The sequence below is a fragment of the Sphingopyxis sp. 113P3 genome, from assembly GCF_001278035.1.
Classification (GTDB): Bacteria; Pseudomonadota; Alphaproteobacteria; order Sphingomonadales; family Sphingomonadaceae; genus Sphingopyxis.
On the sequence record NZ_CP009452.1, the window covers coordinates 157,501 to 388,186 of the forward strand.

At 62.7% G+C, this 230,686-nt stretch carries 189 protein-coding genes, 2 tRNA genes, 2 rRNA genes and 5 pseudogenes (2 of these 198 running past the window's edge); 88 read left to right on the forward strand and 110 right to left on the reverse strand.

Translation table 11 applies throughout. The annotated features are described in order from the left end of the window. From LH20_RS00680 to LH20_RS00690, 3 genes are all read left to right on the forward strand, one after another. A 23S ribosomal RNA gene (locus LH20_RS00680) occupies nt 1–1,076 on the forward strand; it begins 1,716 nt to the left of the window's first position. Nucleotides 1,077–1,190: 114 nt separating this feature from the next. Continuing rightward, nucleotides 1,191–1,305 (forward strand): 5S ribosomal RNA (rrf, locus tag LH20_RS00685). Between the two features lie 101 nt (nt 1,306–1,406). Next, a tRNA-Met gene (locus LH20_RS00690) sits at nt 1,407–1,483 on the forward strand. Here LH20_RS00690 and LH20_RS24320 read toward each other — a convergent pair. Both LH20_RS24320 and LH20_RS00705 read right to left on the reverse strand, forming a co-directional pair. After that, nucleotides 1,440–3,155: a recombinase family protein gene (locus LH20_RS24320; protein ID WP_442800456.1), complete on the reverse strand. Its 1,716-nt coding sequence runs from the start codon at nt 3,153–3,155 to the stop codon at nt 1,440–1,442. The two genes, LH20_RS00690 and LH20_RS24320, sit on opposite strands and share 44 nt — an antisense overlap. A gap of 95 nt (nt 3,156–3,250) precedes the next feature. After that, a complete protein-coding gene (locus LH20_RS00705) occupies nt 3,251–3,574 on the reverse strand; it encodes a recombinase family protein (protein ID WP_053552557.1) in 324 nt (107 codons plus the stop codon). A 765-nt stretch (nt 3,575–4,339) separates the two neighbouring features. Between LH20_RS00705 and LH20_RS00715 the strand changes: the two genes are divergently transcribed. From LH20_RS00715 to LH20_RS00725, 3 genes are all read left to right on the forward strand, one after another. Then, on the forward strand, nt 4,340–9,181 hold the full coding sequence (locus LH20_RS00715; RefSeq protein ID WP_144423474.1) for a hypothetical protein: 4,842 nt from the start codon (nt 4,340–4,342) through the stop codon (nt 9,179–9,181). Nucleotides 9,182–9,266: 85 nt separating this feature from the next. Beyond that, nucleotides 9,267–9,794 (forward strand): hypothetical protein, encoded by a 528-nt coding sequence (locus tag LH20_RS00720; protein WP_053552560.1) that lies wholly within the window; start codon nt 9,267–9,269, stop codon nt 9,792–9,794. Nucleotides 9,795–9,868: 74 nt separating this feature from the next. Continuing rightward, nucleotides 9,869–13,882, forward strand: a complete 4,014-nt coding sequence (locus LH20_RS00725) for a hypothetical protein (protein WP_144423475.1) — start codon at nt 9,869–9,871, stop codon at nt 13,880–13,882. 48 nt (nt 13,883–13,930) lie between these two features. Here the strand turns inward: LH20_RS00725 and LH20_RS00730 are convergent, their stop codons facing one another. Then, nucleotides 13,931–14,890 carry a DUF4238 domain-containing protein gene (locus LH20_RS00730; protein WP_053552562.1) on the reverse strand — a complete coding sequence of 320 codons (960 nt, stop codon included), beginning with the start codon at nt 14,888–14,890 and terminating at the stop codon, nt 13,931–13,933. Nucleotides 14,891–15,711: 821 nt separating this feature from the next. Between LH20_RS00730 and LH20_RS00735 the strand changes: the two genes are divergently transcribed. Continuing rightward, nucleotides 15,712–16,617 (forward strand): TonB-dependent receptor plug domain-containing protein, encoded by a 906-nt coding sequence (locus LH20_RS00735; RefSeq protein ID WP_053552563.1) that lies wholly within the window; start codon nt 15,712–15,714, stop codon nt 16,615–16,617. A gap of 82 nt (nt 16,618–16,699) precedes the next feature. Here LH20_RS00735 and istB read toward each other — a convergent pair whose 3' ends face one another. After that, nucleotides 16,700–17,440, reverse strand: a complete 741-nt coding sequence (gene istB / locus LH20_RS00740; protein ID WP_053552564.1) for an IS21-like element helper ATPase IstB — start codon at nt 17,438–17,440, stop codon at nt 16,700–16,702. A 10-nt stretch (nt 17,441–17,450) separates the two neighbouring features. After that, nucleotides 17,451–18,974 (reverse strand): IS21 family transposase, encoded by a 1,524-nt coding sequence (gene istA, locus LH20_RS00745; RefSeq protein ID WP_083455225.1) that lies wholly within the window; start codon nt 18,972–18,974, stop codon nt 17,451–17,453. A 181-nt stretch (nt 18,975–19,155) separates the two neighbouring features. Here istA and LH20_RS00750 point away from each other — a divergent pair, with 181 nt between their 5' ends. Next, nucleotides 19,156–21,237 (forward strand): TonB-dependent receptor domain-containing protein, encoded by a 2,082-nt coding sequence (locus LH20_RS00750; RefSeq protein ID WP_053552566.1) that lies wholly within the window; start codon nt 19,156–19,158, stop codon nt 21,235–21,237. 103 nt (nt 21,238–21,340) lie between these two features. Here the strand turns inward: LH20_RS00750 and LH20_RS00755 are convergent, their stop codons facing one another. Genes LH20_RS00755 through LH20_RS00780 form a run of 6 tightly spaced genes read right to left on the reverse strand, consistent with a single transcriptional unit; the run spans nt 21,341 to nt 31,394 of the window. Continuing rightward, entirely contained in the window at nt 21,341–22,318 is a 978-nt protein-coding gene (locus LH20_RS00755; protein WP_053552567.1) for a phytanoyl-CoA dioxygenase family protein, read from the reverse strand. 51 nt (nt 22,319–22,369) lie between these two features. After that, nucleotides 22,370–23,878 carry an MFS transporter gene (locus LH20_RS00760; RefSeq protein WP_053552568.1) on the reverse strand — a complete coding sequence of 503 codons (1,509 nt, stop codon included), beginning with the start codon at nt 23,876–23,878 and terminating at the stop codon, nt 22,370–22,372. A gap of 45 nt (nt 23,879–23,923) precedes the next feature. Next, nucleotides 23,924–27,199 (reverse strand): acetyl-CoA carboxylase family protein, encoded by a 3,276-nt coding sequence (locus LH20_RS00765; RefSeq protein WP_053552569.1) that lies wholly within the window; start codon nt 27,197–27,199, stop codon nt 23,924–23,926. Next, entirely contained in the window at nt 27,196–29,358 is a 2,163-nt protein-coding gene (locus tag LH20_RS00770; RefSeq protein WP_053552570.1) for a CaiB/BaiF CoA-transferase family protein, read from the reverse strand. The genes LH20_RS00765 and LH20_RS00770 overlap by 4 nt, the downstream gene beginning before the upstream one ends. Continuing rightward, on the reverse strand, nt 29,355–30,182 hold the full coding sequence (locus LH20_RS00775) for an acyl-CoA thioesterase (RefSeq protein ID WP_144423477.1): 828 nt from the start codon (nt 30,180–30,182) through the stop codon (nt 29,355–29,357). The genes LH20_RS00770 and LH20_RS00775 overlap by 4 nt, the downstream gene beginning before the upstream one ends. Before the next feature lie 9 nt (nt 30,183–30,191). Continuing rightward, nucleotides 30,192–31,394: an acetyl-CoA C-acyltransferase gene (locus LH20_RS00780; protein WP_053552572.1), complete on the reverse strand. Its 1,203-nt coding sequence runs from the start codon at nt 31,392–31,394 to the stop codon at nt 30,192–30,194. A gap of 115 nt (nt 31,395–31,509) precedes the next feature. Between LH20_RS00780 and LH20_RS00785 the strand changes: the two genes are divergently transcribed. Both LH20_RS00785 and LH20_RS00790 read left to right on the forward strand, forming a co-directional pair. Next, nucleotides 31,510–32,382, forward strand: coding sequence for an alpha/beta hydrolase (locus tag LH20_RS00785; protein WP_158501078.1), 873 nt, complete (start codon nt 31,510–31,512; stop codon nt 32,380–32,382). 16 nt (nt 32,383–32,398) lie between these two features. After that, entirely contained in the window at nt 32,399–33,664 is a 1,266-nt protein-coding gene (locus LH20_RS00790) for a 3-hydroxyacyl-CoA dehydrogenase (protein ID WP_053552574.1), read from the forward strand. A gap of 381 nt (nt 33,665–34,045) precedes the next feature. Here LH20_RS00790 and LH20_RS00795 read toward each other — a convergent pair whose 3' ends face one another. Next, nucleotides 34,046–36,556 carry a TonB-dependent receptor gene (locus tag LH20_RS00795; RefSeq protein ID WP_053552575.1) on the reverse strand — a complete coding sequence of 837 codons (2,511 nt, stop codon included), beginning with the start codon at nt 36,554–36,556 and terminating at the stop codon, nt 34,046–34,048. A gap of 384 nt (nt 36,557–36,940) precedes the next feature. On the opposite strand from LH20_RS00795, the gene LH20_RS00805 reads away from it, so the two are divergent. The 6 genes from LH20_RS00805 to LH20_RS00840 all read left to right on the forward strand — a co-directional run bounded on the left by LH20_RS00805 (nt 36,941) and on the right by LH20_RS00840 (nt 45,078). Continuing rightward, nucleotides 36,941–37,846: an SDR family NAD(P)-dependent oxidoreductase gene (locus LH20_RS00805; RefSeq protein WP_053552577.1), complete on the forward strand. Its 906-nt coding sequence runs from the start codon at nt 36,941–36,943 to the stop codon at nt 37,844–37,846. Then, nucleotides 37,846–38,658 (forward strand): phytanoyl-CoA dioxygenase family protein, encoded by an 813-nt coding sequence (locus LH20_RS00810; RefSeq protein ID WP_053552578.1) that lies wholly within the window; start codon nt 37,846–37,848, stop codon nt 38,656–38,658. Before LH20_RS00805 ends, LH20_RS00810 begins: the two co-directional genes overlap by 1 nt. Before the next feature lie 1,107 nt (nt 38,659–39,765). After that, nucleotides 39,766–42,207, forward strand: a complete 2,442-nt coding sequence (gene pvaA / locus LH20_RS00825) for a polyvinyl alcohol dehydrogenase PvaA (protein ID WP_083455228.1) — start codon at nt 39,766–39,768, stop codon at nt 42,205–42,207. A gap of 42 nt (nt 42,208–42,249) precedes the next feature. Continuing rightward, nucleotides 42,250–42,639, forward strand: coding sequence for a c-type cytochrome (locus LH20_RS24135; protein ID WP_053552582.1), 390 nt, complete (start codon nt 42,250–42,252; stop codon nt 42,637–42,639). Then, nucleotides 42,636–44,201 (forward strand): class I adenylate-forming enzyme family protein, encoded by a 1,566-nt coding sequence (locus LH20_RS00835; protein WP_053552583.1) that lies wholly within the window; start codon nt 42,636–42,638, stop codon nt 44,199–44,201. Before LH20_RS24135 ends, LH20_RS00835 begins: the two co-directional genes overlap by 4 nt. A gap of 49 nt (nt 44,202–44,250) precedes the next feature. After that, nucleotides 44,251–45,078: an SDR family NAD(P)-dependent oxidoreductase gene (locus LH20_RS00840; RefSeq protein WP_053552584.1), complete on the forward strand. Its 828-nt coding sequence runs from the start codon at nt 44,251–44,253 to the stop codon at nt 45,076–45,078. Nucleotides 45,079–45,134: 56 nt separating this feature from the next. Here LH20_RS00840 and LH20_RS00845 read toward each other — a convergent pair whose 3' ends face one another. Together LH20_RS00845 and LH20_RS00850 are read right to left on the reverse strand one after the other, a co-directional pair. After that, nucleotides 45,135–46,388: an MFS transporter gene (locus tag LH20_RS00845; protein ID WP_053552585.1), complete on the reverse strand. Its 1,254-nt coding sequence runs from the start codon at nt 46,386–46,388 to the stop codon at nt 45,135–45,137. Between the two features lie 10 nt (nt 46,389–46,398). Beyond that, on the reverse strand, nt 46,399–46,752 hold the full coding sequence (locus LH20_RS00850; protein WP_053552586.1) for a hypothetical protein: 354 nt from the start codon (nt 46,750–46,752) through the stop codon (nt 46,399–46,401). A 268-nt stretch (nt 46,753–47,020) separates the two neighbouring features. Here LH20_RS00850 and LH20_RS00855 point away from each other — a divergent pair, with 268 nt between their 5' ends. Continuing rightward, complete coding sequence (locus tag LH20_RS00855; RefSeq protein WP_053552587.1) at nt 47,021–48,478, forward strand: spinster family MFS transporter; 1,458 nt, start codon at nt 47,021–47,023, stop codon at nt 48,476–48,478. Nucleotides 48,479–48,522: 44 nt separating this feature from the next. Beyond that, nucleotides 48,523–49,311, forward strand: a complete 789-nt coding sequence (locus tag LH20_RS00860; RefSeq protein ID WP_053552588.1) for an enoyl-CoA hydratase-related protein — start codon at nt 48,523–48,525, stop codon at nt 49,309–49,311. 9 nt (nt 49,312–49,320) lie between these two features. Here LH20_RS00860 and LH20_RS00865 read toward each other — a convergent pair whose 3' ends face one another. Next, nucleotides 49,321–50,829, reverse strand: a complete 1,509-nt coding sequence (locus LH20_RS00865) for an MFS transporter (protein ID WP_158501079.1) — start codon at nt 50,827–50,829, stop codon at nt 49,321–49,323. Nucleotides 50,830–51,018: 189 nt separating this feature from the next. Continuing rightward, nucleotides 51,019–51,675 (reverse strand): TetR/AcrR family transcriptional regulator, encoded by a 657-nt coding sequence (locus LH20_RS00870; protein ID WP_053552590.1) that lies wholly within the window; start codon nt 51,673–51,675, stop codon nt 51,019–51,021. Between the two features lie 62 nt (nt 51,676–51,737). On the opposite strand from LH20_RS00870, the gene LH20_RS23870 reads away from it, so the two are divergent. Continuing rightward, nucleotides 51,738–52,031, forward strand: coding sequence for a hypothetical protein (locus LH20_RS23870; protein WP_053552591.1), 294 nt, complete (start codon nt 51,738–51,740; stop codon nt 52,029–52,031). Between the two features lie 27 nt (nt 52,032–52,058). Here LH20_RS23870 and LH20_RS24325 read toward each other — a convergent pair. After that, nucleotides 52,059–52,265: pseudogene (locus LH20_RS24325) on the reverse strand (TetR/AcrR family transcriptional regulator); the annotation flags it as partial. Nucleotides 52,266–52,415: 150 nt separating this feature from the next. On the opposite strand from LH20_RS24325, the gene LH20_RS00880 reads away from it, so the two are divergent. Further along, nucleotides 52,416–52,628: a hypothetical protein gene (locus LH20_RS00880; protein ID WP_053552592.1), complete on the forward strand. Its 213-nt coding sequence runs from the start codon at nt 52,416–52,418 to the stop codon at nt 52,626–52,628. A gap of 357 nt (nt 52,629–52,985) precedes the next feature. On the opposite strand, the gene LH20_RS00885 is transcribed toward LH20_RS00880, so the two are convergent. The 6 genes from LH20_RS00885 to LH20_RS00910 all read right to left on the reverse strand — a co-directional run bounded on the left by LH20_RS00885 (nt 52,986) and on the right by LH20_RS00910 (nt 58,658). Beyond that, nucleotides 52,986–53,441 (reverse strand): MbcA/ParS/Xre antitoxin family protein, encoded by a 456-nt coding sequence (locus LH20_RS00885; protein ID WP_053552593.1) that lies wholly within the window; start codon nt 53,439–53,441, stop codon nt 52,986–52,988. Beyond that, a complete protein-coding gene (locus LH20_RS00890) occupies nt 53,431–53,718 on the reverse strand; it encodes a hypothetical protein (RefSeq protein ID WP_053552594.1) in 288 nt (95 codons plus the stop codon). Before LH20_RS00890 ends, LH20_RS00885 begins: the two co-directional genes overlap by 11 nt. A gap of 147 nt (nt 53,719–53,865) precedes the next feature. Then, a complete protein-coding gene (locus tag LH20_RS00895; protein ID WP_235527067.1) occupies nt 53,866–54,321 on the reverse strand; it encodes a hypothetical protein in 456 nt (151 codons plus the stop codon). 141 nt (nt 54,322–54,462) lie between these two features. Further along, on the reverse strand, nt 54,463–55,065 hold the full coding sequence (locus tag LH20_RS00900; protein WP_053552596.1) for a hypothetical protein: 603 nt from the start codon (nt 55,063–55,065) through the stop codon (nt 54,463–54,465). Further along, on the reverse strand, nt 55,065–55,514 hold the full coding sequence (locus LH20_RS00905) for a hypothetical protein (protein WP_158501081.1): 450 nt from the start codon (nt 55,512–55,514) through the stop codon (nt 55,065–55,067). Before LH20_RS00905 ends, LH20_RS00900 begins: the two co-directional genes overlap by 1 nt. A gap of 318 nt (nt 55,515–55,832) precedes the next feature. Next, nucleotides 55,833–58,658 (reverse strand): MobA/MobL family protein, encoded by a 2,826-nt coding sequence (locus tag LH20_RS00910; RefSeq protein ID WP_053552598.1) that lies wholly within the window; start codon nt 58,656–58,658, stop codon nt 55,833–55,835. Nucleotides 58,659–58,868: 210 nt separating this feature from the next. Here LH20_RS00910 and LH20_RS00915 point away from each other — a divergent pair, with 210 nt between their 5' ends. Both LH20_RS00915 and LH20_RS00920 read left to right on the forward strand, forming a co-directional pair. Beyond that, complete coding sequence (locus LH20_RS00915; RefSeq protein WP_144423479.1) at nt 58,869–59,534, forward strand: hypothetical protein; 666 nt, start codon at nt 58,869–58,871, stop codon at nt 59,532–59,534. After that, complete coding sequence (locus LH20_RS00920) at nt 59,531–59,764, forward strand: hypothetical protein (RefSeq protein ID WP_144423480.1); 234 nt, start codon at nt 59,531–59,533, stop codon at nt 59,762–59,764. The genes LH20_RS00915 and LH20_RS00920 overlap by 4 nt, the downstream gene beginning before the upstream one ends. Before the next feature lie 873 nt (nt 59,765–60,637). Here LH20_RS00920 and LH20_RS00925 read toward each other — a convergent pair. After that, entirely contained in the window at nt 60,638–61,579 is a 942-nt protein-coding gene (locus LH20_RS00925; RefSeq protein ID WP_053552601.1) for an IS110 family transposase, read from the reverse strand. Between the two features lie 145 nt (nt 61,580–61,724). Here LH20_RS00925 and LH20_RS23185 point away from each other — a divergent pair, with 145 nt between their 5' ends. Then, nucleotides 61,725–62,363, forward strand: a complete 639-nt coding sequence (locus tag LH20_RS23185) for a hypothetical protein (RefSeq protein ID WP_144423481.1) — start codon at nt 61,725–61,727, stop codon at nt 62,361–62,363. Nucleotides 62,364–62,691: 328 nt separating this feature from the next. Next, nucleotides 62,692–62,880 (forward strand): hypothetical protein, encoded by a 189-nt coding sequence (locus LH20_RS00930; protein ID WP_053552602.1) that lies wholly within the window; start codon nt 62,692–62,694, stop codon nt 62,878–62,880. Here the strand turns inward: LH20_RS00930 and LH20_RS00935 are convergent. The 14 genes from LH20_RS00935 to LH20_RS01000 all read right to left on the reverse strand — a co-directional run bounded on the left by LH20_RS00935 (nt 62,869) and on the right by LH20_RS01000 (nt 81,264). After that, entirely contained in the window at nt 62,869–63,777 is a 909-nt protein-coding gene (locus LH20_RS00935) for a hypothetical protein (RefSeq protein WP_053552603.1), read from the reverse strand. The two genes, LH20_RS00930 and LH20_RS00935, sit on opposite strands and share 12 nt — an antisense overlap. Continuing rightward, on the reverse strand, nt 63,761–64,702 hold the full coding sequence (locus LH20_RS00940; RefSeq protein WP_053552601.1) for an IS110 family transposase: 942 nt from the start codon (nt 64,700–64,702) through the stop codon (nt 63,761–63,763). The genes LH20_RS00935 and LH20_RS00940 overlap by 17 nt, the downstream gene beginning before the upstream one ends. A gap of 170 nt (nt 64,703–64,872) precedes the next feature. Further along, on the reverse strand, nt 64,873–66,012 hold the full coding sequence (locus LH20_RS00945) for a CapA family protein (RefSeq protein ID WP_053552604.1): 1,140 nt from the start codon (nt 66,010–66,012) through the stop codon (nt 64,873–64,875). Between the two features lie 11 nt (nt 66,013–66,023). Next, nucleotides 66,024–66,446: a VOC family protein gene (locus LH20_RS00950; protein WP_053552605.1), complete on the reverse strand. Its 423-nt coding sequence runs from the start codon at nt 66,444–66,446 to the stop codon at nt 66,024–66,026. 9 nt (nt 66,447–66,455) lie between these two features. Then, complete coding sequence (locus LH20_RS00955) at nt 66,456–67,316, reverse strand: dienelactone hydrolase family protein (protein WP_053552606.1); 861 nt, start codon at nt 67,314–67,316, stop codon at nt 66,456–66,458. After that, a complete protein-coding gene (gene ggt, locus LH20_RS00960; protein WP_053552607.1) occupies nt 67,316–69,022 on the reverse strand; it encodes a gamma-glutamyltransferase in 1,707 nt (568 codons plus the stop codon). Before ggt (LH20_RS00960) ends, LH20_RS00955 begins: the two co-directional genes overlap by 1 nt. After that, the gene (ggt, locus tag LH20_RS00965; protein ID WP_235527068.1) at nt 69,019–70,755 is read right to left on the reverse strand and encodes a gamma-glutamyltransferase; all 1,737 of its coding nucleotides are present in this window, start codon (nt 70,753–70,755) and stop codon (nt 69,019–69,021) included. The genes ggt (LH20_RS00960) and ggt (LH20_RS00965) overlap by 4 nt, the downstream gene beginning before the upstream one ends. Continuing rightward, a complete protein-coding gene (locus tag LH20_RS00970) occupies nt 70,752–72,071 on the reverse strand; it encodes a dicarboxylate/amino acid:cation symporter (RefSeq protein ID WP_083455230.1) in 1,320 nt (439 codons plus the stop codon). Before LH20_RS00970 ends, ggt (LH20_RS00965) begins: the two co-directional genes overlap by 4 nt. A 136-nt stretch (nt 72,072–72,207) precedes the next feature. Further along, nucleotides 72,208–75,288 (reverse strand): TonB-dependent receptor domain-containing protein, encoded by a 3,081-nt coding sequence (locus tag LH20_RS00975; RefSeq protein WP_158501082.1) that lies wholly within the window; start codon nt 75,286–75,288, stop codon nt 72,208–72,210. A gap of 37 nt (nt 75,289–75,325) precedes the next feature. After that, nucleotides 75,326–76,582, reverse strand: a complete 1,257-nt coding sequence (locus LH20_RS00980; RefSeq protein WP_235527069.1) for an FAD-dependent oxidoreductase — start codon at nt 76,580–76,582, stop codon at nt 75,326–75,328. A 130-nt stretch (nt 76,583–76,712) separates the two neighbouring features. Next, nucleotides 76,713–77,606, reverse strand: coding sequence for a LysR family transcriptional regulator (locus tag LH20_RS00985; protein ID WP_053552611.1), 894 nt, complete (start codon nt 77,604–77,606; stop codon nt 76,713–76,715). Nucleotides 77,607–77,653: 47 nt separating this feature from the next. Next, on the reverse strand, nt 77,654–77,998 hold the full coding sequence (locus tag LH20_RS00990) for a RidA family protein (RefSeq protein ID WP_053552612.1): 345 nt from the start codon (nt 77,996–77,998) through the stop codon (nt 77,654–77,656). 93 nt (nt 77,999–78,091) lie between these two features. Beyond that, a complete protein-coding gene (locus LH20_RS00995) occupies nt 78,092–79,459 on the reverse strand; it encodes a sigma-54-dependent transcriptional regulator (protein ID WP_053552613.1) in 1,368 nt (455 codons plus the stop codon). Beyond that, on the reverse strand, nt 79,456–81,264 hold the full coding sequence (locus LH20_RS01000; RefSeq protein WP_053555997.1) for an ATP-binding protein: 1,809 nt from the start codon (nt 81,262–81,264) through the stop codon (nt 79,456–79,458). Before LH20_RS01000 ends, LH20_RS00995 begins: the two co-directional genes overlap by 4 nt. Before the next feature lie 218 nt (nt 81,265–81,482). Here LH20_RS01000 and LH20_RS01005 point away from each other — a divergent pair, with 218 nt between their 5' ends. The 6 genes from LH20_RS01005 (at nt 81,483) to LH20_RS01030 (ending at nt 90,949) form a co-directional block, all read left to right on the forward strand. Beyond that, the gene (locus tag LH20_RS01005; RefSeq protein WP_053552614.1) at nt 81,483–82,820 is read left to right on the forward strand and encodes a dicarboxylate/amino acid:cation symporter; all 1,338 of its coding nucleotides are present in this window, start codon (nt 81,483–81,485) and stop codon (nt 82,818–82,820) included. Nucleotides 82,821–82,863: 43 nt separating this feature from the next. Then, a complete protein-coding gene (locus tag LH20_RS01010; RefSeq protein ID WP_053552615.1) occupies nt 82,864–85,980 on the forward strand; it encodes a TonB-dependent receptor plug domain-containing protein in 3,117 nt (1,038 codons plus the stop codon). Between the two features lie 232 nt (nt 85,981–86,212). After that, on the forward strand, nt 86,213–87,157 hold the full coding sequence (locus tag LH20_RS01015; RefSeq protein WP_235527070.1) for a DUF4886 domain-containing protein: 945 nt from the start codon (nt 86,213–86,215) through the stop codon (nt 87,155–87,157). Between the two features lie 43 nt (nt 87,158–87,200). After that, nucleotides 87,201–89,081: an ABC-F family ATP-binding cassette domain-containing protein gene (locus tag LH20_RS01020; protein WP_053552616.1), complete on the forward strand. Its 1,881-nt coding sequence runs from the start codon at nt 87,201–87,203 to the stop codon at nt 89,079–89,081. 142 nt (nt 89,082–89,223) lie between these two features. Then, nucleotides 89,224–90,309, forward strand: a complete 1,086-nt coding sequence (gene hppD, locus LH20_RS01025) for a 4-hydroxyphenylpyruvate dioxygenase (RefSeq protein ID WP_053552617.1) — start codon at nt 89,224–89,226, stop codon at nt 90,307–90,309. An 82-nt stretch (nt 90,310–90,391) separates the two neighbouring features. Beyond that, entirely contained in the window at nt 90,392–90,949 is a 558-nt protein-coding gene (locus LH20_RS01030) for a VOC family protein (RefSeq protein ID WP_053552618.1), read from the forward strand. An 11-nt stretch (nt 90,950–90,960) separates the two neighbouring features. Here LH20_RS01030 and LH20_RS01035 read toward each other — a convergent pair whose 3' ends face one another. The 9 genes from LH20_RS01035 to LH20_RS01080 form a co-directional block, all read right to left on the reverse strand. Continuing rightward, complete coding sequence (locus LH20_RS01035; protein ID WP_053555999.1) at nt 90,961–91,611, reverse strand: YqaA family protein; 651 nt, start codon at nt 91,609–91,611, stop codon at nt 90,961–90,963. Between the two features lie 202 nt (nt 91,612–91,813). Further along, a complete protein-coding gene (gene purH / locus LH20_RS01040) occupies nt 91,814–93,406 on the reverse strand; it encodes a bifunctional phosphoribosylaminoimidazolecarboxamide formyltransferase/IMP cyclohydrolase (RefSeq protein WP_053552619.1) in 1,593 nt (530 codons plus the stop codon). 107 nt (nt 93,407–93,513) lie between these two features. Then, a complete protein-coding gene (locus LH20_RS01045) occupies nt 93,514–95,265 on the reverse strand; it encodes a heparinase II/III family protein (protein ID WP_053552620.1) in 1,752 nt (583 codons plus the stop codon). 15 nt (nt 95,266–95,280) lie between these two features. After that, nucleotides 95,281–95,955: a ribulose-phosphate 3-epimerase gene (gene rpe / locus LH20_RS01050; protein ID WP_053552621.1), complete on the reverse strand. Its 675-nt coding sequence runs from the start codon at nt 95,953–95,955 to the stop codon at nt 95,281–95,283. A 97-nt stretch (nt 95,956–96,052) separates the two neighbouring features. Continuing rightward, entirely contained in the window at nt 96,053–96,343 is a 291-nt protein-coding gene (locus tag LH20_RS01055) for a hypothetical protein (RefSeq protein ID WP_053552622.1), read from the reverse strand. Then, on the reverse strand, nt 96,343–96,543 hold the full coding sequence (locus tag LH20_RS01060) for a toxin-antitoxin system HicB family antitoxin (protein ID WP_235527071.1): 201 nt from the start codon (nt 96,541–96,543) through the stop codon (nt 96,343–96,345). The genes LH20_RS01055 and LH20_RS01060 overlap by 1 nt, the downstream gene beginning before the upstream one ends. 19 nt (nt 96,544–96,562) lie before the next feature. Next, nucleotides 96,563–97,468, reverse strand: a complete 906-nt coding sequence (locus tag LH20_RS01065) for an SPFH domain-containing protein (RefSeq protein WP_053552624.1) — start codon at nt 97,466–97,468, stop codon at nt 96,563–96,565. A 310-nt stretch (nt 97,469–97,778) separates the two neighbouring features. Then, entirely contained in the window at nt 97,779–99,977 is a 2,199-nt protein-coding gene (locus LH20_RS01075) for a M3 family metallopeptidase (protein ID WP_053552626.1), read from the reverse strand. 225 nt (nt 99,978–100,202) lie between these two features. Continuing rightward, nucleotides 100,203–101,072, reverse strand: a complete 870-nt coding sequence (locus LH20_RS01080; RefSeq protein WP_053552627.1) for an SMP-30/gluconolactonase/LRE family protein — start codon at nt 101,070–101,072, stop codon at nt 100,203–100,205. 208 nt (nt 101,073–101,280) lie between these two features. Between LH20_RS01080 and LH20_RS01085 the strand changes: the two genes are divergently transcribed. The 4 genes from LH20_RS01085 to LH20_RS01100 all read left to right on the forward strand — a co-directional run bounded on the left by LH20_RS01085 (nt 101,281) and on the right by LH20_RS01100 (nt 105,013). Next, on the forward strand, nt 101,281–102,435 hold the full coding sequence (locus tag LH20_RS01085; RefSeq protein WP_053552628.1) for an acyl-CoA dehydrogenase family protein: 1,155 nt from the start codon (nt 101,281–101,283) through the stop codon (nt 102,433–102,435). A 94-nt stretch (nt 102,436–102,529) separates the two neighbouring features. Then, a complete protein-coding gene (locus tag LH20_RS01090; RefSeq protein ID WP_053552629.1) occupies nt 102,530–103,699 on the forward strand; it encodes an acetyl-CoA C-acetyltransferase in 1,170 nt (389 codons plus the stop codon). 92 nt (nt 103,700–103,791) lie between these two features. Further along, nucleotides 103,792–104,574 (forward strand): SDR family NAD(P)-dependent oxidoreductase, encoded by a 783-nt coding sequence (locus tag LH20_RS01095; protein WP_053552630.1) that lies wholly within the window; start codon nt 103,792–103,794, stop codon nt 104,572–104,574. A 1-nt stretch (nt 104,575) separates the two neighbouring features. Then, nucleotides 104,576–105,013 carry an acyl-CoA thioesterase gene (locus LH20_RS01100; RefSeq protein ID WP_053552631.1) on the forward strand — a complete coding sequence of 146 codons (438 nt, stop codon included), beginning with the start codon at nt 104,576–104,578 and terminating at the stop codon, nt 105,011–105,013. Between the two features lie 141 nt (nt 105,014–105,154). Here LH20_RS01100 and gmk read toward each other — a convergent pair whose 3' ends face one another. Beyond that, nucleotides 105,155–105,817 (reverse strand): guanylate kinase, encoded by a 663-nt coding sequence (gene gmk / locus LH20_RS01105; RefSeq protein ID WP_053552632.1) that lies wholly within the window; start codon nt 105,815–105,817, stop codon nt 105,155–105,157. A 58-nt stretch (nt 105,818–105,875) separates the two neighbouring features. On the opposite strand from gmk, the gene LH20_RS01110 reads away from it, so the two are divergent. Further along, nucleotides 105,876–106,430 carry a DUF2585 domain-containing protein gene (locus tag LH20_RS01110; RefSeq protein WP_053556000.1) on the forward strand — a complete coding sequence of 185 codons (555 nt, stop codon included), beginning with the start codon at nt 105,876–105,878 and terminating at the stop codon, nt 106,428–106,430. On the opposite strand, the gene uxaC is transcribed toward LH20_RS01110, so the two are convergent. Then, nucleotides 106,369–107,919 carry a glucuronate isomerase gene (gene uxaC, locus LH20_RS01115; RefSeq protein WP_083455236.1) on the reverse strand — a complete coding sequence of 517 codons (1,551 nt, stop codon included), beginning with the start codon at nt 107,917–107,919 and terminating at the stop codon, nt 106,369–106,371. The genes LH20_RS01110 and uxaC overlap by 62 nt on opposite strands. Nucleotides 107,920–108,104: 185 nt before the next feature. Between uxaC and LH20_RS01120 the strand changes: the two genes are divergently transcribed. Then, the gene (locus LH20_RS01120) at nt 108,105–109,586 is read left to right on the forward strand and encodes a UxaA family hydrolase (RefSeq protein ID WP_053552633.1); all 1,482 of its coding nucleotides are present in this window, start codon (nt 108,105–108,107) and stop codon (nt 109,584–109,586) included. Continuing rightward, on the forward strand, nt 109,583–111,022 hold the full coding sequence (locus LH20_RS01125) for a mannitol dehydrogenase family protein (protein WP_053552634.1): 1,440 nt from the start codon (nt 109,583–109,585) through the stop codon (nt 111,020–111,022). Before LH20_RS01120 ends, LH20_RS01125 begins: the two co-directional genes overlap by 4 nt. Before the next feature lie 24 nt (nt 111,023–111,046). Here LH20_RS01125 and LH20_RS01130 read toward each other — a convergent pair whose 3' ends face one another. The 4 genes from LH20_RS01130 to LH20_RS01145 are packed head-to-tail and all read right to left on the reverse strand — an operon-like array spanning nt 111,047 to nt 113,637. Next, nucleotides 111,047–111,409 carry a hypothetical protein gene (locus tag LH20_RS01130; protein WP_235527072.1) on the reverse strand — a complete coding sequence of 121 codons (363 nt, stop codon included), beginning with the start codon at nt 111,407–111,409 and terminating at the stop codon, nt 111,047–111,049. 20 nt (nt 111,410–111,429) lie between these two features. Continuing rightward, a complete protein-coding gene (gene fumC / locus LH20_RS01135; protein ID WP_053552636.1) occupies nt 111,430–112,848 on the reverse strand; it encodes a class II fumarate hydratase in 1,419 nt (472 codons plus the stop codon). Next, complete coding sequence (locus tag LH20_RS01140) at nt 112,845–113,156, reverse strand: hypothetical protein (protein WP_053552637.1); 312 nt, start codon at nt 113,154–113,156, stop codon at nt 112,845–112,847. Before LH20_RS01140 ends, fumC begins: the two co-directional genes overlap by 4 nt. Nucleotide 113,157: 1 nt before the next feature. Continuing rightward, complete coding sequence (locus LH20_RS01145) at nt 113,158–113,637, reverse strand: SspB family protein (protein ID WP_053552638.1); 480 nt, start codon at nt 113,635–113,637, stop codon at nt 113,158–113,160. Nucleotides 113,638–113,724: 87 nt separating this feature from the next. On the opposite strand from LH20_RS01145, the gene hisB reads away from it, so the two are divergent. The 5 genes from hisB (at nt 113,725) to LH20_RS01170 (ending at nt 117,645) form a co-directional block, all read left to right on the forward strand. Next, nucleotides 113,725–114,312, forward strand: coding sequence for an imidazoleglycerol-phosphate dehydratase HisB (gene hisB / locus LH20_RS01150; protein ID WP_053556001.1), 588 nt, complete (start codon nt 113,725–113,727; stop codon nt 114,310–114,312). Between the two features lie 9 nt (nt 114,313–114,321). Next, entirely contained in the window at nt 114,322–114,930 is a 609-nt protein-coding gene (gene hisH / locus LH20_RS01155) for an imidazole glycerol phosphate synthase subunit HisH (RefSeq protein WP_053552639.1), read from the forward strand. Continuing rightward, entirely contained in the window at nt 114,918–115,673 is a 756-nt protein-coding gene (hisA, locus tag LH20_RS01160; protein WP_053552640.1) for a 1-(5-phosphoribosyl)-5-[(5-phosphoribosylamino)methylideneamino]imidazole-4-carboxamide isomerase, read from the forward strand. Before hisH ends, hisA begins: the two co-directional genes overlap by 13 nt. A 70-nt stretch (nt 115,674–115,743) precedes the next feature. Further along, nucleotides 115,744–116,508, forward strand: coding sequence for an imidazole glycerol phosphate synthase subunit HisF (gene hisF, locus LH20_RS01165; protein WP_053552641.1), 765 nt, complete (start codon nt 115,744–115,746; stop codon nt 116,506–116,508). 48 nt (nt 116,509–116,556) lie between these two features. After that, nucleotides 116,557–117,645: a calcium:proton antiporter gene (locus LH20_RS01170; RefSeq protein WP_053552642.1), complete on the forward strand. Its 1,089-nt coding sequence runs from the start codon at nt 116,557–116,559 to the stop codon at nt 117,643–117,645. Nucleotides 117,646–117,648: 3 nt separating this feature from the next. On the opposite strand, the gene LH20_RS01175 is transcribed toward LH20_RS01170, so the two are convergent. Beyond that, a complete protein-coding gene (locus tag LH20_RS01175) occupies nt 117,649–118,785 on the reverse strand; it encodes a beta-ketoacyl-ACP synthase III (RefSeq protein ID WP_053552643.1) in 1,137 nt (378 codons plus the stop codon). Nucleotides 118,786–118,969: 184 nt separating this feature from the next. On the opposite strand from LH20_RS01175, the gene LH20_RS01180 reads away from it, so the two are divergent. Next, the gene (locus LH20_RS01180) at nt 118,970–119,521 is read left to right on the forward strand and encodes a hypothetical protein (protein ID WP_053552644.1); all 552 of its coding nucleotides are present in this window, start codon (nt 118,970–118,972) and stop codon (nt 119,519–119,521) included. Between the two features lie 18 nt (nt 119,522–119,539). Here the strand turns inward: LH20_RS01180 and LH20_RS01185 are convergent, their stop codons facing one another. Together LH20_RS01185 and LH20_RS01190 are read right to left on the reverse strand one after the other, a co-directional pair. Beyond that, nucleotides 119,540–120,307, reverse strand: coding sequence for a sulfite exporter TauE/SafE family protein (locus tag LH20_RS01185; protein WP_053552645.1), 768 nt, complete (start codon nt 120,305–120,307; stop codon nt 119,540–119,542). Nucleotides 120,308–120,422: 115 nt separating this feature from the next. Next, complete coding sequence (locus tag LH20_RS01190) at nt 120,423–121,349, reverse strand: LysR family transcriptional regulator (RefSeq protein ID WP_053552646.1); 927 nt, start codon at nt 121,347–121,349, stop codon at nt 120,423–120,425. Between the two features lie 83 nt (nt 121,350–121,432). Here LH20_RS01190 and LH20_RS01195 point away from each other — a divergent pair, with 83 nt between their 5' ends. Together LH20_RS01195 and LH20_RS01200 are read left to right on the forward strand one after the other, a co-directional pair. Next, nucleotides 121,433–121,771: a hypothetical protein gene (locus tag LH20_RS01195; protein ID WP_053552647.1), complete on the forward strand. Its 339-nt coding sequence runs from the start codon at nt 121,433–121,435 to the stop codon at nt 121,769–121,771. 236 nt (nt 121,772–122,007) lie between these two features. Continuing rightward, complete coding sequence (locus tag LH20_RS01200; RefSeq protein ID WP_053552648.1) at nt 122,008–122,625, forward strand: response regulator; 618 nt, start codon at nt 122,008–122,010, stop codon at nt 122,623–122,625. Here LH20_RS01200 and LH20_RS01205 read toward each other — a convergent pair. Together LH20_RS01205 and LH20_RS01210 are read right to left on the reverse strand one after the other, a co-directional pair. Further along, nucleotides 122,611–124,962, reverse strand: coding sequence for a sensor histidine kinase (locus LH20_RS01205; RefSeq protein ID WP_053552649.1), 2,352 nt, complete (start codon nt 124,960–124,962; stop codon nt 122,611–122,613). The two genes, LH20_RS01200 and LH20_RS01205, sit on opposite strands and share 15 nt — an antisense overlap. Before the next feature lie 530 nt (nt 124,963–125,492). Further along, entirely contained in the window at nt 125,493–126,029 is a 537-nt protein-coding gene (locus LH20_RS01210; RefSeq protein ID WP_053552650.1) for a hypothetical protein, read from the reverse strand. Nucleotides 126,030–126,185: 156 nt separating this feature from the next. Between LH20_RS01210 and LH20_RS01215 the strand changes: the two genes are divergently transcribed. Continuing rightward, nucleotides 126,186–127,067: a Rossmann-like and DUF2520 domain-containing protein gene (locus LH20_RS01215; protein ID WP_053552651.1), complete on the forward strand. Its 882-nt coding sequence runs from the start codon at nt 126,186–126,188 to the stop codon at nt 127,065–127,067. A 75-nt stretch (nt 127,068–127,142) separates the two neighbouring features. On the opposite strand, the gene LH20_RS01220 is transcribed toward LH20_RS01215, so the two are convergent. Next, a complete protein-coding gene (locus LH20_RS01220; protein WP_053552652.1) occupies nt 127,143–127,571 on the reverse strand; it encodes a nuclear transport factor 2 family protein in 429 nt (142 codons plus the stop codon). Nucleotides 127,572–127,657: 86 nt separating this feature from the next. Here LH20_RS01220 and LH20_RS01225 point away from each other — a divergent pair, with 86 nt between their 5' ends. Further along, nucleotides 127,658–128,095 (forward strand): MarR family winged helix-turn-helix transcriptional regulator, encoded by a 438-nt coding sequence (locus LH20_RS01225; protein ID WP_053552653.1) that lies wholly within the window; start codon nt 127,658–127,660, stop codon nt 128,093–128,095. 343 nt (nt 128,096–128,438) lie between these two features. On the opposite strand, the gene LH20_RS01230 is transcribed toward LH20_RS01225, so the two are convergent. Further along, on the reverse strand, nt 128,439–130,022 hold the full coding sequence (locus tag LH20_RS01230) for an ISL3 family transposase (RefSeq protein ID WP_053552654.1): 1,584 nt from the start codon (nt 130,020–130,022) through the stop codon (nt 128,439–128,441). A gap of 185 nt (nt 130,023–130,207) precedes the next feature. On the opposite strand from LH20_RS01230, the gene LH20_RS01235 reads away from it, so the two are divergent. From LH20_RS01235 to LH20_RS01280, 10 genes are all read left to right on the forward strand, one after another. After that, a complete protein-coding gene (locus LH20_RS01235) occupies nt 130,208–131,233 on the forward strand; it encodes an IS110 family transposase (RefSeq protein ID WP_053552655.1) in 1,026 nt (341 codons plus the stop codon). A 797-nt stretch (nt 131,234–132,030) separates the two neighbouring features. After that, complete coding sequence (locus tag LH20_RS01240) at nt 132,031–132,546, forward strand: RNA polymerase sigma factor (RefSeq protein ID WP_053552656.1); 516 nt, start codon at nt 132,031–132,033, stop codon at nt 132,544–132,546. 40 nt (nt 132,547–132,586) lie between these two features. Next, nucleotides 132,587–133,459: a FecR family protein gene (locus LH20_RS01245; RefSeq protein ID WP_053552657.1), complete on the forward strand. Its 873-nt coding sequence runs from the start codon at nt 132,587–132,589 to the stop codon at nt 133,457–133,459. Nucleotides 133,460–133,579: 120 nt separating this feature from the next. After that, complete coding sequence (locus LH20_RS01250) at nt 133,580–136,693, forward strand: TonB-dependent receptor (RefSeq protein WP_053552658.1); 3,114 nt, start codon at nt 133,580–133,582, stop codon at nt 136,691–136,693. A 64-nt stretch (nt 136,694–136,757) separates the two neighbouring features. After that, entirely contained in the window at nt 136,758–138,125 is a 1,368-nt protein-coding gene (locus tag LH20_RS01255) for an alkaline phosphatase family protein (protein WP_053552659.1), read from the forward strand. 67 nt (nt 138,126–138,192) lie between these two features. Then, the gene (phoA, locus tag LH20_RS01260; RefSeq protein ID WP_053552660.1) at nt 138,193–139,623 is read left to right on the forward strand and encodes an alkaline phosphatase; all 1,431 of its coding nucleotides are present in this window, start codon (nt 138,193–138,195) and stop codon (nt 139,621–139,623) included. Between the two features lie 680 nt (nt 139,624–140,303). After that, nucleotides 140,304–141,932: a metallophosphoesterase gene (locus tag LH20_RS01265; protein ID WP_158501083.1), complete on the forward strand. Its 1,629-nt coding sequence runs from the start codon at nt 140,304–140,306 to the stop codon at nt 141,930–141,932. 137 nt (nt 141,933–142,069) lie between these two features. Continuing rightward, on the forward strand, nt 142,070–142,639 hold the full coding sequence (locus LH20_RS01270; protein WP_053552662.1) for an HD domain-containing protein: 570 nt from the start codon (nt 142,070–142,072) through the stop codon (nt 142,637–142,639). A 316-nt stretch (nt 142,640–142,955) separates the two neighbouring features. Further along, the gene (locus tag LH20_RS01275; RefSeq protein WP_053552663.1) at nt 142,956–145,769 is read left to right on the forward strand and encodes a TonB-dependent receptor; all 2,814 of its coding nucleotides are present in this window, start codon (nt 142,956–142,958) and stop codon (nt 145,767–145,769) included. Nucleotides 145,770–145,856: 87 nt separating this feature from the next. After that, on the forward strand, nt 145,857–146,630 hold the full coding sequence (locus LH20_RS01280; RefSeq protein WP_144423482.1) for a UTRA domain-containing protein: 774 nt from the start codon (nt 145,857–145,859) through the stop codon (nt 146,628–146,630). Here the strand turns inward: LH20_RS01280 and phnX are convergent, their stop codons facing one another. The 5 genes and pseudogenes from phnX to LH20_RS01305 form a co-directional block, all read right to left on the reverse strand. Continuing rightward, on the reverse strand, nt 146,631–147,458 hold the full coding sequence (gene phnX, locus LH20_RS01285) for a phosphonoacetaldehyde hydrolase (protein WP_053556003.1): 828 nt from the start codon (nt 147,456–147,458) through the stop codon (nt 146,631–146,633). Nucleotides 147,459–147,466: 8 nt separating this feature from the next. Further along, nucleotides 147,467–148,591 (reverse strand): TIGR03364 family FAD-dependent oxidoreductase, encoded by a 1,125-nt coding sequence (locus LH20_RS01290; protein WP_053552664.1) that lies wholly within the window; start codon nt 148,589–148,591, stop codon nt 147,467–147,469. Then, entirely contained in the window at nt 148,569–149,858 is a 1,290-nt protein-coding gene (locus LH20_RS01295) for a DUF5690 family protein (RefSeq protein WP_235527073.1), read from the reverse strand. The genes LH20_RS01290 and LH20_RS01295 overlap by 23 nt, the downstream gene beginning before the upstream one ends. 482 nt (nt 149,859–150,340) lie before the next feature. Beyond that, the gene (locus LH20_RS01300; RefSeq protein ID WP_053552665.1) at nt 150,341–150,799 is read right to left on the reverse strand and encodes a YbaK/EbsC family protein; all 459 of its coding nucleotides are present in this window, start codon (nt 150,797–150,799) and stop codon (nt 150,341–150,343) included. Nucleotides 150,800–150,885: 86 nt separating this feature from the next. Then, nucleotides 150,886–153,947 (reverse strand): annotated as a pseudogene (locus LH20_RS01305) (error-prone DNA polymerase); the annotation flags it as partial. A gap of 2 nt (nt 153,948–153,949) precedes the next feature. Between LH20_RS01305 and LH20_RS01310 the strand changes: the two are divergent. Continuing rightward, nucleotides 153,950–154,369: pseudogene (locus LH20_RS01310) on the forward strand (IS5 family transposase); the annotation flags it as partial. Between the two features lie 53 nt (nt 154,370–154,422). Here LH20_RS01310 and trmB read toward each other — a convergent pair. The 4 genes from trmB to LH20_RS01330 are packed head-to-tail and all read right to left on the reverse strand — an operon-like array spanning nt 154,423 to nt 158,641. After that, nucleotides 154,423–155,136 (reverse strand): tRNA (guanine(46)-N(7))-methyltransferase TrmB, encoded by a 714-nt coding sequence (gene trmB, locus LH20_RS01315; protein ID WP_053552667.1) that lies wholly within the window; start codon nt 155,134–155,136, stop codon nt 154,423–154,425. A 52-nt stretch (nt 155,137–155,188) separates the two neighbouring features. Beyond that, nucleotides 155,189–156,412 (reverse strand): methionine adenosyltransferase, encoded by a 1,224-nt coding sequence (metK, locus tag LH20_RS01320; RefSeq protein WP_053552668.1) that lies wholly within the window; start codon nt 156,410–156,412, stop codon nt 155,189–155,191. Nucleotides 156,413–156,464: 52 nt separating this feature from the next. Beyond that, nucleotides 156,465–158,138 (reverse strand): apolipoprotein N-acyltransferase, encoded by a 1,674-nt coding sequence (gene lnt / locus LH20_RS01325; RefSeq protein ID WP_235527074.1) that lies wholly within the window; start codon nt 158,136–158,138, stop codon nt 156,465–156,467. Nucleotides 158,139–158,194: 56 nt separating this feature from the next. Further along, complete coding sequence (locus tag LH20_RS01330; RefSeq protein ID WP_053556006.1) at nt 158,195–158,641, reverse strand: Lrp/AsnC family transcriptional regulator; 447 nt, start codon at nt 158,639–158,641, stop codon at nt 158,195–158,197. Nucleotides 158,642–158,761: 120 nt separating this feature from the next. Between LH20_RS01330 and alr the strand changes: the two genes are divergently transcribed. From alr to LH20_RS01345, 3 genes are read left to right on the forward strand one after another with little or no spacing between them, the layout of a single operon-like run. Next, nucleotides 158,762–159,907, forward strand: a complete 1,146-nt coding sequence (alr, locus tag LH20_RS01335) for an alanine racemase (protein ID WP_053552669.1) — start codon at nt 158,762–158,764, stop codon at nt 159,905–159,907. Next, nucleotides 159,904–161,163 (forward strand): D-amino acid dehydrogenase, encoded by a 1,260-nt coding sequence (locus LH20_RS01340; RefSeq protein ID WP_053552670.1) that lies wholly within the window; start codon nt 159,904–159,906, stop codon nt 161,161–161,163. The genes alr and LH20_RS01340 overlap by 4 nt, the downstream gene beginning before the upstream one ends. 16 nt (nt 161,164–161,179) lie before the next feature. Further along, a complete protein-coding gene (locus tag LH20_RS01345) occupies nt 161,180–161,527 on the forward strand; it encodes a RidA family protein (RefSeq protein WP_053552671.1) in 348 nt (115 codons plus the stop codon). A 24-nt stretch (nt 161,528–161,551) separates the two neighbouring features. Here the strand turns inward: LH20_RS01345 and LH20_RS01350 are convergent, their stop codons facing one another. From LH20_RS01350 to LH20_RS01360, 3 genes are read right to left on the reverse strand one after another with little or no spacing between them, the layout of a single operon-like run. After that, nucleotides 161,552–161,959: a DUF2141 domain-containing protein gene (locus LH20_RS01350; protein ID WP_321164228.1), complete on the reverse strand. Its 408-nt coding sequence runs from the start codon at nt 161,957–161,959 to the stop codon at nt 161,552–161,554. After that, nucleotides 161,907–162,665, reverse strand: coding sequence for a sterol desaturase family protein (locus tag LH20_RS01355; RefSeq protein WP_053552673.1), 759 nt, complete (start codon nt 162,663–162,665; stop codon nt 161,907–161,909). The genes LH20_RS01350 and LH20_RS01355 overlap by 53 nt, the downstream gene beginning before the upstream one ends. Then, nucleotides 162,662–163,189 (reverse strand): GNAT family N-acetyltransferase, encoded by a 528-nt coding sequence (locus LH20_RS01360; RefSeq protein WP_053552674.1) that lies wholly within the window; start codon nt 163,187–163,189, stop codon nt 162,662–162,664. Before LH20_RS01360 ends, LH20_RS01355 begins: the two co-directional genes overlap by 4 nt. 102 nt (nt 163,190–163,291) lie before the next feature. On the opposite strand from LH20_RS01360, the gene crtY reads away from it, so the two are divergent. Genes crtY through LH20_RS01390 form a run of 6 tightly spaced genes read left to right on the forward strand, consistent with a single transcriptional unit; the run spans nt 163,292 to nt 168,581 of the window. Beyond that, nucleotides 163,292–164,452, forward strand: a complete 1,161-nt coding sequence (gene crtY, locus LH20_RS01365; RefSeq protein ID WP_053552675.1) for a lycopene beta-cyclase CrtY — start codon at nt 163,292–163,294, stop codon at nt 164,450–164,452. Continuing rightward, nucleotides 164,449–165,924 carry a phytoene desaturase gene (locus tag LH20_RS01370; RefSeq protein WP_053552676.1) on the forward strand — a complete coding sequence of 492 codons (1,476 nt, stop codon included), beginning with the start codon at nt 164,449–164,451 and terminating at the stop codon, nt 165,922–165,924. Before crtY ends, LH20_RS01370 begins: the two co-directional genes overlap by 4 nt. A 35-nt stretch (nt 165,925–165,959) precedes the next feature. After that, nucleotides 165,960–166,541: a TIGR00730 family Rossman fold protein gene (locus LH20_RS01375; protein WP_053552677.1), complete on the forward strand. Its 582-nt coding sequence runs from the start codon at nt 165,960–165,962 to the stop codon at nt 166,539–166,541. Then, nucleotides 166,541–167,500 (forward strand): phytoene/squalene synthase family protein, encoded by a 960-nt coding sequence (locus tag LH20_RS01380; protein WP_053552678.1) that lies wholly within the window; start codon nt 166,541–166,543, stop codon nt 167,498–167,500. The genes LH20_RS01375 and LH20_RS01380 overlap by 1 nt, the downstream gene beginning before the upstream one ends. After that, the gene (gene pnuC, locus LH20_RS01385) at nt 167,497–168,066 is read left to right on the forward strand and encodes a nicotinamide riboside transporter PnuC (RefSeq protein ID WP_053552679.1); all 570 of its coding nucleotides are present in this window, start codon (nt 167,497–167,499) and stop codon (nt 168,064–168,066) included. Before LH20_RS01380 ends, pnuC begins: the two co-directional genes overlap by 4 nt. Further along, on the forward strand, nt 168,063–168,581 hold the full coding sequence (locus tag LH20_RS01390) for an AAA family ATPase (RefSeq protein ID WP_053552680.1): 519 nt from the start codon (nt 168,063–168,065) through the stop codon (nt 168,579–168,581). The genes pnuC and LH20_RS01390 overlap by 4 nt, the downstream gene beginning before the upstream one ends. A 73-nt stretch (nt 168,582–168,654) precedes the next feature. On the opposite strand, the gene LH20_RS01395 is transcribed toward LH20_RS01390, so the two are convergent. Then, complete coding sequence (locus LH20_RS01395; protein ID WP_053552681.1) at nt 168,655–170,187, reverse strand: class I adenylate-forming enzyme family protein; 1,533 nt, start codon at nt 170,185–170,187, stop codon at nt 168,655–168,657. A gap of 136 nt (nt 170,188–170,323) precedes the next feature. Here LH20_RS01395 and LH20_RS01400 point away from each other — a divergent pair, with 136 nt between their 5' ends. From LH20_RS01400 to LH20_RS01410, 3 genes are read left to right on the forward strand one after another with little or no spacing between them, the layout of a single operon-like run. Next, complete coding sequence (locus LH20_RS01400) at nt 170,324–171,856, forward strand: acyl-CoA synthetase (protein ID WP_053552682.1); 1,533 nt, start codon at nt 170,324–170,326, stop codon at nt 171,854–171,856. A gap of 4 nt (nt 171,857–171,860) precedes the next feature. Continuing rightward, entirely contained in the window at nt 171,861–172,469 is a 609-nt protein-coding gene (locus tag LH20_RS01405) for a 2-hydroxychromene-2-carboxylate isomerase (protein WP_053552683.1), read from the forward strand. A 16-nt stretch (nt 172,470–172,485) separates the two neighbouring features. Then, nucleotides 172,486–173,289, forward strand: a complete 804-nt coding sequence (locus LH20_RS01410) for a crotonase/enoyl-CoA hydratase family protein (RefSeq protein ID WP_053552684.1) — start codon at nt 172,486–172,488, stop codon at nt 173,287–173,289. Nucleotides 173,290–173,322: 33 nt separating this feature from the next. On the opposite strand, the gene LH20_RS01415 is transcribed toward LH20_RS01410, so the two are convergent. Genes LH20_RS01415 through crcB form a run of 5 tightly spaced genes read right to left on the reverse strand, consistent with a single transcriptional unit; the run spans nt 173,323 to nt 176,393 of the window. Next, nucleotides 173,323–174,012, reverse strand: coding sequence for an ATP12 family chaperone protein (locus LH20_RS01415; RefSeq protein ID WP_053552685.1), 690 nt, complete (start codon nt 174,010–174,012; stop codon nt 173,323–173,325). Further along, nucleotides 174,009–174,248: a hypothetical protein gene (locus LH20_RS01420; RefSeq protein ID WP_053552686.1), complete on the reverse strand. Its 240-nt coding sequence runs from the start codon at nt 174,246–174,248 to the stop codon at nt 174,009–174,011. Before LH20_RS01420 ends, LH20_RS01415 begins: the two co-directional genes overlap by 4 nt. Next, nucleotides 174,245–174,868: an FMN-binding negative transcriptional regulator gene (locus tag LH20_RS01425; protein WP_053552687.1), complete on the reverse strand. Its 624-nt coding sequence runs from the start codon at nt 174,866–174,868 to the stop codon at nt 174,245–174,247. Before LH20_RS01425 ends, LH20_RS01420 begins: the two co-directional genes overlap by 4 nt. After that, on the reverse strand, nt 174,868–176,019 hold the full coding sequence (locus LH20_RS01430; RefSeq protein WP_053552688.1) for an RluA family pseudouridine synthase: 1,152 nt from the start codon (nt 176,017–176,019) through the stop codon (nt 174,868–174,870). The genes LH20_RS01425 and LH20_RS01430 overlap by 1 nt, the downstream gene beginning before the upstream one ends. Then, nucleotides 176,016–176,393 (reverse strand): fluoride efflux transporter CrcB, encoded by a 378-nt coding sequence (gene crcB / locus LH20_RS01435; protein WP_053552689.1) that lies wholly within the window; start codon nt 176,391–176,393, stop codon nt 176,016–176,018. The genes LH20_RS01430 and crcB overlap by 4 nt, the downstream gene beginning before the upstream one ends. 336 nt (nt 176,394–176,729) lie before the next feature. Here crcB and LH20_RS01440 point away from each other — a divergent pair. Together LH20_RS01440 and LH20_RS01445 are read left to right on the forward strand one after the other, a co-directional pair. Next, nucleotides 176,730–176,805, forward strand: a tRNA-Val gene (locus LH20_RS01440). Nucleotides 176,806–176,869: 64 nt separating this feature from the next. Next, complete coding sequence (locus tag LH20_RS01445; RefSeq protein ID WP_053552690.1) at nt 176,870–177,373, forward strand: GFA family protein; 504 nt, start codon at nt 176,870–176,872, stop codon at nt 177,371–177,373. Nucleotides 177,374–177,433: 60 nt separating this feature from the next. Here the strand turns inward: LH20_RS01445 and acnA are convergent, their stop codons facing one another. The 4 genes from acnA to LH20_RS01460 form a co-directional block, all read right to left on the reverse strand. Beyond that, the gene (gene acnA, locus LH20_RS01450) at nt 177,434–180,109 is read right to left on the reverse strand and encodes an aconitate hydratase AcnA (RefSeq protein ID WP_053552691.1); all 2,676 of its coding nucleotides are present in this window, start codon (nt 180,107–180,109) and stop codon (nt 177,434–177,436) included. Nucleotides 180,110–180,401: 292 nt separating this feature from the next. Further along, on the reverse strand, nt 180,402–180,563 hold the full coding sequence (locus LH20_RS22655) for a Flp family type IVb pilin (RefSeq protein ID WP_083455240.1): 162 nt from the start codon (nt 180,561–180,563) through the stop codon (nt 180,402–180,404). 187 nt (nt 180,564–180,750) lie between these two features. Then, the gene (locus LH20_RS01455; RefSeq protein WP_053552692.1) at nt 180,751–181,755 is read right to left on the reverse strand and encodes a LacI family DNA-binding transcriptional regulator; all 1,005 of its coding nucleotides are present in this window, start codon (nt 181,753–181,755) and stop codon (nt 180,751–180,753) included. 75 nt (nt 181,756–181,830) lie between these two features. Then, complete coding sequence (locus tag LH20_RS01460) at nt 181,831–183,480, reverse strand: CHASE domain-containing protein (protein WP_053552693.1); 1,650 nt, start codon at nt 183,478–183,480, stop codon at nt 181,831–181,833. Between the two features lie 176 nt (nt 183,481–183,656). Here LH20_RS01460 and LH20_RS01465 point away from each other — a divergent pair, with 176 nt between their 5' ends. Beyond that, nucleotides 183,657–184,133: a hypothetical protein gene (locus LH20_RS01465; protein WP_053552694.1), complete on the forward strand. Its 477-nt coding sequence runs from the start codon at nt 183,657–183,659 to the stop codon at nt 184,131–184,133. A gap of 97 nt (nt 184,134–184,230) precedes the next feature. Continuing rightward, nucleotides 184,231–185,184, forward strand: a complete 954-nt coding sequence (locus tag LH20_RS01470; RefSeq protein ID WP_053552695.1) for a DMT family transporter — start codon at nt 184,231–184,233, stop codon at nt 185,182–185,184. On the opposite strand, the gene LH20_RS01475 is transcribed toward LH20_RS01470, so the two are convergent. Together LH20_RS01475 and LH20_RS01480 are read right to left on the reverse strand one after the other, a co-directional pair. Beyond that, the gene (locus LH20_RS01475) at nt 185,160–185,765 is read right to left on the reverse strand and encodes a 2-hydroxychromene-2-carboxylate isomerase (RefSeq protein ID WP_235527076.1); all 606 of its coding nucleotides are present in this window, start codon (nt 185,763–185,765) and stop codon (nt 185,160–185,162) included. The genes LH20_RS01470 and LH20_RS01475 overlap by 25 nt on opposite strands. Beyond that, nucleotides 185,762–186,493, reverse strand: a complete 732-nt coding sequence (locus LH20_RS01480; RefSeq protein ID WP_053552697.1) for an SDR family oxidoreductase — start codon at nt 186,491–186,493, stop codon at nt 185,762–185,764. The genes LH20_RS01475 and LH20_RS01480 overlap by 4 nt, the downstream gene beginning before the upstream one ends. Nucleotides 186,494–186,602: 109 nt before the next feature. On the opposite strand from LH20_RS01480, the gene LH20_RS01485 reads away from it, so the two are divergent. Continuing rightward, a complete protein-coding gene (locus LH20_RS01485) occupies nt 186,603–187,094 on the forward strand; it encodes a winged helix-turn-helix transcriptional regulator (RefSeq protein ID WP_053556007.1) in 492 nt (163 codons plus the stop codon). On the opposite strand, the gene clpS is transcribed toward LH20_RS01485, so the two are convergent. The 3 genes from clpS to LH20_RS01500 form a co-directional block, all read right to left on the reverse strand. After that, on the reverse strand, nt 187,095–187,460 hold the full coding sequence (gene clpS, locus LH20_RS01490) for an ATP-dependent Clp protease adapter ClpS (protein WP_442800445.1): 366 nt from the start codon (nt 187,458–187,460) through the stop codon (nt 187,095–187,097). A 202-nt stretch (nt 187,461–187,662) separates the two neighbouring features. Beyond that, nucleotides 187,663–188,397, reverse strand: a complete 735-nt coding sequence (locus tag LH20_RS01495; protein WP_053552698.1) for a phasin family protein — start codon at nt 188,395–188,397, stop codon at nt 187,663–187,665. Nucleotides 188,398–188,520: 123 nt separating this feature from the next. Then, nucleotides 188,521–190,308, reverse strand: a complete 1,788-nt coding sequence (locus tag LH20_RS01500; protein WP_053552699.1) for a PHA/PHB synthase family protein — start codon at nt 190,306–190,308, stop codon at nt 188,521–188,523. A gap of 116 nt (nt 190,309–190,424) precedes the next feature. Here LH20_RS01500 and LH20_RS01505 point away from each other — a divergent pair, with 116 nt between their 5' ends. Together LH20_RS01505 and LH20_RS01510 are read left to right on the forward strand one after the other, a co-directional pair. Continuing rightward, complete coding sequence (locus tag LH20_RS01505) at nt 190,425–191,642, forward strand: LL-diaminopimelate aminotransferase (RefSeq protein ID WP_053552700.1); 1,218 nt, start codon at nt 190,425–190,427, stop codon at nt 191,640–191,642. A gap of 7 nt (nt 191,643–191,649) precedes the next feature. Beyond that, nucleotides 191,650–192,132: a DUF2721 domain-containing protein gene (locus LH20_RS01510; protein WP_053552701.1), complete on the forward strand. Its 483-nt coding sequence runs from the start codon at nt 191,650–191,652 to the stop codon at nt 192,130–192,132. 97 nt (nt 192,133–192,229) lie between these two features. Here the strand turns inward: LH20_RS01510 and LH20_RS01515 are convergent, their stop codons facing one another. Next, nucleotides 192,230–193,816, reverse strand: a complete 1,587-nt coding sequence (locus LH20_RS01515; RefSeq protein WP_053552702.1) for an amidase — start codon at nt 193,814–193,816, stop codon at nt 192,230–192,232. A 111-nt stretch (nt 193,817–193,927) separates the two neighbouring features. On the opposite strand from LH20_RS01515, the gene LH20_RS01520 reads away from it, so the two are divergent. Beyond that, nucleotides 193,928–195,238 carry a spinster family MFS transporter gene (locus LH20_RS01520; protein ID WP_083455242.1) on the forward strand — a complete coding sequence of 437 codons (1,311 nt, stop codon included), beginning with the start codon at nt 193,928–193,930 and terminating at the stop codon, nt 195,236–195,238. On the opposite strand, the gene LH20_RS01525 is transcribed toward LH20_RS01520, so the two are convergent. Beyond that, complete coding sequence (locus LH20_RS01525; protein ID WP_053552703.1) at nt 195,235–195,825, reverse strand: NADPH-dependent FMN reductase; 591 nt, start codon at nt 195,823–195,825, stop codon at nt 195,235–195,237. The two genes, LH20_RS01520 and LH20_RS01525, sit on opposite strands and share 4 nt — an antisense overlap. Before the next feature lie 95 nt (nt 195,826–195,920). On the opposite strand from LH20_RS01525, the gene LH20_RS01530 reads away from it, so the two are divergent. Beyond that, the gene (locus LH20_RS01530; protein WP_053552704.1) at nt 195,921–196,805 is read left to right on the forward strand and encodes a haloalkane dehalogenase; all 885 of its coding nucleotides are present in this window, start codon (nt 195,921–195,923) and stop codon (nt 196,803–196,805) included. Here the strand turns inward: LH20_RS01530 and LH20_RS01535 are convergent. The 5 genes from LH20_RS01535 to LH20_RS01555 all read right to left on the reverse strand — a co-directional run bounded on the left by LH20_RS01535 (nt 196,802) and on the right by LH20_RS01555 (nt 202,930). Continuing rightward, nucleotides 196,802–197,404 (reverse strand): ferric reductase-like transmembrane domain-containing protein, encoded by a 603-nt coding sequence (locus LH20_RS01535; RefSeq protein WP_053552705.1) that lies wholly within the window; start codon nt 197,402–197,404, stop codon nt 196,802–196,804. The genes LH20_RS01530 and LH20_RS01535 overlap by 4 nt on opposite strands. A gap of 45 nt (nt 197,405–197,449) precedes the next feature. Further along, nucleotides 197,450–198,739 (reverse strand): adenylosuccinate synthase, encoded by a 1,290-nt coding sequence (locus LH20_RS01540; protein WP_053552706.1) that lies wholly within the window; start codon nt 198,737–198,739, stop codon nt 197,450–197,452. A 99-nt stretch (nt 198,740–198,838) separates the two neighbouring features. Beyond that, nucleotides 198,839–199,954, reverse strand: a complete 1,116-nt coding sequence (locus tag LH20_RS01545; RefSeq protein WP_053552707.1) for an ATP phosphoribosyltransferase regulatory subunit — start codon at nt 199,952–199,954, stop codon at nt 198,839–198,841. A 146-nt stretch (nt 199,955–200,100) separates the two neighbouring features. After that, nucleotides 200,101–201,687, reverse strand: coding sequence for a phosphoglycerate dehydrogenase (gene serA / locus LH20_RS01550; protein WP_053552708.1), 1,587 nt, complete (start codon nt 201,685–201,687; stop codon nt 200,101–200,103). A gap of 115 nt (nt 201,688–201,802) precedes the next feature. Next, a complete protein-coding gene (locus LH20_RS01555; protein WP_053552709.1) occupies nt 201,803–202,930 on the reverse strand; it encodes a phosphoserine transaminase in 1,128 nt (375 codons plus the stop codon). Between the two features lie 182 nt (nt 202,931–203,112). On the opposite strand from LH20_RS01555, the gene LH20_RS01560 reads away from it, so the two are divergent. Further along, nucleotides 203,113–203,805, forward strand: a complete 693-nt coding sequence (locus LH20_RS01560) for an extensin family protein (protein ID WP_235527077.1) — start codon at nt 203,113–203,115, stop codon at nt 203,803–203,805. A gap of 37 nt (nt 203,806–203,842) precedes the next feature. Further along, the gene (locus LH20_RS01565; RefSeq protein ID WP_053552711.1) at nt 203,843–204,712 is read left to right on the forward strand and encodes an LOG family protein; all 870 of its coding nucleotides are present in this window, start codon (nt 203,843–203,845) and stop codon (nt 204,710–204,712) included. Nucleotides 204,713–204,786: 74 nt separating this feature from the next. Here the strand turns inward: LH20_RS01565 and LH20_RS01570 are convergent, their stop codons facing one another. After that, nucleotides 204,787–205,215, reverse strand: coding sequence for a c-type cytochrome (locus tag LH20_RS01570; protein ID WP_053552712.1), 429 nt, complete (start codon nt 205,213–205,215; stop codon nt 204,787–204,789). Continuing rightward, nucleotides 205,215–205,862: a c-type cytochrome gene (locus tag LH20_RS01575; RefSeq protein WP_053552713.1), complete on the reverse strand. Its 648-nt coding sequence runs from the start codon at nt 205,860–205,862 to the stop codon at nt 205,215–205,217. Before LH20_RS01575 ends, LH20_RS01570 begins: the two co-directional genes overlap by 1 nt. Nucleotides 205,863–206,029: 167 nt before the next feature. On the opposite strand from LH20_RS01575, the gene LH20_RS01580 reads away from it, so the two are divergent. Continuing rightward, nucleotides 206,030–206,920 (forward strand): prephenate dehydratase, encoded by an 891-nt coding sequence (locus LH20_RS01580; protein ID WP_053552714.1) that lies wholly within the window; start codon nt 206,030–206,032, stop codon nt 206,918–206,920. A 24-nt stretch (nt 206,921–206,944) separates the two neighbouring features. On the opposite strand, the gene LH20_RS01585 is transcribed toward LH20_RS01580, so the two are convergent. The 6 genes from LH20_RS01585 to LH20_RS01610 all read right to left on the reverse strand — a co-directional run bounded on the left by LH20_RS01585 (nt 206,945) and on the right by LH20_RS01610 (nt 214,123). Further along, nucleotides 206,945–207,634, reverse strand: a complete 690-nt coding sequence (locus LH20_RS01585) for a CDP-alcohol phosphatidyltransferase family protein (RefSeq protein ID WP_053552715.1) — start codon at nt 207,632–207,634, stop codon at nt 206,945–206,947. Nucleotides 207,635–207,777: 143 nt separating this feature from the next. Continuing rightward, the gene (locus tag LH20_RS01590; protein ID WP_053552716.1) at nt 207,778–208,272 is read right to left on the reverse strand and encodes a hypothetical protein; all 495 of its coding nucleotides are present in this window, start codon (nt 208,270–208,272) and stop codon (nt 207,778–207,780) included. Further along, nucleotides 208,269–211,079, reverse strand: coding sequence for a DNA polymerase I (gene polA / locus LH20_RS01595; RefSeq protein WP_053552717.1), 2,811 nt, complete (start codon nt 211,077–211,079; stop codon nt 208,269–208,271). The genes LH20_RS01590 and polA overlap by 4 nt, the downstream gene beginning before the upstream one ends. 33 nt (nt 211,080–211,112) lie before the next feature. Then, entirely contained in the window at nt 211,113–211,601 is a 489-nt protein-coding gene (locus LH20_RS01600) for an AAC(3)-I family aminoglycoside N-acetyltransferase (protein ID WP_083455243.1), read from the reverse strand. Continuing rightward, nucleotides 211,598–212,083, reverse strand: coding sequence for a GFA family protein (locus LH20_RS01605; protein WP_053552718.1), 486 nt, complete (start codon nt 212,081–212,083; stop codon nt 211,598–211,600). The genes LH20_RS01600 and LH20_RS01605 overlap by 4 nt, the downstream gene beginning before the upstream one ends. 735 nt (nt 212,084–212,818) lie before the next feature. Further along, nucleotides 212,819–214,123 (reverse strand): IS701 family transposase, encoded by a 1,305-nt coding sequence (locus LH20_RS01610; RefSeq protein WP_053552719.1) that lies wholly within the window; start codon nt 214,121–214,123, stop codon nt 212,819–212,821. 159 nt (nt 214,124–214,282) lie between these two features. On the opposite strand from LH20_RS01610, the gene LH20_RS01615 reads away from it, so the two are divergent. Both LH20_RS01615 and LH20_RS01620 read left to right on the forward strand, forming a co-directional pair. Then, nucleotides 214,283–215,131 (forward strand): type IV toxin-antitoxin system AbiEi family antitoxin domain-containing protein, encoded by an 849-nt coding sequence (locus tag LH20_RS01615; RefSeq protein WP_053552720.1) that lies wholly within the window; start codon nt 214,283–214,285, stop codon nt 215,129–215,131. Next, on the forward strand, nt 215,131–215,412 hold the full coding sequence (locus LH20_RS01620) for a nucleotidyl transferase AbiEii/AbiGii toxin family protein (RefSeq protein WP_053552721.1): 282 nt from the start codon (nt 215,131–215,133) through the stop codon (nt 215,410–215,412). Before LH20_RS01615 ends, LH20_RS01620 begins: the two co-directional genes overlap by 1 nt. 6 nt (nt 215,413–215,418) lie before the next feature. Here the strand turns inward: LH20_RS01620 and LH20_RS01625 are convergent, their stop codons facing one another. Further along, nucleotides 215,419–216,276, reverse strand: coding sequence for a WYL domain-containing protein (locus tag LH20_RS01625; RefSeq protein ID WP_053556011.1), 858 nt, complete (start codon nt 216,274–216,276; stop codon nt 215,419–215,421). A gap of 313 nt (nt 216,277–216,589) precedes the next feature. Here LH20_RS01625 and LH20_RS01630 point away from each other — a divergent pair, with 313 nt between their 5' ends. The 3 genes and pseudogenes from LH20_RS01630 to LH20_RS01640 form a co-directional block, all read left to right on the forward strand. Next, nucleotides 216,590–217,147, forward strand: a complete 558-nt coding sequence (locus LH20_RS01630; RefSeq protein WP_053552722.1) for a nucleotidyltransferase domain-containing protein — start codon at nt 216,590–216,592, stop codon at nt 217,145–217,147. Nucleotides 217,148–217,241: 94 nt separating this feature from the next. Continuing rightward, nucleotides 217,242–218,591 (forward strand): IS1380 family transposase, encoded by a 1,350-nt coding sequence (locus LH20_RS01635; RefSeq protein ID WP_053552723.1) that lies wholly within the window; start codon nt 217,242–217,244, stop codon nt 218,589–218,591. 220 nt (nt 218,592–218,811) lie between these two features. Next, a pseudogene (locus LH20_RS01640) lies at nt 218,812–219,159 on the forward strand (HEPN domain-containing protein); the annotation flags it as partial. A 376-nt stretch (nt 219,160–219,535) separates the two neighbouring features. Here LH20_RS01640 and LH20_RS01645 read toward each other — a convergent pair. Beyond that, nucleotides 219,536–220,755, reverse strand: a protein-coding gene (locus tag LH20_RS01645; RefSeq protein WP_144423483.1) for an IS3 family transposase whose coding sequence is annotated in 2 segments (ribosomal slippage) — nt 219,536–220,419 and nt 220,419–220,755 — 1,221 coding nt in all. Because the reading frame shifts where the segments join, the coding sequence is not laid out codon by codon here. A gap of 248 nt (nt 220,756–221,003) precedes the next feature. Between LH20_RS01645 and LH20_RS01655 the strand changes: the two genes are divergently transcribed. Continuing rightward, nucleotides 221,004–222,290 carry a hypothetical protein gene (locus LH20_RS01655; protein WP_144423484.1) on the forward strand — a complete coding sequence of 429 codons (1,287 nt, stop codon included), beginning with the start codon at nt 221,004–221,006 and terminating at the stop codon, nt 222,288–222,290. Between the two features lie 637 nt (nt 222,291–222,927). On the opposite strand, the pseudogene LH20_RS22660 reads toward LH20_RS01655, so the two are convergent. The 6 genes and pseudogenes from LH20_RS22660 to LH20_RS01685 form a co-directional block, all read right to left on the reverse strand. Further along, nucleotides 222,928–223,685: pseudogene (locus tag LH20_RS22660) on the reverse strand (IS5 family transposase). Nucleotides 223,686–224,145: 460 nt separating this feature from the next. Continuing rightward, nucleotides 224,146–224,397 (reverse strand): hypothetical protein, encoded by a 252-nt coding sequence (locus tag LH20_RS23195; RefSeq protein WP_144423486.1) that lies wholly within the window; start codon nt 224,395–224,397, stop codon nt 224,146–224,148. Nucleotides 224,398–224,542: 145 nt separating this feature from the next. After that, the gene (locus LH20_RS01670) at nt 224,543–225,736 is read right to left on the reverse strand and encodes a GIY-YIG nuclease family protein (RefSeq protein WP_053552729.1); all 1,194 of its coding nucleotides are present in this window, start codon (nt 225,734–225,736) and stop codon (nt 224,543–224,545) included. Beyond that, nucleotides 225,729–227,792, reverse strand: coding sequence for a DEAD/DEAH box helicase (locus tag LH20_RS01675; protein WP_053552730.1), 2,064 nt, complete (start codon nt 227,790–227,792; stop codon nt 225,729–225,731). Before LH20_RS01675 ends, LH20_RS01670 begins: the two co-directional genes overlap by 8 nt. Continuing rightward, nucleotides 227,789–230,566, reverse strand: coding sequence for a class I SAM-dependent DNA methyltransferase (locus tag LH20_RS01680; protein ID WP_053552731.1), 2,778 nt, complete (start codon nt 230,564–230,566; stop codon nt 227,789–227,791). The genes LH20_RS01675 and LH20_RS01680 overlap by 4 nt, the downstream gene beginning before the upstream one ends. Next, nucleotides 230,547–230,686: the 3' portion of a HigA family addiction module antitoxin gene (locus LH20_RS01685; RefSeq protein ID WP_053552732.1), read on the reverse strand. Its footprint extends 169 nt past the window's final position; 140 of the gene's 309 nt are visible here — the last part of the coding sequence; the start codon falls outside the window, past its right edge — the gene reads right to left on this strand; the stop codon is at nt 230,547–230,549. Before LH20_RS01685 ends, LH20_RS01680 begins: the two co-directional genes overlap by 20 nt.

Below are 230,686 nucleotides of genomic sequence, written 5' to 3' on the forward strand. Positions count from 1 at the left end.
AGTCGGCTTCAAGACGACGTATAGGGCCTGACGCCTGCCCGGTGCCTGAAGGTTAAGTGGAGGGGTGCAAGCTCCGAAATGAAGCCCAGGTAAACGGCGGCCGTAACTATAACGGTCCTAAGGTAGCGAAATTCCTTGTCGGGTAAGTTCCGACCTGCACGAATGGCGTAACGACTTCCCCACTGTCTCCAGGAGATGCTCAGCGAAATTGAATTCTCCGTGAAGATGCGGAGTACCCGCGGTTAGACGGAAAGACCCCGTGCACCTTTACTGCAGCTTCAGAGTGGCATTAGGAAAGAACTGTGTAGCATAGGTGGGAGGCTTTGAAGCACTGGCGCCAGCCGGTGTGGAGCCATAGGTGAAATACCACCCTGTTGTTTTCTGATGTCTAACCTCGATCCATGAAACTGGATCAGGGACCCTCTGTGGCGGGTAGTTTGACTGGGGCGGTCGCCTCCTAAAGAGTAACGGAGGCGCGCGATGGTAGGCTCAGGACGGTTGGAAACCGTCTGTTAGAGTGCAATGGCATAAGCCTGCCTGACTGCGAGACTGACGAGTCGAGCAGAGACGAAAGTCGGTCATAGTGATCCGGTGGTCCCGAGTGGAAGGGCCATCGCTCAACGGATAAAAGGTACGCCGGGGATAACAGGCTGATGATTCCCAAGAGCTCATATCGACGGAATCGTTTGGCACCTCGATGTCGGCTCATCACATCCTGGGGCTGGAGCAGGTCCCAAGGGTTTGGCTGTTCGCCAATTAAAGTGGTACGTGAGCTGGGTTCAGAACGTCGTGAGACAGTTTGGTCCCTATCTGCCGTGGGCGTCGAAATTTGAGAGGAGTTGACCCTAGTACGAGAGGACCGGGTTGAACATACCTCTGGTGTACCTGTCGTGGCGCCAGCCGCGCAGCAGGGTAGCTATGTATGGACGGGATAACCGCTGAAAGCATCTAAGCGGGAAGCCTCCCTCAAGATAAGATTTCACAGAGCCGTGGAAGACCACCACGTTGATAGATCGGATGTAGAAGCGCGGTAACGCGTGGAGCTAACCGATACTAATTGCTCTATTCGCACTTAGAGTCCCGCCATCAACGACAAGCCTGACCGGTTTGTCCGAGAATGTCGGATGATTGATCAGACAGTATTGCACGGATATCGATTGAAACCCTTTTGACCTACGCCGGCTTCATTGCTTGGTGACCATGGCGTCAGTGACCCACCCGATCCCATCTCGAACTCGGCCGTGAAACCTGACAGCGCCGATGGTACTATGGCTCAAGCCCTGGAAGAGTAGGACGTCGCCAGGCATTGCAGCCGACGTAAGGTCAGAACGGAAAGCCCATTCACATAGTCAGGGCGGCGTTGGCCGCCCTTTGCTGTTTTTGCGCCGACAAGCGCAGCTGGTTGACGCGGGATGGAGCAGCCCGGTAGCTCGTCAGGCTCATAACCTGAAGGTCGCAGGTTCAAATCCTGCTCCCGCAACCAACTTAATTTGCAAGGCCTCCTCGGTTAACCCCACAGGAGGCTTTTTCGTGTCTGAACAAGCGCATAGTTCTAGGATTGACACCAGTTCGCCCCGAAGGTGGATCGCAAGTTCGTCACCTTCCGGTACGAACACCACGCCAGCAATGAGCTCGCGGATTTTTTCAAACGCTTCGGCCCGCAGCGCCTCGTCCTCGAATGCGTCCGTCAGCGCGCTAATCTTGGAATGATACAAAGCAGCGAGATCAGGCTGCAATACGATGTCGCCCACATGGGTATCGACATCATTAATTGCGAGTTGGCTTTCCAAGGTTTGCTGGCGAGCCAACAGCTGGTTCATCTCCTCCACGAACATCGTCGGATCGACACCTTTCATAATGGCGCTCTTGAGCATGCTAAGCTTTTCGGCGACTTCGGCATGCTCTCGCTCGTGCACAGGGCGGAGGCTGTCGCTCAGCTTGCTCAGCCGGGCTGTTTCTACTGCATATTCTTCCTGGAAGGCGTCGAGAACTTCTGCTTGCATGAGTTCGTTCTGAAGGCCGGCGAGTATCCGCCGATCGAGATCGTCCTGTCGTACCGAAAGGCGGTTGGTGCAAAAGGCCTCTCCCTTCTTGGCCGACCCTTGGCACCTGAATCGGTGCTTGCCGCCTTTCGCGAAGGCCGATCCGCATTCGCCGCACGTCATCTTTCCGCTGAGCAGATAGCGAGGGCGCTGCTGTTCCCAGAACGGGCGACGCGCTGTTTTCTGGATAGTCGACCTCGGTCCGGTGCTTAGCTTTTCTTGGCGGGCTTTGACGGCTTGCCAAAGCTCGTCGCTGACGATCCGCAGTTCCGGCACCTTGATCGGCTGCTGCTGTTTGTCCGCAGGATTGACGAACGAATGGCGGCGGCCCGTTTCCGGATTTTTCCGGAACTGCTGCTTTTCGAACGGGCGGAGGCCAATGTACCGGATATTGTTCAGCAAGCCGGTTCCTCGCTGAGCATTGCCTGTTATCGTATTTGCCGCCCACATTGCCGGCACAACGCCAGGTTTCTTGTCGCGTTTGCCGCTCCGCGGTGCGGGTATGGCCTCCCGGTTCAACTGCTTGGCGATTGCGTCTGGCGATCGTCCGGCGACATATTCTTCGAAGATGCGAATCACGATCTGCGCCTGTGCCGGATCGATTTCGACGAGGCCGCGAATGCGCTCTCCACGCGCGTCATGTTCGATTTTGGTCCGATATCCATAGGCAATCCCACCGGGATTCTGTCCCAGTTGAAATCGATGTCGGAGCGCGTCACGCGTCTTAGTGGAGATTACGGCCAGTGCGTCGGCGTTCATCGTACCTTTCAGACCCACGAGAAGCGCGTTGAGTGGCCCTTCTGCCCGGGTGACAAGTTGGACGTTCCGAAAACGCAACTGCTCGAATAGGGTGGCGATATCACCTTGGCTTCGGGAAAGCCGATCCATCGCGTCCGCGTAGACGACATCCACTTGACCAGATTTCGCGACAGAAATGAGCGATTGCATGCCGGGTCGGTGCAAGGTGGCGGCAGACTGAGCCTGGTCGGTGAAACAATGGGTTTCAGTCCATCCAAGTTTTTTGATTTCTGCCCGGCAATGAGCCAACTGAACCTCAAGGGATAGTTCGTCTTGTTTGTCGGTGCTGTAACGGGCGTATAGGGCTACGCGCATGGGTAGTTCCCCTGGAATGTAGAACGGCCCGGGCCATTAATGGGCCAGGCCGTACAGCTGTCAGATGCGCCTTAGCGGCGCAGTTCTACGATCATTCAGACTGCGTCCTCAAGAAAGAGGACCTGTACATCATGTTTCTGCGTTATCGACATGAAGGATAGAAAGTCGTCGAGATTCCGAGAAATCCGATCGCGCGACGACACATAGATTGTGTCGATTTGTCCAGCCACGCAATCTGCAAGAAGCCTGCAAAGCTCTGGTTTTCCTGCGCTCGCCGCCACGCCGCTATCCGCATATGTTGCGCTGATTTCATCTCCGCAACGTGTTGCCAAAACAGCGCAGCGTTCGATTTGAAGATTTTGAGCGAATTCGGCCTTGGCTGCGCTCGAGCGCGCGTAAATCGCGCATATTTTGGTCATTGTTCACTATCCTTTTTCTGGAGCCCGGATGCGCGCTGGTGCCGGACATTTGCCCGCGCGATGTCGCGGGCGAGTAGGCGCGCCAGTTCGATCGCGAGGTACCGAGCGGCATTTGGTGAAGAGTTTTTGTTCGGCACATCTTCGAGTTAGAAGATGTGGAAGTTTCTCGGCTCCTGCTCACCCCCTTAGTTCGAATCGGAGCCCCATTGCAGCGGCCTGGCGCTGTCGGAGGGTAGTTAGGCTTCGCGAGCGTTGATCTACCTGCCGATCTGCTATTGGCGTAAATTGCATTAGAACTGCTCTTGGTCGTGAACCCGGTGCCGGGGTGCGGGCGGCAGCCCTCCTTCAGACGTCTTTCATCCTTCTAGCAGGGCCAGCCTGCTTCATCGTTCCTTTTCACTGGCGGCGCAGTCGGCGCCTACAGGCAGCTTGCAACTCGTTCGCCGTCGAGCGTAGTAGAAGAGCGGTCTACGAACAGATCGGCAACTTCGCGCCCGATCTTGGCCATTCCGACCCTGAGTAGCCTTCACCCGAAAGCGGTCACTCGATCTCACACGCATGACAACGGCTTCGCGCCTGAAAGTCGGCATTAGCGGCTGACATCCTTGTTTAAGGAAAGCAGCCATTCCGCGGAAGCCAGCATTCGCTACTGACAGAATTGGCGTACGGACAGTAATCGAACTGTGCCGGGTCAGCTTTCGATAGCGACGCGCCCCAAATGTGCTCATAACGTTGCCCCTCTTTCCTTGTGTCGGGGCAGGCGTTGTGGACATTCTTGACTCGCAGATCAGTGCTCCGCTCAAATGGCAAACTTTTGAGGACCTGACGTGCGCCTTATTCGCGGAAGTATGGAAGGATCCGACCGCGCAAAAGAATGGCCGGGTTGGGCAGCCCCAAAATGGAGTCGACGTATACGGAACGCCGGGAGGAATGCCGGGCAGGTATTTCGGAGTGCAATGCAAAGGCAAAGATCGCGGTTACGGATCTAGAGCAACCAAGACCGAGTTTGATCGAGAACTTGCCAAGGCGGAGAAGTTCCAGCCGTCCCTCGCCAAATGGTATTTTGCTACGACAGCTCCGGTTGACGAGAAACTTCAGGCGCATGCTCGCACCGTGTCCGCAGCGCGGGTAGCAGCGGGCAAGTTCGAGGTCGATATTCTCGGTTGGGGCGCGCTTACGGCCCTGATAGCAAAACATCCAGCAGTCATACGCCAATTCTACCCTGAGCTGGCTGCAGGGGCAGAAGATCTCGAGCGAGTTGCTGAAACCGCCCGGGCCGCACTCGGGTCGATCGAAGACAGCTTGCGTCACGGGGAGGAAAGTCTCTCACTCCCTCGATCTCTTCTCGTATCGCGCGGCGCGGCGAACCTAGCCGAGAATAGCATACTTCGCCTGACGGGTGAGGGCGGCAGCGGTAAATCGGCGATACTGAAGCGTCTGTCGCGCGATCACGTCGGACCGCTCTTCGTGCTCAAAGACAATCGGGTCCGTGCTGGATCGCTTGCCGAATATTTGGTGCAACTCGGGATTTCCGAGACCCCCCTCAAGCTCTTTGAGCGCCTTGGGCGTGGCGGCAATCTGTTGATACTGGTGGATGGTGCAGATCGCCTGTTGCTCTCCGGGCGGCGCGGCGTGGTAACCGACCTGCTGGCTCTCGTGGCTGAGCATCTGCCTACCAGTTCGTGGAAGATGATCACTTCGGCTCGTCGTTACCAAGATCGGGACCTTGTGCTTACCGCACTGGACGGGGCGAAGCTTGGTGGATCGGCCAGCCTGTCGATCGATGCAATCGATGCGGAGGATTGCGAGGCAATCGCCAAGGCATTCCCTGTCTTTGCCCCCCTCTTAAGGCGCCACGATCTTGCCCAGCAGAACCGGCGCCTCTTTCTTCTTCGTGAATTGCTGAAACTTGAAGTGTTGCCCGAAGGGCGGGTGACGGAGATGGATCTTGCCGGGAAATGGGCGACCGCAGAGCAAAGCGACGCTGACCTCACCTCGCGCCGAACCAAGGCCCTGTCCCAAATGGGCAGCTGGTTGCTCGATCATCCGGCGCGTGCGCCGGGCAGCGCTGCGTTTGACCCGGAGGGTGCGCGCTGCCTTCTAAGTGAAGGCACGCTGATTGCAGATCCCAAAGCGGATGCCCTTTCTCTTGCGTTCGACGTCCATGAGGATTGGCTAATAGCCCGCGCGCTCCTCCCCGATTGCGACGCACTTGGTACGCGGTTGCGAGAAAGCGGTGAACCGCTTTGGTGGCTGCGGGCTGTACGTCTCCTTGCCCAAACTCTCCTTGAGCAAGGGCAATATGAGCGTTGGCGTAACATTCATGGGGCGCTGGAATCCGATGCGACGATCGATCCCGCTTGGAGTCGGACGTGGCTCGTCGCGCCTCTATACAGCGAGACATGCGATGCGATCCTTGCTGACCTCGTTGCGGCCCTCGAGGCGGATGACTTCCGCTTGCTCCGTCGCCTTATCGACACACTCATTGTCTCAGAGACGCGACTTGACGAAAAATTGCTTCAGGCGCCGCACCTCGCGCATCTCAGTGAGAGCCAGCGCTACGCTATCGCGAGCTATGGCAAGCGGCCCGTATGGTCGAGCTGGGTTCCGTTCCTACGCTGGTCGCTGCCGAAGTGGCGGACCTGGCCTAATGATCTTGTGCCCCAGCTCTCCGAATTGGCTCGCATCTTTTCGCGGGCGACGCTCAACGTGCCGAACAGTCACAGCCAGACCATCGCGGAGATCGTTCGGTCTTGGCTCGACGAAATTGAGGAGTGCCGACACCTGCTTGGCTGGGAAGATCGGCGCGACCCCTTCGGTGTCGATCTCCCAGATCGCGATGGCTGGAAGCTTGTCGAGGAGAAGCTTCGCGAGGCGCTGATCTTTTCCGTCCAATCCACCCCAGACAGTGTCGAGGCTTATCTTCAGCGCCTGGCCGGCGATCGTCGCTTGGATAGTCCGCGCCGCAAGTTACTAAAACTTCCTCGCTACCTTCCCGGCAGATTTCCGGCGACATGGGCGAGGCTGTGCGCGTGCCACTACCTGCCTCCCCGGCGCCGCTCTCGCGACAATCAGTCGATCCTTGGGCGCGAACTTTTCAGCATGTATGACGCGCACAACGCAGGGCTCCCCGATAGCCAGAGCTGCTATCCGGCGAGCCCTTCGCGCGCAGGCTTTCTTGAGCTCTTCGAAGCCGACGAGGCGCATGCTCTCGAACTTTTTCATCGGATCGAACGGCGGGCTTCAGTCTTCTGGCGCTGGTATGCCCGCTGCCATGACGGCCAACGGCCGCTTGCTGTGCGGATCAACGTCGGCGGCCGTCCAATAGCGCTTTGGGGGGACGAAGCGGTCTACCGTTGGTCCCGCGCCGTGCTCGGATCGAATGTGTTGGGATCGATGCATCTCGCGCTCGACGAGTGGATGCATAGGCAGGCGGCGAACGGACGCGATGTCGGCGAACTCATCGAACTTGCGCTCCAGCCCAACGGCCTAGTGGCGACAGCTGCGTTATGCATTTCGCTCCTTAAGGACCATGTCAACACGCCCGGCGCAATCGACCATGCTGCTCCGTTTCTAGGTAGCCCGCGCTTCTGGGATTATGAGATCCGCAAGCATCTCGACGACCAGCAGCCGATCCACCGCATAGGCTTCGGTTTCTCGGATCGTGACGATCACTTCGACCAAGTCGAGGCGATCTTCGATCGGCACAAGGCACAATTGCCCATGTCACACGCGCTCATGCTGGCATTTCGCCTCAAGGCGGAGGACGATGCGCAAGAGGCGTTCGATACCATGCGCAGCGACTGGACACTGGAAAGTCTTGCCGACGACGAGCGACAAGCCGCCGATCCGTCTTGGGTTTCTGTAAACGAACAACGGTTTGCGCGGATATTCTCTGACAGCGATCGAAACCAGGTCGAACTCAGCTGCAATGAGGCCGAGCGACGCATCGAGGCTCATATCAATCCTCCGGCAGAACAGGTCGAGGTCATCGAAGCCGCAGAAGAAAGCCGGCGACAGATGGGGCAGATCAACCGCTTGGCGATGTGGGCTGTTCGCTCGCGCGAGCAAGGGAGCATCGACGAGGATCTCACCTTAGCGGAGGCGATCGAACTCGCCGACCATCTCATCGCGGAGCCATTGACCGACGACGAGGACAGCTTCGGTCTCGCACAGCAGATGACGCGCTTTGCCGTTGTCGGCGCCGCGGCGATTGTCGCGGCGCGCGCGGATGAGGTGTTCCTCGATAGCAAACTTGATTGGGTCAGAGAAAGACTCATAGCGGGAGGAGAAAATTGGCGTTCGCCGCAAGAAGAAGCTTTGACCGTCGACCAGGCGTTGCTCAGCTTTGACTCGCAAGAAATCGGTGCATGGGGGATCGCCGCCTATGCGTGCCGGCGGCGCGAAGCCGTGATAGAGAGACGGGTTGTCGAGCTCGCCGTTGACCGCCTGCACGGCATCCAGAAGGCGGTGATCGATGGCCTTCTCTGGGATGAAAACGCCGACCTCGCTCGCCGGGTGACCTTCGCTGCGCTCGATGTCTGTGTAATCGATATTGGCCATTTCTGGTTTGATGGTAGCCAAGAAAAAGCCGCCAAGCGCATGGCACGGAAGCGCAAGGCGATCGTCGAACGTGCTTTGAAATCTTGTCCGGAGGACCGGATACCAGAGCTTCCACCGACCCCTTATCAGCTTCAATGGGTCCGCGGCCGCAAATGGTATCTTCCCCCGCGACGCATTCGCCTCATCTCGCCGATCGTGCTCGACTGGAGTCGAGTACCCGAGATTCTTTGTCGCCTAGACTGGCGCCACATTTCGGGCACGGAAATCCGCCGCAAGGCCTTTGCGGGATATTTGAAGGGCCTTGTCGAATGGACTCGGGAATATTCCGAAGACGAGGATGCCAAACGCCAGGATCGGCGGTATCCTTTCGAATGGGCCCATAAAATGGCCAAGGAAGTTGGTCGGTTTGCTGCGGTTCACGGTGATGCGAGACTCTGGAAATCGCTGACTACGTTCGAGGAGCGTGATCACGGTCGCGATCTTGTTGGAAATTATCTGGAAGCGGTGACGTACGAACTGATGATGAGTGAACGTCGCCCCGATGAGCGTTTCTGGTCGGCATGGAGGCCGGCCGCGGAATGGGTGATGGAAAATGCCGTGCCGAAGCGGCAGACCAACTATGATTCCATCGACAATTGTGTGGAGGCGGCTGGCTTTGTCGGCCCTTGGTCGACCTCCATTCCGCCCGACTGGCCTCATCTTGAGGACTTTATAGAATGGATTGACGGTTGGCAGCGGGCCACTCTCCATCTTCGGCAGGCGGCATGGTTATTGCTCCGCGTGGTTGAACGGATGTCGCTCGATCAGCGTGCTTCCACTTATGTGCTGTGGTTAGGCCGGTTAGTCGAGACGCACGGCCGCGACCCCAAATTTTGGCAGTATCATGATCTCGGTGACCGGGCGGCGGGGCTCGTAAAGCCCCTAGCTAATCATGCCGGCTGCGACCGGGCCGAAATGAGGCGCATATTGGCCATTATGGCTGACGCGGGATCCAACGCTGCTCTCGCGATCGTACCCCTGTTTGCGCAACGAAAGTCAGTCTAGAGCATCGGCCATGTAGTATAAGCCGAACTGCAAATTGACTTTGGCCACCCAATCGATCCCACAAGAGGCGAATGGAGAGACACGAATGACACCGGCGCAGGAATGGCTTTCTGGCAATGTCGGCGGTTATGCCGCGCTGGATCCAAAAGATCGCCAAGCGATCTACGATTTTGCGCTTCTATGGAGCCTCTTTGAGGCGTGCGTGCTCGAATGCGAAGCGAGTGTTCCCATGATCGAAAGCAAGATTGGATTGGCGGGAGATATCGAAGATATCGATCTTACCCCGTTTGAAGAGGCTCTGGTCTATTTTCGCGATCGATATTTTGAGGCTTCCAATCCGGGGCCTCGATTTGAGAGCCTATGGCCTGGGACCAAAAAAGCTGGCCGTGAAAGGGTTGCGGCGGTGTTTGGCAATGTCAATTCAGGGCCATCCGACAAGCTGATCGCCCTTCTCATCATCGTATATCGATTGCGAAACAATCTGTTCCATGGCGAGAAATGGGCCAACTTCTTTGTGGATCAGCACGGGAACTTTACCCATGCTGGAACGGTGCTCATGCGCACGTTGGAAATGTGCCGGGCGAGAGGGCTAACGGTTGGGGCGTATGGCTAGATGCGACATGGTACTAACGCACGCTTTTGTGAACCTGTGATCGACGTGGATTGCCGGTGAGCGGAGCGATGCCGATGCCACTTGTCAACGATCCGGCGCGCGAGGCAGTCGACTCGATGCGTGGTTATTCATATCAGATTCTGTGCAGTATCGATGCTTGGCTCGATCTCTCCGACGGACAGATTCTCTTCCTTGAAGGCGCGGAAGATCTCGACCGTATCGATCAGAACGGCGCGGCGGTCGAACAGGTCAAGGAAACGAAGCGTTCCGGAAATGTTACCCTGAAAAGCGGTAACGCAATCGCGGCTATCTCAAATTTTTGGACGCATCTAGAACGTAATCCGGGTACCGCTATCCAGTTCAGATATTTGACGACGTCCGGTGTGGGGCGGGAGCGTGGCGACGGAATCAAGTTGTCGTCGCCCGGCATCGAAGCCTGGGAAGCTATTCGCCAATTTCCGGCTTCAAATGCCGCGCTCGCTGACGCGGAAGCGTTGCGTGAATTCTATTCTGGCCGGACTGACCTACCCAAAGCAATGTCGGTGTGGCTGAAATCAGCTACAGCCGCACAGTTCGTCTCGCGTATCATCCTGCCATTTTCATGGATTACAGGCCGACCCGATGGTCGCGGCCTGCGCCGACAGATCGAAGCAAAGCTGGTAGAATTGGGTGAAACAAGGGGCATCGGTGCTTCCGATTCCGTTCGTGCGCTTGGTGGATTGCATCTCGAAGCATGGACAAACGTAACAGATTCCGAACGACTGCCGCTGAGACGAGGAGACTTGTTGCGGATATTCGACGATGCGGGCGTAACGGCTGTTCCGACCACGCAGCTTCTCGATCTAATGCGGCAGCTTAGCGGGGGAGGCGATAACGGCACAAGGATCGTATCGGCTCCGCGTGCGGTGGCTGCGGTTCCGCGATCTCTTTCTCGGCGTTTTCCGCGTCTTGATTTGGAAGCCGCCATCGCTCAGGCGCTCGTTCGTGGTCCTGTGCAACTCCACGGTTCAACGGGCATGGGTAAGACCAGCTTGGCTGTCGCGGCCATAGGGTCTCGAAGCGACGTCGGTTGGATCAATCTTCGAGATTGTCCGGGCGGAATTGGCGGAGCAAAGCTAGAGGCCGCTGCCGATTTTGTCGTCAATCGAGCTACGCCCTGTATTGTCGTTTTGGACGATCTGGATCCCGGCGACGATCCCCGCTCCATCTTGTCGTCGCTAGGTCATTTGGTGACGGCCCTTGAAACCGTGCGCGGGCAGCTTCTGATCACAGGGGCGCAGCGCCTTTCCCGAAGGATTGCGCAGGTCGTCGGGCTAGGCGAAGATGGCATATTCGCAGCTCCCGCATTCACGGATAGCGATATCGCCACCTATTTTATTTCGGCCGGCTGTGATCCCGCCAATGCGGAAATATGGGGGAAGCTCGTCTACGGCTCGACAAGCGGGCATCCACAGCTAGTCGATGCGCGCCTCGGCGCCCTGCAAGAGGCCGGCTGGCCGCAGCCTGATATCACCGAGTTGCTCGCCACGCCGCCGGAGATTGTCGATGTGCGCGCGGAGGCGCGGCGCATGGTTGCTACGCTACCGGAAAGCGAACGAGAGATGCTCTGTCGAGCAAGCCTCCTAGTGGGGCGTGCGTCTCGGCAGCGACTAATTGCGATTGCACGAATAGGTCCGCCGGTCGTCGAGCCTGGTCATGTGATCGATAGGCTCATTGGCCCTTGGTTAGAGCTGACCGATACCGCCGATCTGCGGACTTCGCCGCTTCTGCGGAACTTGGCTGATGAAACACGCGGTCAGGACTGGGTGCGACAGATGCACGGTTCGATCGCTTGGGCATGGCTCTCTGAGCGGACGATTGATGCTTCGGACGTTTCGACCCTTCTTTTGCACAGTATGATTGGTCGAACCGCCGGGCCGATCGTTCGCATATTGCCGAGCTTACTGAGCGCTCCCGACGAAGTCTGGAAGCAGATAGGCGAAACTGCAGAAATCTATGCCCAGGTCGGAATCGGAGATGGGCAAGAATCGCCATTCAGCAAGTCGGTAGAAACCGCTGCTTTTCGTATCCTGCAGTTGCGGATTGCCGAACGTTCGGGCGAAAAACTGGTTCGGCCGGTGGTCGCCCAAGCTCTGAAGGAGGCTGATGCGCGCGAACCTGGGGACATTGCGGCCGAGTTTTTCGACTTCCTGTTTCTCTGGCAATTGTTGCGGGACGGCGATGCGAGCCGCTCGATCTCTGAAATTGTCGATCTGGGCAGTCGTTTCGTTTCGCTCGGCGATCGCGTGCGGGATCGGTTCCAAGACATTGACGAGCAAAATGGGGAGCCGATTGACTGGCCCGACTTTACCCGGCTGCTTTCTCTTTCGTTTATTCCTGCTGTCAACGACGCTGACCGGTTGGAAGAACTCGCTGACCTCCTTGCAGGCCGCGACTTGGAAACCCGTAGTCTGATCCTTCAGGGCTATGGAGGCGAGTTCGACGGCGCTACGCTTGCGCTCGACCGCGTATGGCTCGGCGAGGCCGGGCGGCCTGACCCAGATTGGCGGCGTCTAACCCACTTGCTTGATCGAATTGTCCATATGGCCATAGAGGGCGGTGTGAGCGCGCTTGCAATTGCGGCGGCGACGTTGGGGATACGTGTAACCGACGAGAATCTCTCCGATCCACCAGCCGCGCTTGCGTTGTCGAATCAAATGCTAGGCGATCTTGGGCGAGCTCCCCGCATCCTCACGGCGAAAGCCAAGGTACTCTGGCGATCGGGGCAGGCACAAGATGCGCTGGCATTATACGATGAAGCCATCCCTTCTTTCGACCTCTCGCGACCTTGGTTGACGGACACTCTACGCGAAGCGGGGATGGCTGCGGGTCGTGCAGGAAATTGGCGGTTGGCTGCTGCCAGATTCGCCAGCGCCGTACCGCCCAAGACCGGCGAGGAACCTCTAGAACGTCGCGTCGGGCTCATGTTTGAGCAGGGACTTTCCTTGCATTTGGCTGGTGAAACTCGCCGTGCGGTTGAGGTTTTCGGCCAAGCAATCGCGGAACTTATCGAGGATGGCGACCCGAACCCGCCGGAACCCCTACTCTCTATCCGTCAATTGGGATCGCACGCTATCAAGCTCGTCAAATTGGATATCGAAGGCGAGCCGTCGAATGATGGGCCGAGCATGGCGGACTTCATTGGACGATGCAGCTCTCTTGACCCTCTTGAATGGGGGGATCTGAAGGCAGCGAGCCTAGATATCATCGTTCATATCATGATCGATCTAGATCTCGCGGCGCCCGGCGGGCCCACGGTTTCGGTCGAACTCGCAAACTGGCTACGTCGATCGTTGGATATGCTTGCCATGTCTGTCGCGGGCCAAGCTTTCCTTCGCCTTTCTCTGGCGACGGGTGACATCGGCGAAGTCATGGCCGATGCAGTCACCCAATTCGCCTTTCTTACCTATGCGAAGACCGAAAGGGACGCTGGGCGCTCCACTTCCGAGCGATTAGACGCCGCACCGCCAATGCCCCCATTTGACGCTTCGGCGCGTGCGTTGATCGTAGGTCATATTTTACCCGCGGTGACAGCTTTCGTGGCAAGCGAACGGGCGAATGAGATTCCGTTCGATCGCTGGTTGAACGACATTCCTGCCGACCCGAGTTTCGACGAACTCCGTGTCTTGATCGCGGAAGCAAAGAGCTTCTTTGAGGGTGATGATGATCCTTGGCCGCGAGCGCTTGGCGGGAATCCTGATTGGGAAACTCATGTCCTTGCGGCGCTTGCTGCTAGCGTTCGTCTCAGGACGGCCGACGAGCTTATCGCCACGCACTCGATTTCAGCCCACTATCTATCACAGCCGCATCTTCGCGAGCTTGTAGCCGCGCCTCTGTCGGAGATGATCACGGACATTTGGCTCGACCTTTGCGATACGCCGGCGCTTCTGGTCATGCCTCAGCTGAGTGTACCCGCTATACGCACAAGCGTTGTATCGACGCCTCCCGGCTGGTCACGAATCAAGGCGGTGCTTTGGTCTGCCCTCGACGCGGTGTCGCTCGCTACTTCCAGTCAAATGCGACCCTATGTGGCCGATCTTCCGAGTTAGACCTTCCCTTTTCGTTAGTTGGTGAGTGCGAGCCATAGGGCTCACGTCTTATCTCATTGGCTTTCGAGCAAACGGCACAATCGCTTGGTTTGTCACCATCATGATCCCGCGATCATTGAGGTGGGCAGTCTGGTTGATCTCGATACGATAATTTCGGTTCTTCGCGATGAAGTTGGGCACCCACTCCCGCTCGTGATTTGAGAACACCAAGCGCTCAGCACCTTGGACGAGCTTCCGATTTATATCGACAACTTCGTGTCGGCCTAGGTCGCGTCGCGATTGTGTAAACTGCCTAAACCGGAGATCGAAGCCGATCCTCTTGATGTTGCGATCGGGGTTGATCCGAATGGCGAGACTGGGCGTGAGGGGAAAAGTGCGATCGAGGGCATCCGTTGCGGGATTCCGATCGATGGCAACCGGGTAATCGCTGGTGAAGAATGGTGCGTCGGTATGATTATTGATGAGAATATCCCAGTGGAAATTGCCGAACGCGGCCACGCGATCCTGTATGTCCACAATGCCGATTGCTTGGGGGTATTTCCCATCAATCTCTAGCTTGATTGCTTCCTTTTCTAGCAGCTCCGTGACGCTATTGCCGGGCAAAATTCCGGGCGGATCGGGGAATATGCCCTTCGCATCGGCAAGCTTCGTTGTGTTGGTGACGATGCCCGCCATTATAGCGGTCTGCATCCTGATCGCAGCGGGCGAACATGTAGTGATGTAGGCGGCGAAACCGGCAATCGCATATACCACGTCGCCAGTGATCTTGCCGTTCTCCAACGCGGCGACTGCGTCGTTGTAGCCGTTTTCCACAGGCTTCAGAAACTCTTCGATGGCACGTGGCTCGGTCAAATATTCGTTCGTATTGCCCTCTCCGATCCGGCAAACCTGCTTAGCTGTACGTATGGCAGATTTGTAGTTTTGCTTATCGAAGACGATCAGCCCTGCCTTCTCGGAGTTGTAGAACTTTCTCAGATGAACTTGCGGAACGTAGTGGTCGAGAGCCATGGTGGTGAAGGCTATCACGCCGCATGGGTCCGTTCAAATGGAGCAGCTTAGGCAGCGGATATACGCTCGCACCGTCTGACGACTGCGGATATCGTCTCAGGGCAATGCGAATAGGAGAGCGATGATGAATTTGGTCGTGGGCCATGCAGGAGCGTAGAATCGGGCCTTGGCTGCGAGGTTGGGTATCTGCGATTGCCGGCACGAAGTCGCCCCCGGACACGCGCTGAGGCTGACCCACTGTCCTCCGACCGATAAAATCAGCCCGAGGCGAGCGCCACTTCTCTCGCCACTGTCTTGGAATAGGCGAAGCGAGGATCATCGCGGTTTACGAGGTCCTTGCGAAACATCAGTCTGAAGCGGCCCGGCTGATCCAAGGCAAATTCCACATGGCGCGGGCGAGACCGCGCGCCGGTGGTGGCATGGCGGCGACGCTGGGGGCAGTGAGGCCCCGCTAGCCGAGGAGGGTGAGCGCCCCCGACAATTTCATACTGGCTGACGCGCGCGATCGTGCCGAGCTCTTCCATGATCCGCGGCCTCGAAACGGATACTGCAACATCTCTTCTCGGTGGTGATCATCACCACTCTAAGAGCATGTTGACATTCTTAGGAGTAATATAATTCGCCCATAATAAGAGATTTTTCAAATCATATAAGACATTCGCCATTTCTCAAATAGGCTTGACTTTCAAATTCCCCGAAAGCTATTCGCCGTTTCGGCGACACTCCCTCCCCATGGAAATATGTCGCACGGGAAAGCCTGACGAATGTGGAGAAAACACATCGGAAGGGCCGGCCAACGGGCCGTTTTGGAGGAGGAAGCGATGTTCAGGCACATATGGAAGTTTACCGTGTCCGCACCGGCTATTGCGCTGTCGCTGTCAGCGCCAGCCTTTGCTCAGACCCAGGACAGCACAAACGCTGATAGTGAGACGGAAATTGTCGTTACCGGCACGTATATCCAGGGTACGGCCAAGGATACGGCAATCCCGGTTTCGGTCGTCACGCAGGAAGATATCGAGAAGCGCGGTTCGCCCTCGGTGCTCGATCTCATCAAGACACTCCCGATTGCTGGTCCCGCCCTTGGCGATTCCAATCAGTTCAACGCCGCAGCCAATGTCAGAAATGGCGGTGGCACAATCAATATACGCTCGCTGGGGGCGCAGCGTACGCTGGTGCTTCTTAATGGCCGTCGTTTCGCGGCTGGGACAGCCGACACCAACCTCCTTCCGATCGCCGCGATCGGCCGCGTCGAAGTCCTCAAGGACGGCGCGGCGGCGACCTACGGCTCGGATGCGATCGCGGGCGTGGCAAACTTCATCACGCGCAAGAATGTCGACGGTCTCGAGGCATCGGTGGACTATCGGCATGTGCCGGGTTCCGATGGCGGCGATTACACCGGCAGCCTGCTGTTCGGATATGACGGTGAAGGCGTGAATGTCCTCCTGAGTGCGGCCTATCAGCACCGCGCTGAACTCAGCGTGCTCAAGCGGGATTGGGTTCTCCAGCCCTACCTCACCAGCCCGGCCGGCTGGTCCGGTACAGGCAACCCGGGCGCGTACACGGCCTACAGCGGCCCGAACGGTACTGGCACCAGTTTTGGCTATAACATCGACGCCAATTGCACCGACGTCGGGGGCTATTCAGGTTTCGCGGGGCTTTCGCCTGTCTGTTATTACCAATATATGCCGTGCGGATTCCGACGATCGCGCGCATGTATTCCGATCTGATGCCGCGCAGCGTTCCGATTTGATCGCGCGCAGTTGGAGCACCTGATCGTCGGGTAAAGATGTCATGTTGCTAGTGGCCGGGTCAAGCTGCTGCGACGGCGAGTTGCCTGCGCATGGATTCTCCGGTGAGTTCGAGGCGGTGAGCGTTGTGAACGAGGCGGTCCAGGATGGCGTCGGCGTAGGTTGGATCGCCGATCAGGTCGAACCAGCTGGCCACCGGGAGCTGACTGGTCACGAGCGTTGACCGGCGGCCGTATCGGTCTTCGAGGATCTCGAGCAGATGGTGGCGGGCATTGCCGTCGAGCGGTTGCAGGCCCCAGTCGTCGAGGATGAGCAGGTCGACGCGGGCGAGGCTCTTCATGCGGCTGGCGATCCGGCCATCGCCTTTGGCGAGCGACAGGTCGTCGATCAGGCGGGGCAGCCGGGTGTAGAGCACGGAGCGATTGTCGCGGCACGCCTTGTGGCCCATGGCGCAGGCGAGCCAGCTTTTGCCGACGCCTGCAGGCCCGATGATGGCGCAGTTCTCGTGGGCGGTGATCCAGTCGCCCCTGAGCAGCCTCTCGAACAGCCGGCGATCGAGCCCGCGCTGCGCACGGTAATCGACGTCTTCGGGAACAGCATGATGGCGCAGCTTCGCGTGGCGCAGGCGAAGGGCGAGACGCCGATCGTTGCGGTATGTTGCTTCATGATCGAGTAGCAGCCCGAGCCATTCGGCATGGCTGAGGCTCGTCGCATCGCCATTATGTTCGAGCTCGCAAAACGCGTGCGCCATGCCGGAAAGGCCGAGTTGGTTCAGCTGATCAAGTGTCGGATGTTTGAGCATTGTCGTCCTCTCAGTGGTAATAGCCAGAGCCCCGGATGTTGGTGTGCAGGATCGGCGCGCGCTCCGGGGACTGGCGCACGGGAACCTGGTCGAGCCCCTTTTCGAGGATCGATTTGACCGAAGGATAATTGCGCGCCTGGATCTCCAGCGCGCGCAGCGCGGCCGCCTCGAGGCGCTCAGGCCCGAAGCGCCGGGCAAGGCCAATAATCCCGACGCACGAGCGATAGCCCTGCTCGGGGTGCGGGCGATCCTCGATGATCTTCTCGATCAGAAGCGACAGCATCGGCCCGATCCGCGCCGCCTCCTCGCGGATTTTCGCCGGCGTCAACTCGCCGTATCGCCGGTGGCTCGAGGGCATGTGGTCGGCAACCGTCGTATGCCGCCCGTTGCCCGAAGCGCGCATATGGACGGCGATGCGCTCGCCACCGAGGAAGATCTCGACCGTGCGCGCGGTGACGCGGACGTCGACCTCGCGCCGCGCGAAGCGATACGGCACCGAGTAATGATGGCGCTCGATGGCAATGTGATAATCGAGCCCGACCCGGCAGCGCTTCCATTGCGCACAGACCCATGGCTCGGCCGGGAGCGGCTTCAGGTTCGGCGCATCGATTTCCTCGAACAGCTCCCGGCGTGTCTTGCCGAACTGGCGCAGTACCCGCTTGTCGTTGAGCTCAGCCAGGCATTCGGCGATCGCCGCATTCACCTCGGCCAGACTGTAGAAAATCCGGTTGCGCAGCCGGCCCAGAAGCCAGCGTTCGACGATCCTGACGCAGGCCTCCACTTTCGCCTTATCCCGCGGTTTTCTCGGCCGCGCCGGGAGCACCGCCGTGCCGTAATGGCGTGCCATATCGGTATAGCCACGGTTGACCATCGGATCGAAGTGACAGGCCTTGATCACCGCGACTTTCGCATTGTCGGGGACCAGCAGTTGCGGCACGCCGCCGAAGAAAGCGAAGGCGGCATTGTGCGCCTCGATCCAGTCGGCAAACTGCTCGCTCCATGAGGCGCAGGCAAAGGACAGGCTCGAACCGCCGAGCACCGCGACGAACAAATGAGCCGCACGCTCCTCGCCGGTTCGGCGGTTCACCACCACCAGCACCTTGTCTCCTGCATAATCGACGAACATCTTTTCGCCGCCCGCATGGGCTTGCCGCATCACAAGCGGCAACCGGCCCTCCCAGCGCCGGAACAGATCGCACCACCGGCTGTACCGGTAACCGTCCGGGTTCGCCGCGATATACTCCTCCCACAGAATCTGCAGCGTCACGTGCTTGCGCTTCAGCTCGCGCGCCACCACAGACCAGTCCGGCTCCGGCTGCTTGCGCCGACCAGGCTTCACACCGCAGACGCCATAGAGCCGCGCCTCAAGATCCGCGTCGGTCATCGCTTCCGGAACCGGCCATGCCAGCCCCGAGCGCGCGAACCGCTTCAACGTATCGCGAACCGTCGTCGGACTAACCCCGACCCGCTCACTGACTAACCGCGTCGACAGCCCTGCCAGGCTCAGACGCAAAATCTCGCGCACATGGCGCATCGCAATCCTCCTCGTCGGCATCCATTCCTCCAGTCGCTAAACAACCGGAAAAATGGTCCTACGATCAGGATTCTCCATCTCGAAAACTGCGCGCGATCACATCGGAACGCTGCGCGGATAATTCTCGGAACGCCGCGCGCCATCATCTCGGAACGCTGCGCGCGATCAAATCGGAATCCGCATGCCGTTCGATAATCTGATCGAAGAGACGAACCAGTATCAGTTCTACGGCGAGTTGAACTTCGATATCTCGGACAATATCGAATTCCATATCGAGGGTCTGTACGCGAACACCAAGCTGCCCGACTATCGCGTGACCTCGGGTTATCTTGCCAGCAACGGACCCACCGGACCGGGTACGTCTTTCAGCATTCCCTCTTCCAATCCGGGCTTCAACACGTTCCTTTCCCAAACGGGACAGAGTGCGTTGATCGGTGTCGCGCAAAGCATTCTCACGAACCGGCTTCGCCCGATCGCCGTCGGCGGCAATCCGACGACCGACGGTCTGGGCGGACAGATCCTCAAGCGCGAATATGAGCAAATGCGCTGGTCCGCAGGGGTGAAGGGCGAGATTGCCAAGGACCTCAATTTCGACGTGGCTGCGACCTATATCATCGAGGATCAGGTACAGCAGACGCCAGACGTATTGATCGACCGGCTGCAACGGGCGCTCAATGGCCTCGGCGGACCGAATTGCTCGGGCAACGTGCCCGGCGCCAATGGCTGCCAATATTTCAACCCGTTCTCGAACGGCTATGCGGGCAACCGGCCGCTCGAATTGACCAATCCCGGTTATGTGCCTGCCAATGCCAACTCGACCGACCTTGTCGCCTGGCTGTTTGATACGCAGCGCTACACCGCCAAGACCCAGACATGGGTGGCCGATGCCGTGGTCAGCGGCAAACTGCCGATAACATTGCCGGGCGGGGAAGTCGGATTTGCCGTCGGCGCCCAGTATCGGCATGTCGATTTCAATCAGGATGTGTCCGACATTCTCAACGCCAACCTCAATCCCTGCCCGGTCCTGGGCCAGACCGATTGCGCGCTGAAGACCGGACCCTATATTTTTCTGGGTCAGAACATTCCGCTCGACCTCGACCTTCAGGTGAAAGCAGTTTTTGGCGAACTCAGCGTTCCGCTGTTCGACGGGTTCAATGCGCAATTGACCGTTCGGCATGAGGATTATGGCGGTCTGACAGGTTCCACCACCAATCCGCAGTTCCGTGCCAAATGGGATCTGACCGACTGGCTTTCGGTTCGTGGATCGGTGGGAACATCCTTCCGCGGCCCCACGGTGCTGGATTCGGCGCCGACCGGCGTCACGCTGCTTCAGGGCATCGCGGCTTCCGGCAACGTCTTCAAATCGATCGACACGTTCGGCAACCCCGCCGTGGGACCGGAAAAGGCGCTTAGCTACAGCGTCGGCGCGATCCTGCAGACCGGCGGACTGACGGCCACGATCGACTATTGGAGTTACAAGGTCAAAGACCAGATCCTCGCTGTCCCGGCCAATGTCGTCGCGACGGCGGTTGCCGGCACCGGCAATGGAAGCCAGTTCGTCAACTGCTCCAGCGCGCTTCGCTCGTTCGTCACGTTCAACAACGCCAATGCCTGTACGCAGGGCGTGACCACCGGAAACGATATCGAGCGCGTGCGGTCCGACGTAACCAACGGCCCGACGATCCGTCTCAACGGCATCGACTTCGACGTCAATTATCGTTTCGATCAGGTCCTCGGCGGAACGCTCGATATCGGTACGACGGGAAGCTACCTGTTCCACTACAAGCAGGACGAGTTCGTTTATAACGGCATCTTCGTATCGCCTGCATTCGATGCCGCCGGCTTTGCCAATTATGACAGGGCGCCCGGCACCGTCTCGAAGCTGCGGGCGTCGGCCTATCTCGATTTCGCGACCGGACCGCACAGCTTCAACTGGACGACCACTTATATCGGCGGGGTCGACGACAATCGCGGGCCAACGGTCGCCCAGACCGGCCCCTCGACAAATTGCAGCGTCGACAATGTCAATGCCGGCATCGCGACCAATTGCCAGTTGGTCGACTTCGGGCTGCGGGTGAAATCCTTCATGATGCATGATTTCACTTACCGCGTGGAATTGCCGCTGGATGTCACCTTGTCGGCGTCAATCCTCAACGTGTTCGATCGCGATCCGCCGAAGGCGCGCCTCGAATACAGCTATGACCCGTTCATCGGCAATCCGATCGGACGGACGTTCAAGATCGGACTGCGCAAGAAGTTCTGATCTTATTTTCGGGGTCAGGCATCGTGGCGGCGCATCAACCATGCGTCGCCACGACCTGTTCGGGCGCCGATTTGCGATTGTCCCGGAGTTGCCCTGCTGGCGCTCAAAATCCGATGCCGAAAAACTGCCGCCATTGCGCGTGACAATCGAACAGGCTGTGGCGCTCGCCTCCCTTTGCCGTCCGCTCGCGATCGATATCTTCCTCGCGAAAGGGAAAGGCGCCATATTGGTGCATGAGCTGTGCGAAGCGGGGCGGATTGCGATCGAGCGCAGCCTGCGTCACGTCGGCGCGGAAAGGCGACTGCGTCTGCAGATGGCCGCGGCAGAAATCGAGAAGCAGGGTCGCGCGAATGCCCGGATCGGTGCGCGGGCGCGCGACATGCCATGTATTGGCAGGCCAGATCACCGCCGATCCGGCCGGAGCGATGACCGGAACCATCTCGGGTTCGAGCTCGCGTATTTCGGCCAATGTGGGCTGCCTGCGGAAGGCATGGCTTCCCGGCAGGAATGCGATCGGCCCGCTGCCTTCCTCATAATCGCTTAGGAGCAGGTTGATATTGGCCGATTGCGGCTGGTCGGCGTAGACCGGCGTGGCGAGATCGCCATTGTCGTTGTGAAGCGGGAGCGGCTTGCCGCCGGAGCCTTTCAGCATGGCGTCGTAAAGGCTGAGTATCGCGTCGAACCCGACGAGATAGGTGATGAGGCCGAGCAGGACCGGGTGCGTCAGGACAGGTTCGAATATCGCGTCTTCCCACAGGACATAACGCATGAACTGGCCGAGCGGGTGAGCCTGCCCCTGATGGGTGAGGCCCGCCTCCCAGTCGGGGAGGATCCCGGTCCGTTTTTCCGAGACACGCAATACCGCCGCGCGCAACGCCACGATATATTCGGGCGGTGCCACCTTTTCCGGTGAAACGATCGTATAACCCTGCATGGCAAGTTCGGCGATATGCTGTTCGAGCCCAAGCCGGCGCAGTTCGGGGAAGAGAAGGGTATTGCGTTGCTGCACGTCGAGGAAAGGCGCGGACACATAACCGGGGCGGCCCTGGCGTGTTTCGTCGCCGCTTTTCTCGCTATTCATGGCTCTTCGTCCCCGCGCCGATGACGCGTTCATCGTGCGTGATCACATCGCTCATGGTCCGGTCGCAATTTCGGGTTCGTCAGCAGGCCGCTGGGCGATCTTGCGAAGATTGGCCTCATGAACCGCCCGGTTGATCGGGAAGAAAATGATCGCGAGAAGGCCGCAAAGCTGGAGCGCCATGATGGTAGCGGGTTCGGCCAGCGCGAGCGCGATCAATACATCCTCGGATACGCCACCCTGCGCGGCGTTGTCCGGAAATGCGACGAAGGTCAGGATCAGCCCCGCGCCGAACACCCCGACGCCAGACATCGCCTTCAAAAGAAAGGCGTTGGCTGAAAAGACGAGCCCCGCAGAATCGCGTCCGGTGCGCACGGCCGCATATTCGACGACGTCGGCGAACATCGAGGAGCCCATCGTGCCGGCGCTTACCCCCAGTGTCGTGTTGATGAATCCCATCACGAACAGCATCACGTAAAGAAGCTGCGTGCCATTTTCGGGCGCGATCCCGAGCACTCTGCTGAAATACATGATCGGACTGCAGATGATGAGCGCGACCGCAAGGAAGATCGCTGCATTTTTCTTGCCGAGCTTGGCGCCGAGCCAGGGCGCGAAAAACAGGGCGGTTACCAGCGCTGCAAAATAGCCGATCATTAGGCCCGAGATCTGGTCGCCCGACAGTTCCCAAAGATAGACACGAAAATAGGTAAGCGTCGCGGCCGTGATGCCCGCGGCGGCAGAGGCGAAGAAGGTTCCTGCCGCCAGAAGCAGAAACGGTGCGTTGATCAATGTGTCCCGGATTTCGCGCGCACTTTCCGTGAAAACGAACGGTCGGCGCGGCGGCGGCGGAGCGAAACTCGGAATATGTTTGGCCGTGCCGAGCGAGGATATGACGATTGCGGCCAGCATGATGAACGAGGCTGTGAGACCGTAGTTGGCATAGCCTTCGACATTGAGTTGCCCGGCGGGGTCGTTGGGGCCGGGTCGCAGGAAATAGCTGAACGCAAGGATGTTGCTGCCGAGGCCGCCGACATAGCCGAAAAACCAGCGCCAGCTCATGAACGCGGTGCGCTTGTCATAATCGCGCACAAGGTCAACGACCAATGCGCTCGAAGGAATCTCATAAACCGAAATGAATATCCGGATCACGATCGCGAGAGTCATGAGATACCAGAACAGCCCATTTTCATTCATGCCCTCGGGCGGGTTCCAGAGGAAATAATAGCTGATCGCGATCGGAAGCGCGGCGCCCAGCATGAACGGGTGTCGCCGTCCCCATCGCGACCTCAAGCCATCGCTCAGCCGGCCGATGACGGGATCGGCGATGGCATCGACAATCAAGGCGATCATGATCGCAAATCCGACCGTGGCCGCCGGGAGCCCAAGCGCCTGATTGTAGAAGATCATCAGGAGCACGGTGAAACCGGTGTCCTTGACGCCGAAAGCGACCGAACCGAGCCCGTACAGGATCCGGTCGACGACCGTCTTCTCGAGCGGCGGCGCCTGTTCGAGGATCGTGCTCGGCGCCGGGGCGACGCCCGCCGCAGCCGTCTTCTCGGTCATAATTCCTCTCCTTTTCGTCCGCTCCCGGACTTATTTTTCAGGGCCTCACCATGGATCGATCCAGCGCAGCCGTTTTCCTTCCTCGGGAATTTTTGCCGGCGGCACCGTGCGCAGCGCGGCGCTGATCCACCGACGCGTGTCGGCGGGGTCGATCACGTCATCGATGCCGTAATAGCCCGCGGTCGTGAGCGCCTTGCCGTGCCGGTAGAGCTGGGCGACCATCTCGTCGAACTTGGCCTGGCGTGCGGCGGGGTCGGCGATCGCTTCCAGTTCTTTCCGGTATCCGAGCCGGACCGCGCCCTCGAGGCCCATGCCGCCGAACTCGCCGGTGGGCCATGCGACCGAAAAGAAGGACGCCTGATAGCTGCCCCCCGTCATCGCGATGGCGCCGAGCCCGTAGCTCTTGCGCAGGACGACCGACAGGAGGGGAACGGTCAGATTGGCGCCGATCACGAACAGCCGCGCTGCATGGCGAACGAGGCCCGTCTTCTCGACATCCGGCCCGACCATGATGCCCGGCGTGTCGCTCAACGAGACCACCGGCAGCCCATGCGCTTCGCATAGCTGCAGGAAACGCGCGCCCTTGTCCGCCGCATCGCTGTCGATCGCACCACCGAGATGACCAGGGTCGTTTGCAATGATGCCGACGGGGCGGCCCTCGATGCGCGCAAGGCCGATCACCATCGCGAGCCCGAACCCGCGTCTGAGTTCCAGCCAGCTTCCTTCATCGACAAGGATCGAGATCAGGGCGCGGATGTCGTAGACGCGTAGCCGGTTCTCGGGGATCGCATGACGCAGTCCGCGCTGGTCGGCGCAGCTCCACTCGGCCAGCGACCCCTGAAAATAGCCGATATACTGCCTCGCCGCCGCGACCGCAGCCGCTTCGTCGTCAACGAGCAGGTCGATCACGCCGTTGGCCACGTGCACCGCAGCGGGGCCGACCTCCTCGGGCTTGAAGACGCCGAGACCGCCGCCTTCGATCATCGCCGGCCCGCCCATGCCCAGCGTCGTGTCGCGTGTCGCGATGACGACGTCGCTACAGCCGAGGAAGGACGCATTGCCGGCAAAGCAGCGCCCCGACACGATCCCGACCATCGGCACGCGGCCGCTCAGCTTGGGCAGCCACTCGAATGCCCGGATGAAGCCGCCGCCGTCGGTGTCACCGGGCCGCCCGCCGCCGCCTTCGGCGAACTGGATGAACGGGATACGCCAGCGGTCGGCGAGTTCGACGAGCCTGTCGGTCTTGACGTGATTGCGCGCACCCTGCGTGCCGGCAAAGACTGTATAGTCATAGGCCATGGTGGCGACGCGCGCCTGCTCTGCTCCGAACAGGTCGGCGTTGACGGTCCCCAGACCCATGACAAGCCCGTCCGCCGGACTTTGTTCGACGAGTTCCTCGGTGGACGCCCGCCGGCTCCTCCCGGCAATGGCCAGCCCGCCATATTCGACGAAACTGCCTTCATCGAGAAGATGGTCGAGGTTCTCGCGCGCGGTCCTGTGGCCGGTCTTGCGGCGCCGGGCCACGGCATCGGGCCGCGCGGCGTCGAGCGTTCCCCGGTGGCGATCGAGCACCTCGGCAAGGTCGGGGCGAATATGATCGGGGTCGATATCGGCAACTGCCTGCGTCACGTCGGCGTGTGCGTCGCCCGAAGCGCGCATGAAAAGGATCGGCTGCCCGTCGAGCAGCATGTCGCCGACGGTCGCGGCCAGCGCAGCGACAATGCCGCCATGGCTCGCCGTGACGCCATGCTGCATCTTCATGGCTTCGACGACCGCGACTTCTTGCCCCGCAACGACCGTATCGCCCGTCGCGACCGTCATCGATACGAGCATCCCCAGCATCGGTGCCGACAGCGGGACCGTGCCTTCCGGCGCCGCGGCGATCGTTGCAGCGCCGGCAGCATTGTCTTCGACGCCAGACGCCTTGGTTGTCGGCAGGGCGGCCTCGGCGTCGAGCAGCGCGTCGATATCCTCATCGACGAACCGCACATGCGCCCCGCCGGCGCGGACGACGGGATGGGCGAGCAAGGCGCGCAGGAAGCGGATGTTCGTATCGACGCCGCCGATCTGGAAGGACTCGAGCGCGCGCAACGCCTTGGCGCTGACAGCGGGAAAGCCGCCCTCGGGCACACTGACGATGAGCTTCGCCAGCAGCGGGTCGTAGCGCAGGCTTGTCCGATAGCCCGTGTGGGCGAAGCCATCGACGCGGATGCCGCGTCCCGTGGGCGGCGAGTAATGCGCGATGATGCCGGCCGTCGGGCGCGCGCCGTCGGGCGTCATCGTCTCCAGATTGACGCGCACCTGCATCGCATGCCCGCGCGGCGGGGCTATCCTGTCCTGTTCCAGCCCGAGGTCAGCCAACGTCGCGCCGTTTGCAAGCGCGAGCTGTACGCGGACGAGGTCAAGGCCCATCACCTCCTCGGTCACCGTGTGCTCGACCTGGAGCCGGGGGTTCACCTCCAGAAAAGCCCAATTGTCGCCATCGGGCGTCACCAGAAACTCGACGGTCGCAAGGCTGAGCAGCTTTGCCTGCCGGGCGAGGCGGACCGCGGCATCCAGAAGCGCCTGCCGCGTGCTGCCGGGCACCGCATCGGCCGGAGCCCATTCTACGATCTTCTGGCGCGCGCGTTGCAGAGTGCATTCGCGGTCCCACAAATGGCTGACGGCTCCGCTGCCGTCGCCCACGATCTGGACCTCGACATGGCGCGCGCACGGGAACAGGCGTTCGGCATAGAGCGCGCCGTCGCCGAAGCTGTTGTGCGCTTCGGTGGTGCAGCGGGCAAAAGTGGCGTCGAGGTCCGCAATATGCTCGACAGGACGCATCCCGCGGCCGCCGCCGCCAGCGATCGCTTTCAGCATGATCGCACCGCGGGGACCAAGCGAGGTCAGAAAGCTTCGCGCTTCTTCCAGACTCGTCAGGCCCTGCGTTCCCTCGGGCATCGGAACGCCGCAGGATTGCGCATGGGCGCGGGCGCGGGCCTTGTCGCCGAACAGTTCGAGCGTTTCCGGTCGGGGGCCGACAAAGCGGATTTCCGAAGCCACGCAGGCGCGCGCGAACGCGGCATTTTCCGACAGGAAGCCATAGCCGGGATGAATGGCATCGGCGCCGACGGCGAGGGCAGCCTCGATCACGGCATCGATCGCGAGATAGGCCGACGTCCCCGCGCCGGGCAGCATCACCGCTTCATCGGCTTCCTCGACGTGGCTGGAGCCAGCGTCGTCCTCAGGATAGATCGCGACAGTCGCGAACCCGGCCTCTGCAGCCGACCGCATGATCCGGATGGCGATTTCACCGCGATTGGCGACTAGCAGTTTCTTCATGCGAGTGTCCGGCTTTGTGACACGCCGCCCAGTATTGCGTCCTGATGCTCGCCCAGCAGCGGAGCGGGACGGTCCGCGTAGGGGCGCGTGCCATCGAAACGAAAGGGAGCCGCGCCCGCGACATGGCGGCCAAGGTGCGAGCGCTCGAGCGCCACCCAGTAGCCGGCCTGCTGCAATTGCGGGTCCTCGACCAGCGCCTCGATGGAATGGACAGGCGCGGCCGGAATGCCTGCGGCCTGCAACGCCGCAGAGATGGCCTCCGGATCATGGCCCGCGATGACGCGCGCGAGCATCGCTTCGATTTCGTCCGACCGCCTGCTGCGGCCTTCGGGCGACGCAAGGTCATGGTCCAATATCCAGTCAGCGCGGCCGGTGAACAAACAGAGCGCATGCCATGTGTCCTCGTCATGGCATGCCACGGCAACCCATTGGTCGTCTCCTGCCGCGGCAAAGCAGCCGCATGGTGCCAGAGTCGACCGTTTGCTTGCGGTTCGCGGGAGCGCAGCCCCGGTAACCCGGCGCGCGATAATCGCGTCGGCCGCCACCTGGAACAAGGTCTCGACCTGCGCCAGGTCGGCCGTGCAGCCGCCTTTCTCTTCCCTTGCGGCAAGGCCGACAAGCGCAGCCACCGCGGCATAGAGTCCCGCTACGGGGTCGCCATATGCGATATGCTGGAGCGCGGGCGGCATGTCCTCGGCGCCGTTGATGGTCGGTATGCCCGATGCCTGCTCGACCGTCGAGCCATAGGCACGAAAGCCGGACCATGGGCCGGTGGCACCGAAGGCGCCCATCGATACGATGACGACGCCGGGACGCAGTTGGCGCAGCCTGTGCTGATCGAGGCCGAGCTTGGCCAAGATGCCGGGCGCGAAATTGTCGATCACGATATCGGCACGGCGGACCAGGGCTTCAGCCTGGACAAGCCCTTCGGGGGTCTTGAGGTCAAGAACCACTCCGCGTTTGCCGCGGTTGACGACGGAAAATACGGGCGCCGCTTCGACCGCGGCGCCGGGTTCGGGACGTTCCCAGCCCCGCCACCAGTCGGGCCGCGCGTCGGATTCGATCTTGATGACGTCGGCGCCCAGATCGGCAAGCGTGCGCGTGCTCAGGGGACCCGCCCAGCCCATCGTGAAATCGACGACGCGAATGCCGGCGAGCGGCGGATCGTTGCTGCCGATTGCCGGCAGATGCGATGTCGCCGCGTCCCAGTCGAGCAGGAAGGGCAGGGTGGGGGCACCGTTCGCATCGAAGGATCGACGATCGCGCCAGTGAGGAATGGCGGGCAGGTCTGCCAGGTCGGGCACGGCAGCCATCGGGATGCGGCGCGCCTGGCCTTCTTCGGCAGCTTCGATCGCGTCGCGATCGGCGAACGCCGGGCGCAGGATCGCATCGATGGCATCGGCATGGTCGAGGCGATCCAATGTCGTTGCGAAACGCCCGTCGTGGGCGAGTTCGGGCTTGCCGATCATGTCGGCCAGCGCGCCCCATTGGGCGGGCGTCAGGCAGGTGACGCCCAGCCAGCCGTTGGCGGCGGGATAGATCGAGCAGGGATAGGTGGGAATGAAACGGTTGATCCCCAGCCGGCTGCCCATATGTCCGAAATGCGCGTAGGAAACTGCGTTGGGCTCGCTGAAACAGCAGGCCGCCTCGAATATCGACACGGCGGCGCTGTCGATCGACGCGCCGCGCATCCGCCCGATCAGTCCGGCAAGCGCCGCGATGAATGCCGTGGTGCCCGCGACGATCTGTGGCGCATGTCCGCGCGCGAGTATGGGTGGACCTTCGGCAGGGCCGAACCCGTGGGCCAGGCCCGCGAGCGCCTGGACGATCGGATCATTGCCAAGCCAGTGCGAATAGGGGCCGTCGGGAAAAAACCATCCGATCTCGAGGCGCAGAATATCGTCCGGTGTCGGCTCGCCATCGTCAACGATCGCTACGGTTGCCGAAGATGGGGCGCTTCCTGCCGACCGCACCTTTCCCGCGTCGAGCCACTTCCCGAACGCGATACCGGCTTCGCCGCCATAGCCGAGCAAGCGATCGTCGGTCGCCGCGGTCCGGCATACATGCGCACCGAGCTGAGCGAACAGCCTGGCGCAATATCGGCCCGCCACGCTCGTCGACCGATCGAGAACGTCGAAACGGGCCAGCGGGCGTTTCATGGCCGCGGCTCTCTGATCAGCACTTCCTGCGCGACGCTGGCGACCAGCGTTCCGCCCTGCGTATAGATGCAGCCCAGCGTCAGCCCGCGCCCGCTATGGGCGACGGGTGCATGCTGGACATGAAGCAGCCAGTCATCGGCTCGCGCCGGACGATGAAACCAGATCGCGTGATCGAGGCTCGCGGAATCGAGGGGGCCACCCCCCGCCGCATTGTTCGCAAGGAGCTGGAGATGGACCAGACCCATGTCGGATGCGAACGCAATGAGCGCCTGGTGCGATATCGGATCGTCGCCGAGCGGTTTCCGGCTGCGGAACCACAGATGGCGTCGCACCTCCTGGCCGCCTTGTACGGGCAATGATTCCGCAGGCCGTGCGTCGACCAGTTCTTCTGCTACGCTACGTCTCGCCGGCCTGCCGCGCGCTTCTGCGTTGCGCCGCCGCGTTTCGCGCTGATCTTCCAGAGTCTCGGGATCGGACACATCGCCCATCGCGGGTTGGTGACGCGGTCCCTCATCGCCGTCATGAAAGGAGAGGGTGGCGCTCGCGAGAAGCTTGGCATCCTGCTCCGCGCGGACGCCGCGCGCGGCAAAAGCTCGGCCGTCACGCAGGCGCTCGACGGCGAGCGTGACGGGCCGGGCTCCATCTCCCGCCCCCGTAAATAACAGGTGAAGCGAGTGACAGGGCCGGCCTTCGACCGTGGCGGCTGCCGCGACCAGCGTCTGCGCTATGAGGAGGCCGCCGAATGTGCGCCTTTCGTCCCCGCCGCCGGCGGGACTTTCAAAGCGGTCGCCACCAAGCGGCTCGGATTGGAGCTGCGGATGCATGAAACGCACTCAGAAGATTTCAAAGAGTCCGGCTCCCCCCATGCCCCCGCCCATGCACATGGTGACGACGCCGTATTTCGCGCCGCGGCGCTTGCCTTCGTGCATGATGTGCCCCGTCATGCGCGCGCCGGACATGCCGTAGGGATGGCCGATCGAGATCGCCCCGCCCGATACATTGTAGCGGTCGTTGGGAATGCCGATCTTGTCGCGGCAGTAAAGGACCTGGCTCGCGAAGGCCTCGTTCAGCTCCCACATGTCGATATCGTCGACGCCGAGGCCGTGCGCCGCGAGCAGCTTGGGAATGGCAAAGACAGGGCCGATCCCCATTTCCTCGGGTCCGCAGCCGGCGACCGCGAGGCCGCGATAGGCGCCGAGCGGCTGCAGCCCGCGCCGTTCGGCCTCCCTGGCTTCCATGAGCACGACCGCCGCCGCACCATCGGACAGTTGCGAGGCATTGCCGGCGGTGATGAAGCGGCCTTCCTGCACCTGCTGCCCACCCTTGAACACCGGCTGGAGCTTCTGGAGGTCGGCAAGCGACGTTTGGGGACGATTGCCTTCATCCTGTTCCAGCGTCACTTCGCGCCGCGACGTGTCGCCGGTTGCCTTGTCGGTGACCAGCATCGTCGTGGTCATCGGCGCGATTTCGGCCGTGAAACGGCCAGCCGCCTGCGCTTCGGCGACACGCTGCTGCGACTGGAGCGCATATTCGTCCTGCGCGTCGCGGCTGATGCCATAGCGATCCGCGACGATTTCCGCAGTTTCGAGCATGCCCATATAGAGCTGCGGAATCTCGGCGAGCAGCTTGGGATCGGCATTGCGATAGCCGTTCATGTGGTTGTTTTGAACGAGGCTGATCGATTCGACCCCGCCCGCCACCGCAATCTTCTGCTCGCCCGCCTGAATCCGGTTGGCCGCAGCAGCGATTGCCATCAGGCCCGATCCGCACTGACGGTCTAGCGTGGTCCCGGGAACCGTTTCGGGAAGTCCCGCCCACAGCGCGCCCTGGCGCGCTACGTTGAAACCGGTCGACCCTTGCTGGAGCGCGCAGCCGAAGACCGAATCCTCGATTTCGCCGCCTTCCAGGCCGGCGCGAGCGACGGCGTGTTTGATCGCATGGCCGGCGAGCGCCTGCCCCTGCGTATCGTTGAACGCACCTCGATAGGCTTTTCCGATGGGCGTACGGGCGGTCGAGACAATTACGGCTTCATGCATTGTGGCATCCATCCCTAAAAATCGTTTTGAGAATTAAGGTATGGTTGTAATAACACGATCAATCTGTCAAGGGCGGCTATATCAGATTATTGGAATGACCGATGCGGAGAGGTATATGGCAATGGGAAATGCGTCGCCCAAGGAGGTCACGCTCTACAGCGAAGGCAGCCGCATCGCGGCCGAGATCTTCACGCCGACCGGCAAGGCGCCGCCCGAAGGCTGGCCCGCGATCCTGCTCTGCCATGGCTGGGGCGGATTGAAGGATCATCTGGCGCGCTACGCCCGAAAATTCTCCGAAGCAGGCTATGTCTGCATGACCTTCGACTATCGTGGGTGGGGGGAATCGGACGGGCGCGTCATCGCAACCCGCGACGCGCCCCGGCTGCTCGAGGCGGGCGAGATCGAACTCAAGGTGCGCGTGCTGCGCGAGATCGTCGACCCGGTCGATCAGACGACCGACATCCGCAATTGCCTCGCCTATCTCTGGTCCGAACCGGGCGTCGACCGTTCGCGGATCGGCATCTGGGGGACAAGCTATGGCGGCGGCCATGCCGTATTCACCGGCGGCAATGACGACCGAGTCAAAGCGATCGTGGCGCAGATCGGCGGCTTCGGTTTTCCGCCTGAGCATCGCGACTGGGCGCGCGAGCGTGCGGCCGACAAGGCGCGCGGCAAACTAGACACGATCGTACCGCAAGACGGCGTCGATGGCGTGGAGGGTCTCAAGGGCACGCCCGACGTAGGCCGGATGGCCGAGCATTCGCAGCTCGGCGCCGCGGCGCGCGTCAAGGTCCCGACGCTCATTCTCGACGCCGAGTTCGAGGAACTCAACAACCGGCTCGAACACGGCTGGGCCGCCTATATGGCGATCCGCCAAAACGCTCCGGCCGAGTACGCGACCTATCCGTGCAAACACTACGCCGTTTACGACGAGCATTGTGGCGATTCCACCAATCGCGCGATCGCGTGGTTCCACAAATATCTATGAGGAAGAAGCAGCGAATATGACCGAATATGAAGACAGCAGCGCCTATGTCAGCCAAGCCCTGGAAGCCGCGCGCGTGGTGGACGACGTTCCCGCCGACACGCCGTTGATCGCAATCGAGAAAGTCGGGATCATCGGCGCCGGGACGATGGGCGGCGGGATCGCGATGAATTTCGCGAATATCGGCGTTCCCGTCCGCATCGTCGAGACGAAGCAGGAAGCGCTCGATCGCGGCCTCGGCGTCATCCGCGGCAATTACGAGCGCAGCGCAAACCGCGGTCGCTTTCCGATTGAAGAGGTCGATGTGCGCATGGCGCGTATTTCCAGTTCGCTCGATATGACCGATCTTGCCGACTGCGACATCGTGATCGAAGCCGTGTTCGAAGACCTGGAACTGAAGAAGAGCATATTCGCGAAGCTCGACGGCATCGTCAAACAGGGCGCGATCCTGGCGAGCAACACATCGGGTCTCGACGTGAACCAGATCGCGGAGGTCACGAGCCGGCCGGAAGCAGTAATCGGATTGCATTTCTTTTCGCCGGCCAATGTCATGAAGCTGCTTGAAATCGTGCGCGGCGACAAGACGTCGAACGAAGTCATCGCGACGTCGCTCGACATGGCACGGCGGATTGGCAAGGTCGCCGTCGTCGTGGGCGTCTGCCCGGGATTCGTCGGCAACCGGATGCTGTATCCGCGCCAGCTTCAGGCGGCCGAACTTCTGAAGCGCGGCGCCATGCCCTGGGATGTCGACCGCGTGCTCCGCGCCTTCGGCTTCAAGATGGGGCCTTTCGAGATGAGCGATCTGGCCGGCCTCGATATCGGCTGGGTGCCGGGCGAGGGGGATCCGCTGCGCGACCAACTGTGCAAGCGCGAGCGGCGCGGTCAGAAGACCGGAAAGGGTTATTATGACTATGATGCCAATCGGGCTGCCACGCCGTCGGACGAAGTGGCGGCACTGATCCGCGAAACGCTCGGCGCCGATCCCGATGCAACGCCGCCGTCCGATGACGAGATCCTCGAGACCTGCCTGTTCCCGATGGTGAACGAAGGCGCGAAAATCCTCGAAGAGAAGATGGCGCAGCGCCCTTCGGATGTCGACGTCGTCTGGATGTTCGGCTACAACTGGCCGCAGGACACCGGAGGCCCGATGCGCTGGGCCGACAAAGTGGGCCTCGAGAAGGTGGCAGCCAAGGCCGAGGAACTCGGCAAGGATAATGGCTGGTACGCGCCGGCAGCGCTTCTCAAGACGCTGGTGAGCGAGAACAGGAAATTCGCCGACCTGTAAAAGGTCCGGTCACTGCCGAAGATCTGTATCGCCCAAGCGGGGCAGTCAGCCGGGATCGTCTGACTGCCCCGGCCTTTATAGGAGCGTGCCGTCCTGCATGACGAAGGACGGCACGCCGAAGGCCCGGCCCAGACGCGCGCGTCTGCTCGTGCACGGTCGCGCGCTGGCTGCGCCGCCGCATTGGCTCTCGGTAAAATGGGGTAGCAGTTTAGCGGGCGAGTGCTGGCTATTTCGAGCTTCCAAACATGCGTGCCGGCAAGGCGGGCAACGGCTGCCCGTCCTGCCAGGAAAGATCGTTGCGCACGGCGTAGGCCCATAAAAAGCTGGCCCTGTCTTGCGACAGGGCCAGTTGAGAGGATAATCGGAGAGGCATTTCCTCCACTAGAAGCGGTAGCGGGCCGTAAGGGACCAGTGTCGATCCGCACCGTAATAGACATTCTGCTGCACCGAACCCGAGCCGAAGGTCGCGAGAACTGAGCTATCGGCATAACGTTTCCTGAACAGGTTGCTCACAACCGCAGTGATATCGAGCCGCTCGTCGGCGGTTCGATAGGTCAGCGTCGCGTTCACGAGCGCGCGTCCGGGAACGCGAAAGTTCGGAAGCGTGAACGGCGACGTATAGAAACTCGACTGATAATAGATGCTGCCGCCGGGATAGAGGCGGCCGGCGGCGCCCATATCGATGCCGTAATAGCCGTAAAGGGACGCCTTATGTCGGGGCGCGCGCGGAAGTTCATTACCGGTTAGGTCGAGGGGACCATAATCCGGGTTGGGAACGAGATTGGTCGGCGAATCCAGAAACTCCGGTACTGCGATATTGACGCCGCCGCACGTCGATGATCCCGGAGCTTGCGGACAGAAATCGGTGAATGTTGGGTGCAGATAAGTGTAGGATGCAACGACGTTGGAGAAGTCGTTGGGCCGCCAGGACAACTGCGCTTCCGCGCCGTAGATCTCGGTCTTCTTGGCGTTTGCGAAGGTGGTGAACACCGGTCCCAGCACCGGTCCATCTGGCCCGACAAACGTTCCGCGCGTCCGGATGGGAATCTGCTGGTCGTGGAAGATCTGATAGAAGATCGAGCCATCGAAACGCAGACGACCGCTTGTCCAGTTACCCCCGATCTCGAAGACGTCGAGATATTCCTTGTCGGCGATATTGTCCGGCGGCAGGCCCTGTCCAAGCGTGAATGCCGACGACTGATAGCCGCGCGCATAGGATGCGTAAATCTGGTCGCCGGGACCGGGGCGCCATGCGATCGCGGCCCGTCCAGACAGCCCCTTGTCACGCCGCTCTGGATTTGCGCTGTGGACGAGTGGCGAGAAATCGCCTGCATAGAGTGGCGGATAATAATAGATGAAGCGGAAGTCGGTCTGCGCTTCCTTCTCGTCCATCGTATATCGGAGGCCCCCGTCGAAACGGATTTCGGGCGTAATGTCCCAGGTAACATTCCCGAACACCGCATTCGACCGGATTTCATAAAGATTGCGTTGTTCATACGTGGAGCGCCGCGGGTTGGGCGCAAGCGTCAGTCCGGGGGTTCCCACGATGGGATTGAGGATTGCGTCGGTCGCGTTGGCAATATTCTCCCAATATTGCTCGTCGAATTTCTGGTTGAAATAGTAAAAGCCGAGCACCCAGTCGAGCGGGCCGTTCCCGTTGCCCTCGAGGCGGACTTCCTGCGACCAGAAATAATTGTCGTTGAGATAATTGGTCCGATAGTCGGTTGGAACCTGGGTGCCCGGCTCAAAGGTACCCGGCGCGATCGTATCGCCATCATAGCTCACACGCGACGTGAGGTCCCGATCCGCTTCGCCGGACGCTACATATTCCTGATAGCCACCCGTATAGAAAAATGTGGCAAAGCCGAGATCAAGATCAGCGTTTAGCACATTCTGGAAATTGCCGCGCAGACGATCGTAGCCGACGACATTGACGTTGGTCTGATATGGCTGGTTGGGAAGCGGTCCGTCGTATCCGAACGCGGGATTGGGCGACAAGTCGCCGAACGCCGCGCTCGTATTGCCGTTAAGGCCATTGTTGTAGCGGCTGACAGTCGGGTAACCTGGCTGGTTGTCGTAGCTGAAGGTCGTCGCGCGATTGCGGACATGCAGATTGCCGATGTTCCAGTCGAGCTGGAATTCAAAATAGGTGTTGTCGATAGCAAAGCCCGCGCCCTTTGCGCCGCCGACCGCCTTGAAGATGCTGGGTTGGACAAAGCGCTGCATCCCGACACGGAAACCCAGATTGTCGGTGATCGGGCCGGACAGGTTGGCGCCGAAGTTATAAGCGCCCGCCCGCGCGGTACCGGCTACGACTTGGGCCGTGAAATCCTTGGTCGGCGCGCGCGAGATGACGTTGATCGCGCCCGCGATCGCGTTGCGCCCATAGGTGGTGCCGGCCGGCCCGCGGACAAATGTGATATTGCCCCCGAACAGCGTCGACTCGGCGATGTTCTCGGGCACGAGGATGATGAAATTATCGATATATTGGATCACGGTGTTTTCTTGCCCAAGCAGCGTCTGCTCGGTTTGGCGGCCAACCCCGCGTGCGTTGATCCCGAAATCGCCGGTGATGTTAAAACCCGGTTGCGAGCGGATCAACTCGCTCGCCGAATTCACGCCTGCCAAGTTGCGATCTTCCGCCGAGATGACGGCCTTCGGCTGCGGCTGATCGAGAAGCTTGCTGAAACGGCTGCCCGTAACCGTGATCTCGCGTTCCTCGACCCCCGATCGAGGGGCTTCATCCGGTGTCTCGGAGTCCTCCTGGGTCGTTTGCGTGCTGGCCTCGGCCGGACGCTCCGCCCGTTCGTCACTGACTTGCGCCGCCGCCGTGCTCGCGATCAGCAACCCCGAAACAGCGCAGGACATGCGCAAAAGACATTTCACCGACATCACTTCCCTCTCCCTGCCCGAATCATTCGGGAATTCACGGCTCGTTAATCCAAACCGTATTTCTTAAAACGATGTTTTGACTCTTTCGGTGTGATAGTCAAGCAGCTATATTGCGCTATATGAAGGAGGGGATGGAGGATATGCGGGCGAATCTCGTTCATACCTATGTTCTTAATATGAATCCTCTATGTGCAGGTTCGCGTTCCGCCTCCGCGCTCTCGGCCGCTCCCCGTCGGAGGGGTTCGTCGGTCCCCTGTCCATCGACGCAATCATGCTTTTAAAAGATATAAGGTATATTATAATTTATTGTATAATCTTGATAATTATATATTTTAAGAAAACAGGTTTGATCATGACTCGGTCGCGGCAAGGAGAGGGTGTGCGATGAAGGACTTCAAGGACAAGGTGGCCGTGATTACGGGCGGCGCCAGCGGGATCGGCTTGGCCCTCGCCAATCGTTTCGGGCGCGAAGGGTGCCGAATCATGCTGGCCGACATCGAGGAGGAGGCGCTGCAGGTCGCGGTCGATCAGCTGCGCGGCAGCGGGATCGAGGCGGAGGGTCACCGGACCGACGTTTCGGATCTTCATTCGGTGGAGGGCCTGCGGGATCGGGTGAATTCGACATTTGGCCATACGGCTCTGTTGTTCAACAACGCGGGTGTTTCGATCACGGGACCGACCTGGAAGATGTCGCCCGACGACTGGCGCTGGGTGTGGGACGTGAATGTCTGGGGAGCGGTGAATGGCATACGCGCCTTTCTTCCGGACATGATCGATCGGGGCGAGGGCGGGCATGTCATCAACACCGGTTCGCTGGCTTCGTTCAACGGCAATGGCGATCACGCGCCCTATTGCTCGTCCAAGGCGGCCCTGCTGGGGATGAGCCAATCGCTCTACAGCGAAATGGCGGCGATGATGACCGGCATCGGCGTATCCATCCTGTGTCCGGGCATGGTTGCAACGCAAATCCACCGGAGTTGGCGGAACAGGCCAGAGGCCGACAATGCCTGGAGCGACCGCGAATATGCCGACGAAGCGTTCAGGCAAGGCAGTGAAGAGTTTCAAGGTCGCGGGCTGAGCCCGGAACAAATTGCCGATGCGACCTTCGACGGGGTCCGGAACGGCAGCTTCTATATCTTTGCCGGCGACACCTGGTCGGCATTCTTGGCGGAGACCATGGGGCGCGCCATGCGTGCCGAAAATCCGCTGGTCATGACGTGGGGCGAGGATCGGCGCCCTCTCGATGAACGTGAGCTCCCGCCCTGGCACGCTATCTCGGGGACTGTGTGATGAGATTTCGGACGCTGACCGACGAAGAGATCGCCCACCACGAAGCGCAACTGGAGCGCGACGGTTATACGATCGTCACGAGTCTCATAGACGACGCCGGTTGCGATCGCCTTCGGGCATGCCTCGACACGCTGCATGATGCGCAGGCCTTCGGCGACAATGATTTTGCGGGAACGAGAACGAAGCGCGTTTTCAATCTCTTCGCCAAGACCAGGGAGCTGGATGCCTTGCTGACCGAGCCCTCCGTGGTTCGGCTGGTCCGCCATCTCCTGGGCCCCGAAGCGCAACTCTCGATCGCATCCACGATGGAAATCCATGGCGGAGAAACTGCGCAGGCGATCCATCAGGACGATGCCTATTTCCCGGTACGCCCGCATCCTCCGCTGGTCGTTAACACGATCTGGGCGTTGACGCCCTTCACGGACGCCAATGGCGGGACGCGCGTCGTTCCGGGTTCGCACCTGAGTTCGGATCCGGTCGATACGCGAGCGCCCTCGATCGCTATCGAGATGCCGCGGGGTTCGGTATTGCTGTGGGACGGCCAGCTCTGGCATGGCGGCGGCGCGAATGTAACGCAGGAAGCGCGCTTCGGCCTCAGCCTCAACTATTGTCGCGGGTGGCTTCGCCAGCAGGAAAACCAGTATCTCGGGCTTGATCCCCAAGTCGTTAGCCTGTTGCCCGACGACGTTCAGAAGCTGCTGGGCTACGATATTTGCCAGTTTGTCGGCTGGGTCGACGGGCGTCATCCGATGCGTGCGATCCTGCCCGATGTTCGCACCCGGATATATGCAGGCCGGCGGGGAGCGGATTGAAGTTCCGATGCTCTGTCCGGAAAATTCCCGTGGCGTCTGATGCCCAGCTTTCCGCGGCATACTATATTTCTCTCATATCAAGACTTGGTTATCTTTCAATGGGGGAGGGCAGGCCCGCGAGGCGTCCCTCCTGCTGAGAGAAGCCGGCCATTCGGGGATTTTTTGTTTATTTATTACGGGGATAAACGAGGGTGCGCGGCTCGTTGGTGCCCGGGAGCTTTTGATGCCGTCGCCTTCTGGTTTTTTGCTGGGCAGGCTGGAAGATGGCTGATGCAGCAATCAGGATCGGCCGCTGTCAGGCGATTCCCCGTATTCACGATGATCGACAGAAAAACGTCATTACCGTGCGCGTAATCGGCTTGGGCTGCCATTTTGGGATCGCGGAGGTGGGGTGCGCCATGGTGCCTCTGGACATTAATGAGAAAACTGGTATGTCGGCGGAGAGATATGGGAGAGAGGCATGTTCAAACCTGTTGTAAAGTCGCGGCCAAGCCGTTCGTTTTGTTATCTTGCCGGCTGTCTGGCGATGGTAGCCGCGACCCTCTCTTCAACAGCGCAGGCCAAGAGCGAATGGGCCTGCCCCGAGGGATTTACGCCTAAGGCGGGCCTAAACACCGATTTCCCATCCGACGGCAAGAAGCGGGCCTTCGTCGTCGTTCCACCGAAGGATTCGGCCGGGGGTGCCCCCGTGTGGGTTCCGATGGTCGGCACGGTCGAGGCAACCAACTGGAATCTCAACGTACCTAGAAGCGGCAATAACGCGAAGCTGGCCGAGCATGGCTATATGGTAATTTCTCCTGTTCGCCAGTGTGCGGAGCAGGATCCGAATCTCGGGGCGGGCGCGTGCAACGGCGTGGGCAAGGATGGATGGACGTGGAACCCTTGGAACGACGGGCGTGCACCCGATGCTTCAGGCGACAAGTACAAGACCGATGCGGGTGACGATGTCCGCTTCCTCGAGGCGATGGTCCGCTGCGTCGGGACAAAGTGGAAGCTCGACCGCAAACGCCTCTTCCTGGGCGGTATCTCGGCGGGTGGCACGATGACGAACCGCGCCTTGCTGTTCGATTCCGAATTCTGGGCCGGTGGAATGCCGATCTCGGGCGAATGGTATTCGACGAAGGACGATGGAAGCACCGTCCCCTTCCAGGAAACGCGCAAGATGGTGGCGGCCGCGCCGGCCAAGATCTGGCAGGGCCGCGTCGGCCCCTATCCCTTGCCGTCGAAGCTAGACCCGATGGTCGTGATCACTGTGTGGGGAGGCGAAAAGGACTTGTGGGACTGCGGGCCTCCGCTCGGTCTTTGCTCGGACTATCGCCCCACCACGCAGGCCAGTTCCAACTATTTCAGCTCGATCTCCAACGTCGTCCATGTCGCGTGCAGCGCTACGCACGGACATATGTGGCCGCAGGTCAATACCGACGCCTTCAATCTCTGGGCTTTGAACACGATGGCGTCGCATCCCAAGGGCAGCTCGCCCAAGGATTTCAAACTCACCGCCCCGCCGGAAGGTTATTCGTGCAAAATCGGACGATTTACGGATCATTACAAATGAGCAAGCTCACAGAAGCGATGAGCCGGATCATGGGCTCCCATGCTTGGGGCGGGGCTGTTTTTTCGGCAGCGACACTGATCGCTTTCGGGTCGGTCGTACATGCATCCGGCACCGTGGCCGAAACGGCGCCCCAATCCGGGCATGCTGTCCCGGCAGACCAGCTCGATGGCGAGACCCTGTACAAGGCGCGCTGTGCCGCCTGCCACGACAATGCGGAAGGGCGTACACCGAGCCGGGAGGTGCTTTCGAAGAACCCGGCCAGTTTCATCCTCGCAAGCATGCGAACGGGCGCGATGGTACCGATGGCCGAAGGCCTGACGCTCGAGGAAATGACCGCGATCGCGCGTGCGGTCGGGAAGGCAGACGCAAAAACCGACGACGGCATCGACTTGCGCCGGATCTGGGGCAACAGCGTCGAAGGGACGCCGCTTGATGCACCACAATGTTCTTCGGCGCCAACGCCCGTCGATCTCGGCGCGGCCAACCAGTGGAACGGCTGGAGCACCGAAAAGGATAACGGCCGTTTCCAGCGCAAGCCCGCACTGGACGTCGCCGACATACCGAAGCTTAAACTGAAATGGGCATTCCAGTATCCCGGCTCGAAGAACGGGCAGGCGACGGTCATCGGCGACAGGCTGTTCACGACCAGCACGTCGGGCGCGGTTTATGCTCTCAACGCCAAAACCGGCTGCGTTTATTGGCGGCACGCCGCCGAAGGCGCGACGCGCACCAGCCCCGTCATCGCGGCCCTGCCCGAAGGCGCGCCAGCGAAGACCGCGCTCTTCTTCTCGGACTTTACCAAGGCGGCTGTCGCACTTGATGCCGAAACCGGCAAGCAGCTCTGGAAGACGGTGGTCGACGACCAGCCGGCGTTGCAGATGACCGGTTCGATTACATATTGGGACGGTAAGATCTATGTGCCGATCTCGTCGGGCACCGAGGCATTTGCGCAAATCCCGACATGGGAATGCTGCAAGTTCCGGGGCGCGCTTGTGGCGCTCGATGCTGCGACGGGCAAAATCCTCTGGAAGCGCTACACAACCGAACAGGAACCGAGGCCGTTCAAGCTCAACAAGGCCGGCCGGCAAATGTGGGGACCTTCGGGCGGCGCGATCTGGGTAACGCCGACGGTCGATGAGGCGCGCCGCCTCATCTATGTGGGAACGTCGAACAGCTATACCGATGTTCCCTACGACAATTCTGACTCGGTGATGGCCATCGATGCCGACACCGGCGCCGTTCGCTGGACCGTGCAACTGCTCGCCGACGACAATTATATCGACGGCTGCTGGCAGAAGGGGAAGGAGCATGCGAACTGCCCCAACCCGCTTGGCCCCGACTTCTCGATCGGCGCTGCGCCGATTTACAGGAAGATGGCGGACGGAAAGGAGTTTCTCCTTGTCGGGCAGAAATCGGGCATGATCTACGCGCTCGATCCGGCCAACAAGGGCGCGAAGATCTGGGAGCGGCAGCTGAGCCTTGGTAGCGCGCTTGGCGGCATCGAATTCGGTACGGCGGCCGATGACGGCAAGGTCTATGCGGGTGTTTCCGATATCGCGAGTCAGGCCAAGGACCGCGGTAAACCTGGTCTCTGGGCGCTCGATATTCGGACCGGCGAGGTCGCCTGGAACTTCCTGAACGCGCCGGATACGAAGTGCCGCTGGAACAACTGGTGGTGCCATGGCGCCTTCAGCCAGGCGATCAGCGTTATTCCCGGTGCGATCTTCGCTGGCAGCTATGATGGACATTTCCGCGCCTTCGATACCGCGACGGGCAAGATCATCTGGGACGTCGATACCGGCACAAAGGCGGTCACGACGCTGAGCGGCGCGAAAGCCTTTGGCGGCGTGATGGACGGGGCAGGGCCGACGATCGCCGGCGGAATGGTCTATGTCCATTCAGGTTATGCCGGCCGATCGAGCGAAAGCGGCGGGCGGGACCTGCGCGGCACGGACGGCAACATCCTGATGGCCTTCTCGGTCGATGGAAAATGATCGCTAATGCCTGTCGGGCGAGGATCAAGTGGAGAGCGTTGGATGAATGATGCGTGCAAGTTGACTGTTTTCGGATCGGTCGGTGCCTTCCTTGTAGCGACCCTCACGGTCGAGACCGATGCATCGGCTAAGGCCCCTGCAGCGCCGGCCGCATTCGCCCGATGTGCAGCTTGCCATTCGGTGGTTCGCGGCGCGCCCAATAAAATGGGTCCGAACCTTGCCGGGATCGTCGGGAGTAAGGCCGCCACGCGTCCGGGTGGCCGATATTCGCCGGCGCTCAAGAAGAGCGGCATTGTCTGGAACAAGGCCAATCTCGCCGCCTATCTCAAGAACACCCAGACGACTGTCCCCGGCACGACTATGCCCAATCCGAATATTTCGAAGACGGCCGACAGCGACGCGATCATTGCCTATCTGACGGCATCCAAATGACCGACATCCCGGCTGAGATCGCCTCCTGTCAGGCGCAGGAATTCGGTACATTCGAACGGCTTTTTGCGCTCCACGCCAAAGCCTTCCCCGATGCGTGCGCCCTGAACTGCGAGGGTGAGGAAATCAGTTACAGCGCGCTCGATGCGCTTGCCGATCGTGTCGCTGCCAGCTTGCAGCGCGATGGTGTCGAGGGCCGCGACGTTGTCGCCATATGCGCGTCGAGCAGCATCGCCTATGTCGCGGTCTTCATCGGGACCTTGCGGGCAGGGGCGGCCATCTCGCCCTTGTCTCCGGCGTCAACACCGGACCAGCTTGCGGCCATGGTATCCGACAGCGGAGCGACCCACCTCTTTGCCGATGGTTCGGTCTCGCGAGACCTTGCCGGCGTCGAGGACGGCATTACCGCAAAACGCGTCGCGCTGGACGACGGCGCGCGGGGTGCGGGGTTCGCAGACTGGCTGCTGGCCGACGGGGCGGCGCCGACGCCTGTTCCGATCGAGCCCCGCTGGGCCTTCAACATCATCTACTCGTCGGGCACCACCGGGACTCCGAAGGGCATCGTCCAATCCCATGAGATGCGATGGAATCATGTCGGGCGCCTCGGCGGCTATGGGCCGGGGTCGATCACGATGATCTCGACCGGGCTTTATTCCAATACCACGTTGGTCGTGTTCCTGCCGGCGTTGGCAACCGGCGGCACAGTTGTCCTGATGCCGAAATTCGACGCGCGCCGCTTCCTCGAACTGAGCGAACAGCATCGCGCGAACTATGCCATGCTGGTGCCCGTGCAATATCGCCGCATCCTCGATGTGCCCGACTTCGACCGATATGATCTTTCGAGTTATATCATGAAATTCTGCACATCGGCGCCCTTTTCGGCAGCGCTAAAGGCCGAAGTGCTCGCCCGCTGGCCGGGCGGCCTCATCGAATGGTACGGGATGACCGAAGGCGGCGGCTCGTGCCAGCTCATCGCCCATGAACATCCCGACAAGCTGCACACCGTGGGCCAGCCGCTCCCGGGGCATGAGATCCGGGTCATCGATGCCGACGGCAAATTTGCCGCGCCCGGCGAAGTGGGCGAAGTGGTGGGCCGGTCGGGCGCGATGATGAATGGTTATCACAACAAGCCCGACAAGACGGCGGAAGCCGAATGGTACAGCCCGGAGGGCGATCGTTATATTCGCACCGGCGATCTCGCCTCGGTCGACGAGGACGGCTTCTTCACGCTGATCGGCCGCAAGAAGGACATGATCATCTCGGGCGGCTTCAACATCTATCCCGTCGACCTCGAGGCCGCGCTCGTCGCGCATGATGCCGTGCGCGAAGCGGCCGTCATCGGTGTGCCGTCGCGCGACTGGGGGGAGACACCGGTCGGGTTCGTGACCCTCGTGCCCGGAGGACAAGCCCATGGCGACATGCTGCGCGATTTCGCCAATGCCCGGCTCGGCAAGACGCAGCGGCTCAGCGAAGTGCGCGTTGTCGATGCGCTGCCGCGAAGCGCCATCGGCAAGATATTGAAGCGCGAGCTCCAGGACCTGATGGCCTCAGAAGGCGCGGCCTGAGCTCCGGCAAGCAAACTACGATTTTCAACATCGATCAAGGAACAGGGATATGGGCGAAAGGCTTGTGGGTAAGGTCGCGCTGATTACGGGCGGGACGAGCGGGATCGGCGAAGCGACGGTCGAACTTTTTATCGAACAGGGCTGCAAGGTCGTCTTTACGGGACGCAATGCCGACAAGGGTGCGACCATCGCGGCGCGCCTCGGCGATGCGGCCTTCTTCGTCGAAGGTGACATCCGCAGCGAAGCGGCCGTCAAGGCGGCGATCGACGCGACGACGGACCGGTTCGGGCGGCTCGACTGCCTTTTCAACAATGCCGGGGGCCCGACGCGCGGAACGCTAGAGACCGTCACCTGGGACGATTATCGCGATGCGATGGATTTGCTGGTCGCCCCAGTGGTGTTCGGTATCAAATATGCGGCGCCGATCATGAAGGCGCAGGGTTCGGGCGCGATCATCAATAATGCCAGCGTCGCCGCACTGCGTACCAACTATGGCGGTCATCTCTACAGTGGCGCGAAAGCGGCCGTCCGCCAGATCACCAAGGTCGCGGGATCGGAACTGGCACCATGGGGCATCACCGTCAACTCGATCGCGCCCGGCGGGATTGCGACGCCGATCTTCTTCGGCGGTTCGGAACGTGCGGCCGGCATGGAGGAAGGGCATGTCGCCGCCAGTATGGCGAAGCTCGAAAAGAATCTGGCGTCGGCAACGCCGATGCAACGCTCGGGCTTTCCGAAAGATATCGCCTATGGCGCGCTCTACCTGGCGAGCGACGAGGGTCGGTTCGTGACCTGCCACGATCTGGTGATCGACGCGGGCATGACCGCTGCCGGCAAGACCAGCTTCGAAGGCAAGCCGCCAGCACCGACCTGGTAGGGCACCCAGGTCAAGCGTTGCGGCAAGGCCGACCGGAACTGCTCTGGTCGGCCTTTTTATTCGGGCGGTGCTTTCGATATATTGTGCCGTCGCTCATGCCGTACGGCTCTCAGCGCCAGGAGTATTGCGGGGGCCACGAGGCCGGCGGCCGCGAAATAGGGGAGGTTCGGACTGATATGGCCAAATCCGAGACTTGCGGTGAAGGGGCCCGTCGTTCGCCCAAATGCTCCGGTCGCGTTGTTGAATCCGAGCACCTGACCTTGGCGTGAGGGATCGCACGTTCGGGAGATCAGCGTGACAACATTGGGAAATGCAATCGACTGCCCGGCCGCCGTCAGCGAAATCAGGGCGGTGGTCATCATCAGGCCGTTCGAAAAAGGCTGAAGAAAACATCCGACGACGGTCATGGCCATCCCGCCGGCAAGGACATGGGCTTCGCCATATCGTTCCGACAAGCGGCCGGTGACAAAAATCTGGGTAAAGGCGGAAATTGCGCCCGCAATCGCGAAACATTGCCCGATCTCACGCGCCCCCCAGCCGAAACGCGCATGCGCCCACAACCCGAACATCACCTCGACCCCGGTGAAGGCAAAGCTCACGAGCAGGGTCAGCAGCATCAGGCGGCCGATGACGGGATGCTTGACGACCTGCGCGAGTGCGGAGCCGATCTTCAATTTCGGACGGGCGACGACGATCCGTGTGCGCGGTTCCTTGACGAACAATAGGAGCGCGACCAACGAGCATGCCGATGCAGCCGATGCCAAGAGCAGCGGGATGCGAAAGCCCGGAACGCCGCGGCTCTCATCGACAAAGCTACCCCCTATCGCGGGACCGACGATCAGGCCGATGGCGAATGCCGCGCCGAGCCAACTCATTCTGCGCGCCCGTTTCTCGGGTGGCGTTACGTCGGCAATATAAGCTTGTACGACTGAACCGTTCCCGCTGGCGAACCCGCCGAGCAGCCGGATAGCGAAAGCAAGCCATGCGGTGTCGGCAAAGGCGAGTGCCAAATAACAGAGGCAATTGCCGGAGACCGTCGAAATAAGCAGAATGCGTCGGCCATAAAGGTCGCTGAGCCGCCCCCATAATGGCTCGCCGAACAGGCTGCCGACCGAAAAGGCCGAAAAAATGAGTGCGACCTGCCAGGGCTCGGCGCTGAAGGCGAGGCCATAGAAGGGGAGCAACGGTATGACGATACCGAAGCCGACCATGTTGATGAACAGGATGCCGACGAGGGTCAGCGCGGCATAAGCCGGCGGCCCGTCCTGATCCCCTCGCAACGAGCCGCGAGCCGCTATCCCCTCCGACATTCGCGCGATTCTACTTTCCCTCGCGCCCCGCGACGATCGAAATGGAATAATATCGGTCGTCGGTGACGAAAATCTTCCACTTCGAACCGACCTTCTTCTTCGGTCCGAGCGTACAAAGCGGCGGTGCTGCCGGCGCCTGATAGCAAATCTGTCCCTTCACGACCTGCCAGGTCCCGGCAGATTCCACGCCCCCGGTGACCGACCGGTACGTGCCGTCGGGGTCGACATAGGTCCGCGTCTCGACGCCGTCCGGCGAAATAGACAGGATCGTGTTGCCGAACGCGCCTGCCATCGGACTTTGTGCGTCGCTGGCCATGGCCGGGGCGGCTGCGGCCAACAGGATCAGGGTCAAAATCGATTTCATTCCTCTCCTCCTCATTCTGGCACTCACCCCGCTGATGGGCGATGTGCTTTGACCGCATGGACGCCTTGACGACGCGGTGTCACTGCAATGACTAGATCTCTTATATTAAGAATATTGGTATGTCTCAACCTCCTTTCCGTCTGTCAGGTGACGAGTCATTGGAAGTGAGGTTTTATGAAGTTAGATCGACGGAATATGGCGCTTGCTCCTACGCGATTTGACGCTAAGCAGAACGATATAAGAAAATAGGTCTGGCAAGGGAGCGAGGATGAGCGGCAATAAAACGACGCAGGTTGGTGCGGTCGATCATCACCAGCGCAAAGTCATGCTCGCGATGATGACGGCCGCCTACACGCTCAATTTCGTCGACCGGACGATCATCGCCTCGATCGGGCAGGCCATAAAGGTCGACCTCAAGCTCACCGACACCCAGCTCGGCCTCTTGGGCGGCCTGTATTTCGCGCTGCTTTACACGATCCTGGGGCTTCCGCTCGCAAGGCTCGCCGAGCGCGTGTCGCGCGTCAACATCATTGCCGTTGCCATATTCATCTGGTCGGGCTTTACTGCCCTGTGCGGTCTGGCGACGAGCTATTTCTGGCTGGCGCTTTTCCGGTTCGGCGTCGGTGTCGGCGAGGCCGGATTGTCGCCGCCCGCGCATTCGGTGATCAGCGATAGCTATGAACCCAGCAAGCGGGCATCGGCGCTTTCCATCTATTCGCTGGGCGTCCCCATCGGTGTGATGATCGGCGCGGTGGCGGGAGGCTGGCTTGCGCAGAACTATTCCTGGAGGGTCGCCTTTATCGCGCTGGGGTTCCCGGGCGTCATCTTGGCGCTGACTATGAAATGGCTGGTGAAGGAACCTGTTCGCGGCGCGATGGAGGAGGTTCCTCCGCCGCCGCGGCCCGCCTACAGCTTGCGCGGCGACCTCGGCGAGATTGCCTGCGTCGGCAGGAAGCTGTTCGGCAACTGGATTCTGTTCAACATGATGATCGGGATCACGCTTGTCTCCTTTGCCGGCTATGGCGGCGGTGCGTTCATCCAGCCCTATTGGAGCCGCGCATTTGGTCTGGATTATGCTGAAATCGGTCTGATCACCGGGCTTATCGGCGGCTTTAGTCAGGGCGTGGGCGTTCTGTTCGGCGGTTTGCTCAGCGACCGGCTGGCGCGCTCGGGCAAGGCTGTATGGTATGGCCTGGTGCCTGCCCTCGGTATTGCTGCCGCCTATCCATTCATCCTTGCCATATACACGGTGGAAAGCTGGCAAATGGCGGCCATCTGGCTTCTGTTTCCCGGTGCGCTTTCCTATACCTATATGGGCCCCACCTATGGCGTGGTCCAAAACAGCTTCTCGCCGGCGCAGAGGGCAACGGCGACCGCCGTTCTTTTCTTCGTGCTGAACCTGATCGCACTGGGCTTCGGGCCGCCTCTGACGGGCATGCTGATCGATCATCTGGGCGCGGCCCATTTCTATGCCGCCGATCCGCTCTCGACATGGTCGGCCTTCACCCAGGCCTTTGGCGCCGACACGTCGGGCTTTCAGGCCGCATGTCCCGGCGGCGTCGGGGCGGTGGCGGGAAGCGGCGCCGACCGGGCCTGCAAGGCGGCCGTCGAAGTCGCGACCCGCGAAGGCGTGCTGATCGCATTCGGCATCAGCCTGTGGGCCGCGTTTCATTATTTTCTGGCGGCTATGGCCCTTCGGCGTAGCAGGGAGTCGCGGGCCGTCTAGGCGCTGAAATGAATACCTCATTTCTTAAAGACGCTGGAGTGAGCATGGATCGAGAGCCGTGGGAAGCGTATCTGCTGGCAGTTCCCGATGCGCAGGGCGTGCTGATCTTGCGCCTCGACAGGCCCGAGCGGCGCAATGCGGTTGCCACGGACGTGCTGCAGGCGATTGCCGCCGCGCTGCAAGCCGCGGCTGCCGATCCCGCATGCCGCGTCGCGGTCGTGACGGGCACGCGGGATATTTTCGCCGCGGGGGCAGATATCGGCGAGATCGAAATGCTCGGCCCCGACGATCCGGTCGACGGCACCCGATATCGCGCCTGGCAGTCGATCCGCGCCTTTCCCAAACCCCTTGTCGCGGCCGTCGAAGGCTGGTGCCTCGGGGCGGGACTCGAACTCGCGATGGTCGCGGATATCGTCGTCGCCGGCGATGAAGCGCAATTCGGTCAGCCGGAGACCAATCTCGGTTTCATCCCGGGAGGCGGCGGAACCGGCCTCCTGACACGCCGGGTCGGGCGGGCGCTTGCCAGCATGATGATCCTGACCGGAAAGCCGATCGGCGCCGATCGCGCGCTCGCGGCGGGCCTGATCGCCGAGGTCGTGCCGGCCGGCAGCGCGCTCGAACGCGCCGCAGAGATCGCAGCTATTCTGGCCGGACGAGCCCCGCTGGCGCTTCGCGAAGCAAAAGCCTGTATTCGCGCAGCCGATGAGCTGCCGCTGAGCGCGCATCATGCCGAGGAACGGCGACGGTTCATCGCCCTGATGGGAACAGCCGACAAGGCCGAGGGCATTGCGGCGTTTCGTGAACGTCGTCCGCCGCGATGGGCGGGGGCCTGACCCGGGCTTCTAGCCTCCCAGCGCTGCGCTATTCTCGCTTGCCTTGCTTCGCTCCGCGAGCGTCCGCAGATTGGCCTCGTGCATGGCCTTGGTGATCGGATAGGCGATAATCAGCCCGAGCGCACAAAGCTGGAGCGCCATGATCACGGCAGGTTCGGTCCAGGCGAAATTGACCAGCACCTGCTGGCTGACGTCGCCGACCTTCGCATTTTCGGGGAATTCGACGAACGCAAGGATGATGCCCGCTCCGAACGCGCCGATTCCCGATGTTGCCTTGAGCATGAAGGCATTGGTTGCAAAGATCAGCCCGGCCGAATGCCGGCCGGTCCGCGCGGCGCTATGCTCGACGACGTCGGCCAGCAGCGACGATCCGATCGTACCGAGGCATACCGCAAGCAGCGTGTTGATGAAGCTCGACGTGAAAAGGAGCCAGTAGAGCAGTTCGGTCCCGTTGGCCGGAAGCCATCCCATCAGGCGGCTCCAGTACATGGCCGGACTCGCGATGATGAAGGCGATCCACAGCATGATCTGGGCGCGCTTCTTTCCCATCCGCGTCGCGAAACGCGGCGCGACGAACAGGGCCATGAACACCGCGGCGAAATTTCCGACCAGCAGCAGCGAAATCTGGTCGCCAGTCAATTCCCAGAAATAAACCCGGAAATAGGTCAGAACGGCGGCGGCTATACCGGTTGCCGCATAGCTGAACAGCGTTGCCCCGGCGATCGTCAGGAACGGCCGGTTGACGATCGTCTCCATCGTTTCCCGCGCCGAGCGGGCGAAAATGAAGGGACGCCTTTCGGGCACTGGCCGGAATGTCCTGACCAGATGCTGCGTGCCGTAGCTCGAGATGAGGATGGCTGCGAACATCATCAGCGACGCGGTCAGCCCGTAAAGCGAATATCCTTCGATATTCAATGTTCCGGTCGGATGTTCAGGGGTCGAGCGCAGGAAAACGCTGAAGCCCAATATGCTGATCGTCAAGCCGCCTATCCATCCGAAAAACCAGCGATAGCTCAGGAACTCGGTGCGATCGTCATAGCTTTCGGCCAGGTCGACGACGAGCGCCGAACTCGGAATCTCGTACATCGAGATGCACAGCCGGATGAGGATCGACAGGATGAGGAGATACCAGAACAGCTCCTGCGCGTCGTAATCGGACGGCGGGTTCCAGAGGAAGAAATAGCTGACCGCGATGGGCAGGGCCGCAGCATACATGAAAGGATGCCTGCGCCCGAGCCTCGATCGGACATTGTCGGACCAGGTCCCGATCAGCGGGTCGGCGATCGCATCGACGAGCAGGGCGACCATGATGGCCAGGCCCACCGCGGCGGCGGGCACGCCCAGCGCCTGATTATAGAAGATCATGAGCAGATAGGTGAAGCCATTGTCCTTAACGCCAAAGGCGATGGATCCAAGGCCGTAGAAGAATTTGACGCGCCACGGGCGTTTGGCCGGCTGGCCGCTCCCCGCATCGGCTCGGGCCTGCGCGCCTTCACGATCAGCCGCTGCTGACGCCATGTCCATCCCCTCCGACGGCATTGCTCAGATGCGGCATACCGTTTTTCTCAAATGCAAGCTATCGGTTGGTTCGCTTATGTCAATAGGATGAATTGCGCCCCCACGAGGATGCAGTTCGCCGGACGCGGATCATTGCTTCCCGAAGGGGGAAGGATCGATCAGCAGTGAGGCGGGAATTGCCCGGCCGCGCTATTCGGCCAGGAAGCCATAGAAGAGGGGCCACACATAATATTGCGCGGCATTCTCGACTGAGGCGCTCGGAACCCACCGCTGCAGTTCTTGCGCCGAGTTCACCATGCCCGTCACCATTTCCGAGGCGACGCGCATGTCGCATAGCCTCACGGACCCGTCGACAAGACCGTCATTGAGCATGTCGGCAAACCGATAGGTCGAAAGCGTCAGCTTGCGCTGCATTTCCATGCGGAGCTCGGGACCCACCGCAGTGAGGGCCGATGTGCGCAGAAGGGCTCCTTCGGGAAGCATTTGCCTCGAAACGAGGGATACCGATGCCGCCGCGACATGCGAGAGTCCGTCCATTTCTTCGGCCATGGCCAGGTTCTGAGCCTCGCGGACGATGTCGAACGTCCGTTCGAAACATGCCACGACCAGTTGGTCGCGCGTCTCGTTGTGATGGTAGAAGGCGCCCTTGGTGACCTTCAGCGTTGCCGAAATGCGATCGACCGAAGCGCCGCGGTAGCCATGATCGTTGATGAGATCGGTCGCCGCGCGAAGGAAGCTGTCTTGCGACAATTTATCCGTCGACACGAACGGCGTCGGAATAGCCGCCGCGGCATTGGTGAGATCGACGCGCTGAGCGGCGAGACCATGAAGCAGCACATCGGCCATGCGGTCGGCAACGCGTGTGTGAAGTCTTCCGGCACATAGTTCCAGATCCAGACCACCGACCAATGCATCTGCGACAGCAGCATATGGGCATAGGCGCTGCGCTGCTCCTGGGAGATTGCGCGCGGCATGTCGTCGAACAGCTTCCGCGTGGCGCGAAACAGCCCGACGTACGCCGCTCCAACCGTGCTCAGATGGGGTTCGCCGAGCGCGCGCACGTCACCGAAATGGACAAACTCGGGAATCTCTTTACGCGCTACTCTGGCGAGCAGCGCGAAGTAACTGTTCAGAAACGAGCGGATCCGTTTCTCGAAGGGCGTTATCGTCAGGGCATCGCTCACCAACTCGTCGTGCAATGAGATCGAGTGGAGAAACGCTGCCGAAACCAAATCCTCCTTCTTTTCGTAATAGTAACGAAGGCTTTTTAAATTGAGGCCGATTTCGGAAGCGACAACGGACAGGGTCGCGTCCCGCAACCCGTGCTCGTTAAAAAGCGCTCCCGCCGCGTCCAGAATCTCCTGCTTGCGGACTTCGAAACGAGGCCGCCTCTTTTTTTCAGGAGATTGCGAACTCAATGTAACCGTCTCAGGCAATAGGTGGGTTCCTCATATACATGTCATTCTGCCTACCAACGAGCGCCCTCGCTAGCAAGCGATGCCCTTTTGCCTCGGTGGGAGCGCACGGCGTCAAGGCTGTTGATTTGGGTCGCTGGCGAGTGGAACTGTTCGCTGATAGCTTGTCGCATGATCGCAGAACCCGCGACCGCGCTCGCGCCTCCAGAGGAACAGTGCCTGCCGAACGGCGTATCGACCGTCGGGCACAATGGCCGCTATTACCGATCTGCGCCCAAGGACTGGCCGCTATCGGCCAACTTCTCGAGCAGCAGCGGATCTGTGAGCGCGCTAAAAAGAACGCCCGCCCAATCGAAACCGGGCGGGCGTCAGATGAAGAGCTGAGTTTCCTGAAAGGAAGAGCTCTCCTGGGTCGCACGGCGCGGATAGCGTCGCAGACGGAACGATTATTGTACGGCAACGCCAAAACGGATCGCCGGAAAACGGCCATTATTCGCTGGTCTGATCGGAGGGATCGCGCTCGCCGAGAGACGTGTGAACCGGGCGGCCGACCTGAAATCGGATGCCGAGCTTTTTCGCGATGCGACGCAGGGATGCGCGGGCTGTCTTACGCCGGTTGGGCGGTATCTTCACGGGTTGGGGGCTCCGTAATTCGTGGACGCGCAGGCCATCGCGCGAGCAAGAGAAGCGCGGGTTCAGAAATCTGCCGAGATCAATGCAACAAGCGTGGGGCATCGACGATCACTCGAAAATGATCTCGCTATCCTCGTAAGGGGTGACATTTGCCTCTTCAGAGGTGGGCGGCATGTACAGACCGCCTCTCGCCGCGTCGACGAAACGCCGGACGGTCATCGGTCCCTCCAAGGTTCCATCGGCAATGAGGTCGATCGGCGGATTACCACCGAACGAGGTAACGCTATGGGGTTTGTGCAACCAGGCGACGCTTTCGAGTTCGTTGGCGAATAGTTCTCCAAGGCCCTTGTGAATTCCGAGCACCGCCGAGATCCGCATCAAGGCGTTCTCTTTCAAGGTGATTTCGCGATGCTCCCGAACCCTCTTGCGCCAGCGACTATAGGCCGAGCGGGATGGAGAGCCGAGGATCAGGCGCTGCTGCTCCCCGGTCAGTCTCCACAGGCCTGCGATGGCTAGAAAGGTACGGAGCGCGGGGGCGCTCAGGCGGCGGCGATCATCGGTCATCGTCAGACCCACTCCCGGTGTCGCCGGACTTGGGGATGGCCAGTATCAGAGCATCGCGGATCAGCGCGAGAGGGCCGGCGCGGCGGTCATGGTCGCGCAGTATTAGTTCTTCGGATATCTCGGCGACGCCAGCTTCCCGATATTCATCCTGATGTACGCGTATTTCATATGTCCCGATGGGTCCTGAGCCCGCGATGTTCCCCGCGGTGATCTCGCCAACCTTGCGTTTCAGCTCGGCTCGGCCCCACGGCCAGACCTCGACAGTTACGACCAGCATGTAATTATCCTGACATCCATATCATGAGGTTTGCGTCGGCGGGTTACCCTTCGCCCCCGCCTTTCGAGGGCGTCACCCAACGGCCATTCTTCGGCCAATCGGAAAAAGTCGCGCGGCGCAGGCGCGAGAAGGGCCTTGTTCGCTGCTTCATTGCTCACCGAAGCAGACCCCGTCGAAATCGGAGGACACTGTCAGGCCCTTTTTCGTCAGATTGAAGAGCGGTCCCGCCGGATCGAAGGCGGGTGCGAAGTAGAGCGCGCCATCGATTACGCGGGCGCAATATTCGGAGTGCCAGACCGGCACGAGGCCATCGATGCCGATTTCCAGGGTGACTTTCTTGGGTCCGATGGACGGTCTGGAAACGCTGACAACGATGGCGTCGCACTTGGACATGCACATGGCATTCTCGACCCGTCTGCGATCGCCGTCATCCAAAGTGACGGCTGGTACGATCAGAAGATATGCGTCGGGTGCGATCAGGAATTGCGCGAACTGGCGCGGCAGCATCGAAATGTCGCTGTCCAGATCGAGGCCGGCGATCTCGATGATCGTGAGGGCGATCTTGAGGATCTCGGCCTCTTCGGCCCGGTCTTTGGCGGTCATGTATTTTTTCATCGTCAATCCATTCTTGCAGCGGCTCCGGCTGGACCGCCGCTGCTTTCATTTCTTCGCTCCAGCCAAAAGCTGGCACTTCTTCATTGGGAGATCGGCCGATGCCTCGAGCGTCGACGTGGCCATCACCGGTCATTCGCCGCCAATGAGCCGCCTCTGCCATTCGGCCCATTCGGCTGCGATCATCGCCTTGCCTGCATCGGCGGAAAAGGGCCGGACGAACGGACCGAAGCCGAAGCATTGCAGTTCGCGGGCCGGTGCCATCAAATGGATATGCGGTGGATTGGTCGAGCCCACGGTGACGGGCAAATGCATCGCGGCGATCACGGCGACATTGCGCTCGCTGCACAGCCTCTCGAGCGCGAATGCACGGACATCCTCCCAGGCCCGATGCAGTCGATCGGGGTTGGGAAAGCGCAGCGTGATCATGACGAAGAGGTCCTTGAGATTGCTGCACGCCTGCTCCTCATATTTTTCGCAAAGGCGTTTCGGGTCGAGGAACTCGTCATTCGCATGGGGCGGCAAAAGAACGTCCCAGCGATAACAACTGGGTACCCACGGCGCGGTGACGTCGACCTTTTGCCCCGGGCAAAGACGCTTGAGGACCGAGCTTGGAACAGTCCGGACGGGGCCGCCCTTGATCTGCCGGCGCACGACGCCGAATATGAAGTTCGGATCGTCACCGCCGGGAATGGGCACGAAGTCGAGGTCGCCGGGGGCAGGGATTTTCTTCATTACCACGACCAGCCTCCGATCCGGTGCGAGGCAAGATGAGCGCTCGCCCGCTCGATGCCGGCTTCGTGGTCCCACTCATCGGCAAAGGGATGATGCTCGGACAGGAACAGACCGCGCCGCATCAGATGGATTGATGGGCCGCTGCCCGGCGGAACGAGCCAGCTATCGCCAGCGAGGCTGCGGAACAGGCGATAGCCCAGAAACCATTCGAGATTGGCAGAGCCGGGCAGGGCGATGTCGACCGTCACATCGGTCGATGATCCGTCGGCCGCTCGCCGGAGCAACAGGACGGGGTGGCCTGTCGCGATCGCGACGACTTCGGTCTCGCCCAGGAACAACGGAGCCGCAGCCGCGGTGGCATGCACAACAACGCCCGGCGTCTTCAGAAAGAGGCTCCCGGGGAGCAACGTCGCCGCCATTCCACGGTCGGGGCGGGCGGAACTATGCATAAGCGCAGCAACATGGTGCATGAGTTTGCTGTCGGGGCGCGTCGCTGCGGGGAGTAGAACACTGCCCCTGAGGGCTGTGTGAATCATGGAGCCGGAACCATCGGCCAGGTCCAGTGAATCGGATATCGTCGAAAATTGCACGGGCATTGCTCTTAATTGGGAACCCGGTTGCCGGGGTTCGGGCGGCAGCTCTCCTTCAGATGTCTTTCATCCTTTCAGCAGGGCCACCTGGCTCATCTTCCCCATTCAAGCGGCGGGGACCGCCGCGATCCTGCCTACTTGGCGCGGGTTGCGTGCACGCAACCCGCGTCCGGCGGTTCACCGCTCGTGGCCGCCGCGCCCGCGCGACGGACCGGGGCGTGACGGTTCGGGCGGGCTCTCCGTGCTGCGCGCGGCCCGCGGCAGGGGCAATGTCCAGGCAAGCGGGAGCGCCTTGCGGTCGATCGGCCGGTCGGCGGTCAGCTTGCCGAGCGCGACCAGGGCGTTCCGCCCGGTTGGCGAAGCCTCGAGTTTTCCGGCAATGCTCCGCAGGGCCTCGGACTCGCAGTAGATATGTACGTCGCTGCCGACCATGCGCATCGCGAACTGCCCCTTGATGATGGCCTTTGCGATCACCCCCACGGCGGCAAGGGTCATATCATTGGCCCCGGGCCATTTGCCCTGTTCGACCAATGTCTCGGCGCGCGCGATAATCCGATCGACGCGCTCGCGGAGTTTGGCGTCGGCTGCGGCCTTCGCTTGCTCCACCTTCTTCTGCTCGCGGCGCTTCGCGGCTTCGCGGACTTGCCAGTCCCGCCGCAGCCCTTCGAGAAGCGTCTGCATGTCGCGCGACGGATAGGCTGCCCAATAGGCGTCTCTAAGTCGCATATCGAGACCATAGGGATCGAGTTTGGGCCGACCTTCGCCGGCGACAAATGGCGATCGGGCGCTTTTCTCAACATGTCGTTTCAACGCCGTGAGCATTGCTGCCCATTTGCGGGCATGGATGCGCTGGATGATAGCTTCGGCTTCAAAGCGATCGACATCGATATGTTGCGACGTGAAGCCCTGCGCAATCGCAAATCCCGTTGCCGTCCGAACTTGCGGTGGGAAGGGGGTTCGGCGGAATTGCCAAGCGGCTGCCGCTATTGCCTTGCGCCGATCGCTGTCCCCGCGAGTTTCGTTGGTTGGGACGGGCACCGTGCGCGGCAACGGTACCGGAATGACCGGGTCAATGCCGTGATCCAGCATCGCCGCTCGCTGATGTAGAGCATTCAGCCGTCGATCCGCCGATGCGATCACCTGTTTGACCGTGATAGCTAATTCCGAAAGCTGCTGATCACGATGGTGTTGCTGGGCGACCTCGCCGAGACGGGCGAGCATCCGTGCGCGTGTCGCTGCGGTCGATGCATCAGGCCTGATGCGATTCAGCTGATTACTGACCCGTTGCCCGGCGCCGAGCATGCGGGAGGTGGCGCCCGACGTTGCATCCTCCAGATTGGCCGTCAGCTTCTTCAGTCGATCGGCTTTCGCCATGCGCTCACTTGCGCGACGGATATTGGCGAGGCGAGAAAAGCCAGCTTTCGTCCGACGCTCGATGGACTCTTTCTTCGTCAGCATCGAGGTCTCTACTGCATTACGCGTATCGTCAATGGCGCCGCCGAATATGGCCGATATTTTGTGGATCGCCGAGGCCTGCTCCAACAAATGCGCTGTCTTCTCGAGTTTTTCCGCGGTAGCGCTGAGGTTCGCGAGTTGCATGTACCTTTCAGACGATTCCGAGAAGGTGCGACGAACGCGATTTGCAATGCCCTGCAGATGTTCATCTTTGGCAATCTGGCTAATCTGCAGTGATCGGGCCGCGGCGAGAATCACCTGGCGCAGCCTCAGCAATTTCTCGCGCCGCGCCGCTTGGGCTGTCTGATTGCCGATCGCCTCGACACGCTTCTCGTAGGTCGCAATCGCTTTCTGCGCTGTTGATGCCTGGAGCGCGAGGCGTGCGTGAACGGCGCTTTTAAGGTCTATCATCCGGAGGTTCGCGGGTACAACCGCGGAAGTGTGACGAATGTCGTGCAGTCGCTCGGCCGCGACCGATCGCTCGCGCTGGAGCGCCAGGCCGGTTATGCCGAGTATATGTCGCACTCGGCGCGCCATCGCCGACAATTGCTGCAACTGTTCCAGCCGTTTCTCAAGCGCTTCCAGCCGGCGCGCCATCCAGGTGGCTTCCTGACCGATCTTCGCCTGGCCCGCAGCCATCCCGCGGGCTTTGTTGCTGAGATGGGTATAGCGTTTGTCGATGCGGGCTGCGGACAGCGTCTTGTTGATTGCCTTGACCACGGCGATACGCCGGGCCTTGATGCCTGCCGGCGTATTGATGTCGGCCTCTTTGCCGACCGCGAAATTCCATTCATATGCTCCGTGACGTTCGCATGGTCGCAGCGAGTAGATGATATGGACATGATAGTTACGCTGATCGCCGGCCCGGTCTGGGAGGTGGAGGGCGACGGTATAGGGAAGCCCGCGCTTGGCAAAGAAACGGCAGATACGGCGCACGGCCTTGCGGCGCTGTCGGGCGGTGAGTTCGTGCGGTAGGGCGAGGATTTCTGTGATGTATACGTTCGCATTGCTACGATCGTGCCGCTCGATCGCTTCCGACGTGCGATAATAAGCGGCGAGTTCGTTGCGGTTTGCGGCGATGTTCGACCACCAGCCGCATTCTCCGCCTTCGAGGGCGTCTTCGCGCACGATATAAAGAGCTGCCCGTTCGGCTTCGCCGTTCCGCCAGCGGCGCCCCTTGGTCGACGCAAATCCGCGCGCGGTGAAGGCGAAATGGATCGAGTATAGCCCATCGGGCCCGCGCGCGTCTGTGGTTCCGGCCGTGCCGAGGAGCATGTCAGCGGTGCGGTGAAAGAGCTTCCTGGCCGTGCTCGTACCGATCCTTGGCCGCTCCTCCTGCGGCATGCGAACGCGTAACCTTTGGTGCAGCGCCTTCAGTTCTTCGGCCTCTTTCCGCTTGCGCCGACGGCGATAATGATTGGCCTCGCGCTCGTCGCGTACATCCTCGGCACGCCGTCGCGAAGCCAGGTTACGGGCGCTGCGTTCGGCGGCCATCGCCGCGGCGACCGCCGCCGAACGATCTTTCAGCTGCCCGTAGCTCAACTGCATTTTCTCTTCCTGCTTCGGTCTGAGGGGGTGGCAGTTGGGTCGGATGGTCGAAGCGCCAAACAACACTTTACCGCGCACCACCCCCTCTCTCTCCACTCTAGGTAGTGAAACATATGGGGTGGCGGGTCCTGTTCACCCCCACGTTGGAGGTGTCAGGCCTCACCGGCATCTATGGGGGTGAGCAGGAGTCCTGATTGGACCGCCTTCGCTATGTCGCTGCGTATGACATGCGAACTACCACTAAATGACGACGTCCTGCTCGGCTTGTTGGCAAGGCTGCGATCCCTGGAACGAGACGCTCGGTCGGAAACCATTTTGGCCGAACAGGGCTTGTCTGAACTCCGAAGGCAGGCCCGGGCGCGGCCCAAGCGACGCGGTGGGGAAGGAAGTGCGGATGCAGAGAAATACAAGCTGGGATCCGTTCTAGTCCAGCTCGGCTTTGCCGCCGCGGATGATCTCGCCCTTCTGGGCCTGCTGGCTAGCGGGGATCGGGCGCTTCAGTGGTTGTGCGAAGCCCGGCTGAAACGGGGGCCTCTCCCTTTCGCCGAGCTGGTTTCTGCTGCGATCAGCAATTCCGGGCGGCTCGACTGGTGCCGCGAATGGGGCAACTATCATTGGCGCCTTCATAATAAGAAAGCATACGACGCCACGGTGACGTCGTTCATCGAAGCTGGGCGGACCGGCGCGAACGAAGGTTGGCGCAAGCACGATGCCAGCGCCGACCAGATCGCGCTCATCGCCAAGCTTTGCGATCTCCTCGACGAACCGTTGCCCAAGCGCTTGACAAAAGGCGAAGCCTTCGACTGGATTTATGAACGCGGCGGCAATCCCGCCCATTGGCATGAACCCACCGAGCCAGCGGAGTGGGAGGCATGACCATGGATATCGATGCTCTCTATGAGCAGTTCCAAATCAAGGAAAACGCCTTGGCGGATGCGCTCTCTCTTTGCGAGGCTGAGCAGGCCGCGGGCAGGAGCGGCGTCGGCGCGCTTCGCGAGGCGAACCGGCTCCATGAAGAACTCAAGTTCGTGGCTGGTCTCTTGGCCGAACTCATAGATGACGCCCTGGCAGAAATCGGAGCGAAGCCGCCGCCTAGCTCAACTTAACGAGAACGTAAGGAAGGTTGCCGCGTAGAGTTCGGCAAATCAGGGGTGAGACGCGATGACAAAAAATCCAACGACGAACAAAAATTTGGCGCGCACGCTGTCATGGCGTTTCAGATGGCTGACCTCCCAAGTGGTTGCAGCAAAATCCCAGAGCGTTGAGGAAGCTTTGGCTCTCCTCGGCAAGCTTTTCAACGATATCCGGGGTCTGAACAAAACCACTGAGCAACTGCAGGCCGAGCTTTATTCTTTCGGCCCTTGGGACGATTGTCTCCCCGCGGTTCTTGACGCTTGCTGGTTGCCGTTGCCGACCGGGTTGGTTCCCAATTCCAAAGAGGCATTGGTCGAGCTCTGCGAAAAGTTGCTGGATCGGACAAATGATTCGACGCTGCGGGATATTTTCCTGGAGGGATGGCGCAGCAAAAATGACAACAGGCCTGGAGGCAGGATTTTTGACGAATTCTGCCAGGATCTGTGGAAAACCAGCCGGACTGACCCTGTTTTTTTTAATGCTGTCGTACGAGGCATGCATGGGACGGCCCTAGATTATCAGGCGCGGAAGGAGGCTTCGACACATCTCACCCGTGTTCGGGCAGTACGCCTGATCAGCAGGATGGCGCTGGTATGGGCTGCCCATGATGTTCAAGCGACTGTCGCAGCGGCACGCCTGTCTAAAACTCGCCCGCTAGCTGGGCTGATTGCGGGGTGGGCGCAAAATATGAAGGCGGACACCGTGTTTGCCGTGGTGAGGCCGATCTTTACGATCGCAAAGCTTAATTTTCCTAAATACCGGACCAATCAGGAAATTCGCCAAGGCAAGCCGGAAGGCAAATTGTCGAAGCACGACGATGTAGCGACGATTAGTTTCCGTTGTGATCAAGCCCGTTTTTCAACCCATAGGCGGTCGGCTTTAATCAGCGCGTTGACCATGACGATGAGCTTGCGCATAAGTGTGACCACAGCGACCTTTGCCGGTTTTCCGGACGCGATGAGGCTTTGATATTTTGCTTTGAGATCTGGATTGTAGCGGGCGGCAACGAGGGCCGGCATGTAAAGCGCACGTCTTACATTGGCCCGTCCCCCTTGAATAAAACTGCGCCCTTTCCATTGCCCCGATTGACGGGCGACGGGAGCCAGGCCTGCAAGGGAAGCGACTTGTTTAGGATCCAGTGCTCCTAGCTCTGGCATGGTTGCGACCAACTGGTCGGCGGTACGTGTGCCTACCCCGGCAATACTGGAGATGATTTCGTGCCGCCGCGCCAACTCTGCGTCAGCAGCAATGATCGTCGCAAGCTCGACATCGACCTGTTTGATATGCTGCTCAATCTGATCCAGGCGCTTTTTGTGCTGACGCTTGAGGAGAGGTAGCGTCAGGTTCTTCGCTTGATTTTGAAGCGCGATCTTATCACGGACCAAGCCATCGCGAGCGCTGATCAATTCGGCGAGCTTGGCTTGCTTGGGCGTATTTGCCGGGCGTACGGGAGGCTGGAGCGTCGTCGCCATACGGGCCAGAATCACCGCATCAATCTTATCCGTCTTGGCGAGAGTGCCTATCGCTTGGGCGAACCGCCGTGCGCGAGCCGGGTTGAGCTTGACGCATGGCAGGTCCGATAAAGCCTGCTCGAGCTGTCGGTGGTATGCGCCAGTAGCCTCATAGGCGATCCGATCGATCTGCCATTGCCCGAGCCAATCTATCAGCTCCCTGTGGCCTTTGGCGGTATTGGTGAATTGCCGCTCGCAGCCTGCAGGATGGGCATATACATCAAGGGTCGCTTTTGAGATGTCGATGCCGATGGTTTGGGGTATGGGATTGTCCATCTTTTCCGCTGTCCTACTCTTGTCATCCGGGCCCGAAGCCCTGGTTTCCGTCCAGGTCTGGTGGAAAAGAAAGGGGTGATCACACTAATCGACGGTCCTCCACGACCGAGACAACTTCGATCCATCCCCTTCCGCCCGATCCGGGGTGGCCACCCCGGATCGGGCAGCCCTTAATGCCCACAACCGCCAGAAAAGTCATAAGACAAGAGAAAGTCTTCCAGAAAACAATCGAGCTGTCTTTGCTGATTTTGTCGGATTCGGTGGGAAGCGCGGGCTTTTTTCTCGACGCCGTCGGGATCGTTTCATGCAGGATTTGCCTCAGGCTCTCGAACAGCAGAATCCCGAATTCTGGGCTGAACTGAAAGAACCTACCGGTCGATTTGCAGGCATGACCATGAGTCAGGTCTGGTATCGTGGACTGCTTCCAGCCGAGATGTCGGCCCTAGCTGCACTTCGGCTCGTTTATTGGGAAGAACGTTTGCAGACGCATCTTTTCGGGGTGAAGAACAAGTATTGGCAGCCTGGAACTTACTTGCCTCAAGATGTTGGTTCAAAAACACGTGTTGCTGATCTGGTTCACAATCTTCATCGTGTTATCTTGCGTAACGCGGGGCCGTTGAATGGCGAGGCCGTGTCAGGACATGATCATAGGCATATCTCTAATGCAGAGAATTTCATCGCGGATGCGTTGAGCACGCCTCTTCCGATCGATGGGGAACCTGTGGGCCGGATGAGGACACTTCATGACCTAGATGTCTGCGTCGCGATCCGTTTGGGTCGATAGTGTTCGTGTGCTGCGCTTGTGAAATTGCTGCCCTCGGCAGCCTCCTTTAGAGGCCGCGCTCGTGAGGAGGGAAATGACTGCCGCTACGGATCCAAGGACCCTAGCACCGTGCCGAGATCAGCAAATCAAGATGGCTGCACACTCCCGCAACCAACTAAGAGCCCGCCTCCCTCGAGGGATGGCGGGTTTTTTGTGTCTGCGCTCCGCATCGATCTTTCGCTTGGGAACCAGCCGCCCTTTCACGCATTTCCGCCTTTAGCGGTCTTGTATCCGCGCGAAGGTGACGATCGGGTCCGCGAACGGAGCGCGAACCGGTGTTGGGGGGCATATGGCCGAAGCCGCCGAAAAAGGAGTGGAGGATGCCCTTCGCGGCATTCGCGATCGGCTGTCGACCGAACTCACGCTGCTCGACGCGCTCGGTGAGTTCGCGGCCGCCGTGGAACTGGATGCTGCCATTCGCATCCTCGATCATCGGCTCGAAAAGGGCACCCAGTTCGAGATGCCGTTACCGGATTGACGCATCATAGGCGCGCCCGGGCGCATCACCATCCCATGCCAGGAACAGCAGATCGTCGAGAATAGCGCGGCGTGCCTTCCCGATCCGGAGCAACGGGCGTAACGGGAGAACAGCCGCATCGAGCCCGCGGTCGATATCGAAGTGGATATAGTGCCAGCCTTGGCTACTGATCTGCTGTGTCCCAACTGACGTGACAGGCGCGCTCTCGAGGGCTCTCATGCGACCCATGCCCTTCGGCTGTTCCTGAAGCAGGAGCTGAAGCGTGGCCGGGCCCTCGACCCGGATCCATCCGCCAAATGACAGCCGCCGCTCTGCGACCGGCCGGAAGAAGGTCTTGGGCGCGATCGTCAGCGGCGTGTCCCCGGTTGCGGCAACCGCCATCGCCCCTGAGCCCCGATGGGCGTCGCTCACGAATTCAATCATTCCACCCTCTATGCCCCAACTCCGGTCGCGCGCTTCGCCCGAGCGGGCCGCCTCGAAATCGCCGCGCATCAAAAGGTCGCGCGCCGCGGGCGCGCCGGACTCGCATCGCGTGGCAGGTCGTTGGAGATCGTAGGCAAAGGCTCTAAGCCCTTCCTCGATCATCGCAGCGCAAAATTTCGGCGCAGGCATGTCGGCCGACGGCTGAATGACGCCGTGACCTCCGATGATGCCGATGCGGGTGCCGCGCTCTGCCGACAGGTCAATGATACGCCGCAGCACCGCCTGGCGCATGCCCGCGACCGCGGGGACCGGACGATAGTCGAGAAGTTGGATTGGGATCATCTCGGCGCGGAAGAGCCGGTCGCCGTCCATCCAGACCTTCAGCGCATAGGTCGCTTGCGTTTCCGGGAAATACTGGTCGAACAGAAAATTGCCGAGCGAATAGTTTCCGTTGTGATCAAGCCCGTTTTTCAACCCATAGGCGGTCGGCTTTAATCAGCGCGTTGACCATGACGATGAGCTTGCGCATAAGTGTGACCACAGCGACCTTTGCCGGTTTTCCGGACGCGATGAGGCTTTGATATTTTGCTTTGAGATCTGGATTGTAGCGGGCGGCAACGAGGGCCGGCATGTAAAGCGCACGTCTTACATTGGCCCGTCCCCCTTGAATAAAACTGCGCCCTTTCCATTGCCCCGATTGACGGGCGACGGGAGCCAGGCCTGCAAGGGAAGCGACTTGTTTAGGATCCAGTGCTCCTAGCTCTGGCATGGTTGCGACCAACTGGTCGGCGGTACGTGTGCCTACCCCGGCAATACTGGAGATGATTTCGTGCCGCCGCGCCAACTCTGCGTCAGCAGCAATGATCGTCGCAAGCTCGACATCGACCTGTTTGATATGCTGCTCAATCTGATCCAGGCGCTTTTTGTGCTGACGCTTGAGGAGAGGTAGCGTCAGGTTCTTCGCTTGATTTTGAAGCGCGATCTTATCACGGACCAAGCCATCGCGAGCGCTGATCAATTCGGCGAGCTTGGCTTGCTTGGGCGTATTTGCCGGGCGTACGGGAGGCTGGAGCGTCGTCGCCATACGGGCCAGAATCACCGCATCAATCTTATCCGTCTTGGCGAGAGTGCCTATCGCTTGGGCGAACCGCCGTGCGCGAGCCGGGTTGAGCTTGACGCATGGCAGGTCCGATAAAGCCTGCTCGAGCTGTCGGTGGTATGCGCCAGTAGCCTCATAGGCGATCCGATCGATCTGCCATTGCCCGAGCCAATCTATCAGCTCCCTGTGGCCTTTGGCGGTATTGGTGAATTGCCGCTCGCAGCCTGCAGGATGGGCATATACATCAAGGGTCGCTTTTGAGATGTCGATGCCGATGGTTTGGGGTATGGGATTGTCCATCTTTTCCGCTGTCCTACTCTTGTCATCCGGGCCCGAAGCCCTGGTTTCCGTCCAGGTCTGGTGGAAAAGAAAGGGGTGATCACACTAATCGACGGTCCTCCACGACCGAGACAACTTCGATCCATCCCCTTCCGCCCGATCCGGGGTGGCCACCCCGGATCGGGCAGCCCTTAATGCCCACAACCGCCAGAAAAGTCATAAGACAAGGCAATCAGGCGTCCCTTGTAGAGTTCAAGCCCGTGCGAAACATGGGGGTGGTGGGATACAATGAGCGCCGCGCCCGCGTCGATCGCGAGCTTCATGCGCCGCTCGCTGATCTCGCTCGGACGATCGCTATATTCGCTGCTGCCATGATATTGGAGGATGGGCGAGCGTCCCGCCTTCACCTCGCGCCGGACTGCGGCCTCGATCGCGTCATCGCTGCCGAATGCAGCCCCGCCCTTGCTTCCTTCGGCGATCTGGTTGGGATCAGCCTTGCCCTTCCAGCCGACAAAGCCCAGCATCGACCAGGCATGACCGCCCACGTCGAGCCGCGCTGCTTTGGCGGCTTCGATCTCATTGTGTCCCGCACCCGACCACCGCAGATTGGCGGCGTCCAGCGCCGCCAGGGTCGAGGCGAGACCCGGCTCGACATAGTCGTAGACATGATTGTTGCCGAGCGTGACATAATCGATCCCCACATCGGCGAGCGCCCTTGCGGCGTCGCGGTGAGTATAAAAGACGACCGACTTGTCGGGCGCGTCACCAAGGTCGCGGGCTGCGAGCACGGTTTCAAGATTGACCGAGGCGAGGTCGGCGCCCGCAAAATATGGTTGCATCGGCTCAAGGAGACGCGCCATGTCGGTGAGGCGGCTATCGTTGCGGATGAGCACGCGTTCGTTCCAGATGGGCCGCTCGAAGCGCCGTCCCATCATCACATCGCCGCCGAAGAAGAACTCCACACGCCCCGATGCACGGGCGACCGCTTCGACCGGGGGCAGGGTCCAGCGACCGTCGGGACCTGCAATCTCGCTAGGCGCAAAGGTGAATGTTGCGTCGAAGATGTCGGGCCCGCGGACGGTGAGCTGCACAGGTTCAGCGCCGCGTGCGATTCCCCTGATGCGCCCGTCCGGGGTAATTTGTGCCGGCGCGCCGTCGATCCGCACGTCGAGTGCTGTGAGATCCGCGGTGCCGCCAACGATGCTGAGCTGTCCACTGACATCGTGCGACATCGGGGGCGTTGCCGCAGCATGGGGCGAATGAAAGGGAGTAGCTTCGCCCAAGCCGAATGCCAGAGCGAGCGCCAGCGCCGTCGATGCCACAAGCCGCATGGGGTGACGTCCTATTTTGCGAAGAGCTGGCCGAGATCGGCGAAAGCCTTGAATTCAAGCGCATTGCCCGAGGGATCGTGGAAAAACATGGTCGACTGTTCACCCGGTTCGCCTGGAAAGCGCGTGTGCGGTTCGATCACGAAGCCGACCCCCGCGGCACGCAGCCGGTCGGCAAGCGCCTGCCATTCGGCGGGCCGAAGGACGACGCCGAAATGCGGGACGGGGACGTCGTGGCCGTCGACGGGATTGTGCCCCGCCACCGCGTCTCGCCCGCCAACCCGGTGGGCGACGATCTGGTGACCGTAGAGGTTGAAGTCGATCCAGTCGGTGTCGCTCCTTCCTTCAGGGCAGCCGAGGACCGTGCCGTAGAAATGGCGTGCAGCGTCAAGATCGTGCACCGGGAAGGCGAAGTGGAACGGGGCAAGCACATCCATGGCGGGCTCCTATCGCGCGGGTTTCAATGTTGCGGCGAGAAAGACGAGAATATCGGTCTCGGTTGCGGCCTTGGCTTCGGCATTGGCCTTGACCGACTGCCGGCGCTTCGTCGGCGTGTCATAGCTGTGCGTCGCGCCTTTGAAGGTCGTCAGCTCAATGTCGCCGCCCATTTTGCGGCTGCGGGCGACGAGCTTTTCGCAAAGCGCTGGCGAGATTTCTTCGTCGGCCGTGCCGATAAAGACGCGCACCGGATTATAGGGGCGATAGCCGCCTTTGGCGAAACGCTGCTTGAGGCCGCAGCCCGGATATAGCGCGACGCCCGCGCGGAAGCCGATCTTGCGCATGTCGCCCGGCTTGTCGTCCGCCATCGCCGCAAGCGTCGCGCTGCCGCCATTGGACCAGCCGAGAAGCGCGACATGGGTCCCATCGACATCGCCACGCTGCTGGAGGTAGCGCAGAGCGCCATAAGCGTGCAGCGGGCGGTGAGCGACCTCGTCGACTACGGCGGGACGGTCCTTGTAGGTCCCGGCCTTGAATCCCCCCGGATAGCCAACAGGCCCGAAATCGTCGACCATCAGCGCGACATAGCCGCGCTGCGCGAGCAACCGTCCCCACGCCTTGTGCCGCGCAGACAAGGTTGCCGCTCCATATTCGCCTTGGGCACGGCTCGAATAGGCACCGGAACGGCCGTGCATCATCACCACCGCGGGCGCCTTCGCGGCCGCATCGGCGGCCTTGAACACATAGCCTTTTACCTCGGTCTTGCCGTCGCGGCTCGGAAAGCTAACCGTCTCGACATGCACCTCTTGGGCGGTCGCGGGGGCGGTCGTGACCGTGAGAACCACCGCTAACATCAAGGCCCTTCGCATCAGCGATTCTCCCGCAGGCGGACCGTTTTCGCGACACCGTCACGGCGCGCATCGGCGGCGCCATCGAAGCGGCCGCCCTCGCGGATCAGAACACCATGCAGTCCCGAATCCTCACCCGAGCCCGCGCGCACCGTCACGCCGCGTCTCGCCATTTCGGCGCGAAGCGTCGGCGCGAAGCGGCTTTCTTCGCCCGCGAAGCTGTCGCCGCGGGCGATGAGATTGGGCAGCGCGAACGCGTCTTTCATGGGCAGATTCCAGTCGATCGCCCCGATCAACGCCTTCGACACATAGCCGAGAATGGCATTTCCGCCCGGCGAGCCGATCGCCCCTGCGAGGCTGCGGTCGCGGTTGAGAATGATGGTGGGGGTCATCGAAGAGCGGGGCCGCTTGCCCGGCGCGATGGCATTTGGACCTTTCGGCACGAAGGAGAAATCGGTCATCTGATTATTGAGGAAAAAGCCGTCGACCATGCGGCCCGAACCGAAAAAGCTTTCGACGGTGGTCGTCATCGACACCGCATTGCCCTCGCCGTCGATGATCACGAAATGCGAAGTCCCGGCAACCTCTTCGGTCGCGTCGATGCGCGCCGTGACGGCGCCGGGGGGCGTGCCCGCCTGCGGCGCGGGGCCGGCGTGGTCGCCGATCAGCGACGCGCGCGAGGCGATATAGGCAGGGTCCAGCAGCCCGCGCACCGGCACGTTCGCCACGTCGCCAACATAGGCGTCGCGGTCGGCGTACATCAGCCGGCTCGCCTCGGCATATTGGACCCAGGCCACCGGATCGTCTGGGCCGCGCGCTGCGATGTCGGTGCGTTCGACCATCGCCATCAGCTGGAGCAGTCCAACGCCGCTGGAGGGCGGCGGCGGCACGCAGAGGATATAGACGCGGTAGCTGCCGCAAAGCGCCTGCCGCACGACCGGCTTGTAACTCGCAAGGTCCGCCTCGGACATGCTGCTTGCAAGATCGCCGTCGCGCAGCCGCTCAACGATGCGCTTCGCGGTTTCACCACGATAGAGAGCGTCGGGGCCTTCGCTCGCGAGGCGGCGAACAAAGGCGGCGTAGGCGGGGTTCTTGAGCGTGTCGCCCGCGCGAACCTTCCCGCCGCGGCCGTCGCTGAAATAGCGCACCACATCGGGCGCGTTTGATTGCGGATAGGGCCCCTGGACGAAATGCTCCATCCGCTTGGTCACGGTGAAGCCCTCGCGCGCAACGCGCTCGGCCTCGCCGAACAGATCCCTCCACGGTAGCTTGCCATGCTGCTTTTGCGCCAGCGCGAGCATCGCCACCGCGCCGGGCACCCCCGTCGCGCGACCACTGAGCACCGCCGTGCGGAACGGCAGCGGTTGGCCGCCGTCATCGAGGAACATGTCGGGCGTCGCCCCCCTGGGTGCCACCTCGCGGCCATCATAGACCGTTACCGCCGTCGTCGTCGCATCATAATGGACCATGAAAGCGCCGCCGCCGAGCCCCGAGCTTTGCGGTTCGACCAGCCCCAACATGGTCTGGACCGCGACGGCTGCGTCAACGGCGTTGCCGCCGCGACGCAGCACGTCGAGGCCCGCCTCGACCGCCAGTGGATGGGCAGCGGCGAGGAAAGCCTGGCGTTCCTGATATTGGGTTCCCGCCGGCGCGGCCGATTGGGGCGGCGCGGAGGGAGTGCAGGCAGCGAGCAGGGTCGCCGCGGCGAGGATGAGCGGGCGCATCATGGCTCGACCGCCAGGGCGCCCGGACGGCGCGGATCGGCCGCACCCAGAAATAGTCCCTTGTCGATCATGATCGATTGCTCGCTTCCCATTGTTTCATCGCTTGTGATCGGGTGGCCCATAGCCTTCAGCTCCCTGACCGTGTCGGGGTTGAAATGGGGTTCGACCCGCAGGGCATCGACCGCGCCCTGATAGATGCGCGGCTGGTGCGTCGCCTCTGCGATATTCATTCCATGGTCGATGATGTTGACGATCACCTGGACGACCGAGGAGATGATCGTGCTCCCCCCGGGGGTGCCGGTGACGAGCCACGGCTTGCCATCCTTCATGATGATCGTCGGCATTTGCGTCGACAGCATGCGCTTGCCGGGGGCCATTGCGTTGAGCGGCGGCGGGGCTCCGGTTCGCTGGGCTTCCCACGCCTGTTCGTGGCTGAAATTGTTCATTTCGTTGTTGAGGAGGATGCCGGTCCCCTCGATCATGACGCCCGAGCCGAAATCCGAGCCGAGCGTGTAGGTCGTCGACACGACATTGCCGTCCTTGTCGGCGACCGAGAAATGGGTTGTCGAAGGGCTTTCATATTGAAGCGGGTCACCCGGCTGCATTTCCGCCATCGGCCTGGCTTTTGCAGGATCGATCAGCTTGGCGCGCTCTGCCGCATAGGCCTTGGAAACGAAGCCATTGACGGGAGCAGTGACAAACGAGGGGTCGCCGAGGGCGCGGTAACGGTCAGCGTATCCGAGCTTCATCGCCTCCGCCATCACATGCAGCGCCCGCGCTGACCCCGCACCCATCGCTTCCAGGTCGAAATGCTCAAGTTGATTGAGTATGTTGAGCAGCGTTGCACCGCCCGCGCTCGATGGCGGCGCGGTATAGATCGTGTAGCCGCGATAACTGCCGACGAGCGGCGCTCGCTCTTCGGGCCGGTAAGCGGCAAGATCCTCCATCGTGATCAGCCCGCCATGCGCCTTCATGTCGGCGACAATGCGACCTGCGACTTCCCCCTTGTAGAAGCCGTCAGCGCCATATTTCGCGATTTCCCCAAGCGTCCAGGCAAGGGCGGGGCGCTTCATCACCTCGTCCTTGGCATAGAGCGAGCCATCCGCCTTGTAGAAGGCGGCCTTTCCGGCTTTGCTTTTCGAGAGCCGTTCCTTGCCCCAGCTGAAGACGAACGCCTCGTCCGCGGTGAGCTTTACCCCGTCCCTTGCGAGCGCGATCGCGGGAGCCACGAGCTTTGCCCAGGGAAGCTTGCCCCATTTCCGGTGCGCATGATCGAACCCTGCAACGGTGCCGGGCACCGCGGGCGCCATATAGCCATAGCTCGCGATGCGGCGTTCCTTGCCCTCATTGTCGACGAACATCGCAGGGGTGGCGGCGCGGGGCGCTACTGAGCGGAAGTCGATGATGCGCACCTCGCCCGAAGCGGCGTCGTAAACGTTCATATAGCCGTCGCCGCCGATATTGCCCGCGCGCGGGAGCGTGACCGACAAGGCGAAGCCGATCGCGATCGCGGCATCGACCGCATTCCCGCCCTCGCGCAAGATCTGCGCGCCAACCTCGCTCGCAATCGCATTCTGGCTGACCACCATGCCGCGCGTGCCCACGACCGGCGAATGGATCGATGGATATTCGAGCAGGTGCCGGCTTTGCGCCGCGAGCGGCGCCGGCAGCGGGAGGGCCAGTGATAGGGCGAGTGCGGCGCTGATCGAGCGGCGGAAGATCATGGCGGACTTCATTCGTCGTTCGCGGAGAGATATTCGGCGACGTCCATCTCCTTTTCCCATCGCGCGACGGCGGTTGCGATCGAAAGGTCGGAGGTGACGTTGGGGACGGTGCGGATCATGTCCAGGATACGGTCGAAAGGAAGGACGAAGCCGACGACAACCGCAGTCTGGGCGGGAGTGATCCCAATGGCGTGGAGTACCGCGGCAAGCACGAAGAGCGAGCCCGAAGGGACAGGTGCGACACCCATCGCGACGATCGTGGTGGTGCCGGCGATAACGAAATAGTCGGCAAGGCCGAGATCCACGCCGAAGGCCTGAGCCGCAAACAATGTGAGCATCGCAACATACATGGCGGCGCCGTCCATGCCGATTGTCGCGCCCAGGGGCAGCACCGTCGATGCGACCGGCGGCGAAACACCGAGGTTGCGTTCGGCGACGCGGATCGCGACGGGTAGCGTCGCGCTCGAGGAGGATGTCGAGAAGCCGACCATGATGGCGTCGGCGATGCCGCGGAAGAAGGGGAGCGGCGGCAACCATGCGAGAAGCCGTACGACGATGCCACCGTGAATGACGAGGGTGACGATTGCCGAGCCGATGAGGACGCAGAGCGCTAGCTTCAACACAGCGATGAAGCTGGCGGGCCCGGTCGTCCCCATGACCACCGCGATGAGCGCAAAAACGCCGAAAGGTGCGGTCTCCATAACGAAGCCGACGATGCGTAGCATGACTTCGGCGCCGCTCGCGAGCAGGCGGCGCACGGGCTCGGCTTCCTTGCCCGCGGCGATAACCCCGGCGCCGACGAGGATAGCGAAGAAGATCACCGACAGCGTCGCGCCATTTGCCATCGCGCCGATCGGGTTGTCGGGGACGATTTCCATGAACATGCGCGCTGTGTCCTGCGGCTCGGCGACGGCACGCGGGACCGCCCCTGCGAAGCTCGCTCCCGCCCCTGGCGCGATCAGCGTCGCGACGAGGAGGCCAGTGGCCACCGCGAGCGCCGTGGTGAAGACATACATACCGAGCGTCTTCACTCCGATGCTGCCGAGGCGCTTGGGATCGGCGAGGGCGGCGACCCCCGAAGCGATGGTGAGGAAGACGAGCGGGATGACGAGCATGCGGATCAGCCGGACGAACAATTCGCCGATCCACCCAATCCTTGTCGCGTCCTCGCCCCAGGCGATCCCGACCACTGCGCCGAGCAGCAGCGCGGCCAATATGCGCTTCCACAGCGCGATGGCGAACCAGCTCGCCAGCAGGCGGCGCGCAAGGTGGGTGCGGCGGGACCTGTTCGCGTCGCTGTCGGGCAGGTCAATTGTCGTGTCGGTCATTCAGGCGCGTCCCCATATCGTCCGCTCTCCGGCGGATTCTTCTTCAAACATCTGGCCGGTTCGACGCCCGCCCTTCGCTTCCTTGCAGAAGATCGAACGACGGGCGCGCACCGCGACCCAGTAGTGCGTAGCGCGATCAGAAGCGTTTGCTGATCGACGCGTAGATCTGACGGCCCCGGTTGCTGTAGAGGTCGCCGATATAACCATAGGTTCCGTCGGCCAGCGGCGCGAGCTTGTTGAAGATATTGCGCGCGCCGATGCGGAAGCGGGTGTCCTTCAGCAGACCCTTTTCGGGCTCGTACTGAATATAGAAGCTGTGCGTCATATGATCGCCGACGCGGAACCGTCTGCCGTCCGCAAGCGAGGCGGACGTGTCGTTGACTGGTCCGACATAGGACGCGTAGTAGCCGGCGCCCCATCCTTCATAACGCCAGGTCAGGCTGCCCGACCCGCGCCACTTGGGGCGGCCATTTTGCTCGACCAGACTCTCGGCACCCGTGATGTTGATCGTCGGGTCGATCCCTCCCGATGCCTGCGCATCGAGCAGCGCCTGCTGCAGTGGCCCGGGAGCCTGATAGAATTCGATCAGCCGCGCAGCGTTGACGCGGAGGCTGAAATTGCCGACGCCCGTGTCGCGGATCTGATAGTAGAGGCCAAGATCGATCCCGCGCACTGTCCGCGGGTTGAGGTTGGTATAATTATCGATCACCTGGATGACATCGCCAACGGGCGCGATACCGGTACCATCGAAATCGGCAATGTCCTGCGGGGTCGGATCGATCCGCTCGACATTGGGGTTGGACGAACCCTGGAGCCGCAGCAGATAGTCGAGGACCAGCGCGTTAGCGTCGCCGAAGAGGCCAATGACGTTCTTCTGGCGGATTTCCCAATAGTCGGCCGTAAAGGTCAAGCGCCCGTGCTGACCCATGTCGAACTGATAGGTGGCTCCAAGAGACAGGTTTTCGGCCGTTTCGGGGTCGAGCTCCTTGCTGCCCGACCGGTTGCTGACGATTCCCTGACCCTGCGTACAGTCATCGAAATTGGTGATGCGCCCCGCACGGCGATCGGCCTCGCAGCGGATCCAGTCGGTGCGCGTATTCGAGCGCTGGATTCCATTTTCAAACAGCTGCGGCAGGTTGGGTGCGCGAAAGCTCTGCGACCAGCTGCCACGGAGCTGGAAATTTGGGAAGGGGTACCAGGACAGCGCAACTTTCGGTTTCGCCACCGATCCGAAGCCCTGGTAGGATTCGGCGCGTCCGGCGAGCTGCAGGTCAAGCGAATGGATCAGCGGAACGTTCATTTCGGGCGACACGAGCGGCACCGCGAACTCGAGGAAGGCCGAAAACACATCGCGTGAGCCCTTGCTGTCAGGCGTCGGGCTGGCTCCCATTGCGTCGCTTCCGTTCGACGATCCGTCAAGCGCGGTGAAGACGATCGTGCCGTCGAGCCGGTCGTCGCGATTATCGGCGAAGGTTTCGTGGCGAAACTCGACGCCCGCCGCCATGCCGACGCGGCCGCCGGGCAGGACGAAGAGGTCATTCTTGCTGATCTTGAAATCGGCGAGCGCGAGTTCGGTGGTGCTGACACGTCCGATATCGACCATGAAGCTGTCGATCACGCTCTGGGGGTTCGGAGTCGAATCCAGACGGCCGGGGTCAGCCGGATCGCCCCCGTTGAACGGGTTATAGGCGTCGGCTCCCGGGCGCGACAGCGCCTCCTGGAACAGCGTCATCGAAATGGTGTGCATGCTGTCCCTGGTCCGCGCCTTCGAATAGAGGGCGGCGGTGTCGAAGTCGAAGCCAAGGATTTCACCGCGAAATCCGGCGAGGAAACGCGTGGTGTCGTTCGTGACGTTGACGATCGTTGGCCCGGCGTCGACCGGGCGATAGTCGATCAGCTCAATAGGGACCCCCGAATCCTGGACGCCGGTTAGCCCGGGAATACGGTTGGGGCTGCCGACCGGGCCGAAGGGGTTCCAATATCCGTCGGCCGGAATGATCAGGCGCTGGCTAGCGAGCGCGGTCTCGGTCTCGCGATAGGCGCGATAGTCCGAGTGATACCAGCCGGCCTCCGCGAAGAATTCCAACCCTGACTCAAACTCGTGATTGAAGAAGCCAAAGAGGTTCAGCCGGTTGTTTCGGCCCAGTACGGTGCGCTGGTCATTGATATTATACTTCAGGTTGTTGTCGGTCGAGGCGGTCGACAGCGAGCTGTTGTCCCAGCAGGTGCCCGCATAGGGCGTCGCGGCAATGCAGCCATCGTTCGTATCGGGCTGGATGTGGAAGATACCATTGGTGGTCAGCGCGGTACCGTCGATGCGCGCCGTCGTGGTCGACCGGGCATAGCTGCCGGTCAGGCGCTGAAACTCGCCCCAGATGCTGTCGGTCGAGGTGTTGTCGAAATCGCTGTCGTCTTCGAAGGGTGTGCCCACGACGAGCGGGCGCAAATCGGACGAAGCCGAATTGCGGCGTTCGCGGGCGTAGAGGGGGTCGCGATGGTTGAACGATCCGAAGAGCGAGATGTTGGTCCGCCCGTCGTTGAAGCTGTGCCCAGCCTCGAACGCGACCTCATACTCCTGCTGATCCGAATCCTCGGTCAGGCCGACCTCGCCGGTAACGCGAAGGCCCTTGAAATTATCCTTGAGGACGGTGTTGATCACGCCCGCGACTGCGTCCGAACCATAAACGGCGGCAGCGCCGTCGAGCAGGACCTCAACCCGGCGGACGCCAAGCACGGGTATCGTGTTGGTGTTAACGCTCTGCACGGGCACCAGATTCTCAGATTGGGTCCCGGGGTGAAGGACCATGCGGCGCCCGTTGAGCAAGACCAGCGTATTGCCGGTGCCGAGCGCGCGGAGGTTGATCGACGCCACATCTCCGCGCGCGTCGTTAATCCCGCCCGCATCGCGGCTTTCGTTGAAGGCAACGTCGCCTGCCTGAGGGATGGCTCGGAACAGCTCGTCGCCGCTGGTTGCGGCGATTGCGTCGATATCATCCTCGTTGAGCAGCGTGACGGGTAGCGATCCTGCTACATCGGCGCCCTTGATCTGCGAGCCGATGACGACGATTTCGTCACCATTGTTTCCCGCCGCGTCCTGCACATCACTCGCGATCTGCGGCTGTCCCTGGTCGCTATTGTCCTGCGCCAGCGCGGCGCTCGCGCTGGCGATGAGCGAAATACCGCCCATCAGACTGAAGATACGAAGACCCCTGTTCATCATTCTGCCCCTTCCCTGGGTTTGCCCAATATTCCGATCAATCCTCTCCATCGACGATGGCGGCGACGCGTTCCGCCGATCCCGCGGCGTAGGTCCACCCCAATGCGCCGTGACCCGTGTTTGCGATCACTCCGCGCGCGATGGGCCGGGTGATCGGCAGAGAATCCGGTGTCATCGGCCGCAGGCCGGCCCAGTTCGCCTCGATGGCGTCATAGTCGGCAGCCTCGGGCAGCGCGGCGCGCGCGCTGCTGGTCAGGGCGGCGAGCCGGCGCGGATCGATCCGCGTGTCGCGGCACCCGAGTTCGGCGAGGCCCGCAATGCGCATCCGGCCGCCGAGCCGCGCAAAGACGACGCGGTTGGCGGCGTCGGTTACGCTGACGGTCGGGGCCGCCGGGCCGAGAGGAGCGGTAATCGAATAGCCCTTCATCGGGATGATAGGCAGGCGGGCCCCGAGCTGCCACGCGAGCGCGGTTGACCGAAGCCCTGCGCAAAGGATGATGCGATCGGCCTCGATCCGGCGGCCGGCCTTGGTGATCGCGGCAGGCCGCGGCCCTGACGTATCGATCCGTGCGACGCCGGTACGCAGAAGCATCCTCCCTCGGCCGGTCTTTGTGAGCGCGGCCGCCGCACTGGCGCAGAAGCGATAGGGGTCGCCGACCTCTTCGCTATCGGTATAGACCGCGCCCGCGATGGCCGGACGGATCGAAGCGAGCATCGGCTCGATCTCGACGGCCTTGTTGGCGTCGAAAAGGCGCTGGCGTGCGCCGTGGGCGGCTTTCAGTGCGGTAATGCGTTCGGCAGCGGCAAAGCTCTTCGCGGACCGGTAGACAATCATCTTGCCAGGCGCAGCATGGCCAAAATCGAGCGAGTGCCGCCGGGCGAGGCCGTGTAAGGCCCGCCTTGATTCAAAGGCGAGCGCCATGCCGTCCAGCGTGTTGCGGCGAAAGCGCGCCGCGCTTGTGTTGCGAAGAAAGGCGAGCCCCCAGCGAAGAAAATCGGGGTCGAGGCGTGGATGCAAGCGAAAGGCGGGGTCGAGCGCAAGAAGAAGTCGCGGCATTTGTATCAGCGTCGCAGGGCTCGCGAGTGCATCGGTGTAGGCATAGCTGAGCTGTGCGCCGTTGGCGAAGGATGTCCCGCGCCCCGGTTCCTCGCCAGCATCGACGACCGTCACTCGGTGCCCGCGTTCGGCGAGCGCAAGCGCGCAGGCCATCCCGACGACTCCCGCGCCGATGACAAGCAGGTCCATCTGCCGCCGTGCCGTAGGCGGTTCGTCCAGACGGTCTTCTGCCTGCATGCCTCAATCGGGTCCCCTTTCGGCCGGGCTATCCGAAATTATCTTTGCCGGCCTTCGGGGGTCAGAATATCGAGCCTTCGCGTTCCGCCAACGCGCAATATTTACGACGTCCATAGCCGCGGGTTATAGTTTACGCGGCGCGGCTGCTTTCGAGCACCTCTTCAAGGGTGCGCAGGAATTGCCGCGCGACCTTCGAGGGCGGACGGTCCTCGAGCGTCACATAGGAGATTGTGAATCCTAGCGGCGGATCGGTCGGAAGCCAGCAGAACCCCGGCGACTGCCAGGCGCGCGCAGTGAATTCGTCGATCACCGTCACCCCACCTTCAAGCTGCGCGAGGCGCGCGGCGATGAAGAAGGTCTGCACCGACACCGATTCGCGATACGCGATCCCGCGCGCGCGCGCGGCGCGGGTCAGAACGTCGCCGATCGGTCCGGTCGCCGCCACGCCGATGACGTCGCGGTCGGCGAGTTCGCTCAGCGGCAGGCGCCCGCGAACCTCTCTGAAGGCGCCAGTGGGAAAGAAGACGACAAGCTCACCCTCCGCGAGCAGCGAGCGCGTCAGCCGCGGGTGCGGGGGCGGGGTGTAAGCTACCGCGATGTCGGTCTCGCGCTCGATCAGCGACTGGACGAGGTCGTCGTGATGGTGCGTATGCACCTCGAACGTGACGCGCGGCCATTGGCGGCGAAACTGCGCCATCGCCTGGGGAACGATGTCGAGCGCAAGGCTGGGCACGATACCGAGCCGGATATGCCCGCCCCCCGCCTGTGACAGGTTGCGCGCCGTGTGTTGGAGCGATGTGAGCCGTTCGAATATGTCGCCGGCTTCGCGCATCAGCGCATGGGCCTCATCGGTGGGTACGAGGCGACCGCGCGCAAGCTGAAACAGCGGAAAGCCCAAGCTGTCCTCGGCATGATGCAGCGTTTTCGATACCGATGGCTGCGACACGCCGAGCGCACGCGCCGCGGCGCTGATCGAGCCGTGGGTGTAAACGGCGTGGAAGACTTCGATCTGGCGGAACCGCATGCCTCCACCGTAAGCCCGCAATAGCTGGGGGCCAACCGTCTTTGCGGTCATGGGCGCAGCGCAACCGCCTCGACCTCGATCAGCGCACCAGGAGCGAGCAACGCCGACACCACTGTCGAGCGGGCGGGCCAGGGTTCGCCAAAGAGTCGGCGATAGGCGGCATTGAATGCGGTGCCATGGGCGGGATCCGTCAGCCACGCGGTGACTTTGACGACATCGGCGGGGGTGCAACCCTCGCTTTCGAGCACGGCGGCGAGATTGGCGAGGGCGCGTTCGGCCTGCAGCTCGATCCCGCCTGCGACGATCGCGCCGTCGCCGCCGCGAGCAAGCTGGCCGGACGTGAAGACGAGGGCACCCGCGCAACGGGCGGGCGAGGGCGGCGGCATGGTCATGATGTTCCCCTTTGTCGTGCGATGACGCGGCGACGCTATGCGAGGGGCCGCCAAGGGAACATGGAAAATGGGGCGGGTCCCCATAGGCAGAGGTTATGGGCGGCGTTGTCCGCGCCCCGACGCCCCCTCGCGATAATCCTTCGGATTGATGCTGTGACGGCCAAGCTTGTCATAGAGGGTCTTGCGCGGCAAACCCAGGATGGTCATCGCCCGCGCGATGTCGCCGCCGCATGCGGTCATCGCGTCGCGGATCACCGCAGCTTCGAAGCGCGCGACGCGCTCGGCGAGCGTCATCTCGCCCTGGAGCGGCGCGCGGCTCGCGTCCGAAGGCAGGTTCAGAACGACGCTATAGGCGAAATTCTTGAGCTCGCGGACATTCCCCGGCCAGTCGTGCTCGACCAGATAGCGGCGGGTCCGGTCGTCGATGTGAAACCCCGGCAGGCCCATTTTTCTCGCTGCCTCGTCGAGGAAATAGGCGAAGGTCTGCGGAATGTCCGAGCGCCGCTCGCGCAGCGGTGGGATGCGAAGCTTGACGACATGCAGTCGGTAATAAAGATCCTCGCGAAAGGTCCCTGCGCGCAAGGCGTCCATCAGGTCGATCTTGGTTGCGGCGATGACGCGCAAGTCGACAGGCTCAGGCGCCGCGGCGCCGATCGGCTGTACCTCGCGCTCCTCGATCACGCGCAGCAGCTTGGCCTGTACGGCAGGATGCATCGTATCGATCTCGTCAAGGAACAGCGTTCCGCGGTGCGCGGTGCGGATGCGGCCGGCGTGGCCCAGCTTGCCGGTGGTGCGGTCGAGGATATCGCTGCCGAACAGCTCCGCCTCTGCGAGTTCCTGCGGCAGCGCGGCACAATTGACTGCAACCAGCGCGCCGCCGCTTCGGCGGCTCTGGCGGTGGATCATATGTGCAACAAGTTCCTTGCCGGTCCCGGTCTCCCCTTCGACGAGCACGTCGATGTCCGCCTGCGCGAGCTGCGCAATGGTTTCGCGCAACCGGGTCATGCTTGCGCTTTCACCGATCAGCGGACTGTCGACTTCGGCAACTGCGGCAACGAGACGACGGTTGTCGAGGATCAGCGCCCGATGCGCGAGCGCGCGTCGCGCCGAACTCGTCAGATGGTCGGCGGCGAAAGGCTTGGCCAGAAAATCGAAAGCGCCCTCCTGAAGCGCGCGCACCGCCATCGGCACGTCGGCGTGGCCGGTGATCAGGATGACAGGGATATCGGGATCGACCTCGTGGATCGCCGCGCGAAGATCTAGTCCGTCCATGGCTGGCATGCGGATGTCGGAGATAACAATGCCGGCAAAATCGCGCGTGATGCGCGGCAGCACGCTCCCGGCATCCGCAAATGCCTCGACGGCGAGGCCCGCGAGATCAAGCGACTGAAGGTTCGCTTCGCGAAGCTGCGGATCGTCGTCGACGAAAAGGATTGTCTGCTCGTCGGTGAAGAAGGTCATGCGCGCCTGAGCTCCATCCGGAAACCGGCACCGCCGAGGGGCGAGTCAATCAGCGTCAATTTGCCGCCGAAGTCGGCCACGATCTGGCTCGCGATCGCGAGCCCCAGACCCAGCCCGTCGGTGCGGCCGGTCACAAAGGGGGTGAAGAGCTGCGGCACGAGGGCAGCCGGTACGCCGGGGCCGTTGTCGCACACATCGATGCACACGGGATCTGCTCCATGTACGCGGACCGAAAGACGGGGGGCGGGCGCTTCGTGCAGCGCCTCGGCCGCATTCTGGAGCAGGTTGACGAGAACCTGCTCGAGGCGCACACGGTCGGCGTGGACCTGGGCGTCGGGGTCGTCGAGCGCGATGTCGATTATGATCCCCTGGCTGCGCAGCCGGTCGCCAATGAGTAACATTGTGCCCTCGATCGCGGCCTGCACCGCGACAGCGCTCAGCGGCATCGGCCTCTTGCGTGCGAAATTGCGCAGCTCGCCAGTGATGGCGCCGACGCGCGCGGTAAGCTCGACGATGGTTCCCAGATTGCCCCGCACCTTGTCCGCCTCGCCGCGGTCGAGATAGCGTAGGCTATTCTCGGCAAAGGTGCGGATCGCTGCGACTGGCTGATTGATTTCGTGCGCGACTCCTGCCGTGATCTGCCCGATTGAGCCGAGCCGACTGGCCTGCGCCAGCTCCTCGCGCGCGGCGCGATAGCGACGGTCCGTCTCGCGCTGCAACTTGGAAGCCTGTTGCAGTTCGGCGTTGGCCGTGCGCAGATCCTGCGTTCGCGCTGCGACCTCGCGTTCGAGCGCCTGATGTGCAGCTTGGCGCATCGCCTGCCGCTCGACAAGGCGGAGCAGCGTGATGATTGCCGCCCCGACGAGGATCAACAAAACCAGAAAGATCACGCGGGCGGTGGCGTTCGCGGCATCGCGTCCCGGCGCAAGCGGCTGGAACTGGTGCAGAGTGGTGCCGGGTAGCGAGACGCGCTCGGACGCGTGGCGATAAAGCGCTGCTTCGTCGCCGTTCGCGATGCGAATGTCACTGCCGCGGCGCTGGAGTCCGAGCGGCTCGAGTGCGCGTTCGCCATAGCGCAGCGAGGCCCGCAGCCTTTCACGCGCCGCCGCCGGCAGCGGATCGAGAGAGCGGAACTGCCAGGCGGGGTTGCTTGCCATGATGATGATGCCGCTGCTGTCGGTGACCAGCGTGGCACCGCTTGAGTCGGCCCATTTGCGCTCGAGCCGGTCGAACTCGACCTTCACCACGATCACGCCCAGCGCCCTGCCTTCGAGGGCGACCTTGCGCGCCAGGTAGAGACCGGGGCGGCCGCTGACGGTGCCGAGCGCGAACAGCTCGGCCTCGCCCCTGGCCATTGCGCCCCGATAATAAGGGCGAAACCTGTAATTCTCGCCGACGAAGCTGGTCGGCGTGCGCCAATTGCTCGCGGCGATCGTGGTGCCCCCTTCGTCGAGGACGTAAATCACCGCCGCATCGGTGCGCGCCGCGAGCTGTTCAAGTTCGGCGTCGAGACGCCGTGAGGCCTCGGCGCTCTTGTCTGCCAGGGCCCGGCGGACGTCCGGAAATTCGGTCAGGACGCGTGGCAGCAGACGGAACTTCTGCAACTCGCTTTCGAGAAGGCTCGCATGCGCACGGGCGTTCTGACGGGCCTCCGCATCGGTTTCTGACCGGGCCCGGCCCATCGCCCATTGGTTGAGGCCGACGGCGGCGATCAGGAGCAGAAGCGCGGCCGCCAGCGTTGCCAGCACCAGCCGGCGCCGATCGAACGAGGGATGAGCCCGAGAGGACGAATCATCGGCAGACATTTGTGTGAAATATAGCACAAACATCAAACATGCGATGCGGAAAATCGCACAAAATTCCCCGGTTCGATTGAGGGATGCCAAATATTATCTATAGAATTCAAATATATGGTTCACTTCTTTTCCGGCTTTGACCGGTCCTGTGGCCCTTCTTAGGCTTTCGCAAAATCCGGAGGAGCGGCCGGACGCGCGCTAGAGGCGCGAGGGACAAGGGAGAGGCTGTGGCTGCCACAATCAATTTGACGCCGCGCGACGTGATCCGGCGCCGCCCCTGGTGGGCACACCTCTATGTGCAGGTCCTGACTGCGATTTTAGCGGGTGTGCTGCTCGGCCATTTCTTCCCCGAGACCGGTGTCGCCCTGAAGCCGCTCGGCGACGGCTTTATCAAGCTGGTCAAGACGATCATCGCGCCCGTGATCTTTCTGACGGTGGCGACCGGCATCGCCTCGGTGGGCGAGGCCAGGACGCTAGGCCGGCTGACAATCAAGACATTCGCCTATTTCCTCTTCTTCTCGACGCTTGCGCTGGTCGTCGGGATGGTGGTCGCAAATGTGGTGCAGCCCGGGGCCGGGATGAACATAGACCCGGCGACCCTCGATGCCGGAGCAATCGCCGAATATCAGCAAAAGGCGCATGAGGCGACGCTGACAGGATTCCTCCTCGCGATCATTCCGGAAACATTTGTATCGTCGCTGACCTCGGGTTCGATCCTTCAGGCGCTGTTCGTCGCGATCCTCTTCGGCCTCGCGCTCTCACGCACCGGCGCGGCGGGAAAGCAGGTGCTGGGGATTCTCGACAAGGTCTCGGTCGTCTTTTTCCACATCGTCGCGATGCTGATGCGGTTCGCGCCGATCGGCGCGTTCGGCGCCATGGCCTTCACGATCGGCAAATATGGCGTCGGCTCGCTTGCGAACCTTGGCGCACTGATCGCGACCTTTTATCTGACTTCCATTTTCTTCGTCGTCGTCGTGCTCGGCGCGATGGCACGGCTCTGCGGCTTCTCGATCATTCGCCTGATCGCCTACCTCAAAGCCGAACTGCTACTCGTGCTGGGAACCTCCTCGTCAGAAGCGGCGCTGCCGAGCCTGATCGAAAAGCTCGAGCGCGCGGGCTGTGCCAAGCCGGTCGTCGGCATGGTCGTGCCAACCGGCTACAGCTTCAACCTCGACGGCACCAACATCTATATGACGCTCGCCGCGCTCTTCGTTGCGCAGGCGACGGGCATCCATCTCAGCCTTGGTGAACAGGTTGCGCTGCTGCTCGTTGCGATGGTGAGTTCAAAGGGCGCTGCCGGTGTCACCGGCGCGGGCTTCATCACGCTCGCGGCGACGCTGTCGGTGGTTCCCTCGGTCCCCGTGGCGGGGCTGGCGCTGATCCTCGGCATCGACCGGTTCATGAGCGAATGCCGCGCGCTCACCAATTTCATCGGCAACGCCCTCGCGGCGATCGTCGTCGCGATGTGGGAAAACGCGCTCGACCGCGACGCACTCGACCGCGCGCTCCGCGGCGAACCCGCGCCCGGGCTCGCGGCACGTCCAATCGAAACAGACATGGATTGAGACCCGCGAAGTCATCCAACAACAGAATATGGGGAGAGAGACAATGATTTCGACCAAGGGTCGCTGGGCCCGCCACAGCAGCTATTCGGCGCTGATTCTTTGCGCCGCGTTCCAGCAGCCGCTCGCGGCCCAGGAAGCACCGGCGGACGCCCAGAGTGCGGATGCGATCGCTGATGCCGGCGAGATCATCGTCACCGGCAGCCGCATCGCGCGCGAGACATATGATACCGCCGCACCTACCGTCGCGGTGACGAGTGACGATCTGCTCGAATCAGGGGACAGCGAACTCAGCGAGACGCTGGCCGACCTGCCACAGCTTAGCTCGACCACCAATGATGCGACCGTCACCGGCAACACGCAGAATTCGGGACTTTCGTCGATACAGCTGCGCGGTCTGGGAGACAACCGGACGCTCGTGCTCGTCGACGGCCGGCGCACCGTGTCGAACTCGGGCATCACCAATCTGGTCAGCCTTTCGACGATCCCCAGCGATTTCATCGACCGGGTCGAGATCATCACTGGCGGCACCTCGTCCATCTACGGGTCGGACGCCGTCGCGGGCGTCGTCAATATTATCACCAAGAAGAACGAGCGGGGGCTGATGTTGCGCGCCCGTACAGGACTGACCAGCCGGGGCGACGGGCAGGAATTGACGCTGGGCGCGACCTGGGGCGCGCGCTTCGCCGACCGCCGGGGCTATTTCCTGATCAGCGGCACTTACGATCGTGACTGGGGCATTCGCGCGACTGACCGCGAATGGGCGGTGCGGCCGATCGGCTACAGCTATGATTTTGAAACCGGCCAGAACATGTTCGATACCTATTATGTGAACAATAGCGGCGGACTCACCAGCGGCCAGCAGCCCGCGTCGACCTTCCCCCCAAATATATACAGCGACCTCAGCAGCTTCATTCCGGGCGGCGTCTTTTCGGGCGCGAACTCGTCCCGCGATCGCTTCTACCGGAACGGCCAGATGGTACCCTTGGGGCCGGACGTGCAGACGGGTGAACCGATTGAAATCGGCACGACCGACAATGGCAATACCGGCTATTTCCTGCCCAACCGCGATGGCTACAACCAGCGCACGGGCCGGTCGCTGATCCTGGCGCGCAAGCGTTATCTTGCGGCGGCGAAGCTCGATTACGAGTTTTCCGACGCGCTCGAGGGCTTTGCGCAGGTGCAATATTCACGTATCGATTCGGGCGAGACGCGCGAGGCGGTGGGAATCGGCTGGGATTCGACCTTTCCGCTGACTGATCCCGTCACCGGGATCACCCAGGAATATGAATATGGGAAGATCCCGTGCCTTCGGAACGGGCCGTGTAATCCGTTTGTCCCGCCGGAACTGGGCGGGCGCGAGACACCGTCGACCGGCGTGGGCATCGCGTGGGACCGCCGGTTCGACGAAGTCGGGGGCCAGATCACCGAGAACAAGCGCCAGACGCTACGCAGCTGGATCGGATTGCGCGGCAAACTGTCTGAAAGCTGGCGGTGGGAGGCGAGTTTCGGCTACGGGCAGTACCAGCAGGACCAGTGGCGCCGAAACGAAATCAACGCCCGGCACCTGATCGAAGGTCTCAACGCCGAAGAGGGACCTGACGGCAATCCGCGCTGCGTCAACGCCGATGCGCGTGCCGAGGGCTGCGTTCCGATCAATCTCTTCGGCGAAGGCGCGATCACACCCGAAGCCGCGGCGTGGATCCGTGCCGACCTCCACCAGAATCTGACAATCCGCCAGTATACAGGACAGGCCTTTGTCACCGGCGACCTCTTCACCCTGCCGGCGGGGCCGGTCGGAGCCGCTTTCGGCATCGACTGGCGCCGGGACAGCCAATCGCTGCGCGGCGACGTCCTGTCGCAGGCGGGCGGGACAACGGGCAATGCTGTGCCCAATTTTGCAGGGTCGATCAGCGCGATCGAGGGCTATGGCGAGATCAGCGTTCCGCTCCTGAGAGAGGTGCCGGGCGCACATCTGCTGAGCCTCGATGCCTCCGCGCGCGTCGCACATTACGACATCGACCGCGTTGGAACGGTGTTCAGCTGGCGCGCCGGCGCGCAATATGCCCCGATCGAGGCCATCCGTTTCCGCGCCCAGTTCGCGCGGGCGCAGAGGGCGCCCGATATCGCCGAACTATTTTCCCCGCCGCGCGGCAATTTTGAAGCCGCCACCGACATCTGCGACGGTGTGCGACCGACGACCGCGGGCCGTATCGCAGCGAATTGCCGACTCGATCCGGGGATACAGGCACTCTACATGCAGCAGGCGCTCGAAGGCGTGACGCAGCGCTACGAGCAGGTCGGCGGCAATCTGTTCAGCCCCAATGCGGGCAACTCTGATCTCAAGGAGGAAACGGCCGACACGCTCACGCTCGGGGCCGTTTTCGCGCCGCGCTTCCTGCCCGGACTGAGCCTCGCCGTCGACTATTACAATATCAAGATACGCGATGCGATCGACGCCTATTCCAACCTCGACATCCAGCTCCAATGCTATGACACCGACGTTGCGCAGGCGGACAATCCCTTTTGCGCCGACATCACGCGTAACGCGAACAATGGCCAGATTGTCGAGCTGATTCAGCGGCAGGTCAATCTAGCGCGCTTCGATACCTCGGGAATCGATGTCGCGCTCAACTACCGATTCCGCCTCGATGACGCGCTCGGAATCCCGGGACGCTTCGACCTGCGCTACGACGGCACGCATATATTGAATCAAAAGGTGAGCTTCGCCGGGATCGACGGCACCGTCACCAACGACCTTGCGGGCGACCTTGCCAACGGGAGTTTCAAATATCGCGCACGAGGCTCGCTAAGCTGGAGGCTCGACAATTTCCGCATCCGCTGGACGACGACCTATTATGGCAAGATCAACGACAGCAATCAGTTGCTCGACCGCTATCGCGCTCTGCTTGAAGCCAACCCCGGCGCAGAGGTTCCGACCTATTTGTTCATCGGCGATGTTTGGGAGCATGACCTGTTCCTCTCGTTCGACGTAGACAGTGGCGGCCAGAAGTTCCGCCTTTATGGCGGGGTGAACAATCTTTTCGATTCGACCAGTCCTTTCCTTCCCACCGGTACCGAAAGCGGACGGTTGACCAACCAGAACGGCGTATATGATATCGCCGGTCGCCGCTTCTACGTCGGGGCAACGGTGAAATTCTGATGCAGGGCATCTTCGCTTTTCAGCTTCGCGGGCTGCATCCACTGGACCCGCGAAGGCCATCGCGGCGGCGGCGCTGCTGGCACTGGCAGGGTGCGCGCCCGGTCGGCGCCCGGCAGCGCCGCCCCGCATGGCGAGCATGGAATGGACGCGTTGTGGACGGCGTCTGCATCGCCAGGGGTGGGTGGGGGAGGAAGTTTCCACAAACCGCGCCCAACCATAGCGCGGTTCGGCCATGACGGAGCAGGGTATGAAGTATCGATGGAATATTGGCCTCCTGATCGTCTCGGCCATGCTCGCCATGACGCCGGCGGCGAGGGCCCAGCAGGCGACACCGGCCCCCGTTGCGCAAAAGGCCGTGGCTGCGCGCACGATCCTGTTTATCGGCAACAGCTTCACCCAGGGCGCGCACTCGGCGACTCGCAACTGGCGCGCCGGCACGGTCACCGACCTCAATGACGCCGGCTATGGCGGGGTGCCTGCGCTCTTCAAGCTGTTCTGCGACCAGGTGGGGCTCGACTATGCCGTCAGCCTCGAGACGCAGGGCGGCAAGACGCTGGGCTTTCATTATGACGAGCGGCGGGTCCTGTTCGACCGCTCCTGGGACGTGGTCGTCCTGCAGGAACTCAGCGTCCTCAACCGCGACAAGCCCGGCGACACCGCCCATTATCTGCGCGATGTGGCGCGGCTGACCTCGCTCTTCCGCGCGCGCAATCCGGCGGTCGATATCCGGCTGGTGGCGGCCTGGACGCGCGCCGACCAAATCTACCGTCCCCAAGGGCATTGGTATGGCCGGCCGGTCGCAGCGATGGCCGAAGACCTGCGCGCCGCTGCTGACGGCGCCCGCTCCGCGACGCCTGGCGTGAGGGGGGTGCTTCCCGTGGGACAGGCCTGGAACCGGGCGATGGCGCAAGGCGTCGCTGATCCCAACCCCTATGACGGCATCGCCTATGGCCAGCTCGATCTATGGGCCTATGACCATTATCACGCGAGCGTCGCGGGCTATTATCTCTCCGCCCTGGTGACCTTCGGCGCGGTGACGGGCATCGATCCGACGAGGCTCGGTGCGAAAGAAAAGGCCGCCGACGAGCTTGGCCTTTCCAAGGCGCAGGCCGCGGCCCTTCAACGCGTGGCGCGGGACACGCTGGCGGCCGAAGGGGCGCGGCTCACCGAGGAGTGATCGCACTTGGGCTTCGCGGCGCGCCGTGCTAGGCGGCGCGCCCATGCTGACGATCAATGGCCTGACCGTGCGCCTTGGTGGGCGCACCATCCTCGACCGCGCGAGCGCGAGCCTGCCGGCGAAGAGCCGGACGGGACTGATCGGCCGTAACGGCGCGGGCAAGTCGACGCTGATGAAGGCGATGATCGGCAGCCTCGAACCGGACGAGGGCGGCATCGAGATGCCGCGCAAGACGCGTATCGGCTATATTGCGCAGGAAGCGCCAAGCGGAACCGCGACGCCGTTCGAGACGGTCCTTGCAGCCGATACCGAACGCGCCGAGCTGCTTGCGCAGTCCGAAACGGTCAGAGATCCCGACCGGCTGGGCGACATTCACGAGCGGTTGATCGCGATCGATGCCTATGCCGCGCCGGCGCGGGCGGCGCGCATCCTGATCGGCCTTGGGTTCGACGAAGAGATGCAGAGCCGGCCGCTCGACAGCTTTTCCGGTGGGTGGAAGATGCGCGTTGCTCTCGCGGCTCTCCTCTTCTCGAGCCCCGATCTGCTCCTGCTCGACGAGCCATCGAACCATCTCGACCTTGAAGCCACGATGTGGCTCGAAAGCTTCCTGCGCAGTTATCCGGGGCAGCTCGTCGTGATCAGCCACGAGCGCGACCTGCTCAACAATGTCGTCGATCATATCCTGCATCTGGAGGGCGGCAAGGTGACGCTCTATCCGGGCGGATACGATGCGTTCGAGCGCCAGCGCGCCGAACGCGCGGCACAGCTCGCCGCTGCCAAGGCGGCGCAGGACGCGCAGCGCGCGAAGCTGCAGGACTATATCGCGCGCAACAGTGCTCGTGCCTCGACCGCGAAGCAGGCGCAATCGCGCGCCAAACAGCTCGCGCGCATGCAGCCGGTTGCCGCGATCGCCGAAGACCCCAGCCTGGTTTTCGATTTTCCAAGCCCCGCCGACGAGCTGAGGCCGCCTCTGATCACGCTCGATCTTGCCAGCGTCGGCTATAGGCCCGGGGAACCCGTGCTCAGCCGCCTCAACCTGCGCATCGACCCCGACGACCGCATCGCGCTCTTGGGACGCAACGGCAATGGCAAGACGACGCTCGCGCGGCTGCTCGCGGCGCAGCTGCAACCAGAGGACGGTGCCATGGCCGCGTCCGCCAAGATGCGCGTCGGCTATTTCACGCAGTATCAGGTCGAGGAGCTCGACGGCCGCGATACGCCGCTTGGTCACATGACCCGGGTGATGGCCGGGAAAACGCCGGGCGCCGTGCGCGCGCAGCTGGGACGCTTCGGATTTTCGGGGGCCAAGGCGACGACCGAGGTCGGCAAGCTCTCAGGCGGGGAGCGCGCGCGGCTTGCGCTCGCGCTGATCACGCGCGATGCACCGCACCTCCTCATCCTCGACGAGCCGACCAACCACCTCGATGTCGACGCGCGCGAGGCGCTGGTCCAGGCACTCAACGGCTTCGATGGCGCGGTTCTCATTGTCAGCCACGACCGTCACATGCTCGAACTCGCCGCCGACCGACTGGTGCTCGTCGACGGCGGGACCGCGCGCGACTTTGATGGCAACATGGACGATTATGTTGACTTCATCCTCGGCAGGACCGCGAACGAGGAGGCGAAGACCGCGCCCGCGAAGCCCAGGGACGCCAAGCTCGCGCGGCAGGAGGCGGCGAAGGCGCGCGAGGCCCAGGCGGCCCTGCGCAAGTCGGCGAAAGAACTTGAGGCGCAGGCTCAGAAACTTTCGGCGCGGATTTCGGCTATCGACCGCGCGATGTTCGATCCCGCGAGCGCTGAGCCTGCGCTCGCAAAGCTCACGATGGGCGACCTCGCGCAGCGGCGCGGCAAGCTCGCAGCGGAGCTGGAGAGCGTCGAGGCGGCATGGATGGATGCTTTGGAAGCGCTGGAAGCAGCCGCCTGACCCTGCTTTTCGACCCTTCCAGTCCCCCCAAGTGACGCAGGATGCAGTTATTCTAATCACGTCGCCCCGCCTGTCCCGGCATTGACTCGCTGGCCCTCAACCCTCATAATAGTTTCAATTGAAACCATATGAGGGATTGACCATGGCCGACCTGTTCGAAAATCCGTTGGGGCTCGACGGCTTCGAGTTCGTCGAATTCTCGGCGCCCGAAAAGGGGATTCTCGAGCCGGTATTCGAGCGCATGGGCTTCACCTGCATCGCGCGCCATCGCTCGAAGGATGTGCAGCTTTGGCGCCAGGGCGACATCAACCTGATCGCCAACTACGAGCCGAAGTCGCCCGCGGCCTATTTTGCAGCCGAGCATGGCCCGTCGGCATGCGGCATGGGCTGGCGCTGCCGCGACGCCGCAAAGGCCTATGCCGAGGCGATCGACCGCGGCGCTGAGCCGGTCGAGGTGCGCACCGGTCCGATGGAACTGCGTCTGCCCGCGATCCGTGGCATCGGCGGCTCGATCATCTATCTGATCGATCGCTATGGCGACGACCTTAGCATTTACGATATCGACTTCGTCTATGAAGACGGCGTCGATCGCCATCCCGTCGGCGCGGGGCTGAAGGTGATCGATCATCTGACGCATAATGTGTACGGCGGACGCATGGCGCATTGGGCCGCCTTTTACGAGCGCATCGCGGGTTTCCGTGAGATTCGCTATTTTGACATCAAGGGCGAATATACCGGCCTGACGTCGAAGGCGATGACGGCGCCCGACGGCAAGATTCGTATTCCATTGAACGAGGAAGGCGCGGGCGGAGGCGGCCAGATCGAAGAATATCTGCGCGCCTATAATGGCGAGGGTATCCAGCATATCGCCTTTGCGTGCGACGACCTCTACGCCTCGTGGGACAAGCTGAAGGTGCTCGGCAATCCCTTCGCGCCGTCACCGCCTGAAACCTATTACGAGATGCTCGACGAGCGGCTGCCGGGACATGGGGAGCCGGTCGAGGAGCTGAAGGCGCGCGGCATTCTGCTTGACGGCTCGACGACTGAAGGTGACCCCCGGCTGCTGCTCCAGATTTTCGGCCAGACGGTGATCGGTCCCGTTTTCTTCGAGTTTATCCAGCGCAAGAAGGATGAAGGCTTTGGCGAGGGTAATTTCACCGCGCTGTTCAAGTCGATGGAACTGGACCAGATCCGCCGCGGTGCGCTTGAGGTCAAAGAGGACGCCTGATCCATCTGCTTACCCTCAGCCAGTGGCGGGGGTGGGCGAATGGCGATGCTTCAACAAGCTTTTCATGAGCGGAAGGTGTAGAATGACGAGCCCCAAGAAAAGTCCCGTCAGACTGGGCGGCGTTCACCACGCCGCCTACCGCTGCAAGGACGCCAAGGAAACCGTGGAATGGTATGAGCGCATGCTCGGCATGACCTATACGACCGCCTTTGCGGAGGATCATGTGCCGTCGACCGGCGAATATGACCCCTATATGCATGTCTTTCTCGACGCGGGCGGCGGCAACATCCTGGCCTTTTTCGAACTGCCGAACCAGCCTGGCATGGGCCGCGACGAAAATACTCCAGCCTGGGTCCAGCACCTCGCCTTCAAGGTCCGCAGCTATGACGAGCTGGTCGCGGCAAAAGCGCATCTTGAGGCAAACGGGATCGAAGTACTCGGGCCTACGCATCACGGCATTTTCAAGTCGATCTATTTCTTCGACCCCAACGGGCACCGGATCGAGCTCGCGTGCGACATCGGCACCGAGGAACAATATGCCGAGCTGCGCCGCGTCGCGCCGCTGATGCTTGAGGAATGGAGCCGGACGAAGAAGGCGCCGCGGCACGCCGACTGGCTGCACCAAGAGGCGAACGAGTAGGTTCGACGGGTTTAGCTGCGATCGAGCCCAATGCTTTCGAGCGTTGCACCGCTGCACTTGTCGGCGGTCTTGTCTCCGCCGCCGGACAGCGCGCCGACTATCAGAAATCCGGCGACCACCGCGACCAGAAATCCGCCCGCGACCCAGGCGAGATATTTGTCGATGAACGCCTTGATCGGCGCCCCGAACAACCGGAACAAGATGCCCACGAGCATGAAAGAGAAGGCGCGGCTGGCGAGGCTTGCCCACAGAAAGGTCCAGAAATTCATGTGGATGAAGCCGGCGGTGATCGTCAGCAGTTTGAAGGGGATGGGCGTCGCGCCCTTCACAAGGATGATTTCGGCGCCATAGTCGCGAAGGTAGCAGGCCGCGGGAGGAAAGGCCTCGGTGAGGCCCAGCACACCGAGCAGCCAGAGCCCGACGCTCTCGTAGAGGAAGAAGCCAATTGCGTAACCAAGCACGCCGCCGGCGACCGAGGCGAGCGTGCAGATGAGCGCGTAGCGCACGGCCTTTTGCGGATTGGCGAGGCACATCAGCCCCAGCATCGGGTGCGGGGGGATGGGAAAGAAGCTCGCTTCGACGAAGGAGACAAGGGCAAGCCAGAACTCGGCGTGGGGGTGAGCCGACTTCTCCATGGTCCAGTTGTAGAGGTTCTGGATCATGGACTTGTTGCGCGGGGTGGCGGTCATGCTGCTCCTTGTCGCCGGGTCAGGATGACCCCCGTCCCCTATGCCGCTCGCGTCTGGCGAAATAAAGCCCCGGCATGTCCCCCCGCGATGGGGCGAGGCAGCGCGCGCTTTGCGCATCGCGCTTGGAGAGCCTGCACGTTGCCCCGCTCCCCGTGGCAAGGATCATTTAGCAGGATCAATGGCGAAAATGCCGCATCCCGGTGAACACCATCGCCAATCCCGCCTCGTTCGCTGCTGCGATCACTTCGTCGTCGCGGATCGAGCCCCCCGGCTGGATGACGCAGGTCGCGCCCGCCTCGACGGCTGCGAGCAGGCCGTCGGCGAAGGGAAAGAAGGCATCGCTCGCCACCGCGCTGCCGACGGTCCGCGGCCGTGCCCAGCCGTGACTTTCAGCAGCTTCGCGAGCCTTTGCCGCCGCGATCCGCGCGCTGTCCCGGCGGTTCATCTGCCCCGCGCCGATGCCCGCGGTCGAACCGCCCTTTGCATAGACGATCGCGTTCGATTTAACATGCTTGGCGACGGTCCATGCGAACAGCGCATCCCTCAGTTCCTCGTCGGACGGGGCGCGGTCGGTAACGACCTTCAGAGCGTCGGGATCGATGCGGCCATTGTCGCGGCTCTGTACCAGCCAGCCGCCAGTGATTCCCTTGAGGACCAGCCCGTCGCGCGCGGGATCGGGCAGTTCGCCGGTTAGCAGAAGGCGAAGATTCTTCTTCTTGGCGAACACCGCGCGCGCGTCGGCGTCGGCGTCGGGGGCGCACACGACTTCGGTGAAAATCCCGCTGATCAGTTCCGCGGTCTCTCCGTCGAGCGGGCGGTTCACGGCAATGATCCCGCCGAAAGCCGACACATCATCGCACTTCAGTGCCGCGTCATAGGCCTCGGCGATCGTCGCTGCACTCGCGACGCCGCAGGGGTTGGCGTGCTTGACGATGACGCAGGTGGGATCGGCGTCGCGGAATTCGGAAACAAGCTCGAGTGCGGCATCGGCATCGTTGATATTGTTATAGCTCAGCTCCTTGCCTTGCACCTGTTCGGCGCCGGCAATGCCGCGCGGCCCGGGAACGGAGGGAATATAGAGCGCCGCCTTCTGATGCGGATTCTCGCCGTAGCGCAACGCGTTGGCGAGCTTTGCGGTGAGCGGAAGCGTGTCGGGGAAGGTCTTCTCCTGATCGGCGATCGCGAACCAGCGGGCAATCGTGCCGTCATAATTTGCCGTGTGGGCGAAGGCCGTCGCCGCGAGCCGCCTGCGCAGCGCAAGACTGGTCGCGCCTCCGTTGGCATCCATTTCCGCAATAACCGCTGCATAATCCTCAGGCTCGGTCACAATGCCGACGAAAGCGTGATTTTTCGCCGCCGAACGGACCATCGCCGGACCTCCGATATCGATATTCTCGATAATCATATCCCGGTCAGCACCGCTCAGCATTGTTTTCAGGAAGGGGTAGAGGTTGACCACGACAAGGTCGATCGCGCCGATACCGTGCTGCTCCATCGCCGCGACATGCGCCGCGTCGTCTCGCACGGCAAGGATGCCGCCGTGGACCGTCGGGTGCAGCGTCTTGACGCGGCCGTCCATCATCTCGGGAAAACCAGTAAGGTCAGCGACGTCGAGCACGCTGTGCCCCGCTTCGCGCAAGGCCTTCGCAGTCCCGCCGGTGGACACAAGTTCGACCCCATGGCGAACAAGCGCGGCGGCAAGCTCGGCGAGCCCGGCTTTGTCGCTGACGGAGAGGAGCGCACGGCGGACGGGAACGAGATCGGTCATGGGAGAAGGCCTCGGTTGGCGGTGGAAGGGGTCGCCGCCGCCCTAGGCTGCCGATCGCCCTTCGGCAAGGTTTTGGAGCGGTCCGGGCAGCGGTTCGCGCGGAACCGTCAGCCAATATGCTTGAAGATCCAGCCGATGCTCGCGCCGCCCGCCGGGGCAATACTGGTGACGACAAGCTGCTCGGTCGGGTGTGGGCGGCCTTCGCCGTCCACCCACAGACTCTCTTCGACTGCGAGGCTGCCCTCAGAGGTGCGAAACTGCCACAGCGGTCCCGCGGCAATGCGCAGCAGCGCCCCCAAGCCGTCGGCCGTCAGGCTTGCGGAGATATTGGGGCCGAGGTGGAAGCGCAGCGCAAAACTCTTCTCGCCCTTGCGCCGCGTGCGCGGGGCGGGAAGCAGCATGTCCTCGCCTCGCAGTTCGCGGCCGTTCGGCGAAAGGATGAGGAGGCGCCGGTGGATCAGCCCGTGGCGGCGCGCATAGCCGTCGTGGCTCATCTCGAGCCGGCTCCCCTGCGTGGTCTCGCGCCGGTCGAGCTCGACCTCGGTCACGCCCTTGCCGAGCGACCCGTTGGCGAGGATTGCAGTCGAATTGCTGTCGGCGACGACCAGTGTCGAATGCGCAGCGGTGGTGCGCAGTCCGCGCGCGAGGTCGGCGGGGATCGTCGCGCCGGTCAGCGCGGCGCCGCCGCAATTGACGACGATGCGTTCATCGCCGTCGGACATCTCGAAGGCGAGGGTGGAGGCGCAGCCTGCTTCGGTCACGCGGGCGATGGGCGGTGGGGCGGCGTCGGCGAGGACAACGACCTTGTTTCCGACGAGTCGCTGATAGCCCCAGTCGCGCGCCTGTTTGAGGGGGCGTGTGCGTACCCCGCTTGCGGCGACGATCGCCTGGATACGCTCGGGCGGCGTCGCGCCGCTGCCCTGCCAGCTTCCCATGCTGCCATCGCTGTGGGTGAGGCCGAGCAGCGCCGGAACCGCGCGCGCGAGGACCTCCTGCACAAAGGGTGGTACCTCCATCCGGCGCATCTCGTAGGTTCGCGCGAGCATCGACAGCACCATGATCGCGTCCTGCTGCGCCTGCGGCGAACGCGAGATGGTGCCTCCATCGGCGTAGAAGCTGGTTTCAAGCACCTTGCGCAGACCTGCCTCGCCGAACACCTGCCGCGGCTCGCCGCCAGGCATGAGAAGCGAGGCGGCGACGATGCCGACCCAGGCTACGAGCTGGCCAACCCCGGGGCGCGTCTTGTCTGCGATCCGGTCGAGGTGACGCGCGGAGCGTGCGAGATGGTTGAGCACGGCGGAACGGTAGATGAGGTCGCTCGAGGAGAGGATCAGCGGCGCGTGGCTCGCCCAGAAGAGGATGCGCCAGCCGCTGTTCTCAGCGCTCCACGCGGGCTCGCTGACCGTCTCGCCGTGCGCTGCGAGCCACTGACGAACGAGCTGCTCGGCGATCGGCGCGGTTTCGGCGCGGGTGCCCGCGGCAGCGAGGTCGCGCAGCCACGCAAAGCTGTGCAGATAATCGGCAAAGGCCGGCGCGACCGTGAGTGCTGTGAAGTCGAGTTCTCCGATCGGCTGCTTGAGGCCGCGGTGAAGGAAATGGCCGGCACGGATCGCGGTCCCGGCGCGTGCGTCGCCTGGAACGGGGTCCTCAGGCACGCCGAGCAGCTTCAGCGGAAAGCGGCCCTTGAGGCGGAGGGCGTGGAGCGGCGTGCGCCAGGTCAGCCGGGTGATGTGGTTGGCGATCCGGTCCCCCAAGGACAGACCCTTATCCGCCGGCAGGCGGATGAGGCGCTTGCCCGGCTCGATCGTGTCGTCGAGCGTCTCGGGGCTGTCGTCGGGTGCGTCGGTCGCGCCGTTCACCGCTGTCCTCTCCCGTCAGGCACCACGCAGCCGCCGGATATTGTCGGCATAGACAGCGGGACCGCCCTTGAAGGTCGCCGTGCCCGCGACGAGGACGTCAGCGCCGGCCGCGATGGCCTGCGGCGCGGTGGCGGCGTCAATGCCGCCGTCGACTTCGAGCCTTATGTCGCGCCCGGACTTGTCGATCATCTTGCGAACGGCCTCGATCTTGCGCAGCTGGCTTGCGATGAAGCTCTGGCCTCCGAAGCCGGGGTTGACGCTCATCACCAGGACGAGGTCGATATCGTCGATCAGATAATCGAGCATCTTCGCGGGCGTCCCGGGGTTGAGCGACACGCCAGCCTGCTTGCCGAGCGACTTGATGTGCTGGACAGTGCGATGGATATGCGGCCCGGCTTCGGGGTGGACGGTGATGATATCGGCACCCGCGGCGGCAAAGGCGTCGAGGAAATGATCGACCGGCGAGATCATCAGATGGACGTCGAATGGCAAGGCAGAGTGGGGGCGCAGTGCCTTTACGACCATCGGGCCGATCGTCAGATTGGGGACGTAATGGCCGTCCATGACGTCGATATGGACCCAGTCGGCGCCGGCTTCCTCGATCGCGCGTACCTCATCGCCAAGCCGCGCAAAATCAGCGCTGAGGATCGAGGGGGCGATGCGGATGGGGGCGGGATCGGGGGCGGTCATGGAGACCGGCCTTAACCATCAAGCGAAGGGTGGGCAAGGTGTCGTCCGCGAGGGTGCGCCGGCTATCCCGAATATTCGGTCGGCTGACGGCGCGCGGCTATTTGCCGCGACCCTTTCGCGGCCGCTTGTCCGCCGCACGATCGCCCCAGCGCCACCGCCAACCGCCCTTGGTCCGGGCATGGTAGAGCGGCAACGGCGCGAACGCCGCGATGAAGAGAAGGATCGTCATTATGACGGTTTCCTTCTTGAGCAGCATCGCAAGGCATGCGATCAGCGCGACATGCATGGCAAGCATCACCCAGCCCTGCCACGCGATCGGCAGGCCGGCGCCATAGCCGTGGGTCTTGGGGCGGAACCAGGGGCGATCGTCGAGGAAGAGGTGGAGCATCAGTCAATCTCCTTGGGTGGGCGTCCGCGTCTGGGTGGCTGGGGTGGCTTCACCGTGACACCGCGCCGTGCCAGTGCCTCGCGCAGCAGCACTTCGATCTCGGCGTTGGCGCTGCGCAGATCGGCGGCCGCCGTGCGCTCGATCGCCGCGTAGAGCGCGGGATCGAGGCGGAGGGCAAAAGCTTTCTTGGACGCGGGCATGATTCAGCCTTGCGGGCGCTCAATAGAGCGAGCCTGTGTTGACCACCGGCTGGGTGTCGCGCTCGCCGCACAGCACGACCATCAGGTTCGACACCATCGCCGCCTTGCGCTCGTCGTCGAGATGCACGACATCCTTTTCGGAGAGGTGCTGAAGGGCCATTTCGACCATCGTCACCGCGCCCTCGACAAGCTTCTTGCGCGCCGCGATCACGGCTTCGGCCTGCTGGCGGCGGAGCATCGCGCCGGCAATCTCCTGGGCGTAGGCGAGGTGGGTGAGGCCGCATTCGTCGACCGTAATCCCTGCGACCGCGAGCCGCTCGATCAGCGCCTTGCGCAGTTCCTCGCCGACCTCGTCATGGTTGCCGCGCAGCGTGATTTCCTGATGCTCGATATCGTCATAGGGATAGCGTGAGCCGATCGACCGCACCGCCGCCTCGATCTGCGCGAGCACGAACTCCTTGTAATCGTCGACGTCGAACAGCGCCTGGGCAGTGTCGGTGACGCGCCACACGACCTGTGCAGCCATCTCGATGGGGTTGCCGCGCAGATCATTGACCTTGATCTTGTCCGAGATGATGTTGTTCGCGCGCACGGCGATCTTCTTGCGGCTGAGCCAAGGCAGCACCCAGCGCAGCCCGGTTTCCCGGTCGGTACCCTTGTAGCTCCCGAAAAGCTGGATCGCTGCTGCCTCATTCGGGTTGATAAGGTAGAAGCCGCAAAGGATGAGCGAGCCAATGACGGCGGAGAGAACGACAACCGCCCATTTCCACCCGACCTGAACTTCGGCCGTCCCGTTGCTGATCCCGGCCCACAGCGCGAGCGCCAGCAGCAGGAGCCAGATGAAGAGCATGAGATAGCCGCTCGCGGTTGCCGCGCGCACTTCGCGCGTCGGGTTCAGCGCGGCTGTTGCAATCGAATCATTCATGACGCCCTCCGATATAAATATGATATCATCTTTATATCGAAATTGCCGGCGGTCAAGCGGAATTGCGCGGGGAAATTGCGAAGCTCAGTCCCAACGCGATCGATCAGCGGGGACCATTCTCCCTCGATCGGCTGAAATTCGCGGCGGCGAGCCGCGGTGCCGGACGAGATCGGTCCATCGCGCCCGGTCGCGAGGGAAAAGCGGATGTTTCTCGTGCGCGCCGCCTTTGCCGAGGCCATAGCCGCCGGCGCCGCGTCGCAGCCGCCGTGGTCGCGGCGCGAGGATCAGGATGATGGGCCCGGCACGTTCTTCAGTCCCCGGTGGGAAAGCCGCGGCGGATCAGGAGTGCCTTTACGTCAGGGTCGCGGCCACGGAAGGCGCGATAAGCTTCGGCGCGGTCGGTTTCATTGCCTGTCATCAAGAGGATGGTACGGAAGCGGTCTGCGACCTTGCGGTCCCAGGGCCCGCCCGCTTCGGTGAACGCGGCCCAGGTGTCGGCGTCCATCGTTTCCGACCAGAGGTAGCTGTAATAGCCCGCCGAATAGGCGTCGCTCGAAAAGAGATGGCCGAACTGCGGCAAGCGGTGCCGCATGACGATTTCTTTCGGCATGCCGATTTCGGCGAGTGTATCGCGTTCGAAGGCATCGATGTCGGTAACCGGCGTCGTGCGGTCGTGCAGCTTCATGTCGACGATCGCGCTTGCGAGATATTCGACGGTGTCGAATCCCTGATTGAATTTCTCGCTCGCGAGGATCTTGTCGACCAGCGCCTGCGGCATCGGTTCGCCAGTCTGATAGTGGGTCGCGAATTTCGACAGTACTTCGGGTGTCAGCAGCCAGTTTTCGTTAACCTGGCTTGGATATTCGACAAAATCGCGCGGTACACCGGCGAGCCACGGATAGGTCACCTGCTGGAGCAGATAATGAATGCCGTGGCCGAACTCGTGAAACAGGGTTGCGGCATCGTCGAGGCTGACAAGTGTCGGCACGCCCTTTGCGCCCTCGGTGAAATTATTGTTGTTCGAGGCAAGAACATTGCGTTCGCCGCCGAGCGTCTGCTGGCTGCGATAGGTGGTCATCCACGCGCCCGAGCGTTTTCCATCGCGCGCGAAATTGTCGAGATAGAGAAGGCCCACATTCTCGCCCGTCTTGAGGTTGAGAACCTCGAACGTCCGCACCTTGGGGTCGAAGACGGGAACAGTGCCGGTATTTTCCTTGAAGCCGAGGTCGTAGAGCTGGCCCGCCGACCAAAACATGGCGTCGACGAGCTTGTCGAGCTGGAGGTAGGGCTTCACTTCGCTTTCATCGAGGTCGTATTTTGCCTTGCGGACCTTTTCGGCATAAAAGCGATAATCCCACGGTTCGATGGTGATCTGAGGTCCCTTGCCCGCCTTCGCCTCGGCATCGGCGATAGCCTGCATGTCGGCGACCTCCTCGTGCACGCGCGCGACCGCCGCTGGCCAGACCTTCATCATGAGGTCCATCGCGTTTGCCGGCGTCTTTGCCATCGTGTCGGCCATGCGATAGTCGGCGTGAGACTTGAAACCGAGCAATTCGGCGCGTTCCTGACGGAGCTTCAGGATCTCGGCGATCGTCGCATTCGTGTCATTCGCGTCGCCATTGTCGCCGCGGTTCACAAACGCGCGCCAGACCTTTTCGCGAAGCGCGCGGTTGGTGGCATTCTGAAGCACCGGCTGCGCCGACGAGCGCGTATTCTTGATCGCCCACTGACCGGGCTTGCCCTGCGCCGCGGCGGCATCGGCGAGCGAGGCGACGAAAGCGGGCTCGAGCCCGGCAAGTTCGGCCTCGTCGGTGACGAAGGTGTAGAGTTTTTCATCGGCGAGGAGTTTCGACGAAAAGGCCGAGAACAGCCCTTCGAGCTTTGAATTCATCGCAACCAGCTTCGCCTTGTCGGCGGCCGAGAGGTTGGCGCCGTCGCGCACCAACTCGTCATAGCTGCGCTCAACGATGCGGATCTGCTGCGCGTTGAGGCCGCTGTCGTGGCGTTTGTCGTAGACCGCCTTGTAGCGGGCAAAGAGCCCCGGATCGAGGAAGAGCTCGGTGAAGAAGCTCGACAGCCTGGGGCTCCATTCGGCGTCGAGTTCCTCGACTCGCGGCGTCGAGACGTTCGAGGTCTGCACTCCCCAAAGTGCGTAGAGCCGATCGATCGTGTCGCCCGCGAGCATCATCGGGACGAACGTATTGTCGAAGGTCGCCTCTTCGGGATTGTCGATGACCGACTGCACTTCGGCCTTGATTTCGGCCATCGCCTTTTCGAAGGCGTCGGGGAACAGCTCGGGGTCCATCTTGTCCCATGGGGGCACGCCCTCGAACGGGCCGGTCCATTTGGCGAGCAGCGGATTTTCACCCGCGGGCTTGGTGGCGGCCGCCGCGGCGGCAGGCTCGTTGGCGGAGGCGGTCTGGATATCCATGGCGTTGTAACCCGCAAAAAGGGCGGTGGATGCAAGCAGCATCGACAGCTTGCGGCGAAAAGGCGCGGTGCGCGGCATGAAGGACTCTCCCCAGGGAAACAGGTTGCGGCCGAAACCGGATTCGCCTGTCCTAGCCGGATAAGACGGCGGCGCGCAAGCGGACGAAAATCCTCCCTGCCGCGTAGCGGTGGAGAGGGGGATATCCCAAGATGCCGACGTGCTGCGAGCGCAAGCCCGCACGAGTTGCTTGGCCCTATTGTCAGCCCCGCAGGCAGCTATCTTCCCAACGCTGCGCGAGGGAGGTCAGCCGCCAAAGGCGCATTGCGCGAGACCGGGTACCTCGACGCGGAAGGTGAAGAGACCGCCGGCGTGCGGCTGGGCTGCGCGCTCCACGTCGGTCAAATTCTTGCCCGCGGTGGTGACAAAGGCGGTCTGGAGGTCTTCGCCGCCGAAAGCAATCATCGTCGGGCGCTCTACGGGGAGATCGACCGTCTGCAGCAGTTCGCCCGCTGGCGACAGGCGCACAATGCGCCAGCCCTCCCACAGCGCTGACCAATAGCAGCCCTCGGCGTCCACGGCGGCGCCGTCGGGCCGGCCATGCCCCATTTCGAACTGATGGAAGATGCGGCCATTGCCGAGCGTGCCGGTGGCCAAGTCGACGTCATAGGCGCGCACCGCGTGCGTCGGTGTGTCGGCGTGATAGAAGATGCGCCCGTCGGGGCTGAACGCCGCACCGTTGCTCGTCGTCAGGCCGCCGAAGACTTCGGTAAGCGATCCCGCGGGGTCGAGGCGATAGAGCGCGGCCTGCGGGTTTGCCTTGTCCCGCGTCAGGCTGCCAACCCAGAGCCGTCCCATAGCGTCGACGCAGCCGTCGTTGAAACGCTGCTCGGGCATGGCAGCGAGCGCGGCGGGTCCGAAGGGGCGCGGCGCGGCGCCCCAGCTGTCAAGAAGGGCGCAGCCATCTTCAAGCGCGGCGACAAGGCCTCCGCCGACGCGCAGCGCGATGCAGCCGACCTGTTCGGCCAGCTCCATAACCTCGTCAGCGCCCGTTGCCGGGTCAGTGCGATGGATTTTCCGACCTTCGATATCGACCCAATAGAGGCGCTGCTCCTGTGCGCTCCAACGCGGCGATTCGCCGAGCAGGGCTCCGGCGTCGAGAAGAAGGTCGACCATGGGGAGGACTGTAGCGTGCGTGGTCGCTGCTGCCCAGCGCGCTGCAGTGGCTGCAATCCTATTCGGTGAGCCGGGCAGGTCCCGGCGAGTTTCCTGCCGTAACGTCATTTCTACTTGACGTGCACGTAAACGTAAGGTCTCTTGGCCGACGAGATAATAGCGGCCGACTCCCCCGCGTGCGTGCGGTCGCCTCAAGGAAAGGAAGACAATGTCGCTCGATAAGCTCTCGCGCACCGCCTATAATGAGGATCATGAGGCGTTCCGCGCGACGGTCCGCCAGTTCCTCGAAAAGGAAGTCGCGCCGAACGCCGCACAATGGGCCGAGGACGGCATCGTTCCCAAGTCCCTCTGGCCGAAGGCTGGCGAGATCGGAATGCTCTGTCCCACGGTTCCGGAGGAATATGGCGGGCTGGGCCTCGACTTTGGCTATAATGCGATCGTCGACGAAGAGAGCGCCTATTATGGCCGCGCGACAACGGGCTTTTCGCTCCAGTCGGATATCGTCACCAGCTACATCGTCAAATATGGCAGCGAGGAACAGAAGAAGCACTGGCTGCCCAAGATGGTGTCGGGCGAGGTGATCACCGCGATTGCGATGACCGAGCCTGGCACCGGCAGCGACCTTCAGGGGATGCGCACGACCGCGAAGAAGGACGGCAATCATTATGTGATCAACGGGTCGAAGACCTTCATCACCAATGGCCAGAATGCGGATCTGATCCTCGTCTGCGTGAAGACCGACACCGAAATTCAGCCGGCGTGGAAGGGTGTGTCCATCGTGCTGGTTGAAGCCGACCGCGAGGGTTTCCAGCGCGGCCGCAACCTCGACAAGATCGGGCAGGACGAGGCGGATACGTCGGAGCTGTTTTTCAATGACGTTCGCGTGCCGATCACCAACTGCCTTGGTGAAGAGGGCCAGGGCTTCATCTATCTGATGAGCGAGCTGCCGCAGGAACGTCTGTCGATCGCGGTTTCGGCCCAGGCCTCGGCCCAGCGCGCATTCGACGACACGGTCGAGTATACGCGCGAGCGCAAGGCGTTCGGCAAGCCGATCCTCGATTTCCAGAACAGCCGCTTCGTCCTCGCGGATCTCAAGGCAAAGCTGCAGGTCGGCTGGGCGCATCTCGACTGGGCGCTCGCGCGCCACATGAAGAAGGAACTTACCCCCGAAGAGGGCGCCGCGGCGAAGCTGTGGCACACCGACCTTCAGTGGGAAGTGATGGACAAGTGTCTCCAGCTCTTCGGCGGGTCGGGATACATGAATGAATATCCGATCGCCCGGGCCTGGCGCGCGGCGCGCGTGACGCGCATCTTTGGCGGCACCAACGAGATCATGAAGGAACTGATCGGGCGCAAGCTCTGAAGCCTCGTCCCAGCGAAAGCGGGGCCACCTTCGAACCCATCAAGCGATCCCGGCTTTCGCCGGGATCATGAACAGAAAGCGAAAGGAATTCCCAATGGCTACAGCCTATATCGTCGATGCCGTCCGCACCGCCGGCGGCCGCCGCGGCGGCCGGCTTGCCGGCGTCCACCCCGTCGATCTCGGCGCTGCGGTCTTCGATGCAATCGCCGAGCGCAATGATTTCGATACATCCAAGATCGACGACGTCATCACCGGCTGCGTCAGTCAGGGCGGCCAGCAGACGATGGACCTTGGCCGCAACGCCGTGCTCGCCTCGAAGCTGCCCGACTCGATTCCCGCGGTCACCATCGACCGCCAGTGCGGCTCTTCGCAGCAGGCGGTTCAGTTCGCCGCGCAGGGCGTGATGTCGGGTACGCAGGACATCGTCCTTGCGAGCGGTATCGAGAGCATGACGCGGGTCCCGATGGGCAGCGTCGCGACGCTGTTCATGAAGGAAGGTCTCGGAAATTATAAGTCGCCGCGGCTCGAAGAGAAATATCCCGGCATCATGTTCAGCCAGTTCATGGGCGCCGAGATGATCGTCAAGAAACATGGCTTCTCCAAGGATGACCTCGACGCCTTCGCGCTCGAAAGCCATCGCCGCGCGAAAGCGGCGACCGAGGCAGGCCTGTTCGAACGCGAGATCGTGCCGGTCGAGATCGAAACGGCCGACGGCAAGGAATGGCACAAGGTGGATGAGGGCATCCGCTTTGACGCGACGCTGGAAAGCATCGCGGGCGTAAAGCTGCTCCAGGAAGGCGGCACGATCACCGCCGCGACGTCGAGTCAGATCTGCGATGGGGCCTCAGCGGTACTCGTCTGCTCCGAACAGGCATTGAAGGATCACGGATTGACCCCGCGGGCACGCATCCACCACGTCTCGGTCACCGCTGGCGACCCCGTGATCATGCTCGAGGAGCCGCTGTTCGCGACCGAGCGGGCGCTGAAGAAGGCCGGGCTCAAGATCGAAGATATCGATGCCTATGAGGTCAACGAAGCCTTCGCTCCGGTGCCGCTCGCCTGGCTCAAATATCTGGGCGCCGACCCGGCGCGCCTCAATGTCCACGGCGGCGCGATCGCGCTCGGCCACCCGCTCGGCGCCTCGGGTGCAAAGCTGATGGCAACGCTGCTCAACGTGCTCGAAGCGCGCGGCGGCAAATATGGGCTGCAGACGATGTGCGAAGGCGGCGGCCAGGCCAACGTCACGATCATCGAGCGGCTGTAAAAGAGCAATTTTTTCGTTCACCGGGGCCTGTCGAAGTCCACAAGGGCCTTCGACAGGCCCCGGGCGATCGGACTGAGGAAAGGACTGAACAGATGAAACTCGACTCCACCGTATCGGCCGTCGTAACTGGAGGCGCCTCGGGGCTGGGCGCTGCCACCGCCCGCGCGCTCGCGGCGAAGGGCGTGAAGGTCGCGATCTTCGACCTGCAGGAAGAAAAGGGCAAGGCGATCGCCGAGGAGCTCGGCGGCGTGTTCTGCGAATGCAACGTCACCGACGATGCCTCGGTGGACGCCGCCTTTGAAAAGGCGCGCGCCGCGATCGGGCAGGAGCGCATCCTCGTCAACTGTGCGGGTACCGGCAATGCGATCAAGACCGCGAGTCGCAGCAAGGAAGATGGAAGCATCAAGCATTTCCCGCTCGATGCCTTCAACTGGATCATCCAGATCAACCTCGTGGGAACTTTCCGCTGCATCGCGAAGTCGGCGGCCGGGATGCTGACGCTCGACCCGATGGAAGATGGCGAGCGTGGCGCGATCGTCAACACTGCGAGCGTCGCGGCTGAGGATGGACAGATCGGGCAGGCTGCCTATTCGGCATCGAAGGGCGGCGTCGTGGGCATGACGCTGCCGATCGCGCGCGACCTTGCCTCGGAGAATATTCGCGTCAACACGATCCTGCCGGGCATCTTCGACACGCCGCTGCTCGCGGGCGCGCCGCAGAATGTTCGCGACGCGCTCGGCGCATCGGTTCTCAACCCGAAGCGCCTCGGCAATCCGACCGAATATGCCAATCTTGCGCTCTGCATGATTGAGAACGGCTATTTCAACGGCGAGGACGTCCGCCTCGACGGCGGCATCCGCATGGGTCCGCGCTGATATGGCCAAACCGGAACGCTGGCGGCTCGACGCCGCCAGCTATCCCGTCCACCTCGAACTGCAGACCCGCTTTCAGGATATGGACGTCAATGGTCACCTCAACAATGTGGCCTTTGCAGCGCTGTTCGAAAGCGGCCGCGTCATGATGAACCGGCAAGTCCGCCCGATTGCCGAGCGGGCGACAAACGAGCGGACGATGGTGGCAGCGGTCGAGATCAATTATCTCGCCGAAGGCAATTTCCCCGACCCTGTCGAGATTTCCACGGGAATTGGGCGGATTGGCACTTCAAGTTGGACGATCGTCCAGGCGATGTTCCAGAACGGCCGCGCAATCGCGACCTGCGACACGGTCGTTGTCTGCCGCACGGATGGGCAGGCCAAACCGCTGCGCGCCGAAGTGGTGTCGGAGCTGGAGGCCAATCTGGCGCAGCCAGCCTGACGGATCCTCGACGTTCCGGCCTACCCGGAAATTACGGCGTTATGGAGCTAGATCCGATTTGGGTATCGCGTGCCGGCAGGTTGAGGTCCGTGGTGAGAGATCGGTTAATTGTTCATCCGCTCGGAAGGGCAAAGCGATCGTCTAGATCGTCGTGTCCGCCTCGGGCACCGAGCGGATAAGGTCCCGCGCGAAGCCGATCAGCCCGATCTGGCGCCGACGTTTCAGCCGTTCGGCGCGCAAAATCGCCTTCACTTCGCCATAGCAGTCGTCGACATTGTCGTTGATCAGCACATAGTCATAGCCGTCCCAGTGGCTGATCTCGTTTGCAGCGCGCGCCATGCGCGACGCGATCACCTCGTCGCTGTCGGTATTGCGCGCCCGCAGCCGGCGCTCAAGTTCGTCCATCGTGGGGGGCAGCACGAAGACGCGCACGACGTCTGGCCCCGCCTCCTGGTAGAGTTGTTGCGCTCCCTGCCAGTCGATGTCGAACAACACGTCCTTGCCGGCGTCGAGCAATTCCTCCACCCGCGCGCGCGGCGTGCCATAGCGGTGGCCGAAGACATGTGCCCATTCGAGGAATTCGCCGTCGGCTGCCATCTGCTTGAAGGTGTCGACATCGACGAAATGATAGTCGACCCCATCCTTTTCTCCAGGCCGCGGCGGCCGCGTCGTGGCCGAGATCGACAGGGCGATGTCAGGGTCCTGTTGAAGCATCATCTTCGAGATGGTGGTCTTGCCCGCGCCCGAGGGCGAGGAAAGGACGAACAACACGCCTCGGCGGTTGAGGTGGACGCTATCAGCCATGCGGGCTAATTGCGCGAGCGAGGGCGGCGGTCAAGCGGGAAGGGGCGCGATGCCAGACATGACCCAGAGAGGATGGCTGATAGCGGCGAGCCTTCTCGCCCTGCTCGGTGCGATCCTGATGCTGATGGGGCGACCCTTGATCTGTCCCTGCGGAACCGTCAGCCTTTGGCATGGCGTCGTGCAGTCGAATCAGAACAGCCAGCAGATTTCTGACTGGTACAGCTTCAGCCACATCATCCACGGTTTCATCTTCTTTGGACTCTCGCGATGGCTGTTGCCGCGCGCGCCGCTGTGGGCCGCGCTCGCGATTGCGATCGGCATCGAGGGCGCATGGGAAATCCTCGAAAACTCCCCCGTCATCATCGAACGCTATCGCGAGGTGACGATGGCCTACGGCTATTCGGGCGATTCGGTTCTCAACTCGGTGACCGACGCCGCCTTCATGGTGTTCGGCTTCCTCGCCGCCAGCCGGATGCGCTGGTGGGCAACCGCGGGGATCGCCATTGCCTTCGAGCTGTTCACGCTCTTCGCGATTCGCGACAATCTGACGCTCAACGTGCTGATGCTGGTGTCGCCGATCGAGGCGGTAAAGGAGTGGCAGGCCGCGGGTTGATCCGTCCCGCCGCGTCGCGGCTTTCGGCGACTGCATCGACCAGGGGCTGTGGGGCGGCCGCGGCGACAGCCGGCTGATCCAGTTTATAGGCTTTGCGGACGAGCCCATAGGCGAGTTCCTGTGCAAGTTCGCCGGCCTCCCAGTCACTGAGCCGGTGCTCGGCGACGAGGCGTGCGAGGAAGGCGCAATCGATTCGGCGGGCGACATCGTGGCGGGCGGGGATCGAGAGGAAAGCGCGCGTGTCGTCGTTGAAGCCGACCGTATTATAGAAGCCGGCGGTTTCGGTCGTCATCTCGCGGAAGCGCCGCATCCCTTCAGGACTGTCGTGGAACCACCAGGCAGGGCCGAGCTTCAGGCAGGGATAATGGCCGGCAAGCGGCGCGAGCTCGCGCGCATAGGTCGATTCGTCGAGCGTGAAGAGGATGATCGACAGCTGCCTCTCGGTGCCGAAGCGATCGAGCAGGGGCTTCAGCGCATCGACATAATCGGTGCGCGTTGGAATGTCGCACCCCTTGTCGCGTCCGTGGGTTTCGAACAATCGCTGATTGTGATTGCGGCGCGCGCCCGGGTGGACCTGCATTACCATGCCGTCCTCGACGCTCATCGCGGCGAATTCGGTCAGCATCTGGGCACGGAACAGCTCGGCATCTTCAGGGGCCCAGTGGCCGCCAATGATCTTCGCGAACAGCGCTGCGGCGTCGGCAGCGGCGAGGTTTGCCGTCGCGGCGCTCGGATGGCCGTGGTCTGTGGCGGTTGCCCCCGCGGCGCGAAAATCGGCGCGGCGCTTGCGGTGCGCGGCCAGATAGCCGGGCCAGCTTTCGACATCCTCGCCGGTCAGTTCGCCAAGGCGCTGCATCGCCGCGGCAAAGTCCTGATGCTCGGGGTCGACGACTGCGTCGGGTCGATAGGTGGTGATCACGCGGCCGGGCCAGCCCGAGGCGCGGATCGCTCGATGATGGTCGAGGTCCTCATGCGCGCCTTCGGTCGTTGCCAGCAACTCGATGTTGAAGCGATCGAACAGCGCGCGCGGGCGGAAGGCGGGGCTCGCGAGGCTTTCATTGATGCGGTCGTAATAACGGTCGGCGGTTGAGGCATCGAGCGCGATGTCCAAAGCGAAAACGTCCGCGAAGACATGGTCGAGCCATATCCGGGAGGGGGTACCGCGAAACAAATGGTAATTGGCGGCGAAGAGGCGCCACGCCGCGCGTGGGTCGGAGGCAGGCGCTCCGCTCCGGTCAGGTACGCCAAGGGCGCCGAGCGCGATCCCTTGGCTATAGAGCATGCGATAGAGATAATGATCGGGCGCGAGCAGCAAATCGGTCGCGTTCGACCAATTGGCGTTAGTTGCGAACCATGCCGGGTCTGTATGACCATGCGGGCTAACGATTGGCAGTCCCTTCACCTCGGCGTAGAGCGCGCGTGCGATGTCACGCGTCTTGCTCTCGGCCGGAAACAGGCGGTCGGGATGGATGCTCAGCGTCTTTGCCATCGTTGTTCTTTTCCCAGGAAAAGCGTTTGCGAGAAGTGTTTCGAAGGAGCACCTGCGCCGTGACTTGATCTGGTCGCGGGCCGGAGGTGGTGGCGATTAGTGATAACAAGTCGAAGCTTTTGCTTATATGACACCGCTTTCCATCGATGACAAATCAGTGAAAGATGCAAGGATGGTCAGGGCCAATGACTTCGAATGCCATTCTCGTCGACCCCCGCGATTCGGTCGCGACCGCGCTGCGCGACCTCGATGAAGGCGACCGGCTCGATGTCGCGGGAGGCGTGACGCTGCGCGAGCCGGTTGCGCGCGGGCACAAGGTTGCGGTTGCCGATATCGGCGCCGGGGCGCCGGTGATCAAATTCGGCTTTCCCATCGGCACCGCAACCCAGGCGATCGCGCGCGGTGCGCATGTCCACAGTCATAATATGGCGACGGCGCTGACCGCTGCGGTCGGCCATGCACGCCGCCTCGCCGCCGACCCAGCCGCCCCGCTTCCGGACCCGCCGACCTTTCTCGGCTATTTGCGCCCTGATGGACGAGCGGCGACGCGTAACGAAATCTGGGTGCTTCCAACCGTCGGCTGTGTCGCCCGCACCGCGTCAAAGATCGCCGAGGCCGGCAATCGGCGCCATCGCGGACGGGTCGATGGCGTGCACGCCTTCACCCACCCCTTTGGTTGCTCGCAGCTTGGCGATGATCTTGATGGTACGCGTGCGATTCTCGCGGCGCTTGCCGCGCACCCCAACGCGGGCGGCGTGCTGCTCGTCGGCCTCGGCTGCGAATCGAACCAGATCGGCCAGCTGATCGAGGCGATCCCGCGCGAGGTGCGGGGGCGCGTCCGCAGCCTGCGCGCGCAGAGCGCGGGTGACGAGATCGAAGAAGGCCTGATGCTGGTCGATGAACTGGTCGAGATCGCGACGTCCGCGAGGCGCAGCCCCCTTCCGCTCGGAAAGTTGGTGATCGGGGTCAAGTGCGGCGGGTCCGACGGTCTCAGCGGGCTCACCGCCAACCCGCTCGTCGGGCGGATGAGCGACGCGGTAACCGGAGCGGGGGGCCAGGCAATTCTGACCGAAATCCCGGAAGTTTTCGGCGCCGAGTCTCTTCTGATGGCCCGCGCCGCGGACGCTGACGTCGGCGATGCGATTGGCCGTCTGGTTGAGGGCTTCAAGGGCTATTTCACCGCCCATGGCGAGCCGGTGTCCGAAAATCCGTCACCGGGTAACATCGCTGGCGGCCTGACGACGCTTGAGGAAAAATCGCTAGGTGCCGTGCAGAAGGCGGGTCGGGCGGTCGTCACGGACGTTCTCGGCTATGGCGCGCGCGCTTCCAGGTCGGGGCTTGCGCTCCTGGAGGCCCCGGGGAATGACGCGGTTTCTTCGACGGCGCTCGCGGCGGCGGGAGCAACGGTGATCCTGTTTACGACAGGACGCGGCACGCCGCTTGGCTTTCCAGTGCCGACGATCAAACTCGCCTCAAATCACGAGCTTGCCCTGCGCAAGCCCGGCTGGATCGACTTCGACGGCGAGCAGGTACTCAGCGAGGGAATGGATGCGAGCGCGGAGGCGCTGCTCGGCCTTCTCGTCGAGGTCGCGTCGGGACGCGAAACCGCTGCCGAGCGCAACGGCGAACGCGAGATCGCAATCTGGAAGCGGGGGGTGACGCTGTGACCCGCCTGACGCGTGCGGCGCTCGCTGCGCTTCCCGAGGGAGTCGTGCGGCCGGGACACGACCCGGCCACGATTCGCACGGGAATCATCCATTTCGGTCCAGGCGCCTTCCACCGTGCGCATCAAGCGAGTTATGTCGATTCGCTGCTGGACAGCGATCCGCGCTGGGGGATTGCCGCGGTGTCGCTGCGGTCGGCGGGAATCGCCGATACATTGGCGGCGCAGGACGGGCTCTACAGCCTGACAACGCTCGATCGCGCAACGCGCATCCGCGTGATCGCCGCACACAGCGCTTTCGTGCGGCCTGGCGAGGATGCGCAGGTCCGCCGCCTGCTCTTCGATCCAAAGGTCAGACTGCTGACGAGCACGGTGACCGAAAAGGGCTATTGTCTTGCCCCTGATGGCACGCTCGACTTGTCGCATCCCGATATTGTCCACGATCTTGAAGATCCCGCCGCGCCGGTCAGCCTCGTCGGTTGGATCGTGGCGGGGCTTGCCGCGCGGCGCGCGGCGGGGACGTCTCCTTTCGCGGTGCTGTGCTGCGACAATATGAATTCCAACGGCGATACGCTCGCCGCCGCCGCCGCGCGTTTCGCGCGCCAGTTCGATCAAGGGCTCGCCGACTGGATCACGGGCGAGGTCGCCTTTCCCAATACGATGGTGGATTCGATCACCCCCGCGACGGACCCGGCACATCTTGCGCGCGTGCGCGGCCTGCTCGGTCTCGAGGATGCGGCGGCGGTCCAGCGCGAAGGTTTCACTCAATGGGTTGTCGAGCATTTCAACCTTGCCGACGGTCCCGATCTCGCCAGCGTCGGCGTGCAGATGACCGGGGACGTGGCGGCTTATGAAAAGGCAAAGCTTCGCATCCTCAACGGCGCGCACAGCAGCATCGCCTATATCGGCCTTGCGCTGGGGCATGCGAGCGTCGCCGATGCGATGGGCGATCAGCGCTTCGCCGCTTTTATCGAGCGGCTGGTGCACGGCGATATCATTCCTTCGCTCGCTCCGGCGGCCGGCTTGGACCTGTCCTTCTACGCGGATACCGTCCTCGACCGCTTCCGCAACCCGGCGCTCCGCCATTTGCTTGGTCAAATCGCATGGGATGGCAGTCAGAAGCTGCGCTACCGGCTGCTGGGCACGACGTTGGACGCCAAGGCATCCGGAAGACCCGTGACGCGGCTCGCGGTTCCGGTGGCGGCGTGGATGGCCTTCATTCGCCGGATGGCTCGAAGCGGCGAGCCGATCGTCGATCCCCTTGCGCCGCGTCTGACCGATATAGGGCGAGCGGCGGGGGATGCGGCCTCGCTAGCCGACACGCTGCTCACGCTCGACCTGTTTCCGCCCTTGCTTGTCGCCGATGAGACTTGGCGGGGTGCCGTGCGGGCTGCCCTTGAGAGGATCGAGGGAGCAGACCCATATAGCGCACTTGCATGATTCGCGAGCGGCGCCCGCTTTCGATTAGTGCACCGAAGGGCGTTTGCCGTCCGCCTGAACCGGAATCGCAGGCGGCAGGGCCTCCCCCATGCTTTCTCCATCGGTCGGCGCGTCGGTCCCGGCATAGCTGTCGACCACGCCTTCGCGGGCGAGTGCCGCGTCGGCAGCATGCGCTGTTTCTGCATTCTTGCGCGCTTCGGCGCGTTCGGCCCATTTCTTGGTGAGATAGGCAGCCGCCGCCGTCGCCGCGAGCACGGCGTAGCGCTGCGGGAAAAGGCGCCGCGCCGCGAACAGCGTGCCTGCGCCAATCACTGCCCCGGCAACCGGGTGATTATTCCTTGTCCGTCCGATCGCACTGCCAAGCACACCGCCGATGATCCGTGCCATCATCCTCATTCTCCTTCCCCCTATATATTCCCGGCAGAGCCTTCGGGTTCCGGCCCCAGCATTGCTCGCGGGTCAACAATCCGGTCGAAGGTCGCGGCGTCGACATAGCCGAGGTCGAGCGCGGCCTCGCGCAGCGTCGTCCCGCGCTCGTGCGCCTGCTTCGCGATTTTTGCCGCCTTGTCATAGCCGATTTCGGGGGCGAGCGCCGTCACCAGCATCAGCGAGCGGTCGACGAGTTCGGCAATGCGCGCGCGATTGGGTTCGATGCCCTCGACGCAGCGCTCCGCAAAACCCTCCATGGCGGTCGCGAGCAGATCGATCGAGCGGAGCACGTTGGCGCCGATCAACGGCTTGAACACGTTGAGCTCGAGGTGGCCCTGCATCCCGCCGACGGTTACTGCCTGATGATTGCCGATGACCTGCGCCGCGACCATCGTGAGCATCTCGCACTGGGTCGGGTTCACCTTGCCCGGCATGATCGAGCTGCCCGGCTCGTTGGCGGGCAGGTCGAGCTCACCGAGCCCCGCTCGGGGTCCCGATCCGAGCAGGCGGATGTCGTTCGCGATCTTGGTAAGCGCGGCTGCGAGCGTATTCAACGTTCCCGACAGGTGAACGAGCGGATCATTGGATGCGAGCGCTTCGAACATATTCTCGGCGGGCAGGAAGCGATGGCCGGTGATTTCACTCAAGGCCGCGCAGAACTCACCGGCGAAGCCTGCCGGGGAATTGAGCCCGGTGCCGACCGCGGTCCCGCCCTGAGCGAGCCGGTTGGTGCCGTGCGTGATCGCGGGCTCGATGCGCCGTCCGGCGCGGTAGAGCTGGTTTGCATAAGCCGAAAATTCCTGCCCCAGCGTCAAGGGCGTGGCGTCCTGCAAATGGGTGCGGCCGATCTTGACGATGCCGGCCCATTGCGATGCCTTGGCTTCGAGCGCCCCTCGCAGGCGGGCGAGGGCAGGCAACAGGCGCTGCGTTGCTGCAAGCGATGCCGCGATGTGCAGGGCGGTCGGGAAGCTGTCGTTCGATGACTGGCCGCGGTTGACATCGTCATTGGGATGGATCGGCGTCTTTCCGCCGCGCCTGCCGGTCAATATCTCGTTTGCGCGGCCTGCGATCACCTCATTGACGTTCATATTGCTCTGGGTGCCGCTCCCTGTCTGCCAGATGACGAGCGGGAATTGATCGTCGAGTTTGCCAGCGACGATGTCTTTCACTGCCGCTTCGATCGCATCGGCCTTTTCGGCAGGAAGCCCGTGGCGCCGGTTGATCCGCGCCGCAGCCTGCTTGACGAGCGCGAGCGCGTGGATGATCTCGATTGGCATGCGCTCGCGCGTGCTGAAGGGGAAGTTCTCGATCGACCGCTGCGTCTGCGCGCCCCAATAGGCGCCGCCCGGGACTGCGATTTCTCCGAGGCTGTCGCTTTCGATCCGTGTCTCGCTCATCCGGCCAGCATCCTCGTCACCAGAACCGCGCCCGCCCAGATCATCGCGACCAGGCCGAGCAATTGCCAATAGCCGCCGTCGCCCACCCGCCGCCGTAGCCAGCCCGCGACGAGCCAGACGAGCACGAGCGTCGGGGTCAGGACAAGCAATGTGAAACCCATCAGTCCTTCGGCGATTTGGCCATGCCGGCGAGCTTCAAAGATCGCATAGCCCTCGACCCCCCACCAGAAGGCGGCCGTCAGCACAACCATCCCGGCGAGCGCCCAATATTGCCAGAAGCGGCTGGGGGGCCAGTCGGGGCCCGCCACGCTATTTCCGCTTGCCGAAATCCACCGTCACGACGTTGGAGCCGTCCTCGGTCGAAACTTCGGGTCGGTCGTTGTCAGCCTCGTCGTGCGGTTCGGGGTCCTCGCTGTCGTCGCTGACCTGGAACTGCAGCCCGAAATCCACCGAGGGATCCACGAAAGCGGTGATTGCCGCATAAGGGATCGTGAGCATCGAGGGCGTCTGGTTGAACGACAGGCCGACGCTGAAATGATCGTCCTCGACCGTCAGGTCCCAGAAGCGATTCTGAAGGACGATCGTCATCTCGTCGGGGAATTTGGCGATCAGATGCCCGGGAATCGCGACGCCGGGTGCCTGGGTTTTGAAGGTGATGTAGAAATGGTGCTCGCCGGGCAGGCTGTCGGTCCCCTCGATCTGCCGCAGCACGCGGCCGACCACGGCGCGCAGCGCGTCCTGCACGATTTCGTCATAGGGAATCAGGCTGTCGCGGACTTCATCACTCATGGCCGTGGGGGATGAACGCGGCGCGCGCGGCGGTCAAGTGGGGAGAGTCGCCTTGCAACGCGAAAAGTCGCTGCTATGGGGCGTCTCATGCGAACCGCAACCGTCCAGCGCACGACCAAGGAAACGGATATCGCGATCACCGTCAATCTCGACGGCTGCGGCGATTATTCGGTCTCCACAGGCATCGGCTTTCTCGATCACATGGTCGAGCAGCTTTCGCGCCACTCCCTGATCGACATTGCGATGACAGTGAAGGGCGACCTCCGCATCGACCAGCACCACACGGTCGAGGATTCGGCGCTCGCGCTCGGCGAGGCGGTGGCAAAAGCGCTCGGCGACAAGCGCGGGATCGCGCGCTATGGCGAGGCGCATTCGCCGATGGACGAAACACTGACCCGGTGCGTCCTCGACATCTCGGGGCGCCCGCACTGTGTCTGGAAGTCGGGATTTTCGCAGCCCCGCCTCGGCGAAATGGACACCGAGCTCTTCCCCCACTGGTTTGCAAGCTTTGCCCAGACAGCCGGGATCACGCTGCACATCGAAACCCTCTATGGCGAGAACAATCATCATATCGCCGAGAGCATGTACAAGGCGCTCGCGCGCGCCTTGCGCCAGGCGGTCGAGATCGACCCGCGCAAGGGCGACACGATTCCCTCGACCAAGGGGGTCCTCTAGGACTTTTCGATGAGCGCCATCGCCCTGATCGACTATGGCGCGGGCAATCTACGCTCGGTGCACAATGCGCTCATCGCGGCGGGCGCGGAGGCCGTGGCCGTCACCGCCGACCCCGATGTCGTGGCGAAGGCGGAGCGGATCGTGCTGCCCGGCGTCGGTGCCTTTGCGGCGTGCATGACCGGTCTTTCAGCCATTCCAGGCCTTGTCGAGGCGATCGAGCGACGGGTGCGCGGGGAAGGCGCTCCTTTCCTCGGCATCTGCGTCGGCATGCAATTGCTTGCCGATGCGGGCGAGGAGCATGGGCGGCACGCGGGCCTCGGCTGGATCGGCGGTACCGTGCGCCCCTTTGCGCCCGCCCCCGGCCTTCGTATCCCGCACATGGGCTGGAACGACGTCCTTCCGACATTCGCGCATCCGGTGATCGCACGCGGCGAGGCCTATTATCTCCACGGTTATCATTTTGACGACGCCGCGCATGTCGCGGCGACGAGCGAGCATGGCGGGCCCTTCACGGCGGCAGTCGCTCGCGACAATATCGTTGGGGTTCAGTTCCACCCTGAAAAAAGCCAGGCCTATGGCCTTGCGACGCTCGAAAGGTTCCTGAAGTGGCGACCCTGACCATCTTCCCGGCGATCGACCTCAAGGGCGGGCAGGTGGTGCGACTCGCCGAGGGCGATATGGCGCGCGCGACCGTTTATGGCGACGATCCTGCCGCCCAGGCACGCCTTTTCGCCAAAGCGGGCGCATCGCACCTCCACGTCGTCGATCTCGACGGTGCCTTTGCAGGGACAAGCGTGAACGGCGGCGCGGTCGAAAGCATCCTTGCCGCCTTCCCCGGCAAGGTGCAGGTCGGCGGCGGCATCCGCGACCGCGCCGGGGTCGACCGCTGGCTCGCGCTGGGGGTGGAGCGGGTCGTCATCGGCACGGCGGCATTGAAGAACCCCGAGTTCGTCCGATCGGCAGCCCGCGACCTGCCCGGCCGGATCATCGTGGGGGTCGACGCAAGAGACGGAATGGTCGCCACCGAGGGATGGGCGGAGGTTTCCGACGTTCGCGTCGAGGACCTCGCGCGGCGCTTCGAGGATGCGGGAGTCGCGGCGTTGCTCTTCACCGATGTCGGGCGCGACGGGCTGCTCAAGGGCTGCAATGTCGAGGCGACGGTGGCTCTGGCGCGGGCGGTCGATATTCCGGTGATCGCGAGCGGCGGGGTTGCGGGGATTGCCGATGTCCACGCACTGCGCGGCCATGTGGCCGACGGTATCGAGGGCGTCATCACCGGGCGGGCACTTTATGATGGCAGGCTTGATCTGGCCGAAGCGATTGCAATCGCCGGCTCCCCGTCCGCTGGTGAGACGGGTTAGGAGAGCATGAGACGATGAGGGGCTCCCCCAACAGCCGTTACGCGGCCTATTCCCGCAGGCGGAATCGCCGATGACTGTCCGCGTTCGCGTCATTCCCTGCCTCGACGTGGCGGACGGACGCGTCGTCAAGGGCGTCAATTTTGTCGATCTGCGTGATGCCGGCGACCCGGTCGAGGCGGCGCGCGCCTATGATGCCGCCGGTGCCGACGAGCTCTGCTTCCTTGATATTTCGGCCAGCCATGAGGGGCGCGGGACCTTGCTCGAGATGGTCGCACGGACCGCTGAAGTCTGCTTCATGCCGCTGACCGTGGGGGGCGGCGTGCGCAGCGCCGACGATGCGCGTGCGCTCTTGCTCGCGGGTGCCGACAAGGTCGCGGTGAACAGCGCCGCGGTCGCGCGGCCGGAACTGGTCGCGGAAATTGCCGATCGCTTCGGCAGCCAGTGCGCGGTCGGAAGCATTGACGCGCGGCGCGTGGGGAAGGGCCGCTGGGAAATCTTCACCCACGGCGGCCGCAAGCCAACGGGGATCGATGCGCTTGATCATGCCGTGCGACTGGCCGCGCTGGGCGCAGGCGAACTGCTCGTGACGAGCATGGACCGCGACGGCACGAAGGATGGGTATGACCTTGCGCTCACGCGCACCGTCGCCGATGCGGTGAGCGTCCCGGTCATCGCATCGGGCGGCGTCGGCAATCTCGATCATCTCGTCGCAGGGGTGATCGAAGGCGGCGCGAGCGCAGTGCTTGCGGCCAGCATTTTCCATTTCGGCGAGGCGACGGTCGCCGAGGCGCATGCGCGGCTTGCGGCGGCCGGATTGCCGGTCCGTGCGCATTAATGTCGGCTTCGGGGTAGGCAGCGAGGAAGGCGGCTGTAAGAGAAGCCCATGACGACGAAACTTCGCCTCGCCGACCGGACCAACGATATTTTTCCGGTTCTGGGATTTATGGCCGCAATGGCTGGCTTTGCCACGCCGCTCAACCCCTGGCTGGTTGCGATCATTCTGGCAGGCTCGGTCGTCGCAGCGGTTCACCATGCAGAGGTGATCGCGCACCGGGTCGGCGAGCCGTTCGGGACGTTGATCCTCGCGCTTGCCGTCACTGTGATCGAGGTCGGGCTGATCCTGACGCTGATGCAGGCCGAGCCGGAAAAGGCGCAGACGCTCGCGCGCGACACGGTGTTTGCGGCGGTGATGGTGATCCTCAACCTTCTGATGGGGCTTTGCCTGCTCAGCGGTGCGATCCGACATCATGAACAGCGTTTCCAGCGCACCGGCATCGGGGCTGCGCTCGCGACGCTCACTGTCCTCACCGTGGTGACGTTGGTGCTCCCCAATTTCACGTCGAGCGTGCCGGGGCCCTTCTATTCGGCGAAGCAGCTCGGCTTTGTCGCTGCGGTATCGTTGATCCTCTATGCCACCTTCGCGCTCGTGCAGACGGTGCGCCACCGCGACTATTTCCTGCCCGACGGTGATGCCGACGGCGACGGCGAGCCCGACGCCCACGCCGCACCGCCGAGTGTCCAGCGAACGGCCGTTTCGGGCGTGCTGCTGCTTGCGAGTTTGTTTGCGGTCGTACTTCTCGCGAAGAGCCTCTCCCCGGTCATCGGTGCGCTGCTTGCTGACTGGGGCGCGCCGCCTGCAGTCCTCGGTGTGCTCATCGCGGCGCTGATCCTGGCCCCCGAAGGGCTCGCCGCGGTACGCGCGGCCAAGGCTGATCGCTTGCAGACCAGTCTCAACCTGGCGCTCGGGTCAGCGCTCGCGACGATCGGGCTCACTATCCCGGCGGTCGCGATTCTGTCGATCGCCATTGAGCTGCCGATCAGCCTCGGCCTCGACGCCAAGTCGACTGTGCTGCTGTTCCTGTCGCTGATCGTCGCGTCGCAGACGCTCGCGAATGGCCGCACCACCGTGCTCCAGGGCACGATTCACCTCATGCTGTTCGCGGTCTATCTGTTCACGACCTTCGTGCCTTGATGCTCAGGTCTTGCGCACGAATACCGTCCCGGCGGAATAGCCGGCACCGAACGAGCAGATCAGCCCGGTATCACCTGCGGTCATATCCGCGTGATGGAGATGGAAGGCGATGATCGACCCCGCGCTCGACGTATTGCCATAGGTATCGAGCACCGTGGGGCTTTCGTCGGAACTGGCCTCGTGCCCGAGCACACGCTGCGCGATGAGACGGTTCATGTTGGTGTTCGCCTGATGCAGCCACAAGCGGCGCATGTCGGCACCCTCGAGCCCTAGTTTATCCATTTCCTCAACGATCATTGCCGCAACCATCGGCACGACTTCCTTGAACACCTTGCGGCCTTCCTGGACAAAGAGCTTGTCTGTCTTGGGACCCGACTGGTCGATGCCGCCATGGGTGCGGTTCAGAAAACCGAAGTTATTGCGGATATTGTTCGAAAAAACGGTCTTGAGCCGCGTGCCGAGGATATCCCAATGTCCGTCTGGAGCCATGCTCTTGTCCTCGATCAGGATCGCAGTCGCGACATCGCCGAAGATGAAATGACTGTCACGGTCGCGCCAGTTCAGGTGACCCGAACAGATTTCGGGGTTTACGACGAGCACGCTTTTCGCATGGCCCGCGCGGATGTAATCTGCGGCGGTCTGGATGCCGAAGGTCGCCGAGGAGCAGGCGACGTTCATATCGAAGGCGAAGCCTTCGATGCCGAGCGCGTCCTGTATCTCGACCGCCATGGCGGGATAGGGGCGCTGCATGTTCGACGCTGCGCACAGCACCGCGTCCACATCGCTGGCATCGCGGCCCGCCCGGGCAAGCGCATCCTTCGCCGCGGCCACGCCGATCTCGGCGAGGATCGACAGTTCCTCGTTGCTGCGCTCGGGCAGCCGCGGGGCCATATGGTCCGGATCGAGGATGCCCGCCTTGTCGACGACGTGGCGCGAGCCGATGCCGCTCGCCTTCTCGATGAATTCGACGCTCGATTCAGCGAGAGCAGCGGTCTCGCCGGCGGCGATCGCTGCCGCATTCCTGCTGTTATAGAGCGCGACATAAGCGTTGAAGCTGGCGACGAGTTCTTCGTTCGAAATGGAATCTTGAGGGGTGAAGAGTCCGGTGGAGGACAGGACCGGCTGCGGTGTGTTCGACATGAAAGCCCCTGCGTGTCGTGGTTGATGCTGATTAGGACCGGTCGCAAGCCCGCGCAATGTCCCACGATGGCTGAACAACGCCCGCCATCATGGTTAACTTGCCACTAACCTTTGATGTGGCACATTGCACAAGTGCAAGCCTCCCGGGGGACGGCTCCCGGGGTGCGATGCGGGGAGCATGACGATGGCGACGCGTTCAGGACCGGCCGCGGGCGACCTTTCTATTTCGGAAATCAAGGAATTTGCGGGATTTCCCGCCGCGACGCAGCGTTATATCCGCCGTTCGCTGGACATCGGGCTTGAGCGCGAGGATGCAATAGCGCGCTGGTCGCGCGACATGGTCGAGGAGACTGCGATCCGCGTGCAGGCCCGGGTCTATCAGCGGCTTGGCGAAATTCGCGAACATATCCCCGAGGACAGCGGTCTCGATGCCCTCGAGGGTTTCATGGCGCCGCTCGTCGCCGTGTCGGCTTTCGACCTGGGTCAGGACCGGCTCCCGGGCTTTGCCTCCTATCGCTTTCTCTACGAGCGGTTGCTTGGCGCGCACGCGCGGCCGTGGCTTCCCGGCGCTTTTTGCGCCGCAGCATCGCTTCCGCACCTCCATCCTGACAAGCGGCGCTCGCTGCTTCAGTCGATCAGCGAGGCCGCGGCGACCGCGCCGGGCTGGTCGGCGCGCGAGCCCAGTTTCTACCCCGAATGGGTCGACAAGATCGACGAAACGCGACCGGCGAACTGAGCCGCCGCTGGCCGGACGCTAGGCGAGCACCTTGTATAGACCAAAGGCGCTCGTCGCAGTGAGCACAAAGCCGACGAGAATCAGCATGAGCTTTGGCGAGAAGCGCTTTGCCATCACTGCGCCGAGGGGCGCGGCGAGGACACCGCCAATGAGCAGGCCGAGGGTCGCCCCCGCTATGTCTTCGAGACCAAGGTGCCAGATGAAGGTCGCCGAGACCGCGAGGGTCAGGAAGAATTCGACACTGTTCACCGTGCCCACGACCTTGCGCGGTTCGGCGCCCTGGACGAGCAGGTTCGAGGTCACCACGGGCCCCCACCCGCCGCCGCCCGCGGCGTCCAGGAAGCCTCCGATCAGTCCGAGTGGTGCGATCACCTTCGGCTTGCGAAATTTGGGCGGATAGAGAAGACCGCGGACAAGAAGCCAGACGCCGACCGCAACCAGGTAGGTGAGGACGAAAGGCTTGACGAAATCGCCATGGAGCGAACTCAAGAGGTAGGCGCCCGACACGCCGCCGATCAGGCCGGGGATCAGCAGCTTCAAGAAGAGGCCCCACTCGATGTTGCGGTGAATCAGGTGGCTGATACCCGACACGCCGGTGGTGAAAACCTCAACCACATGAATGCGCGCCGACGCCGCCGCGGGCGGCACGCCCATCACCGCCACAAGCAGAGTGTTGCAGATGACGCCGAACGCCATCCCCAGTGCCCCGTCGACCAGCTGCGCTGCAAAGCCGATGAGAATGAAGGGCAGGAGCGCCGTGGGATCCAGGGCGGCCAGATCAAGCATAAGTTCATTCCAACTGTTTTAGTTGACATCTGGCTGCCGTCTTTTGACGGGAATCGCCAGCCCAATTTTTCTGCGCGCGGCAAAGGGATTTATTTGTGCGGGGCATGGGGATGGTTCAGCCGGTCACATCGTCGGGCAGATGGTCGCGGACATAATCGATGAAGGCGCGCAGTTTCGGCATCACCTGTTTGCGGCTTGGGTAATAGAGGAAAAGACCGGAGGTCGAGGCCGCATGTTCGGTGAGCAGCACTTCGATTTCGCCCGCCTCGACCAGTGGCTGCGCGGTCGGCTCGGCGATCATGCCCATCGCCACACCGGTGCTGACGGCCACCATCATGGCATGGAAATCGTTGACGATCACGGGACCGGTCACCGCAACCTCGATCTCGCGATTGCCGCGCGCGAAAGTCCACGGCATCATCGCGCCGGTGCCAAGGCGCAGGCGCACGCAGCGATGGTTGCGCAGGTCCTCCGGCGTTTCAGGGCGTCCGTAGCGGGCGATGTAGGCGGGCGTTGCGGCGACGACGAAGCGAAACGGCCCGGTTAGCCGCACTGCGATCACATCGGCATCGAGCGATTCGCCCATGCGGATTCCGGCATCAAAGCCTCCGGCGCTAAGGTCGGCAAAGGCGTCGTCAGCGAAAATCTCTATCTCGATCTCGGGATAGGCTTCGCAGAAACCCGCGAGGATCGGCGCGAACAGCGGCTGGACCGCACCACGCATCAGATTGATTCGCAGCCGCCCCGCGGGCCGGTTACCGAGGTTGCGTGCCGCCTCATAGGCATCGGCGAGCCCGGCATAGGCCGGCGCGGCGCGTTCCAGAAACATCTCACCCGCCTGGGTCAGCCCAACGCTGCGGGTGGTGCGCATGAACAAGGGCGCGCCGACGCGGGCCTCAAGAGCCTTGACCGTCTGGCTGATCGCCGAAGGCGAGACGCCGAGATCCGCGGCCGCGGCGGAAAAGCTCCGGCGCTCCGCGACGCGCAGGAAAGCCTCGATCCCGTCGAGCGCCCCATGGGGAATTGTTAAATCCTGCTTCAAGGCACTTGCAGATTATAGAGGATTATCTATGTGCGCAACCGCGGCTAAAAAGGTTGCACAACGAAACGAAAGGAACCTCTCCCATGACCTATCAGCTCTCCTCTTTCCGACGTTTTCCCTCTGCCTTCGCGATCGTTGCGGCTTCCGCGCTCGCTTTCACCGGCCTGATCGCCTCGACCTCGCCGGCCCACGCCCAGGCAAAGGGCAGCGATTATCGCTGCACGGGCCTTGCTGATCAGGCCCGCGCTGCTGCCGATGACATGCAGGGCGGCAAGCAGTCGAGCGCGAAGCGCTTTGTTTCGACCGGCAACAAGCTGTGCGAAGCGGGCAATGAACGTGCCGCTGCCAAGCAGTATCGCGCTGCGCTGAAGATCGCCGGCGTCGCCGAAGCCGAATCCGACAGCCAGATGGCCGCTCGCTGAGTCATTAGGCACCAATCTCCGGTCCGCCGCACTCTCCCTCTCCCCGGCGGACTCCACAACTGGGGCGGCTCTTCATCGAGCCGCCCCATTTGTATCAAGGAGCCTCGAGTTCGCGGCACCTGATCGATCCCGCGGCGGGCAGGCCAGGAATCGCGGGCGCCCCAAGATTATTCAGGTTGCGATATTTCTCTCACTTAAGGCAGATAGGCTGCGGCTTGCGGGGGCGAGGAACGGCGATGAGCACCCATCACAGGATCCTGATCGTCGACGATCACCCGATCACCCAGAGCGGTTTGCGGCTGCTGTTCGCGGGCCAGGAGCGCTTTTTGGTTGTCGGCACGCTTGACCGCGGCGCCACGGTGAATGCCTTCGTCCAGTCGCAGCCTGTTGACCTCGTGATCCTCGACCTCAACATGCCCGACGTGCGCGGCATCAACGTCCTTGCAGAAATTATCGGTTCACGCGACATGACCGTGATCATCCTGACGGGCGAGACCCACTATGGCGAGGTCGATTATGCGTTGAAGCTCGGCGCGCGCGCGGTGGTGAGCAAGGCTGACCCTCCCCGGGAAATTCTTGCCGCGTGCGATGCAGCGCTCGCAGGTGACATCTATATCTCTCCCCATATGCGCGAGGCGCTGGGGAAATATCGACAGCCACCGGTGACTTTATCGTCGCGGCAGATGGCAATCCTCCACTATCTTGCGCAGGGCGAAAGCAACAAGGAAATCGCATACCGACTTTCGATCGCGCAGCCGACAGTCTCGTTTCACATCGCCGAACTTCGGCGCAAGCTCGACGTGACTCACAACCGCAAGATCGTCGATCGCGCGCACGAATTAAATCTCCTTTGAGCATCCTCTCAGCCGGGGATGCGCCGCCATTTCGCGGCACAGCGGCTTGATGAGCACCATTCCCACCATGTCGGCAAGGCGACCGCGCGTGACGCTCGTGTCGTCATAGGTGCAGGCAATGATCTGCTCCTTTGGCGCGGGGATGGTGGAGAGCGCCGCCTCGAATGTGTCGCGCTGATCAAAGTCGAGCAGATGAAGGTCAGGGAGCAAATCGGCGATATCGGCCACCGCACAGGGCGAGACGCCGAGGAACGCATGGGGCAGGACAATCCGGATCTCGGTGCCCGCCGGTGTCGAGGTCAGGATGCGTATCGACCCCGACAGCGCTTCGATCAATCGCTTCGCTGACTGGAAACCGGATCCGCTGCCGTCATTGGTCTCGTCGGCGCGCAGCCGGGTGACTGACTCGTCATTGAGCCGGGTCATGACGTCAGCAGGCATGCCCTTGCCGCTGTCGGTAATGGTGACGACAACCTGCGCCTCCTGCGCCGCGACATGGAGCCGCGCGCCGCCTTTATCGGTATAATGATAGCTGTTGCCGAGGAGGTTCGCGAGCGCGCGCATCAGGAGCGGCCTGTCCGACAGGATCATGATTTCGCCCGCGATTTCTACGTCGAGCGTCAGTTTTTTCTGCGCAAAGCTGGTTTTGAACATCATCACCAGCGGTTCGGTGAGGGCCTCTGCCCGAAAGCTGCTGAGGGTGATGAAGTCCGTATCGCTACCGACAATGCTGGCACCCGATATGGTGGTGGAGACGATCCCGCTCAAATAGGCGGCCGAGCTTTGCAGCAGTTCTGTGAGTTCGCGGTGCTTGCCGGAGTCGTCGCCGCGCTTCAGCGCCTCGACCGCGCTGTTGAGCGCCAGGATCACCTGTTTGCTGTCGTGACCCGAGGCGTGGAGCATCGCGTTCTGGCTGTTGACCGTTGCAAGTGCGAACGCCTTTTCCTCGGCGAGCCGGGCTGCACGCTCGCTGATCCGGACGCGTTCGGCAAGGGAACGCGCATAGTTGGTATCGGCAGCGAGCTTGTCGGCCTGAATTTTCTTGAGATTGAGCCCCAGCGCGAGGGTCACCATGATCGCCTCGAAAAGGCCGACGGGCCCTGCCAAGTGCCAGTTGATCGGCAGCCAGGTAAATAGACCCATCGATGCAACCGCAGCATAGAGGATGAACAGCGCGAGGCTGGCCCAGCCCGCGAACAAGGGCCAGAGCTGGCGCCCGAACTCCCGCATTGCGGCAAATCCGACCACGGGCAGAAACAAAGCGACCGCGACCGTGACGATCCAGGTCGCGCCATGCAGCGTGGCCCGGAGCCCATTGGGATAAATGGAGAGCCCCGCCTGCAGCAGCATGATCGCGAGGGCCGCGACGATCAGGCCCTTCAGCGCTATGTCGCGCTTGGGAAAATGCATGGCCGTGTTCACGAAGCTGCGACAAAATTGCGCCATCGAAGCGGCGAAGCCGCATTTGATTACATCCTCGATTGCCACGCCGGTCAGCGGTTTGTCGGCGAGGAAGAATATGGTGACGTAGCCTTCTGAATGGATGGTGTTGAGCGCAAAGAAAGCCTCGGCAACCGCCAGCCAGATGAATTCGCGGTGGCCGGTGATCGCGAAGAAGAGAAAGTTCAGCAGGATCAGAACAGCGGTGCCGACGACCAGGCCCGATACCATGGCAATATTGGCGCGCCGCTCCTTAAAGAAGGTGCCGTAGGTCGCGATTCTCAGCGGCATGTACGTCGAGTTTGCAGAGAGAAAGTCGATCAGGATCAGTTTTTCCTGGCCTGGTTCGAGCACCACTTCGGTGCTGAAGGCCTGATAGGTCTGCAAATTGTCGCTCGCCGTGCGCGCATCCGTCCCGTCGACAAGCAGGGTCAGCTCTCCTTCCGACATTTCAAAGAGGCGAAAATAAGCAAGGGACCCGCGTCCGGTGGTCAGGATCCAGCTTCCTTGGCCGCCGCCCGTATTGCGAACCTTCAATAGCACCGCCGTGTGGCGTCCGGGCGGCCCGAAATGGATGGTTGGTCCAGTGACGCGCGCGAGCGGGGCCGCGAGCATTGCGTTCGCAACCGCCCGGTCGATCGGCGCGCTATGCTTTGCGTAGCGGACGAAAGGCGCGAGCGATGGCGCGTCGTGGCCAGGCCGAAGTTCGAGCACCGGAAGCTGCAAAGCCCCGCCCCCCGGGCGGGAACAACCGGGTCGATCGTGGCAGTCTTTGTTGCCCGATGGGGAAGCCTGGTTTGCGCCTGGCCGGTCCGCGAGCGCAGGCGCACCCTGCGCGAACGGCAGCGCCGCCAGCATGGCGAGCACGAACAGCAGAATTCGGCTTGATCCCCCCATCGCCGGTGATGTTGCTGCGTGCCCGGCGGAAGTCAAATTTCTTTTGGACTGAGGCGCTTGGCACGTTCTCCCGCTAGCCGCTGGAGAAGGAAAACGGAGCCGACCCCAAAAAACATTGGGTAGACGCCGGCATCATTGGGCAACTAGTCGGTCTCCTGATGTCGACAGCCGGAGGGCTCGTTCGGCGCGGGGGTGCAGCAGACAGGTCGAACCCATGGACGCGGCTTCCCGGCGCTGTTCGGGCTACCCCGCTTCGGCGAGGGGATTGTTCGATGTCTGGCATTTGATGTCCGGCCAGCGGCCCGCGCGCAGCTTCGCTGCGATCGAATTGGGTTTCGGTTGTCGTGGAGCCGTCTTCGGTTTCGCTGCCGCCCGGCTCGGGCACATCGATCTCGGATCGCAACACCGACGGTGCTTGCGTGGCTGCATGGATTTCCGCCTGACCCCGCGACCCGGTCGGGAGGGAACCATGCAGTCGGCCGGGGCAGCACCCACCGCCCCGGCCACTTTTGCAAGGGGGCAGACCGAACTTAGAGCGCGACCGCCAGCACGCCGGCGGTTCCGGCCGCGAGCGCCACGAGCAGCGCGGCGCGGGGCGCATAGGTGCGGATCGCCGCAAACGGGGGAGTGTCCTCGACCGGAAATTCGTCGATATCGGGTTCCGCGACAGTAGGAGGCGGCTCGCTGGGGCCCCGGCGCAGGAAGGCGGGCGCTGACGCGAGGTCAGGCCCGCTGACCCCGCTCGCCAGCGCGAGCTTTTCGAAGGCGAGCGCCATCTTCTCTTCCAGTATCTGGCGGGTGATCGCCTTCAGCTTCGGATCTTCAGCGCAAGGCAGACTTTCGACGAGACGTTCGACCTGGGCATCAAGGGCGTGGAGCCGATCGATCGCCTCGATCGCCGCGGTCCGGTCGCCGCGCTCGAAGGCGAGTTGCAAGCGCAGCAGCGTTAGCGCACAGGCGCGGGAGAGCTGAAGGCCGAGCGCGGCGTCGACTGGCGGTTCGCCATGCGGTCCGCGGTACACGTCGTTGGCGGCATCGCCACCATCTCGCGTCGAAAGGGCGTTCATGTTCTTGCTCCCGTCCTCAAGTCGCCCCCCAGGCCTCCGCCTAGAGCCAATCGCGCGTCGCAAGGAGTCCTCATCGGGCCTGCCGTGCCCCGGACGCGCCGGGCTGCATCGGCCGGCACCATGGCGGGAGCGGTTTGGGGGCGCTACAAGAGGGCGATGACGATGAATGGCTATCGGCAAATCGGGATCGTCGGCGCGGGCCGGGTGGCGCAGGCGCTTGCACTCGGCCTTGGCGCTCACTCGGCGGCGCCCGTTATGCTATGGGGCCGCTCGCCGGACCGGCTGGAGACTGTTGTCAAACAGGCCGGCTGGGCGGCGACGGCAGAGCGGCTCGAAACGCTGGTCGGCGCCTGCGACCTGATCGGCATTGCGGTGTCCGACGATGCGCTCGCTTCAGTCGCGGCGGCCATGACAGCCGCGATGCCGAGAGGGCGCGCGCCCTTCGTCTTCCATGTCAGCGGACGCAGCGGGGCAGCGCTGCTCGATCCTCTGCGCGCCGTCGGCGCGCTGACCGCGGCGATCCATCCCGTAATGACCTTCACCGGCGACCCAGACACCGAGGTGCAGCGCATGTCGGGCGCTCGGTTCGCGATTACAGGGGCGGACGCCGAGGCGACGGCGGCCGCCCGCGATGTCGTGTCCTGTCTTGGCGGCGTCGGCGTCGATATCGCCGAAGCGCATCGTCCGCTCTATCACGCCGCGCTTTGCCACGCCGCAAACCATCTTGTCACTTTACTCGAGGGCTCGTTCGACGCGCTCCGCGGCGCGGGTGTGGACGACCCTGCGGGCCTGCTCGCGCCGCTCGTTCGAGCGGCGCTCGAAAACAGCCTCGAGCACGGCTTCTCGGCGCTTTCCGGTCCGCTGCTGCGCGGTGACGAGGAGACGATTGCGGGACATCTCGGGGCACTCGCCCGGCATAGGCCGGAGATATTGCCTCCCTATCGCGCCATGGCACTCGCCACGCTCGACGCATTGGAACGCTCCGGAGCCCGCGTTCCGCCCGCGCTCCGCGCCCGTCTGGATCAGCCCCGCCGCTGATGGCGTAACTCGGTCCACGAAATCCCTACGCCGAGGATCAGGCTGGCACCATTGCTGCAAGGCACCGGCATTTCGTCACGCGGCCTCGCGCCAGTGCTCATGCACGATCTCGCGCGAGATCAGGCCGTCTTTCATATGGAAGACATGCACGAGGCGCAGCTCTACGCGCGATCCAACGGGAAGAGGGGCATTGACCATCCCATCGCCGATTAGGCGAAAACGCGCGATCATGTCGTCGACCACGCGATCCTCGGTCGCAAAGCGCTCGAGCGGCTCTATTTCGATGTCCGTCATCGAGCCGAACATGCGGCGGTAATTTTCCTCGATGGCTGCCCGGCCCGCGAAACGAAGGGCGCGGCCCGGTACTTCAAGGACGATATCGTCCGTGTAGAGCGCCATGACCGAAGCGGGGTCGCGCGCCTCATTCTCGATATGCTCGCCGGCCACGTGCAGATTATGCGCCACGATGTCACTCCGCTCCATCACATCTGCCACTTCGTTCATGGTCCTGTTCTCCTCCTGTCAATATAGTCAGTTCATCTGTCGAAATACACATAGACAGACTATCTGTCTTATGCAAGAGGTGCGACATGGATGAGAAATCGCCTGCTGACGAACGTCTCGCTCAGCTTTTCCGCCGCGCCTATGATCGGATGCGAACCCGGATCTACGCCGAGGCGCGCGAACTGGGCTTTGCCGATCTCCGTCCTGCCCATTCGAGCTTGTTCCGCAACATCGATCCAGATGGATCGCGCGTGATTGACCTTGCCGAACGGGCAGGAATGACGAAGCAGAGCATGGCCTATCTGACCGAGAGCCTGAAGAAGCTAGGCTATGTGGCCGTCGGCCCCGACCCGTTGGATGGCCGCGCAAAACGGGTCACTCTCACCAGCCGGGGCAAGAAGGCCGTCGCGACGCTCGCGCGTCTCAGCCGGCAGGCCGAGGCGGATCTCGCCGATGTCCTGGGAGCGGCGGAGGTTTCCCGCCTCTTTGATATCATGCGCCGGCTGCTCGCGGTCATCGACTGATACCAGGCGTCTCCTTTGTCCGCCTGCATCGACCACCGGTCGCGCCAATTCGAGCGCGCCGGGCGCAAACTCGGGCTCCAAGAGCCGAGGACCCCTGCGACGGCATCAGCTCTCTGGCCTATTTTGCGTCCGTTCGCCGATACCTCATATACCAGATTTCGTGTCCGAAGACAATCATCATATTGAAAATGCTTATTTAATCGTAGATTAATATATCCAAGATTTGATTCAGCAATCACCGACCCTCGGGCCCTTGAACGCCGCCGCGGGTCGCGCGCAGCGCAAGGCGACCCTCAACTAGCCGGCATCATATCCGAAAAGGGGGTCCCTCTTCGGCTCTGACTCACTTTTGGTGCAGGTGAGCGGGCTGATCGCAGGGTGGCATTAGTCGCGCTCGAAGAAGATCGAGCTTTGCGCGTCCGTACATTTGCCGTTTGACGAGCTTTAGCTTGGTGATCTGTCCTTCCGTTTGTCCGTTGGACCAAGGGTGGGTGATGGCGGCTCTTACAGCATCCCAGTCGTCGCTGAGCCCATTGGCGAACGAACGGAACGGCGTTTCGCGGGCTTCTTCGATCCACGTGGCGAGGTCGCAGTCGGTTTGTTGCCTGATCATCCGATGGAAACGCTCGGCAAGATTGCGAACGGAGACGAGCGCCGGGACGGCGTCTTCGATCATGGTCACAAGCCTGGCTTCCGATATCGAGAGCTGATCGCGCGCCGCCGTCATGAGCCGGGCAACCACCCGCGCCGATGGAACGGCGCGTGGCCCGCGACCGGGCGCAGCCTCGTCGCGCCTCCGCCGCGTCGCCCATTCGGTCACGACGCGCAAACCACCTTGAAAGCCGCGGCCTTTGAGCCGACGCCAAAGCTCGGCCCCGTTGTGACAACCGCCATGCCATTCACCGTCCAGCGTTGCCAGCCAGGGATCGAGAGAGCCGATACGCGTACGGAAAATATCAGATCGTCCGCCGCGCGCAACTTGCCGCACAGTCTTGCGCGCATAGCCGGTTGCGCGAACGATTGCCTTGATCGACGTGCCCTTCAGGAGCAGCGCGCGGATCAAGTCGTCGGCATTCTGGCGCCGCTTGAAGCCTTCATATTGGAGCCGCTCAGCGCGGGTAAGAAGGTTCGGATCGGGGTCAGCCCGCTGCAGTGCGTGGCGAATGGCGCGCATGGATTTACGGACGGCATCGAGAAAGGCCTGGCTGGCGTTCTCCATCAAGTGCCAGCGATCCGCGACCTGTCTGGCGTGTGGCAAGGCGCGGGCAGCGGCATGGCGGTAACCGCCACCGCGATCGCGTGCGATAATAGTGATCTCCGGTCTTTTCTTGAGCCAGGCTTCGACTGTGGAAACACTGCGATCAGGAAGAAGATCGATAACCCGCCGACGTTCCAGATCGCAGACGATCGTTCCATATCGTTGCCCGCGCTTCCATGCCCAGTCGTCGATGCCGACGATCGTCGGCTTCACCTGCGTCTTGTCGAAACGGCGGCGGACGGTGCGCAGCAATGTATCCTTGCTGACAGGCATCAGAAGCCGGCGAGCCAGGCTGGCCGCCGGACGCCCGCCCAGCGCCAGCCCGAGGTGATGCACGATGGAATCGAGGCGGGCCGTACGCCGGGAAAATGTCGCTGCGACATCTGCTCGAAAGCGTTCGACGAAAATGCGCGTACGACAGCGCGATGTGGCGCAACGAAAGCGCCGGGCGACAAGACTGATCCGAACCGGACGGCCATGAGCCGGCAAATCGGCAAGGGTGCGGTGATATCGACTATGCACACGGGCCGATGGGCGATCACATCCTGGGCAGATAGAGGTCCGAGATAGCGACCGCGCGGTGATCTGGAGCTGACTTCTGACGTTCTCGACCTTCTCGATCACCAGTCCTGTCGGCGCGATGCCATCGCGAAGCGCGCTGTCTCCCATGACGATATCCTCCTGCGGAAAATCTCGCCATTATCATCCCGCCTGCACCAAAAGTGAGTCAGAGCCCCTCTTCGACGCTGATCGGGGGTCCCTTTTGAACACGATGACGTAATTGCTGCCGTTGTTCTCATTTGGGCGCGACAGCTGCAGGATGCGAGAAATCATCGTAACGGAGGAGCATCGCCATGAAGCACTATGTCGGACTGGACGTATCGCAAAAGGAAACGTCGATTTGCATCGTCGATGAGGCAGGACGGCCCATACACCAGGGCCGGGTGAAATCCGATCCGGGCGTGCTGGCGGCGGTCATCGCCAAGAAAGCTCCCAATGCCGAACGCGTCGGCCTCGAGACGGGCGCCATGTCGAGTTGGCTCTGGCATGAACTCAAGCGCACCGGTTTGCCCGTGGTCTGCATCGATGCGCGTCACGCCCATGCGGCCCTGTCCGTTCGCATGAACAAGAGCGACGAGAATGATGCTCGCGGTTTGGCGGAACTCGTCCGGGTCGGCTGGTATCGGGAGGTTGCCGTCAAGAGTGAAGAAAGCCAGACCGCGCGATCCATCCTCGTGTGTCGATCCCGATTGGTACGGGTCCGGCGCGACCTCGAAAACCAGATGCGGTCTATGCTGAAGGAATGCGGTCTGCTCTTTCCACGCGCTGCCGGCGGGCAATTCCAACGGCGGGTCAACGACCTCATCGCCGATGGCCATGCTCTCTGCCCCATTCTTCGGCCGCTGCTATCCGTGCACCAACAGACTTGTAGCGAACTGGAAAAGATCGACCGAACAATCCGCGACCTTGCGCGAGAGGATGAAACGACGCGGCGGCTCATGACCGTGCCGGGCATTGGCGTCGTCACGGCCCTGACATATCGTCACACGATCGACGATCCAACCCGTTTCCAGAATGCGGCAAAGGTTGGCGCTTATCTCGGACTTACGCCCCGCCGAAAGCAATCGGGTGAAATGGACGTCACGGAAAAAATCTCGCGCTGGGGCGACCGGTTGTTACGCGCCTATCTGTTCGAGGCGGCCAGCGTGCTGCTCCATCGAACCAAGCGGTGGTGCTCGCTCAAGGCGTGGGGGCTGCGGCTTGCGAAGCGAAGTGGCATGAAGAAGGCGCAGGTCGCGGTCGCCCGAAAGCTCGCCATCATCCTTCATTGTATCTGGGTGGATGGAACCGAGTTCGAGTGGGGGAAGCAGCCTGCCTGACCGTCATACCCACCCTGAGATTGCAGGCCTGACGCCAGACCTGTGATGATCCACCGGGACGGTGGTTGCGGTGACCTCGTTCAAACGGCTGCGGACTTCCAGGACCGCGTTGCGCACGTTGAGGCATCCGACCCGGACATCATCATGAGGCATGACCTCGAAAAGGACCATGACCCCGGTTCGGATCAATATGCAGGCTTGACAGATACCCGCAATTAAAAGGCCGTTTGACAACTGAAAAACGCAAAATCCGGTTCTATACCTATTCACCTCTGCTGAACCGCTATGCCGGGCGTAGTGGCGAGGAGACGTTTGGAATGTCGGCCCATTATTCCGAGTTCGTACTGGATTTCCCGCCGCAACTGCTGAACCAGATGCCCTGAGGCGGTGTAGTTTTTGGCGACAGATCTGGGCATGACGGCGCCTTTTTTCTGGCATCAGCCTGCACGCTATCCTCCGAACCCCCGCGCGAAACGTCCTATGATTTAAACTGGCGGAGCAGCCCACCTTGTCGTCGCAGAGGACGATACCTTCTCCGATTTCAAAGGGATGCCTGCACGGCGGTTTGCCGCGTTCGATGGCCTCGACCGTGTCATCCAGATCGGCAGCTTCCGTTTGGTCTCCGACATGGGCGTGGCAGGGAGCGCGACCACGCAACGGCGCTGTAGAAGCGGTGCGTACGACGGGCGTTCGAGAGGGATTCGCTGGTCCGGCGTTGCAGAAGGTCCCGTTCTGTTGGCTGAACCAGAAATATGCGTAGCAAAGCTGTCACGGACCGCCGATAGGGCGTCTGCCCGATGGGCCTGACTAGTTCCGAGTTGACCGCGCAACGCACCGATCTGCTGCGATATATAGGGCGCCAGGTCAGCGATTCGGCTGTCCGCGAGGATATCGTTCAAGAAGCCTATCTCCGGCTGCTGACCTATGAAGCCAGGCCGGAGAACACTGTGATGAACGCGCAGGCCCTGCTGCGCCGGATATCGCTGAACCTGGTTCGCAATCACTTTCGACATGCCAGCCGTCATGCGACCATCGAACTCTCCGACCAAATCCCGTGCAACAAGCCATGCATCCACAAGCAGTTGGAAGAGCGGGAACTGGTCAGGATTGTGCTGGGCGTACTGAAAGGAATGCCCCCACTTCGAAGAGAGGTTTTCGTCCGCCGTCGCGGGCATGGAGAGTCCGCCCGGGATGTCGCTGAGGCCCTGGGACTTTCACCCGGTGCGGTCGACGCTCATGTTGCGCGCGCCATGGTGGATCTGAACATGGCGATCGAGAAGATCGAGCGGCGAGGCGGACCTGTCAGAGGATAACCCGATCGAGTTGGAAGCAGCCCAATGGATCGTTCGTCGCATGGATGGCGAGCCGGTCGATGAAGCTGCCTTTGATGCATGGCTGAGTGGTGACCCGCGCCGCAAGGCCGTGTTTGATGCGATGTGGCGCCGGATGATGGGGTCGAACATGGACTTGGCCCTGGATGCCTACAGTCGCAAACGCCCTTCGCCTCGCGCACTCGTGACGGGTGCTCTCGCTGTCGCGCTTGTCATGTTCGGTGGCTACAAGGCGGTCCCATCGGTCGAACTGTTCTTCACGCAACCGCAGGAATTCGCAGCAGCGGACAAGACGATCAGCAACGTCACGCTTGACGATGGAAGCCGTCTGACTCTCGCCGGCGGGGCGGATGTTCGGGTTCGATATACACGTCATGAACGCGTGGTGGAACTGACCCGCGGAACCCTTTTCGCCGATGTTGCGCACGATTCCTCCCGGCCCTTCCGCATCGAGGCGGGCGGAGCCCGGATCACCGACCTTGGAACCCGTTTCGAGGTATCGAAAAAGCTTTCGGACGTTCGCGTTTCAGTCGAGGAAGGCGTTGTGCGCTTCGGCCCCAATGGCTGGTTTGGCAAATCGATAGACCTTGCCGCCAACCAGGCGGCGGCGCTGACCGACTCCGGCTTATCCCGCCTCGACGATCCCGACGCAGGCAACATTGCCCGCTGGCGCAGCGAATGGGTCGAGTATCAGGACGCGCCGATGCGGCAAGTGGTGGCGGACCTGGCAGGCGCTGCTTCGCTGCCCATCGAGATTGCCAGCGAGAGCCTTGCGGAGCGGCGTGTGACCGGCCGCATTCAACTGACCGATCCGGACAATCAGCTTGGATACCTGTCGGTCATTCACGGCTTCAAGATCGGCCGCTCCGACGGGCGCATTCTCTTGTCTGAATAGTTGCCAAGATAATGGCGCATCATAATGCAATAAAAGTGCAACAAAATTCTTTGTAAGATTTCGTGTGGTGCGGTGTCCTTCTCTCTGAACACATGACTATCAAGAAAGAGGGATTTCAGCATGCGCACGTTTTACCGCTCGCTTCAAGCGAGCGCGGCTGTCGTTGCATTTGTAATGGGCACTGTGTCAATCGCCGCACCGGCCCATGCGCAAAGCAATCTCACGCTTCCGCCCGCGAGCCTTGCGGATTCGGTTTCCGCCCTGTCTCGGCAGACCGGAGCCCAGATTCTTTTCGATCCGGCCCTGCTCAGCGGGAAGAAAGCACCAGCGGTGCAGGGTGCGTCGAACGTCGAAGCCGCGCTGACCCGGCTTCTTGGGGGATCGGGTCTGACATGGCAAAGGCGAGGAAATGCTCTTCTGGTCGTGCGCGGGCGCGCCGTCTCCCAGAATGGCAGCACTGAACGGCCCGGCCTCCGTCCGAGAGCCGCTGCTGTCGCCAAACCACGGGTGGCGATTGCCGATAGAACAAGCGATCACGCAGAAGGCGAGCAAATCGTCGTAACCGGCTCCCGGATTGTGCGTGACGGCTTCGATGCGCCAACGCCTGTAACGGTGCTGGGCGAAGAGGAGATCAAGCGGGATGCATCGGTTAACATCGCCACATATCTTCTAAAGATGCCGGCTTTCGCAGGAAGCCTTTACAATAACGGTAGCACCACCAGTGCCGGATTACCCGGTATCAGTTCCCTGTCGCTGCGTAACCTCTCGCCGCAGCGTACACTCGTCCTGCTGGACAATCAGCGCCTGCCTGTCGCCAACACGGGCGACTATGTCGATATCAACGCCATCCCTAATGGCATCATCAAGCGCGTGGATATCGTTACCGGCGGCGCGTCCGCGGCATGGGGTTCGGATGCTGTGGCCGGCGTAGTGAACTTCGTGATCGACAAGGACTACACCGGAATAAAGGGTGAGGTTTCCGGCGGCATCACCGAAGAAGGCGACGACGAAAACTACAAGGTGTCGCTGACCGCGGGCACGAAGTTCGCGGGCGGACGCGGCCACCTGATCGTCAGCGCGGAAACCTCGTACAATGCTGGCGTAAAACACGTGTCACGCGACTGGTACAAGGGATACCGCCGGGTCGTTAACCCCGCCTATGCCGTTGGCAACGGTCAGCCATACATACTCGTGGCCGAGCATGTCGGCCCTCGGCAGGTGGCTCCCGGCGCGATTGTCACTGACGGTCCGCTCACCGGCCTCGTATTCGGGCCGGGCGGACAACCGTTTCAGTTGAATGAAGGCCAGTATGCTCCCGGTGCGGCCTATATGATCGGTGGCGACTGGCAGGCAACAGACTGGCACCCTATCACCCAGGACATGCAGGTGCCCCTGTCGCACCAGAATGTTTTCGCGCGGGCGAGTTATGACGTTACCGACAACATCAATCTCTACGCCCAGTTCATGTACGGGCGTTCCTACGTCGATGCGATGACGACGCCCTTCTATCAGTACGGTGGCCTTACGATCCAGCGGGACAATGCTTTCCTGCCCGCATCCGTTGGCGCGGACATGGACGCCAAAAGCCTGACGAGCCTGACTGTCGGTTCATGGCACGAGGCCATCGGCGCGCTGCCCTACGAGACCGAAAAGCAGCTCTATCGCTATACGCTCGGCGGTAGCGGCGATTTCGACCTCTTCGGCTCAAACTGGAAGTGGAATGCCTATGCAACGCGGAACAAGAGCGACTTCTCCCAGGACTACACCGCACCGATCATGGCCAACTATAGGCGGGCGATTGATGCGGTGATGGGGCCGAATGGCGCGCCTGTTTGTCGCTCGACTCTTGCCGATCCCACCGATGGTTGCTCGCCCTTCAACATCCTCGGGACGGGCGTCGCCACGCCCGCCGCACTGAACTATGTCATGGGCGTGGCTCAGATGAAGGGCTGGGTCACTCAGGACATTTTCGCTGCTTCATTCAACGGCGAGCCGTTCAGCATTTGGGCGGGTCCGGTTTCTGTTGCGCTGGGCGTCGAACATCGCCGCGAAAAGGAAGATGGCTGGTCCGATCCGATCTCGCAGGCACGTGGCTACTGGGCGGGCAACTACCAGCCCCTGGTCGGCTCCTACAATGTGACCGAAGCCTTTCTCGAAACCGTGGTTCCGCTGCTCAAGGATTCTTCCTTCGGCAAGTCCCTCGAACTCAACGCAGCGATCCGTCATGCCGACTACAGCACTGCCGGCGGAGTGACGCCCTGGAAGGTCGGTCTCACCTACACGCCGGTGGACGATATCACGCTACGCGCCACGCGGTCCCGCGATATCCGTGCTGGCAGCCTGTCGATCTTGTTCCAGCCGGGGCAGGTGTTGACCCAGGCGCTGTTCAATCCGTGGACCGGAAACACCGACACCACGCAATACACCGCTATAGGCAATCCGAACATCGCGCCGGAAAAGGCGGATACCAAGGTTTTTGGCGCGGTGTTGCGCCCACGCTGGATTCCCGGTCTCACCTTTTCGGTCGATTATTGGGACGTGAATGTGAAAGGCGCGATCACGACGCCTTCACCGACCGTTTTGATCGATGGATGTTATACGGGCCGCTTCCCGTCATATTGCGAGTTTGTTGGTCGTGACGCTGCCAACAATCTCACCGCGATCACACGGGTTCCGGTCAACCTCGCCAAGTTCCATGTCCGCGGACTGGATTTCGAGCTGGGATACAATCTGCCGGTGGGTGGAGGCGAATTGTCGCTGCGTGCCCTTGCTACCCGTGGCCTGAAGAACACCACGAACACCGGCCTTCCAGGAGCAACCGACTCCAACGCCCTCGGCGTGAACTCAGCAATGCCTCGTTGGCGCTACAATGTCTCAGCGGCCTACAAACAGGGGCAATTCACGGGCGCGCTGACCGCGCGTGGAATCTCTGCCGGGGTTTACTCGAACGATTATATTGAATGCACCAGCAACTGCCCCGCCAGAACCGCCACCAGGGACACCATCAGCGACAATAGCTACGGCGGCGCGCTCTATTTCGATCTCTCTTTGAATTATGCGTTCATGCCCGGACTGGAAGGCTTCTTCTCGGTAACAAACCTCGCCGACAAAGACCCGGAACCTGTCGCGCAGGGTATCGGGGTTAGCAATCCACAATGGGGCATCATGTCCCCGGGCAACGGCTATGACTATCTTGGCCGATCCTTCCGCGCGGGCATCCGCTTCAACTACTAACACCCCGGCTGGGGAGCGTGGGGATTATCCATGCTCCTCTTCAAATCTCAGGATTAACTGTCAAATGGCAATCGACTTCCGGCGCAAGGCCATCCAGCTCGCCTGCGCGTTCATCCTCTTCTCAGCGGGTTCGGCGCAAGCCAGATCGCTGCTTCTGGTCAGCATTGATGCGATGGGACCGGACTATGTCCTCAAGGCCGATGAGATGGGCCTACAGATTCCCAACCTGCGCAGCTTCATGAAGGAAGGCAGCTATGCGCAGGGCGTTCGCGGCGTTGTTCCTACGGTCACATGCCCGAGCCATGCGACGATCGTTACCGGCGTGTCGCCTTCCAGCCATGGCATCACCCGCAATGATCCGCTGGAAACAGACGGCTTTTCTTCCATCCTGTGTACATTCGCCAGCGATATCAAAGTGGATGCGCTATACGACGCCGCGGCGCGCGCCGGTATCGAAACGGGCAGCGTCGGCTGGTTGAACACGGCGGGCAGCCCCAGCATCAAATATAATCTACCCTATACAGACCCCTACAAGTCCGAAATCGCCATCAAATTTCAGGAGGCCATGGCCCGTCCGGATGGCCTTCTGGCCGATCTGCAATCGAAACTCGGCAGCTACTATCAGGACGCAGATGAAACCGGCAGCACAACCCGCCTGCGTTTCGCAACCGAGATCATGAACCGCTACAAACCCGGCTTCATGATGTTTCATACTGTCTCGGTCGATTCCGCTGCACATGCCCATGGTCCCTGGAGCGCCGAAGCCAGGCGTGCCATGGAACATGAGGATGCGGTGCTTGGCGAAATCATCAAGACCGCCCTCGCGAACGATCCCGACACGATAATCGCCGTTGTCTCCGACCATGGGCAGGCTCCATACACGCGCGTTCTCAACATCAACATTCCGTTGATCGAAGCCGGCCTGATCGAGATCGCGCCGTTAGTGTCTGGCCGCGCAGTGGAAGTGAAGGACTGGCAGGCGAAGCGCTGGGGCGACGCCATCCTGCTCAAAGACCCGTCCGACACCGTGACACGCGCCGGAGTGTCCGAACTGCTGCATCGCCTGGCCGCCGACCCCGCCAATGGAATCGACCGCATCATCGAAGGTGACGAAATCGAAAAACTGGGTGGCTATCCTGGCGCGAGTTTCGTGCTGGCAATGAAGCCGGGTACGGTGCTTGGCGGCGGCTATCTGGGCGACCGGCTGGTCACGCTCCCGACCACCCGGGGGACGCACGGCTATTTGCCCGAAGTTTCGGCGATGAACGCTTCCTTTTTCATCAAGGGCAAGGGCATCAAGGCCGGACAAAATCTCGGCATAATTAACATGCTGGAGATAGCGCCCACACTCGCCCAGGCCATGGGTGTCAGGCTGAAAGATGCGCAGGAAGGCCCGTTGCCGGTATTCGAAGTCTCCTCCGGGAGCCGCTGAGTTGGCGGTCGACAAGGGTCGTTTCCCCATAGCGACTTATCTAACCTCTCCCTGACGGAGGATATTTGTGATCGCACGTCTTGCAGTTGCAGCTTTACTCGCCCTTTCAAGCCAGGCCGTTGTCGCACAGGGCGATGTGCCTGATTTGTCACGGGCTGCACGTGGCGATGCGCGCGAGCCCGGCGGTGCCCGTCGCCTCCCGAGTGACATGCGCGAGGTCTACACAAAGCTGAGTAATGGCGAGGGCGAGGTCCGCAACGTCATCCTGCTGATCGGTGACGGCATGGGCGATTCGGAGATCACGATCGCACGCAACTACGCCGAAGGGGCAGGCGGTTACTTCAAGGGCATCGACGCGATGCCGCTTACCGGCAACTACACCCACTATTCGCTCGATCGGGAGACCGGGAAGCCGGACTATGTGACCGACTCTGCTGCATCCGCGACCGCCTGGGCGTCCGGTGTGAAGAGTTACAACGGGGCGATTGGCGTGGACATAGCGGGAAAGCCGCACCAGACTCTTCTTGAGCTTGCAAAGGCCGCGGGTCTCGCAACCGGCAACGTGTCCACTGCCGAAATTCAGGATGCGACACCGGCTGCACAGATGGCCCACGTCACCAGTCGCAAATGCTATGCGCCTGTGCGAACAAGCAGGGATTGCCCTCAGAACGCGCTCGAGAACGGCGGGGCTGGTTCTATCACCGAGCAAATACTCGACACCCGTGCCGATCTGGTGCTGGGTGGCGGCGCGGCAAGTTTTGCGGAAAAAGCGACGGCGGGCAAATGGAAGGGCCTCACGCTGTTCGAACAGGCGAGAACTCGTGGGTACCGGATAGTGCGGACGGCCCCGGAACTGGATGCAGTGAGCCACGCGGACGGCCGCCAACCACTGATCGGCTTGTTCTCGGACGGCAATATGCCGGAGCGCTGGATCGGCCCTCGGGCAAGCCGTCATGGCAACATCGACCAGCCTCCGGCCACCTGTCGGCCGAACCCGGAACGCACGGCTACAACCCCGACCCTTGCGGCCATGACGCAAAAGGCGATCGCGTTGCTCAAGGACAAGCCAACGGGTTTCTTCCTTCAGGTGGAAGGGGCATCGATCGACAAGCAGAACCACGCCGCCAATCCCTGCGGGCAGATTGGTGAGACGGTTGACCTTGATGAAGCTGTCCAGATCGCACTTGAGTTTGCCAAAGCCGACGGACGCACGCTCGTGATCGTCACGGCCGACCATGCGCATTCCAGTCAGATCGTGAGCAACGGTACGCGCGCCCCCGGGCTCACCGCCGCCCTGAGCACACGGGACGGAGCCGTCATGACGATCAGTTACGGAACAGCCGAGGAAGGATCGCAGGAACATACCGGTGCCCAACTGCGCATCGCCGCGTTCGGCCCCCGTGCCGTCAACGTCAGTGGCCTGCTCGATCAGACCGATCTTCATTATATCATCCGTGATGCGCTTAAGCTCGATGGAATCGCGCCGATGAAACCATGAAGCAGCCTTGGGGGGTGCGGATGGCGCCACCGGCCCGGTTCATGCCTCTCACTGAAACTCACAGCCGGCTACGCAAGCAGGACCAGCGCGCGCTCCAGACGCAGAAATGATCGCCAAGCGGCTCTTTCCACGCTCCAGGGTTCTGTCGCCGCGCAGGTGAGAGCGCGGTCAGAGCGCCATAGATCAGTCCACGCTCAGGCCTGTTACAGGCAAACATCGACCCATTGCGCGCCGGTGATCTCCACCATCCGACCGGGCTCTGTACGCAAGGCTGCATTTTTTGCGCCGGCTACCAGGATAAGCACAGGAAAAGGTTGCAGGCTTTCGTCGCAATAGATGGGCAGTGCCCGATGTCATGAAATTGTCCCCGATCCCGGATACTGGTCTAGTCCAGAATTGATTGGAGATTGATTATGGCGGATGCTGCCACATTCGGAGCGGATCGGGAAAGCGGAAGCAAGGCCCGGTTTTCCAGAACGATCGCCGCAACTGTGGCGCTCCTCGGCTCAGTGCTGCCCGTCAGCCATGCCGAAGCCAGTGACCAGCCCGCGCCAGTTGCTGCCGCGCTTCGACCTTTGGCCGAATGGACCTTCGAACCTGACAATGCCTTGCCGAGGCGAGCTGACCCGGCGCCGAAGCGAGAAACACCGCCTTTACCCTTGATCTCGACGGAACGCACAATGCCAGTTCTTTCCGGCATGCGGGCGACGGAACGCCGAGTACTGGACGCTGAACCGCGCGGAGAAGCCTTCACGGTGGAACTCTGGCTGCTCGACCACGTCAATCAGCGCATCGGCGCGCTGATCGACAGCGGCCAGCCGCGTCCCGACTGGGCGCTTGGCTATATCTCGGGCGAGGCGTTGTTTGGCCCGGTACGTGCGGATGGTATGCCGCTGCTGAAGGCAGAGACCGGCGAGGGATACAAGCGCCGCTGGCATCACGTCGTGGGCGTGCGAGACGGAGCGCGCTGGACGCTCTATGTGGACGGAGTCGTCAAGGGGCAGGCGGAGCTTCCCGCCAACGCAGTTTCCGACGCCTCGTTGCAACTGAGCGGCTTCTTCGAGGCGGAGCGCTTCATGCGCTTGGACGATCTGGTCAAGGCTGCGGCCATTTACGGTCGTGCACTTGGCGCGGCGGAGGTCAAGGCCGCATTCGATCGCCGCACACGGCTCGTCGAGGAAGGCTGGCTGACCGATAAGGCGCTCCATTTCACTCAGCCCCCTTATCTCAATACGCCGACGACCAGGTCGATCGAGCTTTCGTGGGAAACCAATCGTCCGGTCGCAACCACCGTTGAGTGGGGGGAGACGGCCGATGCACTGCAATCGCGCCAGATACCGCACGATGGCAAACGGATCGGCGGACTACGCCTAGACGGGTTGAAGGTCGATACGCCGTATTTCTACCGCGTGACAGGCGTGGACACGCAAGGCAACGAAGTGCGATCCGGTCTTTTGTCATTCCGGACCGCGCCCCCGCCGGGAGCCGCCTTCACCATGGCGATCAGCGCCGACACCGAAGCGCGCACCCATATCAACCGACGGATGAGCGCGCTCATCTGGGAAGAGCGCCCCAATGTCCTGCTACTTGCCGGCGATCTCACCGATGGCGGTTCGCTCGAGCGCCGCTTTGAATGGACGCATGAGTATTTCGCCGGCATGGGGCCGCTGTTCGGCCGGGTGCCGGTGATAGCGGCACCCGGAAACGGTGAGAGCGAACTTCATTGGTTCCGCCACTATCACCGCCAGCCCGGCGACGAGGCGTTCTTCAACATCCGCTATGGTGACGCCGAAATTTTCGTCATCGACAGCAATCTCGAAGATCGCGAAAAGCGCGAGCCTGGCTTCCGCGCGCGGCAGAGAGCCTGGCTGGACCAGGCGCTCGCTTCGTCGACCGCGAAATGGAAGATCGCCATGCATCATCATGCGCTGAGGTCCACCGACGAGGACGATTATGGCGATAGCTGGACTGGCGTGTCGCACGGCGGCGATCCGGTGGTAACGGCGGAACTCGAGCCGATATACGAGAAGCACTCAGTCGACCTCGTCATTGTCGGTCACCTCCATACCTACGAGCGCAGCTGGCCGATCAGGGGCGGCAAGATCGATATGGCGAATGGCATCACTTATGTGCAGGTGGGAGGCATGGGCGGAAACCTGGAGGATTTCCAGCCGACCAAGCCGGGCTTCAACCGCAAGACCTTTCGTGACCATCATTATCTGATGCTGCGCGGCGCGGGGGACCGGCTTGAGGCCGAAGCGATAGATGCCGATGGCCATCTGCGCGACACCTTCACCATTACCAAGTAGTGCATCTGTTCCGAACTTCGCGCAGGGCTTCCGGTTGAAATTATTGGTATAGTCCAATAAGTCATCCGTCTGCGCCAGAGCTTTTGCCCCTTGCGTCGGCCAGCGCTTCCACATCTTCCAGATTGGGCTCGGATCAGATGATCGATAAAATATTCAATATAATCAACCAATTCGGACGTCTCACCTATGGCGAGGATATCACCCAGCTCGAGCACGCGCTGCAATGCGCCCAACTCGCGCGCGAAGACCGGGCGCCCGATACGCTGATCGCTGCCGCATTGCTGCATGATATCGGGCAGTTCATCGACGATGCCGGAAATGCAGCGGAGCAGCGCGGTATCGATGCCCGACACGAGGTCATCGGCGCGGCCTTTCTCGCCACCGCTTTCCCGGACGGCGTGACCGAACCTGTCAGGATGCATGTCGAGGCGAAGCGCTATCTCTGTGCGTCGGAGCCCGGCTACCGTTCAGCGCTGAGCCGCGCATCGGAACTCAGTCTCCAGCTTCAGGGCGGCCCGATGACTGCGGCGGAGGCGAGCGCTTTTGCACAGGCACGTTTCTTCGAGGAAGCGATCAGGTTGCGGCGCTATGATGACACCGGAAAGCGCAAGAACTGGGTGGTTTCCGAACTCGAATCCTACCGCCCCCTCCTTGAGCGGCTGATTGGCGATCGCGCCGCGCGCGAAACACTGGGCGGGCGCAACTAGCGCGTTCGGACGCGCCGCATGCTCCTCCATCCCGCATAGTGAACGGAGCGCTCCAGCCAGGGAACGCCAGACTGCCGATTCACGAGGCACCCACCGAGACCAGCAACCTGTCAGATGCTGTTCGCGCAGCTGTGCGAACTAAGGCCGGCATCCTGTCTGACATGCTTCAGCATTTCTCTCGCAAGCGCAGCATATGTAATCACCGTGTCATGACATTCTGGCCTATACCAGATGACCGCTTGAAGGTGATTCGGATTTTAGCCGGCGATCCTGAACCGATCGGTCAGTTCGAGGGATTTATTCAAGGGAACCGATCATGCAATCGACCAGGCCGTCGGCCGTGCGCTCAGCCTTTCACCTATCCGCGTCCTGCGCCGCGCTTGCGGCAGCCTGCGTCCCTGCAATCGGCCATGCCGAAGATGCAGCGCCGGGCGAGACTATCGTCGTTACCGGTCAGCGGCTCAGCACAGAAACCGCGATCGGCGCCAAACGAACCGCGGATAATGTCGTGGACGTCATATCGGCGGACGATCTGGGCAAGTTGCCCGATGCCAATGTGGCAGACTCGCTCGCACGCATCCCAGGGCTCTCGGTGATCGTCAACCAGGACACCGGTGAGGGGGAATATGTCACGGTACGCGGGCTCGCGGGCACCTATAATGCGGTGTCGATCAATGGCGTACGCGTCGCGCAAACCAACCCCGACAGCCGCGACGTATCCCTGACCGTTCTCCCCCCCAACGGCCTTGCCGAGGTCCGCGTGACCAAGACGCTCACACCCGACCTGGATGGCGATGCCATTGGCGGCACCATCAATTTCCGGACGCCGACCGCCTTCGATTTCAAGGATTCCACGATCATCCGCCTTTACGGTGCCGCAGGCATCAACCAGCAGGCGGACAAGGCCGGTGAGAAGGCCGGTAGCTACCAGATCCAGGGCGACTTTGGTACCCGTTTTGCCGACGACCGCTTCGGCATTTTTGTTTCCGCCAATTATGGCGTGTCGCATGGCAATGGCCAGGAGACCGAGAACGATGGTGAGTGGGAGCCTTATAACTGGCGCAAGGACGCCGAAGAGATCATCGATGAAAGCAACATGCACCTTCCCGGCATCGACCTTGACTACCGGCGCCTCAAGCAGACCCGTTATGGCGGGAACATCTCCCTCGACTATCGCGGCGACGCGACCCTGCTTTACCTGCGGGGCCAGTATTCACGGCAGGAGCAACGCGGGACGAACGACCTCACCGATTATCGCAACCGCCCGACAGCGCGGCTGACCCAGGTCGACATCGAGGACCGCAACCTTGCGCAGCCCGATGCGATGATCGTCGGCGAAGATCCGGTCAAGGGCAAGATCTACGGCTATACCACCGCGCAGATCGTCGATCGCGACGGCGATGGGAGGATCACCGATGCCGACACGGGGACCAATGGATACTGGTCGCTGAACGGCCGCTCTGGCGTATGGAATCCGAAACAGTTCCAGTTCGCCCGCAATTTCGAAACGATCAATCTCGACCAGACCCTGTATACGGTCAACGCCGGTGGCAGCAGCCAGTTGGGCAAGCTGTCACTGGAGTATGATCTCAGCTATTCGGGCGGAGAACGAAGCAATCCCGACAGCTATTCGATCAGCTATGGCTGCGATCAATGCGCCTGGCCACTTAATGCGACAGGCATTGACTGGGTGTCGAGCAATCCCCGCTTTCCCAAGGCCGGGCTGCCCGCCTTCGCCCGCTTCGTCGAAACGGATTCCTCGCTTCTCCTCTTCGACGGCGCCTCGCACGAGCGCAGCAAGCAGACCGATAACCGCATCGCCTTCCGGCTGGACGGACGATATGATGTCGGCGGTGTGCTCGACCATGTGAAGGTGGGCGCCAAGTTCATGCGGTCGAAACGGAAATATGACAGCACCCGGCTATACGATGGCGACTTCGCCGGAACCCCGCTCGACGGGCTCAACCTCGATCAGTCGGGGCTGGTCGAGAAGGAAGTCACCAGTATGCTGGGCGGGCAATATTATTATGGCGACGTCTTTAGCCGGGAGGCCGTGATCGCGGCGATCAGGGCGGCCGAACAGGTCAATCCTTTCGCTCCCGACGACACGGATCAACTGGCGGACGACAAGCGGTCGACCGAGAAGGTCTACGCTGCCTATGCGCTGGCCAATTTCGATTTCGATACGCTAAGAGTGATCGTCGGCACCCGCATGGAACGCCGCGAGACGCATAATGTGTTCTGGTCGGACGATGGCGCCAACAGCGGTTTCGACACGACCGATCGCGGGTATACTGTCCTGCTTCCCAGCGTGAACGCCATCTGGCGCCCCTCGCCGAAAGCCACGGTGCGTGCCGCGATCTGGACGGGCTATTCCCCGCCCGAATATGGATATATCTCTGCCGGACAAAGCGTCACCCGCGAACCCGGGACTGGCGAGATCATCGCGATCAGCCGCGGCAATCCTGACCTCAAGGCGGCAAGGGCACTGAACCTCGATTTGTCGGCGGAATATTATCCCGATTCCTCGAGCATCATCTCAGCAACCGCCTACTACAAGCGCATCCGCAATTTCATCTTCACCAACGGCAGCGAGGTTCCGGCAACAACGCCGAACGGCTCGATCGAGATCACCCAGCCACAGAATGGTGAGACGGCCAAGGTCTATGGCATGGAGTTCAATTTCATAAAGTCGCTGCAAGGACTACCCGAGCCGTTCGACGGTTTCGGGATCGAGGCCAACCTGACCGTGCAGCACAGCGAGGCAGAAACGGGTCTGCCCTATCGAAAGGGGCGCCCGATCCGCCTCATCAACACACCGCACCTGATGTACAATGCGGCGCTGACGTTCCAGAAATATGGAATCGAGGCGAAGCTGTCCTACAATTATCGCGGCAAGTTCATCGAGGATATGCGCGACAATGCGGTCGACAAATGGGTCCGCCCCAACAAGAGCCTCGATTTCCACTCGCGCTTCCATCTGACCGACCAGTTTGCGGTCGATTTCGATGTCGCCAATATCCTTGGCGGCTGGAAATACTGGACCACCAAGGGTGACAACCCTTCCTATATGAAAGACTATATGGAGCCGGGCCGCACCTTCCTGATGCGCGCCAGCTACGTGTTCTGACATGAGCCGGCCGCCATCCGCTATCTGGCGGGTGGCGGCCCGGCATTGCGCCTTGACCGCCCCGGACCCGGGCGGCAAAGCTTCGCCATGCGACAAAGCGCTGACATGATCCCCATGGAGGGCACGCCGGGCGAAGCGGCCGGGCCGCAATATCTGGCGCTGCGGGATCAGATCGCGTTCAATATCGAGATCGGCAAGCTGCCGGCGGGTTCCCGGCTTCCGTCGGAGCGGCAGTTCCAAACCAGTGCCGGCTTCGCGCGGGGCACCATCCGGCAGGCGCTGGCGCAGCTCGAAGCCGAAGGGCTGATCTACCGTCGCGACAGATCAGGCTGGTATGTCTCCCCGCCCGCCATCACCTATGATCCCACGCGCTGGGCGGGCTTCATGGCCTATGTCACCGAACAGGGCCGCATGCCCGCCACGATAACGCTGGCCAAATCAAGCATCAACGCGAACGCCGCGCTGGCCGACATATTCCGCGTCGCCCCGGGTTCGCCGCTCCACGTGATCGAGCGGATGCGGACGATCGACGGAAGACCTGTGCTCGTTGAACGGATCACCGTCGATCCCGCGCTCGCGCCCGGCCTGCTCGATCACGATCTCGATGGCTCGCTGACGCAGATCCTCAAGCACAAATATGGCGTCGTCGTCGCGCGCAATCGTGTCGACATGCGGCCCTGCGCGCTGGCAAAGGAGGCCGCTGAAACGCTGGGCACCAAGCCGGGCGCGCCCAGCCTGATGGTGGTGCGGACGAGTTTCGACGAAAAGGGGCGCGTGGTCGAGTATGATCAGGAATATTGGCGCCACGACGCCATCCGTATCCACGTCGACCTGTCGGTACGCGGCGAACTGGACGCCTGATCACGGAACCCGCACATCCAGCGGAGAACCTATCGGCAAATGGCCCAGCGCCTCGGGCAGGTCGGCCACGGTGGCGATGACCAGATGGGCTCCCGCCGTCATCAGCCGATCGGTCGCGCGTGCGATTAGCCTTTGCCGTTCGTCTGGCGGCAGCATGGTGAGCGCCTGAGCGGTCAGGCCGATCTCGTTGCCGCTGGCCGCCACCCCGACCGTCCACATGCCCGCCGCCCGGCCTTCGGCGATGCCGACCTCGGTGTCATCGACCTTGACACAGGCGTAGGCGGGCCAGGCACCCAGTTCGACAAGGTTCTTCCAGGCCATGAGCGGAGAAGGACGCCCCTCAGGCGTTTCCCCGGCGCATACGACATGGTCGGGCCGGTAGCCCTGCTCCGCCGCGTAAGGCAGGATCGCCTCCATCATTGCGCGTGTATAACCGGTGCAGGAGCCGACCTTCACGCCGGCACGTTGCAGGCCGCACGCCACTTCCGCCGCGCCGGGGACCAGGATGGCGCATTCGCGTGCGGCCTCGATCATAGCGGGACCGATCGCTTCGAACAGTATTCGGGCGTCCTGGGGCGTCGCCTCGCTCCCCTTAGTCTCCGACCAGGCCTGGGCGATGCGCGGCTTGGCGAGCAGGCGGGCGATATGATCCCACTTCGCCCGGCCCATGTCCTCGTGCGCTTCCGCCTCGGTGATCGGCACGCCATGTTCGGCGAAGGTCTGGCATAGTGCGATCACCGGCGCCCGGCTGCCGAAATCGATCATCGTGCCGGCCCAGTCAAAGATCACCGCCCGGAGGGCGTCGGGAAAGGGAAAACGGGATTCCATCATATCGGTCAGTCCTCGAAGATTGAAGAAACCACATCCTCCGCCAGCGCGAAGCCGGTCGAAGCGCCCGTGCCACTCGTCACCACCACCAGCCGTACGCCGGGCAACGGCTCGTGTATGATGCTGTGGTCGGGACCGCTGGCATAAGTGCCCGTCCACCGCTCGACGACGGGTAGCGCACCGCCGAACAGCGCGGCGAACTGGCGCAGGATCGCTGCGTCGACGGCTGCGGACGAGAAGGGTTCCGGGGTCGGCGCATAGATGTGGCTGTCCCCGACGACGAGCGATCCATCCGCGCCTTGCACCACGATCAGATGGATGCCGTGATCCAGTTCATCGCGCGCTTCGCTCCGGAGGCGTTCTCTAAGCGGAGCGGATTCCGGCAGATCGGCGTAACCCAGATAGCGCACCATCGAGAGGTCGCTCATCACCGGGTTGGGCAACTGCCATCCAGGCGGGGCCAGGCGGAGCATCTGCAACTGGCAGCGTGTAATGCCCGCCTCCGCAAAGGAAGCAGGGAAGAGGCTAGACCAGTCGTCGCCGGGGCAGGCGATGATGCGAGGCGCCACGATGCGCTCGCCGTTGCTCAAAATGATCGCGCCCGGCTCGATCCGGCTGGCGGCGACGCCCCGGATGAAGCGCACATCCCAGGCGTCGTGCAGCCATTTTGCCAGCAGGGGGATGGCGCTGCGCGACTCTACCCGCAGGTCCGCGCTGGACAGCAGCGCCGCGGTGATTTCGCCGCTCAGTTCAGGACAGTGGCGGCGTGCCTGTGCGGCTGTCAGGCGTTCGCAGCCCTCGCCCATCTCGGTAGCGGCAAAGGCGTCGATCACGATGGCGGCTTCGGCGCGCTGTGCAACCATCAGCAATCCCTGCTGCTCGATCGAGATTCCGGCGCGCGGGGCGATGTCGCGCCAGATCGCGGCGCTGCGGCGCGCGAGAGCCCACACCCGCCCGCGCTGCTGTCCGGTCACGGTGACAAAGCCGAAATTGCGTATCGAGGCTCCGTTTGCCTGCGCGTCGCGATCGACGACAAGGACCCGCTTTCCCTTCTTTGCCGCCGCAAGCGCATGGGCCAGGCCGACGATCCCGGCCCCGACAATGGCAAGGTCAGGCGGCGGATGGGCGAACATGGTGTTTCCCGACATGGAAATGGAACCAGGCAGCCGAACAGACGGTCAGCACCGCCACCGCGATGGCCGTGAGATAGGCGCAAGAAATATAGAAGGAGAGCCAGTCCATCGATGGGGCTGCCAGGCTTCGATACAGAAGCAAAGCAACGCTGCCGACATAGCCCGAACTGTCCGCGATATAGATCAGAAAACCAGCATTGCCCACATGGCCGAGTGCGGCGATCATGCGGTCAAACAGCATCGCGTTGAACGGCGTATAAGCGAGGTAGAGTCCGGCGCCGGTCAGGATCATATAGGAGAATGGCGCAAGCCATCCGTGCTGGAACGCCAGCGTTGAGAGGCCCAGCAGTAGCGCGCCGATCAGGATGATTCCGTGCATGGCCAACAGAGCCCGCATATTGTCGCGGATGAGCGTCAGCGCGCCCAGCGCGGTCAGAGCGACGATCATAACTGGCAGTTCGGAGGTGGAGAATACTGAAGCGATGCCACCCTGGCCCATGGCAATCCAGAGCTCGGCCGCGAAGTTGTCGCGGAAGTCCCGGATCGCGGTCAACAGAACATAGCCCGATACGAGCAGGAGCATGGCGACGCCATGGTTGCGGAGGAAACTTGCACGCTCCCGCGCACGCATCGGGACGCGCGCTGTGCGCTCGGCGATGTCGCGGTCGTCGGGGGGCGGCATCCGCTCGAGCAACCACAGCGACAACAGGAGAAGCGGAAAGAAGAGAGCCCCCGTAACCGCCGGCATCCAGAATTCTCCTACGCCCCAGTCCATGACCAGGATCGCAACCGATTTGACGACACCCGACGAGAGGATGAAGCTCGCGCAGAGCAGCGCGCCCATCGCCTCGGATGCGCGGCGCCCTTCGACATAGCTGAACACCAGGCCCCAGATCATGCCGAGTGGCAGTCCGTTCAGGAACAGAAAGCCGATGTTCCATGGTGCGGGCACGGCCCCGAACAGGATGAGCGCGAGCCAGGAGATGCCAATCAGGGTCAGAATAGCGCCCGCCCGCCCGGTCCGCCCGAACTCGGCGATCATACGGATGCCAATCAGCTTGGATAGCGCGTAGCCCAGAACCTGGGCGATCAGCAGCGTCGTCTTGTAATCGAGATCGAGGAGTAGAGCGGGCTGGTCAGCGAATGTCGCCGCGGCGAATGGCTTGCGAAAGGCATACATCGAGAAATAGGCGCAAAATGCCGCCGCGGCTCCCGCGCCGAGCGAAACGATTGTCGTTCGCGGAGCTTTTCCGATTCGTTCAAACACGTCATATCCAGATTAGTGAAGTTAATCTGGTATGGACCAGTTTTGGGTCAGGTTGGTGACATGTTCATCGTTTATCTGATCGGAGCGCAGTCCTTGTCGGAGCGCAGTCCTTGGCACCGAACATTTCCGCCGCGAATGCCGCTCGCATCATCGCCATTGTCTTCCGGCGATACCAGCAGAGGCTGATCATCAATACCGGCGAACAGATCTCGCCTCTATAACCTTACAACCGGTTGCCACTCGGGACGGCCACACAATAATCCCTCGTTCGGGGAGGCTCAGGTGGAACGAGACCATGCTGTGTTTCGGCTGTTCAGACAATGGCCATCCTCGGTCCGTTCGCCTGAATCCGTCAGGGCCGACCAGACTTCGGGGATGGCGTCGATTGCGGAGTATGTGGGTCACGCTTTGGCCATGACGGCTCCCTCGATCACGACACCGCTGGTGGCATATTTTCATAGATCGGCCCGCGTTCAGGCCGGTCACCGGCAAACATTGACCCATTGGGCTTTGGTGATCGCGGCCATCCGGTCAGGCTCGATCCGCAAAGCTGCGTTCGTGGCGCCCGCCGCCGGAATGACGACGGCAAACAGGCGCAGGCTTTCATCGCAATAGACCGGCAGGGCCGATGCAAGGCCAAACGGGCAGACGCCACCCACAGGGTGTCCCGTGATCGTCTCGACCTCTTCCCGGCCCAGCATTTTGACCTTGCCGCCGAACGCCGCCTTTGCCTTGCCATTGTCGAGACGCGCGTCTCCCGCAGTGACCAGCAGCACGACGCGCTCGCCGACCCGCAAGGAGAGCGTCTTGGCGATCTGCGCGGGTTCCACCCCATGGGCGGCGGCCGCTTCAGCGACCGTCGCCGTGCTGGCCTGCGTTTCGAGGATTTCTATATCCGGGGCATGGGCAGCCATGAACGCCTTCACACTTTCCAAACTCATTCTCTTTGCCGGCCTTTCTTCATGGGAAGTTTGTGATCGCGATTGGCTTTGAACGAGCGGCGCGCGTGCAGCAATCGTCATAAGGCTCAATGGAAGTTACGTGACTTCACCCTGAGCGCGCCCTCATGTCGATCTGCGCCACGAAGGCCGGCCATGGGCGGCGGCCGTTCACGAGGATCGTCCGTCGCACCGAAGCGCGCGCCAACGCCGCGCCCGCCGGGTTTTGGGAAGGCATCTCCCAACTCGCTGAGACTGGACAGCAAGGGCGTGAGATCGAACAGCTTCGCGCAGATCAGATGGATGACATCGCCCTCGCGCTGGATGCGTCCCTGAATGCCAAGCATCGCGCTGGTCAGGACGATCCGCCGCTGCTTCTCATAGAGGTCCGGCCAGACGACGAGATTGGCGATGCCGGTTTCGTCCTCGATGGTGATGAAGGTGACGTTCTTCGCCGATCCGGGGCGCTGCCGGACCAGCACCAGCCCGGCGGTCCGAACCGGGCGACCGTCCTTCAGCGCATGGGCATCGGCGCAGGACAGGAAGCGTTGGCGCGCCAGTTCTCCGCGCAGGAAAGCAAGCGGATGCCGGCGCAGGGTCAGGCCGGTATGGCGATAATCCTCCACCACCTCGCGGCCCGCCGTCATGGCCTTCAGCCGGACGGCTTCCTCGACGATCTCGGCGGGCGGGCGCCCGTCGTCGCTCGCGCTCGCCGCGAACAGCGGTAGCGGCTCATCGCGTTGCGCCTTGATCGCCCACAGCGCCTCGCGCCGTTCTTGCCCGAACGCAGGGCGGAACGCATCCGCTTCCGCCAGCTTCACCAGCGCGGCCGCAGGCACGCCGGCGCGGCGCCACAGGTCATCAATATCCCGGAACGGCTGTTCGGCACGGGCCGCGACGATGGCGGCGGCTTGGGCGTTGGCGAGGCCGGAGACCCGGTTGAACCCGAGCCGGATCGCGAAACGGTCATCGCCAGTCGGCTCCAGCGTGCAGTCCCAGCGCGAGGCGTTGACGCAGACGGGCCGCACCTCGACGCCGTGGCTCTGGGCATCGCGCACGATTTGCGCAGGTGCGTAGAAACCCATCGGCTGACTGTTGAGCAGCGCGGCGCAGAAGACATCGGGGTGCCAGCATTTGAGCCAGGCGCTGGCATAGGCGATCAGCGCAAAGCTGGCGGCATGGGATTCCGGGAACCCATAGCTGCCGAACCCTTCGAGCTGGCCGATGATCTTCCCGGCGAACTCTTGCGTATAACCGCGCTCGATCATCCCGCTCATCAGCCGCTCGCGGAAATGGGCCACGCCGCCGGTATGCTTGAACGTCGCCATCGCGCGGCGGAGCTGGTCGGCCTCGGCGGCGCTGAACCCGGCGCAGACCATCGCGACCTGCATCGCCTGTTCCTGAAACAGCGGAACGCCAAGCGTTTTGCCCAGTACCTTCTCCAGTTCGGGTGTCGGGAAGTCGACCTTCTCCTCGCCCTCGCGTCGCCGCAGATAGGGATGCACCATGTCGCCCTGGATCGGGCCGGGCCGGACGATCGCGACCTGGATGACCAGATCATAATAGGTGCGTGGGCGCATGCGCGGCAGCATCGCCATCTGCGCTCTGGATTCGATCTGGAACGTGCCGAGCGTGTCGGCCTTGCGGATCATCGCATAGGTGCGCGGATCTTCCGCCGGGATCGACGCGAGATCGAGATCGACGCCCTTATGCCCGCGCAGCAGGTCGAACCCGCGCCGCATGGCCGAGAGCATCCCCAGCGCCAGCACATCGACCTTCATCATCTTCAGCGCATCGACATCGTCCTTGTCCCATTCGATCACCTGCCGGTCTTCCATCGCCGCCGGTTCGATTGGCACCAGTTCGTCGAGCCGGTCCTCGGTCAGCACGAAGCCGCCGGGATGCTGCGAGAGATGGCGCGGGGTGCCGATCAGCTGGCGGGCAAGATCGAGGGTCAGCCGGAGGCGTCGATCGTCAAGATTGAGGTTCAGTTCCTCGGCGTGCTTGGGCTCGGCGCCTTCGGTCGACCAGCCCCAGATCTGCGAGGACAGCAGGCTGATCATGTCCTCGGGCAGGCCCATCGCCTTGCCGACGTCGCTCAGCGCGCCCTTGGCGCGGTAGCGGATCACGGTCGAGCACAGCGCGGCGCGGGTTCTGCCATAGGTATCATAGACCCACTGGATGACTTCCTCACGGCGCTGGTGCTCGAAATCGACATCGATGTCGGGCGGCTCGCGCCGTTCCTCGCTGACGAACCGCTCGAACAGCAGGTTGTTGCGCGAGGGATCGATCGAGGTGATGCCGAGTACATAGCAGACCGCGCTGTTGGCGGCCGAGCCACGCCCCTGGCAGAGGATGCCCTGCGAGCGCGCAAAGCGGACGATCGAATCCACCGTCAGGAAATAGGGCGCATAATCGAGGCTCTCGATCAGCCCCAGTTCGTGCCGCAGGGTTGCGGCAACCTCATCGGGCAGGCCTTCGGGGAAACGCTCGGCCACGCCTTCCCATGTGCGCTTCTCCAGTGTCGCCTGCGCGGTCAGGCCATCGTCAACCACTTCATGCGGATATTGATAGGCCAGCTCGTCGAGGCTGAACCGGCAGCGCTCGGCCAGTTCGAGCGAACGCGCCACGGCTTCGGGCCACAGGCGGAACAGCCGGGCCATTTCTTCCGGGGGCTTCAGGTAACGGTCGGCATGGCGGTTCTTCGCGAACCCCACATCGTCAATGGTGCGGCCCTCGCGGATGCAGGTCATCACATCCTGAAGCATCCGGCGGTCGGGCGCATGGAACAGCACGTCATTGGTCGCGACCGTCGGCACGCCCGCCTGCGCCGCCATGTTCACCAGATCGTGCAGCCGCAGGAAATCACGCGGACGGCGGCGCAGGGTCAGCGCCATGTAGCAGCAGCCCGGAAAAGCGATGCGAGGCGGCGCAGGCGCATGGCGGTCAGGTCATCCGCGGCATCGGGGACGAGCATGGCGATCAGGCCTTCGCCCCAATCGGCGAGATCATCCCAATGGAGTTCGCACTTCGCCTTGCCGGCGCGGGCCTTGCCGACCGACAGCATCCGGCAGAGCCGGGCATAGGCCGGGCGATCGGTGGGGTAGACGAGGATGTCGGTGCCATCGGTGAGGATCAGCCGGCAGCCGACCGGGACGCCTGATCGGCCGGACGAAGGGCGGTATGAACACCAAGCTTCATGCCGTGACCGATGCGAACGGTCGCCCGATCAGCTTCTTCATGACCGCCGGGCAGGTCAGCGATTATACGGGCGCGGCCGCCTTGCTCGACAGCCTGCCCAAGGCACAATGGATGCTGGCCGACCGAGGCTATGATGCCGACTGGTTCCGTGACGCCTTGCAGGAAAAGGGCATCACGCCCTGCATCCCGGGCCGGAAAATACGAAACAAGACCGTCAAATACGACAAGCGCCGCTACAAACGCCGCAACCGTATCGAGATCATGTTCGGTCGCCTGAAAGACTGGCGGCGGGTCGCAACCCGTTACGATCGGTGCCCGAAGGCCTTCTTCTCCGCCGTCGCTCTCGCCGCGACCGTCATATTCTGGCTCTGATCAATGAGTCCTGACCCTAGCAAAAAACTAGCCTTTTCAACTCTATAGCTTTCTTATTTACGCCTCCAGCGGAAATACCAGACCTCATGCCCCTGTGCGCGCGCCTTGGCTTCATATCGCGTCTCGGGCCAGCCGCCCGGGCGGACGAGAAAGTCCTTCGCCTCCTTTGCCAGCCATTCGAACTGGTGGCGGTGACGCCGCATTATCATGAGCGCGTGGGCGAGGTAGACGGGATGGTCGGTGCCAAAACGGAACTCCCCGCCGGCTTTTAGTTTCGCTGCAATCAGATCGACTGGACCGTCGTTCATCATCCGCCGCTTCGCGTGGCGCGCCTTCGGCCAGGGGTCGGGGTGGAGCAGATAGGCGAAGGAGAGGGCGCCGTCGGGGATGCGGCGCAGGACTTCCAGCGCGTCTCCGTGATGGATGCGAATATTGGCAAGCGGCGGGTGCGCGCCATGATCGCCGCTGACGTGGACCAGGGCCTGCGCGACACCGTTGAGGAAAGGCTCGGCACCGATAAATCCATGATCGGGCAGCATGTCCGCGCGCGCTGCCATATGCTCGCCGCCGCCAAAGCCGATCTCGAAATGCAATGGGCATGCCTGCCCGAACAAGCGCTCCGCCGACACTTCGCCTTCCTCGGGCACGGCAATCTGCGGAAGCAGATGGTCGACAAGATCCTGCTGTCCCGCGCGCAGGGGCTTCCCCTTGGCGCGGCCGTAGAGACGGTTCAGTGTGGTCGGGTCGCCGGACTTGTAAGCGGTCATGGCGCGCGCCCTAGCGTTCGAGGACCCGGGCGGCAAGCGCCCCGGCACTCTGTCAGGCGAAGGCCGCCTTCAGCTTGTCGGTCAGGTCCGTGCGCTCCCACGGAAAAGCGTCGCCGTGCGCCTGGCGGCCGAAATGCCCATAGGCGGCGGTCTGCCGGTAGATCGGCTTGTTGAGGCCGAGGTGGGTGCGGATGCCCTTCGGCGTCAGGCGGACCAGTTGCGGAATCAGCTGTTCGAGCGATGCTTCGGTCACGCCGTTGGCGGCCGTGCCATGGAGGTCGACATAGACCGACAGCGGCTCGGCGACGCCGATCGCATAGGAAAGCTGGATGGTGCAACGTCGCGCGAGCCCTGCTGCAACGATATTCTTGGCAAGATAACGCGTGATATAGGCGGCCGAGCGGTCGACCTTGGTCGGGTCCTTGCCACTGAACGCGCCGCCGCCGTGCGGGCTCGCACCCCCGTAGGTGTCGACGATGATCTTGCGCCCCGTCAGCCCGGCATCACCGTCGGGCCCGCCGATCTCGAAGCGCCCGGTCGGGTTGATGTGATAGACAGTGTTGGCAGTCAGCAGTTCGGCGGGCAGTACCTCGGCAACCACGCTCTTCACATAGTCGCGAAGCGTCGCATATTTTGCCTCATCGCCTTCACCATTGTGCCAGTAATATCCGGGCGCATGCTGGGTCGACACCACGATCGCGGTGGCCTCGACCGGGCGCTCGTTGGCGTAACGAAGCGTGACCTGGCTCTTCGCATCCGGCTCGAGGAACGGCGCCTTGCCCGACTTGCGGTCCGCCGCCATGCGCTCCAGAATCTTGTGACTGTAATCGAGTGTAGCCGGCATGAGGTCGGGTGTCTCGTCCGAGGCGTAGCCGAACATGATGCCCTGGTCGCCGGCGCCTTCGTCCTTGTCGCCGCTTTCGTCGACGCCCTGCGCGATATGGGCCGACTGGCCGTGAAGGTTATTCTCGAAGCGCAGCGTTTGCCAATGAAAACCATCCTGCTCGTAGCCGATTTCCTTCACCGTCTTGCGGACGGTCGCCTCGATCTCTTCCAGCGCGCCGGGCGCCCATTTGCCATTTTCGTACACGCCTTTGCAGCGAATCTCGCCCGCCAGCACGACAAGCTGGGTGGTAGTCAGCGTCTCGCACGCGACACGCGCCTCGGAATCCTTCGACAGGAACAGGTCGACGATCGAATCCGAAATCTGGTCCGACACCTTGTCGGGGTGACCTTCGGACACGCTCTCGGACGTGAAAAGGAAGCTGTTGCGCATGGAGATGCCTTCTGTGGATCGGATATAAAGGATGCTTTATGTCGCGTTGCTGTTAGCGTCCGCGGCGCCGAAAGGCAATGGCAGCCGCGATGAGCAGCAGCGCGAGACCGACGGGCACGATGTTGCCGTAGCGCGCAAATGGCGTTGGTGCCCGCGCGCGCGGAATGGAGCTGTCGATCCGCCCCGCCTTGTGCATCGGAATCGCGTCGAGGACGCGCCCGTCCGCATCGATTACTGCACTGATGCCCGTCGGCGTCGCGCGTAGAACGGGCAAGCCCTCCTCGATCGCACGCAGCCGGGCCTGCGCCAGATGCTGCGGCGGACCCCAGGCGCCGAACCAGGCATCGTTCGATGGATTGAAGATGAAATCAGGACGGTAAGCGCGGTCGACCACTTGTCCCGAGAAGATGATCTCGTAACAGATTTGCAGACCGGCCCTGCCGAAGCGCCCGAGGTCGAGCGTTCGCGCACCCGGGCCAGGCCAGAAGTCGATATCGCCCGGTGCGAGCCGCGACAGACCGATGGCCGAGAGCAGAGAACGCATCGGCAGATATTCGCCGTAGGGGACAAGATGCGCCTTGTCGTAGCGCGGGCCGAGCGTGCCGTCGGAATGGACGGTCATGACCGCGTTGCGCGCGCCGACGACGTCCCCGGTGCGGTCGAGTTCGAGCTTGAGCGCGCCGAGCAGCATCAGGTCGCCTGCGTTCATGAGGTCGGTCAGCCGGCCGCGCGCCGCAGCCGGCGCGCGGTCGTAATAGACCGACGGATAGCCGGCCTCGAGGTAATCGGGGATTGCCGCCTCGGGCCAGAGGATCAGACGCGGGGTCTCATCCTTCGGAATCGTGAGCCGCGCGAGCTTGGCAAAATTGGCATCGGCCTTGCCGCCCTCCCATTTGTCCTCCTGTCCAATATTGGGCTGGACAAGGGTGACAGGGACCGCGCCCCGTTGCGAAGATTCGGCGACACTCATGTTCGCCAGCAGCGCTACCAGAAGCGGCACACAGAGAAACGCAATGGGGGCGAGGATCACGGTAGAAAAGAAGGTGCCGCTCTTGGGCTTGCTGCGAAAGGTTGCCGGCCAACGGAACGCCAGGCGCAGCCCCCATCCGACCCACAGCAGGGTGAGCCCCGACAGGCCGTACGTCCCGACGGTCTTCGCCGGTAAGGCCAGCGAAACCGGAACGAGAATTGCGCCCAGAGGATTCCAGGCGAAACCGGTGAAGATCCAGCTTCGCAGCCATTCGGTGAGCGTCCAGAAAGCTGCGAGTGCGAGGATGAAGGACAATGTTGGCACCGCAGCAACCGGGATTGCATTGGGCCTCGGGTTTCGGCTGCCTGCGGCGACCAAGGAAGTCGCGGCGTATCGTTTCAACGCCCACGTGCCCCATGCTGTGAGCGCTGGATAGAAGGCGAGATAAAGCGACAACAAGAGTACGGCGACCCAGCCGAGCCAGGCCGGCATCGCGGCCTGATAGGTGAAGGCGGTGGCGATCCAGTTGAGGCCGAGCGCGAAATGGCCCACCCCGAACGCCCAGCCCATTCCGAACGTGCGCCAGCCGCGAGTGCTGCGGGCGACGAGCGCCATCCAGCCCGCGAGCGCGAGCAGGGTCAGCGGCCAGAGGTTCAGCGGGGCGAAGCCTGTTGCAGAGACGAGCCCCAGAATGAACGCGGACAGCCTGGTATAGCGATCGGCAAGAGCGGTGATGCGGAGTAGAAATGCGGTCACGCGCGATGCCTTAGACGATCGGTCCGCATTTGTATCGCCAATTGGCGTGTGCGGGCTCACATCCGGCGGTGGCTGCGCATCGCAAAGCTCGACGTGATGCGCGAGACACCGGGGAGGCGCGAGAGGACGTCGCGATGAAACACGCCATAGTCGTCGATTCCGGCGATCTGGACGCGGAGGATATAATCGCCGTCACCGGTCATCAGGTACCATTCCTGAATTTCGGGGTGCCGGCGTAGCGCCGCCTCGAACCGGACGAGATATTCCTCCGTCTGCCGCTCAAGCTCGATCTGCACGATCGCGATCGTGCCTTCGTCGGGCGCCGTGCCCGAGACGATCGCGCTATAGCCGCGAATGACTCCCGACTGTTCGAGCAGGCGGACACGCCGAAGGCAGGCCGAAGGCGAGAGCCCGACCTCAGCGGCGAGCGCCCTGTTGGTGATCCGCGCGTTGAGGCGAAGGTGGGTGAGGATGCGCCGGTCGGCGTCGTCAAGCGCGTTCATGCAGAAAATTCCAATAATTCGCAGATTCTTCGAAAGTCGTGCGGTGTTCGGCCCGAACAATATATAGATCGGTGAAATATGCAGCATGATATTCGCTAACTCTCCTACTGGGAGCGCGATATGCAGCAGTTATCTTGCGTTGAAAGCTGTTCGAGCCGCCTTGGCATCGACCTCGATGCCCTGCGCGCCAATTACCGCACGCTCACCGAACGCGTAGCGCCCGCGCGCTGCGGTGCGGTGGTCAAGGCGAATGCCTATGGTCTCGGCGCAACGCGCGTCGGCGCTGCGCTGTATCGCGAAGGCTGCCGCACCTTTTTCGTCGCCCAGCTCTCGGAGGTCGCCCCGCTTGCAAGCGCGGTCGGCGCTGACGCTGCGATTTTCATTCTCAATGGGCTCGACCCTGCGAGCGAGGGAGCCTGCACTGCTGCTGGCGCTATCCCTGTGCTCAATTCCTTGTCGCAAGTCACGCGCTGGCGCGCCAGCGCCCGCAGGCTCGGATTTCCGCTTCCCGCTGCGCTACAGGTCGACAGCGGCATGTCGCGCCTCGGCCTCGCGGTGGAGGATGCGCTCGCGCTCGCCGCCGACCCCGCGTGCGCCCGCGAACTCGACCTCCGGCTGCTGATGACGCATCTTGCCTGCGCCGACGAGCCAGGCCGCGCTGCGAATGGGGAGCAGCTTGCTGCCTTTCGCCGGATTGCAGCGCATTTCCCGGGTGTCCCCGCGTCGATCGCCAACAGCGGCGGCGTCTTTCTCCCCCCACCATTCCACGCGGATCTCGCGCGTCCGGGCGTCGCATTGTTCGGGGTCGATCCGGGGCCCCACGCGGTAGGGCTGCGCCCCGTCGTCCAGCTTCACGCCCGGGTGCTCCAGATCCGCACCGTCGCGGCGGGAACCCGGGTCGGCTATGGCCTGGACCATATCGCCCCCGCGCCGCAGCGGCTTGCAACGATCGCGCTGGGCTATGCCGACGGCTGGCCGCGCTCCCTCGGCGGCGCGGGGGCCTTGTGGCACCGCGGCATACGGCTGCCCATCGTCGGGCGCGTTTCCATGGACAGCCTCACCGTCGACATCAGCGCCCTTCCCCAGGGCGAACTCGCCGAAGGCGATTTCGTCGAATGTCTTGGGCCCTCGCAGTCGCTCGCAGATGCGGCGCGCGACGCTCGAACCATCGCCTATGAGATACTGACGCGGCTCGGTGCACGTCACGCGCGCATCTTCGTCGAGGACGGCAACGCCGAGATCGTCCTGCCGGGGCGCGCGCCATGAAGATCATCGTAATGGGTGCCGGTGTCGTCGGCGTTGCTTCAGCCTGGTATCTTGCCGAGGCGGGGCACGAGGTTGTGCTCGTCGACCGTCAGCCCGGGCCGGCGCTCGAAACCAGCTTCGCCAATGCGGGCGAGATTTCGCCGGGCTATGCCTCGCCCTGGGCAGCGCCCGGCATTCCGGCAAAGGCTCTTCGCTGGCTGTTCATGAAACATGCGCCGCTGATCATCGAGCCGCGGCTCGACACGGCGATGCTGCGCTGGACGATCGCCATGCTGCGCAACTGTACCGCCGCGCGCTACGCGCTCAACAAGAGTCGCATGGTGCGGCTTGCCGAATACAGCCGCGATGAACTCGTCGCGCTGCGCGCCCGGCTGGGGCTCGACTATGACCATCGCTCGCAGGGCACCCTCCAGCTCTTTCGCACGCAAAAGCAGCTCGACGCGAGCGCCGGCGATATCGCTGTGCTTCGCGACTATGCTGTCCCGTTCGAGCTGCTTGATCGCAATGGCTGCCTTCGCGCCGAGCCGGGCCTCGCTGCTGCGCGAGATCGCTTCCTTGGCGGGCTTCGGCTCCCGCACGACGAGACCGGCGACTGTCATATCTTTACGAGCAAGCTCGCCGCGCTCCTGCCCGCAAAGGGGGGCGAGCTGCGATACAACACGCGGATCGATGGCCTCGAAATGGAGGGAGGAAAGGTTTCCGCGGTCCATACGTCCGCAGGCGTGCTGCGGGCAGACGCCTATCTGGTCGCTCTCGCCAGCTATTCGCCCGCGCTTTTGCGGCCACTGGGACTTCGACTTCCCATTTATCCGGTGAAGGGCTACTCGATCACGCTGCCGGTCGCCGATCCCGACTGCGCACCGGTTTCGACCCTGCTCGACGAAAGCCACAAGATCGCGATTACCCGGCTTGGGGGCCGTATCCGCGTTGGCGGCATGGCCGAGCTTTCCGGCTTCAATCGCGCGCTCCCGCCACGACGCGAAGGGACGCTGCGTCATTCGCTGAACGATCTTTTCCCCGGTGCTGCGGTCAATGAAGCGCCGTCCAATTTCTGGAGCGGGCTGCGCCCGATGACGCCCGACAGTACCCCGATCGTCGGGAAGACACCGATTGCGAACCTGTTCCTCAACGCCGGGCATGGCACTTTGGGCTGGACGATGGCATGCGGCTCGGGCCGTCTGATTGCCAGCCTCATCGGCGGCGAGGTACCGCCGATCGATCCCGAAGGTTTGGGGCTCGACCGCTATTCACTTTAACCCAGGGGAGATTGTCATGAGTATCGAGCGCCTTCATTCGGGTTCGCGCATGAGCCAAGCCGTTATCCATAACGGTATCGTGTACCTCGCGGGCCAGGTTGGCGCGCCGGGCGAGGATGCAGCCAGTCAGACCCGCGCCGTGCTCGCGCAGGTCGACAGCCTGCTCGCCGAAGCGGGCACCGACAGGTCGCGGTTATTGACCGCGATGATCTGGCTCGCCGACATGGCCGACTTCGGCGCGATGAACAGCGTATGGGAAGAGTGGTTGGGCGGCGCCGGCGCGCCGACCCGCGCGACCGGCGAGGTTCGCCTCGCGACCCCCGACTATAAGGTCGAGATCATCGTCACCGCGGCCTTGCCCTGAGCAAGTTCGGGGCGCGGCGGGTGATTACAGCATATATTTCATGCGAATTGCCTGCCGCGTCTCGCCGTCGAGGGCAAAGCTGGCCGCTCTGAAGCTTGGCGGGCCCACGGTGATCGCAGGATTGCGCGAAAATCCGAAGCCCTCCTTTGGCAGGAACAGGGCCTTGTCCATCCGGTTGTTCCCATTCTCGTCGTGGACTACGGCGATCGCATAGGTGCCATTGGCGGGCGCCTCGATGACGAAATCCGCCGCGGCCCCGGCCTTTACCGCCATCCGTACCGCGCCTTTGTCATCGCTGCAGTCGGGAAATGCCTTGGGGTTCGTGGTCAGGCAGACGAGCAACTGGCCTTTCGTGCTGCGCAGCCCGGTCACGCTGACTTCAACGCTCGGCGGGGCTGCGCTCGCGCCGATCAGGAGTGGCCAGAGAGCCAAGCCCGATATCCGTGCCGCACATTTTGTCCCAGAAGCGAAAATAGAGCCCATAATTTCCCCGATAGACCGCGTGGTGGGCCTCATGATGCGTCGCGGTTATCAGCCAGCGCCCCGCGCGTCCATGCACCAGTGCGCCGGGCGCGATTTCCCACCCCATATGATTGGTCACGCCCATCAGCGTCATGATGGCAAGGACGAGGCCGAGCACGGCCACATGGACCGGGATGACGAAGACCAGCGCTGGTATGACGACAGCGCCGGTAATCGCCTCAAGGGGATGAAAGCTCATCGCGGCCCATGCCGTCGGAGGACGGCTTGCGTGGTGTACCGCATGCGCCCGGCGGAACAGCCAGGGACGGTGCATCGCCCGGTGCGTCCAATAGAACCAGGCGTCGTGTATCAGCAGGAAGGCGAGCAGGCTCAAGGGCAAATACCAGAGCGGATAGGTGGCAGCATCAGTGTAGATGCGCGTCCAGCCCCGTGCCTGCCAGCCCCAGGCAACAAGACCAGCGGGGACGCCATAGATGGCGGCGCTCGCAAGGCTCCAGCCGATTTCGCGCCGGATCTGCAGTTCCAGTCCGCGATAGAGGCCCGGGTGCCGAAGCCGCGTTGCCAGGGCAAAGGCGCCGCTCGAGAGCAGATAGCGGCCCCCGACGATCAGCGTCATCGCAAGCGCCGAGAGCGCGATCGCGGCTGCCGCGCTCATTGGGGCGGGCTCGCCGTGCCGACGCCGAGCGCGCGCTGCATATAGACGGTGTCGAGCCAGCGCCCATGCTTCCACCCCATCCCGGTGAGGCGCCCTGCGTGCGCAAAGCCGCAGGCAGCGTGGAGGGCGACCGAGGCGGGCTCGCCGCCGCCGATCACCGCGACCATCGTGCGGAACCCTGCCGCTGCGGCCGCTGTCAAGAGCGCGCCGAGAAGCGTGCGGCCGATGCCGCAGCCCTGCTGCGACGGTGCAACATAGATACTATCCTCGCACGCCCAGGCGTAGGCAGCGCGCGGGCGGAATTGGCTGGCATAGGCAAAGCCCACGACATCGCCGTCAGCCGTGCGCGCGGCGAGAAAGGGCCAGCCTTTCGCATGATGCTCCGAGATCAGCGCGGCCGTCGCGACGACGCTGCGCGGTTCAACGTCGTAGGTCGCGGTGCCGCGCGCGACATGATGCGCATAGATGGATGCGATGGCCCGGGCATCGGCGGGCGCGGCAGGTTCGATGCAGAGGGCAGGCATAGACACGGGTGGATTTTGCAGCAAGCCGCGTCGAAAGTCATCTGCGCCGAATAGCGCGCCATTGGCCTTCCCCCCGCTCGCATGCTCGGCTAGGCCCGTCGCATGACCAGCACCCCGTCCTCGCGCTGTGACATTGCCATCGTCGGGGGCGGGCTGGCGGGCGGGCTTGCGGCGCTCGCGCTCGCAGCAAAGCGTCCCGAGCTTGACGTGCGGCTGGTCGAGGCGGGGCCGGTCGGGGGCAATCATATCTGGTCCTTCTTCGACAGCGACATCGCCAAGCGCGATCGCTGGCTCGTCGCGCCGCTCGTCCGCTACCACTGGCCGGCCTATCATGTCCGCTTTCCTGCCTATCACCGCACTTTGCGCATGGGGTACAAGAGCGTGACCAGCGAGGCATTGGCAGAGGCGATCGAAACGGCGCTGCCCGCGGGACACCTGATCGCCGATCGTGCGCTCCATGTCGCGACCGACCATGTGCTGCTTGCTGCGGGCGGACGGCTCGATGCGCGCCATGTCATCGACGCGCGCGGGGCGGCAAGCAATGGATCGGGGCTGAGCTGCGGCTGGCAGAAGTTTGTTGGACAGACGCTCCGCGTGAAGGGCGGGCACGGGCTTGCCCAGCCGGTCGTGATGGACGCCGCCGTTGAGCAACTCGAGGGCTATCGCTTCGTCTATCTCCTGCCGCTCGACGCCGAGACAATCTTTGTAGAGGATACTTATTACAGCGATACGCCCGACCTTGATGTCGTGGCGGTCCGGGACCGCATCCGGACCTATGCAGCAGCGCAGGGGTGGAAGATCTCGAAAAAAGCGCTACGCGAGGAGACCGGCGTCCTGCCGGTGGTGATCGCGGGCGACTTCGATCGCTATTGGCCGCCGTCGGACCGCACCGCGCGGATCGGCGTGCGGGCCGGCGCCTTTCACGCCACGACCGGCTATTCGTTGCCCGATGCAGTGCGCACCGCGGCGGCGCTTCCCGCGCTCATCGGTCCCGATCTGCCAGCCACGCTGCGTGAACGCGCGGCGACAGGTTGGCGGCGCCAGCGTTTCTATCGGATGCTCGACGCGATGCTCTTTCGGGCGGCCGAGCCCGGCGCACGCTATCGCATCTTCGAGCGCTTCTACCGGCTTCCCTCGGGGCTGATCGCGCGCTTTTATGCGGGCCGATCGCGGCCCGCCGACAAGCTGCGCCTGCTAGCCGGAAAGCCACCGGTTTCCGTTGGCCGCGCAATCGCCGCGCTGCGGCGCTTCGACTGGAAATGACGCAAACCGCCATTGTGATCGGTGCGGGCTTCGGCGGCCTTGCGCTTGCCATCCGCCTCCAGTCGGCGGGGGTGTCGACCACCATCATCGAGGCACGCGATGGGCCGGGCGGGCGCGCCTATCATTGGCGGCGAGAGGGATATATTTTCGACGCGGGGCCGACCGTCATCACCGATCCGCCGTGTCTTGAGGAATTATGGGCGCTGAGCGGGCAGCAAATGGCCGGAGACGTTGAACTCCTACCCGTCGCCCCCTTCTATCGCCTCGACTGGCCCGACGGGTCGCGGTTCGACTATTCGAACGACGAGCCGGCGCTCCGTGCACAGATCGCGAGGCTCAATGCCGCCGACATCGCCGGCTACGAGCGGTTCCTTGAATATGCGAAAGGCGTGCATCGCGAGGGCTATGTGAAGCTTGGCTCGGCCGCCTTTCTCGACTTCGCCTCGATGCTCCGCGCTGCCCCTGCACTGATGCGATATCAGGCCTGGCGCAGCGTCTATTCGGTGGTCTCATCCTTTGTCCGCGACGAGCGGCTGCGGCAGGCGCTGTCGTTCCATACGCTGCTCGTTGGCGGCAATCCGATGACCACGAGCGCGATCTACGCGCTGATCCACACGATCGAGAAGCAGGGCGGTGTCTGGTGGGCGCGCGGCGGGACCAACGCGCTGGTCAGCGGGATGGTACGGCTCTTCGAAAGGTTGGGCGGTACGCTTCGCCTCGCCGATGCGGTGGCGAGAATCGAAACGCAGGGCGACCGCGCGAGCGGCGTCGTCACGCAGAGCGGCTGGCGGGCAGCCGCCGATATGGTCGCCTCCAATGGGGACCTGATGCACAGCTATCGCGACCTGCTCGGCCACAGGCGCGGCGCCATCGTTGCAAGAGGTCTCGCGAAAAAGCGCTGGTCACCCTCGCTGTTCGTCGTCCATTTCGGCGTAAGAGGCGATTACCCCGATATTGCGCACCACAGCATCCTCTTCGGGCCACGCTACAAGGGGCTGCTCGACGACATCTACCGGCATGGGAGGGTGCCTGACGACTTTTCGCTCTACCTTCATCATCCCAGTGCGACCGATCCGGGAATGGCGCCCCCCGGGCATGCCACTTTCTATGCGCTCGCCCCGGTTGCGCATCTTGGAAAAGCGCCCGCAGACTGGGACGGGGCGTTCGGGAAGCGTTTTGCCGACGCCGTGCTCGCGGAGGTCGAACGGCGCGTGCTGCCAGGGCTGCGCGACAATCTGGTGACCCGGTTTCACTATACGCCGCGCGATTTCGAAGCAGACCTTGCTGCACACCTTGGCAGCGCTTTCAGCCTTGAGCCGTTGCTGCGGCAGAGCGCCTATTTTCGCGCCCACAACCGCGATGACCATATTTCGAATCTTTACTTCGTCGGCGCGGGGACGCATCCCGGCGCTGGAATTCCCGGGGTGGTCGGCAGTGCCAAGGCGACGGCCGCCCTGATGCTGAACATATAGTTCCGTTCGCGCCGCGAGCGGGTAAGGATAGACCTATGAAACGCCTCGCCGTCTATTGCGGGTCCGCGACCCCGGCCGACCCCGTCTATATCGAAACCGCCCGCCATGTCGGCCGCACCTTGGCGAGTCGCGGGATCGGCGTCGTGTACGGCGGCGGCCGCCTCGGGCTGATGGGAGCGGTCGCGGATTCGGCGCTCGAAGCCGGCGGCGAGGTGATCGGCGTAATCCCCGACGCGCTGGTCGGCACCGAAGTTGCGCACCGCGGCGTCACGGAGCTCCACGTCGTCTCGGGGATGCACGAGCGCAAGCGCATGTTCACCGATCTCGCCGACGGCTTCCTCACCATCCCGGGCGGCGTCGGGACGATGGACGAGCTGTGGGAGGCGATCAGCTGGGCGCAGCTTGGTTACCACGCCAAGCCCGTGGGCCTGCTCAACGCTGCGGGCTTCTACAACAATCTGATCGCCTTCAACCGCCGAATGATCGAAACCGGGTTCATCCGCCCAGCGCATGCGGGCATCCTGATTGTCGATGCCGGGATCGACGAGCTGCTCGACAAGATGGAGGGCTATCAGCCGCACGAGCCAATTTTCGCGATGAAGGCCGACGATCTTTGATGAGCGAAGCGGGGGGCTATGATGCCCAGGCCCTGCACGGCTTCGCGCACGACAGCATTGCGCAGGGCTCCAAAAGCTTTGCGCTCGCGAGCCAGCTGTTCGACCGGATCACGCGCGAGAGGGTGTGGTTGCTCTACGCCTGGTGCCGCGCCGCGGACGACCTGGTCGATGGGCAGGATCATGGCGGGCCGATGGGAGTGGGGCACGACGCCCAGGCGGCGCTGGCGCGCATCCGCGCGCTGACCGACCGCGCCTTTGCGGGCGAACCCACCGGCGAAGCCGCGTTCGATGCGCTCGGCCTTTTGCTTACCGAAATTGTCATTCCCCGCGCCGTTATCGACGACATCATCGCGGGCTTTGAACTCGACGCCGACGATTGGAGGCCGCGCAGCGAGGCGGACCTCCTCCGCTATGCCTATCATGTCGCAGGCGCGGTGGGCGTCGCAATGGCGCATGTAATGGGAATTGATCCTGCGGACGAGACGACGCTCGACCGCGCATCGGACCTTGGCATCGCTTTTCAGCTCGCCAATATCGCGCGCGACATCGCCGAGGATGCCGCCGCCGACCGCTGCTACCTGCCCGACGAGTGGCTCGCCGAACTCGACATTCCGCCCGGCCAGCACATGCACCCTGCCTTTCGTTCGCGGCTCAGCGTGATGGCGAAATGGCTCGCCGAGATGGCGGAAGAATATGAGGCGTCGGCGCGCTGGGGCGCGCGCAAGCTCAGGCCGCGAAGCCGCTGGGCGGTGCTCGCCGCGACCGGCATCTATGGCGACATCGCACGCGAGGTCCGCCGCCGCGGCGACCATGCCTGGGACCACCGCGCGTCGAGCTCGCTTGCCGCCAAGCTCGGCTGGGTGGCGCGCGCCGGCTGGTCGGTCCTGCGCCGCCCGCCGCAGCGGCGGATCAGTCGCGAAGGGCTGTGGACGCGGTCACGGACGGAGAAAGGGACATGAGCGAGCTCGAGTGGCTGGCGGCAGCGTTGGTGCTGATCAATGTGGCCTTGGTCGCGCGGCGGAGCATATGGAATTACCCCTTCGCGCTCGTAGCGGTCAGCCTCTATGCAATCGTGTTCTTCGAGGCGAAACTCTACAGCGACATGCTGCTCCAGGGCTTTTTCTTCGCGCTCAATATCTATGGGTGGTGGAACTGGCTGCGCGCGAAGGAGGAAAAGGGCGTCCCGGTCGGATGGCTCGCGCGCCGCGACCGCCAATTCTGGATGATCGCGACAATCGCGGCGTGGGCCGCATGGAGCGCCATGATGCAGCGCTTCACCGATGCAGCGGCCCCCTGGGCCGATGGCGGCATTGCGATGGCGAGCATCGCGGCGCAAGCCTTGCTTGCACGGCGCCGCGTCGAAAGCTGGTGGCTGTGGATTCTGGTCGATCTGATCGCGGTGCCCCTCTTCGCATGGCGGGGCCTCTATGCGACGAGCGCGGTCTATGTCGTGCTGCTCGGCATTTCGATAGCGGGGCTGGCCCAATGGCGCCGCGCCGCGGCGGACGGGACGCTTCTGGCATGACGCGGCACATCTGCCTCCATGGCGCCGAAAGCACCGGAAAGTCGACGCTCGCCCCGCGCATTTCGGCCCGGCTCGGCGCGGTCGTCGTGCCCGAATATGGCCGTCTCTATGCCGAGGCGAACGGCACCGCGTTCGAGGAGGCGGATCTGCTCGCGATCTTCGATGGCCATGTCGCAGCGACCCGCGCGGCGCGGGCGGAGCGTCCCGAGTGGCTGATCTCTGATACCGACCCATTAATGACGCAGGCATGGGCAATCATGTTGCTCGGTCGCCGCCTGCCGGCGATCGATGCATGGCAGGATACCGCTGACTTCTACCTCGTTCCCGCGATGGACCTGCCATGGAGGGAGGATGGCACCCGTCTTTTCGGGAGCGTCGCGGACCGGCGGCGGTTCATGGAAGTGGCAATCGGCGAGCTCGATCGCAGGACGCTCCCCTGGGCCTGGGTCGAGGGCGAAGGGGACGCCCGGCTCGAAAGCGCGCTGGCGGCGCTCAGGGCCGGAGGACTGGGATAGCGGACAGGTCTAAGAGGGGCCGAACGGGGTGGTTCGCTTTTCCGCGGGGACCCAGGAAAGACCCTTATTGCCGCTACCCGGAATGACGATCGCGCAATTCGCGTTTGAGCACCTTGCCGATCGGACTGCGTGGCAGTTCGTCGACAATCTTGATCGCGCTGAGGCGCTGAGTCTTGCCGACCCTGGCATTGCAGTCGGCGCGAACCGCCTCGGGGTCGGCGCCATCCTTCAGCACGACGAACGCCACGGGCGTCTCGCCCCATTCTTCGCTCGGCATGCCGACGACGGCGGCTTCGACGACGCGCTCGTCCGCGGTCAGGATCGCTTCGAGGTCGCTCGGGAAGATGTTGAAGCCGCCCGAGATGATCATGTCCTTTGCCCGGTCCATGAGAGTGAGGAATCCGTCCTCGTCGATCCGGCCGATGTCGCCGTGGCGATAGAAAAGATTTCCTTCTGCATCGTACCAATGCATCGCCTTGGTCGCGTCGGGGCGGTTGTTATAACCCGTCATCATTGCAGGGCTCCGGCCGACCAGCTCGCCGACCGAGCCTTGCGGCAGTTCGTTGCCGTCTTCGTCGATCACCTTGGCGATATGGCCGGGCGCGGGTTTGCCGACGGTGTGGAGCTTGTCCGGATATTGATGCGCTTCGAGGATGAATGTCGCTCCGCCCTCGGTCATGCCGTAGATTTCGACCAGCCCGCCCGGCCAGCGTTTCAGCACATCGGCCTTGAGCGCAGCGGGGAAGGGCGCCGAGGTGCAATATTTCATGACGAAGCTCGAAAGGTCGAAGCGGTCGAAATCCTCCAGGGCCATGATACGGCGATACTGCACAGGCACGAGCATCGTATTGGTCGCCCGCTCGCGCTCGGCGAGTTCGAGGAATCCCCGAGCGTCGAATTTCTTCATCAGCACAACCTGCCCGCCCGACCCGAGGGTTGGCAGGAAGCTTGCCATTGTCGTGTTTGAATAGAGCGGGGTTGAAAGGATCGTCACCGCCGCCGGCCCATAGGCTGGGGCGCCGCGCTGGATATGCTGCCAGCGCATTGCATGGCTGTGCACGATGCCCTTCGGCGTACCCGTCGTGCCCGACGAATAGATGATATTGAAGCCGTCAAGCGGATCGATCGTCACCGGCGCCGGGGCAGCGCCCTCTGCCGCCATCCAGATATCGAGCGGCGTGCCGACGTCACTGCCGTCCATCGCGATGCGATCGCTCGCGGTGACGATCTGACCTTCAAGGCTTGCCGAAGCGGCGCTGTCGAGGAACAGGTGGCGCGCGCCCGTGTCAGCGATCATCGCCGCCATCTGTTCTCCGGTCGCGCTGTTGGTGATCAGCCCCGCGACTCCGCCGGCGCGCAGCGTGCCGAGGATGACCGCCACCTGCTCGACACTGTTCAGCCCTGCGATCGCGGTTCGATCTCCCTTCGTCAGCCCGTCCTCCTGCAGCCGCGCGGCGATTCGGTCGACGATCCGGTCGAGCTCGAGCCAGCTGAGGCGCCGGAACGGATCGGCGGCCGCTACGGCACCGGGACGTTTTTTTGCGTGAGCGCGAACGAGGTCGGGCAGGGTGGCGAAGTCGGTTGCGAGGATGTCGTCGGTGGTCATGGCGACCCGTTAGCACAGCAGCGCCGGTCTGCAACGCCGCGAGGAAATATCGGCGGCGAGCTTGCTTGACCAAAAGTTTCAACTCGCTACTCACCCCTTGCATAATCAAAGCAGATAGCTCCGGAGACGATGCCCGATGCACCCTTCAGTCCATGCCCGCACCAATCCTCAAAAGCCGGCGGTCATCGTCGCCGAGACGGGCGAGGCGATCAGCTATGCAGAGCTCGACGCAGCGTCGAACCGCGCGGCGCAGATGTTCCGCGCGCATGGGCTGGAGCATGAGGATGTCATTGCCTTCATGCTCGACAACACGCCGCACTATTACGGGCTGACCTGGGGCGCACAGCGCGCTGGGCTTCGCTATGTCTGCATCTCGTCGCGGCTGACGCAGGACGAGACCGACTATATTCTGGAAAATTCGGGCGCGAAGATGCTGGTGGTGGCCGCGAGCCTTGCACCGGCCGCGCTTCAGCTCCAGACGAAGATCGAACGCTTCTCGATGGGCGGCGAGATTGCCGGCTGGCCGAAGATCGAGGATGAGCTCGCAAGGATGCCCGCCGATCCCATCGCCGACGAGCGTGCCGGTGTCGACATGCTCTATTCGTCGGGGACCACCGGGCGGCCCAAGGGCGTGCGCGTGCCGCTGCCCGAAGAGCCGGCGATCGATGCGCCCAACAGCTTGGTCATGCTCGCCTCGATGGCGTTCGGCATCAATTCCGAGAGCATCTATCTCTCGCCCGCACCGCTTTATCACGCTGCGCCGCTGCGCTGGTCGATGACGATCCATCGTCTGGGCGGGACGGTGGTCTTGATGAAGAAATTCGATCCCGAAGGCGCGCTTGCGGCGATCCAGCACTATCGCTGCAACGCGGCGCAATTTGTGCCCACCCATTTCGTCCGCATGCTGAAGCTGCCCGAGGCGGTGCGCGCGCAATATGATGTATCGACGATGAAGAGCGCAATTCACGCCGCGGCGCCCTGCCCGATCCCGGTCAAGCAGGCGATGATCGACTGGTGGGGGCCGGTCCTGCTCGAATATTATGCGGGGTCGGAGGGCAATGGCATGACCTTTGCGACCAGCCAGGACTGGCTTGCGCACAAGGGCACGGTGGGCCGCGCGATCAACGGCGTCGTCCATATCGTGGGCGAGGATAATGAAACCGAGGTGCCGGTCGGGGAGGAAGGGACGGTCTTCTTCGAAAGTGAAAGCGTCTTCGAATATCACGATGATCCCGAGAAGACTGCCTCCAGCCGCAATTCAAAAGGCTGGTCGACGCTCGGGGACGTCGGCAAGCTCGACGCAGACGGCTTTCTTTATCTGACCGACCGCAAGAGCTTCATGATCATCTCCGGCGGGGTGAATATCTATCCGCAGGAGATCGAAAACCACCTTGTCACCCATCCCAAGGTCGCCGACGTTGCCGTGGTCGGCGGGCCGCACGAGGAAATGGGCGAAGAAGTGATTGCGGTAGTCCAGCCGGCGGACATGGCCGATGCAACCGACGCCTTTCGCGACGAGCTGATCGCATACGCGCGGGAGAAACTCTCGGGCGTGAAGATCCCGCGCCGGATCGACTTTCTCGATGCGCTGCCGCGCCACGACACGGGCAAACTCTACAAGAGGCTGCTGCGCGACCGCTATTGGGAGCAGGCGAAGGAAAGGGCGTGACCCGATGACCAACCGCGTCGAATTCTTCTTCGATTTGTCGAGCCCGTGGACCTGCCTCGCCTTTCACAATTTGCCAGCCATACTCGAGCGCAACGGCGTGAGCGCGCGCTATTGCCCGATCCTGGTCGGCGGGGTGTTCAATGCGGTAAACCCGGCGATCTATGCCGCGCGAGAGCAGGCCGACAACCGGCGGATGCAGCACAGCTGGAAGGTACTGAAAGATTGGGCGCAGCTTGCCGGTGTCCCGATGAACTTCCCCTCAAGATGGCACCCTGCAAAGAGCGTGACCGCGATGCGCTTTGCCGCAGCGCTCGAGGACGACCAGTCCTCGCTCGTCCGTTTCGCGCGCGCTGCCTTTGCGAGCTACTTCGATCGCCAGGAAAATCTTGACGATCCTGACGTGCTCGAGGCCGTCGCCGACGCCGAGGGGCTCGACGGGGCGGCGATTCGCGCCGCGGCAGGCAGCGAATCCGTCAAGGCGCGGCTGCGCGCGAACACCGAGGAGGTCATCGCGCGCGGCGGTTACGGTTCCCCCACCATCTTCGTCGACGGCGACGACATGTATTTCGGAAACGACCAATTGCCGCTCGTCGAAGCGGCCCTCAAACGCTGACGCGAAGGACTCTCCCATGAAGGACCGGATTTCCATCACCATGCTGGACGGCGGGATCGCCGATGTCCGGCTTATCCGTACCGACAAGCTCAATGCCCTCGACGCAGCGATGTGGTCGGCGCTGGCCGAGGCCGTCGACGAGCTCAAGGCGCAGCAGGGCCTTCGCGTCGTCGTTCTGTCGGGCGAGGGGCGCGCCTTCTGCGCAGGCCTTGACCTCTCCAGCCTCAGCGCCGAGCGTGATCCGGGCGCGAGCAGCGCGGGGGGCAGCTTGTCCGATCGTACGCGCGGAATTGCGAACAACGCCCAATATGCAGCATGGGGCTGGCGCGAGCTGCCGGTGCCGGTGATCGCCGCCGTGCATGGTGTTGCATTCGGCGCAGGCAGTCAGATCATGGCGGCGGCCGACATCCGCATCGTCCACCCCGACACGCGCATCGCGATCATGGAGATGCGCTGGGGCCTCGTCCCCGATGTTGCCGGAATGGCGCTATGGCGTACGCAGGTCGCCGACGACGTGCTGCGCGAGCTGATATACACCAACCGGGAATTTACAGGCTCGGAGGCGAAGATGCTGGGCTTTGCGACCCATGTGTCCGACGATCCCCTGGCGAAGGCGCTCGAGCTTGCCGAGGTGATCGCGAACAAGAATCCGCACGCCATTCGCGGTGCCAAGCGCCTCTGCAACATGCTCGCCGACGCCACCGACGCCGAGATCCTGCAAGCCGAAAGCGATGAACAGGTGAAGGTCATCCGCACTCCCAATCAGATGGAGGCGGTGATGGCAGGGATGGAGAAGCGGAAGCCGAATTTCGTGGATTGACTTGACCCCGGGGGCTCGAGCCGGACAGCTTCGTCAAAGAAGCGCAAGAAAGCGCGCCGCGTTGTTCCAGTCGGCTTCGCGCCGTCGGCGCGCTTTTTGCGCCTCGCTGTCGGCGCCCCAGCGGCGTTCCTGGTAGAGTTCGTCGAGGTTGACCGCCTCCCACAGCGCGGCGGCGTCGAATGCGCGCTCCGCAAGCGCGAGCGCGGCGACGAGCGAACCCCCAATGGTCACGATGGGCGTCAGCGCGGCGAGGCGGTAAGGATCGTAGATGAGAAGCGCGCCGCGCAGCGCCGCAACGGTGGCGGGCGGCTGGTCGACCGGAATGACGCCCTGCGCGAGGGTGAATTCGATGCCGTGGCGATCCTCGGCCCATGCGAGCAGCGGGTTCCACGCCGCGGCCTGCTCGGCCTGGAGCGCGGCGTCGCGGGCGTCGCGGTAGCACAGAAGGTCGCTCTCGGCATAAGCGGCGATGGGTGCGGCGAAGGTGGCGGGGTCAGGGCGCGCAAGGTCGATGGCGGCGTTGGCAAGTCCGGTGAGCGGCATCGCCGCTGGATCGAGCCGGTTGTCCTGCGCGCCCCATTCGGCCGCAATGGCTTCAGCCAGCGCGCGGCTCGCGACTACGAGCGGCGCGCGCCCTGGGGTATTTACCGCGCGCCCATCGAGCGCGATGCCCCATCCGCCGTCCGCTGCAACGGCCTTGGCCTCTTTCCAGAACCTCTTCATCGCGCGTCGGGCGACCGCCAGCGCCGCGCGAGGATCTTTGGCATCACCGTGAAATCGAACAGGCCGACCAGCACCACGGCGACTCCTATCCATCGGTCGGCAGGCTGGCCGGCGAGGGTCCAGCCGCCACGGATCAGCACAAAGCCCGCGAGGGTGAAAAGAGCGCCCGTGATGCGGATGGCGTTGAGCGCGATGAAACGCTTCTTGGCGAGGGCGTCGTTTGCCGTGGTTGTCATGCGTTCTTCCTAGCGCCGCCGAGCTCACGCATCAAATGGGCGAGGGCGCCGTGGCCTGTACGTTCGATACCGTCCGCGACGCGCGCTCGCTCGTCAGCATCCTTGTTCTGCGACAGCTTGATCGTCGGGCGCCAGGCGGTGATGGGCATTTCAAAGGCGAGGATCGCGCCCGTCAGCTTGCCGAAACAGGCCGGATCCATCTTGCCTCGCGTCCAAGGCGGATCTTCGCCGGCCCGGGCTTCGTGAAGCGCTGCGAGCGCGTCGAGCTGGGCGACGAGACCGGCATCATCGAGTTGGCGGGGCACGCCCTCCATCTCGACTGCGACATAGTTCCAGGTTGGCACCGCCTTTGTCTGATCGGCGTACCAGTTCGCGCTGACATAGGCGTCGGGACCCTGCACGACCACCAGCGCCGCGGCGCCTGCGAGATGCTTCGTCAACCCATTGCCACGCGCGAGATGAAATTGCAGCGTCGTTGCGTCCTCACTGAGGATCACCGGCGCATGAGCGACCCGCGGGCCGTCAGGCGTGCCGGCGAAGATCGCGGCAAAGCCGATCTCGCGCACAAGCAAGGCGGCGAGATCGTCCTGCTCGGGGCGGAAGGCGGAGTTGGGGTGCATCAGCGGGGCTTTTTGGGAGGCGCCTTGCGATTGGCCGGGGCGCGTTTCGCAGGGCCCTTGGCCTTGGCTTCGGCGCGTCCGCGCCGCTCGCCGCGGCGCGCCTTTCGCACCTGCTTCGCATGCGCCTTGGCTTTCGCCTTCTCGATCGTTCGGTTTGAGGGTTTCGGCGCCTCTTCGGCGACGACATCACCGAGCAGCAGGTCAAAGCCGAGCGCGTCCAGGCTTGCGGCGAAATGGTCGGGAACCGGCGCCGAAATATCGAGTGCGCCTCCATCGGGATGATCGACGCGAAGCCGGCGGCTGTGCAGGTGAAGCTTGCGGCTGATCGTTCCGGTCAGGAAGGCGCCCTTGCCGCCATATTTGCCATCGCCGACGATTGGGTGGCCGATTGCTGCCATATGCACGCGAAGCTGGTGGGTGCGCCCGGTCAGAGGCTGTAATTCGACCCATGCAGCGCTGTTGCCCGCGCGCTCAATGATCCGGTAGCGCGTCCTCGAGGGCAGCCCCTTTTCGTCGACATGCATTTTCTCGCCGCCCGATCCGGGTTGCTTCGCGAGCGGCAGGTCGATTTCGCCCTGCGCGATGTCGGGCACCCCGACGATGATCGCCCAATAGGTCTTGCGCGCGCTGCGGTTTGAAAAGGCTTTGGCGAACCAGGCCGCCGCGCGCGGCGTGCGCGCGACGAGCAGCGCGCCCGACGTATCCTTGTCGAGGCGATGGACAAGCTTGGGGCGCACAGCCGCGTCGAACTGAAGCGCATCGAGCAGACCGTCGACATGGCTGTCCGTCTTGGTGCCACCCTGCGTTGCAAGGCCGGGGGGTTTGTCGAGCACCAGCGCGCTCGCATCGCGGTGGAGCACCATCGATGTAGCGAGTGCGACGTCGGCGTCGGTGAGCGGACGTCCTTTGCGCGCCGGGCGCGCAGCAGGGGCGGCGGGCGGGACGGGCATCGCGATGCGCTGTCCCGCCTCGATGCGGTCCGACACGTCGGCCTTGCGGCCATCGAGGGTCAGCTCGCCTGACCGTGCCCAGCGCGCCAGGAGCGCGTGCGGTGTGCCCGGCCGGTGGCGCTTGAACCAGCGGTCGAGACGAATGCCGTCATCCTCTTCAGCGACGACGGCTGCGTCGCGATCCTGGGCGGGCGCACTCATGCCGGAAGCTCGCGCATGATCAGCATTCCAAGGCCGCAGGCCGCAATGGCGGCGATCACCGAGGACAGGACATAGATGGCAGCTTGCAGGATGGCGCCGCGTTCGAAGAGCATCCAGAATTCGAGGCTGAAAGAGGAAAAGGTCGTGAAGCCGCCCAGGATTCCCACGCCAAGAAATAGGCGCGCCGTGTCGCTCCCCCCGCTCCGCGCGAACCAGCCGATCAGCACGCCCATGAGCAGGCTGCCCAATATGTTGATCGACAGCGTCCACCACGGAAAGCCGGGCCCGAACCGAGCCAGCATCAGCTGACCGACGATATGGCGGGCGCCGGCGCCAATTGCGCCGCCGATCATGACAGGGAAAAGGCCGTTCATGCGCCCGCCCTAGCCGCAAAAGCGGCCGAGGCAAAGAATTGCGTCGCCAGGGCTCGACGAGAGCGAGCACTGATGCGGGGCGGCATGACGCCCCGCAAACCCCAAGGGCGCAGACGGCGCTCCGCGATGCGCGCGCGGTTGCGCTTTGTGTCCTGGGCAAGCGATAGCGCCCTGATGGAGGCTGAAAGGCGGGGGGACGGCGCCGAGCGGCCGGCGCGGGAGCAATCCTCGGCGAGTGCGGTCACTGCATCCGGTTCATATCATCCATGAAGAAACGATTGCGGCCGCTTGCCAGCGCGCGCTCTCTGTGGCAGGGGCGCGCTTCCCTTTACGGAAGGGCGCTTAGCTCAGTTGGTAGAGCATCTCGTTTACACCGAGAGGGTCGGCGGTTCGAGCCCGTCAGCGCCCACCACGAACTTTCCTTTCTCTTCCGCGTTTGATGCTGTGTCGGCTGTCGGCGGCAAGAGCGGAAGGATATCCTCGCGCCATGCCTCCTCGAAGGCTCCTGCCGCTGCGGCGCGGTACGCTTCTCGGTTCAGAGCCACACGCCGGTGCCCTATCAGCTTTGCTATTGCTCGATCTGCCGGAAGCAACAGGGCGGTGGCGGCTATGCGATCAACCTTGGCGCCGACGCGGCGTCGCTCAGGGTCGATGGCGCAGACAATCTGGGGGTCTACCGCGCGCGCATCGCCGACGAGCAACATGAAGGCTGCGGCCTGTCGAGCGGAGAGCGGCGGTTTTGCCGTTCCTGCGGGTCGGCGCTGTGGCTCTATGATCCGACGTGGCCCGAGCTGGTCCATCCCTTTGCAAGCGCTATCGATTCGGACCTTCCGGTCCCGCCATCGCGCGTTCACCTCATGCTCAAATACAAGGCGGGCTGGGCAGAACCAAGGATTGGCGCAGGTGACAAGAGCTTTGACCTCTATCCCGAGCAATCGATCGAGGAATGGCACAAAGACCAGGGGCTATGGATCGACTGATCGCAGCGCCGCTCGGGCACGGAGGGGGACGAGAGGATACCCCTCGCCCCCGTTTTCGTCTCAGGCCGCGAGCTTCCTCAGCACGTAGTGGAGGATGCCGCCGTTCATATAATATTCGATCTCGTTCGCCGTATCGATGCGGCAGAGCGTGTCGAACGCGAAGGTCGAGCCGTCGGGGCGCGTAACATTGACGGTTACGCTCTGACGAGGCTTGAGGTCCGCGATGCCGGTGATCGTGAAGACATCGTCGCCCGTCAGACCGAGCGTCTCGCGCGTCTGGCCGTCCTGGAACTGCAGCGGGAGTACCCCCATGCCGACGAGGTTCGAGCGGTGGATTCGCTCAAAACTCTCGACGATCACCGCGCGGACGCCGAGGAGGTTCGTGCCCTTCGCCGCCCAGTCGCGTGACGATCCCGTGCCATATTCCTTGCCGGCGATGACAACGAGCGGTGTCCCGTCGGCCTTGTGGCGCATCGCCGCGTCGTAGATCGGCATCACTTCGGAGCCGTAGCGCGACATGCCCCCCTCGATACCCGGAACCATTTCGTTCTTGATCCGGATGTTCGCGAACGTTCCGCGCATCATGACCTCGTGGTGGCCGCGGCGAGCGCCATAGCTGTTGAAGTCGGCCTTGCTTACCTGATGCTCCATCAGCCACTTACCGGCCGGGCTGTCCGCCTTGATGCTGCCCGCGGGACTGATGTGGTCGGTCGTTATGCTGTCACCGAGGATCGCGAGCGGCTTCGCGCCGACAATGTCCGACACCGGCGCCGGGGTCATTTCCATCCCTTCGAAATAGGGCGGGTTTGCAACATAGGTCGAGCCCGCGCGCCACTGATAGGTATCGCTGCCCTCGACCTCGATCTTTTGCCAGTGCGCGTCGCCCTGGTAGACATGCGCGTAGCGCGCTTCGAACATTTCGCGATCGACCGCCCCGCCAATCGCATCGGCGACTTCCTTATTGGTCGGCCAGATGTCGGCGAGGAAGACGTCCTTGCCCTCCTTGTCCTGCCCGATCGGCGTGGTGGTGAAATCCTCGGTCACCGTTCCCTTCAGGGCATAGGCGACGACGAGAGGCGGCGAGGCGAGGAAGTTTGCGCGAACGTCGGGTGACACGCGGCCTTCAAAGTTGCGGTTGCCCGAGAGGACCGAGGCGGCAACGATATCATTGCCGTTGATTGCAGCCGAAATCGGCTCCGCCAGCGGCCCCGAATTGCCGATGCAGGTGGTGCAGCCATATCCAACAAGATTATAGCCGATCGCGTCGAGATGCTCCTGCAGCCCCGCCTTGGCAAGATAGTCGGTGACGACCTGCGACCCCGGCGCCAGGCTGGTCTTGACCCACGGCTTCGGCTTCAGACCGCGCTCGTTCGCTTTCTTGGCGACGAGGCCCGCGGCGACCATGACCCCGGGGTTCGAGGTGTTGGTGCAGCTGGTGATCGCGGCGATCACCACATCGCCGTCGCCGATGTCGTGTGACTTGCCCTCGACCGCGACGCGCTTCGGTGTGCTCTTTCCGTAGACCGCCTTGAGATCGGCGTTGAACACATCGTCGACTTCGGTCAGCACGACCTTGTCCTGCGGCCGCTTCGGCCCGGCGAGGCTCGGTACGACGGTACCCATGTCGAGTTCGAGCGTGTCGGTGAAGACGGGGTCGGGCATGTCGGCCGAGAGCCACAGCCCCTGCTTCTTGGCATAAGCTTCCACCAGCGCGATATTCTCTTCGCTGCGCCCCGTGAGGCGCATGTAATCGAGCGTCTTGTCGTCGATCCCGAAGAAACCGCAGGTCGCGCCATATTCGGGGGCCATGTTGGCGAGAGTCGCGCGGTCGGCGAGGCTGAGCGAAGCAAGGCCCGGTCCGAAATACTCGACGAAACGCCCGACGACGCCCTTGGCGCGCAGCATCTGCGTCGCGGTGAGCACGAGGTCGGTTGCGGTAACACCTTCCTTCAATTGACCGGTGAGCTTGAAGCCGACGACTTCGGGGATCAGCATCGACACGGGCTGGCCGAGCATCGCGGCTTCGGCCTCGATCCCGCCGACGCCCCAGCCGAGTACGCCAAGACCGTTGATCATCGTGGTGTGGCTGTCGGTGCCGACGCAGGTGTCGGGATAGGCGACCGTCTCGCCCGAAGCATCCTCGCTCGACCACACGGCCTGCGCGATATGCTCAAGATTGACCTGGTGGCAGATGCCCGTGCCCGGGGGCACCGCCTTGAAGTTCGACAGCGACTTCGACCCCCATTTCAGGAAGTCATAGCGTTCGCCGTTGCGGTAATATTCGATCTCGACATTCTGCTCGAACGCCTTGGGATGACCGAACTCGTCGACCATCACCGAGTGGTCGATGACGAGGTGGACGGGGACGAGCGGGTTGATCTTCGACGTGTCACCGCCGAGCGTGGCGATCGCATCGCGCATTGCCGCGAGATCAACCACGCAGGGAACGCCCGTGAAGTCCTGCAGCAGCACGCGCGCCGGGCGGTACTGGATCTCGCGGGTCGAAACGGGGTTCGACTGCCAGTCGACGATCGCCTGCACATCGTCAGCCGAGACGGTGAAGCCTCCGTCCTCGAAACGAAGCAGATTTTCGAGCAGAACCTTCATGCTGAAGGGAAGCCGCGACACATCGCCCAGCTTTGCCGCGGCCTTTTCGAGCGAGTAATAGGCGTAGGTCTTGCCCCCGACGTCGAGCGTCGAACGGGTTCCAAGCGTGTCGTGGCCGGTGGTGGTCATGTGCAGTTCCCTCTTCGGGCGCGGCGGGGAAAGACGGCCCCCGGCCCGGTCAGGAGAGCGGGGCCGCAGGGAGTCGCGCGCGCGGGTTTATGTCGGCGCCGCCTTACGCCGGAGGGCGGGAAATGCAAGGGGTCTGGGTTTGCGTCGGCTGCACAGCGAGATCGGGCATGGATGGCACCTCCTTGTCAAACCGGCCGGGGAGGGCTCGGCGGACGGTTCGGAATAACGGGCGGAATGCACGGCTTTTTGGATGTACAGGGTCGCGGCAGCGCTTATCGGGCGAAGGCGGCCGCTACTGTCCGAGTGCTGAGGCTATGGTGCTGAAGACGGTGGCGAGGTTGAGGCCCAGCATCTGGAAGGCGACGATCGAGGCGACCGCGATCAGCGCAGCGAGGAGCCCATATTCAATGGCGGTCGCGCCCGTCTGGTCGTTGATGAGACGCTTGGTCGTCATGCGATTTCGTCCTTGGTGTCCATGGGCTGCGTTGGCGTGAAATAAGGGCTGCGCCCAAAGCAATTGTTGGGAGAAGAGGTTAACGGGAAAATCGCGAAGCCGAAAATGTTCGCAGCCACGGTGGCGATGGACGCCTTTGCGCCTGCCCCCTTGCCGGGCGAATAGCCGGACGGGCCAAGTGGTGAGCTCAGGCGGTGCCGCGGAGCGAAAGTCGCACGGGGATGCGGGTGCCGCTGCGGCTGTGGCCCGTGTCTTCAAGCGCCATCGCAACGAGCGCCTCGCCCGCGGCGTCGAGGTCGGGCTCGATCGTCGAGAGCGCAGGGTCGACGAGTGTGCCGGCTCGGATGCCGTCGAAGCCGATCAGCGCAATATCGGCCGGCACGCGGCGCCCCGCGTCCTTGAGCCCCTGCAGCACCCCGAGAGCGAGCATGTCACTTGCTGCGAAGATCGCGTCGACATCGGGATTTTCTGCGAGGAGCTGCGCGGCGGCGGCGAGGCCCTGCGCGTGGCGGTCGGGTGCGGCGGGCGGTTCGACGATGATGGGAGCGATGCCGCGCGCGCCGAGCGCGGCGGCGAATCCTTCGCGCCGCTCGTCAAACTGGCGCTGCGGTGACTGCTGGGGGCCGACGAACGCGATGCGGCGTCGCCCGCGGGCGACGAGATGTTCGGCAGCAAGGCGGCCGCCCACCTCATTATCGCTGCGCATCCAGTGGAAGGGATCGCCCGGACTCCCCCAGCAGATGAAGTCGAGTCCCGATGCCTGTGCGTCGGCAAAAAACTGCCAAGCGGCCCGGTTGCTGGTCGTGCCGATGACGATCATTGCGTCGGCAAGCCCGGAGGCAACGAAATCGGCGCGAAAATTGTCGGGGCTTTCCTGAAAGCTGACGAGCAGGTTGAAACCGCGCGCCGACGTTGCCGCAGCGATGCTGCCGAGAAGCGCGAAGTAAAAAGGGTTGATGGCGCTGCGATCCTCGCCCGGGCGGCAGATGGTGACGAGGGCGATCGTCTCGCTGCTCTTGAGCCGGAGCGATGAGGCGTGGCGGTCGACGACATAGCCAAGCTCGCGCGCCGCGGCGGAGACGCGGGCCCGCGTTTCTGCATTGACGCCAGGGCTGCCGCGCAGCGCGCGCGACACGGTCGACTGCGAAACGCCCGCGCGCTCGGCAACGTCGAAGGATGTCGGACGCAGCATCTTCTCTCCCCGTCGGGTGGCCGCTGGCGCGAGGCCGGCACCGGCCCGCTTCTCTCGCCGCGCGCCGGGGGCTTGTCAATCCGGTGCGGGAAGCGGCCAGCGGATCGCCACAGCAAGGCTGTGATCGCCCGCCCGCCGGGTCCAGCTGCCCTTGAGCTGGCGCTCGATCAGCGTGCGGATGAACTGGGTCCCGAAGCTTTCGGTGGCGATATGCGGGGTGTCGGAAAGACCGCTTTCGACCCAATCGAGCTGGACCTCGTCGCCCTCGCGCCGCCAGCTTACGCGAAGATCGCCCCGGCCGGCAAGTGCGCCATATTTGATGCTGTTGGTGACAAGTTCGTGCACTGCGAGCGAGATTGCCTGCGCGGCATCCTCCCCAAGATGAATTTCAGGGTCAGCCAGTCCGACAAGGCGTTCCGCCGGCCAGCCTGCCACATGCAGCTCGCGCCGGATGATCGCGCCGAGGTCGACCATGTCGACGGCACCCGCGACCAGCATCTGCTTCGATGCCGACAAGGCCTGAAGGCGCCCCTCGAAGCGCCTTTCAAAATCGGCAAGATCCATCGACTCGCGCAGCGTGATGCGCGCGAGCGCGCTGATGCGGGCGAACGCATTCTTCATCCGATGCGCCATCTCGCCCATCATGAGTTCGCGATCCTCGGCGTGACGTTCCTTTTCCTCGGCGAGCGCCTGGAAGGCGCCGAGCCGCCGGTGCTGCATCTGGTGGAGCTGAATCGCCAGAAAGGCGATTGCAACCCCGAACAGAAGTATTGCGAGCGGACGCCCCAGGCGGTCGACAAAGCGGCCGTAGGATATGCGCATCGTCCATTGCCGGTCAGCCACCTGCAGCTTCTGCTCGTGCGCGTCCCAGCCCAACCGACCGTGCGAGAAGACACGGAGCGCCGAGGGGCCTTCGCCCGCGAATACCTCGATGCCCTCGATGCCCTCGATCTGCTCGCCGAGCACGGCGGTCATCAGGTCGTGGACGCGGAACGGGGCATAGACGAATGCCTCGAGCGGGCGCGCGCCGACTGCGGTGGCGATGGTTGGCGGGTTCAGCTCTTCTTCCACGCGCGCCGCGGCGCCGCCGTCGATCAGGGGCCGCTCCGGATAAACGGGAACATAGATCAGAAAACCCGGCTGGGTGTGATCCGCCTGCCGTTCCTGGACCAGGTTAACAACGCCGCTCGCCGCCGCCTGGCCCGTCAGCCAGGCGCGGCGCATCGCCTCGCGTCGGGTCGCTTCGCTGTACATGTCATAGCCAAGCGCAGCCGTGTTGAGAGCATTGTCGGGCTCGATCAGAATGATCGGAAATCCGATGGGCTGGTCACTTGCCGGCCAGGCTGTGATGTCGCGGCCATAGTTTTCGCGCAGGCGCGCCTCGACCGGCGCGGGAGCGCCGCGCGCCATCGCGATGGCGACCCCGACGCCCTGCATTCCCGGCGCTCGGGTCTGCGGCTGGAGCGCGGCGAGATAGGCGCGGACGCTCGTGCCGCCCGTTGTCCTGTCCGACTGATAAAGCGCGCGCACGGCTTCGAGGATCGAAAGCTGATCGCCGAGGCGCGCGTTGACCTGCATCGCGATTCGCTCCGCCTGGTCAGCCTCCTGCCTCTTGTTGTAAAAGAAGCTCGCGACCGCGGCAGCGAGCGCAGCGAGCATGATTACCAGCCCGATCGCCCGGACCGAAAGGGCCATCAGCCGATCTGCCCAGAGCGATGTTCGCATATGGCTATCCCGCTGACGGGGGCGGGCGCTTCGCCCCTCTCCCACTCCCTGTTTCATGCCGGGGGGGCGAGAGCAAGCGCATTTTGGCCGGAGGGGACGCGGCCCTGAAGAATTTCGGGTCCGTTGACTTTTGCGAGGCGCCGTGCGCTAGCATTGTGAGGGGAGGGCCACCGGCATTGCGCCATCACTATCCGTTGCCGCTGTATCATAGCTGGCCGCTGTTCGAGCGCGCGCGCCATTTCGATCTGGGATGGGTTGACCGGCAAGGCATCCGACCGCCTGCGGATATGCGGATCGGCGCCGCAAGCGAGAGTGAGGCCATGGCCCACGCGGGTGTCGGCGTTTGGCACTGCGACCTCTCGGGCAACCGACTGACCTGGTCGCCGACCGTCTATGATCTGTTCGGCATTCCGCGTGGGGCGACGGTTTTGCGCGAAGAGGCGGCTGCCCTCTATCGCGAGGGGTCGCGGGCGGCCATGGAGCGGTTGCGCGCGCATGCGATCGAGCACCGCCGCGGCTTTACTCTCGATGTCGAAATTGCACCCCTGGGCGCCCAGGGGCGCTGGTTGCGGCTGATCGCTGCGCCGGAGTGCGACGGGGAGATGGTGGTCGGGCTGCACGGCTTTAAATGTTTGCTGAGCCACGTGCCTTGATAAAAGAGGCGCGCCCTGCCTTCACGGGGACGGGGGATCGAGCCAAGCTTCAAAGGTCCCGGTTGCCACCTCGCGCCTGTGGCGACAGAGAAGGGTGATGGGCACTGAGCGAGGCGAAACGGCGCGCATGCGCAGCGGGATGAGCGCGCTGTGGTCGCAGCCCTATGTGCTGCTGACCTTGTGCGCTCTGTTCTGGGCGGGCAATTCGATCGTCGGGCGCGCCGCGCGCGAGCTGGTGCCCCCCGCGGCGCTTGCCTTCTGGCGCTGGACGATTGCGCTCGCGTTGCTGCTGCCGCTCGCCTGGCCGCATCTGAAGCGCGACAAGGAGACGCTCCGCGCGCACTGGCCGATCGTGCTGGTGCTCGGCCTGTTGGGGATCGGATCGTTCAACCTCCTCCTCTATACCGGTCTGCAGACGACCACCGCGCTCAATTCGATGCTGATCCAGGCGGCGCAGCCGGCGCTGATCCTGATCGTGGGCGCGCTGGTGATGCGCGACCGGACGAGCCTGCGGCAGAGTGCAGGGGTGTTGGTGTCGCTCGCCGGGGTGCTGGCGATCATCGGCCGCGGCGATCCGGCCGCGCTCGTTGCGCTGCGATGGAATGAGGGGGACGCGATCATCGGCGTCGCGGTGCTGCTGTGGGCGCTTTATTCGGTGCTGCTTCGCCGGCGGCCGACAGTGCATCCGCTGAGCCTGCTCGGCGCCTCTATCTTTGTCGGCGTCCTGCTGATCGCGCCCGTCTACATCGCTGAGCTGGCGGGCGGACGGCGAATTGTCGCCGGCCCGCAAAGCGCGCTCGCTATCGCCTACGTCTCGGTCTTCCCCTCGTTTCTCGCCTATCTTTTCTTCAACCGCGGAGTCGAGCTGATCGGATCGGCGGCGACCGGTCAGTTTCTGAACGTCATGCCGCTGATGGGCGCGGGGCTTGCGATGCTGTTCCTGGGCGAGGCTCTGCGCCTCTTTCACATCGCGGGTCTGGTGCTGATCGTTGCAGGGATATGGGTAGCAGGGATGGCGGCGGGCGATCAGGCGAGCGCCGCCTCCACCTGATCGAGCCGGTCCTTGCCAAAGAACATCTCGTCCCCGACGAAGAATGTCGGGATGCCGAAGACGCCGCGCGCGACCGCCGTCTCGGTATTGGCGGCAAGCTTCGCCTTGATCGCAGGGTCCTGCGTCCGCGCGAGCAGCGCAGCTCCCTCGAAGCCGGCGGACGAGAGGAAGGCTGCCGCAACCGCGGGATCGTCCATCTTCAGCCCCATCTCCCACATGGCGCAGTTTACCGCATCGACATAGCCCTTCAGAAAGCCTTCCTCCTCGGCAACGATCGCCCCGCGCATGACAAGCAGGGTGTTGATCGGGAAGTGCGGGTTCATCCGGAATTTCTCGAGCGCGTGCTTTGCGATAAAGCGCCGCATCTCGAGGTTCTCATAGGCGAGCTTCGCGGGAATGTCGGCAAATTGGAGCATCGGGGCCTTGTTGCCCGTTGCCTTGAAGATGCCGCCGAGCAGACAGGGCGTGAGAACAAGGTCGGCACTGGTGCGCTCGAGAAGCTCGGGCAGCACCTTCAGCGCGAGATAGGCGTTGGGACTGCCAAAATCGAAAATGAACTCGAGGGTCCTTTGCAGCTTCACCATTTTTCTCCCCACGGGCGCAGGTCAAGTTCATGTGTCCAGGCGCTTTTCGGCTGGCGGTGGAGCATCACATAATTGGCGGCGATCGCGTCGGGATCGAGAACAAGCTCCTCCTCCTTCGCGCGGTCGAAATCGGGATGGCGAGCCTTGATAAACTCGGTATCGATCGCGCCGTCGACAACAACATGCGCGACGTGGATGCCTTGCGGCCCGAGCTCGCGTGCCATCGACTGGGCAAGCATCCGCAGCGCCGCCTTGGCGCCTGAGAAGGCGGCGTAGCCCGATCCCCCACGCAGGCTCGCCGTCGCGCCGGTGAAGAGGATCGTGCCGCGGCCGCGCGGGGTCATGCGCTTTGCAGCCTCGCGGCCGGTCAGGAATCCCGCGAGGCACGCCATTTCCCATACCTTGGTGTAAATACGCACCGTTGTGTCGCTGATGGGGAAGTTCACATTGGCACCGATATTGAACACCGCCACCTCGACCGGGCCGACCTCGGCTTCGACCTGGTCGAACAGGGCGATGATCGCGGCTTCGTCGCGGGCATCGGCGGGGAAGGCACGTGCCTCATGCCCCGCACCGCGAATCGATTGCGCCAGGCTTTCAAGCGCCTCGGCGCCGCGCGCGCGCCGGGTGACACAGGCGGTCAGCCCTTCGGCGGCAAAGGCGCGGGCGATGGCCCCTCCCGTGGCGTCGCCTGCGCCGACGATGATGGCAGCTCCGTTCTCCATCGCGACTCTCCTGTTGGAGGGTCATTGTAGATATGATAATCATAGTCACAAGAAAAAACGCCGGGTCTTCGCATTCGGCGGGATGGAGCATTTGCGATGGGAACCCCTCATGCCGCGGCGCGCCGATCTGTCGGATACCTTCTGCCCCATCGGCCGGGCGGCCGAGCTGCTCGGCGACCGCGCAGTGCTCCTCATCCTGCGCGAGCTGTTCTTCGGGCGCGGACGGTTCGAGGCGATCACGGCAAGCAGCGGCCTCGGGCCGCAGCTCGTTTCGGCGCGGCTCAAGCGACTGGTGGCGGAAGGCGTGGTTGAACGCGAAGCCTATCAGGAGCGGCCACCGCGCTACGGATATCGGCTGACCGAAAAGGGGAAGGACCTGTTCGACATCCTCTATGCGATGCGCTGCTGGGCCGAACGTTGGGCCTATCGCGACGGCGAAACCGGCGGCGGTCCGGCGATGCGCTATTTTCACCGCGCCTGCGGCGCCGACGTCGGTACCGCGACGGTCTGCCCGGGCTGCGGCGAGCTGCTCCGCTATGGCGAGCTGAAAGGGGAGCCATCGCCTGCGCTCAGAGCCGAGCGGGCGAGGAAGGCGGGCTGATCAGGCCTTTTCGAGTGTGCACTGCAAGGGGTGCTGATTCTGCCGCGCGGCGTCCATCACCTGATTCACCTTGGTTTCGGCGACCTCATAGCTGAAAACGCCGCACACGCCGACACCTTGCTGGTGGACGTGAAGCATGACCTGCGTTGCCCGCTCGATATCCATGTTGAAGAAGCGCTGCAGCACCATCACGACAAATTCCATCGGGGTATAATCGTCGTTGAGCAGCAGCACCTTGTACATCGACGGCTTCTTGGGCTTCGCGCGCGTGCGCGTTGCGATGCCGACCCCGGGGGCTCCGGGCGCGTCATCGTCCTTGTCCGCCATGGCGCGAACGGGACTGGAGAGCGGAAAAGAGAACATCATCATATGGAATATCGCACGCGGCGGCGGAATCGCAAGAGGGAGGGAAGGCATTAACCTGCTTTTCCCGGCGCACCCGCGCCAAGCGGATCGTGCCCAAGCAAGAACCGCCCGCATCCCGAAAAGGATGCGAGCGGTCCTGGTGTCGTCGGCGCAGGCGGGGAGGAGGGGAGAGAGTGCCCGCGCCAACGGGAAGAAAAGGCCCTTAGGCTGCCTTCATCTTCGAGCTGATGACCGATACGCGGTTCGAGATCGGCGCGAAGCTGTCGTTCGCCATCTTGACCACGAGTTCGCTGGTCTTCGAGGTCTGCGCAACAGCGGCGTCGAACGCCTTCTTGCTGTTCTCGGCATAGAGCTTGAAAAACTCGGCGGGCGACTTGACGGCGGTGTAGCCCTTCAGCGCAGCCGAGGTCTCTTCGAAGCTCTTGCGGGCGAAGGCGACGCCTTCCTGGCCGAGGGTCTCGAAGTTCTTGGCCGCGATCTTGCCGGCTTCGACAAGCGCCTCAACATTGGCCTTGTTAAATTCGACGGCTTCCTCCGCGAGCTTGCTCGACTTGGCGAGCGCCTCCTTCGAGCGTTCCTGAAGGTCGGCGGTGAGCGCTTCCGCGCGAGCCTTGGCGTCTTCGGCGAACTTCTTGACGGTGTCGTTCATGGTCTGGAATCCTTTGGTGGCGGCGGCGACGGGCTTGGGCGCGGCCTTGATCTTGGGGGTAATCGTCTTCGCAGCCGGCTTTTTGTGAGCGGCCTTCACGGCGGACTTTGCCGCCTTCTTTTGGACCGGCTTGGCATTCGCCTTCACGGTCCGGGTCTTCGGCGCCGCGGCCTTGGCTGCGACTGGGGCTTCGGCCACGGCCGGAGCAGCAGGAGTCGCCGGCTGGGCGGCGGTTTCCAGCGTTGCGGCTTCGAAAGCCGTTTCAGCACTGTCCATCTTGGTAGCCATGGAACAACTCCTTTATGTTGCACTGCACAATATAGGAGCCGCTGAGCGATTTCAAGAGAATTTTTGTGCAGCGCACAAAATTCCCTTCGGAAGCGCGCGCGATCGCAGGAAATTCGCGTGATATTATCGCTGTTTGACGTAGCGGCCGGGCGCGTCCTCGATCGCCTTTTTCTTGCCCCTGCCAGGGATGCGCGCGCCTTTCGCCGGCGTTTTGGCGCTGTCCTGCGCGGCGATCCACTCGATCCAGTGCGGCCACCAGCTTCCCTTGGTCTCGGTCGCAGAGGCCAGGAAGTCATCGAGGCTGGCGGCGGTGTTGTCGCCGGTCCAATATTGATATTTGCCGGCCGCGGGCGGGTTCACCACGCCCGCGATGTGTCCTGAGCCTGCAAGGAGGAATGTCCTGGGTCCCGAAAGATGGTCCATCAGCCGCCAGACGCTGGCGAGCGGCGCGATATGGTCCTCGCGGCCCGCCTGGATATAGGCGGGCGTGCGGATCTTTCTGAGGTCGATGGAGACGCCGCATACCGCGAGGCTGTTCGGAATGACGAGGCGGTTGTCGCGGTAGAGATCAACCAGGTACTGCCGATGCCACTTCGCTGGCAGATTGGTGACGTCGCCGTTCCAGTAGAGGAGATCGAACGGCGGATAGTCGTTGCCGAGCAGATAATTGTTGACGACATAGTTCCAGATGAGGTCGCGTCCCCGCAGGGCGTTGAAGGTCGCGGCCATATAGCGGCCGTCAAGATAGCCCTGCGCTGACAGCTGCTGGAGCAACGCAAGATAAGTGTCATCGACGAACAGCTTGAGATCGCCCGCAAGCTCGAAATCGACCTGTGCGGTAAAGAAGGTGGCCGACTTGACCTTGTCCGCTTCGCCGTTCGCTGCGAGCATGGCGAGGGTCGCGGCCAGGGTGGTGCCCGCGACGCAATAGCCGATCGCGTGGACGTGCGGCACCCCAAGCAGGTCGCGGATCGTGTCGATCGCATCGACCTGCGCTTCGACATAATCGTCCCACACCAGGTCCTTCATCGAGGCGTCGGCCGATTTCCAGGACACAATGAACACCGAGAGGCCCTGTTCGATGGCCCATTTGACGAAGCTTTTTTGCGGATTGAGGTCGAGGATGTAGAAGCGGTTGATCCACGGCGGGAAAATGACGAGCGGGACGGTGAACACCTCCTTTGTCACCGGCGCGTAGTGAATGAGCTGATAGAGCTTGGTCTCGTGGATCACCTTGCCCGGCGTCGTCGCAATGGTCACGCCGACCTCGAAGGCATCGGGGTCGACGTGGCTGAGCTGCCCGCGCGCGAGGTCGGCCAGCATGTGGCGGAGACCCTTTAGAAGGCTCTCGCCGCGCGTCTCGACGGCGCGTTTGATGACCTCCGGATTGGTGACCGCAAGGTTGGTGGGCGATAGCGCCTCGGTCATCGACCTGGCTGCAAACTCCAATTTTGCGCGCGCCGCCTCGTCGAGCCCCTGCACCTGCCTTGCGGTCGAGAGCAGCTGGTCCGACAACAGGCCATAGGTCTGGCGGATCAGCGCAAACACAGGGTTCGCGGTCCAGTCAGGATCGGCAAAGCGTCGGTCCTTGGCGTTGTCGGCGGGCGGGGGCGGGGTGAAGCCCGGAGCGAGTGCGGCGAGCGAAGTCCAGAAAGCAGCGCCTTGTTCCCACATCTTGGCGCCTTGCTCGGCCCATAGCCCGGCGCCGTCGTTGCCCAGCCAATGGGCGGGATCGAGCAGCGGCGCACCCGCCTTGTGGGCGTCGACCTGACCAAGCGCGAAGTCGACCATCATCTGCTGCGCGCGCGCCATCACGCTGGCCCAATGCTGGAGATCCTCCGCCGAGGGTAGAAAGGGGCTGCGCGTGATGGTCGCCTCGTCTTCGCCCTTGCCGCTACCCGCATCGCTCATGTTCGTTCCCGCTGGTCAGTGCCGTCAATTTGCCTATAACAAGCCGCGATGCGGCTGGCGAGATTGCCGCTCGCATCCATTCAAACGCACACGAAAAGGAGTTGTTCTAGTCTCCCATGTCCGAAGATGAATTCTATCGCATCAAGCGCCTGCCGCCCTACGTCATCGCCGAAGTGAATGCGATGCGAGCAGCAGCACGCGCCGCGGGCGAGGACATCATCGACCTCGGGATGGGCAACCCCGACCTGCCGCCGCCGCAGCATGTGATCGACAAGCTGTGCGAAGTGGCGCAGAAACCCAACGCACACGGCTATTCGCAGTCAAAAGGCATTCCAGGCCTCCGCCGCGCGCAGGCCAACTATTATGCCCGCCGTTTCAATGTCGAACTCGACCCCGAAACCGAGGTGGTCGTGACGATGGGGTCCAAGGAAGGGCTTGCGAGCCTCGCGACCGCGATCACCGGCCCGGGCGATGTGGTCCTCGCGCCCAACCCCAGCTATCCGATCCACACCTTCGGTTTCATCATCGCCGGAGCGACGATCCGCAGCGTCCCGACCACCCCGGACGAGAATTACTGGCGCGCACTCGACCGCGCGATGGCCTTCACTGTGCCGCGCCCGTCAATCCTGGTGGTCAATTATCCGTCGAACCCGACCGCTGAGGCGGTCGATCTTGCGTTCTACGAGCGGCTCGTCGCATGGGCGAAGGAGAACAAGGTCTGGGTCTTGAGCGACCTTGCCTATTCGGAGCTATACTACGATGGCAATCCGACCCCTTCCATTTTGCAGGTGCCGGGAGCGAAAGATGTCGCGATCGAGTTCACTTCCATGTCGAAGACCTACTCGATGGCGGGCTGGCGCATGGGCTTTGCGGTCGGCAACAAGCGGCTGATCGCCGCGATGACGCGGGTCAAATCCTATCTCGACTATGGCGCTTTCACGCCGATCCAGGCCGCAGCCTGCGCGGCGCTCAACGGCCCGCAGGACATCGTTGCCAGGAATCGCGAACTGTATCAGAAGCGCCGCGATGTCATGGTCGAAAGCTTCGGCCGCGCCGGCTGGGAAATCCCGAGCCCGCCCGCCTCGATGTTCGCCTGGGCGCCGCTGCCGCCCGCGCTCAAGGATATGGGAAGCCTTGAATTTTCAAAGCAGCTGCTGACCCATGCCAAGGTCGCGGTTGCACCGGGCGTCGGCTATGGCGAGGACGGCGAAGGCTTTGTGCGCATTGCGATGGTGGAGAATGAGCAGCGCATCCGTCAGGCCGCGCGCAACATCCGCAAATTCCTGTCGATGCACGGCGTCAACACGCCGTCGGTCGCTGCGAGCGGGAACTGACCCGCGGGTGCAGGACTTGGATGCGAGTGCGATAGCCCAGACGATCCAGTTGTCGGTCACGCCGGTGTTTTTGCTGGTGGCAACCGGCAGCTTGCTCAACGTTCTCGCGGGCCGGCTGTCGCGTGTAGTCGACCGCTCGCGGGTGTTGATGGCGCGCTGGCCGGAGACCGAGGGCGAGGAGCATGCGCGGGTGGTCGCCGAGCTGCGCTCCGCCGACCGGCGGATGCGGGTCATCAATGACTCAATCCTCGCAGCAGTCGCCTGCGGCATCGTCGTCTGTCTGCTCGTCGCGCTGCTTTTCACACAGGCCTTTACCGGGCTCAACCTCGGTGTCGCCGCGTCGTGGGCCTTCGCGCTCGCGATGCTGCTGCTTCTCGTGTCTCTGCTACTCTTCCTCGTCGAGGTCCGCCTCGCCATCCGCGCGATCCAGGTTCCGATGGATCTTCTCGAGGGGGAGGAAATGGGCTGGCTGCGGCGGCAGCGGCGGTAACACCCTTTCTCGGTTCGTTCGCGGCGAGCGACTCTAAAGGCCCCTCTCAACAGCGAGGGTGAACTCGGCCACGCTCGGTGCACAGAGGGGGATGGCGCTATGGTGCCAGACCCACTCGGTAGGTTGGCGCCATCCGCTTGGCGCTTGCCTGCTCATAGGCATGTCCAGCCGCAAGCACCGTGCCGTCGGACCATTTCGGTCCTATGAAGGAAAGGCCCACTGGGAGACCCTCGATAGCGCCCATCGGCACTGTGAGGTGCGGATAGCCGGCGACCGCGGGAAGGTCGCTCACGCTCGGGCCTGTATAATGGTCGCCGTTCACGAGGTCGCTGGTCCAGGCGGGACCGTTGGTCACGCCGACGAGCAGGTCGACGCCGTGATCCTTCAGCAGCTTGTCGATCCCCTCAGGACCGGCGAGCCGAGCGGCCCTTGCCTTGGCGGCAAGATAGGCGGGACTATCGAGGCCGCCCCTGGTCTCGGCGAGTTCGAATAGCGATTGATCGAACCAGCGCAGTTCCTCGGGGTGAGCCTTGTTGAAGGCGATCAGATCGGCGAGGTTCTTAGGGCCCTCTCGCGCGGGCAAGCTCGCCAGATAGGCGTTCATGTCGGCCTTGAGTTCGGTCATCAGCACCTCGAATTCGGCGTCGCCCAACCCCTCGATACCCGACTGGCTGTCCTTGATCTCGACGATCGTGGCGCCAAGATCGGCAATCTGCAGAAGCGCCGCATCGAACAGCGCGGCGATGTCGGCGCGCGAACCGATGCGGTCGCGCAGCACGCCGATGCGCTTGCCCCGGAGCGCGTCGGGCGAAAGCGCGGCCGCGAAATCGGTCTTGTGCGCATCAGCCTCGGCGGTCGCGGGGTCGGCAGGATCGCTGCCCGCGATGATGCTCAGCATGGCGGCGGCATCGCGCACACTCAGCGTCATAGGCCCCGCCGTGTCCTGACTGTGGCTGATCGGTACGATGAAGGTGCGGCTGACGAGCCCGACCGTGGGCTTGAAGCCGACAACGCCGTTCAGCCCCGACGGGCAGGTTATCGAACCGTCGGTTTCGGTCCCCACCGTCAGCGCCGCAAGGCTCGCCGCCATCGCCGCACCGCTTCCTGCCGAAGACCCGCAGGTGTTGCGATCGAGCGCGTACGGGTTTTTTGTCAGTCCGCCAACCGCACTCCAGCCGCTCGTCGAGTTGTTCGAGCGAATGTTCGCCCATTCCGAAAGATTGGTCTTGCCCAGAATCACTGCACCCGCCTCGCGCAGCCGCGCGACGAGCGGCGCGTCGCGGCCCGTGACATTGTCCTTGAGCGCCAGCGAGCCCGCGGTGGTGGGAACGGGTCCTGCCGCCTCGATATTATCCTTGAGCAGAACCGGGATGCCGTGGAGCGGGCTGCGAACCTTTCCCTCGCGGCGCTCGGCATCGAGCCGGCGGGCCTCGGCGAGCGCGTCGGGAAAGGTTGCGATCACGGCATTCAGCTTGGGCCCATTGTCGTCAATCTTCAGGATGCGGTCGAGGTAGATGCTCGTGATGAGTTGGCTGTCGATCGATCCCGCGGTCATTTCGGCCTGCAGCGTTGCAGCATCCTTGCCCGCGATGTCGGGGAGCGGCGGCGGGATCGCGGAGGCCGGGACGAGCGGCAGGATGGCGGCAGCCGCCGTCAGCGCGGCGAGCGAGGAAAAAATTTTCATGGCGAGCAGGCTCGGACGCCGTAAGGGCAATTGCAAGCGGCAATTTTTGTGCCGGCGCCCCGGCATTGACAGGCCTGACCCAGCTCTGCTCTGTCGCCGCCGGAGACAAGAATGAACGAAAAACCTGCCCTTGCCGCAGGGCCCGGGTCGCCCCTTGCCCACGGCCCTTCCGCGCAGACGCGGACCATGCTGTGGATTCTGCTGGTTGTTTATATCTTCAACTTCCTCGACCGGCAGATCGTGAACATTCTCGCCGAGCCGATCAAGACCAGTCTGCGCCTCAGCGACACCCAATTGGGATTGCTCGCAGGGCCTGCGTTCGCGGTCTTTTATGCGCTGCTCGGCATCCCGATCGCGCGCCACGCAGACAAGGAGGGTACAAACCGGGTAAGACTCATCGCGGCCGCGCTCGCGATCTGGTCGGCAATGACCGCGGTTTGCGGCCTTGCACAGAATTTTGTTCAACTGCTCTTTGCGCGGATCGGTGTGGGCGTGGGGGAGGCGGGCTGTACGCCGGCCGCGCATTCGCTGATCACCGACAGTGTGCCGGCCGAGAAGCGCTCGTCGGCGATCGCCTTCTACGGACTTGGCGTCCCGGTCGGCTCGCTGCTCGGATTGATACTCGGCGGTGTGGTCAACGACCTCTACGGCTGGCGCATCGCGCTGATGCTGGTGGGCGCACCGGGGCTGCTGCTTGCGCTGATCGTCCTCGTCTTCATGCGTGAGCCGCGGCACCATCGCGTGGCCGAGACCGTTAAGACAGCGCCGGTGCAGCTTCCCGCCAGCGCGGCGCTGCGCGAGATCTTTGCCTCGCGCGCCTTCGTCTACATCCTTATCGCCGCATCGGTCACCGCCTTTCTCGGCTATGGCAAGGCGCTGTGGACGATCAGTTTCTTCATCCGCAGCCACGGCCTGTCGACCACGGAAGCGGGGCTGTCGATGGCGGTGGTTCTCGGACTGGCGGCGGCGTTCGGAACATGGCTCGGCGGCAAGGCGGCCGACGTCTTCGGGCGGCGCGACAAGCGGCATATATTGACCCTGCCGGCTTATGGGATGGCGCTCGTCGCGCCCCTGCTGTTCCTGGGATATGTGATGGAGGATTGGCGGATCGCGATGGCGCTGCTGATCGTGCCGAGCGTCATCAATGCGGCCTATTACGGTCCCGCCTATGCTTGCGTACAGGGGTTGGTTCGGCCGCAGGCGCGCGCGGTCGCGGCGTCGATCATGCTGTTCGGACAGAATCTCATCGGGCTCGGCTTCGGGCCGTTTCTCTTCGGGGTCTTTTCGGACGCGCTCGCGCCCGCATATGGCGAGGAGAGCGTGCGCTATGTTCTTTATGGCGCCGCGTGGCTCGGGCTGATCCCTGCCTTCTTCTTCTGGCGCGCCAGCTTGCGCCTCGAGCGCGAGCTCAAGTCGGGTTAGAAAGGCGGGTCGACGAGCGCGCGCTGCGAGCGCGCGGCGTCGATCCACCAGCAAAGGTCGTCGGCAAAGCGCGGAAAGGCCTTCGCGATCCTGGCCCCGTCTTCGCCCGCCGGCGTGCCCTCGTCGTCGAAGGCGCCGCCGATCCGCGCGAGGCTGAGCGGCGTCGCCGTCACCACCATGCCCATCGCGCCCAGCGTGGTGCGCCACGCGGTCGCGGCGCGGATGCCCGCGAAAGGGCCTGCCGAGTAGGAAGCGATCGCTGCGGGCCGCCACGCGAATTGCGGCAGATAATGGTCGACCAGGTTCTTGAGGCCGGGCTGGAGTCCGCCATTATATTCGCCGGCGACAAAGACGAAGCCGTCGGCCGCCGCGATGCGATCGGCCAGCGAGTTCATCGCCGCGGGGGCTTGTCCTGCACCATAGTCGCTGTGGCGCCGGTCGAGCATCGGCAGATCGACCGCCTTCGCGTCGATCAGCTCGGCGTCATCGCCGCGTGCGGCGATGGCCTTGACGATCCAGCGCGCGAGCTTGATGCCCTGTCGGTCGCGGCGGTAGCTTCCGTAGAAGACGAGAATAGAGCGGCGCATATCCTGCTAGGTGCCATGCGGCATGCAAAAACGGAAGCGCTTGCGCACACAGCCCCGTACCCTAAGCTGGCCGCGCCGAAGAGGGGGGAGATATCATGCGCATCTACCGCACGCCGGACGCGCGCTTTGCGGCGCTGCCGGACTGGCCTTATGCGCCGAACTACCTGGAAATTGGAGGCGGACTGCGCGTCCATTATGCGGACGAAGGGGCGCGCGCTGCGCAGCCGGTCCTGATGCTGCACGGCGAACCCACATGGGGCTATCTCTACCGCCGCATGATCGGACCGGTCGTGGCGGCAGGCTTTCGCGCCGTGGTGCCCGACCTCATCGGATTCGGCCGTTCGGACAAGCCGCTCGACCGTACCGCCTACAGCTACGCGGCCGAGGTCGCATGGATGCGACAGTGGATCGAGGCGCTGGATCTTGAGGATATCATCCTCGCCTGTCAGGACTGGGGGTCGCTGATCGGTCTGCGGCTCGTTGCCGAAATGCCCGGGCGCTTCGCCGGTGTCGCGCTGTCGAACGGCGGCCTGCCGGAGGGTCAGCCGGCGCCGCGCGCCTTTGCAATCTGGCGCGCTTTCGCGCGCTACAGCCCGGTCTTCCCGATCGGGCGGATCGTCCATGCGGGCGCAAAAAAGCGGCTGACCGCGGCGGAGATCGCCGCCTATGACGCGCCCTTTCCGACGCGCGCGTCGATGGTCGCTGCGCGCCTCTTCCCGTCCTTGGTCCCGCTCGGCGCCAATATAGCGGTGCCCGATCAGAAGCGCGCGTGGGAGGCACTTGAACGATTCGAAAAGCCTTTCCTTTGCTGCTTTGCCGATGGCGATCCCATCACGCGCGGCGGCGATGCGCTGTTTGTCGAACGCGTGCCGGGCGCACGCGGCATGGCGCATCGCACGCTGCATGGCGGGCATTTCATCCAGGAGAATGATCCGGCGGGCTTCGTCGCTGCGATCTGCGACGTCGCGGGGGCCCGCTAAGCGATCGCTCTCCGCCGAGCCGGAAGGAAACGGATGGCGGCAGCTGCAATGAGCAGCAGCGCCAGCGGGATATAGTTGGGGTTGACCGCGGCGCGGCGGCCATAGCTGACCATGAAGATCAGCCAGATGTACCACACCCCGGCCTTGTGCAGCCGCTGCCAGTTCTTCGCGCCCAGCCTTCCAACGGCACCGTCGAACGAGGTCGCGGCGAGCAGGGTGATGAAGACATAGGCGAGTCCTCCGCCGACGAGGGTCGAGATCGGGGGTGGAGGCGCCTGGTCGGCTTGGACGCCGAACAGCCAGAGGATGGCGAGCAGGTGAAGAAGGTGGGAAAATGCGAAAGCCAGCCCGAACCAGCGCCGGTTACGCATGGCCCAGCGTGTCGCGGGCGCGGGTCGTAGGCGGAGGAGCGCGCTTGCCATGAAGGCGGCGGCGAAGAGGACAAGCGAGGAGCGCGCCGTCGCGCGGATGAGCATGCGTGTGCCGTCGATTCCGCTGCCCGTGGTGGCGATGATCGTCGCGCTCATGACGAGCAGCGCTGCTGTCAGCAGGATCAGCAGCCGTCCGCCTTCGTTCCATCCGTCGGTTCGCGCCGCCATAGGCCCCTCCCGATGGAAGGATTATAGCGGGCGTGCCTGGCTTTCCTAGTCGCTGAACGGGTCGCGGATGAGGATCGTGTCCTCGCGCTCCGGGCTGGTCGAGACGAGCGCGATTGGGGTCTCGATCAGCTCCTGGACGCGCTGGATATATTTGATCGCCTGTGCCGGAAGGTCCGCATAGCTGCGCGCGCCCGCCGTCGACTCGCTCCAGCCATCCATTTCCTCGTAGATCGGCTCAACCGCGGCCTGGTCTGCCGCGTGGCTCGGGAAATAGTCGAGAATCTTGCCCCGAAGGCGGTAGCCCGTGCAGATCCGTACCTTCTCGAACCCATCGAGTACGTCGAGTTTGGTGAGGGCGATACCCGTAACGCCCGACACCGCGCAGCTTTGCCTCACCAGCACCGCGTCGAACCAGCCGCAGCGGCGCTTGCGCCCCGTGACGGTACCGAATTCATGGCCGCGCTCGCCCAGCCGCTGGCCGGTTTCATCCTCGAGCTCGGTCGGGAATGGGCCGCTGCCGACGCGCGTTGTATAGGCCTTGGCGATGCCGAGCACGAAGCCGACGGCAGAGGGGCCAAGCCCCGAACCCGCCGCCGCCGTACCGCTCACCGTGTTCGAACTGGTGACGAAGGGATAGGTGCCGTGGTCGATGTCGAGCAGCACGCCCTGCGCGCCCTCGAAGAGGATGCGCGCGCCGGCCTTGCGCACCTTCTTCAGGCGCTTCCACACGGGCTGCGCATATTCAAGGACATAGTCGGCGATTTCGGCAAGGTCAGCCTTCAGCCTCTCGCGGTCGATCGGCGGCTCGCCGAAACCCGCGCGGAGCGCGTCATGATGCGCGGTCAGGCGGTCGATCTGGGGTTCGAGATGGTCAAGATGCGCAAGGTCACAGACACGAATCGCGCGGCGCCCCACCTTGTCCTCATAGGCGGGGCCGATGCCGCGGCCGGTCGTGCCGATCTTACCCGCGCCGGCCGCGGTTTCGCGCAGCGCATCGAGGTCGCGGTGAAAGGGCAGGATGAGCGCGCAATTATCGGCGATGGCAAAATTGTCGGGATTGATCTTTACTCCCTGGCCACGCAGCTTGGTGATCTCGTCCCGCAGGGCCCAGGGGTCGAGGACGACGCCATTGCCGATGATCGACAGCGTGCCGGTCACGATGCCCGAGGGAAGCAGCGACAGCTTGTAGGTCTGGTTGCCAACGACGAGTGTATGCCCGGCGTTATGGCCGCCCTGAAAGCGGACGACTGCGTCGGCACGGCTCGCGAGCCAGTCGACGATCTTGCCCTTGCCCTCGTCGCCCCATTGCGACCCGATGACGGTAACATTTGCCATGATGCTGTCCTGCTGTGTGCGGGCTCCAAGGCCCGCGCGGCTTTAGCCGATTCCTTCGTGGAGGCAAGGGTCGCGGGGGGCATTATTCTCGGGGACGCGTCAGGCCTCCGCCGGCCCTTCAGCGCTCAGCACCCACCCGCAGCCGAGCCGCCTGGCATCCTCGGCATCGGTCAGCGCCGCAACCGTCTGCCAGCCGTCGGCGCGCAGGCTCGCGGCGATCGCTGGGTCGTGGCCGAGCGGCAGAAAGATGCGGCGCTCGGAAATGTCCTCTCCGCCCAGGCCCGTGTCGATCAGCGGATCGGGGTAAAGCGAAAATCCGACCGCGGGTTCTTCCTGGCCGCCCCCGACCGGGATGGCATAGCTGCCGCCGAGCCCGATATGCGCGCCTTGTCCGGCAACGAAGATCGAGAAGCCGAACCAGCTTTGATAAGCAAAGCCGTGGCGTTCGGTCGGATCGAGAGTGAGGTTTACGCGCTCGCGCACCGGGGCGGCGATCGCCTCGATCGCATCGAGGCGCCGGGCCAGCACGCTCCCGGTGTCGAAGGCCCGCAGGTCAGCAATCGCCCGGTCGAATGGCCCCGTTGCACGCAGCAGCGGCAGATAGGCCTCCGCGCCCAGCCGCACGAGCGCGCCAGCGTCCTTGGCGTCGAGTGCGTCGCGCAGTGCCTCGATATCGCCCGTCACCGGCAGCGGTCCGCCCGCGAGCAGGTCGACAAGGTCGGGCATGGTGAAGTCGAAGGTGACTCGGCCGATTCCTGCCGCCTCGATCGCGTCGATGGCGACGGTCACGATTTCGCGTGCCGCGGCAACGCTGTCGCTGCCGATCAACTCGGCACCGACCTGCAGCATCTCGCGCGCCGGACGCAGCTGGCTCGCCCGCAGCTTGACCACCTGGCCCGCATAGCAAAGGCGCAGTGGCCGGGGGGCCTGCGCCAACAGCGAAGTCGCGATACGCCCGACCTGCCGCGTGATGTCGGGGCGGAGCGCGAGCGTTCGCTGGGACACGGGATCGGTGAAGCGCAGAAGGTCGCGCGCCGATCGTTCGTCGTCGCCGCCCAGTGTCTCGCGAAACTCAGCGAGGGGCGGCGCGACGCGGCCATATCCGTGCGAGCGCATCGCATCGACGAGCGCGCGCGTAACGCGCGATGCCGCTTCTGCCTGGCGGGGGAGCCGGTCGCGAAGGCCTTCGGGCAGCAGGGCGGGAGCCTTGGTCATTGCGGTGGCCTTAGGATGGTGGAGGCAGGGATTCAACCAGCCTCGAAGTCCGTTCGCGCCGAGCGTCGTCGAGATACGCTGAAGGGGAGAGCGTCTTCGATGGCTATCTCGACTTCGCTCGACGCGAACGGAGGGCAGGGGCGGGTCTAGAACGTCAGCCCCTTCACCGTCTTCACGCCGGGCAGCTGGCATATCTGCCAGAGCATCGGTTCGGGCAGAGGCGAGTCGAGCGACAGCAGCAAAACCGCTTCGCCGCCTGCGGCCCGGCGGCCGAGATGGAAGGTGCCGATATTGAGTCCGGCCTCGCCGAGCGCGGTGCCGATGCGGCCGATGAAGCCCGGCGCGTCTTCGTTGACGATATAGAGCATGTGTCCATCGAGATCGGCCTCGACCTTGATCCCGAACATTTCGACGAGACGCGGCTCATTATTGCCGAACAGCGTTCCCGCGACCGAGCGGTCGCCCTGGCTGGTCGCGACCGTGACGCGGACGAGGGTGTGATAATCGCCCTCGCGGTCATGGCGCACTTCGCGCACGTCGAGCCCGCGCTCGCGTGCGAGGTGCGGGGCATTAACCATGTTCACGCTGTCCGAATAGCGGCGCATCAGCCCGGTGAGCACCGCAGCGGTGATCGGTTTCAGATTGAGTTCGGCGGCGGCGCCTTCGACTTCGACCGAGATGGTCGTGAGATTGTCGTGCGCGAGCTGGCCAACGAGGCTGCCGAGCTTTTCGGCGAGGCTCATATAGGGACGCAGTTTCGGCGCCTCCTCGGCCGACAGGCTCGGTACGTTGAGCGCATTGGTGATGCCGCCGGTGAGCAGATAGTCCGAAATCTGTTCGGCAACCTGGATCGCGACATTGACCTGCGCCTCGTCGGTCGAGGCGCCGAGATGCGGTGTGCAGATGAAGTTGGGAGTGCCGAACAGCGGATGATCTGCCGCCGGCGGTTCGGTTTGGAACACATCGAGCGCCGCGCCCGCGACATGGCCGCTGTCGAGCGCCTCCTTGAGCGCTGTTTCGTCAATGAGCCCGCCGCGCGCGCAGTTGATGATCCGCACGCCCTTCTTGGTCCTGGCGAGATTCTCCTTGGACAGGATGTTGCGGGTCTGGTCCGTCAGCGGCGTATGCAAGGTGATGAAGTCGGCCTTGGCGAGCAAGGTGTCGAGATCGGCCTTTTCGACGCCGAGCTCGACCGCTCGCTCGGGGGTCAGGAAGGGGTCGAAGGCGACGACCTTCATGCGCAGGCCAAGGGCGCGCTCGGCAACGATGCTGCCGATATTGCCGCAGCCGATCAGGCCGAGCGTCTTTTGCGTGAGCTCAACCCCCATGAAGTCGTTCTTCGGCCATTTGCCTGCCTGCGTGCCGGCGTTCGCCTCGGGAATCTGGCGGGCGAGCGCGAACATCATCGCGATCGCATGTTCGGCAGTGGTGATGCTGTTGCCGAAAGGCGTGTTCATCACGATGACGCCCTTCTTCGACGCCTCGGGAATGTCGACATTGTCGACGCCGATACCGGCACGGCCGACGACCTTCAGATTCGTGGCCGCGGCAAGCACGTCGGCGGTGACCTTGGTCGCCGAGCGGATCGCGAGGCCATCATAGTTGCCGATGATGGCGATGAGTTCCTCCTTGGTCTTGCCGGTGATCACGTCGACGTCGATGCCGCGTTCCTTGAAGATCGCGGCAGCCCGGGGATCCATCTTGTCGGAAATCAGTACTTTGGGTGCAGTCATGGCAATAGCTTTCAAAAATCCGTTCGTGCCGATTTGTCGAAGCTCTACTCTTTCGCGATGGCACGAAGAAGGAACGGCCCTTCGGCAAGCTCAGGGCGAAGGGGAAGGGGCCAGGTCAGGCCGACAGGCTGGCGTAGGCCCAGTCGAGCCACGGGCCGAGCGCTTCGATATCGGCGGCGTCGACGGTTGCCCCGCACCAGATACGCAGACCCGGAGGGGCGTCGCGGTAGCCAGCGATGTCATAGGCTGCACCCTCGGCTTCGAGCAGGCCCGCGAACTTCTTGATAAAATCCGCGTCGGCGCCCGCAACCGAAAGGCACACCGACGTTTTCGACCGGCTCGCGGGATCGTGGGCGAGGTGGCTTAGCCACTCGCGTTCCGAAACGATCCTGTCGAGCGCAGCCGCATTCGCGTCACTACGTGCCTTCAGCCCATCGAGGCCGCCCAGGGATTGGGCCCATTCGAGCGCGAAGATCGCATCCTCGACGGCGAGCATCGAGGGGGTGTTGATCGTCTCGCCCTTGAACACGCCTTCGACAAGCTTGCCGCCCTTTGTAAGACGGAAAACCTTCGGAAGGGGCCAGGTGGGGCTATGGGTTTCGAGCCGTTCGACGGCGCGGGGCCCGAGGATCAGCACACCGTGACCGCCTTCGCCGCCGAGCACTTTCTGCCAGCTGAAGGTTGCAACGTCGATCTTGTCCCACGGCAGGTCGTAGGCGAACACCGCCGATGTCGCGTCAGCAAAGCTCAGCCCCTCGCGGTCGTCGGCGATCCAGTCGCCATCGGGGACGCGGACACCGCTCGTGGTGCCATTCCAGGTGAAGAGCACATCGTTCGACCAGTCGACCTGGCTAAGGTCGGGAAGCGCGCCATAGTCGGCGCGGATGACAGTCGGATCGAGCTTGAGCTGCTTGGCAACGTCGGTGACCCAGCCCTCGCCGAAGCTTTCCCACGCGAGCGCCGTGACGGGACGGGCGCCGAGCATCGTCCACATCGCCATCTCGAAGGCGCCGGTGTCCGATCCAGGCACGATGCCGATTCGGTGGGTGTCGGGAAGCTGCAGCACCTCGCGCGTCAGGTCGATGCAATATTGAAGGCGCGTCTTGCCGATCTTGGCACGGTGCGAGCGGCCCAGCGATTCGGTCGCAAGTTTCTCGGGGGACCAGACCGGCGGCTTGGCGCAGGGTCCGGAAGAAAAATAGGGGCGCGTCGGGCGCACCTGTGGCGTCGTCACTTCAGTCATGTAGTCTCTCCTTGCAGAGAGCGCGCGCGGCGTTGGGACCGCGTGGCCCGGCGCCGCGTTTAGGGCGGACCGCGAAACTGTCAAATAAATTGCGCAGGCCGCGCGAAATTATCGGTGAGCCGAATAAATGGTTAAGAGCTTCTTTACCAATTTGCCGGTATTTTGACGCGATGACCATCCCGATGCCCCTCAAGCCCCGGATGCTCCTCGCAGTCGCCGCAGCGCTCGCGCTTTCTGCCTGCTTCGGTGCGCCCGAGGCGATGAAGCAATATGGCGGCAAAAAGCGGACAAGCGCCTCGAGACCCGACCGCCCTCAAGCGGTGGGCACGCCCTCCTTTACCAGTGCAGAGGCGAAGCAGTGCGCGGTGGACCTTCAGCGCGCGGGTGTGCGCTTCACTCCGCTGCCCAATCAGGATCATGGCGGCGGCTGCACCTCGATCGATTCGGTGAAGCTTCTCGACATCGGCACGCCGGTTACCAATCTGGGCGCCATGACGTGTCCGCTGGCGCGCAACTTCGCCGCCTGGGCCCAATATGCGGTGCGCCCCGCGGCGCGCGCCTATTTCGGCACTGAAGTGGTGAAGATCGAGACCTTCGGCACCTATAGCTGCCGCAACATCTATGGCGGCCGTTCGGGGCGGCTCTCGCAGCATGCCTCGTCGAACGCAGTCGATGTCGCGGGCTTCGTGTTGGCAGACGGTCGGCGGATCATGCTCGATGGCGGTTGGCACGGCGACAAGGCGTCGCAGGATTTTCTTCGCGCGCTCCACAAATCGGCCTGCCGGCGCTTCGGAACGGTGCTCAGCCCCGATTACAACGCCGCTCATTACAACCATTTCCATCTCGACATGAGCGGCAACGGATACTGCCGGTGACTTGGCAAAGCGCGGGGAAATCGCTAGCCGCTCCCCAATGACAAAAGAGAAAACCTATCGTTCGCGGTTCCACAAGGCCAAGGACGACGCCGAATTCGCCCAGCAGGCGACTACCACGCCCCAGACCGCGAGCGCTGCGTATCGGCTTGCGTTCCAGGACACCGACTTTCTGCTCCGCGAGGACCTGCGCCCGGTCCGCTTCCAGCTCGAACTGCTGAAGCCCGAACTGCTGCTCGACGAGGCAGGAATCGAGTCGACACTCGTCATCTATGGCTCGGCGCGAATTCCCGAACCCGTCGATGCCGACGCGCTCGAGACGGCGGCGACCGACGACAAGACTCGCAACATTGCGCGGCGGCTGAAGGCCAAGGCGAAATATTATGATGAAGCTCGGGCCCTTGCCCGCCTCGCAAGCCAGGTGCCGTGCGACGACAAGGGCTGCCGCCACTTCGTCGTCTGTTCGGGGGGCGGGCCGTCGATCATGGAGGCCGCCAATCGCGGCGCCGCCGACGAAGGGCGCGATTCGATCGGTCTCAATATCGTGCTGCCGCACGAACAGGCGCCCAACCGTTATGTGACGCCGGAGCTGAGCTTCCAGTTTCACTATTTCGCGCTCAGGAAGATGCACTTCCTGCTACGCGCGCGCGCGGTCGCGGTGTTCCCGGGCGGGTTCGGCACGTTCGACGAAATGTTCGAGCTGCTGACGTTGATCCAGACCGGCAAGATCAAGCCGATCCCGATCGTGCTGTTCGGCAAATCCTTCTGGAACCGCGTCGTCAATTTCGAGGCACTGGTCGAGGAAGGCGTGGTCAGCGCTCGCGACCTCGACCTCTTCCGCTTCGTGGAAACGGCCGATGAGGCGTGGACGATCATCCAGGATTTCTACGCGAACGCCCCGCAACCTTGACCCGCCCCGAGCAAAAGCTGGTGCCTAGACGGGGCTGAGCAATGGGGAGCGACTCCGAGTGCGCCGGGGTCGCGTCAGTTCGACTGGGCTTCCAGATAGAGGATAAGCGCCTTGCGGTCGGCAGGGTCCTTGACGCCCGCGAAAGCCATGCGGGTGCCAGGCACGTTCCTCATTGGGTCAGCGAGATAGGCGTCGAGCGCGGTCTCGTCCCAGTTTCCGCCTTTCGCCTTCATCGCCCCCGAATAGGAAAAACCCGGATGCGCCGCGACGGCGCGGCCGACGACGCCGTGAAGATTGGGGCCAATACCATTGGTGCCGCCCTTGTCGATCGTGTGGCAGGCAACGCAGCGCTTGAAGACCAGCTCGCCCATCGCTGCGGTAGGTTCGATCGCCGCCGCGGGCACATCGGCGCCTGTGGTTTCGGCGCGAGGCGCGTCTTCGGGTTTTCCGCAACCAGCGAGCGTCAGAACGCCCGCCGCCAGAACGACGGGCGCCCAGCGCATTATTTATTGGCTTCGGCGGGGACCGGGGCAGCTGCGGCATCGGCGGGGGGCGCCGCCGCGTCGCCCTCGGCGGGTGCAGCCTCTGTATCGGCTGCCGCAGCCTCGGCATCGGCCGCGGGCGCGGCTTCGGGCGGCGGCAGCGGCAGGTTCGACCCCTGTGTATTCAGATAGGCGATCAGGTTGGCGCGGTCCTCGGGGTTGCTGAGACCCGCGAAGGACATCTTCGTGCCGGGGGCATATTTGCGTGGGCTGGTAAGCCAGGCGTCCATGCCTTCGAAGTCCCAGTTGCCGGGAACCGACTTCAGCGCATCCGAATAGGCGAAACCCGGGACATGACCATGCGGCTTGCCGAGCGCGCCATAGAGATTGGGACCGATGCCGTTGGCGCCGCCCGCATTGATCGTGTGGCACGCGGCGCATTTTGCGAACACCGCTTCACCCTTTGCCGGGTCGGCAGCGGCGAGGAGGTTGGCGAGCGGGACAGCCGATTCGCCCCCGCCTGCGCCGGCGTCGGCGTCTTCGATCGGGAAGCCGGGCTTTTCGGGATTGTGGCTCGCATTCAACATGCCGGTGCCGATCGACAGTCCAAGCGCGCAAATGCCCGCGAACAAGACCCACCCGGCAATTGTATTGTTGCGATTGTCCATGCTTGCAGCCCCGTTCGCTGGCGCCCGCGGAGGGGGCGCATGATAGGAATTGGCCGCTCCCTTACTGGCGCGCGCGCGGCGGCGCAAGGGGATGAAGTCCGCTCGGCGCAGTTGCGCGCTGCGGACCGTCCGGCTATGCGCCGCCGCGCACCTGAGGGAAGGCAGATATGGGCAGTTATTCGGCTTCGGCGCAGCGGTTGGTCGATGAAATGAAGGCGGCGGCGCTCGCTGATCCTGCGCGCGGCCTTGCCTTTCAGGGCGCGCCTGGTGCGAACAGCGACCTTGCGGCGCGTCAATATGATCCTGCCGCGCTTCCGCTGCCCTGCTATGCCTTCGAGGACGCGATCGAGGCGGTGCGCGAGGGACGCGTCGACCGCGCGATCATCCCTATTGAAAACAGTCTGCACGGCCGCGTCGCCGACATTCATTTCCTGTTGCCCGAATCCGGCCTGTCGATCGTCGGCGAACATTTCCTGCCGATCCGCTACGGCCTCATGAGCCGCGATCTGGGCCCGGTCACGCGCGCGATGAGTCACGAACAGGCGCTTGGGCAATGCCGCAATTGGCTGCGCGCGAACAATATCTCGCCGGTTGCCCACAGCGACACCGCGGGCGCCGCCGCGTGGGTCGCCGACAGCGATGAGGTGGGGCTAGCGGCGCTCGCACCGCCGCACGCGGCCGACCTTTACGGGCTGACGCTGCACGGCACCGGGATGGAGGATGCCGACCATAATATGACGCGTTTCGTCGTCCTCGCGCGTGAGCCCCTCGCGACGCTGCCCGAGGGTGTACCCTTGATGACCACCTTCATCTTCGAGGTAAAGAATGTGCCCGCCGCGCTCTACAAGGCGCTCGGCGGCTTCGCGACCAACGGCGTCAACATGACCAAGCTGGAAAGCTATCAGGTGGGCGGAAGCTTCGCTGCGACAACCTTCTACGCCGACATCGTCGGCGCTCCGGGCGAAGAGGCGGTTGACCTCGCACTCGAGGAGCTTGATTTCCAGACCAAGTCACTCCGCCTGCTCGGCACCTATCCGATGGCGCGGGTGCGCGGCTGACGGCGCCTCCCAGCGCCGCTGATCCTAACCCCCGCGCTGGCGGAGCAGGCGGGCGGTCGCGAAGCTCTGGACGATGAACAGCGTCACAAGGACGCTGGCGACGACGAGCCCGAACAGGTCGAAGGCTGAAAACTCAGTGCCGAACACCGGCGCGCCCCCTACCAAGGGCATGATCATCGTCATCGCCATCAGGACAAGGCGAAGTTCGGTCGGCCCGCCTGCCATGTAGGAAAGTCGGAACTCGCCGAGCACCTTCGCTGACAGGAAAGTGTGGATCGCGAGCAGCAGATAGCCGACCGCTCCCAGTAGCGCGACGTCGAGGCGGAAATAGGGGCTGGCGCCAAGGCCTCCCACGATCAGCACAATGGCAAGCCCGTCTACGCTGTGATCGACGAAATAGCCATAAGAGGGGCGCTCGATGTGGCGCCATCGCGCAAGGCTGCCGTCGAGCGAGTCCCCGAACCAGTTCACGATATAGCCCGCAAGCGACAGCCCCAGCCATTCGTCGTCGATCCAGCTCAGCATGTAGCCCGCCGCGACGAGCACTGCGCCCGCAAAACCCAGCAGGGTCAGTTGGTCGGGGGTCACCCAGCGGGGAAGGCGCGCGCATAGCCAGTTCAGAATGCGCCGTTCATGGCGCGCGAGAATATTGTGTTGAATGCGCGTCGGCGGCTGGACTGTCGCCGCCGCGGAACCGGGTAATTTGTCGTGCATGTCGACCTTTCGTCGATGGCCGTCACATCTGTGTCAGCCAGACGTCACCCGCCGGTCATAGGCCCGAATGGCGGGCAAGGGAAGGGCGGGCCCTTCCTGCCCTGTCGGCTCGTCCGCCCTGCATGGCGGTTCAACGTTTATCGCTAGTCGCGCCAGGGCCCGATTTCGCCGACTTCCCCCACGGTGCGATAGCGGACTGCGCCGTCGAGCCAAGCGACCTCCCACATCGGTGCGGGGCGTGTCCATTCGCCGATCACGAAGAGCGGCAGCCGGTTCGCCGCGACGAAGGCGAGATCGTCGTCGGTCGGTCCCGGCATGACAACGCTGGGCTTTTGATGGAGGCGCAAGACGGCCAGCGTGCCGGCCGGGGGGGCGGGCAGCGATTCGCGGACCGGAAAGCCAAAGCTCGCGCCGACCACCGGATTGCCCCGGTCATCGCGCGCGATGATCAAAATCTTGTCGGCGCTGCCGAATGGACCCGCCACGGGCTTGCCCACGGCCTTGCGCCCGACGATTGCCGCATATTCGCGGATATCGCTGTCCGCGACCGGTGCGGGCGGCACGGGCGCCGCTTCGGCGGGGGGCGGGGCGGGCGCGGGAGGCGGGTCGGCAGCAAGGAGAAGCAGAGCCGCGATCAATGCGCGTCGCCCCAGCTCTTGCCAATCCCGATCTCGACCTCCAGCGGAACCGAGAGGGTCAGGACGGGTTCGGCGGCGCCCATCATCACGCGGCGGATGATCTCGCCCGCCGCTTCGGCCTTCTCTTCGGGCGCCTCGAAGACGAGTTCGTCGTGGACCTGGAGCAGCATCCTGACATCCGATAGTCCCGCGTCGGCGAGCGCTGCCGGCATGCGCGCCATCGCGCGCTTGATGAGATCGGCGCTGGTGCCCTGGATCGGCGCGTTGATCGCGGCGCGCTCGCTTCCTGCGCGCTCGTTCTGGCTCGCCGCCTTGATGCGCGGAAACCAGGTCTTCCGCCCGAAAAGTGTCTCGGTATAGCCCTTGGCGCGCGCGCTCTCGAGCGTGTCGGCGATATAGTCCGAAATGCCGGGAAAGCGCTCGAAATAGCGGGCGATCAGCGCCTGCGCCTCGTCGGGCGTGATCTCGAGCCGTCCGGCAAGACCCCAGCGCGAGATGCCGTAGAGGATTGAGAAGTTGACGGTCTTGGCCTTGCCGCGCGTGTCGCGGTTGACCTCGCCGAACAATTCGATCGCGGTCGCGGCATGAATGTCCTGCCCCTGCGCGAAGGCCTCCTTGAGTTCGGGCACGTCAGCCATATGCGCAGCGAGGCGCAGCTCGATCTGGCTATAGTCCGCCGCCATCAGCACATGGCCCGGCGCTGCGATGAAGGCATCGCGAATCTGGCGCCCGATCTCGGTCCGGATCGGAATATTCTGCAGATTGGGGTCGGTCGAGGACAGCCGCCCGGTCTGCGCGCCGACGAGGCTGTAGCTTGTATGGACGCGCCCGGTCACCGGGTTGATCTGTTCCTGAAGCGCGTCGGTATAGGTCGACTTGAGCTTGGCGAGCTGGCGCCACTCGAGGATCTTGCGCGCAATCGGTACGCCGTCGCGTTCGAGTCGCTCGAGTTCAGTCTGGTCGGTCGACCAAACCCCGGACTTGCCCTTGCGCCCGCCCTTCAGTCCCAGCTTGTCGAAAAGGATCTCGCCGAGTTGCTTCGGGCTGCCGATCGCAAAGGGCTGACCGGCCAGGGCGTGGATCTCGCCCTCCATGCGCAACATGTCGTTCGCGAACTCGCCTGACAGGCGCGCAAGATAGTCGCGGTCGACCATGATGCCCGCGCGTTCCATCCCTTCGACGATTGTCGCCAGAGGGCGGTCGACCATTTCGTAGATGCGGGTGCCGCCCTCGATCGGCAGACGCAGCTTGAGCAACCGCCACAGCCGCCAGGCGACCTCGGCGTCCTCGGCGGCATAGGCGGTCGCACGGTCGAGTGGTACCTCGGCGAAGCTGATCTGCGCCTTGCCAGTCCCGCAGATCTCCTTGAAACTCAAACATGTGTGCTCAAGATGAAGCTTGGCGAGCTCGTCGAGTCCGTGCTGGTGCTTGCCTGCGTCAAGAGCGAAGCTCATCACCAGCGTATCGTCGTAGGGCGCGATGCCGATCCCATGCTGCGCGAGCACGCCGATGTCGTATTTAAGATTGTGCCCAACCTTCAGCACCGCCTCGTCGGTGAAAAGCGCGTGAAGACGGCCGAGCGCGTCGGACACGGGTATCTGATCGGGTCTTTCGGCGAACATGTCGGTGCCGCCATGGCCGAGCGGAATGTAGCATGCCTTGCCCGGTCCGGTGGACAGGCTCACCCCCACAAGGGTGCCGGTGACGCTGTCGAGGCTTGCTGTCTCGGTGTCGACCGCGACGACATGCGCCGCCCGCGCTGCGTCGATCCAGCGATCGAGCGCCTCGATCGTCGTGACGGTCTCGTAGAGCGAGCGATCGATCGCCGGCATCAGCGGCAGGGCAGGTGTCGATGGCACGGCCGAAGCGGTAAGTGGCGCGGCGTCCTTTCGCGGGAGCGTCGGCGGACCCGAGGGCGCCGTGCCGTTGTCGAGCTTCGCCGAAAGCGACCGGAAGCCATGTTCGTCGAGGAACCGCTTGAGCGGCTCCGGCGGGATCGCGCCAAGTTTCAGCGCGTCGAGGGGGTCGGGGAGCGGGCAGTCGCGCTTGAGGTCGACGAGAATGCGGGACAATTCGGCCAAGGCGCGATGTTCGATAAGATTGTCGCGAAGCTTGCTGGGCTTCATCGTCGCTGCACCGTCGAGTGCTGCGGTCAGGCTGCCATATTCCTGGATCAGCTTGGTTGCGGTCTTGGGCCCGACGCCCCGCACGCCGGGAACATTGTCGACGCTGTCGCCCATCAGCGCGAGCACGTCGCCGACGAGTTCGGGGGGGACGCCGAACTTCTCGTTCACCGCCTCCAGCCCGATATGGGCATTCTTCATCGTGTCGAGCATGTCCACGCGCGGTCCCTCGGCGGGCTCGCGAACGAGCTGCATCAGGTCCTTGTCCGATGACACGATGGTCACGTCCCAGCCCTCGCGTACCGCGGCCTCGGCATAGCTTGCGATCAGATCGTCGGCCTCGAAGCCCTCCATCTCGATGCAAGGGAGTGAAAATGCGCGCGTCGCGTCACGGATCAGCGGGAATTGCGGGACCAGGTCCTCAGGCGGCGGCGGCCGGTTCGCCTTATACTGGTCGTAAATCTCGTTGCGGAACGACTGGCTCGAATGGTCGAGGATGACGGCGAGGTGAGTGGGCTCTTCGGCGTCATTCAGGTCCTTGGCCAGCTTCCATAACATGGTGGTGTAGCCATAGACCGCGCCGACGGGCACGCCATGGGGGTTCGTCAACGGCGGCAGGCGGTGATAGGCGCGAAAGATATAGCTGGAGCCATCGACCAGATAGAGATGATTCTTATCGGACATGGCGCGGGGTGTAGCAGGGGCGGGCGAGGGGGCCTAGCGCGATGTTCCCGGTTTCTTCCGTTCTTCCCGGGCGCGCGGAGCGATGTCGAAATGCATCACGTCCTCGCGCGCGCCGAGCTTGGTGTAGAGCGCGGTCGCGGGGTCGTCTCCATAGTCGGCCTGGACGAAAATGACCCAGGCTCCAGTCTCTGCGGCGATGTGCTGGAGTTCACCGATCAGGGCGGTTGCGATGCCGCGGCGACGATCAGGCTCACTCACCGCGAGGTCATAGAGATAGATTTCGCTACGTGCCTGTTCGAGCTTGGGGAGTTCGTAGGCGGTCAGGCCTCCAACGACTGCGCCTTTCTGTTCGGCAACGAGTATGATGACTGCGTTGTTGCCGAGCTGGCGCGTGAGCCAATTGTCGTCCGGCCGATCGGGCGCATAGGTCTCGCTATCGCCGAATGCCTCGGCGTAGAGGCAATTGAGCGCGCGCATCGCGGCCGCGTCGGCAGGACCTAAGCGGCGGATCGAGAAATTCACGGTGGCCAATTCTCGGTGTCGTGATCGGGATGCTGATGACGGCTCGCGCGAATGGCTTCGGCCTCGGAGGGCATCACCTCTTCGGTCGCGCTGTCGCCGGGCAGCGCGGCGAGGCTGTCGAACCAGGACAGGCGTGCCTCTACGCCATATTGTCGGCGGGGGGCAAAGCGTGCGGGTTCGTCGAGCGAGCCGGTCGTCACGTTCAGATAATCGGCGCCAAGATAATTATAGTAGAGCGGCGTCCCGCAGTCGCGGCAAAAGCCGCGTTCGACCGGATCGGAACTCTTGAAGGCCGCGGGCTTGCCTCGTGTCCAGGCCAGCGCGTCGCGGGGTATCCCGACGAGCGCGGCGAAGTAATTGCCGACCGCTTTTTGACACATGCGACAGTGACAGATGTGCGAGGTGTCGAGCACCGCGGTGGCATGATAGCGCACCGCCCCGCACTGGCACCCGCCCGAGACTTCGATTTCGATCCTCTTCATGGACGCGCATGCTACCAGAGGCGGCGGTCGCTCACAATCTGCCGCACGGCAAACCGGCCTGGCGGCGGTATCGGCCCATCGTCTCGCCGGCGTCGTCGCCGCCTGACCACTCCCATATCCTAAGCGGCTGAACGGGAGATATCGACGTGCCTGAGGGGCAAGGCCGTGCGGTTCGAGCAAGCGGCCGGACTTTCGAGATAGGGCCTATAGAGATAGCTGCCGCGTCTCGGTCGATATCCCCGACGACCCTGTCGCATGGCTTTCGCACGCCTTGAACCCGCTTTCAGGATTCGAGGCGCCTTAGCGGTCAGAGATTCATGAGCCTTGTCAGCAAGCCTTTCCTGTGTCCAACCCGGCAAGGTGGTGCATTGTGGGTGGCGTCCGAAGGGCCTTGTATCATTCCCACTCAATCGTGCAAACCCACCTTAAGCCATTGATATCCCATAAAATTATTGCCTTCGGGCGCACAAAAACCGACTACTGGCTAGTCAAAATGTTACGCTATTGATTTTAAAGGGAAAAAGGGTCGAAAAAAAATTTGTGGGTTTCAAGAACAATCGGCGTCTATCGCCCGTTTGGACCCTGTGAAGGCCACCCCACGGAATAGCCGATTTGTATCAGAAAACACCGCTGACCACAATGAGCGACCTGCCTCGAACAAGAGGTCAGTTTGCGTTTGTGCGGATTTGCTAACACTACTTTGGCAGATTATTCGGATCGGTCGCTGTAACCAGTTTATTGCAGTGAGGGCAGATCGTCGGTGGCGGTCTTGCGAAGAGGTTGATTATCGCCTGCCTGACGGCAGGCATGGTCGGTTGCGGCGGCGGTCCCGAGTTTCTTTTTTTTCCGCCCCGCTGCGCTTAGACGGCGGGACTGAAGAAAGGCATAGGCGATCATCGTCATCAGCGCGTGTCGGTGTAGTCCGGTCCATGATCGGCCCTCAAAGTGGTCGAGACCGAGTTCCTCCTTCAGCTGCTGATGCGCCTGCTCGCAGATCCACCGCGCCTTGATGGCACCGGCGAGCGCCTTGATCGGCGTGTCGGCTGGCAAGTTCGAGAGATAGTATTTTTGCTCTCCGCTTTCGCGCCGTTCCCCCACCAGCCAGACTTCCTCCTCGCTGGGCATGGCCTGGACCCGCCCGTCACTCATGCGGTGCCTGTGGCCATCGGCCACCCGGACGCGGCATGCCGCAAATTTACAGGTCAGCTTGCCTTTGGTCCCGCGTCGCCAGCTGATTTTCTTCCATTTTTCTTCTCCCAGCATCTTTTCGGCAGAAACGGCGGTGCGGTCGGGGACGTGATATTTGCGGCGCCTGCCTGTTGCTGCCTCGGGAAAGATCAGCCCGGTGTCTGCCGGATAGACATTCTGACGCCGTGACATGCCCACCGCCCACCGCAAACCACGCTCGCTCAGAGCCTGGCGGAAGGGGCCGCTCGCCCCGTAGCCGGCGTCGGCTAGAACGCAGCCGAACCGAGTGCCCGAGGCAATGACCCGATCGATCTCCTCGATAGCGATCTCCGGCTTTGTGCGAGCGACTTGTCGCTCCTGGGGGACACGGGCGCGCTCCATGCGGGGGGCGTCGTCCGTCCAGCTTTCAGGCAAAAAGAGCCGCAGGCCCACCATCACCGGAACCTCCCCGGACGCTAGCGTCACCGAAACGAGGGATTGGCAGTTCGAGGTCTTGCCAAGGGAGGAGGCGTATTGCGCAGCCACGCCGACCGAATGACGGCCCTTCTTCGGCAAGGCAGTATCGTCAATGACCAGATATCCCGCTTCGTCTCCAACCAGACGATCGGCTTCCTTCAGAAGAACAGCCTCGAGCGGCGCACTATCCCACACCCCGTCCGCGACGAAATGATGCAGTTGGTCGTAGCCAAACTCACCATCACGAGCCGCCATCGGCTGCACGCTCTTGCGGTCACCGGGGCCGATCAATCCCGCGATATAGGCCGGGCACACACGCTTCCGCGCCTTGTGCCGCAACGCCGACAAAAATGGCGTCAGCCAAACCTCAAGATCATTGCGCCAATCCTCTGACATCGCCAGCCTCCATAAAAGCTGGCTCCCCATGAATCAGGGAAATCTCCTTTTGGGAATCCCAAAAATCACATTTCTGCCAAAGTAGTGCTAACTACAGCGCAGCAAACCGAGGCTCCTTCAAACTGGCGCATAGTTTGAAATCATGCTAAAACACTCACCATGAGTGAGCAAACGACGGGGAAATTAAAGCAGCTGGAACACCTCCTGCCAGAGGGATTGCTCGTCGATGCCGCGTGGCTTTCTGCTCACGGCTACTCAACCTCACTGCGCACCAAATATGTCGCCTCGGGTTGGCTCGAACAGCCGGCTCGCCGTGTCTATCGGCGCCCTCGCGGACAGCTTGGCTGGCAGCAGGTGGTCATCTCCCTGCAGACGCTTCTAGGCTATCGTCTCACCGTTGGCGGCCGGACAGCCCTCGAGCTGCAAGGCTATGCCCATTACCTCTCACAGGATCGTTCCGAGATCCACCTTCACGGTCCAGCAAGGCCACCCAGCTGGCTCACGACGCTGCCGCTGACGGAACGGTTCGTGTATCATAACGGCACGCCGCTTTTCGGGGCCGACCTGGAGGATATCAGCTTCCCTTCCCTCGTTTCGGACCGCGCACCTGATGCGAGAGATGCGGGATCTTTTCAGGACGCCGGATTGCGCGCTCTGCCCTGGGGGCAATGGGATTGGCCGTTGACGGTATCGACGCCCGAACGGGCGGTTCTCGAACTTCTCGATGAACTCCCGCAACATGAAAGTTTCGATCAGGTCGACGTGCTGATGGAAGGTCTGAGCGATCTTGCGCCGAGGCGGCTCCAGAAGCTGCTTGTCCGCTGCCGCAGTGTGAAGGTGAAACGCCTGTTCTTCTTCTTTGCCGATCGGCACCGCCATGCATGGCTCAAGCATGTCGACCGGACCGCAATCGATCTGGGATCGGGCAAGCGCATGCTGGTCAAGGATGGCAGGTACGACCCGACCTACGAGATCACTATCCCCAAGGAACTGGTCGAGGCGTATTGATGGCATTTGCGGACACTTACCGAAATCAGGTCGCACTACTGATCCGCACACTACCTTCGGTGGCGGCGGAAGAATGCTTCGCGATGAAGGGCGGCACGGCGATCAATCTGTTCGTGCGCGACCTGCCGCGTCTCTCGGTCGATATCGACCTCACCTACCTGCCAGTGCAGGATCGCGCGACCTCGCTTGCAACGATCGATGCGGCGATGGCGCGTATCGCCGAGCGCATTAACCGTGTCCCGCGCCCGATCGTGCTCTTCAGATCATCTCCGAGAAGCTGAGAGGTATTATCGATAATTTTCATCGACCACCTCCCTGTTCAACAAAACGATCTGTTGTTCCTCAGGCCTTCGCGCGTTCGGATCGGTATCAAGCCCGAGACGCCTCTGGGCGTCGTAGAGCAACGCCCTGTGCACCTTGATCTTCGTCTTGCCACGCATGCTGTAATCGAGTGCAATCACCTTAGCCTGCGGCTCGGACAGCTCGGAATGCGACCCGATCTCCAGCGTGATTTCCTCTTTCCAATCGGTATCGCTACCGGGCTCAACGTCATTGGGCTTAAAACCACGCACGTCGACATCCCGAGCGAGGAGGAAGTCTTTGTAGGATTGGTCGATCTGACAGAAGGCCCGAGCATGCCACCGAAAGCCATCGAAGCCGATGGCATGCGGCGCAATCCACCGCCAGCGCGGCTCCGGCCGCGAAAGCGTCTGATATTTGATCTCGATGGCAAGGTTGTTGCGAATGGCGCTGAGAACGGTCCGCGGCGTTTCTTTCGTGACATCCCGTGTGGGGACAGGTGGGCCACTGTAAGACGGGAAATGCGCAATCCACGAGGCTGCGGCCGGCAATATGTCTTCGGCGACAGATCGTAGCTGCGTGAGATAATGGGCTGCGTCAGGCTTTAAAAAGCAAGGCCGGAACGTCTCGCTCGCCACGTATCGTTTGGCAATTTTGTCGTAGACGGCGTTGTGCGGAGCGCGTTCGCGATAAAGCATCAGATCTTTCGGCGCTTGCGGCACCGACCCGTCAAAGGCCTCGACGATATCGGAACGGTTGACCCTGCCTTCCCAATAAAGTCGAAACTCAATGAATTCGAGCCGGCGCTCTACACCCCATTTCGGCACCGTATTGCCCCCCGGCATCGCAAGCATCCCAAAGTCGATAGAAATAAAGACGCGATGGGAATGTCAACGTGCCCGCTGAGTTGTTATTCTTATCTAAAGGGCGGGTCAATCTACGAGGGTGGCGAATCAGCGCAATTGCTTCAGGTTAACATTTGTGGTGGCGATTATGCAAAACGCGCAATTACGCCGAGCGGGCGTCGGGTGCGCCCTGTTTCCCATAGCTTCGCGGCGACCGGCTCGGCGCAGGTCGTAGTGTCCAATCTTCGACGACCGGCGCAGTTTTAGCGCGATGAGGCCTTGCCACAAGGTGTGAATGTGCGAGACTCCCAGAATGAAGAATGACGTCGATCATCTGCCCGCGGTGCATCAGGAAGAGCTGGCCCTGGCAACGCGGATTTTGATGGACGAGTTTACCGCCGCGATCTCGCGGGCAACGCAGCCGTGGAAGAAGAACGGCAAGATCCAGAAGATTATTCTGTTCGGTAGCTTCAGTCGCGGCGACTGGGTCGACGAACCAGAAAGCGGCTATCAGTCGGATTATGACCTGCTGGTCATCGTCAGCCATAAGGATCTGACCGAAATCGCGGACTATTGGTATGTGGCTGAGGACAAGATCATGCGCGATTTGGCGATCGCGCGACCGGTGAACATCATCGTCCACACACTCGACGAGGTGAATCGCGGACTGAAGCGCGGCGAATATTTTTGGGTCGATATCGCCCGTGACGGGATCATATTGTACGATCTTCCCGGCAGCGAACTGGCCACTCCGATGCCGCTGACGGCAGAAGATGCCTTTGGAATGGCGAGTGAATATCTTTCCAAGCAACTTCCAGCGGTTGATCGGTGGCTAACCGCTCTTATGCACCAAGGGGTGTCTGAGCGGTAGGCGGGAGTAGCGTAAAGCTCTGTTCTGAAGTAAGAAATTGGGTGTCTAAGCCGTCCCTGCTCCGGGACAGAAATTGCCATAGGCTACACCCGCCATGACCGACGTTACCTCAAGCTCATTTCGATTTCCAGCGGTCCAACGCAAGAAAGTCACGGCTGCCTTCGACGGCGGTCGCATCACGTCGGACGGCGGGGTTCTGCTATTGGCGCAGGCCGAGCGCGAGATGGACATCTGCAGGCAGCTGGCCACCTGCATCGCCGATCGGCGCGATCCTTCGCGGGTGGTCCACAAGCTGGATGACATCCTGCGGGCTCGGGTTCTGGCGATTGCCTGCGGCTACGAGGACGCCGACGACCTCGACGCCCTGCGTGACGATCCCGGCTTCCGCCTGGCGCTGGGCAAGCTACCGGGTTCGGGCGCGGGCCTTGCCAGCCAACCGACGATGAGCCGCTGGGAAAACGCACCCACCACGCGCGAGCTGGCCCGCATGATGGCCGCGATGGTCGACATCTACTGCGCCAGTTATCCATCCCCGCCCGAGGCGGTGACGCTGGACATCGATGACACCTGCGATGTCGTGCACGGCTACCAGCAGTTATCGTTCTGGAACGGGCATCACGGTGAGCGCTGTTTCCTGCCGATCCACGTCTACGACACGGCAACGGGGCGGCCGGTCGCCATGCTGCTGCGCACCGGCAAGACGCCGAGCGGCGCGGAGGCCGCGGGCCATATCCGTCGCCTGGTGCGGCAGATCCAGAGGCACTGGCCCACGACCCACATCACGATCCGGGGCGACGGCCACTACGGCAGACCCGAGGTCATGAACTTCTGCGAGGCACAGGGCATCGATTATGTCTTCGGCCTGCCCACCAACGCTGTGCTGCGCGCCGATCCACAGATCGTGAAGATTGCCGATGCCTGCGCGGTCAAGCGGGCCGAGGAACAGCACGTGGTCCTGCGAAATTATGCCCAGACCCGCTACGGGGCGAAAAGCTGGAAATGCCAGCGCCGTGTCGTCGCCCGGATCGAGGCCAGCACGCTCGGCATGGATATCCGCTACGTCGTCACCTCGCTCGAGCAGGGCTCGGCCGAGCACATCTACGACACACTCTACTGCGCCCGCGGCCAGGCCGAAAACCTCATCAAGTTGCACAAGGCCCAGCTCGCCAGCGATCGCACGTCATGCCGATCAGCCAACGCCAATCAGATGCGGCTGATCCTGCACACCGCCGCATTCTGGCTGATGTGGCGCATCCAGCAGGCCATCCCCAAGGCAGCCGCGCTTGCCAACGCTGAGTTCGCGACCCTGCGCCTGCGGCTCCTCAAAGTCGCCGCACGCGTCATCGAGACCGCCTCCCGCATCCGCGTCGCCTTCGCTTCCGCCTGTCCCGACGCCGCCCTGTTCCGGATCATCGCCGCCGCCCTCAGGCCCGCCCCGACATAGCCAGTGCGGCCGTGCCGCTGAACGTCCGAGCCCCTCCATCAAACCCGCAAGCCTCTCGATCCCACGCGATGAAATAGACGCAGCGGAGGCACTCGGCCTGCTCAAACGCCCGCTGCCGCCAACGATTGATCTTCCCCAAGAACAACATCGTCACGAATAAGAGCGGCTAAAGCTTGCCGCAGTATCCTGCGCCGAAAGTGAAACTGATCCCGAGTGGGCCAATAATGCAGCGTTCAATTTGCATCAGGCGGCCGAAACTGCCTACACTTGTTACCTGCTTGTTCGCAGCCAGTATGTCCCGCGTTCGCATAATCTGAAGTTCTTGCGTTCGCTGGCGGAGGACCGGGAACCACGACTTGTAGAGGCATGGCCGAGGGCGACGAAACTCGACCGCCGGCGCTTCGAGTTGACGAAACGCGCTTATGTCGAGGCGCGCTACTCGGCGGCATATGTTATAGACAACGATGATCTGCAGGCGATCAGGGCAGCAGTGACGAGCTTGCGCGACATGGTGGCGACAGTGTCACGCGAGTGGCTTGAGGGCCTCCGGCAGAAGGCAGAGCTCTGATAGCCTTCGTACAGTTTAAGGCCGCTTTTCGGATTCAAGGCCCCTAAGCGCGATCAGAGATACATGAGCCTTGTCAGCAAGTCTTCCCTGTGTCCAACCCGGCAAGGTGGTGCATTGTGGGTGGCGTCCAAAGGGCCTTGTATCATTCCCACTCTAATATTTTTTCTTCCCTAAGTATCTGATATGTTTGCGAAAAATAAATTCAACGGTTGAGAATACCGTCGCCTGTACCGTCAAAAACCTAGCCTTTTGATTTTGTTGGATTTTCAGGGGGGAACCTAGCTGGAAAAATTCTGTGAACTATCGGCATCTATCGGCTGCTTCCCAGTGAGGAATAGATGGCAAGCTGGAGTTGCCCCTTAAAAACCGGACATTTTCAGGATTGAGCATTTCGGCTCAGGAACTCTCGTGGAGATTGATATCCTAAAGCCTTGTGCGGGTGAAGATTGTTATAGTGCTCGAACCATGATGGCAGTTGAGCCATGACAGTTTCGGCGTCCGGCGTCGGGTTGATCCGGACATAATCGCGCTTGAATGTTTTGACGAAAGCCTCAGCCATTCCATTTGACTGCGGGCTGCGCACTGGTGTTCTGCACTGTTCCATACCGATATCCCGGAGCAGGGACGCGGTGTTTTTCGCAATGAAGCATGAACCATTGTCGGTAAGCCACTGGATGGGCTCTGCCAGCATATTGATGCGCCCGAAGCGGTTTTCTACCGCCGTGATGACAAGATCCTGTACGTCTTCGCTCTTGATGCCTTCTGTCGTGGCCACATGAGCGATTGCTTCCCGATCACAGCAGTCGAGCGCAAATGCAACGCGGACCTTTTCCTTGTTGTCGCACGTGATCTCGAAGCCATCGGAGCACCATCTGGTATTGGAGCGCTCGACGGTGACTTGGCCGTCGTGTCTGCGTTCACCGGCAGCTCCGGTATGGCGCTGAAGGAGCAGATCATGCCGCTTCATCACGCGATAAACACGTTTGGCGTTCGGCCATGAACAGCCCTGTTCACGGGCTTTGCGCCGCAGAATGGCATGAACGCGCCGATAGCCATAGGTCGACATTTCTTCAATGACCGCCTTGATCTGAGCAACCAGATCAGCGTCGGGAAGCGGAGGTCTCCCTCGGGCTCTGGAAAGGGTGCCTGTGGCGCGTGCAGCGATATTCGACCGGGCAACACCTAGCGTCTCGCATACCGCTTTCATCGCAAAACGTCCTTCGGCAGCGAGATTGAGTGCAGCATGCGTTTTTTTGGGCCGCTGGCGATTTCGAGGGCCTCCTTGAGAATTTCCCCTTCCATCGTCTTCTTGCCCAGCAGGCGCTGTAATTCCTTCACCTGAGCCTGAAGCGCCCGGTATTCCGAGGCAGGGACAACCTCCTCTTCGGCTGCCGTTGCGACCAATGCACCCTGTGACGCAAGCTTGCGCCACGCGAACAGCTGGTTAGGCGCAATGCCATGACGACGGGCGACCAGACTGACCGTTGCGTCCGCCTCGTAGGTTTCGTGGACAATCGCAAGTTTCTCCGCGGTACTCCAGCGTCGACGCCGCTCAGGGCCGGAAAGAATTTCCATCTTAATGCTATTACCAGTCATAATGTGAACAGTAGTCCTATCACTTATTTAAGTGGCAGAAACTGTCCGGGCAATTAGGGGGCTATTCCACAAGCGTCGAATCTGGCGCCCCAATAAAGTACCGTCAAAACTGGCGAAATCAACACACCCGACTCGGTCCTTGGATCGTCGGGATGGCGGGCGGAAATCACAGTGCATGGACGACAGAGGTTGAGAGGGTGAAGACAGTTTCTCGGCAAGAGCTTTACGAGCAGGTTTGGTCCAAACCCATGACCAAAGTTGCCGCAGATTATGGCGTTACGGGTACCGCGTTGAAGAAGACGTGTGATCGCCACCACATTCCAACACCAGAACGTGGGTACTGGGCGAAACTAGAATTCGGCAAGCGGGTCAACAAGGAAGCGCTGCCGCCGCTGACCGCGCCAAATTTGGCTATGGTCAGGATATCAGGAAGTTCCGAGCAGCATCTGTCTCCGTCGGTCCGCGACGCCAAGGAAAAAGCCAGAGACAGGCTCCACAAGCACGCTGCGGCTAAGCCGCTTCTGGTCTCTGAATCCGAACCGACACTGAGCATCGTTGAACCGCCGTCTCTCGCTGCTACAAGGCGCGCGATTTCAAAAGCGCGTCCTGATGACCAGGGCTTCGCCGCGGTCCGCTCGAAAGGCGTTGTCCCGCTCAAAATTGCTCCTGCTTCCATCGAACGGGGAATTCGGATTCTAAGCCAGTTGTTCACTCTTGCGGAAACCCAAGGCCATTTGCCCAAGGCGACTGAAGACGGGTTGGTGCTGATTGTTGAGAATGAGTCAATTGCGTTCGGCCTGGAGGAACAGCCCGAGAAGACCTTGCATCAACCAACACCCGCGGAATTGAAGCGGCGGGATGAAAGGGCACGCTGGGGCTACACCACCGATCCGTGGCCCAAGTACGACCAATTTCCATCCGGCCGGTTCGCCATCGTCATTCACGCCAACCCATATTCAGGTCTTCGCCGCACTTACTCAGACGGAAAGACGCAAACCCTGGAAAGCATGCTGCCGGACATATTGGCAGGTTTCGTCGGGCACGCCGCCTACATTAGTGAGCGCAGGAGAGAATCCGACGAGCGGGAACGCCGCCACCGGGAGGCCGAGGCTCGACGCCAGCGTGAAGAGGCATTCAATAGTCGCGAGAAGCGCCGCATGGAGTTTGTGGATGCAGTCCATGAGCAACTGACCCAACGGGACAAACTTACTGCAGTGCTGCATCATCTCGAAAATGCAAGGTCTGAGGATGCTGCAAGAGTGAGTACAATGGCGACTTGGGTCCGGCAGCGTCTGAAACAGATTGATGCCCTAATCAGTCCCCATTTCCTCGACACTTCGGCGAGATCGTCGAAAGTCGATTTCGCCGAGCCAGGTCCTGAACAGGAAGCTGAAAGGGGCAGCTATTACTATTATCCCCCCATCACCCTCCAACTCTGGTCTATCGACGACGCAAAGGGGCTGGCCACCTCGTGCACGCAGCTGGACTGGACAGACGCGTTGGCTTGTCCGATTGAGGGAGCCGAGACAGGCTAGATCACTGAGCCGGGTTGATACGAAACCCCTGTTTTCAGCAATCAGAATTCGAGGGTTTGTGTCAAGGCGCGGAATACGAGTTTGCCATCGGCCAACTTTGCTAACCGACGTGACGCAAAAGGAGGTATTTTTCAAACGGACGCGCGGTTTGAAGATGGGCTAAAAAGTTCACCGTGATTGAGCAACGCGAAGGAAAAACTAACGCAGCTTGAGCGCTTCCTCCCGGAGGGCTTGATCGTCGATTCCGTGCCGATCTCTTATAAGGGGCCAGATTACAAACTATCTGGTCCTGGGCTGTAACTGAAAAATTCTGCCCATCTGCAACAAACCTACTTTCTGTCTTTGAATGGCTTTTCCGTGGGCTACGCTTACGGATAAGCCTGCCGTTCTGAGGCCCTCTAGAGAACTGTTCCTGACCGCCGCCGGAACGACCTGATGGTGCTGACTGCCATTGTGGCATCGACAACTCCTCTTGGGAGGGCAACTCGACGTGAGAAGCACCCATTTTGCTTCCAAGAGTTAACGATTCCATAGACCAAGCTGGAGTTGCTTTTCCAATTCTCTTCAGACAGGCTTTCTGCGTCGACTTCACCCCGAGGCAAGCCGTGCATATCGAAACCCTAGGGTCGAGACTCAATCACAGCCAGAAGGCGACGGCAGCGGCGAGGCTTACGGCGGATAGGAAGTTGCGGGCGAGCTTGTCGTAACGAGTAGCGATGCGGCGGAAGTCCTTGAGGCGGCAGAACATGGCCTCGACCCGCCAGCGGTCCTTGTAGCGGCGTTCGTCATACTGGATCGGGCGCTTGCGGTTGCGCCGTCCGGGGATCACCGGGATCGTGCCCTGCTCTCGTAAGGCGGCCCTGATGCGGTTCGCGTCGTAGCCACGGTCGGCGATCACCCGCTTCATGCCGATAGTTTCACCGATCAGTAGGTCTGCGCCTTTCACATCAGATGTGTTGCCGGGCGTCAGGACGAGGCGCAGTGGTCTTCCGAGAACATCGACAAGCGCGTGGATCTTCGTTGTCCTGCCTCCACGCGAGATGCCAATGGCATTGGCCCGCGCCCCCCTTTTGCGCCACCGGCAGAGCGGTGAGCCTTGATGTAGCTGCTGTCGATCTGGCCGGTCTCCGCGATCCAGCCTTGCTCGGTCAGCGCCGCCAGGATGCGCGTCCAGATGCCGCGGCGGCTCCACCGGTTCCAGCGATTGTAGACCGTCGTCGAAGGGCCGTATTCGGACGGGCAGTCCGCCCAGCGGCCACCACACTTGAGCATGTGGATGATGCCCGAGATCACCCTGCGATCATCGACCCGCCGCGCTCCGGGCTGGTTCTTCGGCAGGTGGGGCTCGATCGCCCGCCATGCTTCATCCGACAGCCAGAACAACGAACGCGACATCTCCAACAGCCTCCTGCTTCAGTGGAGACTCCCTGAATCAATGTACACGCCGATTTTCAAGAGGCTGATTGAGTTTGGACCCTAAGATTTGACCGCGTGTTAAGCAGCGGGCCTCTCCGGCATCATACAGCCGCGCCGCCTCGCGCTCCGCGCACGTGCCCTCTCGCCCAAGGGACATTTCGCGGGCCGTGGCTGGGCCAACTAACCTTGCCGCCTCCGGGCAATAGCCTTGCCAAAGCCCGGCCGCCCTTCACGAGCAAATAGCTAAGGAGACGCGCGCCTAAAATCGCTGGCGCTTCTCTTGCCCGCAGCGCTGTGCCCTTCAGAAATTGCCGCCGCGACAATTTTCTATACAACCTAAGTTCGATGGCCCCTAAGTCCTGGCGGCACTCTACCTTCAAGTACCGACCTTCCAACGAAAACAGCGGAAAGTCTTCGCGCACCAATTGCGCCGCCCTTGCTAGGCGTTAAGGGTATAAATAGACGTCAGATTGAGTGGAATACGAAGAGGCGAACCGGATGAGGCGTATATACAGACGAGGGCCGCCTGCTTTTCTCTCTTCTGAGATCGTGCTTGCCGAAAAACAGCGCTTACTTGAGTATCTTCGTCGCGAGCCCGTTGAGAAGCGGTCGCGAGCCACAGCACGAATTGGTCATCGCCGGGCGTTGCCTTAGAGATAAAGATCAGATCTCGTTGAGCGGCTTCGCTCATATCCTGAGCTCCGTTCGTTTTTCACTCCGGCCGCTAACTACAGAACACACGTTGGATAGCAGAGGATTGCCGCCGCGCCGCTTAATACGCGCGGTCTGGCTCAAAACCTCCAGGACAAGTGTTAGAACCCGTGCCACCGCCCCTCCTATGCACCAGCTCGGACAAGCGCCGCGGTCTGTGGGTCATAGATGTACCCAGTGATGGTTCCGTCCCTGATCTTCTCGATGGCTTGGTCGATTACAAACAGCGGGACGAGGAACCATTCGCGAGGGATGACGGGATTTCCGAACCTGTCCTTGATCTCGATGTCGAGCCTGGCCGGACCGAGGATGCGATGGATCAGGTTCTCAAGCCGCGTGCGATTGATGTTGAACAGCTCGTAGGTGGCCACAACCTCGACATCGGCCATGAGGAAGGTCGGATCGAGCTTCGCATTGGCAAGGCGGCGCGCAACATCGCCTCCGGTCACGCCGATCTTGTGCAGCACGTTGCGGTGGGCTGCGACCGCAGGATGCTCCGATTTGCTCCGCAGCACATAGACAATGCCGCTGGCCTCGTCGCCTTCCTCATTGTCCTCGGCAAACAGCGGGCCGGCCGCAGGTTCGACGATCCGCCGTCCGGCCGGGTCTTGTTGCAGCGCCTTTTGGAGCGACCGCATGAGCAGATTGCTTTCGGTACCGTTGTCGAAGATCACACGTAGCCGGGCGTCGATATTGCCGTGCTCATTGACGCTCGGTTGCTCCATCGACGCGACATAGGCTTTCTGACCGCCAAGGATGTAAAACCGGCCGGGTGCGATCTCCGACTTGCGTTCGAAGCGGCGGGTTTGCCGCAGACCGGCACCAAGCTCCTTTTGCACCTGTTCGAACAGCGGCTTGAACTCGTCGAAGTCCTCGCATTTCTGGCGGTTGGCGATCTCCTCGGCGGCGCGTTTGTCGGCGGCGGAACGGACATGCCGCAATTGGGTGATATCGCTCGGCTCAGCGTCCACACCGAGCTGCGCCAGAAGCTCATCATCGTCGATGTCGTCGGGCACGCTGACCGAAGCGGGCGCCACATCGGCCAGAAGCCCCTGATGGTCGAGGGGTTCGATCACGGCGCGACACTCGGCCAGCTCGCGCAAGCGATCTAGCCGCACGGCATAAAGCCGCTCGAAAATGTCGCGGTCCTCGCCATGCTGCGGGAAGCGGCCGTGCTGCTCGACGAAACGCTGAATCTCCTCGAAGCCTGCGATGATGCGTTCCTCGCGCGGCGTCCTGCTTGACTCCTTCTTCGCCTCGGCCTCGACGCCAAGCTCGGCCAGAAGAGCATCGTCCTCGTCGGTGAAGCCCTTAGCCACGCGCGGCCTCCGCCTTCATGCGTTGAAGGAAGGCCACCCCCTCGGCCATGCGCTTTTCCCAGGCGTCGACCGAGGTGATCGAAGGCAGCCGGCCGCGCTCTTGCTTGAACTTCAAGGCCCGTTTGGCAAGCTCCCGCGCCTCCTCGATTGTGAGGTTGACGCGTTTGGCCCCGATCACGGCGGCGACTTGCTTTAGGCTTTCCTCGCTCATGGTCTTGGCGAGGATGGCATAGGCTTCGCCGAAGGGGTTGATGCGATCGATCAGGTCGATGTCCAGCTCGCGCACATCCATTGCGTATTTGCGGACGCCCTCGATGAACGCGGTGTTGAGGCTCTTTTCGCCGTCACCCTCGGCTCCCCCAAGCGCGACCTCCTTGGCCTTCTGTGTGAGATTCAGTGCGGCGACGGCGTGCTGGCGCACCGCCTCCTGATCCTCCTCGTCCAGTTCGGGATACTTGTCCTTGATGATTTTTCCCATGCGGAGCTGGGTCAGTTCTTCCGGCACCAGCTCGGGATCGAACAGGCCGCGCTCGATTGTGGTCTTGTCCTGCACGAAGGCGGCGATGACCTCGTTCAGGTCTTGCTGGCAGATGCGTTGTGCCTCCGGGCTCTTCGGCTCGACGAGGCCCTTGATCTCGATCTGGAACTGGCCGGTTTCCTCGTTGAAGCCGACATTGGTCTTGTTGGGGTCGTACCCGCCTTCACCGTAGTCAAAGCCCGGCGTCGGGCCACTCTGCGGATCCTTCGGCTTGAATTCGAAGCGCGGCGCAAGCACCTGTTCCATGAGAAGGCTGGCGGCGATGGCCTTCAGCGTGTCATTGACGGCCTCGGTGACGGCCTCTTCCGATGCATCCGGCTCGGCGATCAGGTTGGTGAAGCGGGCGCGCAGCTTGCCCGGCGCGTCGCGGGTGGCGCGGCCGATGATCTGCACGATCTCGGTGAGGCTCGACCGATAGCCGACCGTCAGCGCGTGCTCGCACCAGATCCAGTCGAAGCCCTCCTTAGCCATGCCGAGCGCGATGATGATGTCCACATGATCGCGGTTGTTCTTTTGCGCCGGGTCCTTCAGCGCGGCGGTCACGCGGTCGCGCTTGGCGGGATCGTCGTCCACCAAGTCGGCGATACGAAGGATGCGGCCGTCGGGAGTCCTGACCAATTGGAAGCCGGTCGCAGGATCACGGCCCTGCCAATCGCCCAACTCGTGGAGGATGTGTTCCACCTCCTTGATCTTGTCTCCCATACTTTCGCGGGAATTGACGTTCGGGATGTGGACGATGGTTTTCTCGGCCGGGTTGAGCACCTTCAGGATGTCGTCCGTATACGGGCCGTTGTAGAAGAAGTAACCGATGTCGAGTTGCTTGAGATATTCGTAGCCGTTGAGCTGTTCGTAGTAGGTGTAGGTGACGGTGTCGAACTTCGACTCGTCCTGCGGGGCGAGCACGGCCTCGGCGTCGCCCCGGAAATAGGAGCCCGTCATCGCCACGATATGCACGCGGTCGCGGGCGATGAACTGGCCGAGATGCAGGCCGAGCTTGTTGTCGGGGTTGGCCGAGACGTGATGGAACTCGTCAACCGCGATCAGCCGGTCGTCGAAGGCTTCCACCCCTAACCTGTCCACGGCGAAGCGGAAGGTGGCATGGGTGCAGACCAGCACCTTGTCGTCGCTTTTCAGGAAAGCCTCGACCGAATTGACCTTGCCGCCGCTGTCCGTGCCAGGGGCGTTACAGAGGTTCCATTTCGGCACGACGGTCCAGTCCGTCCAGAAGCCGAACTTGGACAGCGGCTCGTCGTTGAAGCTCGCGCCGATGGACTTTTCCGGCACCACGATGATTGCCTGTCTCAAGCCCTGATTGTGCAGCTTGTCGAGCGCGATGAACATGAGCGCGCGGCTCTTGCCGGAAGCTGGCGGCGACTTGATGAGAAGGTATTGCTCGCCGCGCTTCTCATAGGCGCGCTCCTGCATCGGCCTCATGCCGAGCGCATTAGCTTTGGTCGAGCTGCCATTGCGCGCATAGGTGACGGAGACAGAGGGGACAGATTTCTTCTCGTCGGTCATGCACGCGCCTCCGCCTTGCTTTTCTTCGCCGCGCCAGGTGAGGCGGCCATTTTGGTATAAAGCTCGAACAGCTTTTCCAGCCGCTCGGTGTCGTTGCGGAACCGGCGGCCGATATAGATGCGCTCAAGCACTTCATCGTTGCGCTCATGGGCGTCGCGCAAATCGGCGGGCATCTTGTCGGGGTCATAGAGGTCGGCGATGGTCGCTGGGAAATGCGCCTCGCGCGCCAGCAGGATGTCCTCCGCGCAACGGGTCAGGTCAGCCTTGTTCTTTTCGGTGAGCGTGGGAACGGGGAAGGTATTCCAGCCGAGCGTGTTGGAATAGCGGAAATCGGTTTTCAGCTTGCCGCAGACGGTGGCGATCCAGACCAAGTGCAGGCGCGAGGCGATCAGCGCCATGCTCCAGAGTGGGGCGTCGTAAAGGGCAAAGGCTTGGTTGGTCGTCACCGCGCTTGCGTGCTTAAGATCAGCAGGAATAAACTCTCGTCGCTCGGAAGACACTGTGGGCACAAGGATCGAGTGCCGAACGGCAACGTTCCGGTCACGATATTGATGAGAGCGGACCGCAAGCTTGTTTAACGACTTGTCGCGACTGGTTGTGCGAGTGTTGTAGACCGCTGCTATCCTGCGGGCGACTTCGGGATCGCTTTCGGCGAGCGGCAAATCGTCGTCATCTATCCAGAGGCAGTAGCGAGAAAGCCCCTTGATAAATTCCTGTGCGCCATAAACAGGGCGGATTAATCTGGACAGGTCGGGTCGACGCGACAAAATCTCTGTCCGGTCCGTGGAGTAGAGTGTGAGATGGTTCCCGTCGCCCGGATAGTTCCCGTAGCTCATCTCCACGAGTTCGGCTAACGGCTTAGTGCGGGGCGTTACTATGAAGTCTTCCGCCGGGACTAAGTAGGCGTTGATGTGATGTGCCTCTCTGATGGCGACCGAGCCGTCAGCCGACAACGAATACAGTTTCCGAAATGGCTTCGGCGTTCTGGAGATCGCGACAATTGCGACGGTCACTCCGGCATTGTGGCTGGCCAGATTGGACCATTTGAAGCTCGTGTGGGCGAAGGCGATTTGGTGACCGGTTTGAAATATGAGCGGCCATAGCAACGGCACCTGCTGGCCTTGGCAAATCGAGTTGGTGGTAACGAAAGCGGCAACGGCGTCCGTATGCTCGCCGTAGTCAGCGGCCTTCATGAACCATCCGGCCACATAGTCGAGAGTCTTCCAACTTGCTGTGCGCCCCTCAAATATCCGAGCTAAATCCTCCTTTTGCTCGGGCAATTGCTCGCGGGAACCCTGATAAGGAGGATTCCCGCAGATATAGGTCTCGCCTCCTTCGTTCTCGAAGTCGATCTGGGATTGATCGAGTGGCGTGTGAAACAGGTCATCGGCCCGATGCTTCACACCTGTCCCGGTCGGCGGGCAAATGCTCAGCCAGTCCAGCCGCAGGGCATTGCCACAGGTGATCCAGTTCTCGGCGTCGAGCGGCAGGAAGTCACGCAGGGCTTCCTTCTGGCCGCGATAAAGCACGTCGCATTGATACTCGGCGATGATGAGGGCGAGGCGCGCGATCTCGGCCGGGAAGCTGCGGAGCTCGATCCCACGGAAGTTTGTCAGCGGGATTTCGCTCCGCCTGTCCGGCTCGCCCCGCCGCTTGTTGATCTCGGCCTCGATCTCCCGCATTTGCTTGTAGGCAATGACAAGAAAGTTGCCCGAGCCGCAGGCCGGATCGAAGACCCTGATCCGCGACATGCGCTTGCGCAGGTTCAACAACATGCGGGGATTGTCGCCGGCCTCGTCGAGCCGCGCCCGCAGGTCGTCGAGGAAAAGCGGATTGAGCACTTTCAGGATGTTCGGGACACTGGTGTAGTGCATCCCGAGCGCGCCGCGCTCCTCGTCATCTGCTACGGCCTGAATCATCGACCCGAAGATGTCCGGGTTGATCTTCTTCCAGTCGAGGCCGCCGATATGGATGAGGTAGGAGCGCGCGATCCGGCTGAAGCGCGGCACGTCCATGGTGCCGGAAAACAGCCCGCCATTCACATAGGGAAACTGATCGGCCCAGCGGGGGGTGTTGGCTGCCTTACGTTCCGCGTCCCTCATGTTCATGGCGCGGAACAAGGTCCCGATCACCTCATGGGTGTTCGACGAGTCCTTGGCGCTCAACTGCTCGACGGTCGAGGTGAACAGGAGCGGCTTGGCGAAGATGTCGGTGTCCTCGGCGAAGAAGCAGAAAATCAGCCGCGCCATGAAGTGATTCATATCGGGGCGGCGCGCGGCCGTGCCCCAGTCTGGGTTGTCCTTCAGAAGCTCGACATAGAGCCGGTTCAGGCGGCTGGTGGCACGGATGTCGAAGGAGCTGTCGCGCACCTGCTTGACGGTGGTGATGCCCGCAAGGGGCAGGAAGAAGCCGAAATGGTCGGGGAAGTCGGCATAGGCGCAGGCGACCGTTTCGCCCGACGCCAAATCCTCGGCCTCGAAGGTATCACCGTCCGTCGCCAGCACGAATTTCGCCTTGGCCCGCGTCGTCGCCGGGCTGGCCTTAAGGGCGGCAAGCGTGCTTGTCACCGCGCCGGGGGCGGCGACGGCGATATGGATATTATTGGTCTGAAGAACGCCGCCAACGTCGGACTTGTTCGACTCACCCTTGCGAAGCCGCTTGAGGGTCGTTTCCTTGTTACCAAAGGCTTGCAGGAAGAGATACGGGAACTCCTCGGGGTCGAACGGCTGCTCGGCAAGCTTCGATATAGCCTCTTCAATCTCGACGGCGTTCATCGTTCCCCCCGCCTTCCGTGGCTGTAGGCCGGAAAGGCTCCACCTTGATCTTCTTGGCCCGTCGCATGACCTCGGCCAGTTCGTAGTCGAGCTGGCGAATCAGCCATTCGCGTGCCGGGG

What these genes read in the sequence shown, in the direction of transcription:
- LH20_RS24320 (WP_442800456.1), bottom strand. Translation starts at nt 3,155, where the DNA reads ATGCGCGTAGCCCTATACGCCCGTTACAGCACCGACAAACAAGACGAA.
- LH20_RS00705 (WP_053552557.1), bottom strand. Translation starts at nt 3,574, where the DNA reads ATGACCAAAATATGCGCGATTTACGCGCGCTCGAGCGCAGCCAAGGCC.
- LH20_RS00720 (WP_053552560.1), top strand. Translation starts at nt 9,267, where the DNA reads ATGACACCGGCGCAGGAATGGCTTTCTGGCAATGTCGGCGGTTATGCC.
- LH20_RS00725 (WP_144423475.1), top strand. Translation starts at nt 9,869, where the DNA reads ATGCCACTTGTCAACGATCCGGCGCGCGAGGCAGTCGACTCGATGCGT.
- LH20_RS00730 (WP_053552562.1), bottom strand. Translation starts at nt 14,890, where the DNA reads ATGGCTCTCGACCACTACGTTCCGCAAGTTCATCTGAGAAAGTTCTAC.
- LH20_RS00735 (WP_053552563.1), top strand. Translation starts at nt 15,712, where the DNA reads ATGTTCAGGCACATATGGAAGTTTACCGTGTCCGCACCGGCTATTGCG.
- istB (WP_053552564.1), bottom strand. Translation starts at nt 17,440, where the DNA reads ATGCTCAAACATCCGACACTTGATCAGCTGAACCAACTCGGCCTTTCC.
- istA (WP_083455225.1), bottom strand. Translation starts at nt 18,974, where the DNA reads ATGCGCCATGTGCGCGAGATTTTGCGTCTGAGCCTGGCAGGGCTGTCG.
- LH20_RS00750 (WP_053552566.1), top strand. Translation starts at nt 19,156, where the DNA reads ATGCCGTTCGATAATCTGATCGAAGAGACGAACCAGTATCAGTTCTAC.
- LH20_RS00755 (WP_053552567.1), bottom strand. Translation starts at nt 22,318, where the DNA reads ATGAATAGCGAGAAAAGCGGCGACGAAACACGCCAGGGCCGCCCCGGT.
- LH20_RS00760 (WP_053552568.1), bottom strand. Translation starts at nt 23,878, where the DNA reads ATGACCGAGAAGACGGCTGCGGCGGGCGTCGCCCCGGCGCCGAGCACG.
- LH20_RS00765 (WP_053552569.1), bottom strand. Translation starts at nt 27,199, where the DNA reads ATGAAGAAACTGCTAGTCGCCAATCGCGGTGAAATCGCCATCCGGATC.
- LH20_RS00770 (WP_053552570.1), bottom strand. Translation starts at nt 29,358, where the DNA reads ATGAAACGCCCGCTGGCCCGTTTCGACGTTCTCGATCGGTCGACGAGC.
- LH20_RS00775 (WP_144423477.1), bottom strand. Translation starts at nt 30,182, where the DNA reads ATGCATCCGCAGCTCCAATCCGAGCCGCTTGGTGGCGACCGCTTTGAA.
- LH20_RS00780 (WP_053552572.1), bottom strand. Translation starts at nt 31,394, where the DNA reads ATGCATGAAGCCGTAATTGTCTCGACCGCCCGTACGCCCATCGGAAAA.
- LH20_RS00785 (WP_158501078.1), top strand. Translation starts at nt 31,510, where the DNA reads ATGGCAATGGGAAATGCGTCGCCCAAGGAGGTCACGCTCTACAGCGAA.
- LH20_RS00790 (WP_053552574.1), top strand. Translation starts at nt 32,399, where the DNA reads ATGACCGAATATGAAGACAGCAGCGCCTATGTCAGCCAAGCCCTGGAA.
- LH20_RS00795 (WP_053552575.1), bottom strand. Translation starts at nt 36,556, where the DNA reads ATGTCGGTGAAATGTCTTTTGCGCATGTCCTGCGCTGTTTCGGGGTTG.
- LH20_RS00805 (WP_053552577.1), top strand. Translation starts at nt 36,941, where the DNA reads ATGAAGGACTTCAAGGACAAGGTGGCCGTGATTACGGGCGGCGCCAGC.
- LH20_RS00810 (WP_053552578.1), top strand. Translation starts at nt 37,846, where the DNA reads ATGAGATTTCGGACGCTGACCGACGAAGAGATCGCCCACCACGAAGCG.
- pvaA (WP_083455228.1), top strand. Translation starts at nt 39,766, where the DNA reads ATGGTATTCGACGAAGGACGATGGAAGCACCGTCCCCTTCCAGGAAAC.
- LH20_RS24135 (WP_053552582.1), top strand. Translation starts at nt 42,250, where the DNA reads ATGAATGATGCGTGCAAGTTGACTGTTTTCGGATCGGTCGGTGCCTTC.
- LH20_RS00835 (WP_053552583.1), top strand. Translation starts at nt 42,636, where the DNA reads ATGACCGACATCCCGGCTGAGATCGCCTCCTGTCAGGCGCAGGAATTC.
- LH20_RS00840 (WP_053552584.1), top strand. Translation starts at nt 44,251, where the DNA reads ATGGGCGAAAGGCTTGTGGGTAAGGTCGCGCTGATTACGGGCGGGACG.
- LH20_RS00845 (WP_053552585.1), bottom strand. Translation starts at nt 46,388, where the DNA reads ATGTCGGAGGGGATAGCGGCTCGCGGCTCGTTGCGAGGGGATCAGGAC.
- LH20_RS00850 (WP_053552586.1), bottom strand. Translation starts at nt 46,752, where the DNA reads ATGAAATCGATTTTGACCCTGATCCTGTTGGCCGCAGCCGCCCCGGCC.
- LH20_RS00855 (WP_053552587.1), top strand. Translation starts at nt 47,021, where the DNA reads ATGAGCGGCAATAAAACGACGCAGGTTGGTGCGGTCGATCATCACCAG.
- LH20_RS00860 (WP_053552588.1), top strand. Translation starts at nt 48,523, where the DNA reads ATGGATCGAGAGCCGTGGGAAGCGTATCTGCTGGCAGTTCCCGATGCG.
- LH20_RS00865 (WP_158501079.1), bottom strand. Translation starts at nt 50,829, where the DNA reads ATGGCGTCAGCAGCGGCTGATCGTGAAGGCGCGCAGGCCCGAGCCGAT.
- LH20_RS00870 (WP_053552590.1), bottom strand. Translation starts at nt 51,675, where the DNA reads ATGGCCGATGTGCTGCTTCATGGTCTCGCCGCTCAGCGCGTCGATCTC.
- LH20_RS23870 (WP_053552591.1), top strand. Translation starts at nt 51,738, where the DNA reads ATGCATCTGCGACAGCAGCATATGGGCATAGGCGCTGCGCTGCTCCTG.
- LH20_RS00880 (WP_053552592.1), top strand. Translation starts at nt 52,416, where the DNA reads ATGATCGCAGAACCCGCGACCGCGCTCGCGCCTCCAGAGGAACAGTGC.
- LH20_RS00885 (WP_053552593.1), bottom strand. Translation starts at nt 53,441, where the DNA reads ATGACCGATGATCGCCGCCGCCTGAGCGCCCCCGCGCTCCGTACCTTT.
- LH20_RS00890 (WP_053552594.1), bottom strand. Translation starts at nt 53,718, where the DNA reads ATGCTGGTCGTAACTGTCGAGGTCTGGCCGTGGGGCCGAGCCGAGCTG.
- LH20_RS00895 (WP_235527067.1), bottom strand. Translation starts at nt 54,321, where the DNA reads ATGACCGCCAAAGACCGGGCCGAAGAGGCCGAGATCCTCAAGATCGCC.
- LH20_RS00900 (WP_053552596.1), bottom strand. Translation starts at nt 55,065, where the DNA reads ATGAAGAAAATCCCTGCCCCCGGCGACCTCGACTTCGTGCCCATTCCC.
- LH20_RS00905 (WP_158501081.1), bottom strand. Translation starts at nt 55,514, where the DNA reads ATGCATAGTTCCGCCCGCCCCGACCGTGGAATGGCGGCGACGTTGCTC.
- LH20_RS00910 (WP_053552598.1), bottom strand. Translation starts at nt 58,658, where the DNA reads ATGCAGTTGAGCTACGGGCAGCTGAAAGATCGTTCGGCGGCGGTCGCC.
- LH20_RS00915 (WP_144423479.1), top strand. Translation starts at nt 58,869, where the DNA reads ATGTCGCTGCGTATGACATGCGAACTACCACTAAATGACGACGTCCTG.
- LH20_RS00920 (WP_144423480.1), top strand. Translation starts at nt 59,531, where the DNA reads ATGACCATGGATATCGATGCTCTCTATGAGCAGTTCCAAATCAAGGAA.
- LH20_RS00925 (WP_053552601.1), bottom strand. Translation starts at nt 61,579, where the DNA reads ATGGACAATCCCATACCCCAAACCATCGGCATCGACATCTCAAAAGCG.
- LH20_RS00930 (WP_053552602.1), top strand. Translation starts at nt 62,692, where the DNA reads ATGGCCGAAGCCGCCGAAAAAGGAGTGGAGGATGCCCTTCGCGGCATT.
- LH20_RS00940 (WP_053552601.1), bottom strand. Translation starts at nt 64,702, where the DNA reads ATGGACAATCCCATACCCCAAACCATCGGCATCGACATCTCAAAAGCG.
- LH20_RS00945 (WP_053552604.1), bottom strand. Translation starts at nt 66,012, where the DNA reads ATGCGGCTTGTGGCATCGACGGCGCTGGCGCTCGCTCTGGCATTCGGC.
- LH20_RS00950 (WP_053552605.1), bottom strand. Translation starts at nt 66,446, where the DNA reads ATGGATGTGCTTGCCCCGTTCCACTTCGCCTTCCCGGTGCACGATCTT.
- LH20_RS00955 (WP_053552606.1), bottom strand. Translation starts at nt 67,316, where the DNA reads ATGCGAAGGGCCTTGATGTTAGCGGTGGTTCTCACGGTCACGACCGCC.
- ggt (WP_053552607.1), bottom strand. Translation starts at nt 69,022, where the DNA reads ATGATGCGCCCGCTCATCCTCGCCGCGGCGACCCTGCTCGCTGCCTGC.
- ggt (WP_235527068.1), bottom strand. Translation starts at nt 70,755, where the DNA reads ATGAAGTCCGCCATGATCTTCCGCCGCTCGATCAGCGCCGCACTCGCC.
- LH20_RS00970 (WP_083455230.1), bottom strand. Translation starts at nt 72,071, where the DNA reads ATGACCGACACGACAATTGACCTGCCCGACAGCGACGCGAACAGGTCC.
- LH20_RS00975 (WP_158501082.1), bottom strand. Translation starts at nt 75,288, where the DNA reads ATGAACAGGGGTCTTCGTATCTTCAGTCTGATGGGCGGTATTTCGCTC.
- LH20_RS00980 (WP_235527069.1), bottom strand. Translation starts at nt 76,582, where the DNA reads ATGCAGGCAGAAGACCGTCTGGACGAACCGCCTACGGCACGGCGGCAG.
- LH20_RS00985 (WP_053552611.1), bottom strand. Translation starts at nt 77,606, where the DNA reads ATGCGGTTCCGCCAGATCGAAGTCTTCCACGCCGTTTACACCCACGGC.
- LH20_RS00990 (WP_053552612.1), bottom strand. Translation starts at nt 77,998, where the DNA reads ATGACCATGCCGCCGCCCTCGCCCGCCCGTTGCGCGGGTGCCCTCGTC.
- LH20_RS00995 (WP_053552613.1), bottom strand. Translation starts at nt 79,459, where the DNA reads ATGACCTTCTTCACCGACGAGCAGACAATCCTTTTCGTCGACGACGAT.
- LH20_RS01000 (WP_053555997.1), bottom strand. Translation starts at nt 81,264, where the DNA reads ATGTCTGCCGATGATTCGTCCTCTCGGGCTCATCCCTCGTTCGATCGG.
- LH20_RS01010 (WP_053552615.1), top strand. Translation starts at nt 82,864, where the DNA reads ATGATTTCGACCAAGGGTCGCTGGGCCCGCCACAGCAGCTATTCGGCG.
- LH20_RS01015 (WP_235527070.1), top strand. Translation starts at nt 86,213, where the DNA reads ATGACGGAGCAGGGTATGAAGTATCGATGGAATATTGGCCTCCTGATC.
- LH20_RS01020 (WP_053552616.1), top strand. Translation starts at nt 87,201, where the DNA reads ATGCTGACGATCAATGGCCTGACCGTGCGCCTTGGTGGGCGCACCATC.
- hppD (WP_053552617.1), top strand. Translation starts at nt 89,224, where the DNA reads ATGGCCGACCTGTTCGAAAATCCGTTGGGGCTCGACGGCTTCGAGTTC.
- LH20_RS01030 (WP_053552618.1), top strand. Translation starts at nt 90,392, where the DNA reads ATGACGAGCCCCAAGAAAAGTCCCGTCAGACTGGGCGGCGTTCACCAC.
- LH20_RS01035 (WP_053555999.1), bottom strand. Translation starts at nt 91,611, where the DNA reads ATGATCCAGAACCTCTACAACTGGACCATGGAGAAGTCGGCTCACCCC.
- purH (WP_053552619.1), bottom strand. Translation starts at nt 93,406, where the DNA reads ATGACCGATCTCGTTCCCGTCCGCCGTGCGCTCCTCTCCGTCAGCGAC.
- rpe (WP_053552621.1), bottom strand. Translation starts at nt 95,955, where the DNA reads ATGACCGCCCCCGATCCCGCCCCCATCCGCATCGCCCCCTCGATCCTC.
- LH20_RS01055 (WP_053552622.1), bottom strand. Translation starts at nt 96,343, where the DNA reads ATGCTCCACCTCTTCCTCGACGATCGCCCCTGGTTCCGCCCCAAGACC.
- LH20_RS01060 (WP_235527071.1), bottom strand. Translation starts at nt 96,543, where the DNA reads ATGCCCGCGTCCAAGAAAGCTTTTGCCCTCCGCCTCGATCCCGCGCTC.
- LH20_RS01065 (WP_053552624.1), bottom strand. Translation starts at nt 97,468, where the DNA reads ATGAATGATTCGATTGCAACAGCCGCGCTGAACCCGACGCGCGAAGTG.
- LH20_RS01075 (WP_053552626.1), bottom strand. Translation starts at nt 99,977, where the DNA reads ATGCCGCGCACCGCGCCTTTTCGCCGCAAGCTGTCGATGCTGCTTGCA.
- LH20_RS01080 (WP_053552627.1), bottom strand. Translation starts at nt 101,072, where the DNA reads ATGGTCGACCTTCTTCTCGACGCCGGAGCCCTGCTCGGCGAATCGCCG.
- LH20_RS01085 (WP_053552628.1), top strand. Translation starts at nt 101,281, where the DNA reads ATGTCGCTCGATAAGCTCTCGCGCACCGCCTATAATGAGGATCATGAG.
- LH20_RS01090 (WP_053552629.1), top strand. Translation starts at nt 102,530, where the DNA reads ATGGCTACAGCCTATATCGTCGATGCCGTCCGCACCGCCGGCGGCCGC.
- LH20_RS01095 (WP_053552630.1), top strand. Translation starts at nt 103,792, where the DNA reads ATGAAACTCGACTCCACCGTATCGGCCGTCGTAACTGGAGGCGCCTCG.
- LH20_RS01100 (WP_053552631.1), top strand. Translation starts at nt 104,576, where the DNA reads ATGGCCAAACCGGAACGCTGGCGGCTCGACGCCGCCAGCTATCCCGTC.
- gmk (WP_053552632.1), bottom strand. Translation starts at nt 105,817, where the DNA reads ATGGCTGATAGCGTCCACCTCAACCGCCGAGGCGTGTTGTTCGTCCTT.
- LH20_RS01110 (WP_053556000.1), top strand. Translation starts at nt 105,876, where the DNA reads ATGACCCAGAGAGGATGGCTGATAGCGGCGAGCCTTCTCGCCCTGCTC.
- uxaC (WP_083455236.1), bottom strand. Translation starts at nt 107,919, where the DNA reads ATGGCAAAGACGCTGAGCATCCATCCCGACCGCCTGTTTCCGGCCGAG.
- LH20_RS01120 (WP_053552633.1), top strand. Translation starts at nt 108,105, where the DNA reads ATGACTTCGAATGCCATTCTCGTCGACCCCCGCGATTCGGTCGCGACC.
- LH20_RS01130 (WP_235527072.1), bottom strand. Translation starts at nt 111,409, where the DNA reads ATGGCACGGATCATCGGCGGTGTGCTTGGCAGTGCGATCGGACGGACA.
- fumC (WP_053552636.1), bottom strand. Translation starts at nt 112,848, where the DNA reads ATGAGCGAGACACGGATCGAAAGCGACAGCCTCGGAGAAATCGCAGTC.
- LH20_RS01145 (WP_053552638.1), bottom strand. Translation starts at nt 113,637, where the DNA reads ATGAGTGATGAAGTCCGCGACAGCCTGATTCCCTATGACGAAATCGTG.
- hisB (WP_053556001.1), top strand. Translation starts at nt 113,725, where the DNA reads ATGCGAACCGCAACCGTCCAGCGCACGACCAAGGAAACGGATATCGCG.
- hisH (WP_053552639.1), top strand. Translation starts at nt 114,322, where the DNA reads ATGAGCGCCATCGCCCTGATCGACTATGGCGCGGGCAATCTACGCTCG.
- hisF (WP_053552641.1), top strand. Translation starts at nt 115,744, where the DNA reads ATGACTGTCCGCGTTCGCGTCATTCCCTGCCTCGACGTGGCGGACGGA.
- LH20_RS01170 (WP_053552642.1), top strand. Translation starts at nt 116,557, where the DNA reads ATGACGACGAAACTTCGCCTCGCCGACCGGACCAACGATATTTTTCCG.
- LH20_RS01175 (WP_053552643.1), bottom strand. Translation starts at nt 118,785, where the DNA reads ATGTCGAACACACCGCAGCCGGTCCTGTCCTCCACCGGACTCTTCACC.
- LH20_RS01180 (WP_053552644.1), top strand. Translation starts at nt 118,970, where the DNA reads ATGGCGACGCGTTCAGGACCGGCCGCGGGCGACCTTTCTATTTCGGAA.
- LH20_RS01185 (WP_053552645.1), bottom strand. Translation starts at nt 120,307, where the DNA reads ATGCTTGATCTGGCCGCCCTGGATCCCACGGCGCTCCTGCCCTTCATT.
- LH20_RS01195 (WP_053552647.1), top strand. Translation starts at nt 121,433, where the DNA reads ATGACCTATCAGCTCTCCTCTTTCCGACGTTTTCCCTCTGCCTTCGCG.
- LH20_RS01200 (WP_053552648.1), top strand. Translation starts at nt 122,008, where the DNA reads ATGAGCACCCATCACAGGATCCTGATCGTCGACGATCACCCGATCACC.
- LH20_RS01205 (WP_053552649.1), bottom strand. Translation starts at nt 124,962, where the DNA reads ATGGGGGGATCAAGCCGAATTCTGCTGTTCGTGCTCGCCATGCTGGCG.
- LH20_RS01210 (WP_053552650.1), bottom strand. Translation starts at nt 126,029, where the DNA reads ATGAACGCCCTTTCGACGCGAGATGGTGGCGATGCCGCCAACGACGTG.
- LH20_RS01215 (WP_053552651.1), top strand. Translation starts at nt 126,186, where the DNA reads ATGACGATGAATGGCTATCGGCAAATCGGGATCGTCGGCGCGGGCCGG.
- LH20_RS01220 (WP_053552652.1), bottom strand. Translation starts at nt 127,571, where the DNA reads ATGAACGAAGTGGCAGATGTGATGGAGCGGAGTGACATCGTGGCGCAT.
- LH20_RS01225 (WP_053552653.1), top strand. Translation starts at nt 127,658, where the DNA reads ATGGATGAGAAATCGCCTGCTGACGAACGTCTCGCTCAGCTTTTCCGC.
- LH20_RS01230 (WP_053552654.1), bottom strand. Translation starts at nt 130,022, where the DNA reads ATGGGAGACAGCGCGCTTCGCGATGGCATCGCGCCGACAGGACTGGTG.
- LH20_RS01235 (WP_053552655.1), top strand. Translation starts at nt 130,208, where the DNA reads ATGAAGCACTATGTCGGACTGGACGTATCGCAAAAGGAAACGTCGATT.
- LH20_RS01240 (WP_053552656.1), top strand. Translation starts at nt 132,031, where the DNA reads ATGGGCCTGACTAGTTCCGAGTTGACCGCGCAACGCACCGATCTGCTG.
- LH20_RS01245 (WP_053552657.1), top strand. Translation starts at nt 132,587, where the DNA reads ATGGATGGCGAGCCGGTCGATGAAGCTGCCTTTGATGCATGGCTGAGT.
- LH20_RS01250 (WP_053552658.1), top strand. Translation starts at nt 133,580, where the DNA reads ATGCGCACGTTTTACCGCTCGCTTCAAGCGAGCGCGGCTGTCGTTGCA.
- LH20_RS01255 (WP_053552659.1), top strand. Translation starts at nt 136,758, where the DNA reads ATGGCAATCGACTTCCGGCGCAAGGCCATCCAGCTCGCCTGCGCGTTC.
- LH20_RS01265 (WP_158501083.1), top strand. Translation starts at nt 140,304, where the DNA reads ATGCCAGTTCTTTCCGGCATGCGGGCGACGGAACGCCGAGTACTGGAC.
- LH20_RS01270 (WP_053552662.1), top strand. Translation starts at nt 142,070, where the DNA reads ATGATCGATAAAATATTCAATATAATCAACCAATTCGGACGTCTCACC.
- LH20_RS01275 (WP_053552663.1), top strand. Translation starts at nt 142,956, where the DNA reads ATGCAATCGACCAGGCCGTCGGCCGTGCGCTCAGCCTTTCACCTATCC.
- LH20_RS01280 (WP_144423482.1), top strand. Translation starts at nt 145,857, where the DNA reads ATGCGACAAAGCGCTGACATGATCCCCATGGAGGGCACGCCGGGCGAA.
- phnX (WP_053556003.1), bottom strand. Translation starts at nt 147,458, where the DNA reads ATGGAATCCCGTTTTCCCTTTCCCGACGCCCTCCGGGCGGTGATCTTT.
- LH20_RS01290 (WP_053552664.1), bottom strand. Translation starts at nt 148,591, where the DNA reads ATGTTCGCCCATCCGCCGCCTGACCTTGCCATTGTCGGGGCCGGGATC.
- LH20_RS01300 (WP_053552665.1), bottom strand. Translation starts at nt 150,799, where the DNA reads ATGAGTTTGGAAAGTGTGAAGGCGTTCATGGCTGCCCATGCCCCGGAT.
- trmB (WP_053552667.1), bottom strand. Translation starts at nt 155,136, where the DNA reads ATGACCGCTTACAAGTCCGGCGACCCGACCACACTGAACCGTCTCTAC.
- metK (WP_053552668.1), bottom strand. Translation starts at nt 156,412, where the DNA reads ATGCGCAACAGCTTCCTTTTCACGTCCGAGAGCGTGTCCGAAGGTCAC.
- LH20_RS01330 (WP_053556006.1), bottom strand. Translation starts at nt 158,641, where the DNA reads ATGAACGCGCTTGACGACGCCGACCGGCGCATCCTCACCCACCTTCGC.
- alr (WP_053552669.1), top strand. Translation starts at nt 158,762, where the DNA reads ATGCAGCAGTTATCTTGCGTTGAAAGCTGTTCGAGCCGCCTTGGCATC.
- LH20_RS01340 (WP_053552670.1), top strand. Translation starts at nt 159,904, where the DNA reads ATGAAGATCATCGTAATGGGTGCCGGTGTCGTCGGCGTTGCTTCAGCC.
- LH20_RS01345 (WP_053552671.1), top strand. Translation starts at nt 161,180, where the DNA reads ATGAGTATCGAGCGCCTTCATTCGGGTTCGCGCATGAGCCAAGCCGTT.
- LH20_RS01355 (WP_053552673.1), bottom strand. Translation starts at nt 162,665, where the DNA reads ATGAGCGCGGCAGCCGCGATCGCGCTCTCGGCGCTTGCGATGACGCTG.
- LH20_RS01360 (WP_053552674.1), bottom strand. Translation starts at nt 163,189, where the DNA reads ATGCCTGCCCTCTGCATCGAACCTGCCGCGCCCGCCGATGCCCGGGCC.
- crtY (WP_053552675.1), top strand. Translation starts at nt 163,292, where the DNA reads ATGACCAGCACCCCGTCCTCGCGCTGTGACATTGCCATCGTCGGGGGC.
- LH20_RS01370 (WP_053552676.1), top strand. Translation starts at nt 164,449, where the DNA reads ATGACGCAAACCGCCATTGTGATCGGTGCGGGCTTCGGCGGCCTTGCG.
- LH20_RS01375 (WP_053552677.1), top strand. Translation starts at nt 165,960, where the DNA reads ATGAAACGCCTCGCCGTCTATTGCGGGTCCGCGACCCCGGCCGACCCC.
- LH20_RS01380 (WP_053552678.1), top strand. Translation starts at nt 166,541, where the DNA reads ATGAGCGAAGCGGGGGGCTATGATGCCCAGGCCCTGCACGGCTTCGCG.
- pnuC (WP_053552679.1), top strand. Translation starts at nt 167,497, where the DNA reads ATGAGCGAGCTCGAGTGGCTGGCGGCAGCGTTGGTGCTGATCAATGTG.
- LH20_RS01390 (WP_053552680.1), top strand. Translation starts at nt 168,063, where the DNA reads ATGACGCGGCACATCTGCCTCCATGGCGCCGAAAGCACCGGAAAGTCG.
- LH20_RS01395 (WP_053552681.1), bottom strand. Translation starts at nt 170,187, where the DNA reads ATGACCACCGACGACATCCTCGCAACCGACTTCGCCACCCTGCCCGAC.
- LH20_RS01400 (WP_053552682.1), top strand. Translation starts at nt 170,324, where the DNA reads ATGCACCCTTCAGTCCATGCCCGCACCAATCCTCAAAAGCCGGCGGTC.
- LH20_RS01405 (WP_053552683.1), top strand. Translation starts at nt 171,861, where the DNA reads ATGACCAACCGCGTCGAATTCTTCTTCGATTTGTCGAGCCCGTGGACC.
- LH20_RS01410 (WP_053552684.1), top strand. Translation starts at nt 172,486, where the DNA reads ATGAAGGACCGGATTTCCATCACCATGCTGGACGGCGGGATCGCCGAT.
- LH20_RS01415 (WP_053552685.1), bottom strand. Translation starts at nt 174,012, where the DNA reads ATGAAGAGGTTCTGGAAAGAGGCCAAGGCCGTTGCAGCGGACGGCGGA.
- LH20_RS01420 (WP_053552686.1), bottom strand. Translation starts at nt 174,248, where the DNA reads ATGACAACCACGGCAAACGACGCCCTCGCCAAGAAGCGTTTCATCGCG.
- LH20_RS01425 (WP_053552687.1), bottom strand. Translation starts at nt 174,868, where the DNA reads ATGCACCCCAACTCCGCCTTCCGCCCCGAGCAGGACGATCTCGCCGCC.
- LH20_RS01430 (WP_053552688.1), bottom strand. Translation starts at nt 176,019, where the DNA reads ATGAGTGCGCCCGCCCAGGATCGCGACGCAGCCGTCGTCGCTGAAGAG.
- crcB (WP_053552689.1), bottom strand. Translation starts at nt 176,393, where the DNA reads ATGAACGGCCTTTTCCCTGTCATGATCGGCGGCGCAATTGGCGCCGGC.
- acnA (WP_053552691.1), bottom strand. Translation starts at nt 180,109, where the DNA reads ATGACCACCACCGGCCACGACACGCTTGGAACCCGTTCGACGCTCGAC.
- LH20_RS22655 (WP_083455240.1), bottom strand. Translation starts at nt 180,563, where the DNA reads ATGACGACCAAGCGTCTCATCAACGACCAGACGGGCGCGACCGCCATT.
- LH20_RS01455 (WP_053552692.1), bottom strand. Translation starts at nt 181,755, where the DNA reads ATGCTGCGTCCGACATCCTTCGACGTTGCCGAGCGCGCGGGCGTTTCG.
- LH20_RS01460 (WP_053552693.1), bottom strand. Translation starts at nt 183,480, where the DNA reads ATGCGAACATCGCTCTGGGCAGATCGGCTGATGGCCCTTTCGGTCCGG.
- LH20_RS01470 (WP_053552695.1), top strand. Translation starts at nt 184,231, where the DNA reads ATGGGCACTGAGCGAGGCGAAACGGCGCGCATGCGCAGCGGGATGAGC.
- LH20_RS01480 (WP_053552697.1), bottom strand. Translation starts at nt 186,493, where the DNA reads ATGGAGAACGGAGCTGCCATCATCGTCGGCGCAGGCGACGCCACGGGA.
- LH20_RS01485 (WP_053556007.1), top strand. Translation starts at nt 186,603, where the DNA reads ATGCCGCGGCGCGCCGATCTGTCGGATACCTTCTGCCCCATCGGCCGG.
- clpS (WP_442800445.1), bottom strand. Translation starts at nt 187,460, where the DNA reads ATGATGTTCTCTTTTCCGCTCTCCAGTCCCGTTCGCGCCATGGCGGAC.
- LH20_RS01495 (WP_053552698.1), bottom strand. Translation starts at nt 188,397, where the DNA reads ATGGCTACCAAGATGGACAGTGCTGAAACGGCTTTCGAAGCCGCAACG.
- LH20_RS01500 (WP_053552699.1), bottom strand. Translation starts at nt 190,308, where the DNA reads ATGAGCGATGCGGGTAGCGGCAAGGGCGAAGACGAGGCGACCATCACG.
- LH20_RS01505 (WP_053552700.1), top strand. Translation starts at nt 190,425, where the DNA reads ATGTCCGAAGATGAATTCTATCGCATCAAGCGCCTGCCGCCCTACGTC.
- LH20_RS01515 (WP_053552702.1), bottom strand. Translation starts at nt 193,816, where the DNA reads ATGAAAATTTTTTCCTCGCTCGCCGCGCTGACGGCGGCTGCCGCCATC.
- LH20_RS01520 (WP_083455242.1), top strand. Translation starts at nt 193,928, where the DNA reads ATGAACGAAAAACCTGCCCTTGCCGCAGGGCCCGGGTCGCCCCTTGCC.
- LH20_RS01525 (WP_053552703.1), bottom strand. Translation starts at nt 195,825, where the DNA reads ATGCGCCGCTCTATTCTCGTCTTCTACGGAAGCTACCGCCGCGACCGA.
- LH20_RS01530 (WP_053552704.1), top strand. Translation starts at nt 195,921, where the DNA reads ATGCGCATCTACCGCACGCCGGACGCGCGCTTTGCGGCGCTGCCGGAC.
- LH20_RS01535 (WP_053552705.1), bottom strand. Translation starts at nt 197,404, where the DNA reads ATGGCGGCGCGAACCGACGGATGGAACGAAGGCGGACGGCTGCTGATC.
- LH20_RS01540 (WP_053552706.1), bottom strand. Translation starts at nt 198,739, where the DNA reads ATGGCAAATGTTACCGTCATCGGGTCGCAATGGGGCGACGAGGGCAAG.
- LH20_RS01545 (WP_053552707.1), bottom strand. Translation starts at nt 199,954, where the DNA reads ATGACCAAGGCTCCCGCCCTGCTGCCCGAAGGCCTTCGCGACCGGCTC.
- serA (WP_053552708.1), bottom strand. Translation starts at nt 201,687, where the DNA reads ATGACTGCACCCAAAGTACTGATTTCCGACAAGATGGATCCCCGGGCT.
- LH20_RS01555 (WP_053552709.1), bottom strand. Translation starts at nt 202,930, where the DNA reads ATGACTGAAGTGACGACGCCACAGGTGCGCCCGACGCGCCCCTATTTT.
- LH20_RS01560 (WP_235527077.1), top strand. Translation starts at nt 203,113, where the DNA reads ATGCCCCTCAAGCCCCGGATGCTCCTCGCAGTCGCCGCAGCGCTCGCG.
- LH20_RS01565 (WP_053552711.1), top strand. Translation starts at nt 203,843, where the DNA reads ATGACAAAAGAGAAAACCTATCGTTCGCGGTTCCACAAGGCCAAGGAC.
- LH20_RS01570 (WP_053552712.1), bottom strand. Translation starts at nt 205,215, where the DNA reads ATGCGCTGGGCGCCCGTCGTTCTGGCGGCGGGCGTTCTGACGCTCGCT.
- LH20_RS01575 (WP_053552713.1), bottom strand. Translation starts at nt 205,862, where the DNA reads ATGGACAATCGCAACAATACAATTGCCGGGTGGGTCTTGTTCGCGGGC.
- LH20_RS01580 (WP_053552714.1), top strand. Translation starts at nt 206,030, where the DNA reads ATGGGCAGTTATTCGGCTTCGGCGCAGCGGTTGGTCGATGAAATGAAG.
- LH20_RS01585 (WP_053552715.1), bottom strand. Translation starts at nt 207,634, where the DNA reads ATGCACGACAAATTACCCGGTTCCGCGGCGGCGACAGTCCAGCCGCCG.
- polA (WP_053552717.1), bottom strand. Translation starts at nt 211,079, where the DNA reads ATGTCCGATAAGAATCATCTCTATCTGGTCGATGGCTCCAGCTATATC.
- LH20_RS01605 (WP_053552718.1), bottom strand. Translation starts at nt 212,083, where the DNA reads ATGAAGAGGATCGAAATCGAAGTCTCGGGCGGGTGCCAGTGCGGGGCG.
- LH20_RS01610 (WP_053552719.1), bottom strand. Translation starts at nt 214,123, where the DNA reads ATGTCAGAGGATTGGCGCAATGATCTTGAGGTTTGGCTGACGCCATTT.
- LH20_RS01615 (WP_053552720.1), top strand. Translation starts at nt 214,283, where the DNA reads ATGAGTGAGCAAACGACGGGGAAATTAAAGCAGCTGGAACACCTCCTG.
- LH20_RS01620 (WP_053552721.1), top strand. Translation starts at nt 215,131, where the DNA reads ATGGCATTTGCGGACACTTACCGAAATCAGGTCGCACTACTGATCCGC.
- LH20_RS01625 (WP_053556011.1), bottom strand. Translation starts at nt 216,276, where the DNA reads ATGCCGGGGGGCAATACGGTGCCGAAATGGGGTGTAGAGCGCCGGCTC.
- LH20_RS01630 (WP_053552722.1), top strand. Translation starts at nt 216,590, where the DNA reads ATGAAGAATGACGTCGATCATCTGCCCGCGGTGCATCAGGAAGAGCTG.
- LH20_RS01635 (WP_053552723.1), top strand. Translation starts at nt 217,242, where the DNA reads ATGACCGACGTTACCTCAAGCTCATTTCGATTTCCAGCGGTCCAACGC.
- LH20_RS01655 (WP_144423484.1), top strand. Translation starts at nt 221,004, where the DNA reads ATGACCAAAGTTGCCGCAGATTATGGCGTTACGGGTACCGCGTTGAAG.
- LH20_RS23195 (WP_144423486.1), bottom strand. Translation starts at nt 224,397, where the DNA reads ATGAGCGAAGCCGCTCAACGAGATCTGATCTTTATCTCTAAGGCAACG.
- LH20_RS01675 (WP_053552730.1), bottom strand. Translation starts at nt 227,792, where the DNA reads ATGACCGACGAGAAGAAATCTGTCCCCTCTGTCTCCGTCACCTATGCG.
- LH20_RS01680 (WP_053552731.1), bottom strand. Translation starts at nt 230,566, where the DNA reads ATGAACGCCGTCGAGATTGAAGAGGCTATATCGAAGCTTGCCGAGCAG.